Genomic DNA, 230,686 nt, shown 5'->3' on the forward strand with positions numbered 1-230,686 from the left:
ACTGAAAATACCTGTGCTGGAAATAAACGGGGATTTTCCGTTGGCAGAAAGACTGCAGCGGGTACAGGAAAAAATCGCCGCCATTAAGTACCAGCCTGCCGCCCGACAGTAGGCCACTCCCCCTTTTTTCGGTAAAAGGTAAACCCATGAAACAAAGTGCGGGCATTCTGCTCTACAGAAAAAACAAAAAGATAACGGAGTACTTCCTGGTACACCCCGGCGGTCCTTTTTTCCGGACAAAAGACGCCGGCTGGTGGACCATCCCCAAAGGAGAAATAGCCCCCGGCGAAGCGCCACTGCAGGCGGCCATCCGGGAGTTTGAAGAAGAAACCGGCTACCGCCCGGAAGGGAAGTTCATGCCCCTGCAGCCTATCCTGCAGAAAAGCGGCAAACAGGTGCTCTGTTGGGCCACCGAAGGCAACCTGGACCCCGAAAAAATTGTCAGCAACGTTTTTGAAATAGAATGGCCGCCCCGTTCCGGCAAAAAGAAACAGTTCCCGGAGGTAGACAGGGCCGCATGGTTCGATGCGGATACCGCTAAAAAAATGATCTATCCGCAACAGGCGGCATTCATCGATGAATTATTGAAAGCCCGGGGCTGATGTGGAGCGCTTCCTAAAAGTGGCTGTCTTTTAGGAAGCACTCCAATGCCCCGAGCTGCATTGGGTTATAAGCATGCGGACTGTTGTCCCAAAGCAAGGGTTACCGTTGTTCGAAAGCGGAGATTATAAATGCAAATCACGCGCTCCTCTCACTTCGGTGGAGATCTCTCCCAACATAGCGCCGGCATTGCAGTTCTGACCGGTATACACCTTTACAAAATCAATGGCGTTCAGCGTCACCGCCTGACCACCGGCATTCACGGCGTTGGCAATATCCACCGTGTTGTACCCCAGCGTGGCATATTCGCTGGAATAGCTATCGCTATACCCCCAGGCGAAGGCCAGGTTGGTAAGGATACCACCGGACGTCAGCGTATTCACCAGCCTGGTGCCGGTAAAAGTCACTGAGTCCTGGTTGGGCGCCATCGCCGGGTAGTAGTTGTTGGCCGTATGCCAGGCGTTGGCCTGCACAATGCCGCTGTTGCCCTGGTTGTCCCTCCAGTTAACATTGGTGCCTGCGGCATACGGATTATAGTACGTAACCTGGTAATTTTTAATGGTGCCGGAGGCGCTGTATTCGCTGCCCGCCAGCTCATACCACGGATCATCAGGGATACCGTTGGCGTTGAGGTCCTGGCTTACCATCACGATGCCCGGCTCCGACCATTGGTAGGTGGGGCCTGACGGATTGCCATAGATGCCGATGTCTGCCCCGGTGCCATTCACCACGGAGTGGTCAAAACCGAAAACGATGTAACCGCCGTAGTTGCCCAGCGACACCATGTTGGTGGTGCTGCCCACCAGCGCCTGCGCGGCAGTAACAGAGCCCAGGCCGGATTCGTTGATAAACTGCCCCGGTGCCGGCATGTACGTGTATACGGTACTGATCAGCGGACTGCTGGTCAGCGTGGCCGGCCTGACCGTCACATTGCTGACAAGGGCGGTACGGGAGACGTCGGAGATTTTCAGCTCGTCGGTCAAAGCCTCTTTACGGCAGGATGCCGAGAGTAACAGGGTGGTCAGGGCTAACGCTGACCAATAGGAATTTTTCATATGATTCAAAGTTTGAGGGAGAAGAAAAAGCAGATCAATAAAATACCGGTAATGCCGGGAAATAGTATCCGGAATATCTCACCGTTTCTTTCAGTGCAGCAGTGCCGGGGTCATACATCTGCCAGCGGTTGTCGTTGCTGGCGCCGAACTCGTCGGTGAGGGTGATCACCAGCAGTTCGTTCCGTGCCGCGTTATACCGTACAGCAGAACCGTAAAAATGCTGACCGGAAGGTACTGTCAGGAAGGGCGCCGACAGTGACGCAGCGTTGCCGGGTACATAACGGTACAGTTTTGTGCCGCCATATTCGATGTTACCACCAATGCCGGCGGTTGACTTACGCTCTGCGATAAACACTGCGGTACCGTTGGAGGTCAGTGAGCCGGAGCGCCATGACAGGTAAGCCCAGGGGTTGGTAGTAGCGAAAGGCAGCTTCACGCGGGACACCGCCAGCGAAGTAGGATTGATACCTACCAGTGAATCTTTGCCGGCCACCCATACAGTGCCATCGTTGGTGCGGGCGAAACCGGCATCGCCGATGCCGAATTTTTTTGCGATGCTGTAGTCAGCAGCGTTCAGCGCCACTACCCCATCGTCTTTGGTCATCACAAATACGTAGTTGCCCGCCAGCAGCATATCACCCGCAGGACCATTGATACCAGCCACTTTGGTACCCAGTGTGGGGCCGGAGAGACTGATGCGGTATACACCATCTACAGCACTCAGCAGGCCTCTGGACGCGTCCACGCCGACAAAGGCGTAGCCCTCACTCTGCGGCAGATTGGCAATCCTGCCGGTTTCCACCAGTGTATGCGCATCCGTTGCCACCAGCGGACCGCCCACTTTCACCACCATATATACCTTGTTATTGAAGATAGTGGCAAACTGAAGTGTGGAGGTAGTCGGTCCCAGGTTCTTCGTGGGGTTTTCCTTTTTGTAGATGTCTTTTGCCACCTTGTTGCTGTCATAACTGTAGTACCAGAGGTCGCCGTTATTGACACCGTATTGCCCTTCATGTACCATGAGGAAACCGTTTTCATATTTCCCGAATACGTTTATGCCTGCCTGCGCAGCAACAGCGTTTTCTTTGGGGTGCAATCCTAATCCGGAATCTGCATTTTCTTTTTTACAGGCGGCAAACAGGGTTAGCAGCGAGGCCGCCAGGGCCAAACACTTGATTGATTTCATAGTTTAAAAATTGTGTGGTTATTTTTAATAAAAAAACACATCATAGGGCATCCGGACTTTCAAACATGGCAAGGGTTTTCCATTTTGTTTTTAACTAAAAACAATTTGCTACAATTGCTGCTCTTGTGACAGCCTAAGAAACAGTACAGGTTCCTTTCCGTACCCGCACGCAGGTGAAACAAAAAAACAAATACGTGAATATAAAGCCGGCAGGGCCTACATTCTTGAGCCTTTCACCCGAAAGCGACGAATGGTGATTACAGCTGGCAGGTCTTCTGGCTCTCCTGCTTTTCCGGAAACCTTCCCATCCGCAACAGCAGACAGTGGTATGGAGCACACTCCGGAAAAACATTGCCGGTATTAGCCGGCGGCAGGATTACAGCTACGGGGATAGCTCCGGTCTTACACCGGATTCCCTTTTAATGTTCTGCATGAACAGAACAACCAATTGTGGTTACAAACGTACGTTAAGTTCCCCGTATATCCAATAAAAAATCCCGGAGAAATGTCTCCGGGATTAAAATATTTTTCTGAAATAATATCGCTTACAAGTTGAGGTCTTTTACACCGGAAACTTCTGTGGAGATCTCGCCCAGCCAGCCACCTTCTGCGCGCATACCAGTGTGTACGCGGATAAAATCCACGCCCGGCAAACGTACGGGATTGCCTTTTTTATCCACCGCCCAGCTGATTTTAATACGGGCTTTTTCATCGGCGTTACCCCAGTTGTCAGCATACCCAAAAGGAAATGCAGGGCTTACATAGTAAGTACCGGAACCTGATTTGTCGATGAAATTCTCGTCGGTCAGCCGTGTGCCTGTAAAGCTGATGCTGTCTCCTTTCCACTGCGGGTAATAAGGCTGATTGTGGAAAGAATTGCGGGAGAGATAGCCGGACTTGCCCTGGTTGTCTTTCCAGCGGATATAAGTGGTATCAGTCAGGTATTGATAATTATTGTTCGGTGTCCTTACTTTATTTTCATCCGGCTTATAATAAGTGATCTTATAGTCACGGATAGTTTTAGGGCTGTTGTATTCAGAACCGGCAATTTCAAACCATTCATCATCCGGCTGCCCGTTGCCGTTAGCATCGTACGCTACCTGGATAATGCCCGGTTCTGCCCAGTTGGCGAAAGCATTGCCCAATACGGTAAAGCTGAAAGAATCCGGTACGTTTACGATGGTATGGTCAAAGCCCATCACCACATAGCCGCCGAATCCGCCGAGGTGTATCATGGTGCCGCTTTTCAGCGACTCTTCTGCCTTGGCGGTTATTTTTGCCTGGTCGTCGCCTGCCTCCCATTTGGGCAGCTCGTGCACGAACTGGCCGGGAGCCGGCAGATAATCAAACACGCGGGCAACGCCATTGGTATAGGTACCTGCAGTTACTTTAACAGGAACGTCTATACGCTTTTCTCCTGCGGAATTTTTTGCGATGAAAGTGAGGGTATACTCGCCCGCTTTCGTAAAGGCATGCACCAGCTCTTTGGTAGTGGCGATGGTATCGTTACCGGCTTTCCAGAGAAAGGCGGTACCGGCGCTTTCGTTTTTCACGGTAGCGGTGAGGCGTACAATTTTCATGTTAGCCGTAGACACGCCACCCTGTGGTGTGTTGACAGTTACATCCGGCACAGTGACCGGTGTGTCTTCAGATTTGGAACAGCTGCCGGCCAGAAGGACTGCCAGCAAGGAAATTGGTAAAAGTGTATATTTCATAATGGTTGCGTTTTACTTTTTAACAGGCACGAAGGCAAAATGTGCAGGAATATCGCCAGTCACCACCGACCATTTCTTTTTACCACTTTTATCAAAACAGTACAGGATACCGGGAGATACATAATCACGGGCATCCGTAACGTAAATGTCTTTGGTCTCGGGGTCCACCATAATACCGTACGGCATTTTGATGTTCTTCTCTGTGCCGTCGGTGATAAAACCACCTGGCAGGGCTGTCTCCGTTTTCACGTTGATCATTCCGTAGTTGATTTTCCAGGTACCGCTGATATAGCTGTATTCAGAGCCGTACAGGTAACAGGTATCGCCGGAAATACAGATATTGCTGGCTGCAACAGGAAAACGTTTTTTCACCGCATCTGTTTTGGTGTCTACTACATACAGGGCGGAAGGGCGGCTGTAGTAGTCTCCCCTGCTGGTCACATACAGGTCACCGTCACCATCAGCTTTCAGCCGGTGCAGGTTAATATCCACGTGGATTTTTTTCGTCTCTTTAAACGTGGCCAGATCAATAACAGACACGGTACTATCATAGGTAGGTGGCAGGTAACCACCGGAATTAGCAACATACAGCTTGTTGCCGACCACGGCCATTTCTTCAGGCTGATAGCCCACTTCCACCTTACGCGTGATTTGCATGGTGGCCGTATCCACTTCTGCCACGATACCTACCGGAGCACGGGGATCAATAATTACCGGGCCTGCATAGGAGCTGATATAGGCTTTCCCGTTAGCAAAAGTGATATAACGGCAATTGGTTAATTCAATCTGTTTGATGCGTTTGGTGGTGGTGGCATCCATTACTTCCACCTTGTTGGACACGTTGATCACAGCGTATAACTTGTTGCCATATACCTGAACATCGTTGCCTACGTCGCCCAGCTCTTTCACAACGTTGGGGTTGGCTTCGGCATAGATATTTTTGCGGTATACGCCAGCCGCGAAATCAAAAAAATCGAGCGTTGCTTTGTTGCTGCCCATGTTCCCTTCGTTCAACAGGTAGAACCCCTTGTAGCTACGGTGGTCTACGGGCGTATCTACCGGTGTTACTACCGGCTGTACGATGTCATTACCTGTGCGGCAGCCCGTTACAGCTATCGTGATCAACATGGCAGCTGCTCCTGCAAAACGCAATTGTTTTATCATCTTCATTAAATATTTACAGACACAATGAATTTATAATTCCTTCCAGGCATCGGGTAACTGAGCACCACGTCGTAGTACTGGTTGAACACATTATTGACCTGTGCGGTGAGTCTCCACTTCGCCTGCCTTATTTTACGGGAATACGTGAGCGTGATATCGCTGGTATACCATGGCTGCATGTAATTGGCCGGCTCGTTTTTTTTACCGTTGTAACGCTCTCCGGTGTATATAAAGCTGTAGTTGAGGTTCCACGACCTGTAGTCCCCACCCAGTATCATGGAGCCGCTGTGCCGTGGGATGTACGGTATCTGGTCTCCATAAAACAGTTCTGACTTGTCTGTGAAGTCGCGCGCCTCCTGGAAGGTGTAGGTGGCCCGTGTACTCAGGAGAAGTTCGTCCAGTATTTTCCAGGCGGCTTTGGCTTTCACATCCACGCCTTTGATCTTCACGAAGCCGAGGTTCATCATGGTCCACCGGAACTGGCTGGCTGCGGGTACCGCCACAATTTTATCAGTCACCTCGATGTAATAGGCATCGGTTTCCAGGCTTAGTTCCTGCAGGGGTTGTCCCTGGAAAGTCCGGTTAGCGGTGAAACCGGTATTGTATTGCGAGGTGTACTCCGGTTTCAGGTTGGAGTTACCCAGATCGGTATAATAGAGATCGTTGAAGGTAGGCATCCGGAAGATGCGTTTGTAGAAAGACCGCCAGGTGATCGGCACGCCTTCGAAGGGTTGCCAGGACACAAAAACGGCGGGGGTCAGCTCCTGTTTAAAAGGTGCAGCGGCATTCTTTTTCGTTTCTTCGTTCATGATCGTGTTGAGCAGGCTGGCCTGGGCACTGAAACGTTTGAAATTGAACGAAGAGGCAAGCGCCACCAGCGTGGTAAAACGTTGCGGGTAGGAAAAATTGGTCATGTCCGCCGTCATCTTGTTCCACTGAAAATCGCCGGAAAGGCTGATATTCCACCAGTTGGTCACGGCAAACTGGTTGGCTGCGGAAAAATAGGCTTCCTGCTGATGGTAGTGGTTATCTACCGGCCGCACGGTATCCGGCGCCACATAGCGCGTATAGTCGTAAGCGTATTTTCCGTTCAGCAGCAGTGTGTAGCGGGGCGAGAGATCTTTTCGCCAGGAGGACTGCACAAAGAAGTTACGGTCCCATTGCCGGTCTATATGCCCGAAGACGTTATTGACTACAAAACCGGGCAGGCCGCGTTCTGAGTCGTAGTAGTACACTTTGCCGGTCCATTCGCCGCCGTTGGTCACCCCATGCAGGGTTCCTTCGAGGCGGACGGCGTTAATATCGCCATTTTTGCGGATAGCGGTGGTATCGTACCCTTTTTCTTTCTCATAACGGAATTTGTATTGTCCGTTAGCGTTGATCCATTCTGCATTGAAGGAAGCGCCGATATGTTTGCCGACTTTTTCCTGCCACAGGACGGAGGGGTTGAAAAGCCCGAAGGAGCCGGTTTTGAAGGTACCTTTTACATGACGCTGTTCGCCATCCGCGAAGCGGGGCTTGAGCGAGGTGAGATAAATAGAAGCCGCGGAAGAGAAATCTTTCGCTGGTTGGAGGATACTGCTTTTCTGTCCGTTATACAGGGCGATTTCCTCCATATTATCGAGGGAAAATTTGCCCAGGTCGATAATGCCATTTTGTGCATTACCCAGCTGGATACCATCGTAGAACACGCCGGTATGGTTGGTGCCCATGCTGCGGACGTCCACGGTTTTCAGTCCGCCGATACCGCCATAGTCTTTTATCTGGAGGCCGGAGAAATAGCGCAGCGCATCGGCTACGGACTGGGAGTTCAGCCGTTGCAGTTCCGCGCCTTTCAGCTGCTGGCCGGGGGAAACTTCCCGGTTGCTGCGCGGGGCGGTAACAGATACCTCCCGCAGGTCTTTGGTCCGGCTGCTGTCCGGCTGCTGTTGCGCCTTCAGGGACATAACAGGACATCCTGCGAGCACCAGGTACAGGGTACTCCTCAGTAATGGGATACGCATGTTAATACACCGTTTTGATGGTTCATCCAACGGCCTTCGTAACAGGAAATCAAATCAAGGTAAATAACGGCAGGTATCAGTGCTGCCACATGATTCACTTCCAAGCCTCATTCCACGAAGGCTTAAAAAACAAATGCATGGCAGGTATTCTGACTTATCTCTGCTCAGGGCGGCCTTCCCATTGAATGTTCAACAGTGGCCGGACAAATGCCCTGGCGTTTTATGGAGAATTACAGCAGCGGGACTGTCCGGGATTTACACCCGTGTTCCCTTTTAATTACCCCCGCACCGCAACGGAGGGGGTAAACCATTGCGGTGCGAAGGTAGTGCTTTAATTTATTTCTTCAAAAAGTTGTCAGCAGCTTATGATCGATGGCGCATTTGATGAGCATGGCGGTGTTGCGGGCTTTGAGTTTGCCCAGCAGGTTGCGCCGATGGCTGTCAACCGTATCGCTGCTGATAAACAGCTTCTCGGCTATCTCGTGGTTCGTATGGCCGTTGGCGATGAGCCATAGCACTTCTTTTTCTCTTTTGGTGATATGCAGCTCCCGCGTGCGGGCTGCGCCGGCAGCTGTTTGCAGCTCGGCGGCCAGTTCTGCGGAGAGGTAAGTGTGACCGCTATAGACATCGTGAATGGCTTTGAGCAGCTCCTCTTTATCAGCGTTTTTCATCAGGCAGCCGCTGGCGCCACTGTCCATCATATCCTGTATCTCCCGGCCGTCTTTATGGTAACTGAGTCCCAGCACCATGGTGTCGGGATGATTTTTTTTGATGAGATGGCACAGCTCCGCCCCTGCAATATCGGGGAGCATGGTGTCCAGCAGCACAACATCTGCCTGGTGATGCAGCAGGAAATTCAGGCACGACTCCCCTGTCCTTGTTTCCCCTGTCAGTTCTATATCTTTTTCATAGCTGAGTAATGCGCGCAGTCCTTCTAGTATCAATGGATGATCATCCACAAAGTATAATCTGATCATGGTTTTTCATATTTGCTGTAACGTCGGCATGCATCGGCATGGTATCTCCGGATAAACCGGCCGTTTAGATTTCATTTACTACCCGTAATATATAAAAAAAAGGAAGATGAAGCATATCATGAAAAGTTCACGATATCAGCAGGCTGTTATTCCACCCGGGCTTTATTTCCGGTTGCAGGAAGCCCAGCAGTGACAGGCCGATGCCGGCGATGCCTTCGAGTACGTTGTGACTGTTGTGATAATCGGGATGATGATAAAATTTATAACCGGCAGGCCCATCCTTCCAGGTATTCATACGAAGCGTTGTTTGCAGCCACGCTCCGGCTGCTTTATTGAGAGCGGGGTCTCCGGTGGCCATGGCCGCCTGTTGCAGCATATGAGCAATGCCCGCGCTGCCGTGGCAGATGCAGGCGTCGTGCACAGCGCCGTTTTTCGTATTACGATGCCGCGCAATGTCTTGCAGGATACTGTGCGCAGCCTCGCTGTAATCTGCCCGCCGCAGGCGTTTTCCGGCCCCCAATAGCATGGTCGCTATGCCCAGATCGCCATAACACCAGCCCAGCCGGCTGTGGGTATCTCCCACACTGACGCCTGTTGTATCGACCATCACGGGGAATAAGGATTCTCCCCCGCCACCCTGCGGCTTTTTATGGGACAAGACCCAGCTGATGCTGCCGTCCATGAGGCGGAGCACGGTATCGCGGGCGATGCCTTTTTCGTATATCCGTCCCAACAGCGCAATGATAGCAGGCACGCCATGTGCCAGGCCCAGGTTGTACAGATCGCGCCCCTGGTATCGTTCGCTCGCGGAGGAAAACATGTCTTTCCAGGTGATGCCGGAAGGCAAATGGTGCGCTGATTGGTCGAGACCGGCGACAAGCCTTTCCAGCACCGGTTTTCCCACTGGCAGGGGCCGTTCCAGGAAATACAGCGCTGTTCCCAGCCCCTCGTGCAGAAAGTCATTTTTACCGGCCAACAGGGATTCTTCCATAAAAGCGGCCACCATCTGGTCTATCTCCCCGAAAGCGTCTTCCACCTCGTCTTCCTCTATGAATCCCATCTGCGTAAGATGCTGCACGCACCAGGCCACACCCGAAACGCCGCCACAAAAGGAACCGTTCAGCGGTTGCTCGGACAAAGCCTGCAGGCTTTTTTCCATAATGGATAAAACCTTGTCTACATGTTCTTCGCGGGAAGTATGCTGGTAATAATAGGCATAAAATAAAGCACAGCCGGTAAATCCTCCCAAAAGCCCGGCATTGTTATCGTTGGCAATAAAGTGGTCTAGTTCCCGGCTGATATTTTCCAGCGCGGCAGTAATGTCGTCTTTGTAATCCATCGTTCCTGAAATATAATGATCCCGGGGCTAATCCGGGCTGCAAATGTGATGAACAGCAATGTTGTTATGCATACCCTAAAATATAATAGCCCCGGGCTTTCACCCGGGGCAGCTGTAATCCGTAAAATCTGTTTAATACAAGCAGGAGTCTACACTACAGATGGGAGCTCCTGTGCTTATGCATTTCATGGAACCCGCACGGTTATCTGCACCGGCAGTCTGCGTGTTTTTGCTCAGGTCTGATACTTTGATCTTACCCAGGCTGAGTTTTTTTTCGGTTTGCTTTTTCATCAGCTAACGTTTTAGGTGACAAGTATGATGGATACCGGAATACCTTAACCCGGAGGAAACTGTAATCCGTACATTTCTCCGTTTAATAACGGCAGGAGTCAATGCTGCAGATAGGCGCGCCCTGGCTCAGACAGGACAGCGGGTGAGAATTACAGGCTGCAGAACGGTTATCGGCATCGGCAGTCGGCATATTCTTGCTCAGGTCAGACACTTTGATCTTACCTAAGGTGAGTTTTTTTTCAGCTTGTTTTTTCATCATCTATCGTTTTTAGATTAACAACCTTTAGTGGAAGGAGGAGTACATTTGGCCATCAGGCTGCATCCTGTGTAAGTAGGCGCTTTCACGTCGATATTACCCGGTTGGGAAGCATTCAGTTTAGCTACTTTAATCTTGTTGAGCACCAGCTTTTTTTCAAATGTTTTTCTCATAAAACAAATTTTATAGGTTTAAATAAAAAATAAAAGAAGATTGATAAACAGATAAATGGATTTTGGACAGACATTCTACTTTGAGGGTGATTAAATCAGGTTTTCTACGGATTACAGGATAGTGATAAATGTAAGCAGAAACCATGAAACCACAGCTCACGGAAAAACGTGATTTTTAAAAATTTATTTGTTTAAACATGAAATTTACCGGTTTTACGGGATAGCCTTTCGTACCCGTTTCCGCTATCTTCAATAGTTTAAGTGTACACCGAAAACCATGATCAAGGCTGAAAATTTCTACGTAGTCAGAACACCGCTTTTGCCCGTAAACACCACCGGCAGCCTGGCCCATCCCCATCTTGTCGAACATATCCGACAAATATTACAAACACCTTTCCTGCGCGAAGCTATCTATATCGCCTCCCCGGAGCTGTTCGGAGAACTGGAAAAATGGGAACAGGGCAGCCAGGATGACAAACTGGTGTATTCCCTTTACCGCTATCTGCTGCGCATGAGCAGCCGCTGCACGCCCTACGGCCTGTTTGCCGGCTGCGCTACCGGCGCAGTGAGCGAACAATCCGGTATCCGGTTACACCACTACGCACAGCATGTGAAACAGAGCCGTCTCGATATGAACTACGTAGCGGAGCTGGTCACCGCCTTCACTGCCATCCCCGCCGTAAGGGAACAGCTCCGCTTCTACCCCAATAGCTCCCTGTACCAATCAGGCAGCCGTTACCGCTACGCCGCCTATCAGCTGTCCAATAAGTTCCGCCATTATTTCCTCACCGCTGTCAACACCAGCGACTACCTCGACGCCGTACTGGCCATGGCCGCTCATGGAACTACGCTGAAGGATATACGCAACTGCCTTGTCGATGAAGCCAACGGTATCACGGCAGCGGATGCCGACGATTTTACGGAAGAACTGCTGCAAAGCCAGCTGCTGGTCAGTGAACTGGAGCCGACCGTCACAGGAGAACAGTTTTTTCAGCGCTTCGTTGAACGGGCGGCAGCCCTGCAACAGGACGGCGAGTGGCTGCCGGTACTCCGCCGCATACAATCACTGCTGCAGGACCAGCAAAGCAGCATCCCCGAATACCGGCAGGTCCATACCCTTGTGAAATCGCTTATGCCTGACACCAGCGAGAAAGACCTCATCCAGACAGACCTCTTTATGGCAACGGTGCAAAACACCCTGAGCCACACCCTCCTGGAGGATATTACTACACAAGTAAACCAGCTGCGGAAACTGATGCGCCACCGGCCGCATACCGACCTGGAGAATTTCTGCCAGGCTTTCAGCAAACGATATGAAGAGCAGGAGATACCGCTCAGCCTCGCCCTCGATCCCGAGGCAGGTATCGGCTACGGCTACCATCTCGGCCGCCATACCGATCATACCCCGCTGGCCGACGATATCGTGGTAGCGGGCGCAGAAACACCCGCCCCGCGGCCTGCCGGCAAACTGCAGCTGTTTCAGCAACAGCAGCTGTACCGCTGCCTCCGGGAGAACAGCACCGAAATACTGCTGACCGACGCCGACCTCGACGCACTACAGGAAAAAGATACCGCCACTTTACCATACAGTATGTACCTCATGGGCAGCATACTAGGCGCCAGCGCCGCAGCCGTGGATGCCGGCCACTACCTCTTCGAACTGAATGGCTGCGCCGGCCCCTCTGCCGCCAACCTGCTGGGACGGTTCTGTCACGGCGATGAACAACTGGCGGCACAATTAAAAGCCTGCCTCGACCGCGAAGCTGCACAAGAGCCGGATAAAATTTTCGCGGAAGTAGTGCACCTGCCGGAAGCCCGGACAGGTAACGTTCTCCTGCGCCCGCAACTGCGCGACCATGAGATCGTATACCTCGCCAACTCGACCGCGCCGGCAGATCAACAGCTCCCGCTGTCCGACCTGATGATCAGCGTGCAACAGGGCCGCATCGTACTGCGGTCCCGCAAACTCAACAAAATCATCGTTCCCCGGATGAGCACCGCACACAACTACCGCAACGGCCTTCCGGTCTATAAATTTCTCTGTGAACTGCAACACCAGGACTATCCCGGCAACCTGGGCTGGGCCTGGCAACTACCAGGCGGCGAAACATTCCTTCCCCGGGTACGCTATCGTAATATCATCCTCAGCAAATGCTCATGGACGCTGGATAAAAAAGACTTCCCCGATCTCGACAGCGGCAAATCCTGTCTCGCTATTTTTCAGCCCTTCAAAACCAAATGGCAACTTCCCTCCCATGTGGTGATCGTGGAAGGCGATAACGAACTGCTGATCGACACCACACAGGAAGCCTCGCTACACCTGCTCTTCCGGCAGCTGCGCAAAAGTGGCACGCTCACCGTCCAGGAGTTTCTCAGCACCGCCGAAAACTGCTGGATAGAAGGCCCTGACGGCAGGCATACCAATCAGTTTATCATCCCCGTGCATGACACCGGACCGGTGCAAAAGCCTGCAACAACCACCGCAACAAACCCGGCCACCGCCACGCTCCCCCGGCAGTTTATGCCCGGCAGTGAATGGCTATACGTAAAAGTGTATTGCGGCACCCGCACAGCGGAAGACCTGCTGAAAGAAACATTGCAGCCGCTGGCCCTGCAACTCACAGAAGCAGCACTCATCGACAAATGGTTCTTTATCCGTTATACCGATCCCGACCACCATCTGCGCATCCGGTTTCACCACAGCTCCCGGCCCGACTTCTGGAAGACAGTACTGGAGCGGTTTTACGCCGCCCTGCAGGAATTCTCCGGAAAGGAGCTCGTATATCGTATCCAGACGGACACGTATGAACGGGAAACCGAACGTTATGGCGACGCCACCATGGAGTTCAGCGAAAGCCTTTTCTGGTGCGACAGCGAGGCGGTGGTACAAACCGTAGCGCTGCTGGACGAAGAACAGGGGGAAGACTATCGCTGGCAACTGGCGCTCCGCGGCACAGACATGCTGATACAGGACTTCGGTTACACACCGGAAGAGAAACCCGCTTTCATGGAAAAACTACAACAGGGATTTTTCCGGGAACACGGCGGCGAGAAAGCCCTGCTGCTGCAGCTCAACGACAAATACCGCAAGGAGATGCGAAAAGTACAAAGCATACTGAACCCACATGACGACGAGCACAATGGCATTGGAGAAGCAGTCGCTTTCTTCCGGCAACGTTCAGAAAAAATACGCTGCCTCCTACAACAATACGGACCGTTACCCGACAAGGCTGCGCTGCTGCCCAGCTATATCCACATGTTCCTCAACCGCCTCTTCCTCGCCAACCAACGCAAACAGGAACTGGTACTCTATCACTTCCTGAGCAAATACTACGCTTCACAAGCCGCCATCCGGAAACAACAAACTCCCTCAGGCGCTATTCAACACAAAAAAACAATACAGTATGAAAAAGAAAAATGACGGAAACCACCCCGGAAAATTTCGTCATCAGCCTCTTTGTTTAATAGGTTATGGGTTACCTTTGAGACAGACCATAAAACCACTTCATGATGAAAACAAAAAAGATCTGGGCCAATTTCAGCGTACAGAATTTAGAACGGACCACTGCCTTTTATCAGCGCCTCGGTTTTAAACACAACGGAGCGTCCAACCAGCTGACCAGTTTTTTCTTTGGCGATGATAATTTTATCATCCATTTTTTCCTGAAGGACGTCCTTGAACCTGCTATGATGGGCCCCATCATTGATACACAGGCAGGGAATGAAATCATATTTACCCTTTCTGCCGACACCAGAGAAGAGGTCAACAATTGGGAAAAAGAAATAAGGGAAGCCGGTGGCACCATCGTTTCACAGCCGGCAGCATTTGGAGAGGGGTACTATGGTTTCGTATTTGCCGATCCTGACGGTCATAGGTTCAATGTATTCCACATGTAGCCGTGTGTTTTAAAACACCGTCCCCATTCTGTTTCAGAAACGTATTTCTTCAATACTCACAGTTGCCGGTGATGATTCTGTCGCCAGGTGGCCTGCATAGGTGTCCAGCAGTGCTACAGGCGTCAGCGTCCAGGTGAAGCCCTGCAATGCTACCGCAGTATCAGAAAGAATATGCACTGCCGGCAGCTCCACAATGCCTATGCCATTGGCTTTGGCCGTCGCTTCCTTCATGGTCCAGTACTGGTAAAACTGCCATACCGGGTCCGAGGCACCCATTACCTGCTGCCACTCGGCCGGGGTAAACTGTTCGCGGAAATCCGCGATCTCGATACCGCCGTTTTGTTCTATATCGATGCCTACCCTGCCGCTGGTGTCCACAGCGCATACCACCATATTGCCGGAATGGGAGATATTAAAATCCGGTCCGCCCGGCCAATACGGACGACCGGAAGGTGTGTACAAAATTGTTTCCAGGTCTGCAGACAGGCCCAGCTGCGCAAAGGCATGCAGCAACAAATGTTTTCCCAGCAGCGAGGCATGCGCATCCTGCCAGCGGTGGAAGCGCAATACCTTTCTGCGCGCCTGTTCGGGCAGTACGGCCAGCAACCGCTCAAACCGGTCCTCCGGCAGCGGTGTATCAAAAACGGAATAATAAATCGAGACAGCCATAAACGGAAGATATATTTTTTCCGGGAACAAAACAATCGCTGCTACAGACGACGCCAGGAAGGTTCTTTGCCACGTCATCCCCCTCCAAACAGCGTTATTCATACCACATCAGGGCGGAAAAATAGTAGGACGAGGCATTCCGTGGTATCTCACCTGACGCAACCCATCTTGTTATTTTTTGGGTTTCTTTTTTTAGAATTTTATTTTTACCTTGGAAGAACAGTAATTGTCAACGCCAAAAAAGTTAATCCATTTTTCGAAAAACAAAATAACCGAAAACATAATTTTCGTATTCGCCTTAGCCTGTTAGGGTAATCAACATATAACCGTCCACAATAGTGAACAGCGAACATTTTCCTGTGATCAGCAAACGCCTGATAAGCTAAGTCGTTTTACATAAAACAGCAGAAAAATATCCCGTAAACCTTCCTGGCAAATGTCAGGTACTAACTTTTCATTCCATGTTGTATCTCCTGCGAAAACTCTCGCTGTCTAAAAACAATAGTGCCAACGCAGCTTTCATGCTGGCAAAGCTCCTACAGGTGAGGATTTCCCGATCTACACTCCAGCAAGACGTCTCGGAGCATCCCGACTACCCCAGCTTACTCAGCATCAGCGATTGCCTGAAACAATATGGTATTGACAATCTTACCGGCAAGTTTGCACGGGACAAATACAGTGACCTTCCAACGCCTTTTATTGCACAGCTGAAAGGAACACAGAAAGCCCGGCATCAGTTTGTGGTGGTAAAGGAGATCAATCAGCATCAGGTCCGGTACTATAATGCGGAGCAACAGGTATGGGAAACCTGCAGCTGCACGCAGTTTCTGGATAAAAGCACTGGCATCGCCCTACTGGCTGAAGCGGCTGCCGACGCCGGCGAAGCGCAATACACGCAAAAAATTAAACAGGAAAAAAGGACCTTAAGCGGAAGGGTCTTCCTGGGACTGTTATTGCCTATATTACTCGTTGCCGCATTTGTTCCGCTGCTACAGCAGTCCGGCGCAGGCGCGCTTCCTTACATGGCATTTTCCCTGTTAACACTCACGGGAACGGCTATCTGTTCCCTGCTGATCTGGTATGACATCGACCAACACAATCCATTGATACTGCGCGTCTGCTCGGCGTTCAAAAAAACCAACTGCAGCGCCGTATTACATTCAAAAGGATCCGGTATTTTCGGCGTGAGCTGGAGTGCCATTGGATTCACCTATTTCTCCGGCAGCCTGTTGTACCTGCTGTCTGCCGGCGTCAATAACCCGGCAGCGTTGTTCGTACTTTCGTGGTGCAGCATCCTCGCCGCGCCTTATATCCTCTACTCGTTGTACTACCAGGGCATCGTCGTAAAACAATGGTGCACGCTGTGCCTGAGCGTACAGGTGGTGATCGCTTTACAATGTTTGCTGGTCCTCCTTCAGGGATGGCACCACTTTACGGCCGCACCTGTTACGCTGCTGACGCTGGCGACTGGACTGGGCGCTTCTTTTTTCGCGCCTTTCATCGTGCATCAACTAACGGCACCGGCTATACTAAAATCCAGAGAGGCGGCGCTAAATAAAAGAGAATTCCGCCGCCTCAAATACAACCGGCAGATATTTGAAGCACTGCTGCACCGGCAGCGGCCCATCCGTACCAGCACCGACGGCCTCGGCATCCTGCTGGGCAACCGGCAGGCCGCCCAAAAAATAGTGAAGGTATGCAGTCCCTTTTGTGACCCCTGCGCCGCCGCATTTGGTCCTATCAAAGAACTGATCGCCGCCAATCCGGATGTACAATTGCAGATCATATTCGCTGTCACCGACCAGCAGACAGACGCCAGGGCCAGGCCTGTCAGCCATTTTCTTGCGGTCGACGAAGAAAAAGATCCGCAGCGCACCAGCGACGTACTGGCAGACTGGTACCTGTCGCCCCGTAAGGACTATGACGCCTTCGCCGCCCGGCATCCTGTTACCGGTCCCCTGCAGGCGCAACATCCGAAAATAGCCGCTATGCATGAGTGGTGCCGCAACAATGGCGTACAGGTCACTCCCACCATTTTCATCAACGGTTTTGAACTGCCGGAGAACTATCAGATCAACGATCTCAGACTGTTGCTGTCCCTGTCATAACGCTTTTAACAACCTGGGTATATGGAAGCGCGCACCATCAGCCACGGTTGTCAAAAACCCGCTCCGGGCTTAACGGAGTACTATTCGTTTACCATTTAAAATTCCAGAAAATGAAAAAACTCAAATTAAAAGCGCTGGATCTCGGCGCCAATGAAATCCTGACAAGATCTCAACTGAAAAATGTATATGGTGGTGGCGAAGAGCCAGCCGTAGACTCTTTCGGCGGCAGATACAAATGCTGCTGGAACGATTACCCGGACACCTGTAGCTCCTGCGTTGATACGGAGCCGAACTACACCTGCGCTTCCGGCTCTTCAGCCGTTGCTTGCTAACGGTTATGCCCAACAGGAAAGCAGCAGCTTTCCTGTTGGTTTTATATCACTCTCCAATTTCACGGCCATGATCTTTTTATCTGCACAACCGGACGAGTTCTATTTCTCCTGGCAACTGGAACTTCAGCTGTTCAACTTCAGCCGGCTAGGCATTCAAAAGGAAAACATCCATGTACTGATCGGGTATCAACCGGTCACGGGCCTGTCTGCCACCTTTCAGGCGCTTATCCGCGCACAGGACCAAAGGGCCTGCTTCTTCTGTTATCCGGACAACCGGACGGATGCCGCTTACCCCTCTTCCATCAGGCCGCATATCATCCGGCAGCACCTGGAAACCCTTCCGCAGCTGCAACAGGAAGCCATCTTCTACCACGATGCTGATATCATCTTCCGCGAACAGCCCGACTGGGAACAGCTCCTGCCCGGCGATACCTGGTACGTGGCAGACACACGGTATTACACCAGTACACAGTTTATCCGCGACCGCGCGGGCCAGGCTATCTTCAGCGGAATGTGCCGCCTGGCAGGTATCGGAGAACAACAAGCAATGGCGGGCGATGACCATTGCGGTGGCGCCCAATACCTGTTAAAAAATACCACCCCGCTTTTCTGGGAAAAAGTAGAAGCACACAGTGCCGCCATCTACGGCTATCTTCGGGAAGAAAATGACCGGCAAGCTGAACAACTGTTGTCAAAAGGAGAAAAGAAAAGCACCTGGAAAGGTTTCGATCCATGGTTTGCTGACATGTGGGCCCTCTACTGGAACGCACTGACAGACAACAGGACGGTGAGGATCAGCGACGAACTGGATTTCTGCTGGGCCACCAGCCCTATCGGCGACTGGGAAACGAAAAAGATATTGCATTATACAGGCCGCGTGGCCCCCGGCGACAGGCGGTATTTCCGAAAGGTTAACTTCTATCGTTTCCCACCGTGGTTCGACAAGGGCATCCGGAAAATAACTCCTGACAACTGCTCCTATCCCCTGCTTCAACTGATAGCAGCTTACATTACCCAAAAGGAGCGTATATCCCTGAGCGATACACTGCTGCTCGTTCCTGTCACCGATCACGGACCGGATTCCTTTGCCAACCTGCTAACATTCTTACATTATATCGACTACTATCTGGATACCACCATCATCGTAGCCGAAGTAGGTGACACCGCCGCTATAGATATTTCCCTGTTGCCTTCCTCGTGCAAACATGTGTTACTCAACAACAACACGGTCGCCCCGCAGCACGCCGCTATTGCCAATCATCTCCTCCGCCAATATCACACACCGGTAATGGCCTTGTGTGATCCAAATGTCATCCCTGATATTGCATCCATGGCCGACGCCTGTCACCAGGTGGCCTCAGGAGCCGCTGACGTGGCCTTTCCTCACAATGGTCATCTTTTACAGGCTGACAGTGTTTTCAGTTACCTTTTTGACCACTTTTCCGATCCACAGCTGCTGTTAACGCACCAGGGGAAATTTATTTCCACCACGCAACGGTATGCGGGAGGCTGTCTTTTTTTAAACCGGGACAAATGGCTGGCGGCTGGCGGCGAAAATGAATACATCTCACACGCGAGGCTGGCAGCACAGGAGCGCCTAAAACGCTTTGGTTTGCTGGAATACCGTATCAGCCACTCCGATACACCCTGTTTCCATTTAGCCCCGGGCGCCACAATAGAAAACAAAACACGCGTTGCTGACCTGGAATTGTGTTTGTACACAAGCAATCTTCGCCGACCGGTATTAGAACAATATATTCAATCCTGGCCCTGGTATTATTTCTCTCAACAAACACCCGCATATGATTTCAACCACTGATATTTTTCCGCCGTCCCCGCACGAGGAACAGCCACCCCTGCGCTCTGCGCCGGGACTGCTGCAGGGACATACCGGTATGGCCATCGTTCATTATCTCATCGGCAGACATATAGACAATCATCGTTTCAGCGAAAGCGGACTTGCCCTGCTGAATGAGGTCTCTGATGTTATCAGCTCCGTAGAAGATCTCTCTTACGCGCACGGACTTGCCGGCATCGGCTGGGGCATTGAATGGCTGGTGCAGCAGGGACTGCTGGCAGATACCGACACCGATGAAGTGTTGTCTGACGTAGATGACCTGCTTTACAAATCCACCCTCTTCGGCAAACGGTCCTCCATCTCCCTGCATCATGGCACCACCGGGCTGCTGGCGTATTTTCATAAAAGATATACCAGCCGCAACCCCGGCAGCAGCCACATTAAAAACCTGTATCATCATGAGTGTATTTCGTTGCTGATAGATGATATCGCCACTCAGCAAACCGGACAAAGGTATCCGTTCAGCGAGGGATTGTTCCTTGCAGAACTGGGAGGTATGATGGCCCACCTCTCAGCCGTCAGCAAAATCAATATCGTCACCACAGAAAATATTCTTTACGACGCTGTTGCCGCTACTGACCACTTTCTACAGCAATTATGCGATGCCCGGGAGCTTCCGGCTGTACCCGGGGATGGCGACTACTATCTGCGGGCGCTTTTCCTTGCGGCCTGTTATGAGATCGCCGGCCGTAATACAGGTCATGCCACCTGGCAGCTACATGCATCCGTTTATATGGAAACGTTGCTGCAACGCCTGGAAACACAACCGGCGATGCATAGCTCCACCGATCCCTTCCGTCAGCTGGCCGTATATTCTCTGGTGTCACTGGTCCTTCCCTCCTGTGCCAATCTGGCCGTACGGCAGCAGGACATTTGCCTGCAAACACAACCACCGCATTGCCTGGCAGGAGGCAGCGGACTGATAGCCATTAGCCGCCTCGCCGCTGCTGCGCCGGAGCTGACGGGCAACTGGGCTGATATCTTTATAGCGTGTGTTTAAATTTGATTATCTTATATCAATAAAAATTTCCGCTATGCGCACGTATGTTTTCTTCTGGTTTTTACTGTCGGGCCTCTTATCCTGCCGTCCTGCCACTCCGGCCAAGGAACCGGTTGTACCGGCAGACGAGGCGCTGAAAGACCTGATGGCATTTTTGTATTATCAGCGGGACCACCTCCGGTTTTATGGAAAATTCACCGCCTTCGACTCCAGCTTTGTACCGGTAGACAGAGCGTCATTTTTTAAGGCAGTCCGGTCGGGTGCTTATCTTCCCCTCCGGCTAAAAACGCGGGATGCAGGCATCAGCTACCAGCTTTATCCCGTTCCTGCATCCGCCGATGCTTCCGCTAAACGGGCGCTGCTTCAGGCAGGGGAACAGTTGTATGACTACTACACACGCGAAGGGAAAAAGTTTCCTATGACGGATTTTACCGATCTTAACGGGAAACATTATGACAGTCTTACGCTCGCCGGTAAAACCGTGGTACTGAAATGCTGGTTTATTCACTGCGTGGCCTGCGTAAAAGAAATGCCCGCGCTCAACCGGCTGGTAGCTGCCAGCGAAAGCAGGAAAGATATGCTCTTCCTCAGCCTTGCGTTTGATACGCCACAGCAGCTGTCTGCTTTTCTGCAAAAACACCCCTTCGATTATGCCGTTATCCCGGTATCAGAGAAATACCTCAGCGACACGCTGCACATAACCTCCTATCCCACGCACATGATCATCCGGGATGGCGTTATCCAAAAAGCGACCGGAAATATAGAAGACCTGAAGGATGCGCTGCATGAAACGGCGCCGCCACCACATCCCTAAAATTATTCCACATGAAAACAACCCCGTTTTTCTCTGTTATCATCCCTTACTATCAACAAAAAGACACGATCGCTGCAACGCTCCAATCTGTAAAACAGCAAACCTGTCAGGACTGGGAATGCCTGCTGGTCAACGATGGCTCCAACGACGGTATGGAAGCCGTTTTCCCCTCGCTCACCGGCGGCGACGCCCGGTTCCGCTGGCTGAACAATACCCGGAACAAAGGCGCCAACGGCTGCAGGAACACCGGTATGGCTGTCAGCAACGGTCAATACCTCATTTTCCTGGATGCTGACGATATGTTGATGGACCACTGCCTACACTCCCGGAAAATGCATATAACAGGCCGGGAAGGCACCGCGCTGCTGATATCAGGCACGACTGCCTTTGAGCAGGACCCGCAGACATACAAAGGGACGTTCCTGTGTACACCGGACAGTTATGAACGGCTGATATGCGCTTTCATCCGGCATAAAATTTTGTGGACCACCACCGGCGCCACATGGGAAAAGTGTTTTTTATCCGGCATAGGCGGCTGGAATGAAGCATATCCCCGGCTGCAGGATGTTGAGCTGAACATCAGGGCATTATTGCAACGGCCAGCCATGCAGTATACAGGAGAAGCCGATTCTTTTTACCGGATGGGCACTTTCACTGCCGCCAAACAACAGGTGGCGCTCATCGGCTTCAATAAACTGCTGAGGGATTTTTACCCTCCGCTGATCACCGGTACCGCCGATACTGCCATCTCAGAAATGTACCAGGACGCATTCCAGGACCTTATTACACGCCTGCTCCGTTTGCATCAGCAAGCTGCCGTCAGGGAAATGCAGGCATGGAAGGACTATTTTATGGAGACCCTGAAGCTGATCAACACCGATGACGAAGACCTGGCAAAAGTCGCCGGTTACCTCTACGATACCGCGTCGTAATGTCCCCTACATTTGTCGCAACGCCCCCCGGCACAGTCTTTCCACATACCTTAGTTTTGCTGAAAACCATTTGTATGTCACAGATCAACGTATACCTCAATTTTGACGGTAAATGTGCCGAAGCCATGAAGTTTTACCAATCCTGCCTCGGCGGCGACCTGTCTTTGCAAACTGTGAAAGATTCTCCTATGGCCGGTGACTGGCCCGCCCATAAACAAGACCATGTGCTGCACAGCAGCCTTACCAAAGGCCCGCTGCTGTTACTGGGCTCCGACATGGGTGAAAACCCTGCCGGCAACAATATCAGTATCAGCCTCACCTGCGATACAGCGGAAGAACTGATCGATACCTTCGAAAAGCTGTCCGCCGGCGGAAAACAAACCCGGCCCGTACATGATTTTTTTGCCGGCAAAATAGGCGCGCTGAAAGACAAATACGGGTTCGACTGGATGCTCTATTCCCATAACGGTCAGCAGTAAAGTTGACAGTAGTCCTGACCATTCTGTCAGCAAGGGCAGCCAGGTTTTGTCAAAAAGGCGGAAATTTATTCTGGATACATATTTGAGCGCCTATTCCCACTATGGAAAATGCACTCACCTTCTTAGCACATCATCCGGTAAACGACGCCGGTTTACTGGATGCATATTCTCAAACGGTCACCGGTGTGGTAGGCACGGTCGCCGAATCCGTTGTACACATAGAAGTACAACGCCCTGTCAACGACAGACGTAATCCCGAAAGAAAAACGCAGAACGGCGCCGGATCGGGCTTCATCATTTCTTCTGACGGCTTTATCATCACCAATAATCACGTGATAGAAAAGGCGGAAAGCATCCGCGTTTCTTTTGTTGACGGCAGGAAAGTCAACGCAGAAATCAAAGGCGCCGACCCCTCTACGGATATTGCGGTACTCAAGATCGATGAAACCGGGCTGAAAGCGATGTCTTTCGCGGATTCATCTGCCTTACAGGTAGGACAGATCGCTATCGCCATCGGGAACCCCATGGGCCTGCAATATACCGTTACTGCCGGCGTGGTCAGTGCGTTGGGCCGCACGCTCCGCGCCAGTAACGGCAGGCTGATAGACAACGTCATCCAAACCGACGCAGCCCTCAATCCCGGCAATAGCGGCGGACCATTGGTCAACTCCCTCGGCCAGATCATCGGCGTAAACACCGCCATGATCCCGGCCGCACAGGGGCTGTGCTTCGCCATCTCCTCCAACCTCGCCGCACAGATAGCCGGCCAGCTCATCCTCCAGGGGAAAGTCAGACGCGCCCAGCTCGGCATTGCTGCCCAACCGGTAAAACTTACCGCCCGCATGATAGCCGCCAATAAACTCATCACCCAAAGCGGCGTATATGTGGTAGAGACCATCCCGGACGGCAACTATGACAACAGCCATTTACATACCGGCGATATCATCGTCGCGTTCGACAATGTGCCCGTAGCCTCCGTGGATGATATGCATCAGCAGCTCACCGAAAAACAAATTGGCCGTAAAGTACCGGTGGATGTACTCCGCGGCGGACACAAGATGACCGTTACCGTTATCCCCGGACCCGCAGGCATTTAGGAATTTTTTGATTTACGGATTTTTTGATTTTTATCACTTCAAAAAATCCAAATCCCAAAATCAAAAAATCCGTAAATCAAAAAATCTCTAAATGATTATGTTTTCGCTTTCTCGACATTCCCTTTGTCTTTATTCTCCCCTTTCTCTGTCTTTAATAAGATGACCACCGGGGATGCTGTTTGTCTGTTCTGCAGATGAATAAAGTATTCGTTGCGGCCAACCCATTCCGGCGTAAGGGCGGTGTTGCCTTGCAGCATTGTTACGCCCGTCAGCGCTGTACGCGCCGGCAGTTTCACCCTTAAGCTACCGGATACGGGTATATTAAATACCACCATATACACGCTGTCAGTGCCGGCTTTACGGATGTAATATCCCCAGTCCTGTTTTTCGAAACCGGCATAGGCACCGTCGTATACCGCCACACCGTTGACTTTCATCCACTCCCCGATACCTGCGGCCAGCTGCTGTTCTTCTGTACGGTACGTTCCATCTGCTTTCGGCCCGAAATTGAGAACGAAGTTGCCATTGAGCGATACGCTTTTCACCAGCATTTCCAGTATCTCGTTCACGGTCTTCACATGGCCCATCCATTTGGCGTGATAGCCCCACTGGTTCTCCGGCACGGTCATCACGGCCTCCCAGTCGTTGCCATGCACATCTGCGATGGTGGCAGGAAGCTTTCTCTCCCAGCCCTGCTCATAATCACCCATCAAACGGCCGTTGGAATCGAAGTGACGTGCGCCTTTTTCATCGGCACGCAGGCGGCTGCCCATCACCAGCCCCGGATGCAGCGATTGCAGGTATTGCTCCAGCTCATCGCTGAAGGCGCCATCGTTTTTCCAGGAATCGTCCCAGGTACCATCAAACCAGAAACCTTTAACGGTGGGATAACGCTGCAACAGCTCCGCCAGCTGATTTTTGACGAACACCTGGAAACGTTTACCCGCTGCGGAATCCGCGGCATTCTTTAACGAAGCGCGGTAATCGGGATGGTTCCAGTCAATAATAGAAAAATACAGGTGCACATCGATCCCTGCTTTATTATACGCATCGATCATCGGCCCCAGTAAATCTTTCTTCCACGGGGAAGCAGCGATCGTATATTTTGAATACTTGCTGGGCCAGAGACAAAAACCATCGTGGTGTTTGGTGGTAATGATCATATACTTCGCACCCATTGCTTTTGCCTGTGCGGCCCACTGCTGCGGGTTAAAATTCACCGGGTTGAACTGCTTGTACAGCTGATCATAAGCTTCATGCGGCATCTCTTTCCACGAGCGTATCCATTCGGCGGCGCCGTTGTAGGTCTTGCCGTTCCATTCCCCGGCAGGGATAGCATACAGTCCCCAGTGAATGAACTGTCCGAAGCGGAGGGAGCGCCAGCGGGCCATGTCGGCATCGGTGCGGTTGCCGATACGATGCGCGCCGTGTTTTAATGCAATGGTGTCCTGCCTTGGCTGCTGGTCCTGCGCCGTGGCCTGTAACATCAATGTGCAACAGGCAGCGGCCAACAGACCGGTAATCATTTTATTCCTCATGATGCTATGATTTTTATTCCGATACCTGTAACTGCCAGGTGATCGTGTCTGTCAATATCTTTCCGTGCTGTACGCCGGTGGCGGTGATGGTATTCTCACCTGGTTGCAGCGTAATGTTCTGAAAAAGAATATCTCTCTTATTAGCGCCCTGCTTGCCGGTCAACGGTTTTCCATTGTTGACGGAAAGCGTTACTTTCTCCATATTGCTGAATACTTCCACCTGCGCTTTTGCCTGCTTACGCATGTTGTTACGGCGTTCTGCGATATAGACCATGGGCTCAGGGTTCCAGTTGGCTTTGTACCAGAAAAACGCGTCTTTCTTCTGCTGACGGTCGTAGGTGATCAGCCCTTTCAGGTTGCGGGCGTTCACCCCGCCCCTGTTCCACATGGGTACGGCAAATTCAAACGTGTTCCACAGATAGGAAGCGGCAATATAAGGATGCTGTTCTATTACGGCCCATTGTTTTACATGGGTGGCCGTCTGGTAAGTCTCGGGAAAAAACTGGCCGCTGACCGGGTCAAAATCAGTGGACAACGTATCGGTATGCTGGTTGATATTCCCGTCTGCACCATATTCTGTCAGCATGAGTTTATAATCCGGGTACTTTTGTTCCAGTGCTTTCACCCACCCTTCAATGTCGGCGATCTTTCCTTCATACCAGCCGTAGTAGCGGTTCATGCCCTGGATATCGGCTGCCAGGTTAGCCGGCCGGTCCATCTCCCCGTAACCGCTGACAGCGGTGGTATAACGATCGGGATCTTCTGTTTTGGCCAGATCGTTCAACTGACGGGTCAGTACGGCCACATGCTCATCGGGTGTTTTGGCGTACACCTCGTTATGCATTCCCCAGACGTAAATAGCCGGGTGGTTAAAATTCTGCCGGATCAGTTCTGTCAGTTGTTGTTTGGCGTTGTCGCCTTCTTTTCCGGAAGCTTTATTGACGAAAGGTATTTCGGCCCATATCACGAAACCCATGCTGTCGCACCGGGAATAGAGATATTCCGCCTGCTGGTAGTGCGCGAAGCGGATGGTGGTGGCGCCTATCTCTTTGATCAGGTCCAGGTCTGCCTTATGCTGCGCGTTGGTAAGGGCATTGCCACAGTCCTGCCATTCCTGGTGACGGGTAACACCGTGCATCGCATACGGTTGGCCATTCAGGAAAAACCCTTTGCCCGGCACTACCTCAAAGCGGCGGATGCCCAGTGGCTGCGTCACGGCGTCCAGCGTTTTTCCATCAGCCATGACCGTAGTCGTCAGCGCGTACAGGTACGGATCTTTCCGGCCGTTCCATAAATGCGGCCGCATCACCTGCAGGTCCTGCCGGATGATATTAACGCCTTGCGGGCTCACTTTCACGTTCCTGCGCTGGATGGCCACCTGCTTGCCCTGATGGTCTTTAATCACCGTTTGCACCACGATGTCTTTGTGATGCAGTTGTTTGTTTTCAATCTTGGCGGTGACGCTGATGGCCGCCTTTTGGGCGCTCACATCACTTTGACGGATATAAATCCCGGGCGAAGCATAATCGGTAGTGGTGATATTGATGTCATTGGTAACGATCAGGCTGACCGGCCGGTAGATACCACCGAAGATGCCAAACAGGAAATGATTGATGGGCAGCACATCTTCGCGGGCGCTGTTATTGGCCTTTACCACAAAAGTGTTTTCCTCTCCATATTTCACGGAATGGGTGATCTCATAGCAGAAAGCGGAATAAGAGCCTTTGTGCTCTCCTATTAACCGGTTGTTGACATACAGCCCTGCAACGGACCCTACTCCTTCAAAACGCAGGAAAAGGCGTTTGCCTTTCCACTGCGGATCTACGGTAAATACTTTGCGGTAACAGGCTTCCCCGGCGTAAAAATCTTTGCCTTCCTGCATGTCTTTGTTGTTCCAGGTATGCGGCACCGTTATATTCGCCCAGCCGGTGTCCGGCTGATTTTTGTCAGTGGTCAGCGCGCCTTTGCGGAAAGACCAGCCATCGTTGAAAGACAGTACGTTGCGGCCTTCCTGCGCGTATCCCCGCAGCAACAGGGATACGCACAGCATGCTGGCCAGTGAAAATTTCTTCATAAAAATTATTTCTGGTAACCATCGTTCTGTGTCAGCACAGCGTCTTTATTCACATCGATTTCTGACTGCGGGATGGGCAGGTGTATGTTAAAATCGCTGATGGTAGGCGCTACTTTCGGATTGTATTTACGTACTCTTTCCACCAGTTTTTTAGTGCGTATCAGTGTCAGTCTTCTCAGTTCTTCCGCTGTCAGTTCGCGGGCGCGTTCGTCCAGCAGGTAGTCCATGGTCACTTCGGCGGGTTGCACCGGCGTGGCATGGGCACGGCCGCGGACCACGTTGATGCTCGCTGCTGCGTCGGCATTACGGCCCTGCAGGAGCTGTGCTTCCGCCAGCAGCAGGTAAGTCTCGCCGAGGCGCATCTGGATACGGTCTTTGTAAGACTGTGCGCCCTGGATGTCCTGTGGCTGGAACTCATACCATTTTGTCGTGTGTGCGTACATGTTCTGGATGGTATCAAAGCCGGTAGGCATTACCTGCTGGCCGAATTTGGGAGAAGCAGGATCGTTATAGTAGTAAGTACGGCGGATGTTGTAGGGAGAATTACGCATGTCCGTTTTCTCGAACAGCTCGTACGTCCACCAGTTGGTAGGCCTGATCCTGCCGATACCGCGGCCGCCAAGGCTATCGGCCACTTTCATGCCCTGTACGTTTACATAGAATGGTCCCCATTCGCGGCGACGCTGGTCAAAATCCGAGCCGCCGCCGGGAATGTTATATTGCTGTTCAATCACCCAGATCGCTTCGGTGTTGCCCTGGCTACGGCGCATGTTACCATAGGTGAACATATCCGCGAAAGGATCACCTGGCTGCGACGCCTTGGTACCATAACGGGCGGTGATCAGCGAAAAGAACTTACTATCGATCACCCGTTTAGCGGCAGCTTCCGCTTCTGCGGGCTTATTGGCGCGCAGCAGCGCCTGGGCCAGCAATTGGCTGGCGGCGAACTTATTGATACGGCCCTGTTTTTTTACGTTGGCCGGGTCAGGCAGATTCGCTTCTGCAAAAGTGAGATCACTGATCACAAACTCTATCACGTCTGCTTCCGATGCGCGGGCATAATCCGTACGTGGCACGGTCACAGGTTCTTTGATGATAGGTACGCCGCCGAACAGGATAGACAACTGATTGTAGGCATATGCTCTGAAGAAGCCGGCCTCCGCTTTATAGAAAGCGCGCTGTTGCGGCGTAAGGGTTGCCTTCTGGTTGTCAGCATTGACGATGATGTTATTGGCAGCGTTGATTACGCGGTAGTTCCAGTTCCAGATGGAAGAGAGGGAACCGGTTTGCGGGTTAAGATTACGGTAGTCTTCGTAGGGCGCCTGTACTGCGTTGGGCTGGCCGGTAATGGCCAGGTCCGTACCTACATAAAAGGTAGCCAGCAGGCCCTGCGTATTGCCGTAGTCATTACGTACGATACTTTGTAATCCTGTACTGGCAGCTTCGAAGCCTAGTTCATCCACCAGTGTATTGTCCGGTGCATATTTGGATTTAAGCTCTTCATCGAGGAAATGTTTGCTGCAGGAGGTACTACCGGTGATCACCAGCCCTGCGAGCAAAATGCTGTGTATATAAGATGATTTCTTCATGACCTTACATTTTTAAAATTACAGACTGATGTTAACGCCAAACACGATAGTGGCGGTCAACGGATAAAAATCGGAGCTCTGCGAGCCTCCACCCTGACCGTTGTTTAAACGGGTAGCGGTAGAAGTGGAAGAGGTAGGTGCTGTTTCCGGGTCCCATCCGGTCCATTTGGTGAAAGTCCCAAGGTTACGGCCGCTGAGGTACATCATCAGGTGACCGATCTTGTAGCGCTCCAGCATTTTCTTATCGAAGGTGTAACTGAGCGTGACATCTTTAATGCGCACAAAGGAAGCATCCTGTGCATATTTGTACCCTTTGGGGTTGTTATAGATGAGAGACGGATTGGTGTTGATTTTATTCTCTGAAGTCCAGTAAGGTATTTCGGCCGGTAAATTCACGGTACCGCCCTGATCGCGGTTATCCAGGATATAATTAGGGCGAAGCTGACCATGTACGCTCTGGACAAAGATATTCAGGGAGACATTTTTATAGGTGAAGGTGTTGGTAAGACCGGCGATGTATTTAGGCAGTTGCGACCCCAGGTAAGAACGGTCTGCCGCATCAATTTTACCACTGCCGTCGCGGTCCTGGAACCTGATGTAGCCGGGTTTGGCGCCCGGGTCTATTTTCATATCTTCTCCTTCCTGCCAGATACCGGTCATGGTATAATCGTATATGCCTAACAGTGGTTTACCGATGAACAGGTTATTGCCGATATCATCTTTATTGTCTCCATACAGCGATACCACTTTGTTCTTGTTGAAGGAGATATTAAAAGATGTTTGCCAGGTGAAGTTGTCCGATTCGATATTACGGCTGTTGAGCAGTACTTCAATGCCTTTATTGGCTGTTTTGCCGATGTTGTCAAACACGGAGGTGTAACCGCTGACGGCGGGGATTTTCCGGCTGAGCAGCAGATCGAAGGTATTGGTGTTGTAGGCCTCGATGGTACCGCTTAAACGGTTGTTCCACAGCCCGAAGTCGACACCTACGTTAAGGCCTTTGGTGGTTTCCCATTTCAGGTTGGCGTTGCCAAGTACATCCGGTATTACGCCGATGGTAGTAACGCCGTCATAGATATATTGCGCGGTGTTCATTCTTGTCAGCGTCTGATAGGCGCCGATGGCCTGGTTGCCGGATTTTCCGTAGGAGGCGCGCAGTTTCAGCTGGGAGATCACTGGTGCGGCGGCGGCCATAAATTTTTCGTTGTGTACATTCCAGCCTACTGCCACGGAAGGGAATACGCCGTATTTATTGTTTTTACCGAAGCCGGAGAAGCCGTCACGGCGGACGGTAGCGGTAACGAGGTAACGGCTGTCGTAGGTGTAGTTGGCGCGGAACATCTGCGACAGCAGGCTGCTGCTGGTGTAGTTGGATTCTGTTTTCTGTACCTGCCCGGCAGTGAGGTTATTGAAGTCGAGGTTATCGTTGATGAAAGAATTAGCTTTAAGTTTTGTGGAGAACAGTTCATCGCGCTGTGCGCTGTACAAGGCGGTGAAGTCCAGTCCATGTTTGTTGAAATTGGTAGCGTAGGTCAACAGGTTCTCCACGATCCACTGTTTGGTTTCTTCATTGTACACTTCAGCAGAACCTAGCTGGTCGCCGGCTTTGCGACTGGTGTAGTTGGCCGTGCGCACGGGTCTGTAGCTATAGGAGCCGTTGACGCGGTACTTTAACCCTTTGATAAAACCGGGTGACACTTCCGCGTAGCCGCTGGCCGACATGTTTTTAGTACGGTTCAGACCAGGGTCGTACAGGTTCACGAGCGGGCTTTGGTACAGCGTCTGCGGCGCGATGGGATATATTTCATAATCACCTTTGGCGTTGTAGAGCGTACCATAAGGACTCAGGGAGTTCGCATCAAACAGGGTGGCTTTACCGCCGTCGTTGTTATTGTTCACCAGGAACATGTTCAATCCTGTTTTCAGCCACGAGGTAACGTTCGCGTCTATATTAGCGCGGATGCTGCTGCGGTTGAACTGGTACCCTTTAATAGTGCCTTCCTGTTTGAGGTAGGTACCCGACACATAGTATTTAACGTTGTCGGTACCGCCGGAAATGCTCAGCTCATGGCTTTGGATATATCCCTGCTGACCGATTTCTTTTTGCCAGTTCACTTCAGGAACACCGTTGGCGAAGTTGTTTTGTTCGGAGAGATAAGGCAGGTCGGGCGCGGTGGGACGGCCAGCCTGGATGTTGTACCAGTGGTTCTTGGTACGGTATTGTTCCCCGTTCATGTTCTTCATTACATTCGATTGAAATTCCGGACCACCATAGCCATTATAGGAGATAACCGGTTTGCCGGACTTCCCTCTTTTGGTAGTGATCATAATCACGCCATTGGCGCCGCGGGCGCCATAGATGGCGGTAGCGGAAACGTCTTTAAGCACATCGATGGAAGCGATATCATTCGGGTTGATATCGTTGTAGGTACCGCCGAAAGGCACGCCGTCCAGCACGATCAGCGGTGCGTTGCTGGCAGTAATGGATTTCATGCCACGGAGATAAAATGCGGGAGAGCTGCCCGGTTTGCTGGTGTTGCTCACGATATTGATACCGGCGGCGGAACCCTGTACTGCCTGCAGCACGTTGGTTACCGGCAGGTTTTTAAGACGTTCGGTAGGTACGGAAGAAATAGAACCGGTGACATCACTTCTCTTTTTAGTGCCATAGCCCACTACTACCACTTCATTCTGCTGTTCCACGGCCATTTTCATGGTGATATTGAGCGTAGTGCTGACAGTCACTGTCACCTCCTGCGGCACCATGCCGAGGTAGGTGAACTGCAACACTACCGGGCCATCGCCGGGCACGCGCAAGGCGAAGCCGCCGTCGGCGCCGGTAGAGATGCCCTGAGCTGTTCCTTTCACCCTGACAGACACGCCGGGCAGGGGGTTACCGCTATCGTCGGTAACCTTGCCTTTAATGTCCAGCGGCGCTGCAGCCTCCGTGTTGACGGTTGGAGCAGCAAGGTTGGTTGTTTTAGGAGAAATAAAGATGGATTTGTTTTCGATCACATACTTCAGCGGCTGGTTTTTCAGTACCAGGTCGAGGAAGTCCGTCACCGGCATGTTCTCGGCCGAAACGGTCACCGGGCGCGCCTTCTGGAGCACGTCCCTGCTGGCGACGATCGTATAACCGGATTGTTGCCGGATGATGCCAAAGATCTTTTCTACCGGCACATTTCTGCCGGACCAGGTGATCAGCTGGGCATATCCGGTAGCACTGGCTTGCAACATCACAACGGTAAGGAAGAAAAAAGTCAGCTTCATGACTAACAACATTTTGGTTGGCAACCATTGGCGGACACGGCTCCCTGTTGACACAGGGGCATAGCACGCCCGGTTGCAAAGAGCAGTTTTTTGCATAACTTTGCAGTGGTTTGGCTTGTAAAAAATGGTGTTCTGGAACACTCAACATTTTTGCATGACTGTAACCATTCAGCCGGAAGTGGGTCGAAGCACTTTCGGTTTTCTATTACAGGCAGGCACGAGGTTGATATTTGAAATTGTTGTTCACTGTTTTTTCCATAACGACCCGCTCCGGGGACGATTACTGGTTGATTTGTTCACGACTTTACGATTACGATTGTTTACTGTTTTATACGGACGACTTTTCGGATTGTTTACTGCTTCCCGATGATCAATGTTCTGTTCTCCAGCCTGAATGCTACTCCGGACTCCTTTAAAAAATTCAATACGCTTGAAAGATTGACGTCACTGCCTATTTCCCCTACGAAGGTGATATCAGGCGGCGTGCCGGCATAGGCGACTTCTATATCGTACCAGCGTGCGATCATGGCGATGACGGTCGTTAATTTTTTATCCTGGAAATTCAGGACGCCGTTTTTCCAGGCCATAACGGCGGCGGTATCCACCTGCTTGTTTAACGCCACGGTGCCGGCTCCTTTATTGAACAGCAGCTGCTGGCCGGGCTGTAGCACACTGGGATGCTCCGGTACGTTCACCCGCACGGCCCCTTCCAATAATGTGGTGCTGATACCCGGTTCGTCGGCATAGGAGCTGATATTAAAATGTGTTCCCAGTACCGTTACGGAAGTCTGATTGCTTAGGGCCACCACAAAAGGCGTTTTACCTTTCGCCACTTCAAAATACGCTTCCCCGGTCAGTTCCACTTTCCTCTCCGAGCCGTTGAAGGCAGTGGGGAAAGTGAGGGCGCTGGCGGCATTAAGCCATACGAGCGTACCGTCGGGCAATTGCATTCTGAACTTACGTCCTCTGGGCGTATGTAGGGTGTTGCTGACGGCTTCCCCGGTGCCGGAAGGCTGGTATTCCACCTGCCCGTTCTTTAATACTACCTGAGTACCCTGTGCGCTGGAGATGAGCCCATCCTCCCGGTTGTCGAGCACCACCTGCTGGCCGTTGGCCAGGGTGAGCACAGCGCCGTTTTTACCGGGCTGCACGTCTGCCGCTACCACGACCGTTCCTGTGGGTGTTGTATTACGCATACGCAGGAGCCAGTAACCACCGGCAGTCACCAATACGGCAGCAGCTGCAGCGGCCGCCCAGCGGCGCATGCGGCGAAACGGACGGACACGGGCGGTATGCTCCTGCTGCAAAATACGCTGCAGCACCGGCTCATATTCCGCCGGATTGTATTGCGGGTCTGCCGGAGTATGTGCATACAGCTCACTGAGCATCGCCACCCATTCGTCTTCATCGGCCTGTTTCCCCAGTTCGGCAAACAGCTCCTCCTCTTCTGCCGGTGTGGCAATACCAGCGTAATAACGCTGCAACAAAAACCTGTAATACTCTTTTGCTTCCACTGTAGGTCCCCGCTTTTACTTATCAGACGCTGAAAAAATAAAGGTGTACTATGCCGCCTGAAAAAAAATTAAAAAATTCTTAACAACACTCCTATCAGGAAGACAGGTAGGTAATCGCCGGTGTGTTGTTCCAGGTATTCCCGGATAAATTTCCGGGCGGTGACAAGCTGATTTTTTACGGTATGTTCCGAAATATCCAGCGCTGCCGCTATTTCCTTGCGGGACTTTCCCTCCTGCGTGTTCAGGATGAACACCTCACGGCGGGAGGCCGGCAGCTGGTCGATGGCATTCCTGATGTGAAGCTGTAATTCCTTGACGCGGAAAGCCGCGGTCATATCCTCATTATCTTCTATATCATCGTGCGTGATGGCTTCTACCCGGATCTTTTCACGGGCGATTTTTCTGAGGGCGGAAAGCGAATAATTGGAGGCAATGGTGTACATCCAGCCGGCCGGATTGTCGATACCATCCAGCGTATGCCTTAGCTGCCATACTTTCAGGAACACCTCCTGTAACACTTCGGCGGCAGCTTCCTCTGAACGGAGCATCTTGCGTACAGAAACGGACAGCACTGCATTGTAACGATGATACAGTATACGAAACGCTGCTTCATCCCCATCTGCAATCCGCGAAAAAAGTAACCTGTCCTCGTGTATTTTCACAGTGCACAAGATAAAACAATTTAGAGATTTTGGGATTTACGGATTTTGGAATTTGGTTTAGGAAAATAAAAGCCATTTAAAAAGCAAAGCTGCCTCCTAACACCAGGAGGCAGCTTTGGACACGAAAGGTCAAATCAAAAAATCCTAAATCAAAAAATCCCTAAATGTCACGGCCAGGACGTCTCTACGCCGCACGCACGGATATAATCCTGGAACTCCTTCAGCAGCGGGGCCTGTTCCCTTACCGCACGGGGCGTCACGTTTTTACTGCGGGCAAAAGCCACAAGGTTGCCCACCGCTTCACCAATACCCCATTCGGTGGGATGAAGCCGGTAGCAGCCATTCGTAATATGGGTAGTCCCGATGTTTTTATTGGCAGGCAGCAGATTCTCCATCCTTTGCGGCAACAGGGCGCCCAGTGGGATCTGGTAAGGCAAAGACCCAAAGTCAACATAATTGACACCTGCACAACTGGGATGAAGATCGATGTGATAATAACCTACGCCTACGCTGTCGTAAAACGCGGCCGCTTTTTTCTCCGTCTGGCCGGTTTTCTGTGCACGCTGTTCTGCGCCCACGTGTTCTTCCAGCACCGTAAACACTGCTTTGATACGCCGTGATTCCCGGATATAAGGGTATTTGGCCATGCCGTCGGCTGTACCCATCATGTCTTTCCGCAGGCGGATACCAGGCCATCCTTTGCCGCCATCGGGACGGGGGGCCTCGGTCTGCAGCCAATAGATAAGCGACAGGTTGAGCTGTTTGGCCCGCTCCACATGATGATGGAACTTTTCCGGGCTGGCGCCGATCACATTGCCCAGCATATAATCATTCTGCGGCCAGTTGACGATGGTCACATCACCTTTATAGGCGCCTTCGGTAAAATTGCTTTTGTTGATAATACGCCGGTAGTTCCACAGGTTAAGCACGTCGCCGGTAGCGATGCCTTCGGGGTGGAAACCGAGCAACTTAGGTTTCAGCGTGCGCGGATCGGAATAATGAAGGTCCAGCTGCCTGCCCGACCAGGCGGGCGTGAGCGCGGGCACATGGTTGCGCCAGAACTCGTACTCAGCAGGCTTTTCGATAACAAAGTTGCCACCGGGCACATAGTCCAACGCAAAACAAACAGTGAAAGCCTGGTTATTTTCCGGGTTGCCCTTTTCAGGCGCATGCAGCTCGCCGGTTTGTTGCTTCGATTCGGTGCCGGTCACAAACTCGGTGCCGGTCAAAGGCAACAGGTCGCCCATTTCGGTAGCGTCTGCAAAGTAGCTCCCCTTCAAAATTAGTTCCCTGTTGTTACGTTCATCCCGCGCGGTGAGCGACAGCACCTTGTTACCGGTTACGTTGGCGCGCACCACTTTGGTATCGGTCAGCAGCACCAGTTGACCTGTGCTGATAAAAGGAGCCAGCATATCCAGCATCACGGCCAATGCCACTCTGGGCTCGTGACAGAGCCGGGACACGGAGCCGTCGCCTGGATTCAGATGCGTCCGTTGGCGGGCATCGGCAGTGAGCGGATAGTGGCGTGTATAGTATTCACGGATACGGTTTCTCAGTTCGCGATAGCGCGCGGGCGCGCCATGTGTTTCAATCCACGGATGTTCATCCGGCGGCACGCCCTGCTGTGTGAGCTGGCCGCCAATCCAGTCTGTTTCTTCTGTCAGCACCACCGTTTGCTGGCTGTGCAGCGCCGCCAGCGCTGCCGCCACGCCTCCCAGTCCGCCACCGGCAATGATCAGGTCGGCAGTCAGCGTCTCCGGTTTTGCCTTCCGCTTTCCGCTGGCACTCCCCTGCTGTTGTTTACCCGGCGCCATTCCCAACGCAGGCTGCGCAATAACAGCGCCGCTGCTCAACGCAAGCATCTCTAAAAAATTCCTCCGTTTCATTATTTCAATATTTTAATATTTCGATATTTAGTGGAACAGTCTCGCCTGATCATCTCCCTGAAATCCACTGTAGTGCAATATCAACAAAACACTATCCAACAAACCCTCATCTCCGCTCATCAGCGTAATCAGTAGTCATCATGGGCATCACCGTTACCAGCCTTCGTTCTGCGTCAATCCCGGGTTGATATCCCTTTCTGCCTGCGGTACCGGCATCAGCATCAGTTTCGGCGTCCAGAAGCGGGTTTCGCGGGTATAGCGCAGGTCCAGCTGGCTGGTATAGTCCGGAATACTATTCAGGTCATGTGCAGCTGTCTTTTTGAAATTGGGCACCGGCGGCATGGCAGCAGCACTCCTGGCGATGCCCACCACTTTGCCCGGCATCACCAGGTCGGCGATCCCCCAGCGACGGATATCGAACCAGCGGAAACCTTCGACAGCCAATTCCACGGTGCGTTCACGGCGGACCAGCTTCCGCAGTTCGTACTGGTCTGTTTCAGCAGCGGCGGGCACTACAGGCTGACCGGCACGTTGCCTTACCTTGTTGATGGCGGCTGTCACGGTAGCATCCATCTGGCCCAGTTCTATTTTAGCTTCGGCGTAGGTGAGCAGTATTTCTGCATACCGCATCAGGATGAAACTCACTTTGGAGAGGAACACGTTTTCATCTGTCATGGTATATTTGGTCCACAGATAACCAACACCGCTTTTAGCCGGGCCGAAGGCATTGTCATAGTCTGCATTTCCTTTTACAGACCAGCTGCCGTCGGCATTTCTGAAGGAGGTGGATGACTTGTAAATGTCATATACAAAAGTGGTATTGTTCATCGTCACCGTGTCGCCCGGCAACGCTACTGTATATTTCAGGCGCAGGTCCCGGTTTTTGGACGGATGTTCCGGATCATAGCCGGACGATTCATCAATCCTTTTCCCGTCGGTACATTCGAACTGGTCTACCAGGCGCTGGTTCGGGAAACGGCCCGACTGGCCGCCGGCGGCGCGGGAGCAGTTGCCCAGCGGCAGGTAAGTGATAGATCCCGCAAGGGCATCGGTATACAATACTTCCAGCATGATTTCATTACCGGCGTTCGGTTTCTGTCCACTACGGGTGAACAGGTCCTGGAAACGCGGATTCAGCGACAGTCCTGCTTTATCGATCACCTGTTTAGCGGCATCAGCGGCAACAGCGTAATCCTTGTTATACAGAGCTGTGCGGGCTTTCAGGCCAAGGGCCACTGATTTGCTGACCCGTCCTCTTACACCGGGCAACCAGTCGAGGGACCTGGCTGCTTCGTCCAGTTCGGCATAGATGAACTTTATCACGTCCTGTTTGGGCGTGCGTTTCTGATTATAGAATTCATTCGGCTGCAATGGCCGGGTGATCAGTGGCGCATCGCCAAACATAGCGGAAAGATAAAAATAGGCCCATGCACGCAGCACTCGGGCTTCCGCTTCCATGCGATTGTAGTTGGCCGGCGCTACGTTCGGCTTCGCGTTGACCATGCCGTTCAGCATGGTATTGGCACGTTGAATGGTCTTGTAGGCAAATGACCAGATGGCCGCCGGATGTGCGTTGTACGTGTCAAACGTACCTTCTCCAAGCTCGTTGGCGCGAAGGATGGCGATGTCTGTCCACCCGTCGGAGCCCGACTGGTAAGGCACCAGTCCGAATTCCCATTTGATGGAGCCATACACTGCTGTCAGGGACACATTGATCTCGTTCTCATTGTTCAGGAAGGTGCCGGTGGCCGGCGCGCTGAGCGGCGCCCTGTCCAGGAATTTATTACACCCTGACATGCCTGTCAGGAAAAAAGTGCAACCGATGATGCTATAAAAAAGTTTTCTCATGGCTTAGAAGTTTGCGTTAAGACCGATGGTGAAGGTTCTCATGATCGGGTAAAATTCCCCGGCAGTATTTGTCTGTTCCACGTCGAACCCGGGGAAGAACTTATCGAAAGTGAGCAGGTTCTGGCCACTGGCGTAAATTCTTACGGAGCGCAGTTTGGCGTTGCTGGTCACTGTTTTGGGCAACGTATAACCGAGCACCACGTTCTTCAGGCGCAGATAGGCGCCGGAGCGCATCCAGAAAGAAGAAGTCACGTAGTTGTTGGCGATACTGTTGGGCGTCAGCCTTGGATAAGCGGCATCGGTATTATCCGGAGACCATGCATCTTTCTGATGTTCGAAGATGGTGCCCTGGAAGTTGGCGGAATAGAAAGGCTGCGCGCCGGTGCCGGACATATAGTTGTTCCGCTTACCTACGCCCTGGAAAAAGATATTCAGGTCAAATCCTTTGTACTGGCCGTTAAGGGACAGGCTGTATTCATAACGCGGGAAGGAGTTGCCCAGCACTACACGGTCGTACGCATTGATTTTACCATCGGGTTTTCCGTCGGCACCGCTCACGTCGGCATAACGGATATCTCCCGGTTTGGTATTGGCGAAATGGAAAGGCGCGTTGTCGATTTCCTCCTGTGACTGGAAGAAGCCCTGCGCCTGGTAGCCGTAGTAGGAATTCAGCGGATGGCCTTCACGCATAATGAGGGCGCCGTTGATATATTCTTTACCACCGAGGCTTACCACTTCATTTTTGACATCGGAGAGATTAGCCTGTACGGAATAGGTGAACTCACCGGCGCGGTCTTTCCAGCCGATGCCCAGTTCCCATCCGGTGTTACGCATGGAACCGATGTTCACGAACGGAGCGCCCAGTCCCACGTAGGTAGGTACGCCATCCAGCTGCAGCATGTCGGTGATGTTACGGCTGAAATAATCGGCGGTCACCGTCAGGTGATCGTTGAGAGCGGTGAAGTCGATACCGGCGTCCAGTATTTTGGAAGTCTCCCAGCGGATGAAGGGATTGGCAGCGGTAGTGAGTGCATAACCCGCATTCACCACATTGTTGAAGTAGTAATCAAAAGAGCCGCCCGTGCTGTACATCGCGTAGGTAGGATAATAGTTGGCCACGCCGTTCACTACCAGGTCCTGGTTGCCGAGAGAGCCGTAGGACCCTCTGATTTTGGCGCTGTTGATCACGTGACTGATGGATTTCCAGAAATTCTCTTCCGAGATGCGCCAGCCGGCGGACACGGAGGGGAACAGTTTCCACCAGTTTTCTTTGCGGAAACGGGAGGAAGCGTCGAAGCGACCGTTAATTTCCAGCAGGTATTTCTCTTTGTAGTTGTAGTTGATCCTGGAATAGGCAGATGCCATCGCATATTCGCTTTGTGCACCTGACATGGTTTGTCCCAGCGGATCTGCCGCATCCAGGTATGGCAGTGAAGGAGAGATCAGGTTCTGACGTTGCGTGTTAACGTAGCTGGTTTTAAAGAGTTCGGTGGTGAAGCCGCCCAGTACGGTGAAGGCGTGCTGCCCCATATTCCAGTTGTAGCTGGCCTGTGAGCGGAACACATTACGGGTGGTTTGCGCGCTGTTATCGATCAGTGAATTGTTCGCCGGCCATTTGCGTGCAAAGAGCAGTTGGTTGTTGGCCACGTCGGGCGTATAGATCTTGTATTGATCGGTAAATACGCGGGCGTGTCCGTTGGCAGTATTGGAGCTGTAGCTGGCCAGCAGCTCCATACCTTTGATGGGTTTATAGGTAAGCGTACCGGTGAGGATACGGGAATCGGTGACACGTTTGTCCCAGCCGCCGTCTTTTGCCTGTGCCGCAGGGTTCATATTGGACCAGCCTTCACCCCATTCGCCGGTATTGAACTGACCGGGTGCGATGGCCGGCAGGCCGATCATGGCGCGGATAATGCCTTGCGGCGATGATTGCCCGGGCCAGTTGCGTTCTGTTCTGTTCACCACGATATCTGCGGCGGCAGACAGTTTGCTGGTGATGGCGATGTCGGTATTAAAGCGAAGGTCGAGGCGTTTGAAATTAGTGTTGGCGGTAAGGCCGTTCTGGTCCAGGTAACCGCCGGAGCCGAACACTTTGATTTTCTCACTGCCGGCAGACAGGCTCAGGTTGTGGTTATGCATGATGCCGTTGTTCACCAGGATAAGGTCTTTCCAGTCGGTATTGAAGCGATTGAAATTATCCGGGCCCATTCTTTCATAGTCGGCGATCTGCTGTGTGAAAGCGGGCGGCAGTCCTGCGTTCACCTGAGCAATGTCCCACAGTTTCATGTGGTCCAGTCCATCCACTTTTTTAGGTAGATTGGTCGGTGATTGTTTGGCAACGTAGCCGTTATAGCTGACGCTGACGCCGCTGATGCCGCGTTTGGTGGTGATGAGGATCACGCCGTTGGCCGCGCGGGAGCCGTAGATGGCTGCCGCCGCCGCGTCTTTAAGTACGGAGATGCTGGCGATGTTGTTGGGATCGATGGCGTCGAGGCTCATTTCGACGTTGTCGATGAGCACCAGCGGGTTCTGGCCCGCATTGATAGAACCGATGCCACGGATGCGGATGGTGCCGGCGTCGCCACCGGGTACGCCGGACTGCTGGGTCACCGTAACACCGGGAGCGGCGCCCTGTAAAGCCAGGGAGGCGGACGCCACCGAGCGGGTCGTCATGGTTTTACCTTCAATGACGGAGACAGCACCGGTAAGATTGACTTTTTTCTGGGTGCCGTAGCCTACCACCACGACTTCCCCGATTTGTTTGTTGGATGGTTCCAGGTAGATGTTGACCACCTGCTGGCTGGTGACTGCCAGTTCCTGTGTTTTATACCCGACGAAAGAAAAAACGAGTGTAGCCGTTTCCGTGGTACCGGCAAACTGGAAGTCACCGTTCGCATTGGTAGTGCCACCTTTGGTGGTGCCTTTCATCACTACGTTGACGCCGATCAGTGGCGTACCGTCTTTGTCTTTCACGCTGCCCTTGAACAGGTAGTTCTTTTGCCCGAAGGCGTATGGCTGTTGCAGGATGACGAGGAGCAGGAGCAGAAAGCCGCCCAGTCGCCAGTGACGGGTAAATTTTCCCATACAAAACAAATTTTGATTGATAATAACTTGAAACAATAAATAGTGGTCGGCATAGCCGGCCTGTTTGGCCGGTGATGGCAGTTACAGCTGTTACATGTTGGTTTATGGTTCGGACATATAGTTGTTGACTGGTGCTACAGGTGACCGGTTAACGGACTGCCTGGCAAGGTCAGGACCCTCGTTTTGTCTCCTTTCTTTATGGCCGCTGAAATGCTGCAGTGGCCTGACCTGCTTTTTGTGCATGGGATACAGCTGATGGCTGCCTGCCCCGAAACAGATTTCCGTGTGACTGTGACCTGCATAGGCGATAAGGCATAGCAACAGCCAGCAGCTGGTGACTAGTAGCTTTAGTTTCATCAGAACGTATGTAGAATTTGTAGTTGTATTTATAAAATATATGGCTATAAAAAGCCTACTTTATAACATATATACCTCGGCTTGGGCTAAAATAGTAATTCTTTTAAATAATATCCCTATAATTAATTAATTTTTTTAAAAACAATATTAAAACGCTGGCAGGAAGGTGGAGATTAGGTGCCCGAAAATAGTGAACGGCTGATGGCTGATGGCTGAAGGCCCAGGACTGAAGATTTAAGATTTAAGATTTAAGATTGAAGATTGAAGATTTAAGATTTAAGATTTAAGACTGAAGGTTTGGACCAAGGTTCAAGGTGGAAGGCGGAGGGCTGGTATAAACAGACAAACTCCCTTTGATCTCCCCTAGTGATTTAACAATCGCTTTAACGCCGCGGGATAAGTATCGCCGGTATCTGTACCTGCACCATCCATAAAAGCGCCATAGGTAATACTGTCGCCAAAGCAGAGTATACGATGATGCCGGCGTAACAGGTGATGCTTTTTGAGGTAAGCATACAATTGCGCGGCCATCAACCGGTAACCGGCGGCGGTGGGATGAATACCATCTTCCCGGCCCGTATTGGCAGCATTGATGATCAGGGAAGCGGCCGCCCGGTCGGGCTCCCCGTGGCGGACAAACACCTCATGCAGATCGAAGCAGTACACCTGCTCCGAAACGGCGATTTCCCGTACAATGGCACAGGCACTGTCTATCTTACGGTTAGGATCTGTATCATATAACCCGCGCTGATGGCGCTGAAAGAGGTAACCTGTATCTACCGGCAAAGAAGTCATCAGCACCACCCTGGCGCCCGCCTGCCGGATACGCCGCACCAGCTGCCGGTACTGCGCCGCATATTGCCCATACGGCACCAGCTTGTGGGAATTAACCATATCATTCGTTCCGGCCATCAATACCACCAGGTCCGGTTGCAGGGCCACCACATCCTTCTCCACCCTCGCCAGCAGATCGGCAGTACTGTTACCTGCCACCCCTTTGTTGATCACGGTGTACGTACGGGAAGCGCAGGCCATACAGGCCATCAGACAGCATAAGAGCAGATAACGATGATTCATGACAGCCAATATACTGAAAACAAAACCGAATTACCAATATCCCGTTACGAGACTACGATTAGTAATTCGTCATTGTTTTCAGTATTTTTATGGTTCAATTATTTCAGCGGCAACAGGGATGAGTGATCAGCACAACAAGTACACAGAAGATGCATTTATACAGCAACTGGCGGCAGGGGACCAACAGGTATTCCGACAGCTGTTTGACTGGCATTATAAAGCCCTGTGTTATTTTGCCGGCTCCATCGTCTCCCATACCCATGCGGCAGAAGACCTTGTACAGGAGGCTTTTTCCAAACTGTGGGACAAACGCGGCGATTTTCAAAGCACCACCAGTATCAAAGCTTTCCTGTTCATTTCCACCCGCAACGCCTGCCTGAATTATCTGAAACAACAAAACAGGTTGACCGAAAGGGAACAGGAATTCCTGTATCACCAGGAAGGGCAGACAGCGCCCGCTCCGGCCGGCTTCGATCCGCTGTTGGCAGAAACCGAACTGCTGCAGCACCTCTACGCCGCCATTGAACAACTACCTGCCCAATGCAAACGGGTATTTAAGATGGGATACCTGGAAGGCCGGAAAAATGAAGAGATCGCCACCGCGCTCAACATCTCCTACAACACCGTTCGTACCCAGAAACTACGCGCCATCAAACTGTTACGCAGCAGCGTGCTGAAAAAACAGGTGCTTCCGCTCCTGCCGCTTTATCTCACCCTGCTGCGATACTATGACTATAAAGGATAAAACCCATGTTCCAAAACGTTAATCCCACTACAACGCTCACGCTGGAAGAAGCCATCGAACAAGGGCTGACAGCCCACCTCTCCTACGATTTTGAATTCCTGGCAGAAGATGTGCCCGGGCAGAAAGTGCTGATCTTCGAGGAAGATGTACACACCGACCAATTCCTGGACCTGCATGATGTCTATGTAGAACAGGATATCGCAGGGATGATCTTCCGGGGCAACCTGCAGGTAGATAATTCCATCATCGACTATGAACCGGACACTTACGCCTGCTTCCTGTCGGTAGAAGGCAACCTCACCTGCCGCAACCTTGTCGCCGGCTGCGTTCCCATACACGTAAAAGGCAATGTATATGTGCAGCAAACCTTTATCGGCTACTACAACCACGGCGAAGTAACCATCGACGGCGACCTGCACGCCCGCCTATGGATCGAAGACGACCACCAGACAACGGTAAAAGGTAAAGTACATGCGGTGACCTTCGCTCCGAAAGACTGGACCGCCATGGCAGACTATACCGACTGGCACGATGTGCTGCTGCCGGAAGTAGCCGCACAGCTGCTGGAAGAGGACTACCTTTTCGCCGGTAACGTGGGCCTCATCCGCCTGATCGAAGACGGTCAACTCGTTTTTAAGCAGGACCTCGTCCGCACCGGCATCTCTTCCGATGAATTCCAACAGCTGTTACACAATGAATTATTTGCCCCCGGGCTGGACAGTCTGCTGGTGGCACAAAAACCATGGGAACTGCGGCTCACACAGCATAGCGATCAGCCAGGCGGTTGGGAATACGATACCGTATATATCCTGAACACCGAAGAAGGACGTTCCTGCGTGATGGCTACCGCTCCCGGTATGCCGCTGTCTTTCCGGCATGAAGTTGCTGACAACCGGTTTGAAGAAGTCACCGACTTTACATCAGCGCCGGGACAACTGTTGCTCCGCTATTTCACCAGGGCGCGTGCGCTCGTCAACGCCAAAGTCAACTGGAACCGGTATTACCGGAAAACCGTCGATAAAGAGCAGCTGTGGCAGCTGATCTGGTTATTCAATCCCGGCGACAACACCGATTTTTTCCTTCCGATTGCCACAGAGCTCTTCCACCGCGTGATGCTGGCCGCAGATTATCCTTATACGTATATCCATAGCCGTTATCCGGAAGACAGCCTGCGCCGGGGGCTGGACGAAGTACCCGGCGCCACAGTGCCCATCGCCCTGCTGGACGGCCTGCTGGACCGGGGGTTGATCGCGGAGCTTTCCCACAATAAACCGCTTTCCGGGGAAGTGGGTAAACTGAACGAGATAACGACACTTTACTGGAACACGATATTAAAAACGCCGCCGCCCTATGGCGAAAACCCTGTCAGCGAGGAGTATATGCACTTTGTGAATACAGAGATGCAACCGCAGGGCGCCATGCTTGTACGCCTCAACGCCGGAATGGACAACTACCTGCTGGCTTGCATACAGGTGGCCGCCATCCCACAACTGAAGCAACTGGCAGATACTGTGGATGTCACCGTGGAGGATTAGTAATTAATAATCAAACAGTTACCCATTTATCTAAAAAAAATTTAAAAAATCCTGCTTTTTCTTTTCATCGAACTCGACAAGTTGTTGTTTCTATAGAAAACAGCAACCTTGGGAGTTCCTGACAGCCAACAACCAGATACATTTTTACAAAGGGTCGCCTGTCTTATCGCACGGCACCAGCAGGACCAGCTCACCGCCGGTGAAGCCGAAGAACTGCGTGCCTGGCTGGATGCCGCGCCGGAAAACCGCCGCTTCCTGGAACAGTGGAACGACACCCGTCTGCTGGCAGACAAACTGCAGCGGTTTACCCAACCCGATGTAAATACCGCCTGGGAGGCCTTTCAGGCCAAACACCTGACCAATGCCAATACCACGGGGGGGCCCCGTAAAACATTCCGGCTGTCCCGGTGGCACTGGAGTGCAGCAGCAGTAATATTACTAGCTGGCGCCGCCTGGTACATCCAGCGCTCCCGCCCGGTAACACCACCGCTCGCCCGGCAACAGGTACAGGCGCCTGTATTGCCCGGTACCAGCAAGGCGGTGCTCACACTGGCCGACGGCTCCACCATACAGCTGGACAGCGCCGGCCACCAGGTGATTGCACAGGGCGCCGCCAACATCCTGCAACAACAGGGACAGCTCCGCTATGATCTGCAAAACCCGGACGCAGCGCCGGCACTGAATACACTAACTACTCCCCGTGGCGGCCAGTTCCGGGTGATACTCCCGGACGGCACCGCCGTATGGCTCAACGCCGCTTCTTCCATCACCTACCCCACCGCCTTCCGCGAGGGCGCCAGACAGGTAAACATCACCGGTGAAGCTTACCTGGAAGTAACATCAAAAGCCAACCATCCTTTCCGCGTCACCATCAATGACCAGACAACCATAGACGTACTGGGCACCAGCTTCTGCATCAGCGCCTATGCCAACGAAAATACCATCAACGCCACACTCGTCAGTGGTGCAGTGAAAGTCAACACCGGCAGCACCTCCCGCGTACTGGCCCCTGGCCAGCAGGCACAGATCAGCAACGGCAGCATACAAGTCAGCCAGACAGACACCGCTGCGGCCATCGCCTGGAAAAACGGGGAGTTCTATTTTAACAACGCTGATATTCCCGCCATCATGCGGCAGCTGGAAAGATGGTACGACGTACACGCGGTATACGAGGGGAATATCCCCGTCCGTACCTTCCAGGGCGAGATACAACGCAACCTGCCGCTGGAAGACGTACTGGAAGGCCTGCAATCGACAGGCATCCGTTTTCATATGAAAGGAAGAAACATTATTGTACAACCATAAATTGCCATGATTCACAACGAGCGAAACCAGCCATCTATCGCCTATATGCACAACTAAACACAACGGCTGTCCGCCCATAAAAAAACCGGAGGTGATTGGACCCACCCCCGGCGAATGTCAGGACGAAGACAGCCATTAAGCTTTGACGCACTTAAATACTGATTATTTACATCCAAACAATGCAAATCTATGCAATTGAATCTTTATGCAAAGACTCTTTCTATACCAGGGTCTTTACCAACCAAAATTGCGTTAACAATGAGATTAACAGTGATGTTACTGATTGCGGCCACACTAAAGGTTTCTGCCGGCGCTTCTGCGCAGACAGTGTCGCTTTCTGCGCGCAACATCTCCATGGAAAATGTGTTTACGGCTGTTAAAAAACAGACCGGCTACCTGTTCTTTTATGACCGGGCACTCCTGCGCAGCACACGGCCCGTCAGCGTACAGGCGCAACAGCAGCCGCTGCAGGATTTCCTGGCCGACGTGTTTAAAGACCAGCCACTGGACTACACCATCAAAGACAAAACCGTTTTCATCAAACGGCGCGACCTTCCTCTCGCAGCACCTGTACAGCAACCGGTGACCGGCACCGTAAAAGATGCCGCCGGCGTGCCGCTGCCAGGGGTAACGGTAAAGGTGAAAGGCACCAGTACCGGCACCATCACCGATCCGGAAGGTAAATTCAGTATTAAAGCCGGTTCCGGCGATGTGCTGGTGATCACCTACGTGGGCTTTGAACCCAAAGAAATCACTGTAGGCAATGATACCAATGTGCCCGTCGTGTTACAGGCTGCCGTAAGTGCGCTCAATGAAACAGTGGTCATCGCCTACGGCACCACCAGCAAAAGATTCAATACGGGCTCCGTCAGCAGCGTAAAGACCAGCGATATCGCTTCCAATCCTGTGATGGACCCATTGTCTGCCCTGCAGGCAAACGTGCCCGGCCTGCTGGTCACCTCCAGCAACGGTCTCCCCGGCTCCGCTTTCAATGTGAGCATCAGGGGCCAGAACTCCGTATTAAAAGCCAACCAGCCACTCTACATCGTCGATGGCGTGCCTTTCATCTCAGACCCCCTCAATGCTTTCACCTCCGCCAATGGCAACCAAAGCCCGCTGGCATCCATCAACCCGGCCGATATAGAACGGATCGACGTACTGAAAGATGCAGACGCCACCTCCATCTACGGGTCCAGAGGCGCTAACGGCGTAGTGCTCATTAGCACCAAACGCGGAAAAGCCGGTAAAACCCAGACAACATTCAATGTGTATTCCGGCGGCAGCAAAGTAGTGAACATGGTAGACATGCTCTCTACCCCGCAGTTCATCCAGATGCGCAAAGAAGCCTTCCGGAATGATAACCAAACGTATACCGATGAAACCGCCCCTGACCTGACCATCTGGGACCAGCAGAAAACCACCGACTGGCAAAAGCTGATGATTGGCAATACCGGTCATGTCACAGAAGCACAGGGTAGCGTATCCGGTGGTAATGCCCAGACACAATTCAGACTAAGTGGCACTTTCCGTAAGGAAACTACCGTAATGCCCAACAATCTCGGCTTCACCAAAGGCGCGGGCAGCCTCAGCATAGACCACAGTAATAAAGATGGTCGTTTTCATATAGGCGCTGTCGTTAACTATTCTTCGTTGCGCGATAACTCCATCGCCGCCAGCCTCGCCGGTTTTACCGACATGGCTCCCAACTACCCGATTTATGATTCCACCGGCAGCTACTACTGGCGCCCCACGGGCATGAATCCCATGGCCTTTCTGCTCCGTAGCTCCGATGCCCGTACCAACAACCTGGTGGCACAAACAGACATCCGTTACACCCTGCTGCCGGGTCTTAACCTGAAAGCCAATGTGGGTTATACCCGCAGCGATATGCAACAGACACAACTGGTACCGCTGAAAAGTAACAACCCCAATACCACTGCTACCAGTACCGCCAATTACGGCAATACACAAGCCAATACCTACATCATAGAACCGCAGATCGATTATACCACCACTATCGCCAAAGGTACCTTGCAGGTGCTGGTGGGCGGCAGCTGGCAGGAAGCCCTCCGCAAAGGCAGCTGGGTGATCGGGGAAGGCTATTCCAGCGACGCCATGCTGGAAAACATGAACGCCGCCGCCAAACTCACCGCGAAAACTACGACGTATGCGCTCTACCGTTATAATGCGGTATTCGGTAAAGTGAACTATAACTGGGAGGAAAAATACCTGCTCAACGCCACCTTCCGCCGCGATGGCTCCACCCGCTTCGGACCGGGCAACCGCTTCGGCAACTTCGGTGCGGTAGGCGCAGCATGGATCTTCACCAAAGAATCCTTCATCCCGGAAGGGTCCGTACTCAGCTATGGTAAACTGCGTGCCAGCATCGGCACCTCCGGTAACGACAATATCGGTGATTACGCCTACCTCGACGCATGGCAGTCTACCTCCTTCCCGTATGACGGTATCACCGGCCTTACCCCTGCGCGGCTGGCCAACCTCAATTACCACTGGGAAGTGAGCCGCAAAAAAGAGGTAGCCCTCGAACTGGGCTTCTTCAAAGATCGTCTGCTCCTCACCACCAGCTATTATCATAACATTTCAGATAACCAGCTGCTGGATTATAAATTATCCCCGCAGACAGGGTTCCCTTCCGTGACGCGTAACTTCCCGGCCAAAGTGCTCAACAGCGGATGGGAATTTGAAATCAACTCCACCAACATACAGCGGAAAGACTTCACCTGGCGTACCTCCTTCAATATGTCCATCAATAAAAATGAACTGAAGGAGTTCCCCAACATCGAAGCTTCCTCCTATAAAAATCTAATGGTGATAGGTAAACCGATCACCATTCAGAAAGGGTTCCGGTTTGCCGGTATTGATCCGCAAACCGGCCTTGCGCTTTTCCAGAGCGCCAAAGGCGGTACCACTACCACGCCTTCCGATCCGGACGATTTTGTCATCCTCGGCAATCATATGCCGGAGTTCTATGGCGGTCTGCAAAACAGTTTCTCCTATAAAGGTATCAGTCTTGAGTTCCTGTTCCAGTTCGTAAAACAGGAAGGCACCTCCTTTAACTACGGCTACGGTATACCTTATCTTGGATCCAGCTCCAACCAGAGCCTGTATGCACTCGACCGCTGGACCGCTCCCGGTGATATCGCCGGTGCTCCTAAAGCCACCGCAGGTTCCGGTGCCGCCAACTTCCGCAGCTTTGCCATCTCCAGCGCGCAGTGGGGTGATGCTTCCTTTATCCGGTTAAAAAATCTCTCGCTGCGCTATGATCTTTCCAAGTATGTACAGAAATGGAAACTGGCCGGCGCCAGCGTGTACGGCCTCGCACAGAACCTGTTTACCATCACCGGATATGAAGGATATGACCCCGAAACACAGGGCAGGATGATGCCTCCGGTAAAAACATATACCATAGGATTACAATTGTCACTCTGATAAAAAACACGGACATGAAACGCATTTATATATACTTCACATTACTGGCTGTTTCCGCTACGGTGGCTTGTAACAAATATGTAGACACCCCGCTCCCTAAAAACGAGCTGGTGTCTGAGCTGGTGTTCACAGACGATAAAACCGCTACTGCCGCAGTAACAGGCCTGTACACCAGCATGAACGCCTATAACTACCAGTTTGCCAATGTACTGGCCAGCTTTCTGTCGTCGATGCAGGCCGATGAAATGTACTATTTCTCCCCGTTCGAGAACTACGACGTATTCCGGCAAAACAGGCTTGTGCCCAGCAGCCAGTATGTAACGAGCATGTTTGCCGACCAGTATGCCTTTATTTATCATACCAACGCCTGCCTGGAAGGGTTAAAGAAAACCACGAGCCTTTCTCCCAATGTGAAAAAACAACTATTGGGTGAATCCTATTTCATGCGCTCTTTCTTCAATTTCTACCTGGTGAATATGTATGGCGATGTGCCGTTGATCACTTCTACCAACTACGAAGAGAATGGCCTCAAACCACGTGCAGCCAGGTCTGTTGTATACGACACGATCATCAAAGACCTGAACGAAGCCGTATCACTGATGAATGACGACTATCCCACCGGTACACGCGTACGCCCTAACCGGGCGGCCGCCAACGCGCTACTGGCAAGGGTTTATCTTTATAATCAACAATGGGCGCTGGCAGAAGCCACCGCCGGCAAGGTGATCGCCGACAGCAAATACAGTCTGCTGCAAGACCTGAATAAAGTATTTTTGGCCAATAGTGGTGAAGCCATTTTTCAACTGCAACCCGTGAACGTGGCCAGCGGCCGCAATACCTGGGAAGGCTTTACCGCCACTCCTGCCACCCCTACGGCCACTGCGGTATTCCGCCTGGACACCCTGCATTTTATCTCCCGCTTTGAGGCGAATGACTTGCGGCTGGCCAACTGGACCGGCTTCCGTAAGACTTCTACAGGCGCGACTTATTATTTCCCGTATAAATACAAAATCAGGTTAGGTACGCTTGGCGTGGTGAACGAATACTCCATGGTGCTCCGCCTCGCGGAACAATACCTTATCCGCGCCGAAGCCCGCCTGCAACAAGGCAAACCGGACGACGGCCGCGCCGACATTGATGCCATCCGCGTTCGCGCCGGCCTTCCGAAATTGTCCGCATCTCTCAGCAAAGACGACCTGCTGAAAGCTGTGGCCAAAGAAAGACACCTGGAGCTGTTCACCGAATGGGGCCACCGTTGGTTTGACCTGAAACGGACCAAACAGTCCTCCGCCGTACTGAAACCCATCAAAGGCGTCAACTGGCAGGATACAGACACCCTGTACCCCATCCCGGTAGACGCTACCAGCACAAATCCCAACCTCACCCAAAACCCGGGATACTAATGACGTACCGTTTTTCATTTGCCATATTGTTACTGTTGTTGCTGACCGGCGTTGCTATCAACGCCCGGTCACAGCAACGGATAACCATCACGCCGCAATATCCGCAGCGCGGTGATCTTGTTACGGTGACCTACGATCCACAGTCACCGGGAGCTGTAATCCCTGACAGCGTATCCGGTATCACACTGGTATTCTCCTACTCCAATTTTTATGATGTAGCGACCAGAATGCCCTTGCACCGGCAGGGAACAAAGTGGACGACCTCCTTCCGCCTGGCAGGTTTTGCCACCTATGCTACCTTTTACCTGGAAAGCGGTGAGCTCACCGACAAGCCTGCAGCAGACAGCCACTACGCAGTCCCCGTATACACCGGCCGACAGCCGGTAGAAAACGGCCTGTTGTACAAGGCTTACAGTCTGTCTGCACAAAGAGGCAAGTCGCCCGGGCTCGCCGCGGAACAGGCCTCCCTGTACCAACAGGAGCTGGACCACTATCCCGGTAACTACGAGGCCAAAGTACGGCTGCTGCAATACAAGATGCAACACGCTCCTGACGCCAAAGGCCGGGAAACCGCGCATCAGCAGGCCTTACAGGTAATCGCGCAGAAATTCAACAGCGCCCCCGCCGTTGCCGGCAACCTGAATAAAGTCACCATGGGCTACCTGATCATCGGTGAAAAGAGCCGGGTAGACTCTATCCGCCAGGTAGTGATGAAACGTTTTCCCGACAGCGGACCCGGCATAGAACAACTGTCGTCCAACATCCGTAAAGAAAAAGATACCGCTACGCGGATCAGGTTACTCGAACAGGCCCTGCAAAAGGAGACAGCTAAAAACGCCGACGACTACACGGGCATGCATGATCAGCTGTTTGCCCTATATGCCGCACAGCATAATACTGAAAAAACGTTGTACCATGCCCGTAAGGTAGCCAGCCAACGCCGTAACCCATGGACCGCGGAAACATTCAAAGACCTGGCCGCTACCCTGCAGGCCAACCAGCTGGCGCCGGACACCGCCCGCTACTATGCACAACTGGCGCTGGCACAGGCCAACAGCTTCCCCGCCGGCGTTATCCGGCACTTCCCGGAAACAGGCTACATCTACCCCTTTGTAGATGACAGCACCCGCAAGGCTGTAACCCGCAAGGCACAGGCAAACCTGCATTCGCTGCTGGGGTTAATAGACCTCCAACAGGCACGCCTGCACGAAGGCGCACAACAAATGGACAGCGCGCTTGTCATCTCGCAGGACCACGAAACGCTCAACAACGCCACCACCTTTTATACCCGTACCCATAACACCGAAAAATTGAAAAGTGTGCAACAGCTGCGGGAAAAAATACTGCTGGACAAGGTACGTCGCCAGCTCATCAGCCGGCCGGCCCCTTCGCTGCAGTCTTTTGTAGACATGAAAGGACAGCCGGTATCGCCCGACGCGCTGAAAGGTAAAATTATACTGATTGATTTCTGGGCCACCTGGTGCGTTCCCTGCATGCAGGAAATGCCGTACCTGCAACAGTTGTACGAAACCTATAAAGACAATCCCAAAGTGGTGTTTATGGTGGTCAACAGCGGCGCCCGTAACACGCTTGCCGATGCGCAGGGCTGGTTCGGCCACAAGAAATACACGTTCCCGGTGTACTACAATACCGATCCTGATGTGGGAGAGAAATTCCGTTTTAATATTATTCCGGCTACTTACATCATCGATCCCAGGGGCAATATCCGTTTTGCCAACATCGGGTTCGAAGGCGCCGAGGTCGCTGCCAAACTGAAACTGCAGCTGCAGCTGGTGGAATCAGCTTCCTTCTGATGCCAGTATACCGGCAATCGCTTTGATCAGTCCTTTGTCTGTTACCCCATTCATTTTCCAACCGCTCTTCATTTTCCGGATGATGCCCTTGCTTTCATCATTCAGGTAGATGTCCCACTCCACACAATCCCCTTCCTCGCAGGTCTCCATCACAGGAATGGCCTCTCCCTTATAAGCGGTGTCCTTGTAAGAAAATTCCAATGGCACGGAAGTGCTTTTCAGCTGGGTGATCATGTCCTGCAGGAAACTGATCATACGTTTCCGCTGATTGTTAAGGGAAGCGCTCCATTTGTTTTTGGAGGCGCGTTTGTGTGCAAGCTTAAATTTAAAGCCGGACATTTTCGTCGTGTAGTCGTCAGCGTTAATTTTGTCTACCTGCTGATTGGCGAGGATATACCAGTGATAGCCGGTGCCTACAGGTACGCCGGAACCTTCCGGGGCGTGGCCGGCGCGACGTTTGACCACCTCATAGGAGATCTCCCACAGGTCGGGCGTGATCTTGGTTTCGCGCCACACGCCGGCATCATAGTTCCATTTATGGCTCCGGCCGATTTTCATGCCGGTATATTGTTTCCCTTCAAACTGTTTCCATGCGTTGTAACCACCGGCAACAGGCACTTTTTTCTTTGCCGCTGCTTTTTTCTTTGGCGCCGCAGGTTTGACGGCCTTTTTACGGGAAGGCGCGGTAACCGCTCTGGTTGCTGCCATCGTACCGGGTTTAGCAAGATGGCAACAATAATCAGACCTGAATCAATTACGAATGGCGGGCTTCCTTACAGAACGGTTATTAATAGCCGTTTTCCCAAAAACATCTCCTGATTTGTAATTACAAGAGCACAAGTTGCTCGTACAGACGTTGCAGCGTAGCGGCCGCATCTGTACATAGTCCGCCGTGTGTTCTGGAAGTTTGTACGATGGTGCTCCGTGTGGCGGTAAGCCAGCGGAAACGGGAGGCGAGGTCCAGCATGCCAATAGGTCCGCCCTGCCGGCCGCCGTTACAGATTTTTTCGATGGCGCAGAAGTAAGCGGCCAGCTCTGAAATATCGATGACAGGGCAGAGCGCGCGCAAGCGGGTTTCATCCAGCGTATATCGCATCTGGAGGAATTTCTGTTTTTTACAGTAGAGCATAACACCTGCATTGAGAAACTCTTCCCGCTCTACCCGTGGCACTACGCGTATAACGGCGTACTCATATAAGTGTTGATCTTGCATATACTGCTTCTTTTACAAAAATTTCTGAAGAGGCTACCCGCCTGATTAAAAACTGTGCGTATACTTCGCGTCTTTCTGCAGGGGAAATGTCTTCATGGCCGGTCAGCCATTCTTCCGGCACGAGATCTACGATGGCGCGGATGCGCTCCGGTGTAAGTATAGCGCGGAAAGCGCTGTCCACTGCAGCTATCTGCGTAGCCTGCGGCAGCAATACATGGTCTTTTATTTTGGCGAAAGGCCGCGTGGCCTGTTCCTCCCAGTTGTCCCACGAATGATGGAAGTACAGTGATGCGCCGTGGTCTATCAGCCACAGTTCCTGATGCCACATCAGCATATTGGTGTTCCGTACGGTACGGTCCACATTGGTGAGCAGACAGTCAAGCCAAACGATCTTCGAGGCTAGGTTTTCATCGATGGTAGTCACTACCGGATCATAGGTAATGGCGCCGGAGAGGTAGTGCAGTGCAAGGTTCAGGCCTACGCTCGATTTGAGCAGGTCCTGTATTTCCTCGTCGCCTTCATTGCGGCCATAGTCCTGGTCCAGCGTGGCGAACACGATTTCCGGCACTTTAAGGCCCAGCGCCCGGGCTGTTTCTCCGCCGATCAATTCTGCGATCAGGGCTTTCACGCCCTGGCCGGCGCCTCTGAACTTGAGCACATACAGGAAACCGTCGTCGGCTTCTGTCAGCGCAGGCAGCGAACCGCCCTCCCGCAACGGGGTGACGTAGCGGGTTACCTGCACGGTCCTGAGTGGATATGGATGATTATTGATACCTGACATAATTGTTGTTATCCTGCTGTAAGGACGGCCCAAATTAGGTTATTTTTTCCAGAATCAGGTTCAGCGCGGCTTTTCAGGGCATCATCAAGGACCGGCCATGGTAAAGACGGCGGCCTGCCGCCCGGGAGGAAGTCGTCTGGTCCAAGGTCATGTCTCCCCCGAAGCGCCGATTCCGATTTGTTTCCTATATTTAGGCGGAAGAAAATCAGGTACATATTGTCAAGGTCATCTATCCCGGATGAAAGAGAGCAACTACTAGCGATAGCAGCAGGTAACGAGACCGCCTACACGCGCATGTTTAACACCTACAGCCAACAGGTGTTCAACGCTGCTATGCTGTATCTGAAAGACCCTGCAGCAGCCAGGGAAGTGGTACAGGAAATTTTTATGCGGGTATGGTTAAAGCGCGAAGCCCTGGACGCCATCGATGACTTCTCCGACTATCTCTTTATCCTGACCCGTAACCACATATATGACAGCTTCCGCAAGCAGCAGGTAAAACAAAAAGCCATGGCCTACCTCGGTATGCAGGAGCCTGGTTATGCCAACGACACAGACCATGTGGTACAGGACCACCAATACCAGCAGATATTGCATGACGCCATTGACTCTTTGCCGCCGGCGCGCAAAAAAATTTACCTCGCCCGCAAACAGGGACTGAGCAATGAAGAAATTTCCCATCAGCTGAATATCTCCGTTCACACCGTTAAAAAACAATTACAGCTGGCCCTCCGCTCTTTACGGTCAATTATCAAACAACAATTGCACAACTTCTGGTTTTTTTAAGTTAAAACAGATTGATTTTTAATAAGTTAACCCCACTCTATCTCCCGGACAAAAAAAATTTAAAAATTTTTTAACAGCGAATACTCCTTTTCTTTCCATCGTTCGTCTTTATAGCTGTCACCATTCTAAAGTCGCTATAATGACCGTCGCTGAAATCAGGCAACTACTGGATAAATATAAATCTCAGCCGCTGAGTCCGGATGAGCTGGCGCAATTGCAGGAAGCAGTTGCCAGCGGAGCATTTGAAGAGGAGATCAAGGCAGATATCCTGCATACACTGTATACCGGGTCAGCCCCCGAAGCCGAATGGCCGGCGGGGGAGAAAGAGGCGGTGTTACAACAGGTGTTGCAGGCAACACCGCTACAGCCAGTGCGCAATGCCATCCGCAAGCGCTGGATGTATGCCGCAGCGGCAGTACTGGCGGCGGGTATCATTACCAGTGGCGTATTCCTGATGCGCCGGCCGGCCACTCCTGCACCGGTGGCCGCCACCGTCAAACCCAATCCGTTGGCGCCCGGCGGCAACAAAGCGATGCTCATCCTGGCGGACAACAGTACCATTACGCTGGACAGCAGCAGCAACGGCGCACTGGCCGTACAGGGCAATACGCAGATCAGCAATACCAACGGGGCGCTGACCTACAAAGGCAACGGCAACAACAAACAACCACTTTATAATACGGTGGCTACGCCCAGGGGCGGTCAATACCAGCTTACCCTGGCCGATGGCAGTAAGATATGGCTCAATGCGGCCAGCAGCATCCGTTTCCCGGCAGCTTTCACCGGAAAAGAGCGGCTGGTGGAAGTGACAGGGGAAGTATATTTTGAAGTAAGTCAGAATGCCCATATGCCTTTCCACGTGAAAGTCAACACCCCGGGCATGGAAGAGATGACCGTTACCGTGCTGGGCACCAGCTTCAACGTGATGGCCTACGCCGATGAACAGGCCATCCGCACCACGCTGGTAGACGGCGCCGTACAGGTGGCCCGCGGCAACCAGCAAAGCCTGCTCCAACCGGGCTACCAGGCCGCCATCTCATCGAACGGCGGCACTTTTGAAACCAGCATGGCCGACGTGGAACAAGCCCTCGCCTGGAAAGAAGGCAAGTTCCGCTTCCGCAACACCAATATCCGCACCATCATGCGGCAGCTGGCCCGCTGGTACGACATAGAAGTGGCTTACGACGGGAACGTGTCCGACATCGACCTTACAGGGGTGATCTCCCGCCGGGAAGATGCTGGCGCCCTGCTCAAAGCCCTGGAAACGACCCAACGCGTCAAATTCACAGTGGAAGGGCATACCATCACCGCAAGACCGGTGACGCCCCACTAACACTTATACCTGTAGTAAAAATTATGTAACGTTTAAAAGATTTCATGGTATGAACACGTAATGAACAACATCAACCACCATTAGGGGTAGAAAAACCGGACTCCGATTGCAGTCAGAGCCCGGCAAAAAATGGCTACCCAATTTCACCTTGAGGATTAGAAACTGAATTTTTAAAAGCCACGAACACAAAAGTATGCAACAACTTACTACTGGCAAAGCCTGCCGGCCAGAACGGCCTTTGCTCCGAAAATTTCTGTTGGTTATGAAATTAACTGCCACCCTGCTATTGGCTGTCACCCTGCACCTGAGTGCTAAATCGTTTTCCCAAACGGTCACCCTTAAAGGGAAACGGTTAGCCTTGTACGACGTGTTCAATAACATCAGCAAACAAACCGGCTACGAGTTTGTGTATGATGAAAAGTTATTGCAAGGCTCCGGCCCTGTGAATATGAATGTCAACAACGCCCCGCTGACGGACGTGCTGGACAAATGCCTGAAAGGCAAACCCCTGGAATACTCGATCGTCAACAAGATCATCGTGATCAGCCCTAAACCGGTGCCTGAAAGCGTACTCCAGGCAGCGCCCATCAAAGGCACCGTTACCGGCGCCGATGGTAAACCGCTGTTCAACGTCAGCGTACAGGTAAAAGGCACCACCCGCGGCGCCATCACCAACGAACAAGGCGGCTTCTCCATCCAGGCCGACGCCAAAGAAATACTGGTGTTCAGCTCCATCGGCTATGAAACGAAAGAAATCACTGTAGGCAGCAATACCACGCTGGCGGTCGTGCTCAATATGTCCAACACCCAGCTGACCGGCGTTTTGGTGACTGCCCTCGGTATCAAACGCTCCGAGAAAGCCATCACCTATGCTATGCAGCAGGTGAGCGGCGGCGAGCTGACCAAAGCCAAAGACCCGAACCTGATCAATACCCTCAACGGTAAAGTAGCCGGCCTCTCTATCTCTCCCAGCGCCTCCGGCGTGGGCGGCTCGGCCAAAGTAGTATTGCGCGGTAACAAGTCCGGCATCGGTAACAACCAGGCACTGTACGTGATTGACGGGGTACCCATGAACAACGCCCTCACCAACCAGCCTACCAGCGCCTATGGCGGCAGCAACGCCTATGACGGCGGCGACCCTATCTCCAATATGAACCCGGAGGACATCGAAAGCATCTCCGTGCTGAAAGGCGCTTCCGCAGCGGCCCTCTACGGCAGCCAGGGCGCCAACGGCGTGATCCTCATCACTACCAAAAGCGGCAAAACCGGTAAAGCACAAATCAATTTCTCCTCCGGCGTAAACCTGGCACAGGCAGCCTACAAACCGGAATTCCAGAATAATTACGGCCAGGCCAATCCTACCTCCCCGCAAAGCTGGGGCCCCAAACTCAGCAGCCCGGCAGCCAACAATATGTCTTCTTTCTTCCAGACAGGTCAGACCTATACCAACGCCATCAGCCTGTCTGCCGGCACGGAACAACTGCAGACTTATTTCTCTTACGCCAATACCGCCGCTACCGGCATAGAGCCCGGCAACAAACTGGGCCGTCACAATATCAACTTCAAGGAAACAGGTCACTTCCTGAACAATAAACTCACTGCGGAAGCCGACGTGAATTACATGACCCAGAAGATCGACAATACGCCGCTCTCCGGGCTGTACTTAAATCCGCTCACCGGCTTATATCTCTTCCCCCGCGGTCAGGACATCCGGCCTTTCAAAGACCAGTTTGCCATACCCGACCCGTCCCGCAACTTCCTCCCTGTTCAGAACTGGGCCTACCTGGAAGACATCCAGCAGAACCCCTGGTGGATCACCAAACGCAATCCCAACACACTGAACAGAAACCGCCTGCTGCTCAACGCCAGCCTGAAATATGAAATCAATTCCTGGCTGAATGTACAGGCCCGCGGTAGTATTGACCGTATCAACGATGTATATGAGCAGAAAATGTATGCCGGCACCTATAAAGTACTGGCCCCTGCCAATGGCGTTTACAACTATAACAATGCCACTACTACCCAGCAGTACGGCGACCTGTTGCTGAATTATAACATACCTGTCGGCAAAGACTTCCGTCTTACCGGCGTATTAGGCGGAAGTCTCCGTGATGTGAAAACTACCGGTGTGAAATTCAATTCAGGCCAGGATGGCCTGAAAATCGCCAACGTGTTCAACATCCAGAACTTCAACACCATGAACGCGCTCAACTCCGGCACACTGCCGGAAAACCACGGCCAGTTCCAGTCCGCCTTCGGTAGCGCCAGCCTCTCCTTTAAAGAAATGGCTTACCTGGACGTGACTGCGCGTAACGACTGGTCTTCCAACCTCGCGTTTACACCGAACGGCTCCTACTTCTATCCTTCTGTAGGCCTCAACCTGATCCTGAGCCAGATGATGCAGCTGCCACAAGCTATCACCTTCCTCAAAGTAAGAGGCTCTTATGCAGAAGTAGGTAACTCCCCCGATCCTTACAAAAGCCACGTTGCAGACAACACTTTTGGCGTAGGTAGCGCCATCAGTAATGTACAGGCGCCTTTCACCGATCTGAAACCGGAGAAAACCAAATCACTGGAATTCGGTATGGAATGGCGTTTCTTCGATAACAGGCTGACGGCAGACGTTACCTATTATAAAACCAATACCCACAACCAGACGCTCAGTATCCAGTCACCACAGGCATCTTTCTATGATTTGTTCTACTTCAATGCGGGTAACATCCAGAACAAAGGTATCGAAGCCGTGTTCCGCTATGACGTGTTCCGCGGCGGTAAGTTCCAGTGGAATACCGGTATTAACTACTCTGTGAATGATAACCGTATCGTAGAACTGGCGGAAACCAATCCTGAGTTTGTACTAAGCGGTGCTTCCGGTGCTAACTTTGTGTCCAAATTCAAAGTAGGCGGTTCTTTCGGCGATATCTACGGTACCGTGCTGCAACGGGATGAACAGGGCCGTATTAAAATTGACGACAAAGGCAACCCTATCAAACAGGGCGGTGACTTTGTATACCTCGGCAACGCCAATCCAAAATGGCAACTGGGCTGGAACAACAATCTTTCTTATGGCGACTTCACCCTGTCTTTCCTGATCGATGGTAAATTCGGCGGCCAGGTAATGTCCGTGACCCAGTCCGTGATGGACCAGTACGGTGTGTCCAAAGCGACCGGCGATGCCCGCGACGCCGGCGGCGTTGTTGTCAATGCTGTTGGTCCCGACCAGAAAGCTGTTACCAGCGTAGACCCGCAGAAATGGTACGGTACCATCGGCGGCCGCGAAGCGGTATCCGGCGAATACATGTACAGCGCTACCGTGGTAAGGCTGCGCGAACTGTCACTCGGCTACACCGTTCCAGTGAAAAACAGCTGGATGAAAGCGCTGCGTTTCTCCCTCACCGGCCGCAACCTTATCTACTTCCATAAAAAAGCGCCATACGATCCGGAAATGACTATGTCTACCGCTAACGGCCTGTCCGGTGTAGACATCTTCATGCCGCCCGCTACCCGCAACTACGGCCTGACGCTGAACGCCACTTTCTAATCTATGCTTGTCCACCGTAAAACTGAAAACATGAAACGTATCAATATATTTTCCGGTAAACATCGCCTTCCGGCCATCGCAGCAGGACTGTTGCTGGCCATGAGCGCCTGCACCAAAAATTTTGAGCTGTACAATACCGATAACACCGGTATCCCCAACGGGATGCTGGAAGCGGACTTCAATAACCTCAGTTATCTGAAGACTGCCACCATGGCTATTTACAATTTCTCCGGCGGCGGCGATCCCAACTCTTTCCAGTTACAACAAAATCTCAATGCCGATTGCTTCTCCGGCTACATGGCCTCAGCCACCCCTTTCAACGGCGGCAGGAACAACCTGAGCTATTTCATGATGACCGGCTGGAATGGAGAAACCTTCAAGGCCGGTTACCTGAGCGTGATGGGACAACTGGCCAAGCTGCGGCAGTCCAACATCCCGAAGGATTTCCCGGCTGTGTGGGCCGTGGCCCAGATCGTACAGGTAACCGCAATGAGCCGCGTTACCGACGTATACGGCCCTATACCTTACAGCAAGGCCGGTACCAGCAAAACCAGCATCGATTATGACAGCCAGCAGGAAGTATATGCCCGCTTCTTCAAAGAGCTGGATACCGCTAATACTACGCTGCGCGATTTCATCGCCAGCGGCAAAACGCTGCCTTTCAAATTCGGCGACTTTGACCTGGTTTATAATTCCGATTTCACCAAATGGCTGCAGTTCAGCAACTCCCTGCGTTTACGTTTAGCCATGCACGTGATAAAGGCAGATCCCACGCTCGCCAAAACGGAAGCCGAAAAAGCCCTGGACCCTGCTAAAGGCGGTGTGATCACCAGCAACGACGGCAACATGACCGTAAGGATTCCCGGCGCCGGCTATACGAACCCGCTGGTGTTCATTGCGCAGAACTGGAACGATATCCAGATCAACGCTTCGCTGCAGTGCTACCTCACCGGCTATAAAGATCCGCGCCTGGGAAAATACATGTCTAAAGCAACAGATCCCGCCGTTGCCGGAAAATACGTAGGCATCCGCCTGGGCAGCATCACCAGCTCCAATTCCAAAAGCGATTATGTGGAGTATTCCGGTATCAACTACAAAGACAATGTTTTCACCCTCAATACACCGGTACAGCTGATGACCGCCGCGGAAGTATACTTTCTGCGTGCAGAAGCGGCGCTGAACAATTTCGCCAATGCCGGTGGTACCGTACAGTCGCTGTATGAGCAGGGTATCAACACTTCCCTTGAACAGTGGCATGTGGCAGACGCCAACTATGTGAACAACAGCGTGAACACACCGGATAAATATGTGGACCCGAAAAATGCGCAGAACAACATCGACACGCCTACCCATATCACCGTGAAGTGGGTGGAAAGTGCCACCCCCGCCCAGAAACAGGAACGTATCAGCACCCAGAAATGGCTGGCCATGTTCCCCGAAGGACAGGAAGCATGGACCGAGTTCCGCCGCACCGGTTACCCTAAACTGTTCCCGGTAGTGAACAATAACAGCGGTAATACCATCAACTCCGCCCTGCAGGTAAGAAGACTGCCCTTCCCGCAGAATGAATACAATACCAACAACGCGGCGGTCACCAAAGCCATCGGTTTGCTCAGCAAGCCGGAGGACAACGGCGGCACCCCGCTCTGGTGGGACAAACGCTGACGTGACAAGTGACGTGGTAATGATATAGCAGGATAACAGTGTAGTTTGGTCATGATATAATCATCATCGTACAATCTAAAAATTTGATGCTCCTGATGAGCAAAGCGCATTCATACAAAAAAGCATTTTCTGCTTAGCGCCGGACCTGTTCCGCGCCCGCCCCTTTTATGATCCGCGCAGCTCACTGCTCATCAGGAGCATCAGTTATCATCATATCAATCACCGTTAAAATTTACGTATGAAAAAACAATTCCGCGTATGGTCATCCATCCTGGTGCTGACCTCCTGTTCAACCCTTCTGTTTATGGCTTCCTGCAAAAAAGACGGAGCCTCGCCCGACAACCCGCAAACCAAATCTGAACCCAAGGTGGAAACCGTTACCAAAGCAGGTGGTAAATCTGTTTGTTATGTTGAAGTCAACAGCAACAGCCTCCTGAATACCGGCAAGTACACCCTGACCACCGGCGGTCAACAACTATTTGACATCGCCATCATTTTCGCAGCGAACATCAATTACAACACCACCACCGGTAAAGCCGTATTGTACAACAATCCGAACGTGACCAATGTGCTGGTGAACAAAAACACGCAGATTGTGCCGCTGCAAAACAAAGGCATGAAAGTTTTATTATCTATCCTTGGAAACCATCAGGGCGCCGGCTTCTGTAACTTCACCAGCCGTGCCGCTGCCAAAGCCTTCGCCCAGCAGCTGGCTGATACCGCCAACTACTACGGGCTGGATGGTATTGATTTCGACGATGAATATGCCGACTATGGTAACAATGGCCTGCCACAACCCAATGACAGCTCTTTTGTCATGCTCCTCGATGAGCTGCGAAAGCTCATGCCCACCAAAATAATATCGTTCTATTATTATGGACCGGCAGCTTCCCGTTTGTCCTGGGGTGGCAAAAAAGCAGGCGACTTTGTTAACTACAGCTGGAATGCCATCTACGGCTCTTATGCTGTGCCTAATGTGGCCGGCCTGCCCAAGTCCAACCTCGGACCGGCAGCCGTTAATATTCAAAGTACCAGCCAAAGCACTGCCAACTCACTGGCCACCCAAACGAAAAACAACGGTTATGGTATTTACCTGTGGTATAACCTTACCAGCACCGACAAACATGTGTATTTCTCCGGTGTGTCCAACATCCTTTATGGCAGCAGCGTAACGTATACGCCCTGATGCACCCGGGCTAAAGCCCCGGGCTCCTGTTTACAATCTGTCTTGAGAGAACGGGTTGACCAATATTGGTCAGCCCCTTTTCTTTCCGCCATCTTTTTCAGAGGCCGTTCACACCTAAAATATTTTTCCGCATAACCAGGTCATTATCAGCCCCATCCAACTGAAAGCCGCATTATTTCTATCTTTCACTTAACAAATTCAAAAAAAATCACTTATTTTCGAAGTAGAGTGCAAACGATTGCATTCAAACAGGAAGCCAGCGAAAGGAAATAACCATACGGAACGATCGCACCAACGCAGCCACTGTAAGCAGAGAGCAGCAAACCCAACGAAGACCTATTGCAGCGGAGCGAACAACGAGCCTGAAACGGAGCCGACGCGGCGCCTGAAAAACAAACGAAGACCTACTGTACCGAAACGGAGACGATGACTGTTAAAACCCGGGAATACCTGTAGCAAACGGAGACCACGTGCCCGGACACTTAGACAAACGGAAACAAAACCTACATCTTTAATAATTCACCCCTAAAACAAACCCTTATGATTAAACATTTATTGTTTTTGTTGGCCGGTTTGCTGAACATAGCCGGTTTTTGCGTGCAGGCGCAGAACAAGCCTTTCCCGCAAGCCATCAGCTATCCCAACTGTATCAAGCCCAACAACGTTACCCAGGCTGCCATGAACGCCAGCGTGGCCAGCTATTACGATTACTGGAAAGGCGCCTATCTGAAGAACAACCTGACTTCACTACCGGGCGGCTACTATGTAAAAGGCGAAATTACCGGTAACCCCGACGGTTACAAAGCACTCGGTTCTTCCGAAGGACAAGGGTACGGAATGGTGATCGTGGCCCTGATGGCCGGCCATGACCCCAACGCCCAAACGATTTTTAACGGCTTGTTCAAAACTGCCCGGGCTTTTCACAGCGCTGAAAATCCCAAGCTGATGGGCTGGGTGGTAGCCGATGCCGCCAGCGCGCAGGGACATTTTGGCTCCGCCACCGACGGCGATATGGACATCGCCTACGCACTGATCCTCGCCCACTACCAGTGGGGCTCCAACGGCGCTATCAACTATCTCGCCGAAGCCAAAGACATGATCAACAACGGCCTGAAAGTGAGCTACGTGACCAACAGCAAACGGCTCAGTCTCAGTGACTCCGACTCCAAATCCACGCTCGATACCCGTCCGTCTGACTGGATGATGGACCACATGCGGGCCTTCTACCAGGAAACCGGCGACGCCACCTGGAACACCGTGATCAACACACTTTACGGTGTATATTCCCAGTTCTCCGCCACTTACACGCCCACCACCGGCCTTATCTCCGACTTTGTGGTGAAGAACCCGCCGGAGCCCTGTCCTCCCGGCTTCCTCGACGAATATGACGAAACCAACGAATACAACTACAACGCCTGCCGCGTACCGCTCCGCATGGTAATGGACTACGCCATGCACGGCAGCAGCAACGCCCTGACCATCACCAACAAAATGGTGAACTGGGTGAAAACCAAAACCAACAACAACCCTACTGCTATCGTGGATGGCTATAAACTGAACGGCAGTAACCGCGGCTCCAATCAGGAAGCTGTATTCATCGGACCTTTCGTGGCCGCCTCCGTTGTCAGCAGCAATAACCAGGCTTTCCTCAATGCTGGCTGGAACTGGTTAAAGTCCGCCAAAAGCGGCTACTACAGCGACTCCTATGGCCTGCTTTGCCAGCTCTTTATCTCCGGCAACTGGTGGATACCCGGCAATTCCGGCCCGGTGAACCAACCTCCTACCGTGAGCATCACTGCACCGGCTAACAATACCGGCTATACGGCGCCTGCCAGTGTAACCATCAACGTTACTGCCGCCGACAGCGACGGCACCGTGAAAAAAGTGGAATTCTTCAACGGCAGCACCAAACTCGGAGAAGACACCACCAGCCCCTATTCCTATACCTGGAGCAACGTGGCTGCCGGCAACTACAGCCTCACCGCCAAAGCCACCGACAACGGCAACAGCAGCACTACCTCTTCCGCTGTTAATATCACCGTAGCCGCCACTCCTGGTTGCAACCCGGTAGAAGCCAGCGGCGATGACGGCAACGTGCCCGCCAACGTACTGGACAACGATTTCAATACCCGCTGGTCTGCCAGCGGTGAACAATATATCCAGTTCTGCCTCGGCACTGCCCAAACCGTCACCGGCGTAGACATCGCCTTCTTTAAAGGCGATGCCCGCAGAGCAAAATTCGATATCCTCGTCAGCAACAACGGTACCAGCTGGACAACCGTAGCCGCCAATAAACTGAGCAGCGGTACTTCCACCGCCTTCGAAGCATTTAACTTCACGGCAGTAACGGCCAAGTATGTACGAATTGCGGGACATGGCAACGATGTCAATGCATGGAACAGCTACACCGAAGTGAAGATCAAAACACAAACAGCGTTGGCCCGCGCAGCTTCCGCCACTTTCAACCCGGTAAACGATGCGCCGTCCAAAGCCGGTAAACTCAATGTAGACGCCTATCCTATCCCCTTCCGGGAAGACCTGCGCGTAACTTACACCCTTGAAAAAGCCGGCGTCGCCAGCCTCATTGTGTATAACCTTGCCGGTCAACCGGTAGCGGTGCTGGTCAACGGCCAGCAGGCCGCCGGTACCCACCAGGCTACCTTCCACGGCGGTAAACACGCTGCCGGCGTCTATATCATCAAACTGGTCCAGGAAGGCAGTGCAACGGTTAAAAGAGTGGTGAAAGAACAATAATCATTTAGGGATTTTTTGATTTACGAATTTTTTGATTTTGTTTTTTGATAAAAGAGAAGGTCGAAGCGAGCAATAAAAGATTCGTTTGGGTCTTCTTTTTATCCCCAAAATCAAAAAATTCGTAAATCAAAAAATCCCTAAATTTTTCACCGGTCACGGTGTACCCGCCAGATCACATTATTGACATCATCGGTGATCAGCAGATCTCCGTTGGCCAGTTCAGCAATCCCTACCGGGCGGCCATAGACCTCACTTTGCGTCTGATCCGCCACAAAACCGGTCAGGAAATCTTCCGGTGGACCGGCAGGACTGCCGTTACGGAAGGGTATAAAGATGACCTTGTAACCGGAAATAACAGAGCGGTTCCACGAGCCATGCTGTGTGATAAACGCTCCCTGGCGATACCTGGGAGGAAATGTCCGGCCCCGGTAGAATAGCAGCCCCAGCGAGGCCGTATGGTTACCCAGCGGCACATCCGGCGTAATTACCTGCTGCTTTGGCGCCAGCGCCATCTCTTTTTCCATGCGCGGGTCCGGATGCGCGCCGTAATAATAAAAAGGCCAGCCATAGAAACCACCTTCTTTCACGGCCGTCAGATAATCCGGCACCAGCTCGTCTCCCAGCCCGTCACGCTCGTTGACCGCCACCCACAGCTGCTGCAAGCCCGGCGCCCAGTCCATCCCCACAGGATTTCGCAGCCCCGAGGCATAGACGCGTTCTCCACTCCCATCCATATTCACTTCGAGGATATTGGCCCTGCGGACTTCATTGCCGAATCCCTTTTCCGCCACATTACTGCCCGATCCTACGCCGATGTACAGCTTCTTTCCTGAAGGGTCCGGCAGCAAGGTGCGGGTCCAGTGCTGGTTATGCTCTCCCGCAGGCAGCCGCAGCAGCTGCATACCACTGCCATGGATAGCCGTGTCGCCGGCGCGATAGGGAAAACGCATTAAACCATCGGTATTGCCTACATAAAAATGATTTCCGGATATGAGCATCCCGAAGGGCTGGTTGAGGTCTTTCCTGAACACGTAATGCCGTTCAGCATAACCGTCTTTATTCCCGTCCCGCAGGAGGGTGATGCGGTTAGCGCTTTCACCGTAATGTTGTGTTTTTATCTTGCGGGAAATTTTAGCCCCGACTTTTTTGACGCCTTTCAGCAGCGTATTGGATTCCGCAACAAACACATCCCCGTTATCGCCGACATACAGCCAGCGGGGGTGGTCCAGCCCGTCGGCGAATTTCGTGACGGTAAAACCGGCCGGTGCTACCGGTGTGCGGCCATTGGGCCATCCGACCACCCTGCTGTAGTTGGTGACGGAAGGGGTAGCGTAAGGGGCCGCCAAAGAATCGGCCTGATAACCTTTGGTGGTCGCAGAGCCACCGTAAGAGGCCGGGGTTATTTTTGCTGCGTGACAGGCTGTTAACAGCATCAGCAGGCCATAAAAGATCTTCATAAGACATGATTTACAGGATTCCTGATTATCCCTGCAAATACAACTCCAACCGGCTTTAGCCGTCACAAGAATATATTAATTATATTATTATTTGATTTTATCTTTTTAATGACCGATATTTATAAATCTATGAAAACATCAAATTGAGAAATTTAGCTTGGAATTTTTCATTTGTAAACCTGATTTAACCATATTATATGAAGCCACACACCGTCCTGGTCATCGATGACGACGCTGATGACAGGATTTTCTTTAGTGAAGCCATAAAAAAAGTCTCACCCGATGTGGAGACCCACTACTGCGAAAGTGGTATCCAGGCTATCGATTTGCTTTTCACCAAAAAACTTGTTGATCCGGATTATATTTTTCTGGACATGAACATGCCCATGATGAATGGCAAGGAATGTTTGCTCGAGTTGGGGAAACTCATTCACAGAAGCATCACCAAAGTAGTGGTCCTCAGTACTTCCGACATGGTGGAAGATGTACAGGAATCCATGGCGCTGGGCGCCCGCCTCTTCCTCACCAAACCGGATTCCTTTGATGCCCTTTGCCGTATTTTGAAAGATGTGCTGGAAGAAAAATGGCAGAAATGCTTCAGATAATCTTCTTCAGCAAAAAACTGATCCTTCCGTTGGTCTCCATATAAGCCTTCTCTATCTTTTCCAGTGAATCCTGTTTTGTTTCTAACCGGAGACTTTCCATCAGATCTGATTTACTTAAAGAAGCCACCTTCATATTGTCCCAGTGAATCTGTCCGTTTTCGCAGAGTAGTAAATGTTTTCCTTTTATGACGTCATTGACGGTGTCATTGGCGGCGCATAACCATGCCACCAGCCGGTTTACCAGCACCATGGTAGCCGATGCCGCTACGGTGGACCAGAAGGGAGATGCACCAATCACCCCTCTTGCCAGGATAGCGCCCAGCATAATAATGATGATCGTATCGAAGGCTGAACGTTTGCCAAAAATACGCATGCCGCCCAGCCGTATCAGGACCAGGGCGATGAAAAACATGGAAAGGGCGCGTACAGACATCTGCAGAAGGTCCAGTTGCTCTCCGTCACCCCAAAAGACAGCAGCAATATCCATATCAAACGAATTTTATCTGCTCGTAGGCAGGGGCGGCATCCAGGTAACCGACGGGCTTAAACGACCTTCCCTCCAGTCCGTGGTAAGCCATAAAGAAACCCTCCAATTCCCGCACCAGTTTATCCGGCACCACATCCAGCTCCTTATACACGCGTGACAGGAAGGGCACCGCAATGTACCTGTCCCAGCGAACCTGTACGCCGTCAGGTTCATGAACAATCGCTTTAATAGCACCGATTAACCGGCATTTAATCATACAGCCGGTAAATGTTTTAAATTCAGACAGCACCATGACATCGAACGGGTTTCCATCTTCCGCCCTAGTTCCCGGAATAAAGCCCATATCAAACGGAAACATCATGCCCGCAGGCAATGACTGGCTCATTACAAAGAAGCGCGACACGGGGTCGAAATCATATTTTTCACTGCTCCCTTTGGGTGTTTCAATCACCACATGCAGCTCTTTTATAATCATGAATACGCAATTAACCTGGTCAACGATAAAAGAGATAAATAGGCGGACAGCTGCATCGATCAAAAAAAATACCAATCGAAGGAGTCTGGGTTAATTATTTACATGGCAGGTAGAACAACGTTAAAGACGGCGCCTTCACCTAAAACGCCCTGCGCACGGATACATCCCTTGTGGTTAAGGGCGATCTTGCTGCACAGCGCCAGTCCTATGCCGGTGCCTTCATAAGCTGTACGGTTATTGAGCCGCTGAAAGATCTGGAAAATCTTGTTTTCATATACCTGGTTAAAACCGATACCATTATCTTTTACAGAGATTTCATAATAACTGCGGTTGACATCTAGTTCAGGATAGGTCTCAAAATCTTCCGGTGTGAGCAGCCGCGCGCTGACGCTTATTTCCGGCTCACGGTCTTCAGCCGTGAACTTCAGCGCATTACCCAGCAGGTTGTACAGCAGCTGGTTCATCTGCAAAGGCACCGCCGGTATGGTTGGCAACGGATCAACGGTCACCATCGCTTTTTTCTGTCCTACCGTTACTTCGAAATCGTTCAGCACATGCGTCATCACCTCGTTGAGGTCAGTAGGCACAAACGGATCGTCTGTGCGATTGAGCCGGGAGAAGTTGAGCAGATCATGGATCAGCTGCGACATCCGCCTGGCGCTGATCATCATCTTTTCGATGTATACCTTGCCGGTATCGCTGAGCATATCCTGCTTTGAATCGCAAAGCAGGCCGGCGAAGGTATGTATTTTACGCAGCGGCTCCTGCAGGTCATGGCTGGTCACAAAGGCGAACTGTTCGAGTTCCTTGTTAGACTTTTCCAGGTAGTAATTGGCTTCTGTCAACTCAAGTGTGCGTTGTGCCACTATTTCCTCCATTTCCTGCGCCACCTGCATGTACCGGGCTTCGCTTTCCCGGAGGGCGGAGAACAGTTTTTTCTGTTCAGTGATATCGCGTGCAATTTTAGAAGCACCTACAATACGGCCCCTGGCATCTCTCAGCGGAGATACGGTCAGGGAAATATCCAGCAGCCGGCCATCTTTGGTTCTCCGTTTGGTTTCAAAGTGATCGACCACGATGCCTCTTCTTAAACGGTCGATAATTTCCGCTTCTTCTGATGCGCGGTCTTCTGGTATCAGTATCATGATTGGCTGTCCGATCGCCTCCGCACTGGTGTAACCGAAAAGTTTTTCCGCGCCGGGGTTCCAGCTGGTAATCGTACCATCGAGCGTTTTACTGACGATGGCATCATCCGAGCCTTCCACAATAGCCGCCAGCCGGGCCATATGTATCTGGGCGGCCCTTAATTCGGTAATATCGATCAGCATGTTAACGGCGCCGGTTACACGCCCCTGTTCATCGAAGATAGGGTCGGGATAAGGCTGCACATGCCGACGCGTCCCGTCCGGTCTTTCCACCACGATCTCCTTGTCCCGGACCGCTTCTCCCGTCAGCAGCGCCTGCGCCATGGGGCAGGTTTCCAGCGGAACAGGTGTTTTGCCATCCACTTCAAATATCTTCCAGGAACCGCACCAGAGATCTTTTCCGGCAACGGGCGTGCGGCCCCACAAAGCCACAGCGGCCTCATTATACCAGAGGATACGACCTTCGGCATCGCAGGTATAGATAGCAGCCGGCAACCCCTGTAAAAGATGACGGTAGTATTTTTCGCTGTTTTCCACCCGTCGCAATGCGTTGACGGTGTCTGTCACATCCACCGCTACCATCATGATACCTGTAATGCCTCCATTGTAACTACGAACGGGATGCAGCACATAATTAAAATATTGTTTGACGGAACTACGCTGACGGATAAACGTTAATTCCTGCGCATGTGCTTCGTAAGGCTCACCGGTTTGCAATACGGTGTCCAGCAGTTCCCGGTACCCGTTGGTATGCAGTACCGGCGCAATGTCCAGCAGTGACTTACCCATAAGTTCCTGCTCCTCCATGCCTACCGTCTCCAGGTAGCGGCTGTTGGCCAGTTCCACAACATGGTCGGGACCATGCAACAGCAGGATGGCCACCGGCGCCTGACGGAACAGGTCACGCAGTTGGCTGGCCGCATGATTACGGGCCCTGGCGGTATTGATATTGGCATCTACCCTGGACATCAGCTCACGGGACGAGAACGGTTTGGCCAGGTAATCGTCTGCGCCGGCAGCCAGCCCTTCTACCGTAGCTTCTTCGCCGGCACGGGCAGACAGCAGCAGCACGGGCAGGTGCATGGTGACCGGGTTCTGTTTCAATAGCTTCACCAAAGCAAAACCGTCCACCAGCGGCATCATCACATCGCTGATCACAAGGTCCGGCGGGCGGCGGGCAATAGCCTCCAGTGCGGCAGCGCCATCTCTGACGGTCATCACTTCAAAATGCTCGCCCAGCAGTTTCCGGATATATTCCCGCATGTCTGCATTATCATCTGCCAACAGCACGTATGGCCGGCTCTCTTCAGACGCGGTTGTTTTAGCATGGACCGGATCGTCCCAGCGGGAAGCCTCTTCCACAAAGGCGTAACGGCTTTCCGTAGCAGCCTGGCTGTTGGTGTGTACTACTTTATCGGCAGGCAGATGAGCATAGCCCAGCGGCAGGCTGACCGTAAATACCGTCCCCTCGCCTTCCCGGCTGTTGACCTGTATCGTGCCGCCGTGGAGCTTTACCAGCTCGTTGATCAGCGACAGCCCTATGCCGGTGCCTTCCTGGCTACGGCCGTTTTTATTGTGTACCCGGTGAAAACGCTGGAACATGTGCGGCAGTTCCTGCGCAGGAATACCCACACCGGTATCTTCTACAGCCAGCTCCACCCGGTCTGCATACTCGCGCAGGCTGATGGTGATCCGTCCTTCCAGGGTATATTTAAAAGCATTGGAGACGAGGTTCAGCACTATTTTCTCCCACATGTCCCTGTCCACATATACAGGTTGGGAAAGATGTTCATAATCTGTCACCAACGTTATCCCTCCTTTTTTGATGGCAGGCTCGAAGTTGCTCACCAGGTCGCGGGTGAGGGCCACCATATCCACGGGGCCGTAACTGGCCTGCATCCTGCCGGCTTCGATACTGGAGAAATCCAGCAGGGAATTGACAAGTTTCAGCAGCCGCCGCGTATTGCGTTGTGCCAGCTGCAGCTCTTCCTTCATACCTTCCGGCAACTCGCCTGCACGGACCAACATATCTTCCAGAGGTCCCAGCATAAGCGATAGCGGCGTCCGGAATTCATGGCTGATGTTACTGAAGAAAATGGTTTTGGCCCGGTCTATCTCCATCAGCGAATTCACGCGCTGCTGTTCTTCCTCATACGCTTTGGTACTGGCAATGGTCCCACCGATATGATCGGCCACCAGCTGAAAGAAGGCGAGATATTTTTCATCGGGTTCCCGGTGCGGGTTCAGACCGATGATCAGCACGCCGTAGGGCGCGCCGGAGTTGTTGTGCTGCACAGGCAGCACCAACGCCCTGCCCGGGGACAGCTTCCAGACACCTGACGGCAACGGACCGGCCTTCCGCTCCAGCTGTTCTATCAACAGCGGGCTGTTGCGCCGGAGTACATCGGCCAGCGGCCAAACCAGCGTATTATCGTCCGTGTTGACCTCCCGGGGGAATATATTCTCCGGCAAATCATGGACCGTATATCCCTTCAGATGAGGAAGGTCATGATCGATGGCGTAGAAAAAGGCGAAAGGGAAATCGTATTCGTTCTCCTGCAAGGCAAGCAGGCTGTTGATATACACGTCCTGTACCCGTTTGCTGTTGAGGTTATACCGCGCCAGATCTTTGAGTGTGCGCATCTGCCGGGCAGATACAATACGGTCGGTATCGTCGGTATTGGCACAGAGAATCCCCTGCGGCACGCCGTTGTCGTCGGGAATGGGGCTGTACGAAAACGTGTAGTAGGTTTCTTCCGGGTAACCGTTGCGTTCCATGATCAGCAACATGGCTTCGTCGTAGGTGCCTTCATTATTGTGCAGGCATTGCTCCACGCGCGGTGCAATGTGGTCCCATATCTCGGTCCATACCGTATGGGCCGGTTGTCCCAGGGAGGCCGGATGTTTGCCGCCAACGATGGCGCGGTAAGCGTCGTTGTAAAAATTGAGCAGCTCAGGTCCCCACCATACGAACATGGGCTGACTGGAAGTGAGGATGATCCTCAAACAGGTTTTCAAGCTCTGTGGCCACCCATCTACCGGACCTATCGATGTCGTTTCCCAGGGATAGTTCCGGATCAGCGCACCCATTTCTCCGCCACCGGCAAGAAAAGGATACCTGTCCGCATTAACTGTATCAACAATGGCCATCAGCGATATTTCATTTAAATCCGCTATAAATATAAGGATTTAAATGGTCCTGCTCACACGAAATGGTTATGGATCAAGCTGCCACGGCCTTTTTCAGGGAAAGGCGCCACAGCCCCACCGCGCAGATGATACAAACGACCACCAATATAGACCACAGCATGCCAAAACCCCAACGCTCCGCCACCAGGGCGCCGCCGCCAGGGCCTACCACCTGCGCTACCGACCAGGTCAGCGCATAGGCTGCCGCATAACGGCCCCTGTTCGTATCGTTGGAGCGTCCCATGATCACCGCGTTGATAAAGGGAAACGCCATCATCTCCCCCACGGTGAAAAATACCACTCCCATGAAAGCCAGTACAATCGGCACTACCGGGGGAACAATGAAAAAAAGATAACCGGCGGCCGTTACCACCACGCCGCCAATAATATAGTACATGGATGATTTACGGCTCTCCCAGCGTCTTACCAGCACCATTTCAAACAACGCGATAATGACGCCGTTTACGCCCAGCAGCAGCCCGATCACCGATTCATTGATATGCCAGTCGTCTTTCCAGTAAATAGGTACCAGCCGGAAAATGAGCCCGAAAGAAGCGGTATACACCGTTACCCAGATGAGGAACCGGAACAGGAAAGGATCTTTCCAGATAGGCAGATCGCGGGCGATACCGCTGACAGCGGATTTACGCGGTGCACCTTTATAGGTGGGCAACAAAAAGAAGATTAACAGGCCAACGGTGATGTATACACCACCTTCCACCCAAAACAGCAGGTGATAGTTGATCGCCGCCAGGATGCCGCCGAGGGAACTGCCCAACGCCCAGCCCAGGTTCATGGCAAAACGGTTGAGCGAATAGGAACGGGTCAGGTTCTCCGGCTTGGAATAAGCAGCGATAGCCGCCCCGTTGGCCGGCCGGAAGGCTTCCGCCACAAAGCTCAGGATGACTGTCATCACACACAGCGCGGGGAAATAGGTGATATAACCGAAGGCGATGAACAGCCCACCGCCGGCGATAGAAGTAAAAATCTGAACGGCCCGGAAGCCCAGTTTATCAATAAAATAACCACTGGCCAGTGATCCCAGTACAGCGCCTACACCAAATAATGTGATGATGAGGCCGGCGTCGGCAATGTCCCGGTGCAGGTTTTTCGTGAGGTAGATGCTCAGAAACGGCGCCACCATGGTGCCCGTACGGTTAATCAATATCACCAGGCTCAGCAACCATGTTTCCCTGCTCAGGCCACTGAAGGAAGACCGGTAGGTCTGCGTAATCTTCGCTATCATTCTCCTTTCGTTGTTTCTTTAAAGTTATTCGTCGGACCTTTTAAAAATATGGTACGCTTTTTAGTATGTAAATTTCATATTATGCGACTATTTTTAATTAGTCCAGTTTGGAAATTTCAGATAGACCAGTTCTAATCCTGCTATTTTTTTAGCTTTGCTATATGCCATCATCTATGAGAATTGACTTTACCAAGCAGCTACAAGCGAAACTCCTGTACCTTGTGGGCCCCCCGGACCAAGTAACCCTGGAAAATCGCATTTTCAATTCAATGTGCCTGCTGGCAATGGTGGTAAGCGTTGTACAGATACCGTTCAACTATTTCACCGGCCTCCGGATGACGGGGTTCATCTTCGCCATCCTGCTGCTGGCATTGGCGGGCCTGTATTATCTCTCCCGTTTCAAAAACCGGTCAGCACTCAGTATAGCCATCTCCGTAGTGCTGGTCAACCTGCTGTTTGCCTGGATCTATTTTGTGAGTTCCGGCATTTCCGGCGCCAGCCTGATGACCTTTACCCTTACCTTTTTTCTGGTAATGATCGTGGCTCCCCGCGGGCAATACGTGATATGGCTGGTATTTAACCTGTTGCTGGTGGCGGCCATCATTCTTATCGAGTACTATCATCCTGAACTGGTACCAAATATGTATGCCGACCGTGCATCAAAGATCGTGGACCTCTCGGCCACCTATCTGACCAGCGTGCTGGTGATCTTCTTTGGTACCATCTACCTGAAAAATGCCTATAACCGCGAGAAGCAGCAAAGGGAAGAAAAGACGCGGGTACTGGAAGTGCTGAACACAGAAAAGAACAAACTGTTTTCCATTATCTCCCATGACCTGCGCAGCCCGATGGCTTCTATACAATCTTATCTTGAGCTGATGAAAGACATACAGCTACCGCCGGAGCAAAAGCTGCAACTGGAAGCGGAACTGCTGGCCATGGTCAATAATACGCAGGACATGCTGTACAATATGCTGCTGTGGTCTAAAAGCCAGCTGCAGGGCCTTACCGTACACCTGGCACCTGTCAACGTGTTTAAGGCCGTGATGACCGTACTCGACATTCATACCACCTTTATCACCAACAAACGATTACACCTGACTACGGATATTGATAAAAACCTCACTGCCATGGCAGACCTCAACATGCTGCAGCTCATTATCCGCAACCTGGTCGGCAACGCCATTAAGTTCACCGCCCCGGGCGGACAGATCTCCCTGGAAGCCCGCCAGGAAAATCAGCAATGCGTGATCACCATCCGCGACAGCGGCACCGGCATAGACCCCAAACGGGTACCGGAGATCTTTTCGCTGAAAGCCCGCTCTACTTTTGGTACCGGCAACGAAAAAGGCATCGGGCTGGGCCTTTACCTGTGCGGAGAATACACCACAGCACAGCATGGCCGTATATGGTTCCAGAACAATCCTGACAAGGGCTGCTCCTTTTTTCTGTCATTTCCTTTGGCCTGATCGGGAAAAATTGTACCTTTGCCCCATCATGTGAGAATTACCCACACATATATAACCTTTTGTTCCGCTCCGGAACCCTGGCCATCAGGTCATTTTTTCATTTAGTCATTTTTCCATTTAGTTTATTTACTCATTTTAATAAATCGCACGGCATGTCCGGTGATTATTTTCTTATCTAAAATTTACACCCATGAAACAAGTAGCACTCAACGCCGCCCGGAACCTCATTGTTTACACGACAAACGACACGCATGCTACTGACCGCACAACACATCCACTTTCAACTGCCGCCCAACAGGGTATTATTTGACGACCTGCATTTTACGCTGGACAAGAACGAACATGCCGCCATCACCGGCGACAACGGCGCCGGCAAGTCAACCCTTCTGAAAATACTGGCCGGGCAACTGGCGCCGCAAAGCGGATCGATTGTGCGGAGCGCACCGTTGTATTACGTACCGCAGCATTTCGGACAGTTCAACGACCGCACCGTGGCGCAGGTACTGGGCATCGACGCCAAGATACACGCGCTGCAGGCCATCCTCTCCGGCGACACCCAGGAAGCCCATTTCGACGCCCTTGGTGACGACTGGGATATTATGGAGCGTTGCGAACAGCTGTTCGCCCGGTGGAACATTGCCCACATCCCGCTTACGGTGAACTTTTCACAGCTTAGCGGCGGTGAAAAAACACGGGCGTTCCTCGCAGGCAGCGACCTTACCGCACCGGCAGCCATCCTGCTGGACGAGCCCACCAACCACCTCGACAAGACCGCACGGGCACAGCTATACGACTGGGTGACCCGCAACAGCAAATCACTGCTGATCGTGAGCCACGACCGGCAGCTGCTGGAGCTGTGCAGTCCTATCTGGGAGCTGAACAACGCACGGCTGCAGGTGTATGGGGGCAACTATGCCTTCTACGAAAAGAAAAAAGCCGAAGAGACCGCAGCGTTGCAACAGCAGATCGCCCATGCCGAGAAATCGCTGAAAGAGGCGCGGGCAGCACAGCAGCAGGCCTTTGAAAGGCAACAGCGTGAGAACGCCCGCGGACACAAAAGCCGCAGCGAAGGGAACATACCCAAGATACTGATGAACGGCCGCAGAGACCAGGCCGCCAAAACCACCGCCCGCACCCAGGAGGTACATGCGGAAAAAGTAGCCGGCCTGCAAGCCACACTGGACGCCGCTTCTGCCAGCGACCAGGTGGCGCGTATCATGAAAGGACACTTTGCTACGCCGCCAGGCCATAAAGGTAAAATACTGGTACAGGCAGAACAACTGAACTATGCCTATGCCGATGGGGATACGTTGTGGCCGCAACCGCTGGATTTTATTATCAAAAGCGGCGACCGGCTGGCGATTGCCGGTAACAACGGCAGTGGCAAGTCCACACTCATCAAACTCATTACCGGCCAACTGCCCTCCCAACAGGGACGCCTGTACGTAGCACCGTTCAGCAGCCTGGTGCTGGACCAGGACTACAGCAGCATAGACCGCAGCAAAACCGTGCGGCAACAGGCCGCGGCCAGCAACGATATCAAAGCAGAGGAAGGAAAACTGAACACCATGCTGGTGCGGTTCCTCTTTGGCCCGGACGACTGGGACAAGCCCTGCAGCGCGCTCAGCGGCGGAGAAACACTCCGGCTGGCCCTGTGCTGCATGACGCTCCGCAGCCAGTCGCCCGACATGATCATCCTCGACGAACCGACCAACAACCTGGACCTGACCAACATCCAGATGCTGACACAGATATTTGCCGCATACCAGGGTACGCTGGTCGTGGTATCGCACGACGCCCGCTTCCTGGAAGAAACGGGCGTCACAGAAACATTGCAGTTATAATTTTTTAATTGCCCAGTGTTTTCAGGGCGAGGTAAGCCATCAGGCCCGCGCCTGTTTCCAGGGCATGCTCATCGGCGTCGAAAGTAGCGGTGTGCAGGCCGGAGACAATGCCGCGGGCCTCGTTGCGCACACCCAGGCGGTAAAAGCAGGCGTCTGCCTGCTGGGAGTAGTAAGCGAAATCTTCCGCCGCCATCCATATATCCAGGTCCACCACATTATCCGTACCCAGGAATTCTTCCGCATGGGTGCGGGTAATGCTGGTCAGTTTTTCGTTGTTGATCAACACCGGGTACCCTTGATGTATTTCGATATCGCAGGTGGCTTCCATGCCTTCGGCGATGGAGACGGCCATCTTTTTGATTTTGGCGTGCGCTTCGCGCCGCCATTTTTCATCGAGGGAGCGGAAAGTGCCTTCCAGCCGCACCTCGTCGGGGATCACGTTGGTAGCGCCATTCGCCAGCATTTTGCCGAAAGAAAGCACAGACGGCAGCAGCGGGTTCACGCGGCGGCTCACGATCTGTTGCAGCGCGATCACGATATGGCAGGCCACCACCACGGGGTCTATACCCAGATGCGGCATGGCGCCATGGCCTCCTTTGCCTTTCACCGTCATAAAGATTTCGTCGTTGCTCGCCATATAACGGCCGCCTCTGAAGCCTACCTTGCCGGCCGGCAGCTCAGGCATAGTATGCTGCCCCAGCACATGATGCGGACGCGGATTTTCCAGTACGCCTTCTTTGATCATCATACTGGCGCCCCCGGGAATCAGTTCTTCCGCCGGCTGAAAGATAAATTTCACGGTGCCCGCAAAATCGTCCTTCATCCTGCTGAGGATGGTAGCCGTGCCGAGTAACGAAGACGTATGTACGTCGTGGCCACAGGCATGCATGACCCCATCGTGCTGTGATTTGTACGGCACTTCGTTGAGCTCCCGGATGGGCAGGGCGTCAATATCCGCCCGTAACGCCACCACCTGGCCACCTCCCTGCTTGCCGCCCTGCAAAAGGGCCACCAGCCCGGTATTGGCCATGGGTTCAAAAGGAATGCCGAGGTCCTTCAGTTTACCGGCAATAAAAGCAGCCGTATTCACTTCCTTGTAGGAAAGCTCCGGATGTGCATGAAGATAACGCCTGTTGGCGATCGTTTCTTCCTGGATACTGCCGGCCAGCTGCCGGATTTTTTCTTTAAGCATGGACGATATTTTTTTCCTTTTCCAGGAAAGCTTTGACGAAACCGTCGTCTGTCAGCTGCGGATAAGCGGCTGCCACACGGTCAATTTCTTCCAGCTGCCCGGGGGATAAAGTTTCAGATTCATCCAGGCACCAGATGCCTTCCAGGAGTCCCTGCCGCCGCAACACCTCGTGGATACCGGCGATAGAGCCGTGGAAAGCGTTGGATGGATCGAACAGCGCCGCATTCATATCAGTGACCGCTATTCCTTCCGTCAACAGTTTACCTGCGCCCGAATAATCCTCAAGTATACACTTTTTTACGCGATCGAAGAGCGGCACCACCTTACTGGTCCAAACCGACCAGTGGCCGAGCAGTCCGCCGGCAAAACCTTTTACCACCTCGCGGCCGTTGACAGTAAAGCGGTACGTCGTCAGCAGGTCCGCCACGATATTATCGTCGTTGCCGGTATACAGCGCAATATCCTCACAGCGGGAAGAGTGACAGACCGCCCTTACCACATCAAGGGTCTGGTAGCGGTTGAACGGCGCGGTTTTGATCGCCTTCACGCCGGGAATTTCCACCAGCTGTTCCCAGAAGTGATAACTCAGGATACGGCCACCTACAGAGGGCTGCAGGTAGAAACCAAAGATGGGGATGACTTCCGATACCGTCCGCACATGAGCTATCAGTTCGCCTTCCGACAAATGGTTTAAGCCGCCCAAACTTAATAAACCCAGGTGGTAACCGTATTTCAGTGCCACCCGCGCTTCGTCGGCCGCCTGTGCGGTAGGGCCGCAGAGGCCGGCCACTTTAATAAAAGGGCGTGTCAGCTGCGCGGCATCTATTTCTTCCGATGCCAGGCGGAGCACGGTTTCATATAATCCCACCCTGGGATCGCGGATCGCAAACTGGGTGGTATGTACGCCCACGGCCACGCCGCCTGCGCCGCTGGCGATGTAGTAACGGGTAAGCCGCCGCTGGCGGTATTCATCGAGCTGACGGTTAGCGTCCAGCGCCAGCGGGTGCGCCGGGATAACGGTACCGCTGTATAATAAATCCGGTATCATAATTCGGTGGATATGATAGATGATAAGAGAAAATTAAAACTGGCCTTCCCTTTCCTGGAAATGGGTAGCCTTGGTGATGGTGCGGCCGCCCTGTTCCAGCCAGGTGGCCGTGAGCCCTATCATTTGTTTCAGGGACACTTTCGGATAGCCGAACAGCCGGAAGCTTTCCGCCGCATTGCTCAGTAAGGCCGTGGGTTGTTCTTCGTTCACAAAAACGGGTTCTTTCCCGAAATGCAGGCCGAATTCTTTTGCGATCCAGCGTACAGGAGCAGTTTCAGGACCGGTTATATTGAGCAGTTTTGCCGGTGCGGCACAATGTGCGAAGGCGCGCAGCGCCATTTCGTTGGCATCGCCCTGCCATATCACGTTCACATGGCCCATGCGCAGGTCGATCGGCTTGCCGTCGCGTACCGACTTCGCTATTTCCAGCAGCACACCGTACTGCAGATCGTTGGCGTAGTTCAACCGGTATACCAGCACCGGCGTACCGTATTGATTGGAGAAATGCTGGAACACCCGTTCCCTGCCGAGGCATGACTGGCCGTACTCCCCTACCGGGGCGGGCGCCATGGATTCATCTGCGCCACCCTGAAATACCGGAGTAAGCGGGTATACGTTACCGGTAGAATATACCACGATGCGGGAGTTGCGGTATTTCTCCGCCACCCGGCCGGGCAGATAGGCGTTCATAGCCCAGGTAAAGGCTTCTTTGCCGGTGGTGCCGAATTTGGTGCCGGCAAGGTACAATACGTTTTTTACGTCCGGCAGTGCGGCGAGATCGTCTTCATTCAACAGGTCGGCGGCAATCGTTTCAATGCCGTCCCGTTCCAGTTGTTCTTTCAGTCCCGGTTCTGTCAACCGGGATACGCCGATCACCCTGCGGGACACGCCGGACTGATCGACGGCCTGTTTGGCCAGCTTCGCCAGGCTGGGACCAATTTTCCCGCCTACGCCGAGCAGAAGGATATCACCTTCCAGCGCCGCCATCGCCGCCACCAGTTCGTGTGATGGTTGGAGCAGCGATGCTACCGTTGCCTGTATATTACCTGTCATATAATGGATGGATTTATGTTGAAAGATGATAAGTGTCTAAAAAAACGTATAGCCTTAAAAGTTAGCACTCACCTCCAATGAAGACTGTGCTTACCCTGATTTGTTCATCAAATAAAATGATGTCTGCCGCCTTGCCTTCTACCAGTGCTCCTGTACGGCCGGCGATGCCGGCAATAGCCGCGGGTGTAGCGGTAGCCATGCGCACCGCTTCTGTTAACGGCACATCCGCAAGGTTGACCATCGTACGCACCAGCTGGTCTGCCGTCGCTACGCTGCCTGCAAAAGAGCTGCGGTCCGGTAGTTTGGCTACGCCATCTTCCACTATCACGGGGATGCCGTTGTCTAACCCGCCAAGAATGCTTTCTCCTGGTCCCATGCCGGCGGCGCGCATCGCATCGGTGATAAGGGCCGTTTTTCCCGGCCCTTTTATTTTGTACACCAGTTTCAGTAAAGGCGCCGGCAGATGTACGCCGTCGGCAATAACCTCCACCGTCATCCCGTCGATCAGGTAGGCCGCTTCGATAACGCCGGCATACCGGAAGGCATTACGCCGCGTTACTCCTGACATAGCGGAGTACATATGGGTAATATGCGTATAGCCGTTCTCGTAGGCTTCCAGCATTTCCTCATAGATAGCGTCGGTATGGGCCGCAGCAGGGAGAATACCCCTGGACCGCAGGTACCGGCCGAAAGGCAGGGCCCCCGGCAGTTCCGGCGCAGCGCTCCAGCGTGTTACCACTTTGGAGGCCGCCAGCACTTCCATGTATTCGTCCGCATCCGGGTGACGGATGTATTTCGGGTCCTGCGCGCCTCGCTGGTTCATCGCCACATAGGGACCTTCCAGGTGTAACCCGGCAAACCGCGCACCGGCAGTATTGTGTACCGCTGCCGCTTCATAGATTTCTATGGCTTTCAGCAGACTGGCTTTATCACTGCTCAGCGTCGTCGGTACAATGGAAGTAGTGCCAAACTCCCGGTGCTTTTCAGCTACCGCCAGAAACGCTTCTACCGTGCCATCCATAAAATCATGCCCGCCACCGCCATGCACATGCAGGTCAATGAAACCAGGGGATACATACTGCCCTTTCGCGTCAACGACAACAGCATCGGGCATTTCCACATCCCGGTCGCTGACGGCGAGGATGCGCTCTCCTTCCGTGATCAGCGTGCCGTTACGGATAATCCGGTAAGGGGTGATGATATGCCCGTTGACAATCTTATACTTTCTCTGTTCCATGTAATTCTTTTTCAGGGTGAACTTTCAACGAACGCGCCACGGGCGTCCAGTGCCTGATCTTATGCCCGTAAAAAGCGTAAAATATCAGGTACAGGTAGCAGGGAAACAATACCCAGTAGGCATGACGTACGTCATAATGGTCTGCAAAATAACCGTACAGCGGCGGCAACATCGCATTACCACTTAATCCCATGATCATGAGCGAACCACCCAGCTTCGTAAAGCGGCCCAGTCCATCCAGTGCCAGCGGCCAGATACCTGCCCATACCAGTGAATTGGCAAAGCCCAGCAGCACGACGAACCAGATGGATATATCCGCCGTATGCCCCAGCAGCCGAACTTCTCCCCGCATATAAATAATACCGATGGTGAACAGTGCGCCCAGTAAAGTACAGATACGCAGCGCATTCACCTGGCTGAGGAATTTCGGAATAGTGACAATCCCCAGCAGATACCCACAGATCGTTACAAACAAAGTGTAGGAAGGGAAAGTCTTGGCTTCCATCAGCGGGATATGCATAGACGTAGCATAACCGATAATAGTATCGATGGCCACCACCTGCGTGCCTACGTGGAGGAAAATAGCGACGGCGCCAAGTATCAGGTGCGGAAAACCGAAGATGTTCTTTTTGCCGGCATTGGCAGCAGCCACTGCTCCCTCTTCTTTTTCGGTATCTATATCCGGCAAGGGAGAATAACGGACCAGCAGTCCTAACAAAAACAATACAATAGCCACAATGCTGTAAGGCGTGATCACCCGGCGGATCAGTTCATCCAGCGTCGCTTCTTTTGCGTCGCCGGCCATATGCTGTAGTTGCGCAAACAGTGTGCTGTCTGTCGGCTTCAGGATGACGGCGGCAAAAATCAGTGGCGCGATAATACCAGCGCCCTTGTTACAGATGCCCATAATACTGATACGCTGCGCTGCGCTTTCCTTCGGCCCAAGGATAGTGATATAAGGATTAGCGGCTGTTTGCAGCACGGCCAGTCCCAGTCCGATGGTAAACAGTCCCAGCAGAAATATTTCATACGTACGGGTGAGGGCCGCCGGGACAAAGATAGCGGCGCCCAATGCCATGGTCCAGAACCCCAGCATGATCCCCTTCTTGAAGCCCACCGCTTTCAGCAGGTAAGAAGAAGGCACCGACATGATAAAATACGAAATATAAAAAGCGAAGGCCACGAGATAAGACTGAAAATTCGTCAGCTCGCAGGCGATCTTGAAGTACGGTATCAGAATAGCGTTGACCCAGGTAACGAAGCCGAAGATAAAAAACAGCATCCCGATGATGAGGATGGAGATGACAGTATCTCTGCGGCTCAGCTGTCCCGGATCTACCCGGTGAGTATTTTGCATAAATGTCTGTTTATAAAGTAGGCTCCCATCCTTGTTCGTACGTGCGTGTCCAATACTGCTGAGCAACGGTATCGTTCAGGATGTGGCCATTGCTGGTATCGATATGCAGGGCGTTGCCGGAGCGGAGGGAAATATTACCCAGCTGACAGAGCAATGTGCTCTGGTAACCGCTGAGGATGTCAGCGTTTAATTTTGCCCCTTTGCGGATGCCTTCAACGAAATTCTGGATATGCAGTGCATCGAGGCTTTCCGCGGGATTCATCAGGTTGCGCGGATCGATGATGGCCTGGTTCTTCACTTCCTTCACCACTTTATTGTCCAGGTCAAAAATCGTATAGGCGTTACCGTCAATCACCAGCGAACCTTTTTCACCGTAGAAGATAACGCCTACGGAATTGCCTTCCACGGTGCGACCATTGCAGCTGCGGCCTTCCCAGGTCATGCTGGTATTGTTGGGAAATTCCAGCGTGATGACTTGTGTGTCAGGTGTTTCCCAGTCGTCCGAAAAACGGTAACGGCCCCCCGCGGAGACAACGCGGCTGGGATAATCCACGCCAAGTCCCCAACGCATCAGGTCTATCATATGGGTGCCGTTGTTCAGCGCCTCTCCGGTGCCCCAGTTCCAGAACCAGTGCCAGTTATAATGTATCAGGTTATCTTTCAGCGCGCGGCGCGGAGCAGGGCCCTGCCACAGGTCGTAGTTAAGCCATTCGGGCACCGCTATTTCCTTACCCTGACCAATAGATTTGCGGTTATTGGTATACCATCCTTTGGCGAAATAGGCGCGGCCGATAGCGCCTTCGTGCACCTCACGGATAGCTGCTTCCACATTAGGCCAGGAGCGGCGCTGGTTACCCATCTGGATAACACTTTTGTATTTATCCGCTACCTTTACCAGCAGTTCTCCTTCGTGCGGATTATGGCTGCAGGGTTTTTCGAGGTATACATGTTTGCCGGCTTTTGCCGCCAGGATAGCCGCCGGCGCATGCCAGTGGTCCGGCGCCGCCACGATGAGGGCGTCCATGTTTTTATTCTCGAGGGCTTTCCGGAAGTCCGGAACATCTTTGGGTTTCTTCCCGGCGATCTTAAACACACTTTCTACGCACTTTGCCGCCGCGCGGCTATCCACGTCGGACACTGATACCACTTCACAGTTCTGCTGACGGGCGTAGTTGTTGGCCAGCGCCAGCCCGCGGGAGTTCACGCCCATCATGCCGACTCTCAGCCGTTCGTTGGCCCCCATAATGCGGGCGTAGCTCGCTGCGCTGATACCAGGTAACATGCTGCCCAGCATAATGGCCGCCGTGCCTTTCGTTGTTTTCTTCAGGAAGTCTCTACGGGACGCCTTCATAAGCTATCAGATTTTTGGTATTGGAATTACAGGTTTATATATTATTGATATTCGCCAGCGTCACCGGTTTTCCGCCTTTACGTTTGCTCTCCTGTGCTGCCTCCATGAAGGCCAATATCTCCAGTGTTTCTTCCGGCTTTACCGGCGCCACGCCAGTGCGGAAAAAGGTGGCTATCTCCTGGAGCAACGCTTCATAACCCTTAAAAGGACCAAGTAACAGGTTACCCTTCTCTCCGAAAACGCGGCCGCCAAAATCACTCGGGCTGTTACGCGTACCTCTGAAGGTGCCGATGCGGTCATCCGCCCATTGTCCTACCACCACGTCGTTGCCGGGGGTACTGAAGCGGGTCACGGTGGTACAACCGCTGCCCATCACCGCAAAGAGTGTTTCTATGCCGTGGATGCCGTACCAGAAAAGGTCGGGGTGCGTTTTTTCCAGGGCAGCCGGACTGTACGTGTCCGCGCCGGTCACTTTACCGACAACGCCCTGTTGCACCTGTTTCACGCTATCCATGAAGCGCAGCGCAGAAGAAGAGAAAACGGGCGCCTTGTATTTTTTTGCCGCTTTGGCGATGGCGATGCCATCTGCCAGCGAAGCGGCCAACGGCTTATCGATAAACACTTTTTTTCCCGCTTTGATGGCCGGCATAGCCTGCGCGAGGTGCGGTCGGCCGTCATTCGACTCGACGAGTATTACATCTGACTTATCGAGCAACGCCTGCATGGTGTCTACGATCTCCACCCCCATCGCTTTTACCTGTTCCGTATATTCCGGCAACCTCTTTTTATTCAACTCGATGTCCGGGCTTGTTTGCGGCAAAGCAGCTACCACGCGCATACCTTCCAGTCCGGGAACCGTTGCCGGACTGTTGAACCCTTTCGTAAAGGCGATGGCGTGAGAAGTATCCAGTCCGATGATACCAATGCGTATCCCGTTGGTTTGTTGTACCAGGCCCCTGCCATACAATGGCCGGAGTCCTCCCATTAGTCCTGTTCCTATGCCTGCCAATGCGGTATTGCGGATAAAATTGCGGCGACTGCTTTTCATGTTGGAATTTTTACGGTTGCTTAATTTATCAGGACGAGCTGATGAATGTCCCTTTATATAGTATTAACAGATGATCTGTAATCGAAAATTTCAGTTGATCGCTGCGCCGCCGGAAGCATTCGTTTTTCAATTTCCGGGTACGTACCCGAAAAATAGCTATTTTTTTGAGAACACACAATGTTTTTTTTGGGGAGGGTGATTTAGGGGATGTTTTTGAAACCTATCCTCGCAAAGGACAGCATTGATACTTACTGAACATAATTATCAAAATATGTATTGCCAAAAAACGAATCGTTCGCTTTTTCCGCCTCTATAAAATCCCTGTAGGAGAAGTTTTTACCCTGATGTTCAGGTTGCTTTTTTGCCTTCAGGTAATCGCCATAATAGGAGAAGCCACCGCCGGAGCTATGCCATTCCAGGAAGACGGGGCTTTTTTCACTGATAACGGTGAGATCGCCGGTGGTGGTTTTCTCGCCCATATTGACGATGGTATTGTTAGTATTAAAGAAATAATACAGGCCGTCTTTATACCACACCTGATTGGTAAATTCCTTACTACGGTAGTGGTAGTCTGTCTTACCCAGTTTTTCGTTCATCAGTTTGACCAATGCTGCTGTCTTGTCTTTGGTTTCCGTATGAAGACCGTAAGCGCCTACCTTGTTGTTTTCGGGCGTCAGAAAAAAGATAGCGTAATTGGAGAATCCATTGCCTTCGTCGTTTCCGGACAGCATACTACCGGAAAAAGACTGGCCATACAACCGCAGCAGTTCCGGCTGTTTGGAGGCATATCCGATACACTCGTTTAACTCCAGTTCCTTTTTTAAATGATATTTACTGACCATGCTGGTATCAGCGGGCAGGGAGAGGGTCGACAAATCAAAATTATTCTGTTGACAAGATAACATCATCACACACAACAAAAGGTACAGTACATTTTTTTTCATTTTCTATAAATTGATCAGCGGGCTATTGGTATTAGTCGCGCCCTTACTGAAGGGTTAAGATTTAAAAGTATCACTTTTCCCTCTTTTTTTGACGGCCGCATGAAAAAATTCTTTTCTTTCCCAAAGAATGTACCTATCTTTCGGTAACGTACCCGGAAAAACGCCGGCCTTCATCCAAAGTCAATACTACAGGGGCTTCCAAACCTCTTTCAGCCAATATCAGCAACACATCCGAAAAAAGTAAAAAATCAATCTGATGTCATCAACCGGATCAACAATGGAACAAGCGCCTGTTACCGCTAAGGGCAGCGCGAAAAAAGGCAGTCAATACAAGGCATGGCTACAGTCCCTCGGGCCGGGGTTGATCACGGCCGCGCTGGTATTTGGTCCCAGCAAGGTCACCATCGCCTCCATCATGGGCGCCAGCTATGGTTTTTCCCTGTTATGGATCGTCGTGGTAGCCATCTTCTTCATGATCATCTTTACCATGATGGCGGCGCGGGTAGGCATTGCTACCAACGAATCGTTACTGAGCACTATCAGCCGTAAGTGGGGCCGGCCGGCGCGTATCGCTATCGGCGTAGGCGTTTTCCTGGTCACCGCCTCTTTCCAGGCGGGCAACTCCATCGGTTCAGGCATCACACTGGCGGAAGCCACCCATACCAATAAAACTGTCTGGATCATCACCTGCAACCTGGCCGGCATCAGTATCCTGTTTTTCCGTACTTTCTACAAGATGCTGGAGAAGATCATGATAGCGCTCATCATCATGATGTTGTTTGCCTTCATTGTAACCATGGTCCTCTCCCATCCGCCAGTGGCGGGCATCGCATCAGGTTTCGTTCCTACGATGCCTGACGGTTCACAGCAACTGATCATCGCTTTTATGGCGTCGTGCTTTTCGATTGTAGGCGCCATCTACCAGTCCTACCTGGTACAGGAGCGTAAACGTATCCGTCCGGATGTGACACAGACCGGCAGAGAAACGCTGCCCGGCATGCTGATACTCGGTTTCATGAGCGCAACCTTGATGATCTGCGCAGCCACCGTGTTACATCCGGCCGGCACCAGGATTACCACCGCCACCGATATGGCCATTGCGCTGGAGCCGGTGTTCGGCAACGCTGCCTCCGCCCTTTTCCTCCTCGGCCTTTTCGGCGCCTCGTTTTCTTCCCTCCTGGGCAATGCAGCGCTGGGTGGCACCCTGCTGGGCGACGCATTGGGGTATGGCGGTCAGCTCAGCTCCGGCATGGTACGTACCTTCATCGCCGTTATTATGCTGATCGGCGCCGGCGTGGCCATTACCTTCGGCAAGCTGCCGCTGGAACTCATTGTGCTGGCGCAGGCGGTGACCATTTTCATCGTCCCGTTCATTGGCATCGCATTGTACCTCGTGGCCAACGATGCTGCTATTATGGGCAAAATGAAAAACAACACGTTTACCAATATTGCAGGCGCTGCAGGACTGATTATCATGCTGCTGCTGGCCGTGAGCAATGCCGTTACCCTCTTCTTTTCTTAAACCAAGCACCTGTTATCACATATGAAACGTACCGGCATTCTTTTTTTGATAGTCATAATAGCGGCCGCCGGCGCTTACTGGCTGCTACGGCCCGAACAACCGGCTGACTTTACGCAGCCTGTTGAAGCCACGCTGCAACTCAATAAAACCACGCTGGGCATCAGCACCATCGCCTCCGATCTCAACGTGCCATGGGAGATCGTCTGGGGCCCTGACAACCAGCTCTGGTTCACCGAACAAAGCGGCACCATCAGTAAAGTAGATCCCCATACCGGCATCAAAAAATTGTTGCTGACCATCCCGGAAGTATACCGTCAACGTACGCTGGGGCTACTGGGCATGGCCATTCATCCCGACAAGGACAAACCGTATGTGTTTGTAGACTATACGCACCGGAACAAAGACGCTACCATCGTGTCGCGGCTGGTACGGTATACCTATACGGCCGATACACTGAAAGATCCGCTGCTATTGCTCGAACTACCCGGTAGCACCGGTCATAACGGCTCCCGGGTAGCCATCTCCCCTGATGGCAAAGTACTGCTCTCTACCGGCGATGCCGCCCGCGACCAGAATGCCCCTGACACCGCGTCGCGCAACGGCAAAGTGTTACGCCTCAATATAGACGGCACCGTGCCCTCCGACAACCCTTATCCCGGTAATTACATGTGGTCCCGGGGCCATCGCAACATCCAGGGATTGGTATTCACAGACAAAGGCCATCTCTTTGCCTCTGAACATGGCGACGCTACCGACGATGAACTGAACCGGATCGGGAAAGGCGGCTACTATGGCTGGGCACGGATTGAAGGATACGCAGACCGTCCGGATGAAAAAGCTCATGCAGACTCCTTCCCCTTCATGGCGCCGCTCAAAGCCTGGACGCCGACCATCGCGCCTGCCGGCATCGACTATTACGCTTCCGGTAAAATCCCGGAATGGAAAAACAGCCTGTTGCTGGGAACACTCAAAGCGGCCAGTCTCCACATCCTACACCTGAACGACACGCAGGACGCCGTCACCGCAGAAGAGGTGCTGCTTGCCGGCAAATACGGACGGCTGCGTGACCTCTGTGTTTCTCCCGAAGGCGACGTATACATCGCCACCAGTAACCGCGACTGGAATCCCGGCAAAGGTTTTCCGTTACCCCACGACGACCGTATCCTGCGTATCGCAGCACTGAAGCCGGGGCAAACGGTACCAGCCACGGCTACACGGGAAAATGCACAACCGGTTACTGACCCCGCTGCTGCTACCAGCGGCGCCACGCTCTACAAAAACTATTGTGAAGCCTGCCACAAGACCGACGGTAAAGGAGTACCCGCTTCTTTCCCTCCGCTCGCCGGCAACCCGCTCGTTACCGGCAAAGCCACACCACTGGTACAAACCATTCTGCATGGCCGCACCGGCGACGCCAAAAGCAAAAACAGCAGCTATGGCGAACAGATGCCTGCTTTCAACTTCCTGAAAGATGAAGAGATCGCCGCCATTACAACGTATATCCGTAACAGCTGGGGCAACCATGCCGACAGTATCCGCGCCGCCGCCATCACCAAAGAAAGACAACCCTGACACCATGAAGCAAAATATTATCTTTGCCGGCATGACGGCAGCCCTGCTATCATGCAGCACTACTCAAAAAAAACAATCTTCCATGCAACTGATCGCATTAGATCCCGGGCACTTCCATGCTTCACTGGTACAACAACAAATGTACCCCGGCATAGATTCCACTATCCATGTGTTTGCACCCGAAGGTCCGGAAGTAAAACAATACCTCGCCAGCATCGGGCAGTTCAATCAGCAAACAGACCCGCCGGTACACTGGGCGACTGACGTATATACCGGACCGGACTACCTGGAGAAAATGCTGCGGCAGCCCACGGGTAATATTGTGGTGATTGCGGGCAACAACCGGCTCAAGGCCACCTATATCCGCCGGTCCGTTAATGCCGGCCAACATGTGCTGGCAGACAAACCCATGGCCATCGATGCAGCAGGCTTCGACTCCCTGCAGGCCGCCTTCCGCGAAGCAGCGGAAAAAAAAGTACAACTCTACGATATCATGACCGAACGGTATGAGATCAGAAATACCCTGCAACGCGAACTCTCTCAACTACAGGACGTTTTCGGAACGCTCGAAGCCGGAACTCCCGGCAACCCTGCCGTGGTCAAAAACAGCGTCCATCATTTCAAAAAGCTGGTCGCCGGCAAAACGATGGTACGCCCCGCCTGGTATATGGATGAAACCCAGCAGGGAGAAGGCATCGTGGACGTTACCACCCACCTGGTGGACCTGGTGCAATGGACCTGCTTTCCGGGGCAGATCATCGACTTTCATCATGACATACAGATAGATAGCGCCCACCGCTGGGCCACCACCATGAGTTTGCAACAATATGCAGACATCACCGGGCAGACCGCCTTCCCATCCTACCTGACAAAAAATGTGGGTAAAGACAACCTTTTACAGGTATATGCCAATGGCTCCTTTGACTATACGATCAAAGGCATACATGCCAATATATCCGTTACCTGGAACTACCAGGCGCCGGAAGGCACCGGCGATACGCACTATTCACTGCTGCGGGGCACGAAAGCCTCCCTGATCATCCGCCAGGGAGCGGAACAACTGTACAAACCTGTACTATACATCGAGTCAGCGCATCATCACGATAGCGCTTATGCGAAAACCGTTGCAACACATATCGCCGTACTGGCCCAACAATATCCGGGACTATCGCTGAAAGAAAATGACAAAGGCTGGGAAGTAGTCATCCCGGAAGCACTGGCCAAAAAACACGAAGCCCTCTTCGGCAAGGTCATGCAGCAATTCCTCGAATACGTGCGGAATAACAACATGCCCGCCTGGGAAGTACCCAATATGCTGGCCAAATACTACACCACCACACAGGCGCTCGCGCTGGCGAAAAAACAGTAAGCCGCATTGTAGTATATTTGGAAAAAATTATCAACCGATATGAAGAAAAAAACGGCCGAACAGCCCCTCGGGGTGAAAGAGATCGCCCGAAGGGCCAATGTGGCCATCGCCACGGTGGACCGGGTTATCCATAACAGGCCCGGCGTCTCCCCCAAAACAAAAAGTAAAATAGAAGCCATCATACAGGAGCTGAACTATCAGCCCAATATACTGGCCAGACGGCTGGCATCGCGCAACGTTCTCCGGCTGGCTACTGTACTGCCGAAAGTATCTTCCCAGGAGACCGACTTCTGGACCCTGCCGGTAGCTGGTATCCAGAAAGCGGAAGAAGAAATCAAACAGTTCGGTGTAAAAGTGGAACCTTATTACTTCGACCTTAACGACCGGAAGTCTTTTGTAAAAATTGCCAAACAGGTACTTAAAAACCCGGTGGATGGAATCCTGCTGGCACCCTCCTTTATTGAAGAATCTGTTTCGTTTATCCGTTCCTGTGAAGAACACAACATCCCCTACGTTTTTATCAATTCTGATATCCCCCAGGAGGAAAGCCTCTGTTACATCGGCCCCGACCTGTTCCGCAGCGGCTATCAGGCGGGACAACTGATCCATTACTGCACTCCCAACAATGCGCGTGTACTGGTACTCAACATCTCCCATGAGATAGAAGACCATCACCACCTGCTCCGCAAAGAAGAAGGACTACGCGCCTACTTTAAAGACACCAAACGGCCTATCATCAAAAAAGACGTCCGTCAAACCGATCAGGCCTCCATCGAAAAAGAACTCTCAAAAACTTTTCAGCAGCATCCTGATGTACGCGCAGTGTTTGTGACCAATTCCAGGGTAGCCGCCGTTTCCCGCTACCTCGAGAAAAAAGGTCTCCGTAAAGGTATCCTGCTCATTGGCTATGACTTCACCAAAGAAAACGTTGCTCACCTCGATCAGGGACATATTGATTTTCTGATCTGCCAACAACCACAGGAACAGGGCTATCGCGGTATCATGACGCTCTACCAGCACCTCGTGATGAAAGTGCCGGTAGAAAAAACGCATTTTATGCCGATTGATATTATCACGAAAGAGAATCATGCTTTTTATATTCAGCCGTAACGATTACGGTTACGCATATACGATATAAAAATACAATACCACTGCTGTAATCAATGCCCACCATAAGGTTGGATTACGCAATCCCCGCGACTGCTGTAGCAGGTCTGCCGGCAGTTTCAGGCTTTCCCGGTTCCAGATCAATCCTTTCAGTTCCGCTTCCGGCACCGGTTTGGTCAGCAGACTCACGACAATACACAGCAGCATACAACTCCAGAAAACGATACCTGTCCGATTGAAGAAGGGCATGGCCGGGAAAATGATTTCCATGGCCACCGACATCGGAATAGTGAGCATCCCAGCTGCCAGCGCACCTGCGTGCGTAGTGCGTTTCCACAGGATTCCCAGCAGAAACATCGTTGCAATGCCAGGTGTAAACAGCCCGTAAGCGTTCATCAGGTACAGGAAGATCGGTTTTTTGGAGTGGGTCAGGAACAATCCTGTACACAGAATACCAATGACGATGATCACTGCTCCCGCTATACGGCCAAAACGCACCGCCTCTGCTTCTGTCGCTTTTTTACGGAAATACGGCAGGTAGATGTCTACCGTGAGGATGGTGGTGCAGGAATTGATAGCGCCGGACAAATGTGACATCACCGCAGCAATAAGGCCCGCCATGACCAGCCCCACCAGCCCTGTAGGCAGCAACTTCTCCACCAGCGTAGGAAACAACAGATCCGGCTTTTCCAGGTTGGGAAAAAGTTTAGGCGCCACCAATGCCGGCACGGTGATGATTACCGGCACCAGGAACTTCAGATAGTCACCAAAGACCACTCCCATGCGGGCATGCCATTCATTTTTAGCTGCCAGCACCCGCTGTACGATGAACTGGTTGGTAGCGCAGTAAAAAACACTGATACAAAGCACCCCGCCAAGGTACATCGTCCATGGGAAGTCGGCATCATCCGCCGGCAGGATCAGGTCCCAGTCCTTTACGGTATCAGTAATGGCACTCACGCCTCCGGCGGCGTTCACGGTTGCAATGGTGAGCGCAATACCACCCATCACGAGTACAATCAGCTGCAGCATTTCCGTATAGATCACGGCGCGCAATCCCCCGGCGATCGTATATATGCCGGTGACAGCAGCCAGTATCACGACGCTGGTCATCACAGAGATGCCCAGCAGCGAATGTAGTGACAACGCGCCCAGGTACAATACGGCGCTGATTTCCACGAGCACGTAAGTGAGCAGGATAAGGCCGGCGTAGGTTGTACGGGCGGCGGTACCAAAACGTTTTTCCAGGAATTCGGGTACTGTGTAGAAACCATTGCGGATATAAAAAGGCAGGAATATCCACAAAAGGGCATTAAAACCCATCAGGATGGCGCCCCACTCCATAGCGATAGCTACAAAGCCACGGCTGTAAGCTACGCCCATCGCGCCCACCAGGTGATGGCTGCTGATATTGGCAGCGATGATGCTGCCACCGATCATCCACCAGGGCAGTTTATCGCCCGCCAGAAAATAATCGCGTTTGGTCTGCTGTGCCTTACGGGATGCATAAATACCCAGGCCGATAACGCCCAGGATATACGCACCGAATATAATGGCGTCCAGCAAAGTAAGGTTCAGGTTCATGCGGTTTGGATCATTCGTTGTGAAATAGAGGTGGCGGAGCGTATCAGCCGCTCCAGGGAGCCTTTCTCAAAAGGCGTTTGCCATACCGCATAACTTTGATGGTTAAACGATTCTTCCGGCGGCAGGTAACCGGCATAACCATTGACGATATTCATCACGGCAACCGCCGCCGGGGCCAGTTCCTGCCGCAGTGTCGTCTGAAAACCGGAATAGGCTTCATTCGGCTGACCGGCCAGTATGGAATTGCCCAATCGCCATATCCACAGCGGCATCTTCGTGACGGTCCCTTCTCCGACTGTTTTACGGATACCCCGTTGCCGCCATAACCGTTCTTTGATGACATGGTCCTCACAGGCAGCCCAGGCAGCCTCAATATCTGTCAGCGATGGCATTGGTTTCAGCACCATATCTACATCCGCCATTTCTGCTATCAGCGTAGTCGCTGGCGGTGCGGGTGTTTTTTTCCAGATCGCCAGGGAAGCGCCGGACTCCACCACACCGGTATAGGTTAGTGCTGTATCGGCGGGCAGCATCCCTTCCAGTGCAGACAGTATCGCAAAACCCAGTTGCCGCCCGTAGCTGTCAGCCAGCGAAGTATCGCCGCTGTATTGCTCCGCCGGCGAGAGTTCGCCGGAGGCGCCCTGCAAAAACAAACAGAACGCGCCGGTAGCCGGTTCCACCACGCTGCGCATACCGCCGATGTAATCGGGCGACAGCAACTGATTGTCCCATGCCAGCGTAGTAGGGTGACATGCGTAATTAACGATGGTACCGATGACAAGGCCGGCTGCGTTCGTGATACGGCCTGTCAGCAGCGTATCATCAGCAGCGGCGCCGGGATTATAACCCACCACCAGCCGGTCGCCGCCCGGTTCGGGAAAGTCGCGGTTGACCGCCAGCCCGCAATGTCCGTACCGCCACGTAAGCGTGGCCGGCTGCGCGGAGGCCATGGCCTCGCGGGCAGCATCAACCGCCACCTGCTGCACCTGCTGCAGGTACGGAATAATGAACTGCCCACCGGGCTTGCCTGCATCTTCACTGAAGGTGCTGGGGCCCGCGTGGGTATGCGTCAAACAGAACATCAATCGCTCTTCCGGCAGTGACAACGCAGCCAGGATGCCATGCCGTAAATTTCTTTCATCTGCAGCGCTCTTCCACCATCCCAGATCGGCGGAAATGAGTACCAGCGGCGCCGTAGCTGCCGCTGTCTGAAAAGTAATACAGGTGAGGGTCAGCGGCATATGCACCCCGGCCGCCACATCGTGTGTAGCAGCGCCCCAGTTACGGGCGAAGATGCCCACCGGCGGCGTAATATCTTTCCTGGCAATGCCTATGATTCCGTGGTAGTTCATCATGTCGTTCGTTTGTTACAAGAGAGACAGGCCACCATCCATCAGCAGCACGCTGCCGGTGATATGCCTGTTTTCCGGGTCACAGAGGCGCACCACCTCGCGGGCCACCTGCTGCGGTGTGATCAGCTGCCGCACGGGCGTTTTCAGGCGCGCATGCTCTTTCTGTTCCGGCGCCTGTTGCCATACCACGCGGCTAAGGCCAGCGTCTACATAACCCGGGGCGATCTCGTTAACCATAATGCCATGCGGCGCCAGTTCCAGCGCCATACATTTGGATAACATACGCAGACCGGCTTTGGACACCGAGTACGCAGGGATATGGCTGTGCGCCACTTCCGCCGCCCAGCTGCCCACGAAGACAACGCTGCCGGTTACACGCTGTTCCAGCATACGGGCCGTGACCGCACGCGCCACATGAAAAGCACCGTCGAGGTTCACCCGCAGCTCTTGGCTCCACTGCTCCGCCGTGACCTGATACAGACCGGCGATGGTGACGGTAGCTGCATTGGCGACTACCATGCTCACCAGGCCCAATGCTGCTTCCGCGGCCTGCAGCCAGTGGTTTACCGCCGCCGCGTCGGATACGTCTACCTGTGCATAGTGACAGGGCGCCCCGATCGACTTCAGCTCCTCCAGCAATGGCCGGGCTTCCGCTTCGGGTTGTATGTCTCCCAGCGCCACTCCGGCGCCCTGCGCTGCAAACGCAAGCGCTGCCGCCCTGCCGATGTCGCCAAGGGCGCCACTGATCAGGACTGTTTTCTTTTCGAATAGTTTCTCCATAACCGCTGTTTTACCAGTCACCGACGCTGCCATCTTTATAGAACGTCCGCTGTAACACCTCCTGTTGGAAAGGATGTTTTTTCACGGCCGCTTCGTTGATCTCTATGCCCAACCCCGGGCGGTGATTGGGTTTTACGATCCTCCCTTTTTTCTCTACTGTAAATCCTTCGCTCACTACTTCCTCCCGCCACGGTACATCGTTGTGCACACTCTCACAAATCGCATAGGAAGGCGTGGCAAAGCCTAACTCAATCGATGCCGCAGTACTTACCGGTCCCTGCGGATTGTGCGGTGCTACCGCCACGCGATAAGCTTCCGCCAGCGCGGCAATCCGTCTTACTTCACTCAGTCCGCCACAGTGGGTGATATCCGGCTGGATCACGCTGACGGCGCGTTTCTCCAGCATGTCCCTGAAAGCATGCACGCCCACCAGCCTTTCTCCGCTGGCAATCGGTGTTTTCACCGCCTGCTGTATCCGGGCGATGTCTTCCATTGTTTCGGGCCAGCAGGGCTCTTCAAAGAAATAGAGGCCGTACGGTTCCAGCGCCTTCGCAAACTGAAGCCCCATCAACGGGCTGGGACGGGCGTGACAGTCCACCATGATATCGATGTCCTCTCCCACTGCTTCCCGCATAGCACGCACACAGGCTTCTGCATAACGGACAGGCTTCAGTCCTTCCAGCGGCATGGTTTCCGGTACCGCCATGGACTTAAACGCCGTAAAACCGTCTTCCACGGCACGTGCCGCCAGTTCGCCGAAACGGCCGGCATCATCCGGGCGTGTTTCATAGAAGTCCTCCATTTTGCCGCCGCCCAGATGGCAATACAAGCGGATATAATCTCTTACGCGCCCGCCCCATAACTCATGACAGGGTACGCCGTGGATCTTCCCCAGGATATCCCATAGGGCGATATCGATACCGCTGATGGCCGTGCCGCGAACGATACCGTTGCCATGCCAGAAATGCTGGCGGTACATCATCTGCCACAGATATTCGATGCGGCGCGGATCTTCGCCGATCAGCAGCTGGCTGATATCTTCCACAGCGCCTACCACCGCCCGTGTGTGCCACTCCAGCGTTGCTTCTCCCCAGCCCCACAGCCCGGGCTGGTCCGTGATGATTTTGATAAAGATCCAGTTACGCATCCGCGCGTGACAAACCTGTGTTTCTATCGCCGTTATCTTCATAGCGCTGCTAATATTGATTGGGTTTTGTCTAATGTTTCTTCGATGTCTTTGGTGGTATGCGCATAGGAGATACTACCCTGTTTGATCGGTAAAGGAAAGTTAAAGATTCCCTTTTCAATCAGCTTCAAACGGTATGTTTTATCAAACGTAAAATCATGGTGTTTCAATATATCATGATAATCCACCGGGTTGTGGTCCATAAAATACACACAAAAAGCGGAACCCTGGCGGGCAATATGGAAAGGCCTGCCGGAAGTACTGAAGATATCATTTAAACCATCTTCCAGCATTTGCCCCAGCGCGTTCACATGATCATACACCTTAAACTCCGCAGATGCCAGCTTCCGCACGGTGGCAATGGCCGCCGCCGTGGTCAGCGGGTGTGCATTAAAAGTACCGGCGATCAGTACTCTTTTGCTTTTATCGGGATGGATAAAGTAATCCATATATTTTTTCTTCCCGGCGATCACGCCCACCGGGTAACCGTTGGCCACCGCCTTACCAAAAGTACTCAGGTCAGGGGTAACGCCACACAGCTGCTGATAGCCGCCTAACGCATGACGGAAGCCTGTCTTCACTTCATCAAAGATCAATAGAAAACCTTGCTCGTCGGCCAGCCGGCGCAGCGCTTCGAGGTAACCCGCCTGTGGTTTCACCACGCCGATGTTCTGTAAGATGGGTTCCAGCAGGATACCCGCTACCGGGTAACGTTGCAGGATATACTCCACAGAAGCGATGTCGTTGTAGTTGATCACATGCACCAGCGACGAATGACCTTCCGGGATACCGGCGGAAAGAGCATCAAACGGATACTCTCCCGGGCTGACACGCTCTCCCACATCTGCGAGGCTGCTGATCACATTACAGGCAACGTCATTATGCCAACCGTTGTAACCGCCCTGCATAACTATGATATGGTTTTTGCCGGTAACGGCGCGGGCTATACGTATTGCGTGATAAGTCGCTTCAGACCCTGTCGTGGTAATTTCGATGCTCTCCGCAGAAGGTACGCTGCCGCAGAAAAGCTGCGCAAATTCCCCTTCGAGGTTGGTGGGGCCGGCGCCCATCAGAAGTGTTGCATTATCCAGTGCAGCGCGTACCGCGTTATTCACGTCCGGGTCGTTGTGTCCCAGGAAAGAGGCTGCGAAACCCGCCTGGTAGTCGATGTATTCGTTTCCTTCCAGGTCTTTCACCCGGCTCCCCTGTCCGCTGACAAAACAAATATTGGGATCTGACTTACGGTTCAGGGATACCACGCCACCGGGTATCCATTGTTCATTGCTCTTTAAAAGCGAGGATGATTTGGGCCATGCGTTCATAATAGCGATGCTGTTAAAATTTATGTAAAATCTCACTTATTTCATGTTCCTGACAGACACCCCGCTGATACGGCAGTTTTTAATGACTGCACCGGCGGCCTGCCACAGCAGGTCGCCCTGTATTTGCTGATGCCGGATGTCTACCTGATCGATATGAAGAGAATCGATGATTGTATGTTTATCGAACGAAAACTGCGGATTGGCGTAACGCCGTTCCTCCCGGCTCACGCGGCTGATATCCAGCCGGTCTATCACCGATTGTCTGACGCAGATAACGCCATATTCTGTGGGATACCACGCCTGCGTGGAACGGCCATATACATTGGCGCCCGACACCTCCCTGATGGTTACATTTGAGAAGTAGCCGGTCTTGTCGAAAAGGCTGTAAAACAGGACAGAAGCCATCGCAGTATTGCCATGTACATTTTCTATGGTGATATCACTCACCTTCCTGTTTTCAAACGTATAAAAAGCAACTGCCTTGAGCGTGGGGATGGAATCGTATATATTTTCAGGGGTAATATTGCGTACGGTGATGTCCCGGTAGTCCACAGCAGGGAAAGGCGCCATTTTCCCCTGGAAACAGGCGCCTCCCGCTGCAAATGCCACCAGGTCGTCGTTGGTAAACCCGGAAATATTTTCGATGCGGACATGGTTGCCCCCACCGGTCACACCATCGCCGTTTTGCCCGAGCGCACTGGTATGTCGGGCATCTTTGAAAGGGTTCTGCTGAAAATGGACATCGTGTATGTGTACGGTGTCACATTCCATGTAGGCGATGCCCCAGCTCCGGGTACTGTCAATCTGCAGGTTACTTACCTCCAGCTGCCGCACCTTATAGAAGAACATACCGAAACAAAATTCGGAGCTGTCTACCGTGCTGCGGATAGTCCGTGTCTGCGTCCATCCGTTACCGTTCCATTTGCCACCTGTCACCTTAATATGCGCGTTCCCGTTGACCTGATCTTCATTCTGCAACAGGTACTGGTTACTGGAGGGTTTCAGCTCGATATAGGCATCCGGACTGGCTTCCAGCGTAAAATAAGAAGGTAGCCTGATGGGCTGCGCGATCAGGTAGTGCCCTTTCGGAACAAATATTTTGCGTGTCCCGTTCTTTTGTGCCTTGACAATAGCCCGTTGAAAGGCTTTACTATCGTCCGTATTACCGTCCGCCAGGGCACCATGAGCGCGCACGTTGGTCACCTGCTGTGCATAGGATATTATACCACCCAGCATCACCAGGCTGACAAGTATGATCCTTTTAACAATTTCCTTCTGGTACAACATCCCGTGCAATTAAAGCGTATGATTGGTTTCTGATGATTTAGTATCCTTCGTTCTGCTTCAGCACACCTGGGGTATACTGATCGATCTGGCGCTGCGGCACCGGGAAAACTGCCATCGTAGCCAGGGGCGACAGCGTCACCCTGGTGGCCGTACTCGTCGCCGGGTTGTAGTCCCGCTCTTCCTCCTTCATTACCGTCAAGAAACGGCCGGTACGCACCAGGTCGGCCCACCTTTCGTTTTCGTAGGCCAGTTCCAGTTGCCTTTCCAGCAGCAGCTTGTCGAGAAAGTTGTCGGCGCCGGCGATATCTGCAGCGGTATAGTTGTGGGCCGCATCCCCGAAAGCTCTCTCCCTGACCATATTCAGCTGTATCAGCGCATTGGCTTTATCGCCGCTGTTGTACAATGTTTCGGCATAGAGCAGTACTACATCGGCGAGGCGCAATACAGGCAGGTCCTGGCCGGAAGTAGCGCCGGTGAATTTGGTCGCGTACTTTTTCACATACGGGCCCCATGCCGGCGGATCATTGGGAGAAGTAGCCTTTACCACGTAGTCGGAGATAGTGGATGCTTTGCGGCTGTCGCCGTTGATATACTTTTTGTTCAGGCTCCAGGAGGGAAAGGCATACTGGTTGCCCGAGCCTACAATACCGGCAAGGCCGCCGATCGGTGCGTAATCGATCCCCAACGAATGCCCATTGGCCCCGTCGGTGTATTTGATCGCAAGGATAATTTCTTTGTTGTCTTCCGAGGCAAGGCTCCACAAAGTGGCAAAGCTGGGCTCCAGTTGGTAGCCAAAATCCCGGATGGTTTTTTCCAGGTAAGTTTTGGCGTTGGCCCAGTCTTTCCGGTATACGTACACCTTTCCCAGCAGCCCGGTGGCAGCGCCTTTACTGGCGCGGCCTTTAACCGCTGCAGCCGGAGCCGGCAGCAGATCAATCGCCGCTTTTAAATCGGCGATGATCAGCTCATAGATTTTATCGGCTGATTCCCTCGACATATTTTTCGCTTCGCTGATGGAAGGCGTTTTAGTCACCATCGGTACGCCACCAAACAGTTTCACCAGGTCGAAATAAAAGAGGGCGCGCATGAATTTCGCTTCACCGGTGAACTGCTCCTTTTTGCCGGGAGCGTAGTCAGCGGGGCGGTCAATATTTTCCAGTACGGCGTTAGCACGACCGATGCCGTAAAAACATTTCTCCCAGAAATCGGCTACAGCAGTATTTTCCGCGTTGACGGTGAGATAATCGAGATCGTTCACACCGGGCATGGCGGTACCCATGTAAAGATTATCGCCGGGCATTTCCATCAGCAGGTAGTCTTTCGGTTTGCGGTCCTGCATGCTGCTATAGATCCCGATGACTGCCTGGTCCATATCGTTGGACGTTTTATAGAAGTTATTGGTCGTCAGGGAGGAATCCGGCGTCATGTTCAGCAGGCTGTTAGTACAGCTGCTACCGGCGAGTGCCAGGAGAAACACCGGTATATATAGTTTGTTCTTTTTCATGGAATACGCTTTTGCTGATTAGAAGTTAAAATTGAATCCCAGCGCATAGATGCGGCTGATGGGTTCTGCTCCGTAGTTGGCGCCCGGCATGCTGGCAACACCGTTCACCTCCCCTTTCGTATAACCTTCCGGGTTATATCCATGGAATTCTTTTTTGGTGAAGATGAACAGGTTGCTGGCAGAGAGGTACATCCTGAAGTTGGTCACCCGCAGTTTGCGGACCAGTGTTTCCGGCAGGGTATACCCAAGGTTTACGTTACGAATGGCAAGGAAGGAGGCGTCTTCTATATAAGCGTCAGACATCGTCTGGAATCCCAATGTGTTGAGGGCGCTGGCCGGCACTTTCCCGTTGCCCGGATCTGATGGCGACCACCACTGGTTTTCCACCAGCGAGCGGCGCATCGCGCCCAGCAGCGCTCCCTGGTAAAACTGATTTTCGTAGTTGTACATTTTGGCGCCGAGGGATGCCTGCATAGCGATGCTCAGGTCAAAATTGTTGTAAGAGAAATTGTTCACCATGCCAAGGATGGCTTTGGGCTGGAAGTTGCCCAGCAGTTGTTTGTCGTTGGCATCGATTTTTTTATTGCCATCGGTATCCTCAAATTTCGGGTTACCCGGCCGGGAACCGGCAATGCCAGGATTGGCCGCCACGTCGGCGGCATCTTTATAGACACCGTTGATCTTATAACCATAGTAGGAGAACATGGGCTCCCCTACGCGCAATATCCAGTTCATATTGGAAGAAGGGTCCGCGATGATCACGTTGTTGACGCCCCCGAGGTCTTCTACCGTATTACGGTTACGGGAATAGTTGAACGAAGTTTGCCAGTTGAATTTACCGACGATATTCCGGGTATTCACCTCAAACTCGATCCCACGGTTGCGGATCTCCCCGATGTTGGTCATGGTGGTACCAAAACCGGTGGTGGCCGGAACCGGCATGCTGTACAGCAGGTCGGTGGTGCGTTTGTCGTAGTAATCGAATACGATGCTGATACGGTTGTCCAGTACGGAGAGTTCACCGCCGATGTCGATGCCTTTGGTCTTTTCCCAGCCGAGCTGGCTGTTGCCGTAGCTGATGGCGGCCTGCCCTTTGGACACCACGTTACCGGGGGAATAGAAGGTGTTGCCCATCAGTCCGAGATACTGGAAGTCGCCGATATTGAAATTGCCTGTCACGCCCCAGCTGGCTCTCAGTTTCAGGTCACTGATCGGCTGAAAATCTTTCAGGAAGCTTTCCTGTTTTACGCGCCAGGCGGCGGACACAGAGGGGAAGTAACCCCAGCGGTTGTCCGGACCGAAGCGGGAGCTGGCATCTGTGCGGATGGAGGCAGACAGCAGGTATTTATCTTTATAGCCATAGTTCACGCGGGTGAAGTAGGAAATAAGTCCCCATTTGCTTTTCACGGTATTGCTGTTGGGCGCCAGGGTGGCGTTGCCCATTGTGTGTACAATATCGTTGTTGTAACTGCCGGCAACGGCGTAGAGGTTGACCGCTTTGCTGTCGTTACGCTGATAGGAAGCGCCTGCGATGGCTGACAGATCGTGACCACCTTTGAAGGTGGTGTTATAGCTCAACACGTTTTCGTTGAGGATATTAATATTATTGGTGGTGATGTCGGTACCTGAGTTTTTGGCGGCGCTGGTAGCCCAGGAAGCCTGGAACTCATCGCGGTTGCTGAAGTCCATGGTAGTACCTACGGAAGAGCGGAAGCTCAGGCCTTTGGCCAGGTTCAGTTTCAGGTAGGCTTCACCGATGTTACTGAAGCTGCTGCCATAATATTCAGATCCTTCCAGTGTAGCCATCGGGTTTACCTGCCCGGTGACGACAGCGCCCCAGTATTCACGGGCTTTGGGATAGGTACCGTTAGGACGCTGCACGTCTACAAAAGAAGGGTATTTGGAATAGTTAGGAATTTCGGAAGGGTTGTAGCGGCGTTTGGAATAGGTAGGGTTCAGCATGAAACCTACGCTCACCACTTTGCTGGCCTGCACGTCTACATTGGCTCTGAGGCCATAGGTTTTAAACCATGTGTTGACCATGGAACCTTGTTCATCTTTATAAGTGGCCGCTACGTAGTAGGTAGCCTTGTCGGTGCCACCGCTGGCGGAAATGTTATAACTCTGTATGGGCGCAGTGCGCATGACAGCGTCCTGCCATACTACATGCCCGGTTTTCAGCACGTCGCTTACCTGGTAGGCGGCGGGCCTTCTGGCATCGCCCCATACAGGGAGACTAACGTCGCCGCCTACCCAGCCGTATTCTCGGTTTTGGTATTTAACGGCATAATTATAGTATTCATCGCCGGTGATCCAGTCGTTGTGTACGATGGCTTTGCCCAGGCCTGCATAGCCGTTGAAGTTAAATTTCGGTTTGCCCGCCACGCCTTTTTTCATGGTGACGAGGATAACGCCACCGGCTGCACGCGAGCCATAGATGGCAGCGGAAGAGGCGTCTTTCAGCACTTCTACGGATTGCACATCGTTCATATTGATCATGCCGAGGTTACCGCCGGGGATGCCGTCGATAACGATCAGCGGATCGTTGCCTGCGCTGATGGAGCCGATGCCGCGGATACGGATGGTAGGGGCTGAACCGGCCTGGCCGCGTGACTGTGAGATATTCACGCCTGCCATGCGGCCCACCAGTGCTGCTTCCGGGCGGCCGGCAGGCACCTGGTCGAGTATTTTATTTTCCACTTTGGCCACAGAGGCGGTCACCGAACTTTTCTTTACCGCGCCATAGCCAATGACCACTGTTTCGTTTAATGTTGTTTTGCTCTGAGGCAGGGAGATAAAAATGGTATGGCGGTTGCCGACAGCCGTTTCTTTCTTATCATAACCGATGTAGGTGAAGGAGAGCACATCACTGCTGGCAGCACGGATGGTAAAGCGGCCTTCCGCATTGGTAGATGCGCCGGTTTGGGTGCCTTTGATAAATACCGTGACACCCGGAAGCGCAGCCTGGGTAGCACTGTCGAGCACTGTACCCTTGATTTCCCTGACCTCCTGTGCCATCAGCTTTTGTGGCTTGCAAAGACCTGCCACGAGCGATAGCAGGGTTGCAAATAGGTAAAGGTGTGTTCCTTTCATAATGATGGTTAGATAAAAATGGTTAGATAATCCCGTGCGCATGATCAGTCATGCGCCGGTGCTGTTGACATGTTCACCCGCCGGATACAGATTTCAGAGGAGGATGATTTTTTCGCGATTTACTTTATAGACCGTTCATTGTTCTGTCAGATTGGTAAGAACATATGTCGGCATTACAGGTTGATAATACGGGCGCGGCTACACGATGCGTCGTCACTGCCCGCAAGTTTCACATAACGTTGGCTTTGGTACCGGCCGGGAACGGACAGTTGTTCGCCACTCTGTTTACAAATATATTCAAATTTTGTAAACAAAAAAATATTTGCAAAAAAATCCGGAGAGAGGAAATTCCGGGGGAAAAGGAGAAATACAGGAGGGGTTATTCTACTTCCAGGGTGGTAACTTCTCCACGCAGCAAATGCTTTACCAGCGCTTCTTCCGCTTTCTTTACGTCTTTATTCTTCAGGGCCTGCAGGATGGCGCGATGCTCTTCGTCCGTCTGTTCATAGTCGTCCATCTGCACCAGCATCTTACCCAGCTTCATATGAAACAGGGGGATATTGCTGGACTGGTATATCTCCATCAGTTTGGTATTGCCGGAAAGCGCGATCAGGGTTTCGTGGAATTTCATGTCTGCCTCGCAGGCGCCGCTCATGTAGCCGCTTTTCACCATGTTGGTAAAGTCATCGCAGATTTTTTCCAGCGTGGTAATATCTGCTTTGGCAAGCTTCGGGATAGCCATCCGGATGGCGCCCAGCTCCAGCAGTTCGCGCAATTCGCGGATCTGGCGGATATCTTCGGCTGTCATGGACTTCACGAAGTAACCGCCCTTCTCTCCGAACACCACCAGGTTCTCACCCAACAGCCTGGTCAGGGCCTCCCGCACCGCCATACGGCTTACTTCTGCCTTCCTGGCCCACACGTCCTCTTTCAGGCGCATGCCCGGCACCAGTTGATTGGACAGTATCTTGCGGCGCAGCTCTACATATACTTTATTAGCTAATGAATCTGTTTTCATAGTAAATAATGTAAACGAAATATTTCTTCAAAAGTAAACAATTTTAAGATAGCTATAAGACTTCAGCGGTCACCACCGGCAAAATTTACAAAACCTAGGGTTTTTCAGCCAGCAACTGCTGAATATATTGATCCAGCAGGCGACTGCCGTAATCTGCCGCCCCGGTTTCCCGGAACACGATCCTGCCCGCCTTATCGATGATCAGCGTGGTGGGCAGCGTACCGTCGTATACATTTTGAGGTACATTTCCTGTCAGCAAAGTAACGGGCAACACGTAGCCGTTGTCCCGCATAAACGCGGCGGCCTTTTCCGGCTGACCATCGGCATCCACGATCAGGAACACCATACCGGGATTATCCTTCCACTGCCGGTACAACCGGTCCACAGAAGGCATCTCCGCCCGGCAGGGCGGGCACCAGGTAGCCCAGAAATTGATAAATACTACCTTACCTTTCAGGGCAGACAACGCCACCGGCGCGCCTGTGGCGGCATCGCGGAAAAGCATTTCCGGCGCCGGCAAGGCGTCTTCCGCCGTCTTCGGCACTGCCGGCTGAAATAGTCCCACTTTCATCAACTGTTGCAGAAACCATACTTTCCCTCCGGGAATGAATAAAATAGCCAGCAACCCACCTAACAACAAGGTGTAAATAATATTGGATGCAGAAAAAGAAGATCGGCGCATAAAGGGCAAGATAATAAAAATCCCAGGGCCATGGAGCGCCCCGGGATACGATATACATGATGTTAATGGTCGCCTTGCACGGTCTCCCGGACCTCATCCTCTTCCACCAGTCCGTCCATCTCCCCATCATCGCGGGAACCAGCCTTAAAAGGTGTAAAGAGCCATGAACGGAAGAAATCCTGCCCGTAACCCTGACTTCCGCCCTAGCACCGGGTTTCACTCTCAGGCGCCGGCACAAACTCCGGATCGAGGTACTTCGGCAGCGCATTGTTGATGAAGTAATTCCAGCCGCCGGTGAAACTTTCTCTCGTAAAGGATTTCAGATGCTGCGGGAATGTCTCCAGTCCTTCGTGCGTCAGTATCAACCGTGTTTTATCTCCTTCCGGCTGCAATTCAAACGTCAGCAGGGATTCACCTTCATAATTTTCATACTTCCAGGTATAGGACAGTTTTCTGGCGGGCACTACGGCCGTCACTACACAATGATGGATGTACTCAACATCCTGGTCTGCGCCTATAAAACTGAACGCAAACCCTACTTCCGGTTTAAAATCAGATACCTCAAAGTACCATACTTTCATTTTTTCTTTTACTGTCAATGCCTCCCATACTTTGTTGACAGGTGCATTCAGTAACCGTTCAACGACCAGCGGTTGATGTTTCATAAAGCGTGATTTAAAGCGTGAATATTTACTTCTTCCTTTTTTTCTTTTTACTATCCTCGTCCAGGAAAGCTTCCAGGGCATCCAGTTTTTTATTCCAGAACCGGCGGTAGTTCTCCACCCATTCCGATACTTCCTTCAGCTGATGCAGGTCAGCCCTGCAATGACGCTCCCTGCCCTGTTGCTGAATAACAATAAGCCCACATTCCGTCAATATCTTCACGTGTTTGGAAATTGCGGGGCGACTGATATCAAAATGGTCGGCCACCATGTTCAGGCTCAATGACCTGTCGGCCAACAGATGAATAATTTCCCTTCTGGTAGGGTCTGCTATCGCCTGAAAAACATCTCTGCGCATAAAATTTAATTTGTAACCGTTCAGTTACAAATATAGGTAACCGATTGGTTACAAAAAAATAAAAGTTTTTTGACCTGGAAAACAGGGATTCGTTTAACACGGGATGACCCATAAAAAACAGCCCCCACAGGCATACGCCTATGGGGGCCGCATTCATCATCAGTCACCATCAATTGTCACTCAGGATCTCATAGTCCCCCGACGGAATTTCATACACTGCATATCCATCTTCCATCCTGAGAAATTTCACATCCTTATTATCTGCCAGCGGCTTTCCGCCTTCTTTTATATTTTTTGCATCTTTTGCCGGCACATACACCGTCGCATGTGTATTAACAGGTACGCTTATACGCCATTTAAAAGACTTGTCTGTTTTTTCCCAGTTACTGCGGATCATACCGTAACCGGAGTGATACGAAGCGTCCACTTTTTTCAGGTCTCCTACCACCAGCGGTTTCATGATGATCTTTTTGAATCCGGGCGCAGCGGGGTCAGGCTGAATAGCGCCAAGGTCCTGGTAATACCATACTACCAGGTCGCCCAATAACATCACGTGGTTACCTGAGTTCATCGCCGGATCGGCGGTATTGCCGTTCCACAGCTCCCAGATAGTAGTAGCACCTTCCTTGGCCATATACCCCCAACTGGGGTAACTAGTGTTGGTGGCCAGCTGATAAGCGATATCCCCGCGGCCATTGTTGGTCAACGTGCGCATCAGCCACTCCGCTCCTACCAGACCGGTACTGATATGACCTTTATAGTCTTTGAGCGTTTTGTCGGCGATATGCCGGAACACCTGCTTTTGTTTGTCTACCGGCGCCAGCTGGTAAGCCAGCGAGAAGATATTGGCAGTAGGCGTATTGTTCGCATAATACCCTTCTTCCTGGTTCAGGAATTTTTTATTGAAGGCCGTTTTTACTTCTTCCCCCAGCGCTTTGAAAGACGCTACATCTGCAGGATTGCCGGTAATGGTCGCAAAACGTTCCATCAGCGTCAGCAGATGATAATAAAAAGCAGTACCCAGGAAATCGCCGGCGGTCTTGCGGGCCGGGTCCTTGGAATGTATCAGCTCCGGTGATTCCGGCGGCATACACCAGTCACCGTAAGTGTCTTTGGTGAGAATATGCTCTTTCATGTATTTGTCTTTCATATAGGCCATCCACTTTTTCATGGAGGCATAATGCTTACGAATGGGCTGGTCGTCGCCGTATTGTTCATACAGCAGGTTGGCGATGATCAGGTAAGCGGCAGGCCAGGTCATGTTATCGGAATACATCCGCCAGTAGGATGGCGCTACGTCAGGCACACTACCTTCAGCTGTTTGTGCATCCTCTATATCCTGGAGCCATTTGGCATACAGCAGATGGTTATCGAAAATAAAACTTTCTCCCCTGGCTCCCACGGCGCGGTCTCCCAGCCATCCCATGCGCTCGTCGCGTTGCGGGCAATCGGTAGGCATCCCACGGTAATTGCCACGGATGCCCCAGTAAGCATTCTTATAAACCTGGTTGATCACCTCGTTGGAGGTTTCAAAGTGACCGGTGGTCGCCATCTCATCATACACCACCCTGCCTTCGATAGCCGACAGGTCCGGCTTTCCTGGATAACCCGTCACTTCCACATAACGGAAACCATGATAGGTAAAACGCGGCTCCCATTCTTCTGTACTCTTTCCGTTCAGTGTATACTTGTCCGTTACCTTTGCGGAACGCAGGTTAGCCATGTACAGCGATCCGTCATCGTTCAGTCTTTCTGCAAACCGCAGCGCCACCTGTGTTCCGCCGGGACCTTTCACTTTCAGCCGTACCCAGCCCACGAAGTTCTGTCCCATATCATAGATAAACACACCGGGCTTTATCTCTTTTACCTGCAGCGCTTTAACGGTATCCATTACACGAATATTATTGTTCATCTGCGCGACCAGCAGATCTCCAGGTTTAGACACCAGCTGTACCGGCAACCAGGAAGCAGCGTTAAAGCCAGGCTTGCTCCATCCGGGCATTTCTTTGGTGGCGTCATATTCCTCCCCGTCATACTCATTATTGGCACCTACAGGGCCGCTGGCTGTTACCTTCCAGCTGTTATCGGTAACGATCCTGTCTGCCGACCCGTCTTCATACTGTACATCCAACTGGCAGATCATTTTCGGATAACCGAAATTGGTAATCGGCGGCAGGCCGGAACCATTGCCCCTCATGGAAAAATAACGGCCGTTACCAAGGATAGCGCCAATGGTATTGTCTCCCTGCTGTAGCTGCGATGTAACATTATACGTATTGTAGAACGTCCTTTTGTTATACTCCGTAGGACCAGGGGCCAGTACGTCTTTGCCGGTTTTGTTACCATTGATATACAATTCATACAGCCCCACCCCGCTGATATAAGCGGTCGCTTTTTTTACTTTTTTAGGGAGACGGAAATCTTTTCTCAGGTACCTGGCCGCTAAACGGGTAAAGGTATCTGTGGGCCGGTCGGTGGCGAAGGCGCTGTCCAGGCCGATCCACACCGCCTGCCAGTCGGACGGCTGCAGCAGCCCCATCGTCCACGACGCAGGCTCGCTCCACGCAGATTCTTTCCCGTCGCTGGTCCACACTTTTACTTTCCAGAAACAGGCATCGCCGGTGCCCAGCGGCTTGCCGGCATAGGCTACGCCGAGCGACTGGTCGGAACTGATTTTGCCGGAGTTCCACAGGTCCGCTTTATCCGCCTCCAGGTCCGCCAGTGAAGAGGCAACCATAATCTGGTAAGCCTGTTGCATCACATTCCGTTCATTACTGGTGATCTCCCAGCTGAGGCGGGGCGTGGCAGCATCTATGCCCAGCGGATTTTCACGGTATTCACAACGCAGGCGCGTCAACGCCGTATGACCTGTTTGTGCTGTACAGGCTACCGCGATAAACAAAAACAAAAGAACAATCTGTCTGATCATGATAAAAAATTTTGAATACTATTGCGGGTTTTGAGTCAGGTTATCCAGGTTAATATCTGTTTGCGGAATGGGCAACAGCAGCCGGTTCGTGGTCACCTGGTAAGCGTTGCCGGGTATATAATTTTTCTGTTGTTTCTCACGGAGACCATGTGCATTCATTATTTCCACGGCCTTACCGGTGCGCACCAGGTCGTACCAGCGATGGTTTTCAAAGGCCAACTCCACCTGTCGTTCGTGGTAGACGGCTTTTCTGAAATCTTCCTGGCTGGTGACGTTCAGCGCAGGGTCGGGATTGCCGGCGGTTTTCTTCGGCAGGCCCGCCCGGAGGCGCACCTGGTTCAGCAGATCAAAAGCTTCTCCGTTAGCTACAAAAGCCTGTTCATTCAGACACTCCGCGATCATCAGGAGCACGTCAGCGTAACGAAGCACCGGGAAGTTATCATTCGTGCGGCCCACCTCCGTATAGCCGTGGTTGTATTTCTTCACATAGGGTATCGCCACAAAACTACCGTTGGTTGCTTTATAGCCTTCGGCCAGCGAGACGTCTTTTCGCTTATCATTTGGCTCGTAGGCGCTGATCATGTCCGCCGTGGGAATATTCCATCCGGAGCCGCTGCCGTTGATGCTCGTCTTGCTGTCGCCCGTCACTGCGCTACCGGAAGTATACGGTGCAAAGATGTACATGAACGTACTGAACAGGCCTGTCTGTGCGCCCAGGTATTGTATTTCAAAAATAGATTCTGGTCCGTTCTTCTTTCCGGGTTCAAAGTTGTCCGCATAATCGGGCAGCAGGCTATAGCCTGAAGTCGTTGCCTTTTTGAGCGCTGTCAGCGCCTCGCTGTATTGGCGGCGGGTCAGATACACTTTACCCAGCAAAGTATAGGCGGCACCGGAAGTAGCCCTGCCTACGGAAGCGCCGGTATACGATGCCGGCAGCTTAGCCGCCGCGTCGGTCAGGTCTGCAATGATACGTGCATATACTTCCTCTGCGGTAGCCCGTCCTTTCGACAGCGCCCCGCCCGGCGCCACCACGGAATGGTCCCGCAGCGGCACGCCGCCGAACTGGCGCACCAGGTTAAAATAGTGAAAAGCACGGAGAAATTCAGCCTCGCCGGTATATTGGTCCTGCTTTCCCGCAGAGAATCCGGATTTTACATTCGGAATGTTATCCAGTACGTCATTGGCTCTTGAAATACCAACATAACTGTTCTTCCAGAAATTGGCAATACATTCCGCCGTAGCGCCGGCCAGGAACTCATCCACAAACTCCCATTGCTCATGGCCCCTGTCGGCCGTATTGTACTGGAAAGCGGTGTTATCGGAGCGCATCTCCCCGAAAATCCAGTAACTCTCTGTACCCAACGGTTGCAGGATATTATAGGCGCCGTTGACCGCCTGTTCTATCTCTCCTTCCGTTTTATAGAAAGCAGCGCCGTTGATGGAGGTTTCCGGATTCAGGTCGAGGAAACTTTTGCCGCAGCTGCATAAATAAATACTGATACCTAAAAAATAACAAACCCTTTTCATAAGACACATTTTTTCCTTTTAAAAAGACAGGTTGATACCCAGTGTGTAAGTCCTTGCCAGCGGATAATTGGTAAAATCTTCGCCCGGCGTCAACGCCGTACTGGTAGCGTTACCGGACACCGTTTTACGGCTCACTTCCGGATTGGCGCCGGAATAGCGGGTGAAGGTGTGCAGGTTCTGCACACTGGCGTATATACGTGCCCGTGAAATGAAACGGGTCCGTTGCAACCAATCCTTATTCAGGTTATAGCCTAAGGTCATGTTCTGAATACGCATAAAGGAGCCATTTTCGATCCACGACGAGTTTACGTCGCGGTAAATTACCCGTGCGCCGTTGGTAGTCGGTGTTTTGCCATCTCCCGGGTTTTGGGGAGAGCGCCAGCGGTCCAGCACACTCCTGTCTGTATTGAAGATACCATCGATGTTTTGCAGGTACTGGTTGGCTGTTTTCATCACCTGTCCGCCCTGTGCGCCTGTCAGCACAATACCCAGGTCGATGCCTTTAAAGGAGAAATTGTTGGTCAGCCCCCATACAAACTTCGGATTAGGGTCCCCGATGATGGCAAAATCGTTGACAGGTTCTATCACACCGTTACCGTCCACGTCTTTGTATTTGATGGAGCCTACCACCGAGGTGACATGCTTCGGCGACTTGTCCAGGTCTGCCTGGTCTTTATAAATGCCTTCCACCACGTAGCCATAAAAAAGCCCCACCGGTTTACCGACTTCGGTAATATGGGTAAAAGAGCCTTCCCCGCTCCTGCCGCTGTAGATGGGATCGTTGCGATCGTTGAGCGCCAGGACCTTGTTCCGGTTAAACGCTATATTGGCGTTAGTGGTCCAGGTGAAAGCGCCGCTGATATTCTCGCTGCTCACGCCCACTTCGAGGCCGTGGTTCTCTACTTTACCTGCATTGATGATCACGTTGGTATAACCGGAAGAGAGCGGGATTTCCGAATTGTACAACATCCCTTTGGTGAGCCGTTTGTAGTAGTCTACGGTTACGGTAATACGATTACGGAAGAGCCCTACGTCCACGCCGGCATCCAGCTGTGAAGACTCTTCCCAGGTAAGGTCAGGGTTACTGAGCGACGACGTAGTACGGCCGCTGGCGATCTGGTTGCCCAGCACATAATTGTTGGTAATTACGTTGGACATGTATGTATAGTTACCGATGTTATAGTTACCGGAGAGGCCGTAGCTCACTCTCGCTTTCAGGTCGCTCAGCCAGGAGACCTGTTTCAGGAAAGGTTCTTCCGAAGCTCTCCAGGCGATGGCGGCGGAAGGAAAGGTGCCGTAGCGGGTATTATAACCAAAACGGGAGGAGCCATCGGAACGGACCGTTGCGGTGAACAGGTATTTATCTTTAAATGCATAGTTGATCCTGCCGAGATAGGAGAGGATGGCCCATTCCTGCACGTCCTGTGTATAGGAAGGAATGGTGGCCGCAGCGCCGATGGGCTTAATGAGATCATCGGGATAGTTGCCGGCGTTGATCACCAGCACATCTTCGCGTGATTTCTGGGCGGTATAGCCCAATACCACGTTGAGGGAATGGTCTTTATGAAAGGTCCGGTCGTAGGTCAGCAGCATCTCCCCCAGCCAGTTGAGCCCATTGGCCTTTGACTGCGAGGAATTGGGGATGCTGGGCGGCGGGTTGTTGACGCCTCCCAGGAAAGATGGATTAAAGACAAACGTAGAGCCGTTGCCGTAACTGACATTAAAACTGCCTTTGGCTTTCAGTCCGGGGATAATTTCATATTCCGCGTAAGTAGTAGCCAGTCCTGTGAGCGATTTGATTTTAGTGGCGCCATACTCGAGGGAGTTTAGCGGGTTAGCGGCGCTGAACATGCCCGGGGAGCTGATATAAGGAGTACGGCCACCGTTTTTGTCCGTCACGGGGACCAGGGGACTTAACCACAGGCTGCGGGTAAGCACATCTGTAAAACCGTTCTCAAAATCATTGACCGCCTGCGTGTGGTACGTTGGTGCAAGGTTCAGTCCTATTTTGATTTTGCGGCCGATATTGCTTTCTATATTAGCCCTGACCGTATAACGATCGTAGCCGGTGTAGCGCAGTACGCCGTCCTGTTTGAAATAGCCAAAAGAGAAATAGTAGCGGGTGTTTTCGGAACCGCCACTAACGCTAACGGTTGTATTGTGCTGGGGCGCTTTGCGCAACACGGTATTGTACCAGTTGGTACCTTCGCCATACTGTTCCGGACGCCGGTATTCTTCGGGGATATCCGCATCGGTGGCTGTCTGGCCACGGGAGGCAAAATCATCCACGATGATATCTTTTCTGAACTGTGCAAACTCGCGGGCGTTCAGCATCCGGGGACGTCCTTTTTGCGGCACTTCCTGCATACCATAGTAGCTGTTGACCTGCACCAGCGGTACGCCTTTCTTCCCTCTTTTGGTGGTCACGATGGCTACCCCGTTGGAGCCGCGGCTGCCGTAGATGGCAGTAGAAGAGGCATCTTTCAGGATGGTGATGTTCTCTATATCGTCGGGATTGATGAAGCCCAGGGGGCTTGCCTGCTGACCGAAGCTGGCGGCAATGGGGAAGCCGTCTATCACAAAAAGGGGGTCGCTGCTGGCGCCGAAAGAGCCGGAGCCCCTGATTTTAATGGCAGCGCCACCGCCGGGTGTCCCCGACACTGCGCTCACCTGTACGCCGGGTATCTGTCCGGTCAGTTTCTGGTCTACCCCTGCTACCGGCAAGTCCTGCATTTGTTTGCTGCTGAGCGTTGCTACTGCGCCGGTAAGGTCTTTTTTCTGGCGGGCGCCGTAACCGATAACAACCACTTCACTCAAACCGGCGGTGTTAGGCTTCAGCAATACGTTGATGACAGCCTGTGTGCCTACGACTACCCTTTTTTCTTCATAACCGATAAAGCGGAAAGACAGCGTTTCTCCTGGCGCCGCTGCGATGTGATAGACCCCTTTGGCGTCCGTCTGCGTACCGATGGTTTTACCTGCTACCTGCACCGTGACGCCGGTCAGTGCACCGGAGGTGGAATCTGAAACGATGCCGGTAATTTGTTTTTGTTGCGCCAGCAGGAGCTGGCTACATAGTAAAGGTAACAACCCACATAGCCAGGCATGGCGGTGCCATAGCCACAAACGTGCATAACGTTTAGACATAACGTGAAATCTTTTGTTGAACAATAAATGTTGACTATTGGAAAATTTCAGGCACAACTGTCCCGGCACGGGTCATAGTCCCGTGTAACAACAACGGTTATACGACATACTATTATTTCTGGAATCAGGCTGTCACAGCCCGCTGGTTGATACGCTCAATGGCATTTCGGCATAACGTGGAATTTTATCATGCAGTAATACGAAAGGTAAATTAGGACAAAAATACCGGGCAACTATCCTGTCCCATGCTGAGGCGGTTAAAAAAAGAATTGCAGGGGCATAATTGTTGAAGCGTTTCCGGTGTACCAATTTGTGGAATTATGGATTCGTCATTGACAGCAAGCGGGCTCATTCCCGCGCAACAAAAGGGCGGACAGTCCAATACCAGCTACTGCCGGCGTGCGGAAGATCCGGAGGCGGCGGTCGTGCTGTACGAAGTGGCCCGGCGCAGGCTGCTCGATGTAAATCAGTGGCAGTTACTGAGTGGTCCGCTCAGCGCCCGTTTCCAGCTGGTAAACCCGCAAGGCGAACCGATGTACCGTTCCGTCCGGGAAGGAGATTATATCCGTATCAATCTTCCCGGGCCCGGCCCCCATGCCGGCAGGGGGTTCGACTGGGTACAGGTAGAGCAGGTAAGCAGCCGGGAACAGGCGTATACGGGCATGCGCGTACGACCGTTACCATTGCCCCAATCGGCAGACAGGGAGACGGCGCATTTCTTTAAACATCACGCCACCAGTTCCTTTATTGTAGAGAAAAATGGTCTGGAGGTGAAAGCCAGTGTTTATGGCAGGAATGAGATCCCCAATACCGGTGTGCGGGCATTCCTGGACAAAGTCAGGAATTTATTCACCGCCATTGGCGCTATACTGGGGATGTCCAAGGCACAATGGGGCAACCTGGTGAAAGGGATTGTTGATGGTTGACAACTATTTATACAGCTGCTGGTCCTGGATATAATCGATACCTTGCTGCTTCAGATACCGGACGCCCCAGCTGCTCACAAATTCGTATAGCGGTGCCAGTGACTTCCCTTCTGCCGACAGTGAATAGCTGACCCGGTAGGGTTTCCGGGACAGCATAGTCTTAGTGATCAATAAGTCGCGCTCCAGCTCCTTCAGCTGCTGGCTGAGCATTTTCTCAGATACGCCCGGCAGGTTCTCTTTCAATTTTGCATAACTGCTTTGCTCCTGCCAGTGCAGATGCGACAGTATCAGCAATTTCCATTTGCCGCCAATGAACCCGAGGGTCACGTCCACCGGACAGGTATATGTCTTATCGTTTAATGTGATCATGGTCCCTACTTTTTGGTAAGTTCTTGCTCCCGCGATACATCTTGTATACATTTGAAAGCAATTTTCACTAAATTAACAAGATGACAACCGATAAAAAAATCCCAACTTTATACGAATGGGCCGGTGGTATGCCGGTATTCGAAAAGCTGACAGATACTTTTTATAAAAAAGTGCTGAAAGACCCTTTGCTGGAACCAATTTTTAAGCACATGAGTCCGGAACACCAGCAACATGTGGCGCACTTTATCGCAGAAGTATTCGGCGGACCCAAAACTTACAGCGAGGGTGAAGGATCTCATTACCAGATGGTACAAAAACATCTTGGCAAACATCTCACCGAACAACACCGTCAAAGGTGGGTAGCGCTGCTGCTCGAAACAGCAGATGAGCTGGGATTACCGGCAGATCCCGAGTTCAGGTCGGCCGTTGTAGGATACCTCGAATGGGGTACGCGCATTGCCGTCATCAATTCCCGGGAGGAACAGCTGGAGATGGACAAAGAACAACCTATGCCCAGATGGGGATGGGGAGAAACCGGCGGGCCATATGTACCGTGATTTGTCATACGATTCTACAACCCAATTCCGATAAATACCAATCTAAATATTTGGGGTCTGCAGTTCTCGCGGGATAAGGCAATGAAGTCGGATAGTTCCTTTTTTAAAAATACATCCTAATCAGACAAATATTCCGGGAATCCGGTAGCATAATCCCATTCCGGTGTAGTATGTTATCCGTTACAAAACCCTCAAAATATTCTTTCACCTTATTAATCAGACAGGGCCTGAGTTCCTCAGGCCCTGTCTGATTAATACTAAAGATTCCCATTTATATTCATTTTTTCGTTTTACATCTCACATCTCACATCCATATTCCATGTACCAACAAAACCAACACCGTTAATATATACAACCAGAAACAACAAACCGCTGCTACGTATAGCCGTTTCGTTATCCTCAGATAACGCATGTCTTCCTGCGTACGCGCAAACTGTTCACTCTCCCTGAACACCCGCAGGGAAATTCTCTTGTGTGTTCTGATCACCCACCGGTTACGCAGCTTCTCCCCGCGCAATACGCAGTAAATACCTAATATTCCATAGATACAGCTTGTTGCTATGATAATTACCCCCTCCATCCATCCTAAAATATCGAATTTTTATAATATTACCTAGCAGTTTAAATAATAGATATCTTTATCCACCACCGTTCCTTTATAACCAGTTTATAACCAGAACAGATATGAAAACAATGAAACGCCTTTCCTGGCTGTTACTGGCCTTCATCAGCCAGACAGGTTTCAGCCAGCAGAAACAACCGAACATTATCTTTATCTTCTCAGATGACCATGCCTACCAGACGATCAGCGCCTATGGCAGTAAACTAACCCAGACACCCAATATAGACCGGATCGCCCGTCAGGGAGCACTGTTCCGGAATGCACTGGTAACCAACTCCATCTGCGGCCCCAGCCGCGCGACGCTGCTGACCGGCAAGTACAGTCACATCAATGGCTATACGCTGAATGAAAAGAAATTTAATGTCGGCCAGCAACTGTTTCCCAAACTGCTGCAACAGCACGGATACCAGACCGCATGGATCGGCAAATGGCATCTGGGCAACCTGCCAGAAGGATTCGACTTCTGGCGCATCCTCAACAACCAGGGACAATATTACAACCCTGACTTCATCGGTCCCCGCGATACCACCCGCGTAGAAGGTTACGTGACCAACCTGATCACGCAATTCTCGGTGGACTGGCTCAATCGCCGCGACACCTCCAAACCTTTCTTCCTCGTCGTGGGAGAAAAAGCGACCCACCGCGAATGGCTGCCCGACATCCAGGACCTCGGCGCCTACGACGATAAAACCTTCCCCCTGCCGGCCACGTTCCGCGACAGCTACAAGAACCGCATCGCCGCCCAGCACCAGGACATGACGATTGACAAAACCATGCGCCTGAAAGAAGACCTGAAAGTACACGCCAACTACGAAAAAGGCATCTACGGCCGGTTTACGCCCGAACAGAAAGCCGCGTTCAAAGCATATTATGAAGGAAAAGTCAGCAAAGAATTCGATGAGAAAAACCTGACCGGCGACGCGCTCGTGGAATGGAAATACCAACGTTACCTGAAAGACTACCTCTCTACCGCCCGCTCCCTCGACCGCAACATCGGCGAACTGCTCGATTACCTCGATAAAAACGGACTGGCAGAAAATACCGTCGTTATCTACGCCTCGGACCAGGGCTTCTACATGGGCGAACACGGCTGGTTCGATAAACGTTTTATGTACGAAGAGTCGCTCCGTACACCCTTTGTCATCAAATATCCCGGCGTAACCCAACCCGGTACCACCGTTAATCAGCTGATGCTTAACATCGACTGGGCACCTACTATCCTGCAGATGGCCGGCGTACCGGTGCCATCTGACATACAAGGCGCTTCGTTCCTGCCGCTGCTGCAAGCCAACAGCGACAAATCGAATTGGAGAAAAGCGGCTTACTACCACTATTACGAGTTCCCCGAACCACACCATGTATATCCTCATTTCGGCGTACGCACAGAACAGTATACGCTGGTACGCTTCTACGGCGCGGGCGACAGCTGGGAACTGTATGACCTGAAAAAAGATCCGCAACAGGTCAATAACATCTACGGTGGTAAAGGCACAGAAAAAATCACCGCAGCACTGAAATCCACCCTAAAAAAACTGATCCTTCAGTATAACGACCAGGAAGCCCTGAAAATACTGGAATCCCGCTAATACTTAGCCGGTCACGTAATGTAACGACATTGCGTGACTGGTTCCCTTCCCCGAAAACCCTATCTTCGGGTAATGAAGAATCCTCAGACCTGGCAGTTTAACATATTAGACTATAAACGAAGCTTATGGGGTGTGGCAGCCTGTGTGACCGGCTTTCTCGGTTCCTGCATACCTGCTTTATTACTGGAGTTGAGCATTGGGATAGTCATTGGCGTAGTGCTGGTGGTCATGTGTACCCTTTTCTTTTTTATGATGAAGTGGACATGGAGAAATGAAACCCTCACCCTTTATCATGATCGCATTGAGTCTGCCCTCTATGGTACCATCTACTTCACCGACATCCGGAAAATATCCCGCCCATGGGGCACTGACGCGCCGGGCGTCAAACTCCGGCTGCGAAAAAAGCGCGTTTCCTGGTATATGACCCGCAGCAGCCGCGCAGTGATACAGAATACACCCGAAGAAGTAGCCCTCTTCAAAGACTTCCTCCGTCACCTGGAAGCTGCCATGAACAAGCAGGAAGAAAAACAGTTTAAAACCAGTGTCGTCAAAACCGAAGAAGTCAGCCCATCTCCGGCCGAACAACTGAGCCAGATCAATAACCATCCGAATGATAACACCAGTCTCATTGTCGGCGGTACTTTTATCCTGCTGATCATGATGGTCGTGGCCATGTGCGCCACGCGCGGACGGAAGCCCGATTTCGCCCGTATGAAAGCCGCTTCACAGGAACGTTTCTACAGTAACAAACAAAAGCTGGACGAGCTGGTGGCGCAAAGAATGGAAAAAGAAGGCGGCGCTTTCCTTTATACTAACGATCACGCAGCTACGATAAAACTGCTACCCGATATAAATACCGGCAACCCGCTGAACATAGACCTGTTTCAATACACAGAAGCCAATAGGGATATGGAGGCTATTTTCGCCAATCCGGATTCCGCGCAGCTGTATATTTACGTTATCACCGGAGATTCCGCTGTCCGCAGGATGAGGTCTGACACCTCCTCCCGGCAGTTTTTCTTCCGCGCATACGATCCGCAACAACGTATCCGGCCGTTGGGAAAACCCTGGGGCGATACCACCGGGCAATACAACGATCCCGTATTGGATGTGAGCTGGAATGTACCGCTGACGGACACTTCCCACCTGCTGTATGCCATGGACAGGAGTATTCCCGGCATAAATATTATGCTCAGTCAGATCAGGCTACGCCCTACTTTTCGTTTCTATATGACCGGTAAAGTAAAACAAGGCATGAATGAACCGGCTTTCAGGGAAGCCGTGATCACGCTCAACAAACTGCTGCACCGTAACAAGGTAGACACGACCACTTTCAGGATCACGCGGCTTTAAAGGTCCCGCGACTGTAAAAAAGCCCGGAGCCGCTCCAGCTCCATCTGCACCGGTTGCATCGACAGCCCTACCCCTGTGCTGATCTCCCGGAACAGCTGCTGTATGGTGTCCGGGCTACCGGCCATACTACAGGATTCCAACCGCTCAGAAGCTGACTGGATCCGTGTGAGGCCTACAATAGCTGTAAATGCCCTCAGTTGATGCGCGTAGTATTTGACCTGCTCCCGGTTATTCTCCGCAATGGCATTGCCCAGTTGAGCTATCCGGGCGCCAATCTCCCGGAGAAACCCGTCGAACATATCAAAAGCATACGAAGGCTCATGCTGGTAAAGTCTTTGCAGATAGGCGACATCCAGCGCCTGGTGACGGAATTCGAAGGAAGTGGAAGATGCTTTTTCCATATGGGGTATTTTGGGGGAAGATGACTACTATAAAGATACCGATTTGGCCTTAATTTCTTTGACAATTCCGGGCAAAAGACTTAATTTTGCCCGCTGTGAGAGAAGCCGCATCAGCTTTGCTTTGATGCGGCTTTTTTATAGATAGTTATTATACAGTGATATGAAGACATACTTCCGACTTTTAGCTTTCGCCAAACCGATTAACAAGTTTGCTATTCCCTATATCCTCTGCACGTTGTTGTCTATTATTTTCAGCACACTGAACCTGGCGTTGCTGGCTCCCCTGCTGGCCACCATCTTCAGTAATGTAAAAGATATACCACCGAAACCCGAGAACTGGATAGACATCTTCGCCGTGTTCAACTATTACACCGCACTCATTTTTAACAAATATGGCGCCGTACAAACACTTCGCTTTGTCTGCGGCTGTATCGTGGCATCGGTGTTGCTCGGCAACCTGTTCCGCTACTTTGCTGAAAAAACCATGGAAAGCCTCCGTATCCATACCCTCCTGAATCTCAGAAGAGCTGTTTTCAATAATGTGATGGACCTCCACCTCGGTTACTTCAGCAACGAACGCAAAGGCGATATCATCTCCAAAATTGCGAGCGACGTTCAAACCGTACAATATTCCGTGACCGGCACCCTGCAGGTGATCTTCAAAGAACCGGTTACCCTCCTGTTTTACCTGGTGATGCTGTTCATCATCTCCTATAAACTGACGCTGGCCTCTATGCTGGTAATACCTGTTGCTGGTTTTATCATCTCCAAAATTGTTAAAAAGCTGAAAGAACATGCTGTGGAAGCCCATCGCACCTACGGCCTGATGATCAGTTACCTGGACGAGGCGCTGCACGGTATCCGTATCATCAAGGCTTTTAACGCGGTGAAGTTTACCACCGACCGCTTCAATAATGAAAATCTTCGCTACTCCAAAATCGGTCGCGCTATGGCCAGAAGGCAACAGCTGGCTTCACCGGTGTCTGAAACACTGGGCGTGATCATGGTGGCCGGTATCGTATTGTATGGCGGTACATTGGTACTGTCCAACCAGGGCGACCTCAGCGCTGCGGCTTTCATCGCCTATATCGCCCTGTTCTCCCAGGTAATGCGGCCCGCCAAAGCGATCTCCGCCTCTTTCAGCAGTATCCACTCCGGCGTGGCCGCCGGCGAACGCGTACTGGAACTGATCGATGAAAGACCCGCTATCGTGGATGCTCCCGACGCGGTGACCATCAACGGGTTCGAAAAAGAAATTGAATTCAGGAACGTGTCTTTTGCCTACGGCGAAAAAGCCATCCTCCGCAATATCAACCTGACGATTCCAAAAGGTAAAACAGTGGCGCTGGTAGGTCCTTCCGGCGGTGGTAAATCCACCATGATGGACCTCATCCCCCGCTTTATCCAGCCGCAGTCCGGCGAAATCCTCATCGATGGCCGCAATCTGCAACAGGTAACCATGGAGTCACTCCGTTCCCAGATCGGTATGGTGAACCAGGAATCTATCCTTTTCAACGACAGCATCTACAATAACATCGCTTTCGGTAAGCCCGACGCCTCCCCTGAAGCAGTGGAAGCTGCTGCCCGTATCGCCAACGCCCACGAATTCATCATGGGCACCGCAGAAGGTTATCAGACCAATATCGGTGACAAAGGCTCCCGGCTCTCCGGCGGACAAAGACAACGGCTCTGCATCGCCCGCGCCGTGCTCAATAATCCGCCCCTGATGCTGCTGGACGAAGCTACCTCCGCACTGGATACCGAATCCGAAAAAATGGTGCAGGATGCGCTCAATAACCTGATGAAGCACCGTACTTCCCTGGTTATCGCACACCGCCTCAGTACCATCCAGAATGCCGACCTCATCATCGTACTGGAAAACGGACAAATCGTGGAACAAGGCTCTCACCTCGAACTACTGGCTAATAACGGCCTCTACAAAAAACTCATCGACATGCAGACCTTCGCTTCCAATAAGGAAGAATCGGTAACAGAATAGATAGATTAGAAAGAATCTATATATCAATATAACTGTATGTATATTTACGGCCATGATTAAACCCGATGCGATCGATATTGTGGTGCCTTCGTTCCGCCTGACGGAAGCGCTGCTGCTGAATATTATCCGGTTGGAAAAACCCGCCGGCTTTGAGGTAAACACCTATATCGTGGCAGACAATCCCACTGCTGTCATTCCGGAAAAACTAAAGGAATTGCACCTGGCCGGCGAAATACACCTGCTGGTCAATGAAGTAAACCTGGGCTTCTCCGGCACACGCAATAAAGGCATACGGGCAGGACAAGCGAAATGGGTCCTCCTGCTGGATGACGATATCGTTCCGCAACCCGACCTCCTGAAAGCATACGCTGCAGCGATTGCCCAAAACGATCACGCACTGGGCTTTGCCGGGGTCACCTACTTCCCGGAAGCCATCAACGCCGCTACCCGCGCACTGGAGATAAACGGCTCCGTACATCATTTTAAACTGGCGCTGTATTATCCGGAGATCACCTGGGCGCCCACTACGAACATGATGATTAACCGGGAGAAGCTAAACCCGGCGCTGTTTGATACCAACCTGAAAGCAGGAGGGGAAGACGTAGACTTTTTTGTGCGCCACTGGCTGCAATTCAATGAAAAATACCAGTCTGTGCCCGGTGCCGCGGTGACACACCCCTGGCATGATAACGGCGCCATGCAGACCCGGCGGATGTTCCGCTACGGCATTGCTGCTAATCAACTGGCCCATAAGGAACCGGAAAAAAGATATACTTACCGCGATTTTACCAATACGCTGGAAACCCTGCTGCTGCTGCTGTTCCTCTTTCCGGCTGCCCTGTTCACAGGCACCCTCAATATATGGTTATGCCTGGTAGTAGCTGTTCCGCTGGCCGAATACCTGACCAACTGGTTCAAAGCGATCAGCATAGGCAAAACAGGTTCGCCGGCCGTAGCCTTTCAACTGATGTGGGTGAAAAATTGCTGGGAAGCGGGCTATCTGTACGATGCCATCATAGGCGGCCGCCCGGGCGGGTTCGCGAAAAGGATCGATATGGGCTTCGTCAAAGAAAATCCCGGCTCCTTCCGCACTAACCGGTGGAAGATCGTAAAAACCCTGTTGCTGGTGATATTAGTGGTGGTAGCCGTTTGTACAGTAGGTAATGCCTCTTTTTAACGTATCCAGGTAAACCCGGTAGTTGACATTCTCATGCACCCGGTCATTGAAGGGATGGTGCAGGTGATAACAAACAGCCTTCATCTTTACCTTTTTCTGGCTAAGGCCGGAGTTAATAAAACGGGCAGCCAGTTCAATATCTTCATGGCCCCACCCTTTCAATTCATTATTGTATCCGTTCACACGCAGGAAATCCTTTTTCCAAAACGCGCAGTTAGCACCTATAAGATTACGGGAACGCTTGCTTTTTTTGATCAGTAACGGCGCCAGAAACGGAATACGCAACGCATTAAACCTGTTTTTCACACCGCGGTCAAATGCTGTGACATTTTCAAATTCGCCGGAACGCAGAAAATAACGGGTTTTGTCTTCCGGCAACAACACACGGCTGCCACGGATATAATACCCTTCCTCCGCTTCACTGATGTGGTCTTTGATGAAGTTCTCGTGCAGCACGATATCACCGTCTATCTGAATAATATAATCAGACTCTGTTCCGGTAATAGCCTGGTTGATGATGATGGTCTTCCTGAAACCTTCATCCGGATGCCAGAAATGTTTTACCGGAATAGTAGTACTCCGCTTGAACGCATCAATAATATATCTGGTAGTGTCGCCTGACCCATCATCCGCGATAATCACCTCGTTCGGCAAAACAGTTTGCCGCAGCACACTCTCCAGAACAAGTTTTAACGCTTCTGGCCAATTGTAGGTAGTTACTAATAAGGCCACGGACATGCTATCACCCATATAATCTGAATCTTATATTATTTTTTAATTTTTTTTACCGCGCGACTGATACTTGTCTGGTATAACGCCTGCCATCTGCTGTTTATTACGGCTGCATTCCGCTTACCCGGCGGTTTTGGGCGCATGGATGCTGCTATCAGCGAAAATTGTAGGTCTTATGTCAGTCTCACATTCCGCTCGTCTCATTACAATACCAGTCATTCTCTATTGTAAGCTAACGAATTAAGGTCTTCATATGTTACACATACATTAATACAAAAGGTTAAATTCTTCAATAAAGCAAAAATAACTAATATGGATTGTATGACAATTAGCGTATTTTTTACATTTATTCTTCTACCACGAAAAAACTTTACGCTATTAAAAATATGTCAATTTTATGCAATTTATAATTAATTATTACAATGACATAATAATTTTTTGCCCTGTAAAGCCTACCACTTTCCCGCTACAAGAAAAGTTGTCTAAGCAACTTTCATGCTAACCTTGTCAGTCGCCGGTATCAATCTTCTTCACCAGCTCCTCCCTCACCGCAGCGGGCACATTGGACAACAGCTTATATCCCGTAGCTTTTTCTATCTCTTCGATAGAAGTAAGATAGGCTGACCATTTCGTGTTCACGTCATTGTTGTTGGGCGTATTCACGGCGATCACCCGCGTTTGCCGGGAAACCCGCTTTAAATCATTATTCCCCTCCGGCAACACCACAATCACCTTCCAGATCCTCGCCGGCACATTTACCCGGTTATTGCCAATCTTTTTAGACATGCCCTTGCTACCCTTTCCGCCACTGCCGTAACTACCCATGATCACATACACTTCATTACCACCTCTCACCAGCGAACGGGTATAGTTCTCCAGGTTGGACCATAAATGCTGGTTGTGATTAGGCGCCTGCGGAATCATATTGGTCATCAGAAAAGTGGCCTCATTGGCATCCCGCGTAGCGGTACGGTCACCTGATGGACAGTTATGTCCCCGGTCAAACCCGCTACCGTTATAGCTGAACCGGGAGACCTGGAACCAGCCTTCCGGCACATCAGCATCCGGCCGGAAGTCATTCCCCCTCGCCATACGCCCCAGGTCACCGGAAGCAATATGCCAGCTTACCCAGTTCGGTGTTCCGTTATCCCGGTTGTAAGACAAAGTATAATATCCCTTATCCATCAGATAGTTGTTGGCCATCACCACCGCAGCCGCTGCATTGCTGGGATTACCCAGCAACAGGTTGTCATCATCGCCCCGCACGGCTTCCGCTCCTTTCTCCGGCTTCACCGCAGGCATCTCCTTTCCACCTGCACTCACCCTGATCGCATCAAAATTGAGACGGCTTCCGTGCTTGTCCGTCTTCCGTATCCGGAACCGGACCGTGGCAGCAGTAGTGACCGTAAAAGTGGATGTCTGTAAACTGTTGGATGTTACCGCTACCGTATTGCCTACCCTGATAAAGCGCTGGCCACGGTTCACCGACGCCCATAACTCCCACGCACCAGCCTCATCTTTTCCATAAAGCGCATATTTCAGTGTAACCGTCACCGTGCCCTTCACCGCGATATCAAAATCCATGGTGGCCATCCCGTTATCACGAATACGCAATGCCTGCGCACCCGCTTTATGATCATCCTCCAGCCGGCCGGTCACAGCATCTTTAAACTCCCAGCTGCCGCTGGACAAATGCACACTTTCTGAATTGTAATTGGTCTTACTGCCTTTTTCAAAATCTTCCTGCAAGAGATACTTAGCAGTCTTCTTTTTGGAGTGCGATTTGGCAGCAGTCTTTGGCGGGGGCTCCTTTTCCTTTCTGCCGGCTATTTTCCTGGAGCAGGTAGTCACAGCAAACGTGACAAGTATCAGTATAACGGCTACGACTAAACTATTATTCGATTGCTTCTTCGTCTTCTTCTGAGTCTTCTTCTTTGGCTTTGGCATAGGGTCGCGAAGATAATAAAGAAGATGTTTTCACGCAAAGATATCCACGCAAAGGCGTCACGCAAAGACGTCACGCAAAGGCGTCACGCAAAGGCGCAAAGCAGCAAAGCGCGCAAAGAAAGAAAAGAGAGTAAAGAAGTAAAGAGAGTAAAGAAGTAAAGAGAGTAAAGAAGTAAAGAGAGTAAAGATGTAAATAAACACACGAAAGAACGTACAAATATGATCTACGCTCCTTTGCTCTCTTATTTATCTTGTAAAAAATCTTTGCGTGCTTTGCTGCTTTGCGCCTTTGCGTGACGCCTTTGCGTGACGCCTTTGCGTGACTAGTAGAACAACTGCGACAACACATTAGCGGCATCATTGGTCTTAGGCTTCAGTCCCAGGAATTTGGTGTACTGCGCAGCCGTCAACAACAGCTTGAGCCTGGAGAAAAGTCCTCCCTGAAGGCCGCTGAATTTGGAGGCGTAAGCGGCAGGGTTACGCTGTTGCAATGGCATAATACCTGCTTTCTGTTTCAGGAAACCAGTCACCAGATCAGTCACCTTTGGTTGCTGTGCTGCCGTAAGCCCCAGGGCCGGCGTCAGCTTCGACAGGATGCTGCTGGCCACTCCACCGTAATTGGCCAAAGGATTCTGCACAGTACCGGCCGTCTTTTTTGGCTGGTCCAGTATACTCTGCGCATGCACGGACGCAGCACTAAAAAAGCACACGCATAACATGGGGAGAAACACTTTTTTCATGTTGCAGGATGATTTAAATGATGGAATTGAAAGTGACAGCCTCTATACTATAAATATAACGATAAAAGCTGCGCTCCGGATTGGCCGGAACGAATAAAAATTTGTCCCGGATACACTAACCGGCCACCGGAAACCGTCCTAATATTGTATCCGCAAATCACAAGCAACATTTGCCTTTGCCACATACCTGCACCATGTACGAAGAACGTATCAAGAGAAGAGATTTACGACAGAAGATCACCAGCGCCGAACAAGCCGCTACCTTGTTTAAAGACCGGATGGTCGTAGCCTCCAGCGGTTTTACCAAGGCGGGCGACAGCAAAGCAGTATTAAAAGCACTGGCATCAACAACTCCTGCTACCCCGCTCAGCATAACGCTGCTCACAGGCGCCTCACTGGGACACGACACAGACGGGGCCCTGGCTGAAGCAGGTATTTTATACAAACGCATGCCGTTCCAGGTAGATCCTGCGTTACGCAAAAAAATCAACAGCGGCGAAGTACTCTTTACAGACCAGCACCTCGGTGAAAGCGCCACCCTCGTGGAAGAAAAAATCATCCCCCGACTGGACATCGCCGTGATTGAAGCCCTGCTGATTGAAGAAGACGGCAGCATCGTGCCCACCACTTCAGTGGGCAATTCTGCCACTTTTGCCGCCGCTGCCGACAGGATCATCGTGGAGATCAATCTCTCTGTGCCCCTTTCGCTATACGGCGTACACGATATTTTCTCCGCCGGTATATGGCCGGAAAAACAAATCATCCCTATCACAACAACAGGCGCACGCGTGGGACGGCCGTCTATCCCGGCAGACCCGGAAAAGATTGTGGCGGTGGTACTCACCACCACGACCGACAGCCCGGCCTCCATCAATGAAAGAGACGAAAAAACCACGGCCATCGCCGCCCATCTGCTGGATTTCTTTTCCCATGAAATCAGTAAAGGCCGTCTGCCGCAATCGCTCCGGCCACTACAATCCGGTATCGGCAAAGTAGCCAACGCTGTCATGGAAGGTTTTATGGACGGCGACTTCCATCACCTCACCATGTACTCGGAAGTAATACAGGACAGCGCTTTCAACCTGATCGACGCAGGGAAACTGGAAATGGCCTCCGCCTCTTCCATTACCGTTTCCCAGGCCTGCTACAACAGAGTATTCAGCAACTTTGAAAAATACAAACCTCATATCGTCCTTCGGCCGCAGGATATCAGCAACGCTGCGGAAGTCATACGCCGCCTCGGTGTCATCAGCATCAATACGGCCATCGAATGCGATATCTACGGCAACGTCAATTCCACTCACATCGGTGGCACTGCCATGATGAACGGTATCGGCGGCTCTAACGATTTTGCCCGCAACGCGTACCTGAGCATATTCGTAACACAGTCATCTTCCAAAGCCGGCGGTATTTCGCACATTGTTCCAATGGCTTCCCATATAGACAATACTGAACATGATGTCGACATTATAGTAACGGAGAACGGTCTGGCCGATTTACGGGGACTCGCGCCCCGGGAACGGGCAAGACTGATCATATCCAAATGCGCGCATGCCAGCTACAAAGACGAACTGAACAACTATTTTACCAACGCCTGCAGCCGCGGAGGCCATACGCCCCACCTGCTGCAGGAGGCCCTTAGCTGGCATAGCCGCTTTATCGAAAACGGGACCATGCTTAAAACTGTTCATGTATAGTGTGTGTGAAAGGATGAAAAAAAAGAAACCGGCTCTTCACTGGGAGCCGGTTTTCCTTTTTATAGCAAGACCTTCATTTACCGTATAAGCGTCACCGCGCCTTTAATCAGTTTCACCGTACCATCTATATATTCCACCGTGGCAAAATAAACATACGTGCCCATATCCGCCTTCTGCCCTTTTACCATCCCATCCCAACCATAGGCGCGGTCGTTGGCCGGCGTGTTCACCGCCTCGAACACCTTGTTGCCGGAACGGTTAAACACCGACAAATTCCTTACCTGCCGGATATCCCAGCTGCCAATCACATAGAAGAAATCATTCTGCCCGTCGCCATTGGGCGAAAAAGCATTCGGCATACTGATACCTGCATTGACAAACGTCTGTATTTGCACACTCGCGGTATCCGTGCACCAGTAATCATTCCGGGCCGTCACGATATAACGCATGGACGAGGTGGCGGCAGCCACCGGATACGGACAGGTCACACAGGAAAGGCCCGACTGCGGCGCCCAGGTATAGGCGGCGGCAGGTCCGCCGGTAACCGCAGTGCGCAACGGCACACTGGCCGGCCTCGGCAGCGATATCAGTACCGGCGTGGCTCGAATGGCAAACGGTTCATAACCTAACACACTCCGGTTATTGGTATAATCTGTTTCCTTCCACACAAAGCCGCTTTTGTCATTCACCATCGCCACCACTTCGGCCGTACCGGGCGCGCTGACCACATGAGAGAACTCCCGGCAGTCGCCCTCCTGTGCCACAGGCGTATAAAATAACGGCTCCAGTATTTTCGTACGTTCGTTACCGGGATCGCCATTATAAAAAGAGACCGGTATCTTCCGGAAGATACTGTCGTAGCCATTTGCCACACATACTTTAAACTTCAAGAGGATATGCTCGTTATCATAACAATGCGCTGATAACAAACTGACGGTCAGGTCCGGCGGCACAAGGTGTACATACTCCTCTCCTTTAAGCACACACCCGTAGCGGTTTGTCAGCGTTATCCCTATCCGGCTGCTGTCCAGCATCCGAACGGAAGGCGCGGGACAGTTGCTGCAATCCATCGTATAGGCGTCGCTGTTGTCCCAGCGGATAACAGCCGGATCAAAACCGGCCACTTCGTAATAAAAATGAAAAGGCGCCTTGCGGAATACCGTTGTGTCCCGGGGAAAAACCGTCAGTACCGGCGGCACATACCCCAGTGTATGCGTATTGTTGTTATAATCGGCTTCATTCAAACCCGTGGCGGGCGGGAAGGGCCGGTGGTCTTTGTTCACCACCGCCACCACCTGTCCGGTGGCCGTTTTCCGGAGATACTGCCCATAGCTGCTACAGGCTCCTGCAGAACCCATCGGTGTCAGGAAGGTGTTGCCCAGCTTTACGGCGGCGGGATCTCCCGGCGCACGGTCGTAAAAGTCAACCTGCAGGGTAGCGGGGATATTACCCGGAACATACGCGTTACACAGGGAAAAATCCACATGCAGACTATCACCACGGGAACAGGTTACTTTGTCCAGTTTTACTGTATAGTCATCTACCGGGGGAATATGCAGGGTAGCCATGGTATCGGCGTAACAGGCGTATTGCGTATAGCTGCGCACCTTCACGGTAGTCACGGTGTCTTTGCGATAGGGTGCGGTAAAAGTAGCGTTGATACAGGTGCTGCAATCCAGGTAGGGAGATGTTTCCCATACCGCGCTGACGATAGTCCCTCCCCTGGAAGAGGGTTTCAGCACCAGTTGCTGCTGTGGCGTGAGCGTATAGTCGCCCGGCGCAAGGGAGACATGAAAGCGGAAGCCTTTCTTAAAACTGAAGTTATTGCCGTAATTACTTTCTTCCACACCGGTATTGGGCAGGACTACAGGAAAAACAGTGCCGTTATCGTTCATCACTGTCACCAGCGTATCGATGCCTTCACGGCCGGCATCCACGATAGTGGTATATAGTACGGACACGCATTTACCGGGCAGGTCTGCGGGCAGCAGGAAAGGGGTGCCTAACCGTTTGCCTTTGCCCAGCCGCGGATCATCGTCATAAAAAGAGACGGGGGTATTTTTAGGGATGGTCTGGTATCCTTTGTTTTCGAAATAAAGTTTCACCCGCAGCTTGTTCTGCTGATAACATTCTACGCCCGACACGTACACCACGCCGTCGGCTGTGGGATCATCCACTACGATGGTCACCGGGTTCGTATAGTCTTCGCAGTGCCCGTCGGTAGCGTATAGGCGTACCTTATAGTTGCCGGGCGTATTAAATACATAGTCCAGCTGTTCATCCGTGCTCACCATTGTTTCGGCCATGCCTTTGTCGTTGCTGATCAGCCATTTCCAGGCGGTTGCGTTACGGGAACGGTTGGTAAACACCACATGATCAGTCTGAATGCCCAGTTTGGAAGCGATCTTGCGTTTATCGGGATAGAAGCGGGCCACTACGCCGCAGCTCACCGGCATGGCGTCCGTCGTGGAAGCCTGGCAGCCGGTCGCGTTATCGGTTACACGCAACGCCAGCTGGTAGGTTTTCTGTGTGGTGACCGGCAGCGCCAGGGTAACGCCCGTTCCCGCAGGTGCGCCGTCTACCAACCATTGTACAGACTGTCCCGCGGCTACAGTGGCGGTGAAGGTCACAACTTCCCCTACCACGGGATAGGCGATGTCGCGGGTGAAGGCGGCGGTCACCGTCCCGGCGCAGGGATCGTTGCAGACAGTGCTGGTCTGCATCAGCGGTAGCGCCGCGGCAATGAAGTTACGCATGCGCTCCGTTTGCCCCGGCGTGAAACCCAGGATACAGCCGGTGCCCTGGCCATAGTCCATGAAGTTGTCCGGCAGATCGGGCACGTCGACAGTGAAACCGGACAAGGTATCCGAGCTGCAGGAGTTCTGCGGGGCGTTGCAGGCGTAACCGCCGGTGATGGTTTTTTCAGGCGGAGTGTCACAGACCATGTCGCCATCGGTGAGACAATCGTTGTTTTTACAGTCACGTGCCGCGAAGGTATGCAGCAGGCTGAGATAGTGCCCCATCTCGTGGGCCAGTACGCCCACGCCCAGGCCGGCAACGACGATGTCACCACCGGCGCTGGCATAACCACCCATGGTCAGACGGCTCCATTTGCCGCAGCTGAAGTCCTGCATGTAGTCCGAGCGGATAGAGGATACTACCCAGATGTTAATATAACGGCTACGGTCCCACGCTCCCATGTCAGTCACTTCTCCCCCTTCCATGTCTACGTCAAAATCGTTCAGATAGGAGTGGCTGCGCAGGATACCGCTGGTACGCCCACCGTCCGGGGCGGTCCTGGCGAGGCAGAAACGGATTTTGGTATCGGTACGGCCGCCGGTAAACGCCCCGGTGGCGCTGTAAGCGTCATTCAGTTGCTGAAGGGCGTTGGCCACGTCCAGGTCCGTATAGGCGTTGGGGTCTTCGTTCAGGATATGCACCACTACCGGCAGGGTGATGATGGCAGGATCTGCCGACGGAGCACCCGGTACTGTTATGTAATGACGTTGCAACAAGGCGTGGTTGATGGCCTGTTCCCGTGCCAGAAAAGACGGGTCCTGCCGCCATTGCTGAAGTAGGAGGTCAGTGCCGCAGGGACGTACCGTTGCCGGCATTCCTTCCTGGGCATAGGCCAGGCAGGGCGCCAGCGCCAGCAACAAAGCAGCGGCCAGGCTTTTCCATATGAAAGTGCTCATCTCGACAATTATAAGACGCGCAAATATATATAAATTAATTATAATTAATTTATAACCGGTAGATATCATTTTCGTCTATGTCGTTATCAATATTATCATTCTACGAAGGGGATGCAGGTGTAAAATGGTTGTTCTACTTTTGCAGTTTGATACTAAACCGACAGATTGTGACACAAGAACATACCCGATCCGGCTATTTTTTCCTGATATTAATCCTGGGCGCATTGACGGCGTTAGCGCCTTTTTCCATAGACATGTACCTGCCGAGTTTCCCGGCGATCGCCAAAGATTTTGGCGTAGAGCAGGCCCGGGTAGGACTGTCCCTCTCCAGTTTCTTCATTGGTATTTCTGCCGGACAGCTGCTCTACGGGCCGCTGCTGGACCGTTTTGGCCGTAAAACGCCGCTGATACTGGGTCTGCTGGTATACATCGTGGCTTCCCTGGGCTGCGTATATGCGGGCACGTTGAACAGCCTCGTGATACTTCGTTTTATACAGGCGTTGGGCAGTTGTGCCGCCACGGTGGCTTCTGTGGCGATGGTGCGGGACCTGTTTCCCGTAAAGGAAAATGCGCGGGTGTTTGCCTTGCTGATGCTGGTAGTAGGCGCCTCTCCTATGCTGGCCCCTACCATTGGCGGTTATGCGGCGGCCGCATTCCACTGGCACGCGGTGTTTATCGTACTGGGCGCTATTGGTCTGCTGCTCCTGCTGGCTACTATCCTGTGGCTGCCGGAAAGTTACAAACCGGACACAACCCTGTCGCTCAAACCGGGCCCCATCATTCAGAGCTTCTGGACAGTGGCAACCACGCCGCAGTTCTATACATATGCTTTCACCGGCGCCATCGCTTTCTCCGGGCTGTTTGCCTACGTGTCCGGCTCACCGCAGGTGTTTATGGATGTGTATCACCTCGATGGCAAAACCTATGGCTGGATCTTCGCCGGTCTGTCCATCGGCTTCATCGGCTGCAGCCAGGTCAACAGCATCCTGCTCAAACGGTATGAAAGCAAACAGATCGTACCGGTAGCGCTCTCCCTGCAAGGCCTGATAGCTGTTGTGATGGCAGTCGGCGCATGGAACAACTGGCTCGGTCTCACCAGCCTGCTGGTGCTGCTGTTTTTCTTCCTTTGTTGCATGGGCTTCATCAATCCCAACACCGCCGCCTTGTGCCTCGCCCCATTTACCAAAAACGCGGGTACCGCTTCCGCGCTGATGGGCGCGCTGCAGATGGGGATCGGCGCACTTGCCGCAACCGTAGTCAGCCTTTACGATACACATAACGCCGTTCCGCTCGCCTTTACCATGTGTGGCTCCTCGCTGTTAGCGATAGCCGCCCTCTTCAGTGGCCGCCGGCAGATCAAAACGACCGTCGCCGCCGACAAGGGCAGCGCCGTATTGTCCCACTAGAAAAAATTATGCATCTCCTTGTATGCAGGGAGATGCATATACATCGTTTTCCCCGATCTTTGCACCAGGTAGAACAACTGTAGCCGTCAACCCAATCTCCGCCGGAAAAAAATTTCTCCGGATGAAAGAAAGATATTAATTTATCAATATATCTAAAGACTGGATAAATAGTCTTCTATTTTGTTTGAAAAAAACCCAATTTTGACATAGTACTTTTCTGCGTGATACACTGTTTTAAATAATGACAAAAGCAATATATCACTGGCACAAATAACCATTGACTTTTTAACTGACCTATTCCTGTCAATAAGGATTATGTATCGATCGATTTAGTTTAATCGCATTTATTCATTTAATTTATGGATGATCAAAATACTATCAAACCCATTCCGGAACGCAAAATACTCCTGATAGAACGAGATGACCAGTATTTTACCCCTTTGGAACTGATCCCTGACGATTTCAACGATACGGTAATACCCTTTGCCCGTCAGTACTTCAAACAGGACAACGATTGCGACATGTTCTGCCAGAACATTAAAGTGAGAGATTTTTCTATCTGGCATCATGAGGTGCTGGCGAAAAAGAATATCCTGCTCACACCTTATTCACCCCGCCACATCCTGGCGCTACATTTTAACCAGGCTGACGCCGTGGTGGCGAATATCCACGGGAGAGGCGACTTCAACATGGTAGGCCGGCAGATCTGCCTGTTCAACCTCCCGGAACAAATGCACACTGTTCCCGTGATTCCCGGTATACAGATCAGCAGTTTCCATATCAACATCATCCCCGGTTGTATGGGCGCCCTGGTACGGGAATTCCCCGAACTCAAAGGCCTGCTGTCGAAAAAAATTACAGACCAGAGCGAACCGCTCAACCAGCGCGACTGCACCACCAACATCGCCATCCAGCTGCTGCTGGATGTGATCAAGGAATGCCGGCTGATTGAAGATCAGGCCGAATGTATCCTGCGCCGCTGCTGTGTAGCGATCTTTAGCAACTACCTCTGCCAGGACGCCACTCCCGACGGTATCCAGCGCCCGGTAGACGACGACACGCTGATCAAGGTTTTTGGTTACCTGAAAGACAACGTACATCTGGAATCTCCCCTGATGCATACGGCCTTTCTCTTTAACCTGCCCAGCGTTGTGCTGGCAGGCGCCTTCGAAAATATGTTCTACATTCCGCTGGAAGACTTCGCATTTCAGCAGAAAATGCTGAAAGCCTATGAACGGCTGGTATATGAAAATATTTCTCTCTCCGACATCGCCCACAGCATCGGTCTGCCGGATGAAAACGTATTCACCATCGCATTTATCAACTATTTCCATTGCGATCCCGTATACATACGGAACGCCCAATGACCATGTCCTATTCATTTGTCCGCTGCTGCCTGAAAAAATACTTCAGGCGGCAGGCGGAATATCTCCTTTTTTCATGTGTTCCTTACCACTGTCTGAAGATTAACCTACCTTTAAGGACCAGACTAAAACCTTCCCCATATGGCTTTTGATGAAAAAATGGCGGACCGCGTAAGAGAACTGATAGCACCAGTTACCCACAGCGTGGAAGAAAAAAAGATGTTCGGTGGCCTCTGTTTTATGGTCGATGATAAAATGTGCGTTGGCGTAAAAGCAGACCAAATCATGCTGCGCATCGATCCTGAGCTCACCGACGGCGCATTGGAGGAAGAAGGTTGCACCCCTATGGTCCACGGCGGCAAAATAATGCCCGGATTTATTTTTGTAGACAACGCCGCACTACACACCCAAAAACAGCTGGCACACTGGGTGAACAGGGCCCTGGCATATAATAAGTTCGCAGCCCCATCTAAAAAGAAAAAGACCGCCGCTAAAAGAAAGTAGCTGTTCCGGGCCGCCAGTAGGGCGATTTACAAATGTTTTTCTATCTTTAGCGCCCCCCTATAGTGATAGCATTATCATTTTTAACACCATCCTCTTTGTAATGATCGGCCTGCAGATCGTGCTCATGCCATTCCTAAAAAACTACTGGCTCACCGGCCTCTTCGCCGTGGCTTTCGTTTTGGTGGCCAGGGCCATGAGCATCTACCTCCCTTCATCACTGCTGAAAAAATCATTGAAAACAACCTACAAAGGCATTACTATATTGGTATGGGCCGGACTTAGTGGGGGCAACAGGATGGCCGTATAAACGGTTGTAAAAAAGAAGATGGCATTTCAGCCCAGTTTGAAACGCCGTCTTCTTTTTGCATATAGGCACGATCACTTGTTCTACCTGCCTGCTTTCCAGCCTGCCTCTGAAATGGAATGAATTTTTTCCGTTCTTTTCCCTATTTTCCCTCCCATGGAGACAATTATTTTCTGCGGGATACAGGCTACAGGGAAATCAACATTTTATCAGCAACATTTTTTCCATTCCCATCTGCGTATCTCGCTTGACCTTCTTAAATCAAGATACCGGGAAGACCTCTTCCTCAAAGCGTGTTATAAAAGCCAACTGCCGTTCGTAGTAGATAACACCAATCCTGGGAAAGTGGACCGTCTGAAATATATACAACTGGCGAAACAACATAAATTCAGGTCCATCGGCTATTATTTCCAATCACACATAGAAGATGCATTGCAAAGAAACAGCCGGCGCAGTGGAAAAACCTGTATCCCTGAAATTGGCATCAGAGGTACTTTCAAGCGCCTGGAGCCCCCTTCTCCTGATGAAGGTTTCGATGAGCTGTATTATGTAACAATTAACGACAACAGTTTTGTGATAAAACCTTGGGGTTATGAAATTTGAGGAACTCGACAAAAAGATACGGATCTATGAATCGGCCAACGACATGGTCGTTTTACCGGGAATGTATATAGTAGCCCGTGTGGACGGCCGTGGTTTTACCCGGCTGACAAAAGAAATACATCCTTTTGAAGCCCCCTTTGATGAACGGTTCCGGGACTATATGACAGAAACCGTAAAGCACCTGATGAACACAGGGTTTAATATCGTCTACGGGTATACACAAAGTGATGAAATTTCCCTTCTGTTTCATCCAGATGAAACAGCCTTTTCCCGCAAACATCGAAAATACATCTCTATCCTCGCCGGAGAGGCTAGCGCCAGGTTCTCCATGTTACTGGGTAGTGTGGCCACTTTTGATTGCCGTTTGTCTGAGTTACCCAACAAGCAACTGGTGAGCGATTACTTCCGCTGGCGCCATGAAGATGCACACCGGAATTCCCTCAGCGCTCACTGTTACTGGCGCCTGAGAAAAGAAGGGCTTTCCGTCAAAGCGGCCACTGAAAAGATTGAACGACTAAGCAATGCTGATAAGAATGAGCTGCTGTTCCGTTACAATATTAACTTCAACGACCTGCCTTCCTGGCAGAAAAGAGGTATCGGTGTGTATTGGCGCGAAGTGGAAAAAAAGGGCTTAAATCCTGTACAGGAGCGCGTTGTTACCACAAAACGAAGAATCCTGCATACTGAATATGAGCTGCCCATGAAAGATGAGTACAACGATTTTGTCCTGCAACGGATTCCTTAGTAACGCCTGTTAGTACAGAAGTTCAACAGCGCGTGCCTCTCAGCTTTACAACCCAGGGAACACGCGCTGTCTTTTATTTTATAACAACGTTGCGCGTCAGCTTAAACTCGGTGGACGATGATCCGATATGTACACCGTAAGTTCCTTTATATAACTTCCAGCGCTGCTGCTGCAGGTCCCACTTCTGCAATTCAGTCATGGGTATCTCCAGCGTTACAGCTTCCGTTCCGCCTTGTTTTACATGCACCCGCTTAAATGCTTTCAGCTCTTTCAGCGGCATCCGCTCCTGGTTGGGATAAGTGATATACGCCTGCAGCACCTCATCACCATCCATACTGCCGGTATTACGTACGTGGACGGTCATACGAATAGTGTCATTCGCTTTATAACCCGCTGCCGGCGGTTGTTGCCAGTCATAAGCAAAGGTGGTATAGCTCAGGCCAAAACCGAAAGGATAAGCCACCTTACCGGCAAAATAACGGTAAGTGCGGTTTTTCATGCTGTAGTCCTTGTAATCCGGCAGGTCTTTAAGCGACCTGTAAAAGGTGACCGGGAGGCGCCCTGCGGGCGAATACTTTCCGAAGATGATATCCGCGAGTGCATTCCCCCCTTGTTCTCCAGGGTACCACGCGAAGATGATCGCGTCGGCATATGGTTCAATGGCGGAAACATCTACTGCGCTGCCGGCCGTTACCACGGCAATGATCGGCTTTTTATGCGCCGCCCTTAGTTTCTGCATAAAAACCACTTGCGAACGGGGAAGGCTCAACGAATTTTTATCTCCTCCCGAGGCAGACAGGAAAGCATCTCCCTCTTCTCCTTCCAACAGCGGCGTCAGTCCTATTACGGCAACGGTCACATCGCAGTTCTGGGAAGCCCAGATACCACCGAAATGCAGCGTATCGGTAAAGTCACATCCCTGGTCGTATTGCAGTGCCATTCCCGGTCCGGCGGCTTTACCAAGGCCGGCGGTAAACGTCACCATATTGCCGGACACGCCGTGATAGTTGCCCATCAGCGCTTCCAGCGAAGCGGAGTTGGAACCGGTGACCAGCATGGAAGCGTACTTGTCGGCCCGCAGCGGCAATACGCCGTTGTTTTTCAGCAGCACCATGCTCTCCCTGGCGGCCTGCAATGCCAGTGCCGTATGCCAGGCGTTGTTAACACTGTCGGCCCCGTAACCGCTGTAACGGCTGGTCTCCGGCGCGTCGTACAGCCCAAGCTTCATTTGGGTACGCAAACTGGCGCTCAGCGCACTGTCCACCTCCGCTGGTTTCAGCCAGCCTTTATCGATCGCTTTTAAAACATCGTCCTGTAAGATATTGGCGCAATCCAGGTTAACACCGGCTTTGATAGCCGCGGCAGCCACCTCTTCGCGCGTAGGAATAGCCTTATGGCGCAACCAGATGTCATCCAACGCCCAGCAGTCGGTCACCACCTGTCCGCCAAATTTCCATTCCTTCCGCAGGATGTCCTGCAACAGCGTGTTACCGGTGCAGCATGGCTGACTGTTTACCCGGTTGTAGGCGCACATGATGGACTCCACATGACCGTCCACCATTTTCTTAAAAGCATACAGGTAAGTCTCCCGCAGGTCTTTTTCGTCCACGATAGCATTAAAGCTGTGACGGTCCGCTTCCGGTCCGCTATGCACCGCAAAATGTTTGGCACAGGCGGCCGTCTTCAGCGCTCCCTGCTCGTCGCCTTGTAAGCCCTGTACAAAGGCGCCGGCCATAACACCCGTCAGATAAGGGTCTTCCCCGTAAGTCTCCTGGCCCCGGCCCCAGCGGGGATCGCGGAAGATATTGATATTGGGCGTCCAGAAATTGAGGCCCATATATTGCACATGGCGTCCGGCAGCCACCGCCAGGTTGTACTTGGCGCGTGCTTCCGTGGAAATGGAGGCTGCCACCTCCTTTGCCAATGGCGCATTAAAAGAAGCCGACAGGCCCACCGCCTGCGGAAACACGGTAGCCTCACCGCCACGGGCGATACCGTGCAGCGCTTCATTCCACCAGTTATAGGCAGGGATGTGCAACCGTTCAATAGCGGGACTGTTATATCCCAGCAGTGAAATTTTTTCGGATAACGTCAACGTATGCAGCAGATCGTTCACACGCTGGTCCGTCGGCGCGCCTGCCTTCCGGAACAGTGGCTGTTCCTGTGCATACAAAGTTCCCACCGGTAGCAGCGCCATCGCATATGCCAGCAGTTTTCTTTTTTTCAACATGCTAAAAGCCTTAAATTGTATATGAAATTAATTCCCGTCGTACACCGCAAGTTATCGTGTTTATATTGTAAATAAAACGGGCACCGGCGGTTTGTTCAGTAAGAATCAGCAATTAATAAAATAGTATAGAAAGATGGAAGCCAGCAATCACAAATGGGAACAGATAAGAGCCGATTTCCCGGTGTTCAGTAAATATACCTACCTCTTCACCAATGGTGGCGGCCCGGTGAGCAAACCGCTGGTGACAAAAGCAACAAAGTTACTGACCGATCTGAGTGAGCAGGGCCGAGGGGTCATGTCTTCCTGGGACCCGGAAGTGCAACAAATCCGCGCGGCTTTAGCCGGTGTTGTGAATGCATCTCCTTCGGAGATGGCCTTCATCACCAATACCGCCCAGGCCATGGGACTGCTGACGGGCATGTTCCCTCAAACGTTTGAAATCCTCACCATGAAAGATGATTTCCCCACCAGCTTCGTACCATGGATACATCACGGGCATCCCGTACGCCTGGTGCAGCCGGAGGCTAACGGCGCCCTGCCCGTCAGCGCTATCGAACAACAAATCACTTCCAATACCCGCATACTGATCCTCAGTCACGTGATGTTCCGCTCAGGCTACCGCCACGATCTGGCAGCCATAGGCGCTTTATGCAAAAAACATGGATTGATACTGATCGTAGATGCCACCCAATCATTCGGCATCAATGAAATAGATGTAAAAGCCTGTAATATCGATATTCTTATTTTCCACACCTACAAATGGGCAGCAGCCGGTTACGGCGCCGGCGGCATGTACGTATCTCAGCAAATACTGGAAAAATATCCGCCTAAAACAATGGGCTGGTACAACGTGACCTATCCTAACCCGGACTTTGATATCACGCAGGACTATACGCAGTTTACACCGAAAAAGGACGCCACCGTATTTGAACAGGGCACACCGGCCTTCCTTAATATCCTGCTGCTGGGCGAAGCCCTGCGGTATCTCGAAACCATCGGCATTGCAGACATTAACCACTATATACAAACGCTGATCTCCTACCTGCATCAACAGGCAAGGGCGCACCAGGTCGAAGTGCTCTCTGATTTCGATCCACCGCATCTTTCATCGATACAACGGCTGAAGATATCACCGGAACAAAACCAGCGGCTGGTACAACACAACGTGATGGCCCGCTATAAGAACAATATGCTCACGGTGGCGCTCAACTTCTATAACAACAAAGCCGATATCGACGCCCTTTTTGCCGTGCTGCAATAACTATATTTTCAGGCCGCCGAACATACTGAAGAGAATAATGCCTAACACCACCAGCGTGATCACCACGTACATCCTGTCTTTCTCCACGGCGAAACCAATGAGGGAAAAGCAGATGCGGAGAATGGGCGTCGCCAGTAGTACCAGGGCACCGAACTGTATGATGGCAGAAGGTTTGAAGGTCGTCAGTCCGTGGAAGATGCCACTGAACGTCGTGTATTCTTTTCCTTCCCCGGTAAACGTACCATAATCGGGAATACTGTCCGCCCCGTGTTTGGCCAGGTAAAAGATACCGCCCACAAAAGCAATGGCGCTGGCCGTGATCACGCCGGTACGCAGCACCTGTCCAACCAGTAAAGCAATGTCTCTGTCGCCGGTGAGTGTTTTAATAAGTTTCATGGTCTGTGTTTAAAACTGGTGATGTAATCCGTTGTAGATCATTTCCAGCGCCACAAAAGAAATGGCCGCGCAAAAAATGTAACGCAACGTTTTGGGGTTCATCACAGTGAGCAATCGTGCACCGGTAAAAGCACCGCCCAGAACACCCAGCACCACCGGGAAAGCGATGCCCGGATCTATATAGCCGCGCTGCAGGTACACAACAGCACTGGCTGCCGCCGTAACGCCGATCATAAAATTGCTGGTCGTGGTGCTGACCTTAAACGGTATCTTCATCGCGCTATCCATAGCCAGCACTTTCAGCGCGCCGGAGCCAATGCCCAGCAATCCGGACAGGACGCCAGCCAGCAGCATGATGGAAAAACCACCACCAATATTTTGCAGCTTGTAGGATACCTCACCCTGCGGCGTAGGATAACTGCCGTTCAGTTTTAAAACGTAAGACAAGCGGCTGCCTTCCTGCAAAGCATGTTCATGTTTCTTGCGGACGGTCATCAGCGCAGAAAAAATCAGCACCACGCCAAAGAGGACCGCGATGGTGTTGGTCGGCGTAAAGACCGCTATCAGCGCCCCTCCTACCGCCCCTAATGTAGTAGCGATCTCCAGGAACATGCCCAGCCGCACGTTGGTGATGCCCTCTTTGATATAAGCCGATGCCGCGCCGGACGAATTGGCGATGGAAGCCAGCAGCGCCGCCCCGATAGCGTAACGGATATCTACATGAAATACCAGCGTCAGTAACGGGATAACGACCACCCCGCCGCCCAGCCCTGTCAGGGAGCCCAGAAGGCCCGCCACGTAAGCACCTGCCAGGAGTATCAGGCTGAAAATAAGTATGTTCATCTGTCAGAATTTTAGTAGTTGTTGTCCAGGATATCTTCCATGGCCTGCCGTGATAACTTCACGTTACCGCTTTTAACAGCTTCATACAGCTGTTCATGCAGATGATGGCTGATCGCAAAATGACTGATGCTTTCTGTGTCCCGCTTGGCAAAGAAGTCGCGGATCACAGCGGTGAAGCTGCGATAGAGGTCCGCCAGCACATGGTTACCGCTGGCTTTGGCGATAGCCGTATGAAACGCGATGTCCGCTTCCATACACTCCCGGTACTGCTGCTCCAGGATCGCCTTTTTACGCAGGTCGAGGTATTTTTTCATTTCTGTCAGCGACGCCCTGGTATGATGCTGCGCCGCCAGCTTCACGATTTCATAGTCCAGCATGCGCCGTACCTGGTTGATCTCTTCAAAATCCGCACGCCGCAACCGCTGGTCCAGCGACTCTGCCTGCACCGTCTCACTCACATACGTGCCCGATCCCTGCTGCACACGCAATACGCCCGACATGGCAAGTGTTTTTATCGCCTCCCGGATAGTGGAACGCCCCACGGCGTACTGCACCATCAGCTCAGGTTCTGTCGGTATCTTCTGCCCGGGTTTATAAATCCCCTGTGAGATGTCTTTCTGGATAGCGTTGATGACGCGGTTGGAAAGTTTCGATGTCTGGTCCATCAATTTCAAAATTTGAAAATTTGAAAATTTGAAAATTCAGAAATTTGAAAATTCAGAAATTTTAACAAAGGTATGATGTTTTAATAAACATCTGACGTTTCAAAAGAAAAAAAATAAAAAGCCGCCTCTGCTGTGAAGAGACGGCTGGATACAAGCATGATCCGTATGCTTACAATCGATAAAGATCTTAGAAATTAAAATTGTCCGGGTCTGGGCCCATTCTTTCGCCGCGGTCCAGCGCATCCATCGCCGCCACATCTTCCGGGGAGATCTCAAAACCAAAAATCTCCGCATTGGAGATGATACGTTGCTGTTGGACGCTTTTCGGGATCGTTACCACGCCTTTCTGTAAATCCCAGCGCAGCACCAGCTGCGCTACGGACACACCGTACTTTTCTGCCAGCTGCTGCAGCTCCGGCACTTTAAACGCCTTGCCCTGCATCAGCGGGCTCCAGGCCTGGTATTGTATATGGTGCTGACCGCAGAAGTCGAGCAGTGATTGTTGCACGAGATAAGGATGAAACTCCAGTTGGTCTACCATCGGCAATATATTAGCGCTCTGGAACAGATCTTCCAGGTGATGCTGCAGAAAATTGCTGACACCGATAGCTTTTACACGGCCATCTGCATATAGTTTTTCCATAGCCCGCCAGGTTTCTTTATACTTTCCCTTTACCGGCCAATGGATCAGGTAAAGGTCCAGGTAATCTGTCTTCAGTTTTTCCAGTGAAGCGTCAAATGCTCTCAGCGTACCATCATAACCCTGATCGGCATTCCATACTTTACTGGTGATAAAAATATCTTTTCTGTCTGCTTTATTATTGGCTACCGCTGTACCTACCCCTTCTTCATTTTCATAAATCGCTGCGGTATCAATGTGCCGGTAACCTGCATCCAGCGCATAAGTTACGGCATCTATCACTTCCTGTCCGTCATTGGTCTGCCACACGCCCAACCCGAAATAAGGCATCTTTACGCCGTTAGCCAGTTGCACAGTGCCTGTAAGATCTGTAATATTCATTCGTTTAAATTTTATCATAAAAGGATAATACAAAAGTACAGCCTGTCCGTCGAACGCTATCGGTACAATCCTGCGAATTTTCTGTACAAATAGAAGACAATCTGCACCGTATTTTGTTCACATCAGAAATATAGTTATCTTTGCATCGCAAAATTCACCTGCACCAAAAAGAGATGAAACAGACCTTAAAATATCAGGCAAACAGGAAAAACGATTCCGTTATCAGAGCGGTAATTGCAAGTACCCGTATTGTCTTTATTCAAGACGGGGAGGCAGATCCAACCCGGATATAAGAGGTATCATCAATGAAATAACTCCCATTATCATATTGGAGGCCTCTTCATCCGAAGAGGCCTTTTTATTTTGTCTCCCCTGCGCCATTGCGGCTCCGTTTTTACATACGGTAAAAGATCACTGCCTTCTAAAAGTATTGATCACAACCATCACTGTATACATCCGGCCACACCGGTAATGTCTGGCATGCTGTTGCCATAACGCAACACCCCTCATTACCGTATGAGAGGCCTTTCTATTAAAATTTTCAAAGAAGAGATTATATGAGACAATTGTCCCGATTCAGAAATATAGGTATCATGGCGCATATCGACGCCGGTAAAACAACACTTACGGAAAGAATGCTGTATTACACCGGTCTCACACATAAACTGGGTAATGTAGATGACGGTAACACCATGATGGACACAGATCCGCAGGAAGAAAAACGGGGCATCACCATCTCTTCCGCCGCGATCACCACGTACTGGAACTACGCGGACGACAAATACCAGATCAACATTATCGATACGCCCGGCCACGTGGATTTTACAGCCGAAGTAGAACGTTCCCTGCGCGTGCTCGACGGCGCTGTAGCGGTGTTCTGCGCCCGCTCCGGCGTACAGCCGCAATCCGAAACGGTATGGCGCCAGGCCAACCATTACAACGTGCCGCGTATTGTGATGATCAATAAAATGGACCGGCAGGGAGCCGACTTCCAGCGGGTAGTGGCCGAAATACGGGAACGCCTCAACGCCAACGTTATTCCGCTGCAACTGCCCATTGGGCAGGAAGACAGCTTCACAGGCGTGATAGACCTTGTCCGCATGAAAGCACTGCTCTGGCATGACGACGACGGTAAACTGTTTGAAGAAACAACCATCCCCGGCCATCTGCTGGAAGCCGCCATGCAGGCCCGCAGGAATATGCTGGAAGAACTGTCCCTGTTGTACGAACCATTGCTGGAACAATATACCGGCACACCAGACAACGTCAGCGAAGAAATGATCATAGCAGCAATGCGCTACGCTACGCTCAATATGCTGGCGGTACCGGCCCTGGCCGGCGCCGCATACAGGAACAAGGGCATACAGCCCCTGCTCGATGCCGTAGCGGCCTATCTGCCATCACCGGAAGATATCCCGGTGGTACATGCCGCCGATCCGGATTCAGGAGATGCCATTACCATACCGGCTACCCCGGAATCAACAGTAGCCGGACTGGCCTTCAAAATTATGGTCGATGACTACGTAGGCAGATTGACGTTAGTACGCGTATACGCAGGTGTTTTACGCACCGGCGACATGCTCTGGAACAGCCGGTCCGGCCGTACCGTCCGCATCAGCCGCCTGCTGCGTATCATGTCTGACAAGTTTGAACCGGTGAACGAAATAGGCGCCGGAGACATCGGCGCGGTGGTAGGACTGAAAGATGTTAAAACCGGAGATACACTGTCCCATCCGGACCATCCCGTGCTGCTGGAACGCATCAGCTTCCCCGAACCCATGATCGGCTACGCAGTGGAAGCCAAAGCGGCCAAAGATGCCGATAAGCTGGGCGAAGCGCTGGCAGCGCTGCTGGATGAAGATCCAACCCTGTCCGTAGAAGTAGACAAAACCTCCGGCCAAACCATCCTCAAAGGCATGGGCGAACTGCATCTTGAAGTGGTGCTGGAAAAACTGGCCACAGCATACCAGCTGCAGATCAACAAAGGGGCGCCGCAGATTGCGTACAAGGAAATACTCACGCAGGCGGTCACCCATCATGAGGTGTTAAAAAAACAAACCGGCGGCTCGGGCAACTTTGCAGACATCACGTTTGAAATGTCGCCCCGGGAAGACGGTCAACCGGGACTGGAATTTATTAACGACATCAAAGGCGGCGCCATTCCGAAGGAGTTCATCCCTTCCATCAGCAAAGGCTTTGAAGCCGCAATGAAAACCGGTCCGCTCAAAGGATACCCGCTTCATGCCATGCGCATCCGGTTACTCGATGGTAAAATACATACCAACGACTCCCACGCGCAGGACTTTGAACAGGTGGCCATGATCGCCTTCCGCAATATCGCGGGCCAGGCAGGCCCGCGTATGCTGGAGCCGGTCATGTCGGTGGAAGTCACCACGCCGGAAGAATACACCGGTGCGCTCACCGGCGATCTCAACAGACGCCGTGGCGTGATCCGGCACATGGAAATCAAAAACAATGTACAGGACATCACCGCCAGTGTGCCGCTGGCAGATCTCTTCGGATATGTGACCACCCTGCGTACGCTCTCCTCCGGAAGGGCCAACGCCGCTGTCACTTTCGAAACCTACCAGCCGGTCAGCCGCTGATGCCTGTTCTAACTAAAAGGGTGCCCCGATAGAGGGCACCCTTTCAATATCCTGGCGCCTTTTTCAACAGTATTGGCGGTCGACTGCTCCCCTGGGTCACTTCATACAAATTCCAGGTATCGGCCACTTTGCCGGGTTTCAGCTTCCAACTCCTCGCAAGATCTGCCAGCAACGTTTTTATCCAGCGCGGAAATGCATTGGCGGCACGCGCATCTTCCCAGGTACGGATCACTTTGAAAATAGCTTCTTTCTGCGGGCAACGCTCCACATCCTGCTGGTTCAGCTTCAGGCTGTAAGTGGTTCCCACGCCTACGGAAATAGCTTGTATGTGCTCATATTGCGCCGGCGTAGACGTTGCCGTAATGGGAAAGTTTCCTCCCATCCCTACCGGAAAAAAATTGGCATAAGTTACGTCACGAAGATCTTTTCCCTGGCTGGTAGTACTTCCCCATTCCCTCGTATCCACGTCATACAGGTTTTTTCCTCCGCCAACATTCCAGATACTCTGGTAGTGCCATGAACCTTCCGACAACGTAGCACCGGTAAAACGGATGTAGGGTACGCCCTGCGCCTTTGCATGTTCAAACATCTTCCGGAAAAAACGTTTCACTGAGTAATAACCATGACCGTTATTGAACAGGAACTCCTGTCCGTCAAAATCATAGTAAGCCAGACCATTGATCTTGCAGATATCCGCATAGTGTTTCGCTATTTCATCCTGCAACTGCATATTGGGGATCACGCCATCATAGCCATAATTGACCGTAACCTGCAGCTTGCAGATCGTATCGCCGGCTGCGTGGTCCGCCGGCGTTGTATTCCAGTAGCCGCGTTTTACCTGTAACAACCGGTATGGCGGAGCGTCCGATACTCCCAGGTAATGAATCAGCTCTTTACCGATCTTTATCATATTCAGGTTTTCGCAATGCCCTTCCCAGCTGGCTATTTCCCCCAGGTGCGCCGGGTCATTGACCGTAATGATGGTATCGGTCGGACCAATCTTTGCAGCAAGCAGTCGTTTTTGCTGGCAACAAAGACTGTCGCTCGGAACAGGACTGGCATCTTGGGTGCCGGGCGCCAGGGAATTGGTAATAGGCGTTCTTCCGGTCAGGATGCCCTCCCGGGCCGCCAGCAAAGCAAATTCCTTGTGTGACTTATTACCCGCAGTCATTTTTATCGGCTTATTTTCGAAATGTTTTCCGTCAATATATCCGCCGTTGCCACGATCGGGCCTGAGAAATCCCTGGTCGTATAAACTGATCGCCTTCAATCCCAGCCGCGAGGCATAGGATATGATACTATCGTATAAACCACCACCGGTTAAAGCATCCGGTACAAAAGCCGCCGGGTCTTTTACCCATCTGCCGTTGATGGTAGGATAAGGTAGTTTTTCTTTCACCACTATCTCCCGGAGCACATCCAGGAGCGCCGTACTGTCCGGGCTTCCCCACAGCGCCACGGAAGAACCGACATAACCGACGCCCGGCAAAGGCTGTACGTCAATATGGTTGGGCTTATTGGCGGGCATATGCGGGATCAGGGAAAATAAAACTTCCCGCCTGCCGGACCGGTCCCTCGAATGGTAGGAAACAGCAATACGCCCCATGGTGTCCACCTGGGCCGCATCACCATACATGATACGGTACCAGGGCTCTTTATGTGCATAGAACGCTACGTCGCTGATGCCATCACCACCCAGGCTGAAGACCTGGCCTTCGTGCAGACTGTCAGGCAGGGGAAAGCGCCGCGCGTCCGGCGTATGAATAATATATTGAAACGGTGCGGCATCCCCTACTGTCGCTGAAGTTCCGCCCAGCGTATTGTCATCCAGTGCCAGCATTCCTATCGCATAGTTGACAGCGGCGCTGGTATCCCTGGCAACGCCAATGATCTCTCCCAAAAGATTATTGATGTTCGTATGATATGCTCCCCATTGAATACCCTCTATGTTTGTGGCAGGCGTCAGGGACAACAGTGTCAGTTTCAGGTACTTTGGTTGCTGCGTAAGGCGTATCTTCGCCTCCGATCCGTTGGAATAAACCAGCGACAATACTTTTCCTGCTGGCTGCCAGGTAGCTTTCACCGGCTCATAATACACCTTCTTTTTCCCGTCATACAGTTGCATCAGTGGTGAAGGTTTATCCGCCGGGCTAAACTCCCTGGCTGCTTTCACCGTGATGTTCTTCATGCTGGTGATATAACCACGCTTGTCAATACGGACCTTAAAATAGTTTGTCTGGAAATCCCATTGGGCCATTAAACAACCGGCGTACAGGGCTGCCAGCAAAGTCAGAAAAATTCGTTTGTGCATCATAGTTGCTTTATCTGTCCCGCTTTGGACGGATATGGTAAAGATGACCAAATAGTGGTATTACAGCAACAATAAATTTGACAAAATCCAATGTTATTTTTACCGGAGGCCTGAAAACAAAGAAGCTGCCTCATTGACGAGACAGCTTCGCTATGCTGGTATTTTTTCTTAAGTCCCTTATAACGGGCAGTTCTGATGATAGTCGATCATCTCGATGGGTGCTTTTTCAATTTCGATTCCTTTATAATATGCTTCTATTTCATCGAGCACCGTTTCTACTTCTTCCACCGTTTTGAGCGTCACCAGCCGGCTGCGGAATTCTTTGATATTAGGCAGTCCTTTGAGGTAGTTGGCATAACACCCGCGCATTTCGTTGATGCCTACCACAGGGCCTTTCCATTCCACTGAGAGGCGCAGATGCTTCTTACTCACGGCAATACGTTCTTCCAGCGTAGGGCCGGCCAGCAACTCGCCGGTTTTCACGTAATGTTTGATTTCGCGGAACAGCCACGGGTAACCGATGACAGCTCTTCCGATCATGATACCGTCTACCCCGTAGCGGTTTTTGTATTCCACCGCTTTCTGGGGAGAATTGATATCGCCGTTGCCGAAAATGGGGATATGGATGCGGGGGTTGTTCTTCACTTTTCCAATCAGGGTCCAGTCAGCCTCCCCTTTGTACATCTGACAGCGGGTGCGGCCGTGAATGGCCAGTGCTTTAATACCGACATCCTGGAGCCTTTCTGCCACCTCTTCAATGTTTTTGGTATCATCATCCCACCCCAGGCGTGTTTTAACCGTTACGGGCAGCTTTGTGGCCTTTACCACGGCATCGGTGAGACGTACCATCAGGTCGAGGTCCTTCAGTACCCCTGCACCCGCGCCACGGCCCGCTACCTTCTTTACCGGGCAACCGAAATTGATGTCCAGTAAATCGGGATGGGTCACATCCACGATTTTAGCAGCTAAAGCCAGGCTATCTTCGTCTCCCCCGAATATCTGGATGCCCACCGGCCTTTCATACTCGAAAATATCCAGCTTGCGGCGGCACTTGATCGCATCCCGGATCAAACCTTCACTTGATATAAATTCAGTATACATCAGGTCCGCCCCGGCATCTTTACAGATGGCACGGAAAGGCGGGTCGCTTACATCCTCCATGGGAGCCAGCAACAAAGGAAAATCGGGCAATGTTATGTTGTCAATCTTAACCAAAATCTGTATTTTCAGGAGCGCAAAGATACAGCATTTACTCCGGGCACAGCGTACAATGGATTCAAATGTTTGTCAAAAACACGTCTTGCAATCTCATTTAGGAATGAATATTGATCCGCATTTTCCGTTCATATCCGTAAAAAACCATTATCCAATGAAAACAAATAAATCATACATATCACGTCTTCATTTTCAATAACCTGGAAGAACCCAGGGCAGCCCCGGGGCAGGGAATCAAACGAAGCGCAACGCGATCATAAAACCATGAAGCTCATGCAGAAGTTCGACGCAATTGTAATCGGGTCCGGACAGGGCGGCAATCCCCTGGCGAAGAAAATGGCGGAGAAAGGATGGAAAACAGCACTGATAGAACAGCGGCAGCTGGGGGGTACGTGTATCAACGACGGTTGCACGCCTACCAAAACGATGATCGCCAGCGCAAGGATAGCTCATCTGTTGTCCCGCAGTGAAACATGGGGCGTTCCCAATCAGGGCTATACCGTTGACCTCCCCGCTATTGTAGCGAGGAAAAACAATGTGGTAGAGCAGTTCAGGAACAGCACCGCCAAAAGCCTGGAAAAAGCAGGCGTCACCATCCTGTATGGCACGGCGAGCTTCACCGGTGTAAAAACACTCTCTGTAGCACTGAATGATGGCGGCACGCAGGAACTCGCCGCTGAACATATCTTCCTTAACACCGGCGCAGCCCCTTATATCCCGGAGATACCCGGCCTGCGGGACGTGCCGTACCTTACTTCCACCACCTTACAGGATGAAGTAGTAGTCCCCCCTGAACTAATTATCCTTGGCGGCAGTTACATCGCGCTGGAAATGGGCCAGTTGTACCGGCGTTTGGGCAGCACCGTGACCATTCTGGAGAAAAGCCCGCAGCTGATGTCCAAAGAAGATCCCGACGTGGCGGCCGTCATCAAAAAAATACTGGAAGCAGAAGATATACAGGTGCTTACTTCCGCTACCACTGAAAAAATAACCGGCGGCAAGGACAACATACAGGTACAGATACAGACAGGCGGCAAATCCGCTGCCATCACCGGCACGCACCTGCTGGTAGCCACCGGGCGCCTGCCGCAGACAGCGGCGCTGCGGCTGGGAAAAACCAACGTTACCCTCGATGAAAAAGGATATGTACAGGTAAACGAGCAGCTGGAAACCAGTTGTCCGGGCATCTACGCCATAGGCGACGTAAAACCCGGCCCCGCCTTCACCCATATCTCTTACAACGATCACCTCCTGTTGTATAAAAACCTGTTCGAAGAAGCAGCACTCAGCATCAACACACGGCAACTTCCCTATTGTATGTTCACCGATCCGCAACTCGGCCGCATCGGCCTTTCTGAAACACGCGCGCGCCAGGAAGGGTACCCGGTGAAGGTAGCGCACCTCAGCATGGACAAAGCTGCAAGGGCCATCGAAACCGGTGAGACAGCCGGCTTCATGAAAGCGATCGTTCACGAACATACCGGTCAACTGCTGGGCGCCGCCATCATTGGTACAGAAGGCGGGGAAATCATGACCGTACTGCAAATGGCCATGCTCGGAGGTATAACGGCAACGCAACTACGGGATATGATCTTCGCCCACCCCCTGTATGCGGAATCTATCAATAACCTGTTCATGACACTGGAAAAATAAAGGTCAAACTGAGTATTATTTTCCCCACCACCGTCTGTATTTTATGATCAAAGTATCCCACGTCTCAAAAAGTTTCAGCCACGGCAAAAATGCGGTGAATGATCTGTCCTTTGAAGTCCAGCCCGGAGAAACACTCGTGCTCCTGGGCACCAGCGGCTGCGGAAAAACCACAACCCTCCGCATGATCAACCGGCTACTGATTCCGGACACAGGTGACATCTTTATCGGCGACAAAAATATCAATACCGAAACACCGGAAACCCTCCGCCGCAGTATGGGCTATGTATTGCAGAACACCGGTCTTTTCCCCCATTATACTGTACTTGAAAATATCGCGGTGGTGCCGCAGCTGCTGGGGTGGGACAAGACCCGCATCCACTCCCGCGCACTGGCCATCCTGGAAAAACTACGGTTACCGCCTGCCACCTACGGCGACGTATATCCGCAACAACTCAGCGGCGGGCAACAGCAACGGGTAGGACTGGCGCGCGCCCTCGCCGCAGATCCACCTATCCTCCTGATGGACGAACCCTTTGGGGCACTGGACCCTCTCACCCGCATCAGCGTCCGGAAAGAGTTTAAACTGCTCGATGAACTGAACAGCAAGACCATCATTCTTGTTACGCATGATGTGGAAGAAGCGTTTGAACTGGGCAACCGTATCTGCATCATGAACGAAGGGCGTATTCAGCAACTGGGCTCCGCCACGGAACTGCTGTTTAACCCTGCCAATGATTTTGTGCGGCATTTCCTCGATAAACAACGGCTGGAGCTGGAACTGAAATCGCTCCGGCTCCGCGACATATGGCCCTACCTGGACAGTGCCGGCGGCAGCACAGGCACCGCCCTGCCACCCGATACCAGCTGCTGGGACACGCTCGAACATCTCACGGGAAATAAAGCCGGCAGCATTTTGGACGGGCAAAACAAACACCTTGATGGAAACATCCTGATAACCGCCATTAACGCTTATAAAAAAACTGTCAGCCAGTATGGACACGCCTGAAACATTTATTGATTTTGTCCGGCAGCAGTCCGGTAAACTGCTGGAACAAACACTCACCCATACCGGCCTTACGTTTATCTCTGTATTGATAGCCGTTTGCATTGGCGTGCCTGCCGGCATCCTCATATCCCGCCGCAAAAAACTGGCCGGCCCCGTGCTCGGCATCACCGGCGTCCTGCAGACCATTCCCAGCATCGCCCTGCTTGGGTTTATGATCCCACTGCTTGGCATCGGCCCCAAACCGGCTATTGTAGCGCTGTTTCTCTATGCACTGTTACCGGTGGTGCGCAACACCTACACCGGCATCCTGGGCGTAGACCCCAATATTACAGAAGCAGCCACGGGCATGGGCATGAACACCAGACAACTGCTGCTGAAAGTACAACTGCCGCTGGCGATGCCCGTCATACTCGCAGGTATCCGCACCGCCACCGTCATCAATGTGGGCGTAGCCACACTGGCAGCCTATATTGCCGCCGGCGGCCTGGGTGAATTTATCTTCGGCGGCATTGCGCTCAACAATACCAACATGATGCTGGCAGGCGCTATCCCTGCCGCCTTGCTCGCTATCCTGTTCGACTGGGCGCTGTCACGCCTCCAGCGCGTTAATATGCGCAAAGCGAGGAAAATTGCGCTGGTACTACCCGTCATCCTCGTGCTGCTGTCTTCTTTTTACCTGCTGCCGGAAACGTACAGCAGTCGCCTCAAAGCCGGCTTCACACCCGAATTCATGGGCCGCAAAGATGGCGCTGTCGGCCTGCGGAACGTATACGGCCTTCAGCTGCGTACCCTCGTCATCAGCGATATGATCATGTATAAAGCAGCCTATGAAAAAAAGCTGGACGTGATCAGCGGCAGCAGCACCGACGGCCGCGTGAAAGCATTTGACCTCATAGTGCTGAAAGATGACAAACACATCTTCCCCCCCTATTACGCCGCTCCCGTGGTACGGCAGGCCGTTCTGGACAAATACCCCGAGCTGGCGCCGGCGCTGGACCAACTCTCTGGTACAATTAATGATAGCATCATGACGGAACTCAACTACCGGGTGGATTACCTCCAACAAAATCCTCAACAGGTAGCCAGAGATTTCCTCGTGTCGGCCGGGTTATGGCAACCAGCACGGAACGGCAGCAAAGGCAACATCCGTATCGGCGCCAAAATTTTTGGCGATGGCTATATCCTGGCGAATATGTACAAAATGCTGATTGAAGGCCACACCGATCTGAGCGCTACCACCAAAACAGGACTCGGCGGCACAAAAATCGTCTTCGACGCACTGGTCAACGATCAGATAGACATGTACCCGGAATATACCGGCACCGGCCTGCTGGTCATCCTGCAGGCGCCGCAAACCACCGTCGACAGTATCATAGGGGACAACAGGAAAGTGTACGACTACGTAAAGAAAGGATTTGCAGAAAAATACCAGGTACAATGGCTGCAACCCATTGGCTTTAACAATACCTACGCGCTGATGATGCGGCGGGAACAGGCTACCCGGCTACACATCAGCAGTATATCCGATTTGGCAACATATGTGCATCATCACTAACCACCAGTAGTCATGCAGTTGAAAAAAGATTATCTCACAGTACGGAAAAGAACAGAAGACATCTGCGCACCACTTAAAACGGAAGACTATGTCGTACAACCCGTAGCAGATGTCAGTCCACCTAAATGGCACCTCGGACACACCACCTGGTTCTTTGAGACGTTTATCCTGATACCTAACGCTAAAGGATACACGGAATTTGACCCGCAATATAATTTTGTGTTCAACAGCTACTACGAATCCGTAGGCGCCCGCGTTATCCGCACGGACCGCGGCAACCTGAGCCGGCCCGCCGTGGAAGACATCATGCGCTACCGCCGTCATGTAGACGAAGCCATGGAAACATTCCTCGGCACGGAACATACACCCGGGCTGCAGGCGCTCATTACGCTCGGGCTCAATCATGAAGAGCAACACCAGGAATTGTTATACACCGACATCAAATACATACTGGGACATAACCCGCTTTTCCCGGCCTATGACCCTGGTAAAACATCACCGGACACAACAAAAGCTGCCGGTTCATGGTTAGAGATGCAGGCAGGTGTTTATGAGATCGGGTTTTCGGGAAACGGATTCAGCTTTGACAATGAACTGGGACGCCATAAAGTATACCTCGGTGACTACAGCATCAGCGAAGCACTGGTTTCCAACGCGGAATACCTCGATTTCATTCAGGCAGGCGGATACCGCGACTTCCGCTACTGGCACGCGGAAGGATGGGACTGGGTGAAGAAAAACAACGTGGAAATGCCGATGTACTGGTACAACCTCAACGGCCAGTGGATGCATTACAACTGGCAGGGATTACAACCCCTCCTCCCCGATGCACCGCTGTGCCACGTCAGTTACTACGAAGCCGCCGCCTTTGCAGCATGGAAGGGCATGCGCCTGCCGACAGAATTTGAATGGGAAGCCGCCGCACCCCGGCTATCGTGGGGAGAGCGCTGGGAATGGACAGAAAGCGCCTATCTCCCCTATCCCGGCTTCACCAAAGCGCCCGGCGCCATCGGCGAATACAATGGCAAATTCATGATCAATCAGATGGTACTCAGGGGCGGCTCAGAAGTTACGCCCCCTCATCATAGCCGCATTACTTACCGCAACTTTTTCCATCCTTCCCTGCGATGGCAATTTACCGGTATCAGGCTGGCAAAATAGGCTTTCATCTAAAAAGACTGCGTATGCAAACCACTGTAATTCCAGACAATACCGTCCTTTGTAAAAGGAAACCGGTAACCGGCACTTTTTATCAGGAAGTAATAAAGGGGCTCAGCGCACCGCAGAAATATCTGGACTCCAAGTATTTTTATGACGCGGAAGGCGACCGGCTGTTTCAACAAATTATGCAATGCCAGGAGTACTACCTCACCGGCTGCGAAATGAATATCCTCTCGGCCCGCTCGGCCGAAATAGCCGCCACCCTCGCCCTGCAGGCCTCCACCTTTGATGTGGTGGAACTCGGCGCCGGCGACGCGACCAAGTCCATCCACCTGCTGCGGCAGCTGCTGGCCAACGGAACAGATTTCACCTACTTCCCCATCGACATCTCCGCCAATGTGATCCGGCACCTCGAACAGCAACTGCCGGCCCAACTTCCGGACCTGCGGATGAAGGGGCTCAACGGTGAATACTTCGATATGCTGCAACAGGTCAATACCTACAGCCGCAAAAAGAAAGTAGTGCTGTTTATGGGCGGCAACATCGGCAATTTCAATCCCGCCGCTGCGCACAATTTCTGCCTTGAGCTCAGGAACTACCTGTCTCCCGGCGACCTGCTGCTGACCGGCTTCGACCTCAAAAAAAATCCACAGGTGATCCTCCGGGCTTATAATGACACCGCCGGTATCACCCGCGCCTTTAACTTCAACCTGCTCACACGCATCAACAAAGAGCTGGGCGCCGATTTCGACATCAACAGGTTTGAACACTATCCCACTTACGACCCGGGCACCGGCGCGTGCAAAAGTTATCTCATCAGCCTGGAAAAACAACAGGTAAAAATCGGCCAGGACGCGGTGATCAGCTTCGAAGCCTTCGAACCGCTGTACATGGAAATCTCACAGAAATATGCGCTGGAAGAAACAAACCAGCTGGCACTGGAAACAGGCTTCCAGCCCGTCGCCCGTTTCCTCGATGACAGGAAATGGTTTATGGATGCTCTCTGGAAAAGAATATAATTACTTCCAGGCGTTCAGCAACCGCCGGACAGCGATGATCTCACCGGTATGGTAACTGGTATGGTCCGCTATCAGCACCGCCTCCCGGAAAAGATGCTGCCCGTCGCCGTACGGAAAAGGCGTAAACAAATCCGCCTCCGGCGCTTCCAGCAACTCAATAAAAGCATGGGTGTCGGCCTTTATCTGCTCCAGGCTCTTCTGCCAGACATGATCATTGGCCGGCGCCGGTGATTTGGGCCAGTAGCCTTCCGGCCAGCGTGGCGACTTATAATCCGCGTCCCGGCTAAACTCCAGGATATCTGCCTGTGCGATCCGGATATGTTCCACCAGTTGCCAGATACTGTAAGGCAGCCTGTCCGGTACCACGCCCCGCAGTTCCGCCGGCAGGCCCTTCACCGCTTCAGCAAAACTTACGTGTGCGTGCGCTTTTAATAACAGGTCTTTCAGCGTTTTAACGATCTCCTTTTTGATGTCCATAAAAAACATAGTTTAAATGAGTTGACGGATCATTCCCGGAAATATAAACCCATGAAAGGGTAACATGCTATACCAATACAATTTTCCTGCTAAACCGGTAGCCCTGAAAGAGGCCGTTTGCACCAGGTACTCCCCCGCTATCCTAAACTCCAGCCAGGCTTCCCCCGGCAACTTCATCTCTGCCACCAGCAATAGCCTGCCGGCTTCCCGGTCCGCCACCTGCACCCGCCATACGTCCAGGTAATCTCCCTCCCGCAGATCTGACGGATGCCTGCGGCCCCTCCGGAGCCCCGGCCCTCCCGCCAGCTCGTCCATATAACCACGCATCCGCCACATCCAGTCTCCATAATACCAGCCGCGCTTCCCCCCGATGGCCCATATCCGCCGCAATGTCCGCTCCCTGTCTGCTATCTTCACCCTGCGTTGGTCTTCAAAATACTTTGTCATTCTTTAAATAATTTTATCACCTTTGCCCTCACCCTCACTGCCGTTACGCGAATTTAGATAAACAACCATTTGTAAATCCCAAAATTTCACTTTGTTAACCGACTGTCGATAACAATCGCTTAACAACTGTTTACGAAATTGAATTTCGCCAATCATCCGCACAAGTGCGAACTTAGACCCAATGCAAGCATCTCCGGCCGCCAACTTAGTGCGGTTGACACCAAAATCTTATAACCCACAATATATTCACTTCCACATGTACAGGAAAATCTAATGCAGGTCACTACAACCGGATCCAGCCAGATCAAGCGGTATCTGTTACTATTCTTTCTGGGATGTTGTGCCTGCTCAAAGCTCCACGCACAACATACTATCAAAGGAACTGTCTATCAGAAAGACACCAGGAAAACGCTAACCGGCGCCGCCGTATTGCTTTATGACGAGAAAGCCCGTATAAAAGCACAAACACAGTCAGATGAACACGGCAATTTCATCATTAACAATATACAGGTCGGATTCTACCGGCTGCTGGTCAGCTTTATGGGCAATCGCACAGAAATGATCCCCGTAGAAATCAACGGCAGGGTAAAAACCCTCACCTTCAGTTATATCCAGCTGTCCCCCAGCATCAGTCTCAGCAGGGTGGATGTAAAAGCAGACCGGCCGCTGATGTCTATCCGCAAGGATACTATCGAATTTAATGCCGGTGAACTGCCCTCCCTGCCCAATGCCAATATGCACGAACTCATCGAAAAAATTCCCGGGCTCACCATGGATGAAAACGGGAACCTCTTTTACCTGGGTGCGCCCATCAAAGAACTGTTCATCGACGGCCGTTCCCTGTTGCAGAACATGTCCAGTGCCAAAAGGGTCATGGAAATACTGAAAGCCGACCTGGCAGATAAAATCCAGATATCAGACAAAAAAAATGTCGCCGGGATCACCGAACCCGGCAAAAACGAGAAAGTACTCAACATTGTCGTGAAAGACGAAATGAAAAAAGGCGTCCGCGGCACCGTTACCGCCGGCTACGGCACACATGACCGCTACAATGCCGGCACCACTTTCAACCTCTTTCGCAAAAAAATCACCGTGCTCGGCGATGTTCTCGCCAACAACAACAATACCCAAAGCGACGCCGGGACCAACTATACCGTCAGTTTCAACGGCTTCAATCAACAGGGGACCAATAAAATATTTAACTTCAGCACCTACACCACCCTCGAGGTCAGTAAGAAAATAAAGCTGACGGTCAACCTGAGACACCAGGAGCAGGACATGACCAGCAATGACTTACAGGAACGGGAAAACATCCTTGCAGGCGGCAGCACGTTCTACCACAGCAATACGCAAAATCATCAGATCAACAAACTGAACGGCGGTATCATGTTTATGGAAATACAACCTGATATCAACAACAAAATTATTGTGGCGGCCAATGTGATCAGGGAGAGCAAAGAAGTATCTAAAAACCGGCTGTACAACACCACCGGCAGCCGCATGGACACGATCAACAGCGGCATACTCAACACCAATGACAGCGCCGTCAACAAAACACTGGATGGCAACATCAGCTACTCCCATAAATTCGGAAAAACAGGCAGAATACTGTCTTTGAATGCCGGCATGAAAAATGGCTGGCAGTATAGTTATCAGCTCAACTACAGCCAGAACAACGTCTTCCATCCGCTAACCAGCGCCGATACCATCGACCAGCGTGTTGATCCCAAAAACAAAGTCCGGAACATATTGCTAAGCGCCAGTTACAGCGAGCCGGTGGGAAAATACTGGGCATTGGCCATCAACTATGGCTACGAAAATCTCTTTACCCACAACCGGCAAAACACCTCCGATTTTAGTAGCTTCTCTCATAACTATGTCCCCAATGACTCGCTGACATATCGTTTCGACAGCAGGATTGTCAACCATACGGTAAAACCATCCCTCACCTACAACAAGGGAAAAGTGATGATTGTCGGCTCCGCCGGTCTGTCTCTCAACACCCTGACCAGCAACAACCACACATCAGGGGAAAAGTTCGTCAGACATACCACTTACCTGGACCGGGCGCTGAATGTGGCTATCAAGCTGGACCCGTATAAGACCATTATGATTAATGCAAACGGCATAACCATGCCACTGCCGGCACAGATGTTATGGCCGGTAAACAATAACAGTAACCCGCTGTATGTACAACTCGGTAATCCGGACCTGATCAATGCGTTTATCAATACCCTGTCCGTCTCATATTTCTCCAATAGTATTAAAGGCGTAGCATTTGCGCACAACCTTGAAGGACGGTACTTCCAGCATTCCTTCTCCAATGCTGTATTTACTGACTCCCTGGGCAGACAGGTAACCAAACCGATCAATGTCTCCGGCAACTGGGGCATTGTTGATAATAATATGCTGGGCTTCCGGTTCAAACATCCGGGCATCACTGTCAATTATAATGCTGCCTTTGACTACAACAGGGTACTTTCACAAATCAATGGCCGCGATAACATCAGTAAAAAAATCTCCATCCTGCAATACATTGCCACCTCCTATAACTGGAGAAAAACATTGGAGCTAACAGCCAAGCTGGGCCTTGATTACCAGGGAAATATGCTTTCCCTCCAAGGCGATTATTACACAGACTATATCCAGTACAGGCTTACCTTCAATGCAAATGCATGGCTGCCGCTGGATTTCAATATCGGCTCCAGCATTCAGTACACTAAAAATACAGATGCAGGCGCACAATTTACCTTGCTCAATGGATGGGTCGGGAAAAGTTTCCTGGCCAGCAAAGCGCTGACAGCGAAGTTTTATGCCTTTGACCTGCTAAGACAAAATAAAAGCGTGGTGGCTTTTTATGGCACTACCTATCGGGAAAGGCTGGAAACCACCAACCTCTCCCAATACTTTATGTTCAGCCTCACTTATTCCTATGGTCGCAAGGGCGGCAAACATCCGTTACCGCCGGCTCACTGACAACGCAGCCACAAAGCCCCGCCGCCGGCGAGGGTTACTTCCAGGCTTCCGTCCCGGCAGAATGCTTCCAGTTGTTCATAGGCTGCTTCCATACTCAGGTCATTCAGCACCGCATATTCTCTGGTCGTCAGCGTAGGGAAATAAGAGAAAGTGTCCAGCCCATGCAGATAGGCACGTGCCTGCGCTCCGGGGAAAAGTTTATGCAGGGTGGTGGTAAATACCGTATAGGGTTTGGCGCCATATACCAGTTCTTTATTGCCGGCGGCATTGATCATAAATACCGACGGAAAACCGCGTACGCCCATCTGTGCACGCAGCTGCAGGTCCTGCTCAAACAACGCCGGTGCGGTGCTTTCAAAGTCCTGCTGTAATCTGGCTGCATCCAGCTGTGCGTAAGCGGCAGCGGCCAGTACCGGTTCCGGGCGGCAAATATTTTTTTTCTGCAGGAATAACATTTCGCGCAGGCGGCGCAGGAAAATCACAGCCTTGTGTTCATCCTGCAGCTGTGCCGCCTTAAACCAGATAGAGGGCGGATAAGAGGACGGCAACGGGTCTTCCAGCCATACGCCGCCATCTATAGGCATCTGGTAATGCCCGCTCACTTCTTCCCAGTGATGGGCCACATCGGACGGACCGCTGATACCTCCGGAGTTATAGACTTCCCACGATGGCAGCAGCCCTCCCATATGATAACGGATATCCAGCAGATGGCCATACTCCAGTTTTAACCGGCGCCATTGTGGTTCAATACCCCAGCAGGTGGAGCAGATCGGGTCCGTAAAATAAATCAGCTGCAACGGCTTGTCAGTAGGCAAGGTGTCAGGTCTCCCGCCAGCGGCGGCACTGGTGGCGCCCGGAATCTCGCATACGCCGGTCTCCGGGTCACAGAATAAAGGTTCTCTCATACGATAAAAATATTTACGGATTTCGGGATTTACGGATTTTGAAATTTTTGGAATTTAAACAGGTAGATCATTTGACATAATCTTCGCTATACATACCAAAAATTTCAAAATCCGTAAATCCCAAAATCCGTAAATCCAATAATTAAATAACAAAATATCTAAATATCCAAATTAGTTACCCGCTGGTTTTTCCAGTAATTTGAAGAACTGGTCCAGCTGCGGCAGGATCACGATCCGTGTTCTGCGGTTGGCGCCACGTCCTTCCGGTGTATCGTTGGACGCTACCGGTTGGTATTCGCTGCGTCCGGCGGCGGTCATACGGGCAGCCGGTATCTGGTATTGGTTCTGCAGGATACGTACTACAGATGTCGCTCTCTTCACACTCAGGTCCCAGTTGTCGAGCAATACATTCGGACGGTAAGGCACATTGTCGGTATGGCCTTCCACCATAAACTCGATATCAGGCTGGGCGATGAGCACCTTGGCTACTTTACCCAGTACTTCTTTCGCACGTTCTGTTACGTCATAGCTACCACTCTTAAACAGCAGTTTATCGGAAATATCGATATATACCACCCCTTTTTCTACCTTGATGTTGATGTCCTTGTCATCCATGTTACCGATGGCGCCTTTGAGGTTCATCACCAGCTGCATGTTGAGGGAATCCTTACGGGCAATGGCAGACTGCAGGTCTTTGATATACGCGTCTTTCGCTCCGATGTTGTCGAGTGACTTCTTGATGCTCTCCGCCTGTGCATTGGATATTACGGACAACTCTTTCAGGTGGTCCAGCATCTGCGAGTTGTTGGTTTTCAACTGTGTCTGTTGTTCCTGCATGTTGTCCATCTTGTCTTTGTAGGCAGCTGCTGCCCTCGCGGCTTCTTCTTCACATTTTTTACGCTGGTTCTCTGTTGCCCTGTAGAGACTGTCCAGGCGGGCGTATCTTGCTTCAGATTCCCTCAGTTTTCTGGGTGCTGAGCAGGAAGCCATAATGGTAATCAGTGCCACAGGTAAGGCTAAGTATCCTATCCTCATAAAATAGATTTTAAATAAAACTAATCTAACAAATAAAATATATTAAAAATGGCAGAGGTACAATGGAGGATGCACGAAAGTAACAAATAACAAGCCGAAGAATACAAAGCGGAAAGAATTCGCATCCGATTGCATTAAACTACTTTTTCATATCTTCATTTAATCCGTGTAAATTCAATTCGTTAAACGAACCCATAAAAAAAAGTTAATATTATTCAATAACTAAGTAACTTGGCAACGAAGCGCATATTGCTGCATCTATTTTCCATTAATTGCTGTAAAATGTATGAGAAAGGTGGTTTCTTCGGGTCAACCAACAATAAAGGAAATTGCAAAAAGGCTGAATATCTCTGTATCTACTGTATCAAGGGCATTGCATGACCATCACAGTATAGGATTGAGGACCAAAGCCCGCGTGAAAGCGCTGGCGGCAGAACTGAATTATGAGCGTAACCAGACTGCGGTTTACTTTCAACAGGGTAAAACTTTTACTATCGGTATCCTGTTGCCCGAACTGTCTGAAGCCTTCTTCTCCAGCGCCATCAGCGGCATCGAAGACACCGCCTACAGCAATAACTACACGGTACTGCTGGGCCAGTCGCACGACGACGAAGCCCGGGAAAAGCAGATCATCCAGAGCATGAAACAACACCGGGTAGATGGTTGTATCGTGTCTATCGGAAAAAATACCCGCAACTACGATCATTTTGAAATGCTGCGCCAGGCACGCATTCCGGTAGTATTCTTTGACCGGGTGCCGGACCTGCATGACATCCATGCCGTTTCCTGTAACCTGGAATCCGGCACCATACAGGCAGTGGATTTTCTGCTGAAAAAAGGACACCGCGTTATCGGGATGATCAACGGCCCGGAGCAGCTCGTGGCCAGCAAAGAAAGGGCTACCGGCTATATCAAGGCACTACGCAAACACCGGCTTAAATACGACCCCGAACTGATCGTTAACGCTGATCTCACCGCTGCCGGCACCGACAGCGCCATGGAATACCTGTTATCGCTGAAAAGGAAAGTTACCGCTGTCGTTACGTTCAACGACTACGTGGCCATGGATGCGGTACAATATGCACTGAAAAGAAAACTGGAAATAAATAAAGACATTACTTTTGTATCTTACGCCAACACACCGGTCAGCGGGTATACAGCTTTCCCACCGGCAGCGTCCGTAGAACAGTTCCCCTATGAGCAGGGGCAGGCTGCTACCAATATGCTGCTGTCGCTGCTGAATGGAGAACATCCGCTCAACGACTATACCAATACCATTATGGAATCACGCCTGGTGATTCATGACCGGTAAAAACCAGTCCGCTTTGGCGATAACCCTGCCACAGTAGGATACCGTGGCACAGGCTTATCGACCTCATTGTTCGCTGTTCTGTTATTGCTGCTTGGAGCTAAATCTATTTTCTGTAATTGCACCACTATTTTAGAGAATTCTTTTCATATTCCGTGTACGCAAACGCTTGCGTTATCCGCGCAAGCGTTTGCGTAAAGGCGTTAAAACATGCATTTCTCTCTCTTTTCCTGTATCTTGTCCGGTGCTAATCAATCATCACGTATGAAGAACAAAACGATGCTATCCCTGATGGCACTGCTGATGTACTGCGGCAGCCTCTTTGCACAAACACCCGCTCTTGTTTACCACGATGCCATGACGTTCCCGGTGATCGGTAAATATCACACCGAACCCAACTACAACCGGCTGCCGGCTAAGTATGAAAAAACAGTCAGGCCCGCTGTATGGGCGCTAAGCCGCAATAGCGCCGGCGTCGCCATCCGGTTCCGTACCAACGCCACCACCATCGCCGCCCGCTGGAAAGTGCTCAACAACAACGCCATGAACCATATGACCGCCACCGGCATCAGAGGCCTCGACCTCTACGCGCTGGTCAATCAGCAATGGCAGTTCGTTAACAGCGCCATCCCCGGCAACGATGCCCGCTCCGAAAAAACGATCCTCAAAAAGGGCGACGGCGCCTGGCGGGAATATGTACTCTTCCTTCCACTGTATGACGGCGTGGATTCCCTCTCCATCGGCGTGAATACAGGCGCTGACATAACACCACCGCAGCAATCCCTGCTGATGGACAAAAAACCAATCGTCTACTATGGCAGCAGCATCGCCCAGGGCGGGTGCGCCTCCCGCCCCGGCATGGCCTACACCAACATCCTCGTCCGCCAGCTGCAACGCCCTATTATCAACCTCGGCTTCAGTGGCAACGGTATGTTTGAAACCGCTGTAGGCGAAGCCATCTGTGAAACAGACCCTTCACTCATTGTCATCGATTGTAATCCGAATACTTCACCGGAACTGATCCATGAACGCGCCGTGAAACTGGTAGAACAAATACGCGCCTGTAAACCGCAAACACCGGTGTTGCTGGTGGAGAACTACCTGTATGAACATGCTTACTTCGAAAAAGATATTCATGATATCGTCTTCCGCAAAAGAGCGGAACTGAAAAAAGCCTACAACGACCTGAAAAAGGCAGGTGTCAAAAATCTGCACTACATCAGCGGCGAAGGCTTTCTCGGCGCCGATCACGAAGGCACAGTGGACGGCGTACACCCCACCGATGTAGGCATGGAACGCTTCGCCGCCCATATCCTCCCTACCCTTCGTAAACTGACGAAAGGACTCTAAACACTGCAACCGCCTGACTATCACACACATCAATTTCCCGGGGTTACCACCCGGGGAAATTTATCGTTTCTTCATTTTTTAGTTTATATATTGGACGCCAGTATTTATTTAAAACCACGATAGTGAAAAAGAAACTCTTTGTGCTCGGTAGCCTGGTCCTGGCATTTTTCAGCGCTGTAGCCAACCCGGCAGACAGCGTCCGGATCAAAGGCATACCCTATCCCTGTAGCTGGATCAACACACCGAAAAATTTTAATGCGGCTGCAGACAGCCTCTCCATCACCGCCGGACAAGGCTCTGATTTCTACAACTACCCCGGCGGCAACTACAACATCGCCACCGCTCCCATCCTGGTGTTTAAGCCGGACGAGAACTTTGTGCTGACCGCTAAAATCAAGGTGGACTTCAAAAAAACATACGACGGCGGCGCCATCTATGTCATGGTGGACTCCACCCAGTACATCAAATTCCTCTTTGAAAACAGCCACTATGGCAAACTTGCAATCTGCTCCGGCGTCACCAACACGTATACGGACGACAGCAACAATGCCATCACCACTAAAAACGAAGTGTATTTCAGGCTGGCGAAATCAGGAAATATGTTCGGGCTTTTTTATTCGCTCGAAGGAAAAAACTGGGAAGCTGTGCGACTCGTCAACTTTGTGCCGAAAGCGCCTATCCGGGTAGGCTTCTCCTCCCAGTCCCCGCTGGGAGAAACCTGTACCAGCACTTTCTCGGAGATCGTATACACGCCGGGAGTGTTTAAAGATGCTAAAACAGGCGGTATGTAGTCTCGCAAAGAAGCAAAGCAGCAAAGCACGCAAAGATTTTTTAAGATTAAAATAAGAAAGCAAAGGGGCGGAGATCAAATTTGATCCCCACCCCTTTGCTTTTCTTTAGTCGCTCCTCTATAGTCTTTACTTTCTTTGTCTTCTTTGCTGTCTTTATTTTCTTAATTTTCTTATTTATCTCTTTGCGCGCTTTGCTGCGCTGCGTCTTTGCGTGCAAGATGCGCGTCAAAATAATCTGTGATCTTCTGCATCAGGTGTACCCTGTCTTTACCAAGCACATTGTGCAGGTGACCGGGATATACAAAGTAATCCACCTGAACACCGTTGTCCACACAGGCCCTGAGGAAGTTGATGGAATGTTGCCATACCACCACGTCATCGTTGGTACCGTGGATCAGCATCAGCTGCCCTTTCAGGTTTTTTGTTTGGGTGAGCAGGTTGGAATTGGCATACCCTTCCGGATTCTGCTGTGGCGTATCCATGTAACGTTCCGTGTACATCACTTCATACATGCTCCAATCAATCACCGGGCCGCCGGCCACGCCGGCCTGAAACACGCCCGGATGACGCAGCATCAGCGATGTGGTCATAAAACCGCCGAAGCTCCAGCCATGTACGCCCATCTTCTGTTGATTTACATAAGGCAGTGATTTCAGGTAAGCCACACCCTGCAACTGATCATTCATTTCCACGGTGCCCAGCCGGCGGAAAGTAGCCTGTTCAAAAGCCATGCCCCTGTTGGCGCTGCCGCGGCCGTCCATCGTGAACACCACGTACCCGCGCTGTGCCATATACTCATACCACAGGTTGCCGCTGTAAGGGAAAGTATTGCGGATCAGCTGCACATTAGGCCCGTTATACAGGTATACGATCACCGGGTACTGACGGGTGCTGTCGAAATCCACCGGCAATATCAGTTTACCATAAAGCGGCGTGCCATCGTCAGCTTTCAGTGTCACCTGCCTGATCTCCGGCCGTTTGAAATTTTTCAGCGGATCTGCCGCCTTCAGGATAGTCTCTGCATACCTGCCGTTCAACCCCGTGATAACGGCCATAGAAGGCACGTCTTTCGAAGTGTAGCTGTCCAGCACATAATCGCCGTTGCTGCTCACCTGTATATCGTGCCAGCCTGCTGCCTGGTCCAGGCGACGCAGCGCGCCGGTCTTCAGGTTTACAGCATAACCATGTTTTTCCATGGGGCTTTCTTTGGCGGCCGTAATGATCACTTCATTGGTGGCATTATGAAAACCCTGTAATTCATTAACTACCCAGTCGCCTTTTGTCAGTTGCTTTTGCAGTTGACCGGCGGTATTGTACAGATACAAGTGCGTATAGCCGTCACGGTCACTCCACCAGATAAACTGATCGGGTTTGCCCGGCACAAAAGTGAGCGGGTGTGACGGATGCACATATTTGGGATCTTTTTCTTCAAAAAGTGTTTTGATCAGTTCTCCTGTAGTGGCGCTGTACTGGTTGAGCGACAAGTGGTTCTGGTCCCTGTTGAGCAGCGCCACGTAAACGGACTGCTGGTCAGGCGCCCAGGTAACACAGGTCAGGTAGTGATCTGCTTCACCGGTTGTTTTCAGGAAGACGGTTTTGCGGGTAGATGGCTGATAGATGCCCAGGGTTACCTCGTGGGATTTACCACCGGCCATGGGATATTTGATGATATTGGCATGTGCGGGCACTACCGACCAGTCGATGACCGGATAATCGTTGACCATACGCTGGTCCATCCGGTAAAAGGCTACCAGGTCGCCCTGTGGGGAGAAAAAGATGCCTCTGTCGATGCCGAATTCCTCACGATGCACACTTTTACCGTTCACAATATTGATGTCTGCATCCTGTGTCACGGGGAGTTCCTGGCCATCGGCGGTACGCAGCAGGAGATTATTTTTTACCGTATAGGCAATGTAACGGCTTTGGGGGTTGACGGTTACGTTTTCAGCATCTTGCGGCAGCGCGCACCATTTGCTGAAAGTGATCGTTCTGTTTTCCACGGTGCCATTATACAGGTCGTTGCCCATGGCAAACCAGGCGTGTGTGTTGTCCAGCCAGTGCAGGGCGGGTAAGGCGCGTAAAGGCCGTTGGGAAAAAAGTTGCTGATTGAGGGTATTCAGTGCCAGCAGGGTATCTGTTTTGGGCAGCGCTCTTCCGCCCAATACGGTGTATTTCACCCATACCTGCTGATTGCCGGCTATCACCGCCCTGGTGTAGGCATTTTCGCCGGGTAACCACTCAAATTGTTTTAGTCTTTCAGGCGCCAGGTCCGCACGGAGCCCATTGGTAGCCTGTGTCATGGTGTACATTTGCTGCTGGGCGCGGGCATTTTGGATGCCGCCGGCCATGCAACCTGCCAAAAGCAGTATCAGTCCTCTTTTCATCCTTACATTTTAAGGTTCCAAATGTAAAGAATTACGAGGTATGCACCACCGTCAGGGAAGCTATGCGGACAAATATCAGGATAAAAGGAGGGGGAAGATGCGGGTTAAACGGGGGTATCAACCTTTATTCATGACGAGGTTGCGTTGTATCCATTCGCGTTCTTCTGGCAGCAGGTACGCTGCTCTTTTCTCGGTGATCCAGGAGAAAGTCTTTTTTACTTCGCTTTTAACAGTACGGAAGCGGAACAGGAACTCCATGCCCAGCATCAGGTCAGTAAAGCCGTTTTTAAATGTTTCCAGTGAAAGCCGGCCGCTGCTGCGTCTTTTAGAGAGCATTTCGGTAATGCGGGTGATGACCGCCTGTATGGCGCTTTCGTCTGCATATTTATAAATTGCCTCCATCGCTTCTGATTTCAGCTGGCCGCGGAGCAGGCAGCGGGCGTAAAACAGCGCTTCTTTCTCTTTTTCAATATCAGCAATGGTAGCAAATGCCAGCCCTTTTACATCCTGGCGCGGGTGTTCCAGCAGGCGTTTGAGCGCTGACAGGCTTTTTTTAGTGGCCACTTTGTGCAACAATAAGACTATATAATATATATCATATTCATTTACAGTCCGTTTTAACAAATTCAGCGCCCATTCTTCCACTTGTGGGTTATTAGTGCCGCGGAGGGCGAAAAGTGCGGAGCGGCGCACATTATTATTGAGCGACAGGGTATTGTTCAGCAGCGGGTCGAGGTTCATGTAACCGGGGATCTGAGGGCCGCGTTCCAGGTCCTGCTGGATAGCGGTGATCATATCCGGTTCCTGTTCCACCCGCAGGCGGTCCAGCATAAACCGGATCACTTCCGGGTCATTGGTGTTCCTGGAGAGCTGAATAATAATAAAGCCGGCGGCTCTTCGTTTTTCCTTATCAGGTTCTGTTGCGATATATTGGTACAGAATCGGCACATACGCGTGGTTGGCCAGCTGTTCGGCCTCGCGGAGCGCCTGCCAGCTGATGGTTTGGGAGTCATTCAACTGTTCCGAGCGGTCGCATATACGTGTGACAAGGTTAATGAGATAATCATTCATCCTGAGTTATTTTGATCTGCTACCCTCTGTTTTCAATTATCATACCAACCTGAACAAAAAGCGGGAAAAGGGCTACGGGAGGGCTTTATCAATTAACAGTTTTATGTTACATTTGCCCCTGTATTTTTGGACAGGTTTTGATACTGAATAGAACGAAAAGCATGCACATACTACTCAAAAACGTAAAGGTTATAGCGCCTTCCTCTCCCTTTCACGGGCAGCAAAAAGACATTTCCATACAGAACGGCATTATCCAACAGGTGGGCGACCACCTGGAAGATGCACGGGCAACGGTGATCTCCGGAGAGAACCTGCACGTGTCTGCAGGCTGGATGGACATTTTCGCCCACTTCTGCGACCCAGGGCTGGAGCACAAGGAAGACCTCTATACCGGCGTAAAAGCTGCGGCTACAGGCGGTTACACTACCGTAATGGTAGTGCCCAACACCCAACCGGCCCTGCACACCAAACCGCAGATCGAGTATGTACTCAGCAAAACCCGCCATGCCGCAGCCACCGTACTGCCTATCGGCGCGGTCACCAAAAACCTGGAAGGTACCGGCCTCGCTGAAATGTATGAAATGCAGCAAAACGGCGCAGTCGCTTTCTCCGACGGCCTCAAACCGTTACAGTCCCCCGGACTGATGCTCAAAGCCCTGCAATACATCAAAGCTTTTGACGGTACGCTGATCCAGCTGCCGGACGATCAGAGCATCTCCTCCCATGGCCTCATGCACGAAGGCATCTACTCCACCCAGCTGGGCATGCCCGGCAAACCGGCGCTGGCAGAAGAACTGATTATTCAGCGTGACCTGGAACTGGCTAAATACACAGACTCCCGCATTCATATCACGGGCGTTAGCACCCGCAAATCCATAGAACTGATCGCCGCCGCCAAAGCAGACGGCATCAAAGTGACCTGCTCTGTCACCCCCTACCACCTGTCGCTCACCGACGGGCAACTGATCAGCTACGATTCCAACCTGAAGGTAAATCCGCCGCTGCGCAGCGCAGATGACGTGAAAGCCATCCAGGATGCCATCGTACACGGCACGGTAGACTGCTTCGCCACCCACCACGTACCCCAGGAATGGGATGCCAAACAAGTAGAGTTCGAATATGCAAAAAACGGCATGATCGGCCTGGAAAGCAGCTTCGGCGTGATCCGCCACTACCTGCCGCAACTGCCGCTGGAGCAACATATCGCGATGCTGACAGAGAAACCGCGTGCCATCTTCAAACAGCCGCAGCCTGAGATCCGGGACGGCGCCGCCGCCAACCTCACCATCTTCGATCCGGCAGCAGCATGGGAATTCACGACAGCCCATATCGCCTCCAGATCAAAAAATTCGGCTTATATTGGCTCCTCACTGAAAGGCAAGGTTATTGCTACGGTGAATGGTCCTATTTTTCACATCAACAAATAAACCTATATGCTGCAATCTTCTAATCCCGGGGTGAAATGGGGTATCATCGCCGGCATTGTTCTTATTTTGTTGAATGTGGGATCATGGATGGCCGGCCATGAAGTATTGTTTTCCTTTCTGAACGGCATCGCCCAAATGATACTGCTGATCGTTTTCGCTATCCTGGCAGGAAAAGAACGAAAGAGACAGGTAGGCCCCTATGTCGGTTTTAAAACCATGATTAAACCGGTGTACACCACTTTTATTATCAGTACACTAATGATAACCGTCTATCAGTTTGTATTATATAAGTATATCGATCCGAATCTCTCCGAAGCATTCAAACAACACACGCTCGCCACAACGGAACGCGTGTTGCGGTCTTTCGGGGCGCCACAGGACCAGCTGGAAAGCCAACTGGACAGCATCAACAGCACTGACTTTTCAGTGAGCTTCTCCAAGTCTTTCCTCGATTACCTGAGAAACGTGATCTTTTATTTTGCCGTATCCGCTATCATTGCGCTGATCCTGCGTAAAAAAGCGCCGGAGCAAAAACATTCATAATACTATTCTATAAAAATGAACATATCCGTAATCGTTCCTTTAAAAAACGAAGAAGAATCACTTCCTGAACTGGCCGCCTGGATCGACCGGGTCATGCAGGAACATCGTTTCACCTACGAAGTGTGGATGGTGGACGATGGCAGCACCGATGGTTCCTGGGAAGTGATCCAGCAACTGGCTATGCAAAACCACTGTATCAAAGGCATCAAATTCCAGCGTAACTATGGTAAGTCCGCCGCCCTCAACGAAGGCTTCAATGCCGCCCAGGGCGATGTGGTGATCACCATGGATGCCGACCTGCAGGACAGCCCGGATGAAATACCGGAACTGTACCGCATGATCGTGGAAGATGGTTATGACCTGGTCAGCGGCTGGAAAAAGAAACGTTACGATAATGCTTTCACCAAAAACCTGCCGTCCAAACTGTACAACTACACCACCACCCGTATGAGTGGTGTGAAGCTGCACGACATGAACTGCGGCCTCAAGTCCTACCGCAGGAAAGTCATCAAGTCCATCGAAGTGTACGGCGAAATGCACCGCTATATCCCGGTGATCGCCAAATGGAACGGCTTCCGCAACATCGGCGAAAAAGTGGTGGAACACCGCGCCCGTAAATACGGCGTCAGCAAGTTCGGGCTGGAACGTTTTATCAACGGCTTCCTCGACCTGGCCTCCATCATGTTTATCGGCAAATTCGGCAAACGCCCCATGCACCTCTTCGGCGCATTAGGCACCCTGTTCTTTTTCTTCGGTTTTGTGATTGCCTTCTACCTCACCTTCGCTAAATTCTTTTACGATAAATATAACATGACGGACAGGCCGGTGTTCTACCTCGCCCTGCTCTTTATGATTATCGGTTCCCAGCTGTTCCTCACCGGATTTATCGGCGAACTGGTCACCCGTAATGCTCCCGAAAGAAACAGTTACCTCGTGGAGGCAAGAATGGACAAATCAATCAACTAATGGCGCAAACTAAAAAGAAAATACTCCTGCTCGGCACAGCCTATCCCTTCCGGGGTGGGCTGGCTGCTTATAATGAAAGACTGGCGGAAGAGCTGCAGCTGACAGACGACGTGGAAATATTCACTTTCACCGTGCAATATCCCGGCTTCCTGTTTCCCGGCAAAAGCCAGTATTCCACCGACCCGCCGCCGCAGCACCTGCGGATAAAACGGCTCATCAATTCCGTGAACCCCCTCAACTGGCTGATCGTTGGGCGCAAGATCCGGAAAATGAAACCCGATATTATCATCTCCAAATACTGGTTGCCCGTCATGGGACCCTCGCTCGGCACCCTGCTCCGGCTGGGCAAATGCCGCAATACCAAGGTGATTGCCGTACTGGACAACGTGGTGCCGCATGAAAAACGCCCCGGCGACGTGGCCTTTACCAAATATTTCCTGAAGCCGGTAGATGCTTTCATCGCCATGAGCCAGTCCGTACTCGATGACCTGCGTGTATTTGAGCCCACCAAAAAGGCTTCGCTCATCCCCCACCCGATCTACGACAACTACGGCACGCCCATCTCCAAAGCGGAAGCACGCCAACGGCTGCAGCTGCAGCCCGGCAAACGCTACATCCTTTTCTTCGGCTTTATCCGCCAGTATAAGGGCCTCGACCTGCTGCTGAAAGCGATGGCCGACGAACGCATGAAAAAGCTGGACGTCCACGCGATCGTGGCCGGCGAGTATTATGAAGACGCCGCTCCTTACCAGCAACTGCTGCAGGAGCTGCAACTGGGCGACCGCGTACTGATGCATACCGACTTTATCCCCACAGACGCCGTAAAAAATTATTTCTGTGCCGCCGATCTGGTGGTACAGCCCTATAAAAGCGCCACCCAGAGCGGCATCTCCCAGATCGCCTACCATTTCGAAAAACCGATGGTGGTGACCCGCGTAGGCGGCCTCGTGGAAATGGTGCCCGACGGCGTAGTAGGCTTCCAGTGCGATCCGGAACCTGCTTCCATCGCCGCCGCCATCGAAAAATATTTCACGGACAACCGCGAGGCAGACATGGTGGCGGCCCTGCAACAGGAAAAACTACAATATTCCTGGTCACGCCTCGCCCGGGAAATTCATACTTTAGCAGAAAGCTGATCATCCGCCTAAAAATTTAAACCATTGATCTACAGAAGTAAAGCACCATTACGTATAGGCCTGGCCGGTGGCGGCACCGATGTAAGCCCGTATTCCGACCTGTATGGCGGCGCCATTCTCAACGCCACCATCTCGTTGTATGCCCGCGCTTCCATAGAACCACTGTCCGACGGAAAAATTGTTTTTGAATCTGCCGACAGAAGAGAACAACTCAGCTATGACGCCGTATACCCGCTACCGTTAGATGGCAAACTGGATATCCTCAAAGGCGTTATCAACCGGATACATAAAGACTATGGCGGCCTGCCTTCCTGCGGCTTCCGCCTCACCACATACGTGGACGCGCCTCCGGGCTCCGGCCTCGGCACTTCCTCCACCCTCGTGGTAGCCGTACTCGGCGCCTTCGCCGAATGGCTCAAACTACCGCTGGGGGAATATGACATGGCACACCTCGCCTACTCTATCGAACGGGAAGACCTGCAACAGGCCGGCGGCAAACAGGACCAGTACGCAGCCACCTTCGGCGGCGTTAACTTCATGGAGTTCTACGGCGGCGATAAAGTCATCGTGAACCCACTGCGTATCAAGGAAGTACATCTGCATGAACTGGAAAACAACCTCGTGCTGTTTTACACCTCCACCAGCAGACTGTCTTCTACCATCATCTCCGAACAACAGAAAAATGTGACCGACAAAAAGGACGACTCCATCGCCGCCATGCACCACCTGAAGGAACAGGCCGTGATGATGAAAGAAGCCCTGCTGCGCGGTACCATCGATAAAATAGGGGACATCCTCGATTATGGTTTCGAGTACAAAAAACAGATGGCGAAAGGTATCACCAACCCACAGCTCGACGAGATTTACGAAGCGGCCCGCAAAGCAGGCGCCAGCGGCGGTAAAATCTCCGGCGCAGGCGGTGGCGGCTTCATGATCTTCTACTGCCCTAAAAACACCCGTTTTAAGGTAGTAGACGCACTCAGCAGCTTTGGCGGTGATGTTAAACGTTATACCTTCACCCATCATGGTATTCAAACCTGGAGTATCTGACCTTAAAACATTCCGATATGAAAACGAAAATCGCCCAGACCATCCGTGAAAGCATCGCTGTGAAAGAGGCTATCTGTCAGGATGAACGGCTGTTGCATACCATACAGCAAGTAGCGGAAACAATCGGCCTCAGCCTGAAGCAGGGCCATAAAATACTGTTCTGTGGCAACGGCGGCAGCGCAGCCGACGCGCAGCACCTCGCCGCAGAATTCTCCGGCCGCTTCTATAAAGACCGTGAACCACTCTATGCAGAAGCCCTGCACTGCAATACCTCCTACATGACCGCCGTAGGCAACGACTATGGCTACGAGCACGTATACGCCCGCATGTTGCGTGGCATGGGACAATCCGGTGATGTGCTGGTAGCCCTCTCCACCTCCGGCAACTCCGCCAATATCCTCGAAGCCATGAAAGTGGCCCGGGAAAAAGGTATGATCATCGTGGGACTGACAGGCGCCACCGGCGGCAAAATGAAAGATGCATGCGACTACCTGGTCAATATTCCTTCCACGGATACGCCCCGTATCCAGGAAGCCCATATCACGGTAGGACATATCATCTGCGAAATCGTGGAAAACAACCTCTTTGGCGAATGAGTATGGAATGTATCGTACTGGCCGGAGGCCTGGGCACACGCCTGCGCAGCGCTGTAGCAGACAAGCCCAAATGCATGGCGCCCATCGGCGACAAACCTTTTCTCTATTTCCTGTTGCAATACCTGCACCAGCAAGGCATCCGTCATGTGGTGCTGTCACTCGGCTACCTGTCTGAACAGGTGATCGCCTGGTGCCGGCAAACACCACTGCCGTTACGGGTGTCTTTCAGCGTGGAACAGGAACCCCTCGGCACCGGCGGCGGCATCCTGCACGCCCTCCCCCTGCTGGAAGGCGATCAGCTGTTCATCGTCAACGGCGACACTTTCTTCGACGTAGACCTGCTGCAGATGGTGCAGTTCAACCGCAACGCTCCCTGCCCCGTAACACTGGCGCTGAAACCCATGCTGCAATTCGACCGCTATGGCAGCATCGAACTGGGCACAGCCAATAAAATAACCGCTTTCCGGGAAAAACAATATTGCGACAACGGCCTGATCAACGGCGGCATCTACCTCACCAGCGCCACCTTCCTCCAAAGCCTGTCCCTCCCGGTGAAATTCTCTTTCGAACAATCCGTACTGGAACCACAGGCCGCACAGGGTAACCTCAACGGCTATATCAGCGATACCTATTTCATCGATATCGGTATCCCGGAAGACTATAACAAGGCCATCGCTCATTTTTCCAAAATATAAATATGTATCTCTTTCTTGACCGGGACGGTGTTATCAACGATGAAATTAAAGACGGGTATGTGCTCCACCCCGGTATGTTCCGCTTCAGCGAAGGAGTGCTCGAAGCCATGCCCCTGCTGGCACAGCGCTTCGAACGCATCTTTGTGGTGACCAACCAGCGCTGCATCGGACGCGGGCTCCTCACCGTGGAAGGCTTACAGGAAATTCACACGCAGATGCTGGATACGATCCAACAAGCCGGCGGCCGTATCGACAAAATCTATTTCTGCCCCGACGTGGAAAGCAACAGCCCATGCCGCAAACCCAACGCCGGTATGGCGCTCCGGGCAAAAAACGATTTTCCGGAAATTGATTTCAGTAAAGCCATCATGGCAGGTAATACGCTGAGCGATATGCAGTTTGGCCGTAATGCCGGAATGCAGACCGTATTCATCGCTACCACCCTGCCAGACACACCTTTCCCCCACCCGCTGATCGATAAAAAATATCCCGGACTACTTCGGTTTGCACAAGACGTACAATAATTTAAAGCCTGAACCGTATTATAGATATGATAAAAAAAATAATACTGTCACTGCTATTCCTCGTACCTGCCGCTGGCACATGGGCGCAAAAACCTGACGCCGCCGGCTACGCACGCCTGCGGAAAGATCAGGACACCCTGCAGCAGCTCAGCCGGGAAATCTTCGCCGGGAAAGGCGATGCCGGCAGGGAAGCCGCCACAGAACAGTTTATCCCCGCGCTGGTACGCGCCCTCAAAACGCCGTATTCTTTCCGGTTTCCGTTCGACTCCCTGCATACCGTTTCTATACAATACCCGCAAGACAGCAGCTTCCGTATCTTCAGCTGGGCGCTGGAAAGAGAAACCGGCTTTTACCGCCACTACGGCGCTATCCAGATGAATACACCGGACGGCCAACTGAAACTGTTCCCGCTGTTTGATGTATCCGACTACATCACCAACACCGATACCATCGCCGGTAATAAAGCCTGGTACGGCTGTTTGTATTACAACATCGTGCAACGCCATTACTTCAACCAGGAATACTATACCCTCTTCGGCTGGGATGCCAATAATCCCCGCAGCCAGAAGAAAATCGTGGATATGCTTACCTTTAAAAACGGTACCCCGGTTTTTGGCGGCGCTTTCTTCAGCTATGCAGAAGACTCCGTGCCCAAACCCACGCGAAACCGTTTTATCATGGAGTACAAAAAAGAAAGTACTGCTACGCTCAACTACAACAAGGAACTGGATATGATCGTGTTCGATCACCTGGTGTCCGAAACCAGCGAGCCGGCAAAAAAATATACCTATGTGTCCGACATGGACTATGAAGGGTTTAAATGGAAAGGCGGCAAATGGATGCACGTCAATAAAGTATTCCATGACGCTATTCCGCTGGGCAAAGGCGCTCCCGTACCACAGCCGCTGGACCAGAAAAAGAAAAGCATGACCAACCCGCGGTCGGTCGAGGATTTTGAAGCAGAAAGTACCAACAAACAAGGCAAAAAGAAACAATAAAAATGCAGGGATTTTTTGATTTACGATTTTTTAATTTCATAAGATGATAAAAGCGAAGACCAAAGCGAGTAAATTAAATCGCTTTGGTCTTCGCTCTTTTGTTCGTAAAATCAAAAAATCGTAACTCAAAAAATCTCAAAATCAGAACAGCTCTCCCTGGACCTGCGTATCGTCATTAGGGTCCGGATCTTCATCCTCAGACAATAACTCCGCACTGATCAGGTCATCTCCGGCAATACGTGTACCCACTGTTCTCCAGCCGGTTACTTCCACAAATTCGGAGAGGTCGATCTCTTCTTCTTCAGGGCTGCGTTTTTTACCTGTTTTCAGTAACACCACCGGTTGGGTATGGGTGGTCACCATTTCCAGATAGTTGCCGCTGCCTTCTTTGATGAAGAGGAACTTGTTGTTCAGCGTCTGTGTTTCGATACGGAAACGTTTTACGTTGAACTGTTTTTTATCTGCGTCGAAATAGATTGCCGTTACAATTTTTTCCGGGTTGAACTTCTCGATATAAACTACATCGTTGGATTCATAGCGGTTGGTCAGCTCGTAGTTGGTCAGCTCGTACGTACCGTTCTTGAACGCCACGAAGATCTTGTCTTCTCCTTCAAAGCTGCCGATGTACACACCTCTTTCTTCCGTGTTCAGGCGGCCTGTTTCGGAATCGTACCAGATTTTCTGGCCGGCGAGGGTGGATACGCCTTTTTCTTTGAATTTCACACCGCGGATCGGGTACTTCGTTACCTGGTTGCCCATGGAGATACGGCCTTTAATGGCGATGGTTTCAAAGAACAGGTCAAACTCCTTGTTACGTGCGGAGCAGTTGGGGCTCAGCTTGATGGTCACCACTTCCGCTTCTCCGTTGGGGTTGGCAGAGAAATAGTGCACTTTGGAGTTTTTCTCCCCTTTATGTGCCAGGTCATATTCCTTATCGCGGGTAACGCCGGTTACGTTGAAGCGTTTGGCGTAGCTTACGCCGGTTTTACCTTCCACATAGATCATGTTGTAGGTAGTACGCTCATCGTTTTTACGGAACACGTCCACATGGATAATGTCTTTGCCTACAAAGGTTTTATCGGCTACTTTGGTCACCAGCATCTTACCGTCCCGACGGAATACGATGATATTGTCGAGGTCGGAGCAGTCGGCCACAAACTCATCTTTCTTCAGAGAGGTGCCGATGAAGCCGTCTGCACGGTTTACATATATCTTGGTATTGGCGATAGCCACCTGTTGTACCTGGATGGTATCAAAGGTTTTGATTTCCGTTTTACGTTCACGGCCTTTACCGTATTTTTTCTGCAATCCTTCGTAGTACGCCACTGCGTAGTCTACCAGGTTTTGCAGGTCATTTTTCACCTGTTTAATATCGGCTTCCAGTCCCTTGATCTGTTCATTCAGCTCATTGATATCGAGGCGATAGATACGGCGTACAGGCTTCTCCGTGAGTTTCACAATATCCTCGCGGGTAATGTCGCGTTTCAGTTGTTTCTTGTACGGGGTAAAGCCTTTATCGATGGCCGCCAGCACTGTTTCCCAGTCTTTGTGCTTCTGTTCCAGTTCCTTGTAGATCCCTTTCTCGAAGAAGATTTTTTCAAGGGAGGTGTAGTGCCATTTGTCCTGTAATTCCGCCAGTTTGATTTCCAGTTCCTGTCTCAGCAGCTCCTTGGTAAAATCGGCGGATGCTCTCAGCAGCTCAGAGGCTGTCAGGAACTGTGGTTTATCATTCACGATCACGCAGGCGTTGGGCGAAATGGAAATTTCGCAGTCCGTGAACGCGTACAACGCGTCGATAGTGATGTCCGGAGAGATGCCGGGTGCCAGCTGCACTTCAATTTCCACTTCTGCAGCGGTATTGTCCACCACTTTACGGATCTTGATTTTACCGCTGTCATTTGCTTTTACGATAGACTCCATCACCTGGGTGGTGGTAACGCCATAAGGCACGTCTTTGATCAGCAGCGTCTTCTTGTCTTTTTCTTCGATATGGGCGCGCACTCTTACTTTGCCGCCGCGTTTACCGTCGTTGTAAGCGGCTACGTCCACCATACCGCCGGTAGCGAAATCCGGGAACAGCTCAAACTTTTTCCCTTTGAGATATTTGATGGAAGCGTCTATCAGCTCGTTGAAGTTGTGGGGTAATATTTTGGTAGACAATCCCACCGCAATACCTTCCGCTCCCTGTGCCAGCAGCAGCGGGAACTTCATGGGCAGCGACAGCGGTTCGTTTTTACGGCCATCGTAGCTCAACTGCCAGGTTGTGGTTTTGGGATTAAAGGCCACGTCCAGTGCAAATTTGGAGAGGCGGGCCTCGATGTACCTGGCGGCCGCCGCATCGTCGCCGGTGCGCACATCGCCCCAGTTACCCTGCGTTTCTATGAGGAGGTCCTTCTGGCCGAGGTTAACGATAGCGTCGCTGATGGAAGCATCGCCATGCGGATGGTACTGCATGGTTTGCCCGATCACATTGGCCACTTTGTTAAAACGGCCGTCATCCATTTCTTTCATGGCGTGGAGGATACGACGCTGAACGGGTTTCAGCCCGTCTTCCACGCTGGGTACGGCGCGCTCCAGGATTACATAGGATGCATAGTCCAGAAACCAGCTCTCATACATACCTCCCACGTGGGTGATATTATGCAGCGATTCGTCTGATGTTATATTTTCCATATCCATGTATAAATACTCTTACTGTTTTTCGATAATCATTTTTTCAAGGTCTGTTCTCCAGACACGTACGCTGTCTTTCTGCACATCGGCCATGGAGTTCAGTTCTATAAAGCAACAATCTGTTTCGGCGATCAGCTGGTGCCACAGGTTGATGGGCACTTCCACCCGCGCCGGCGCGGTTACTTCCGTAGTACAGATTTCATTACCTCCTACCGGACACCAGTGTATCAGCGCTTTACCGGTAAGCAGGAACATGATCTCCGGGTTTTTATTGTCGCTGATACCGGTATGGTAATGCTGACCGCTGCTGCTGCCGGCGTGCCGGTAGCACAGCATAAACTCCCCGGTCCGGGTACAGTCCCAGAGATAGTTGCTTCCCCGGTCGTCTTCTCCTGCCAGCGACAGGGTTGTTACTTTTATCATTCCGTTACAGGATTTTCGGTGTTCGTTTCTCCCGGCAGCTTCACTTCAAAGTCACGGATGGTTTTCAGATCGCCTTTGCTTTCCACTTTACCTTCTTTCACCAGTTCTTTCAGCCGCCATCCGAGAAACAGGTCCAGCACCGGGTATTTCAGCTTGCCGGTCACCTGTTGCACCACACGCCATGCCTTTACAAACTCCTTACCGGTTTGTGCCAGCAGTTCCTTGTCATAAAACAGGGTGGGCTCTCCTTTGATTTTTTTACCGCCTTCGAGCATCCGTATACCGGCGTTCTCGTTCATGAGGCGGTGCCATTCATCTCCGTCCAGTTCAAACTCCGCGAGGGAGATGGCCCTGGCCAGTTTCTTCGCCTTCAGGAATTCTTTGGGCAGTATCTGGTGCAGATGGGTAGGATAAAAAACAGCGCCTTTTTCATTCAGGAAAGGGAGGTTGTTCAGGTAGATGATATGAATGCGGCCTGCAAAATCATACAGCTGGCTTACCAGCCAATAGTAGCCGCATACGTCACGGGCGTTCTGACCGGCCCATATCCATACTTCCAGTTCCGGATCTTCTTTCAGACTTGTTTTCAGGGTTTTCAGCGTGTCCGCATCGCCCGACGCCTCTTCCACGGCCGGAGCGGTGGCGGTTTCGGTGGCGGGTGTTTCCGGCAGTAATTCCGGTTGCAGCTGCGGCTGCGATGAGGTGGCGCTGATCTGCTGCCACCACTGACGGCGGTTGGCCTGCCCTTCTTTGGTATCGAGGATAAACAACGGGCCAACAGACAGGTCGTCGTCGAAACAAAGCAGTTCGCCCTGCATTTTTTCGTCCATGCTGATGGCTTCGGTCATGACCGGTATTGCAGCCTCGCCAAACACGATGTGTAAAAGCCCCATCTTCGTTTATTTAAATTTCTTCTTCAATCAGGTCTTTTTCGTACCGCAGGTTGTTGATGATGAACTCCTGTCTGGTCTGGGTATTTTTACCCATATAATATTCCAGCAGTTTCTGGATATGAATGTCTTTAGACAGGATGATCGGCTCAATACGGATGTCATCACCAATAAAGCGGCCGAATTCTTCCGGGGAGATCTCACCCAATCCTTTAAAGCGGGTGATTTCCGGTTTGTTGCCCAGCTTCTTCACTGCTTTCTGTTTTTCTTCTTCCGTATAACAATAGATGGTCTGCTGTTTGTTACGTACGCGGAACAGCGGCGTTTCCAGGATATATACGTGCCCGTTTTTCACCAGGTCAGGGAAAAACTGCAGGAAGAAAGTCAGCAGCAGCAGGCGGATGTGCATACCGTCCACGTCGGCATCGGTGGCCACCACAATATTGTTGTAGCGCAACCCTTCCAGCCCTTCTTCGATATTGAGTGCATGCTGGAGGAGGTTAAATTCCTCGTTTTCATACACGATCTTTTTAGTGAGGCCGAAGCTGTTCAGTGGCTTACCACGCAGACTAAACACTGCTTGTGTTTCCACGTTGCGGGACTTGGTGATGGAGCCGCTGGCAGAATCACCTTCCGTGATGAAGATGGTTGTTTCCAGCCGTTTGGCTTCCAGTTCGGCTTTCTCTTTGCCGGTAAACTCTTCGTTGAGGTGAATGCGGCAGTCGCGCAGCTTGCGGTTATGCAGGTTGGCTTTTTTGGCCCTTTCGTTGGCCAGCTTTTTAATCCCCGCCAGCTCTTTTCTTTCGCGTTCGCTCTGTTCGATACGTTTCTTCATCGCATCGGCTATGGCCGGGTTACGGTGCAGGAAATCGTCGAGGTGTTTGGAGAGGAAGTCCAGCACGAATGCTTTTACTGAGGGGCCGCCTTCGAACACCACCTGGGACCCCAGTTTGGTTTTGGTCTGGGATTCGAACACCGGTTCCTGTACCCGCACGGAGATGGCCGCGCAGATAGAGGAGCGGATATCAGTAGCTTCGTAATCTTTTTTGTAGAAGTCACGGACTGTTTTCACGAAGGCCTCACGGAAAGCCGCCAGGTGTGTACCGCCCTGGGTGGTATGCTGACCGTTCACGAAAGAGTAGTATTCCTCACCGTATTGGTTTTCGTGGGTGATGGCCACTTCTATGTCCTCTCCTTTCAGGTGGATGATGGGATAGCGCAGGTCTTCCTCATTGGTTTTACGCTGCAGCAGGTCCAGCAGACCGTTCTTCGAGAGGTATTTTTTACCGTTGAAATTCACTGTCAGACCGGCATTCAGGAAGCAGTAGTTCCAGATCTGGTTTTCGAGGAATTCTGGGATGTAACGATAGTTTTTGAAGACGGTATCATCCGGTGTGAAGGTCACGAGGGTACCGTTCGGTTCGGAGGTAGCGGTTTCTTTGTGTTCTTTCACCAGTACGCCGCGTTCAAACTCTGCCACTTTCATGCGGCCATCACGCACTGACTGTACGCGGAAATAACTGGAAAGGGCGTTCACTGCTTTGGTACCCACCCCGTTGAGGCCGACTGATTTCTGGAAGGCCTTGCTGTCGTATTTGGCGCCGGTATTGATCTTGCTCACTACATCTACTACCTTGCCCAGTGGAATACCACGACCAAAGTCGCGCACCGTTACACTGTGCTCGGTTACTTTCAGGTCTACCTGCTTTCCAAATCCCATGGTATGTTCATCGATGCAGTTGTCGGCCACCTCCTTGAGCAGGATGTAGATACCGTCGTCCATGCTGGAACCGTCGCCCAGCTTACCAATGTACATACCGGGACGGAGGCGGATGTGCTCCCGCCAGTCCAGTGACCGTATGGAGTCTTCCGTATAGGAAGCAAATAGATCTTTGTTATCCGTCTTATCCGTGTTTGCCATATTATATTAAAGTTTCCTAAATATTTATTTTCTTAGGGTTTAAAATGCTGCTGCAAGGATACTAAATCTTTTAGCAAAATCCGATTGCTGGCAAAAATAAAGGATTCATTGAATCATCCCAAGTATTAGTTATACACTATGTATGGAGCATTAATCATCAATTAGTTATAAATGTATTGATCCTGTTAAAATTTTTAAAAGGGGATACTGGGGCGTCAACCTTTTTCTTTTTTTTCTGTGGAATTCCACAATTTCTATAAAAAATATTTTTTATAGAAATATTTCATTATATTTACGAAAGACACATTTATCGAAAAACATCCTAACCTATGTCCTTATGAAAACGCTTTTTATCATTCTCGTTTTAATGGCCCTGCTTGCCGCAGTAATTGCCACTTTTGTTATCCGTCGCGAACAGGAAAATAACATCGGTAATAAATTTCTCCGTCTCATCCGGAAATTTGATTCCTGGCAGATGATGCGGTAATCTTTCACACACAGCAAGGTCTTCTTACATTACTATCAGCAAAAGAGCAACCGTACGGCTATCGCCTTCAGAGGAGTGTCATGTATTTGTACACAGGGAAAAATTATTAACCATACAATCCCCGTCCTATGAAAACTGGTCTGTTATTCAAACTGGCATGCATGATCATTGCCACCTTGGTACTTTGTGCTCACTTGTTGCGTAAACACGCAACGAAGTAAAAGAACTATAAAAAAAGCAGAAGGAGTTGCAGATGATCTGCAACTCCTTCTGCTTTTAATGCGTTTAGCGGTTGTAGTATTTGTTTACCGCGTCCGTCCTGCTGCGGACGTGCAGTTTCTCATAAATATTATGAACGTGCCGTCTCACCGTTTCTATACTGATAAACAGGTTGCTGGCAATTTCTTTGTACAGGAATCCTTTCGACAACTGGTCCAGAATTTCTTTTTCCCTGGTGGTCAACGCTTCCAGCGCCGGGTTAGGTTTTGCCTGTTTCTGGAAAAAGGCGACCACCCTTCTGGCAATCTGTGAGCTCATCGGCGAACCGCCTTCATGCAGGTCCCTGATAGCTTCCAGCAACTCACCGGGAGAGGTTTTTTTGAGGATGTACCCACTGGCGCCGGCCTCCAGCGCCATGAAAATTTTGTCGTCATCTTCATATACAGTGAGCATCATAAACTGCATATCCTGGTACTCCGCTTTTAACCGGGCAATACATTCAATACCATTCATCCCACCGGGAAGATTAAAATCCATCAGGACTACATTGGGTAGCAGGTGAGGGATTTGCTCCAGTGCGGTTTCTGCATTATTGAAGGTGCCAACACAGGCATAACCGTCAGAACCATTAATCAGCAATTCCATAGCCGTGCGGATATCATGGTTATCTTCTACTATCGCAATAGAAATGATGTCCATGTTATCCTGGGCCTTCTTCTTTGAGTATACCGTCATGTTTATAGGAATTATAACACTTAAATGTTACTTAAAACAAATGTATGTTAATTTAGTGGGATATCGAGAAAAACTATTGTACCGTTATTGGAAGTGATGTCTGCATTGCCACCTACGGCCATCATCCGCTTCTGTATATTTTTCAAGCCATTGCCAAACAAACGCACCTTCTCCTGGTCAAATCCTCTTCCGTTGTCTTTGATCATGATCGTCATATTTTTATGCATTTTCACTTCAATGATTACCTCTGTTGCCTTCGCATGTTTCATCACATTATGCAACGATTCCTTCACCGCCAGGTAAATATTCCGACGGGTGCCGCCACTCAGTTTAATATCCGGAATAACTTCAGGGAAGAAAAACTGATGCGAGATGTGCGCATGCTCCAGGAAATCGGCAGCAAAACTGCGCATATACGCGATCAGATTGGCCAGGGAATCATTGGAGGAATTCATCGCCCAGATGATCTCACTCATCTTGTCGATCATCTCCCCGGCTGTTTCACTAATGCGCTCAATCTCTTTCGTTTGCGATGTGTCCGGTATCTTTCTTTTGGCTATTTCGCTCAGCAGTCTGATCGTGGACAAACCAGACCCCAAATCATCGTGCATATCACTGGAAATACGCGCCCGCTCCTGGTCTACCGCCTGCTCTTTTTCCAGTTTCAGTTTCTCATGCCTTATTTTATAATCAAGATACAACGTAGAGAAATAATATGCAATGCCTAACAACAACAACAATAATAAAAATCTAAACCACAACGATTGCCAGAACGGTATCCGGATCTGTATCTCCAGCATCGTAGGCGTTGTATTCCAGCTGTCATCATTATTGGAAGCCTTCACTTTAAATACATAACTGCCGGGATGTAAGTTGGTATAACGCGCCATCCGGAAAGCACCGGCCTCCACCCAATCTTCATCAGCCCCCTCCAGCTTATACTGTACCTTGTTTTTCAAAGGATTAGTATATTCCAGCGGCACAAACTCTATCGCGATCGTGTTCTGGTTGTACGGCAGCTCCACCCGCTTCAGCAAAGAGATCGCAGTGTCAGACTCATAAGGCTTGTCCAGCACTTCCATCCTCCGGATAATTACCTTGGAATTGAACGGGTTCTTCCGGAAATTCTTCGGATAGAAACCATTCACCCCGCGGGTACCGCCAAAAAACAGCTCTCCGTCGATGGATTTATAAAAGGCGCCTGTGTTAAATTCATTGGACTGCAGCCCGTCTTCATGATTAAACGTAGTGATCTCCCGGGTAACCGGATTGATCTGTGTAACCCCTTTGTTGTGGCTTACCCAGATACGGTCCTTGTCATCCAGCAACACGCCGTACATATAGTCGTTGATCAGTTTCGGATAGTCGTAGCTGTTATAATGCGTTTTCAACCGTCCGGAAGCGTCATATACGAACAGTCCTTTATTAGTGGCCACCAGCAATTCTTTGTGCGGCGTTTTGTTGATGCCTTTTACGGTAGTGCCCTCCGGCAACTTCACGTACCGCCAGTGAGAGTCGGCCAGTTGCTTGATATACAGGGCGGATTTGGTACCCACATACTGGTTGCCCATATGATCTTCGAAGTAAGTGGTGAGCAGTTCGTCCCGGAAATCATGCACTACAGACACCGTATAATCATAACCGCCCTGTTCATCAAAACGCAGCAGATAGCGGCCATAATTAAAATACAATTCTCCATTGGCCCGCTTAAAGAGGAAAGGGAACGGGTCTTTCTGCGGCGGCAGCTGCAGCGCATCCAACTTGGCCGTGAGGTCGCGGAAACCTTTCGTCTGCACATTGAACAAGCCGATATGCATACCGGCGAAATGCAGCCACAGGTGTTCAAAATTTTCCCGGCAGATAGCACCCAGATCGTTGCCGGGGAACTTATGCGGATACAGTTCGTTGCTGATACGTTCCAGGAATTTGCCGCCTTCGCCGTAGATGTTCAGTCCGTCGCGCATGAGGCCCACATACAGTTTGCCGTCATCATGCTTGTATACCGCCTGCACCATGTTGTGGGAGATATAAGGAGAACGGTAGAGGTTGAATACCTTTTTATGCGGGGAATATTTTTTCACACCGTCGCCATCAGTGCCCACCCACATATTATCGGAACCGTCGCGATAGAGGTGGCTGACGAGGTTATAGGAGCGGGTTTCAAACGTATTGAAGCTCACGATATGCCGGATAATTTCATTACGGGCGATACTGTAAATCAGTATGCCGTCTGTTCCGCCAATCCAGGCATTCCCCTCATGATCGATCTCCATCACATTGGGAGTGAAAGCATCTCCCCATTCGTTCCGGTAATCATAGCTAAGGTCGCTGAATTTGTTGCGGCGTTTGTTGAACACCACAATATGCCCTTCACTGACGATCAGGATAGAGTCTGCATTCAGGTTACGCATGACCGCGTTTCTGCCAACACCGGGCAGACAGTAGGTTTGCAGCCGCAGCGTCTGGATGTCGAGCGCCAGCAGCTCCCCTTCATCACCACTCATCCAGATGGTATTCCCATCTTTCAGCAAGGCGGAAGGAATGATACCCATCCGCTGAAACTGCGGCGGATACAGGATGATGCGGCGGGTAACATAAGAGCTGTCGTCCAGCACGTATAACCCTTTCATAGGACGCCATACCCACAGGCTCCGGGTGGCGACATCTTCTCCCAGTATGCGGAATTTCACATTGGCATCCCGTTCCTGTGCATTTACATTGGAAGTGTCTATCAGTACGTTACGGAAATTATTACGATACTTGTCGTATAAACTGATACCGTTATTATGAGCCAGCAGCAGCTGATGATGACGATCGTGATAGAAGGAGTATCCTTTGTAGCCTTTGAGGTCAAACCGGTTGATCACCGCCCGGTTGCCATTGCTGCCGCGGGGCACCAGTTCCCCTTTCCCTTCTCCTGCCCTCGCCTGAGAGCTGGGCTTGTAGCGGTATTCGTTGAAAGTATAACCGTCAAAACGGTTAATACCATCGCGGGTAGCGATCCAGAGAAAACCCTGATCGTCCTGGGTGATATCAAAGATGGTGCTTTGGGAAAGCCCGTCGTTTACACTGTAGCTGTCAAAAATATACGGCTTCTCCTGCGCATATAACATACCTGTACCCATCAGTAGGGCGCATAGGCTCAGGTAGAAAAGTCTTTTCAATTGGCGGGAATGAAGCACGCTGATTTAGTTATTGACAGTAAGCTGGTTTAGGCTGTTTTTGCAAATATATAATTCTGCGCCACACTTTAAAGCTATTTTGTAATTTTCTTGCGGTTTAACCGATTGGAAATAAATATTATAATTAATGTCCATACTTTCCCGTTACATTCAACATCCTGCTACCGGTGCTTTCCGGCAGATGATTTCCGCGAAGCGTTTGCTAACCTGCGGCCTGCTTTTACTGATGCTGACAACCGCTTATATTCAGGTGTCCGCACAAAATACTTATCAGCTTCTTACATTGGAGGCGCAGCCTCCCCTTAAAAGCATACGCGGCCTTAGCGCGGTGAGTGACGAGGTGGTATGGGCATCCGGTACCGGCGGCATGGTAGGCCGCAGCCTCAACGGCGGCGCTACCTGGGAATGGCATCAGGTAAAGGCATGCGACAGTTGCGACTGGCGCTCACTCTATGCGTTTAATGACCGGAAAGCGGTGGTGATCAATGCCGGCGAGCCGGCGCATGTGTTCCTGACGGAAGACGGCGGACAGTCCTGGCAACAGGTTTACTTCAACGCTACTGCCGGCATCTTCTTCGATGCTGTCACCTTTTATAATGAACAGGAGGGCATCGCTATCGGCGATCCGCTGCAACAACATTTTACCGTGCTCCGTACGCACGACGGCGGCCGCACCTGGCAAACGGATACGCCGGCACAGTCGCCCGAAGCGGCCACCGGCGAGTCTATCTTTGCTGCCAGCGGCACCAGCCTCATAGGCCGTAAAGGCCTCACTACCTTCGTCACCGGCGGTACGGTGTCCCGCATCCATACCCTGTCAGGCGGCCAATGGAGCAGCCAGCCGCTGCCCCTGTTGCAGGGACAACCCAGTATGGGCGCCTTCTCCGTGGCATTCCTGGACAACCGCAACGGCATCGTGGTAGGCGGCGATTACCGGAATGACACCCTTCGTCAACTAAACTGTCTGCTTACCGGCAACGGTGGCCGTACCTGGACCAGCCCCCGCACCCCCCCGGGCGGGTTCAAGTCCGCCGTCACCTGGCTCACCCCCAAAATACTGGTCGCTACCGGCACTTCCGGCACAGATATTTCCGTCAACGGTGGCAAGGACTGGCAGAAAATTGGCGCAGGATTTCACTGTGCTACGAAAGCAAGAAAGGGAAAACGCCTATTTTTGGCGGGTAAATCCATCGGATACTTAAAAATTTAGAAATTTGGGGATTTTCGAATCTTGAGGATGGGAGATTGGAGGATTTGAGGATTTGAGGATTTGAGGATTTGAGGATTTGAGGATTTGAGGATTTGAGGATTTGAGGGAAGCCAGGCATACTTTCCATCGAAAAATCGTAAATCAAAAAATCCCTCAATAAAAAAGGTGCTCCTGGAAAGGCGCACCGAAAAATAGGTTAAAGCAAAAAGTACATTTACAATATGAAGTTACTAACTAATCAAGTCAATTTTCACTCTTTTTTGTCAAAAGAGTGATTTAAATCGTAAACGCGGGAATATCCGCTTCTAACGCGATTGTCTGTACTACTCTGATTTTTTTATGTAATTTAAGACCATGCAACAGCCGGAGACTAACCCGGTAAAATACAAGCTGTTGTCCGTGATTCACAAAAAGAGATTATGCAAGTTGAAACCTCGTCCAGTAAATACGGTATTAAACATTATCCGGACGCTATCCGGGAATGGAAGAAAGAAGGAAACTATTTTTGTTTTTATACCACCGAAACCATTTTGGAAGTAAGGGTGATCGCAGACAAGATCATCCGTTTCCGCTACGCCGCCGACGGCACTTTCCAGCGTGATTTTTCCTACGCTACCAGCGACACCCTCGAGGAATCCCCTATTGTTTTTGGCATTAAAGAATGGGAGGAGACTTTTGAAATATATACCGACGCGCTTAAAGTATTCATCGCCAGAGACAACCTGCGTATCACCATCACCGATAAAGACGGGAAAGTGATCAACCAGGACGAAATGGGCTTCCACTGGCAGCACTACCTGCAAAAAGGCGGAAAAATCGTTTATTGCAGCAAGCTCGTTCAGGAAGAGGAATGTTTCTACGGTCTGGGCGACAAGCCCACGGACCTGAACCTCCGCGGCAAACGCCTGGAAAACTACGGTACCGATGCCTATGGCTACCAGAAGGATACCGATCCGCTGTATCGCAACATCCCCTTTTATTACGGACTGCACAACGGTATCGGCTACGGCATCTTCTTCGATAATACCTTCCGCACCATCTTCGATTTCGGCAAAGAAAGAGAAGATGCCTGCAGCTTCTGGGCCCGCGGCGGAGAAATGAACTACTACTTCATCTACGGTCCCGAACTGCTGGATGTGGCAGCCTCCTACACCCGCATCACAGGCACGCCGGAACTGCCCCCCCTGTGGACGCTCGGCTACCACCAGTGCCGCTGGAGCTACTATCCGGACAGCCGTGTCCGGGAAATAGCCGCCGAATTCAGAAAACGTCAGATACCCTGCGACGTCATTTATCTCGACATCGATTATATGGAAGGCTTCCGCTGTTTTACCTGGAGCAAGGAATACTTCCCCGACCCGGCAGGCCTTATCAGAGACCTCGCCGCCCAGGGTTTTAAAGTGGTGGTGATCATCGACCCGGGCATTAAAGTAGACCCGGAATACAGCATCTACCAGGAAGGCGTGAAAAACAACTACTTCTGCAAACGGGCGGACGGCGCACTGATGGAAGGCGACGTATGGCCGGGTAAATGCGTATTCCCCGATTTTACCAACCCCGAAGTAAGGGAATGGTGGAGCAGCCTTTTTAAAGGACTCGCTGAAACCGGTGTCCGCGGCGTATGGAACGATATGAACGAACCGGCTGTCTTTGAAATGGGCACTTTCCCGGAAGACGTGCGGCATGACTACGACGGCGAAGAAGTAAGTCACCGCAAAGCCCACAACGTGTACGGTCACCTGATGAGCAAGGCCACTGCCGCCGGTATGAAGAAATACCTGCTGCCCAACAGGCCTTTCCTCATCACACGCTCCTGCTATGCAGGGGCACAACGCTGGTCGTCCGTATGGACCGGCGACAATGTCTCCAGCTGGGAACACCTCTGGCTGGCCTCCATCCAGTGCCAGCGCCTCGCCGTGTCCGGCCTCTCCTTTGCCGGCAGCGATATCGGCGGCTTTATCGGAGAACCCGACGGTGAACTTTATACCCGCTGGATACAGCTGGGTGCCTTCCACCCGCTGATGCGTACCCACTCCGCCAGCAATGAAACCGGCTTCAACCAGGAACCGTGGAGTTTTGGGCCGGATTATGAAAAAATAGTCGCCAAGTTCATCTCCCTGCGGTACGAACTGCTGCCCTATCTGTACACCACCTTCTGGCAATATGCCACCCACGGCACGCCCATGTTGCGGCCCCTCGCCTTCGTGGCGCAACATGATCCGGCTACCCATAACTGCACCCATGAGTTCATGATGGGCGACGCCCTCCTGATCAGCCATGTCAGTGAAGAAGGCATGAAGGAGAAAGCCGTATATCTGCCACAGGGCCAATGGTACTATTTCTGGAATGATACGGTATACCATGGCGGTCAACAGGTGACCGTGGCCACACCGCTGGAAGAAATGCCGCTGTTTGTAAAAGCCGGCGCCGTAGTGCCCCGCTATCCCGTCATGCAGCATACCTATGAAACGCCCATCACGGAAATGCTGCTGCATGTTTACTACGGCGATACCATTACACAAAGCACGCTGTATGAAGATGCCGGTGACCATTACGGTTACAAGAACGGGCAGTACAATGTCATCAATTTCAAACAGGCCTCTTCCACAGAACAGTTTATGCTGAAGAAAAAATATTTCGTCAACTATGAAACAACGTATAGCCATCACCGTATTATACTGCATGGCCTGCCATTCAAAGCAGGCACGGTGCTGATAGATGGCGAGCCACTGACGCTCACCGCCGAACATCATTTACCGGACGGCACTATTTCGTTTATAGCTGACCGTGGGTTCGAAAATATTACGATCCACAAAGCGTAAGCTATTGGGTTATCAGACCGGTCATGTACCTCCCCCCGGGAAGTTCATGGCCGGTCTTTCTTTTTTCGGAAGACCAATAACTACCCGTATGAAAATTGCCATTATTGGAGATTACAATCCACAAGCAGCCACCCACACCGCTACCGGCGATGCTTTACAGCACGCTGCCCCTTTTTTGTGACCACGCTTTTTATGCCACAAACAAGTGCTGCTGCGGCACATCCGCATCCGCTCATCTGCGTTTTTTTGCAACAGGTAAAAGCATTCATTGAAAAGCCTTGATGCCGGTACGCCTGTAACCGGTTGTTAATGATACAACCCCATCAATAAAAAAGAAAAGCAAAAAGGGAAAGAGAAGGTTCAGAAGAAAAAAGGCTCTCAGATAGAGATCTGCCGCCGGGTTCCTAACCTATGCCAACTTTAGAGATCCTAAAAGTAATTGCTTAAATGCGATGCGCAAAATTCTGACAGCCACCAAAAGCACAATGAACAAAATGAACAGATTCGTTAACATTGAATTAGGAAATCGGTATAACACAACAGTCAGTCACCCGGTTATCAGAAAATAGCCAAACATATGCCCACCGGGATTTTCGTCGGGTGCAACAAAACAGCAGCGAATAAAGAAATCGAACCAAACGCTGTCCCGCAAAGCACTTCAGCAACAAAATCCATTTAGCAACAGCGGTAAAAAAAACCGGATATCCTGTTATACAAATATGCCAGCGGAATCGTAATGAAAGCCCTGATCATACCTGTATACTAAAATATCCGGGTATATACTGTTTAGTAAAAAATCGACAAAAAGAAAATAGAGATCAACGCGCAAAAAACCAACAATATAAAAATTGCGCGGAACAAAATCTCAGTTCTGTCAGGAGTGGATTCCAATCCATTTAATTCATGAGGTCCATCTCCGTGGTTGATTATAAGGTTTTTCATACAAACAAATTAAAGGATTCACAATAAAATAGCGTACACATTGCCATCAGAGCTTTGTTCCTCATGTACTTCTCTTATGAAAGTACAAAATAAAAAGCTAAAATGGACAACTTTTATCCTTCATTTTGGCATAAAAACCCGTTCATTTTGTTCAACCTTCTCAGTGCTGCTTTTTTCGCTTTCCGGCGTCCTGGTGGGGCAAAGTCGCAGGTGCAGGAGCGGTAGGGGGCGTTGCGACAGAAGTACTGTCTTCCCCCATATCTTCAGGCGTCACCAGCTCTCCCCTTTTGTAATATGCTTTCGCCATTTTACCGGTATCTTCATCATATAATTTCCATACACCATTGCGTACAGAATTGCCCTGCCGAACGATCACTACCGGCGTTTCCTGTTGTGTTACAGGATCTACCGCCATCACGGTATCCTTCTGCCCCTCTATTTCGGTCGCCAGGTAAGCGCCTTCCTCCGCACGTTTTCCATTCGGATAGAAGTATTTACAGTAGCCATCCAGCACATTGTTTTTATAGGTTTCTTCTGCGATAATATTGCCGCCGAGAGAAGTCTTCTTCCAGATCCCTTCCTTACGGCCGTTTTTATAAGCTCCTTCCCAGATATACCCAGGTTCGCCACGCAGCTCCTCTACCTGTTCTATCCAATAACCCTGTTTACGCTGCTGGGCGTCCTTCTGATTCCTGGGTTGTCCGGCCTGTCCCTGCACATGGCCGGCTGTTGCCAGCATCAACCCTATGATTGTCCCTGCTATTATTTTTCGCATACGCTGTGATTTTATCACAAGTTAAATAATTCCGACATGTATTTGCACCCGTAATAAAAAGCCGGTGTACAGAAAAGTACACCGGCCCGGTTTTTTTTAGCTGCGTTACTATTTATGCAGTTTAATATCTCCCAGCTTTGTATCCCTACCCCGTTCAACGGTCACATTGGCAATGGTAGTGTCTTTATACCCGTTGGACGTATTCACAAATACATTCCAGGTACCCGGTTTCAAACCGCGCACTTTAAACTCACCGCTTCTCCAGGGCAATGCATACAGTGTGTCTTTGTTGCTGTTGTAAACGGAGATCACAGGGTAGGCGTCCCAGGGCGTAACGCGGCCGGAGAGACTGCCCATTTTCAGGATAGTGAATACGTTGATGTACGGACGCAGGATAAACTTGCCGTTCCAGGTGCGGATAATAGAACGCTGTATATCGAAATCCAGCCACAGCTGCAGATTGTCGGTAGATACTTCGTCCCATTCGTTATGCCTGATCCTTACAATAATTTTTGACTGGCCGGCCACTGAGGTAACCGGATAAGTCACACTGTTTTTCACGAGGGAATTGTTATCACCAATGGTGATGCGGATCCGTTTCATCACGCCTTTTCTCACCAGGCCGCCGGCCAGCAAAGTATCGGCGCCGTTACGGAGTGTCAGCAGGTCGTACACACCGGGGCGGATGCTCAGTGAATCCCATACCTGACAGGAGTCACGGCCCTGACGGTCGTGGTCACGGTCCTCATCCCACCAGCAACGGTCACGGTCATTCCAGTTGTCGTCGTCTGCTTTCCCGCAGGTATCTATCAACACCTCTACCTTGCGGATGTCCAGCAATACCTTATCGAACAGGCCGGGGTCATCGGAAAGAAACAGGCTGACTTTCTGCTGATGCTGAGGAATCGGATCAGCGGATGATGATTGATCTTTTTTACAGGAGTACAACAGGATGGCGGCCAGTAAAGGAATCGACACGGCCAGCAAACCCCGCTTCAGGAGAGCACTTTTCATACTTGTAGGTTTTTTTATACAATAAAAAAATATGGCTGATGCAGATAGCACTTAGCAGATAAGGCCGGCTGTTGTTCCTGGCTGGATCGTTGGTTTTGTTGGCTTCGTCTGTACTCCGTTTACCAGGCACGCTGACTAATGACTATATGCTATAAAAAAACGTTTGTATCTCTCCTCTTATTGCAGTTGCTCAAACGTCCTGATAATAGATGGGCCAAAAAGAAAAAGGTTTAACGGCCACAAAGAAAAATCCGGTAACCGGGCAATGCCGGATACCGGATTCAAAGAACATGTATGTCAAACAATTATACAGTAACGGGTTTCAGTATGGTTACCCCCAGTGGCGGGATACGGAGCGACAGGGTGTATTCGCGGCCATTGTAAAATTGTTTCGCCGCCTGCAGCGGACCGGTATTTATCACCCCGCTTCCATAATACCGGGGATGATCGCTGTTTAACACCTCTTCCCATGTGCCTCCCAGTGGAACGCCCACCGGGTACTGCTCACGGGGCACCGGCGTCATATTCAGCACCACCAGCATCACATCGCCCGCCGCTTTGCCTTTTCGCATATAGGCCAGCACACAATTGTCATAATCGTTGACGATCATCCATTCAAACCCTTCCCCTTCAAACTGCTGCTCATACAATGCGGTAGACTCCCGGTACAACCGGTTGATATCTCTTACAAAATCCTGAATACCCTTATGGGTAGGATGTTTCAACAGGTGCCAGTCCAGCTCCCGTTTGTAATTCCATTCGGAAGTCTGGCCCAGTTCCCCACCCATGAACAACAACTTGGTGCCGGGATGGGTATACATATAACCATACAAGAGGCGCAGGTTGGCGCATTTCTGCCAGTCGTCGCCCGGCATTTTGTACAGCAAAGGCGATTTACCATGCACAACTTCGTCATGGCTCAGCGGCAGCATATAGTTCTCGCTGAAAGCATACACGAGGCTAAAAGTCAGATCGTTCTGGTACCATTTACGGTGGACCGGATCTTTTTTGAAATAATCCAGCGTATCGTTCATCCAGCCCATCATCCATTTCATGCCGAAACCCAGTCCTCCCACAAAGGTGGGCCGGGATACACCATAATGATTGGTGGAGTCTTCAGCAATGGTCTGCACGTCGGGGAACAGCGCATACACTGTTTCGTTCAGTTTTTTAAGGAAACTGATGGCTTCCAGGTTTTCATTCCCGCCCAGTTCGTTGGGTTCCCAGGCGCCACGCTGGCGGGAATAATCCAGGTGGATCATGGAGGCCACTGCATCTACCCGCAGGCCGTCGATATGAAATTTGTCCAGCCAGTAGATAGCGTTGCTGAGCAGAAACGACCGTACTTCATTGCGGGAATAATTAAAAATATAGCTGTTCCAGTCAGGATGATAGCCTTTGCGCATGTCGGCATATTCGTACACATGTGAACCGTCGAACCGGTACAGGCCATGGGCGTCATGCGGAAAATGGGAAGGCACCCAGTCCAGGATCACGCCGATACCGGCTGCGTGAAAGGCTTCTACCATGGCCATAAAATCCTGAGGTGTGCCGTAGCGGGAGGTGGCGGCATAGTAACCGGTCAGCTGATACCCCCAGGAGCCGTCAAACGGGTGTTCCATCACCGGCATCAGTTCCACATGGGTGAAGCCCATCTCTTTCACATAAGGCACCAGCATAGCGGCAATTTCCCCGTAGGAATATACGCTTTTCTCATCGTTGGGGTCTGGTCTGCGCCAGGAGCCCAGATGCACCTCATACACAGAGAAAGGGCTGTTCAGGCTGTTGTGCTTTTTTCTGTGCTGCATCCATTTTTTATCGTGCCAGGTGTGGTCCAGCGGATGCACTACGGAAGCTGTTTTGGGACGCACTTCCCACCGGGTGGCGAAAGGATCTCCTTTAAAAAGCTCTTCTCCGCTGTTGGAGCGGATAAAGTACTTGTACAGGCAGCCTGCTTCCACGCCCGGAATAAACCCTTCCCATATACCGGAGCTGTCCCAGCGGGGCAAAAGGGTATGACTGTAATGGTCCCATTCGTTAAAATCACCCATGACAGCTACAAAGGCGGCGTCCGGAGCCCATACGGCAAAATAGGTGCCCTGTACGCCCTCATATTCGAGCGTATGTGCACCAAATTTTTCGTATAGCCGGTAATGTGACCCTGCCTGGAACAGGGCAATATCTCCGGATGAAAAAAGGGAAAATGGTTCTACTGACTGCAAAGGGCGATTGATAACTCCGGTCATAGTAACGTGTGAATTGGGTGTCTGCATAAACAAGATAGTCTAAATTTGGCTATTTTGACATTTAGTCGTTTGGTTATTTGAGAATCAGGGAATCAGGGAATTTCGAAATTTGAAAATTTGAAAATTTTGAAATTTAGGGATTTTTGGGGAGAGGAAGTCACCGGGGGCGAAAAAAGGCGCCCCGGGAGGCAACAAAATATCAAAATATCAAAATCCCCAAATGAATTTGGGTATTTTAATATCCGGATGCACGGGCAGCCCTGATATCAAAATACCCAAATATTAAAAAGCTAAATCAGCTTAGTATTTACGTTTAAACGGAGGTTTACCGCCGCCGGAGTGTTCGCGTTTTTCGCCGGAACGGGAGCCGCCAGGCGTCCAGGTCCTTTTGCGCGGACCGCCTTCGCCGCGGTTGCCATTGAAGCGGCCACCGCCACCGCCGCCGCGTTTGTCGCCATCCTGGGACATTTCGATGCGTACAGCGCGACCGTTGTATTCCACTTTTTTGAAGCTCTGGGTCACTTTTTCCAGCTCGTCATTTTCCACTTCAAAGAAGGAGTAAACACCTTTCAGATCGATACGGCCGATTTTATTGCCACGTACGCCGGTGTTGTCACACAGGTAACGGAGCATGTCGCCGCGGTTGAAATCGTCCACAGAACCGAGGTTAATGAACAGGCGGGTGTATTTGCCACTGCCGCGGCTGCCACGGCTATCGTCACCGAAGCGTTTGTCATCTTTCGTGTTCAGGTCCGGAGCGTCCTGGTAGTATTCCAGGAACTGGTTGAACTCAAGGGACGCGAAACGTTTGATCAGCTCTTCCTTCGTCATGGAGGAGAACTCTTCGTATATACGTTCCAGGTATGGTTCGATCTGTTCTTCGTTGACAGTAACGTTGTGCACTTTATGCACGAGGCCGAACAGTTGTTTTTCGCAAACGGCGAAACCGTCGGGCACTTCTGCTTTCACGAATTTTTTACCGATCACTCTTTCGATCTGGCGGATTTTTCCGGTATCACGGCCGCTGATAACGGCAATGGATACACCGGACCTGCCGGCACGACCGGTACGGCCGCTACGGTGGGTGTAGTTTTCCACGTCATCCGGCAGGTCGTAGTTGATAACGTGGGTCACATTGTCCACGTCGATACCACGGGCGGCTACGTCGGTAGCTACCAGTACCTGCAGGGCTTTTTCACGGAAACGTTTCATCACCTTGTCGCGCTGCTGCTGGGTCAGATCACCGTGCAGGGCGTCAGCATTGTAACCGTCCTTGATCAGGGATTCAGCGATCTCCTGGGATTCAATTTTGGTACGGGTGAAGATGATGCCGAAGATATCGGGGTTATAGTCCACGATACGTTTCAGGGCAGCATATTTATCGCGTGGGCGCACCACATAATATTCGTGCTCGATGTTGGCGTTACCGCTGTTTTTAGTACCTACGGTCAGCTCAAACGGATCTTCCATGTATTTTTTCGCGATACGGCGCACTTCCTGTGGCATCGTAGCGGAAAACAGCCAGGTAGTTTTGGATTCCGGGGTGTTGGACAGGATGTTGTTGATGTCTTCCTGGAAACCCATGTTCAGCATTTCGTCAGCTTCATCCAGTACGGCATAGCGTACGTTGTCGAAGTTAACGGCGCCGCGTTCGATAATATCCAGCAGACGGCCGGGGGTGGCTACCACAATGTGTACGCCTCTCTTCAGCTCGCGCAGCTGCTGCACGATGCTGGAACCGCCATATACCGCTACAATGTTTACTTCGCCGAGGTATTTGCTGAAGTTTTTGAGGTCGTTGGTGATCTGCAGACACAGTTCACGCGTGGGGCAGAGGATCAGTCCTTGTGGTTTGTTGATTTTCAGGTCCAGTTGCTGCAGCAATGGTAAGCCAAAAGCAGCGGTTTTACCGGTGCCCGTCTGGGCCAGTCCCACAAAATCGCGGTCTCCACTTAAAAGAACGGGAATAGCCTGTTCCTGGATCGGTGTTGGGGAAACGAAACCCAGGTCCGTAATTCCCTTCAAAATAGGCTCTTGTAAGCCCAGTGATTCAAATGTAGTCATTGATTTGCATTAATCGGGCTCCGTCGGGAGCCATGTAAGGCCCTTCGCCTGCGGGCGGCGGGCTGTTGAAATATTTTCTATACCAGTTCACCTTCCAGGTCGTAATCAAACGCCTTGGTGATACGTACATTCACAAATTCGCCGGGTTTCAGGCGTTTGGTGGTATTGATGATCACCTCATTGTCCACTTCCACAGAGTCGAACTCTGTACGGGCCAGGTATCTGCCGGCCTCTTTTTTGTCAACGATGACTTTCAATACTTTTCCTACCCTTTCCTGGTTTTTCTCCAGGGAGATTTCCTGCTGTACTTCCATGATCTCCTGTGCTCTTCGTTCTTTCTCTTCAGCAGGGATGTTGTCTTCCAGCTCATAAGCGCTGGTACCTTCTTCATGACTGTAGGTAAATACGCCTACCCTGTCAAAACGCATTCTTTCGAGGAAACCTTTCAGTTCTTCCACGTCGTCTTCCGTTTCACCGGGGAAACCGGCGATCAGGGTGGTACGCAGGCAGATACCGGGTACCTTGGCGCGGATCTGGTGGACCAGTTCTTCGATTTCTTCCCGGGTGATCTGGCGTTTCATGGCTTTGAGCATAGCGTTGGAAGCATGCTGCAAAGGCATATCGAGATAGTTGCAGATGTTAGGGAACTCGTTCATGGCGTCGAGCACTTCCATCGGGAACTTGGTCGGATAAGCATAGTGAAGGCGTATCCATTCCAGGCCTTCCACAGCGGCCAGTGCGCGCATCAGGTCTGCCAGGCGGCGCTGTTTGTACAGGTCCAGGCCATAATAGGTCAGCTCCTGCGCAATCAGCATGATTTCCTTTACGCCGGAACGGACCAGCTTCTCCGCTTCTTTCACCAGTTCCTCTATCGGACGGGACACGTGACCACCGCGCATCAGCGGAATGGCACAGAAAGAGCAGGTACGGTTACAACCTTCTGCAATCTTCAGATAAGCATAGTGGGAAGGAGTGCTCAGCAGGCGCTCGCCGATCAGTTCTGATTTGTAATCCGCATCGAATTTCTTCAGCAGCAGCGGCAATTCCATGGTGCCGAACCAGGCGTCCACACCGCCGATCTCTGATTCCAGGTCGCCCCGGTAACGCTCACTCAGACAACCGGTCACATATACTTTGTCCAGCTTGCCGCGTTGCTTCAGTTCTACCTGTTCCAGGATGGTGTTGATGGATTCTTCTTTGGCTTTGTCGATAAATCCGCAGGTGTTCACGACCACGATATTATGATCGCGTTTGGCGCTTTCATGCACCACATCGATCTCATTGGCCAGCAGTTGCCCGCTCAGCACTTCTGAGTCAACCATGTTCTTCGAACAACCAAGCGTAATAATGTTAACCTTGTCTTTCTTTAAAGTTTTCGTCTTCAAGGGCGAATGTTTTAGAGCCTGCGGCCGCTTTTTACCGGCCAGCTACCGCCACGAAGACACACAGACACTAATTGTATATAACAGCAGACTTACTGTACGTGACTTTGAGCCTTAGTGGGGGTTGAGTAAGGAAGGTGCAAAGGTAGGGAAAATATTTGGTTATTTGGCTATTTGGGCATTGGAATATTGGATTTACGGATTTGGGATTTGGGAATTTGGGAATTTGGAATTTTTTGATTTTGAGATTTGGAGGGGTTGTTGATGTAGGTTGATTGTTAAAAATCTCCTATGCTAATGACAATCTCCGCGAAACCTCAAAATCAAAAAATTCCAACATCCGCAAATAAAAATCAACAAATACCAAAATATTTAAATTGCTAAATGTGAAAGGGTTCTATCAGCCCGCTGGTGAGCCAACTCCCGTTTCTTATGGTACCACCATTGTGGGGCCAGCTTGATCAGGAGGTTATTGATGCCCCGCAATCCTACGATATGGTACAGCCCGTTTAGCTTACCGGCCAGCGAAGCGTCCAGCGCCCGCAGGCTCATGGCGAAGCCGCCGTCCATATACTCCATATGATGCCAGTAGCCGCCAGGCATAAAGAGCGTATCTCCGTGGTTAAGAATGGCCGTCAGCCCCTTGGCATGGGCCAGGGCCGGGTAATGTTCTTCGTCCAGTTTTTCATGCCAGTTGACAAAAGAGGCGGCGCTCTCCACCGTAAACGGCATGCGGTAGATGTAGGGGGATTGTTTGTTCTCCAGCAGCAATACCCTTTTGCGGCCAATGAACTGAGTATGGAAGATGTGGGACATGTCGATGTCATAGTGCATATGCGCCACCGATCCGGCGCCGCCGACAAACAACATGGGGTATTTTTTTAGGAAACCTTTAGCGTACTGATCAGGCCAGACAACGTCCTGCACGAGTTGCGGAGCATGTTGAAAAATATTGAACAGGAATATGCGCAGTTGTACCGGGCCTTTTTTTACCATGTCAATATATTCTCCGAAAGTAATATAGTCGTCTGCCCCGTTCACCAGGGTATTGGCGCCGGCACGCTCATTATTGTAAACGCCCACCTGCTTGTCCCCGACGATACTTTTGAAGTAGTCCCAGGTCCATTTGCTGTAGGCGGGCGATTGTTTACTCAGCCCTGCTGCTGAGATCACTACGGGTTTACGGGGTAAGTAATAATTTTTGCGGAACTCCTCAGGTGTGATGTCGTCAACTCGGTCTATGTTGTTTATGATCATAACTACGAATTGTTAAGTAGGATTACAAAAAAATACTATAATTCAAATGTAACAAATGCAGATTTATAAACGGACAAATTGTAAAGAGCGAAAACGTGGCCAAAAAATAAATATCCGGGCTATACCTGTCAGCCCGGATATTCCATTTACCTAAAGTAAAATTCTAAGTGGGCTTGATTCTATTTTCAAAACAGCACACACAAAAATATTATAATCAGTCGTTTAGACTAAAGAGCGTTTCTACAAACGCTTCTTTATCAAAGACTTGCAGGTCTTCCATTTTTTCCCCGATACCGATGTATTTTACCGGGATTTTGAATTGATTGGCGATAGCCAGTACGACCCCGCCTTTAGCGGTACCGTCCAGTTTGGTGATGGCCAGTGCAGTTACTTCCGTGGCGGCGGTAAACTGGCGTGCCTGTTCCACGGCATTCTGTCCGGTTGAACCGTCAAGCACGAGCAGCACTTCATGGGGAGCGTCGGGGATCACTTTTTTCATCACACGTTTGATCTTTCCCAGTTCCTCCATCAGGTGGGCTTTGTTGTGTAAACGGCCGGCGGTGTCCACAATGATCACGTCCACATCACGGGCGGCGCCGCTTTGCACTGTGTCGAAAGCGACTGCCCCGGGATCAGAACCCATTTGTTGTTTCACAATAGGCACGTCCGCCCGTTCGCTCCAGATGGTCAACTGGTCCACCGCCGCAGCGCGGAAAGTGTCGGCAGCGCCCAGGAGCACGGATTTACCTGCTTTCTTAAAATTATAGGCCAGTTTACCAATGGTTGTCGTTTTTCCTACCCCGTTAACGCCTACTACCATGATCACATAAGGCTTTTTACCGGCGGGAACATCAAATTCGCGGAAACCGCTATCAGGCGCATCCACAAGAATGGCCGCAATTTCCTCCTTCAGTATTCTATTTAATTCACCAGTTCCCAGGTATTTATCTTTAGACACCCGCTGCTCGATCCTGTCAATGATTTTAACCGTTGTATCAACGCCCACATCGGCAGAAACCAGGGCTTCTTCCAGGTTGTCCAGTACTTCGGTGTCTACGGTCGACTTACCGGCGATGGCACGTCCTATCTTACTGAGAAAGCTTTCTTTGGTTTTCTGTAATCCCTGATCAAGGCTTTCCTTCTTCTCCCTGGAAAATAGTTTGTTGAAAAAGCTCATAGTTTAGTTTAATTGGGCTGGGACCTCGGGGGTCCCTTTATCTGCATTATCCGGGTGCTGGCAGGCAGCATTCGAACTGTTCCAAACAGGCTGCTAAAATACAGCTTTTGTGTTAACAATCGCACCCAGGGGGATAAAGAGACAATCTTATGGTAATAATGAGGGCTGGACTGGCTACAACACAAAAAGCTGTCCTTTAACGGGACAGCTTTCAGTATTATTAGTAAAGCCGAATTACTTTTGATTAATGTGCTCCTGAACTTTGTCCTTGTGCACAATTGCTTCTTTGAAAGTATATGCACCGGTTTTAGGAGAACGTACCGCTCTGATTACCTTAGTCCACACTTTAGATTCAGCTGCTGCCTTAGCATCTTTTACTTTCGAGTTCTTTGAAGCTGCTTTTGCCATTGTATTGATTGTTTTTATGGTCTAATGGCGCTATGGCTATCCAGAACAGCCATTCACCATTTAACAATTACTTATTTAATTTCTTTGTGTACAGTCACTTTCCTCAGAATAGGATTGTACTTTTTCAACTCCAGACGCTCAGGAGTATTCTTTTTGTTCTTGTTGGAGATATAACGGGAAGTTCCGGGTTGACCAGAGTTTTTATGCTCTGTGCATTCCAGAATTACCTGTACTCTGTTACCTTTTTTTGCCATTGTGTATACAAATTAAGTGAGTCCTTAGAATTAGATTTCCGTACCAGCTGCACGCAATTCTTTGACTACTGCATACAAACCTCTTTTGTTGATGGTTCTTAAACCGTCAGCAGACACCTTTAAAGATATCCATTTGTCTTCTTCCGCGAGGAAAAAGCGCTTTTTCTGCAGGTTAGGCAGAAACCTTCTCTTTGTCTTAATGTTGGAGAAGGAAACATGGTGACCTGTAATCGGCTTCTTTCCTGTCACCTGACATACTCTTGCCATGATTTAAAAAATTTAGGAATGCAAAAGTCAAACTTTTTTGTCGATTTTGCAAATATTATTAGATGAATTTATTCACAATCCGTCTAAATCCGTGTAATCCCAGGTGTCCACTTAAAAAATAAACACAACACAAACTATTGATAATCAATGGCTGCAGGACGAATTTACATCTGTCCGGACGAGGTCATTATTTTTTATATAAATTTTATAACAATACGACCAGGCTGCGCAATACCGCGCCAAGGCGAACGGCTTCCAGTACGCGGAGCTGTTCTGTACCCTGTTTCAGTACGGCTTCTTCATGCGAAGTTACGCACATTTCGCATCCGTTGAGCGCAGATACCACCAAACTCAACAGCTCAAAAAACTCTTTGCCGATCACCGGGTTGGCCATAATGCTCATCCGGATGCCCGCCGGCGTAGCTGTATAGAATTCCTTGTTCACAAAGTGGCGAAAACGGTAAAACACATTATTGGCGCTCATCAGGGAAGTGCAGCTGATCACCTCGGCGATTTCCTTTTCGGTAGCGCCTTCTGCGGTGGCCAGTTTTTCAAAGGAAGCCTGCAGCACCGGTTGTTTATCATTTACCGCCACTGCCACCCCGATCAGGTAAGCTTCTTTTTTGCTCAGTGTGCCCGCATTCAGAGCGTTGGTCACGTTTATCTTCAGGTCTTTCAGGTAACGCGCATCGGCATTCACCAGCGCCTGCAGGCTCGCGGACGGCGCAGTGCCTGCCAGTCCCACTGCTTCCAGCAGCTGTACGGCGGTATCCTGATTGGTAGTTGCAAACATAATATTCTCCTTCTATTTAAAACAAAGCAGCAAAGTTCTCTTTGCTGCTTTGCGGATCTTATAAAAATAAAATTAAGCGGTCAGCGTAGCTTCGCCTTTGGTCCAGTTGCAAGGGCACAGCTCATCTGTCTGCAATGCGTCCAGCACACGCAGTACTTCTTTCACGCTACGGCCTACAGACAGGTCGTACAGGGATACCCAGCGTACAATACCCTGAGGATCTACAATGTAAGTAGCACGGTAAGCCACTTTTTCGTTGGCTTCCAGGATACCCAGTTCATCAGCCAGGGATTTGGAAGTGTCAGCCAGCATCGGGAATTTCAGATCACGCAGATCTTCGTGGTCTCTTCTCCAGGCAGCGTGTACAAACTCGCTGTCGGTAGACGCACCGATCAGAATCGCGTCGCGGTCAACGAAATCCTGGGAGTGCTTGTTGAACTCGGCGATTTCAGTAGGACAAACAAACGTAAAGTCTTTAGGCCACCAAAACATCACCATCCATTTGCCTGAAGCTTTCAGTTCTTCGGAAGACAGTTCATAAAACTCTTTGCCTTTTTCGATGGAAACAACGGCCGTTTTTTTGAATTCGGGAAACTCAGACCCTACGGATAAGATAACATTTTTCATATTCTATATCGATTTTTGATTTACAAACAGGCATTCATTCAAATTACCGGCGCAAAGATCACTTTACATTCATTATTAGTCAAATAGATTTTTAAAATGTGACATTGAGTTTGTCTATATATGTCCCTTTTAGCGGCCTCTGGAAGGATCTCCGCAGTTATTTTCCGTATAACTAAAAAAAATTTCCGGGACTTAACATTTTAATGGTATTTCTGTAACTTTTTGGCACGTTATTTAGTTATATAAGCAGAGATTTTTTAATTAAACAACAGCATGGAAATGAAAAAAAAATACGTATTACTGGTGATTATAACGATTGGACTAGCTTTGATTCCGTTTATCAAAAACAGCATCATCAAACAGGATGAATTTGACGCTACCAAAGATCTGTTCATCTAGTGTTTAGCCGGTCCCATTGTGCCGATCAAAACTGCCCCAGGCCGGGGTCGGGCCTCCATTTGCTGTTTGGTTCGTAATGCTGCCATATTGCACTCCCCACTTTCCTTAACAGTTCCCAAGCCTCGTTATCCCGGTCCCAACGCATATCTGCGTTGTTTTTTGTTATGATGCAATACACATAGTCGCCGTGCGGCGCATTTACCAGCACTACCTCAGACCTGGACGCGTCCACCGCACCGTTTTTAGAGGCGGTACGCACATCCGGGGGCACCATCCGCAATCCTTCTGCATCCCAGAAATTACGGGTCAGGTTACGGTACATCCGTTCACTCGCCGCATGGCTGACAACTTCCCCTTTATAGATCTGCTCCATCAGCGTGCCCATCTCCCGCGGCGTCGTCTGCCCCCAGCCATATATTTTCCAGTCCCCCGCCCTGCCCGGCGTCCGGGAATTCACCCTTGTATGCACAAAACCATGGCCTTCCAGCCATGTATTGATCTGCGCCCCTCCCCCGGCCAGCGCCTGCAGCCACAGACTGGCGGTATTGTCGCTCATCGTCAGCATCAGCATCACCACCTTGTCCAGCGTGATCTGCTGACTATCGCGGAAAGCACCCAGGATGTCCTCCCCGGGATACAAAAGGGAATCGCGGTAGGTCAGCAGCTGCCGGTACTGCAACGTCCCCTCCTGCAGCTGATGAAAAACCCCCACCTGTATGGCCATCTTGATCATACTGGCCGTGGGAAACACCGTATCCGCATTAATAGCCACCGTCCTGCCGGTCTTCAGGTGGTGCACATATACGCCTGCCTGCCCGTGATGGGCCGCCAGCAAAGGCGCCAGCTTGTCATACAACTGCTTGTCTGTCCGTTGCGCAGTGGCAAATTGGCCTGTTGCCAGTAAGAGAAAAAAGAAGATATTTCGCATATGTTTGGTTGATGTGCCCCTCCGGGGGATGAACAATGAATGTCTACTGTTATCCAATATAATACAAAACCCCGGGTGCCGCAAAGGCCCCGGGGCAATATCTTTTCGGTCAGCGCCGGTGACAGTTACGTATTGGCGCAACCGTTATCAGGTCACTTCATTGATCAGGTCTGCGAAATTGCGGATGCCGATCATTTTGGCAGACGTATAGCCTTCGGCGTAGTCTACCCCCACCATTTTGCCCAGCATTTTGGCGCGGTAAACAACGCTTTCGAAGAAACCGGAGCCGGAAATATACGTCTGCGGCTCGTTGTCTTTCTGCGTAAGGAACTGGGAGCTGAAAGCCTTGATGGCATCCAGTTTTCGCTCCATCACCGGGGTAATGTCCACTACAAAATCAGGCTCATGATAACGGTCCTGCAGGAAATGAAACACCTGTTTGGGACGCCATGCCTGCTGTGCTACGCCATCCACGGCGGTTTCCACCTTCCGTAAGCCTGCCAGGAAACAACTGTCGGCAATCAGTTTGCCGGCACGGCCATGGTCCGGATGACGGTCATCCATAGCGTTGGCCAGCACAATATCCGGCTGGTATTTCCGGATGGCGGTGATGATCGCCATTTGCTCCATGGTATCATTCCGGAAGAAACCATCGGCCAGGCCAAGGTTTTCTCTTACTTCCAGGCCCATGACCTTAGCGGCGGCCTGCGCCTCCTGTTCACGCAACGCAGGCGTGCCACGGGTGCCCAGCTCTCCGCGGGTAAGGTCAACAACGCCTACCTTCATGCCCTGCTGCGCGTGTATCATTAATGTACCTGCACAACCCAGTTCCACGTCGTCCGGGTGCACAGCGATTGCGAGTATATCCAGTTTCATGCTGTAAATAAATTGAGGTGCAAAGATGGGAAATAATTGGTTACCACATCACTTTTCAGTGCTGACAATCAACACACCGGCCTGTCGGTTTTTGATATGGTACCGCTCTTCCAGCACCTTGGGAGAGACGATCTCCAGCGACACAAAAGTCTTTTTGTCCAGCGTCATCAGCCGGGTTTCATCGGTAGGAGTAACGGGCGTATCGTTGACGATGTACTGAAAACTGCTGTCACTGCCATGGCGGCGCAACAGGCTGTCGTATGCCGGCACCGCGGCACTGAGCAGGCGGCGTACCCTTTTGCGGGCAAAAGGCTTCGTTTCTACATATATCACACCGTTGGCAGCCTGGCTGCCGTATTTCAGAATAGCTTTTTGTCCGTGGGCAATGGTGATCAGACCGATCTGGTCAGGGGGAAGATTTTCCATTAAGGCGGGGGTGGCCAGTACGCTGTCTATCACATACACCGGCACGTCCTCTCCTTCGTTCTGGGCCAGCGCACCCAGCGTGGTCAACAACAGGCTGCATAACAATATCCGAGCTTTCTTCATACAGCTAAGATAGCCATATTAATTATAAGCACGGTACCGCTGGTACATTTCCAGCTCCTGCACAATAACCTCAATATCGCGGTCTTCCTGCTTGTCATAATCGCTTTTCAGGTTCCCGCCGAAAAAGAAAGCCACGGTTTGCCATACCCGGGCGTTAAAACCGCCTTTGAGCTCTTTGATGATCTCATAGCAGTTCTGGCCGGTTTCGCGGTCAATTAGTTTCATCAGGACTTTTCCCTGGTAAACGGAGAGGTTTTGCAGTTTGTCGCCGAATTGCTCCTTCATTTCCTTTTCCTTGGAAGCAAGAAAAGCCTTGCGCTCTTTTTTGGAAGACATCGCCGACAGGCGGCTGTTCACATCCTTCAGTAGTCTTGCGGCAGTGCGGGCGTAGGGATAGGTTACATATACCGCATTGCGTAAACGGTTGTACCGCTCCTTTTCTTTACGCAGCGCCCTGGGCATTTTATCCACCACATCAAAAATAGCCAGGGTGATCACCGGGATGGTATCGTTTCCTACCACGACTGCATGCAGCGCCACGGTATCTGCACCACGCGACGCCTGCGCCTGCGCGCTGACTTCCTGCCGGCCAAGGGAAATGCCCGTGATCAGGAAGGCGGATAAAAGGATTTTACGGTGGCAATGCATACAATTTTTAACGGTGCTGATGGATAAATGTTACCACAAGTTAAAAAAACATTTCAGATTAAATAACAACTAAAAAGGGCTTAAAAAACGGTCAGCGTACCGGCTTCATAGTCAGTACGGAATCGGCAAACTGGTTGATGGCACGGGCTACGGCGGGCAGATCGTGGCCGGTAAGCCTGCTGCCCATCACATGTGCGCCTGCACCTGGAATCGGCACTGCGGCCTTCTGACTACCGGGGGTGCCCAGCTCCTGCTCCATTTTCAGGATAGCGGATACACGCACCGTCGGGTCCTGGTGTAATTCATCTTTATAATAATACAGGTTCAGTACCGGCTGCTTTATTTTGCTGAAAGTGGCGGACGTCATAGACGTTTCCAGCAGGTTTTGCAGCTGCACCACCGCCTCCAGGCGATATTTGTTGTTCCAGTACTGTGCCCTCACTGCATTGGTGTCTGAAGATTCTTTGTATTTACCCCCTTTTACCAGGCGTGCCAGCTGCAGGCCCCACGGGTCGTTGGCCAGAAATGCCAGATTATCGTTGATGGCGATATTGGGCGACATATTAATAACGGCATACACATCTTCCGGATAGGTGGCGGCCAGCTTCAGCGCCAGCGTACCACCGGTAGAGGTGCCGATGAGGATCACTTTCCGTCCCAGCGCCTTGCCGATCTGCAGGGCTTCTTTGGCGTCCTCCCACAGCCCGTCGGCCGTCATGGTGAGCAACGGTTCCGTGGTATCGATGCCGTGGCCGTCCAGCCGGCTGAGGTAGAGGTTACAGCCGTAACGCCGGGCAAAATCATGGTGAATAGGGTCTCCTTCTTCCTGGCTGGCGGAAAAACCATGCAGGTATACCACCGCATAAGGCGTTGGCTGATCGAGGGAATCGGCCCATATAATACGGGCTTCGTTATCAGGCTTCAATTTATGACGGGCTTCCCTGTCACGAACATATTGTTCCAGCGCACGGCCATCGGAGGGCACCACCGGCAGCGTCGGGGAATACACCGGAGCGGCAGGATGCGGGCCGACAAGAAATACCACGGCCAGTATGGCAATGAGGACCAGGAATATGCGCAGCGATCGCTTCATAGCGGGACGGATTGATATAAAAAAGAAGGGGATCTGAATTACCTGAAAATCTACGTAAAATTTTCAAGCAATTCAGATCCGCTTTATTAATAAATCGAAAAAACCTTAAATATTTACCGGCGTCTTTTTGGTACCTGCTTTAGCGTTCTTATCTGTTTTCCTGGTACGCTGCACAATGCTCATGCCAGTACCCACGATGGTAATAATGACACCCAGCCACAGCACGTTGATATACGGGAATACCAGCGCTTTCATCACCACATAGTCACTGAAACCGGCGGCCTCTTTCACTTTCAGCTCGATTTTATTTTCTGCCGGCATGATCTTCGTAAAGCGTACGTTCAGGTTCAGCGGGGCCAGTGTGTCTTCCACGCTGTACTGATAGCTGCTGTCGCGGATGAAATAGATCGGCTGCAGCTTAAAATGATCGTCCGTCTGGGTATGTACCTCCAGTTTTGCGCCAACCGCCAGATCATTGGGTTCTGCGATATAGTTTTTGTTTTTAGGCGCCGGCTCCAATGCTTTCAGCACCATAAATCCTTTGGAAAAGAAGATGGAGTCGCCCACTTTCACTTCATGCGCCGTGTAAGCCGTAGTGTCGGCGGCAGCGGCTTCCGCCTTGTTGGGTGCGGCAGACACATAGGTGAAGATATCCCTGGTGAGGTAGTGTTTGGAGGCAGGGTTGGAAGAAAGCGCATTTTCCTTACGGTTCACAAACGCATCGGGATAAAGGGTAAATCGCTCCTTCACCTCCCCGGTGGTTTTGTCTTTACGCTCATAGTGCATCACATAGTAGGTTTTCGGATCTCCTTTTGCGGTGGAGTCGCCTACATAAGTCACATGATAGTCGCCCATCTGTATCTGCACATCTTTTGGCAGCATGATGTTTTCGCGCGGGTTCTGTTTACTTTCTTTGCGGAAGAAGCCGTCGTTGAGCATCTTCATCCGGTCAATGGAGATCACCTCCATTTTGGAAGAAGAGATCAGCGCGCCCAGCAACACCATGCCGAAGCCGATGTGGGCCACAGAGGCGCCGGCGTTTTTCAGTTTGCCTTTCAGGCCGCTGAAGATGTAAACAAAGTTCCCGGCAATCGCATAGATGCTGGCAAACAGCATGATATAAATGGCGGTGAGGAAGCCCGCACCATAGTTATCGTAAGTGATAGGGCCTTTCCAGGCGATCAGGGCAGTGAACAATACCGCCAGCGCTGTCGGCAGCCAGATTTTACGGGTAAAAAACCCTTTGGGGGTGTCCTTGTATTTCAGGAACTGCACCACGGCTGTCAGCATGCCCAGTACGATCGCGATCCAGATCTGGATCTTGTTGTAGTGGAACATCACGTCTGACGGCGGCGCGATGTCGTCCATTTTAAACAGGCCTTTCAGGCCGGTGAAAGCCAGCAGCTGGTTCCATACCGGGATGGAGGTAGTAAAAGTGATCTGGATGGCGGCGATCAGCAGTATCAGCGAGCCGACGAACAGCCAGAATTCACGGGAATAAGTGCTTTCTTCCTTATTGTTGCCCGGAATCTCTTTCCGGCGTGCGATCAGCAGGAAGATAGAAGGCACGGTGAACACGAATATGGTAAACAGCAGCTGGGCGGTCATACCCATATCGGTGAAGGAGTGCACGGAAGTGTCGCCCAGTACGCCGCTCTTCGTGAGGAAGGAGGAGTAGAGGATGAGTACGTAAGATATAAAGAAGAAAAATACCGTCGATTTGAGGGCGTGGCCGGTGTGTTTATAGGCCAGTAAAGTATGCAGTCCCGCTACCATGGTCAGCCAGGGCACAAGGGAAGCATTTTCCACGGGGTCCCAGCCCCAGTAACCACCGAAGTTGAGCGATTCATAAGCCCAGGCGGCGCCCATCATAATACCGGTGCCCAGCAGCGCTACCGCGAAGAGCGTCCAGGGCAGCACGGGTTTCACCCAGCCGGTGTAATCGCGGGTCCAGAGGCCGGCGAAGGCAAAAGCGAAGGGGATGATCATGGAAGCGAAGCCAAGGAACAGGATGGGCGGGTGGATCACCATCCAATAGTTCTGCAGGGTAACATTGAGCCCATTACCGTCATGAATATGCTGCATATAGTCCGCCTGCTGGAAGATAGGCGCGGCCTGGTTTTCAGGCGCCTCTCTCAGCAACATAAACGGATTGCTGCCCACTTTATAGCCCAGGATGAAGATACCGAGCAGCATGCTCGCAAAGATCACCTGTGCCAGGGAGAACACGGTCATCACCGGCGCTTCCAGGTTTTTGGAAGTACGGATCAGGATAATGCCAAGTACGCTGTTCCAGATGCTCCAGAGCAGAAAGCTTCCCTCCTGATCGGACCACAGGCTGGAAAACAGGTATTGGGTGGGCAGATCACGGGAAGTGTTACGCCAGGCGTATTTATATTCGAAATAGTGATTATTGAGAATAAAGAAAAGACAGCTGAATACGGCGATCACGGAGGCTGACTGGATCACAAAAGACCAGCGGGCCAGTTTTTTCCATGAATCGCGTACCAACGGCTCTTTGACTTTAACAGCGTTATAATAAGAGATCGTGGCTACCAATGATGCTACAAATGCCAGAATGGCGAAGAAATGGCCCAGTTGGCCCGGCAATAAGTGTTCCCCTTCAAATTTCATGAGAAATGGTATATAGATTGAAGAATTTAAATATTTTATTATATAGCTATTTCATTATTGAAAACCAATTAAATAGCTAAATGATAAAATATCTAAATCTGAAAATTTTTAAAGCTGTTTGTTGCTCACGACTACCTGATCGTCTTTATATTTAGACGGGCATTTCATGAGTATTTTGCTGCAGTGGAATTCATTACCCTGCATTTTTCCGGTGAGGACCACGGACTCCGCTTTTTCAAAATCTGTAGGTTTGGCGCCGTAGAAAACGACTTTGCGGGTTTCGCCTGATTTATCGTGTACGTAGAAGCTGAATAAGTTGGCATCCTTCAACGGATCGTATTGCATGGCCTGTAAGGTGTCCAGCTTGCCGATCACATGGAACTCCTTTCCCTCTTTCTCGCGTGCGGTGGCAAATGTTTCATAGGTACTGAAATCGCCTACCATGGTTACAATCACACCTATTGCAACCGCAATTACCACCAGCAGAATAATATTTGTTTTTTTCATATGAAAATTATCTTCCCTATTGTTGTGACACAGGCTGTAAAATCCGCTACCAGCAACGTTTCTCCATTTATCTTACCCTACCTGCATTTATCTCTTTCCAATTCACGGGGCAAAATTAACGCAAAATGACCGTCTTCCGACAAAATTTATATAAAAGGCAATTCTTTTTGTGGGAAGGGGGACTGTAAGTAAACATAATCCTATCTTTGCGCGGAATTTTGAAAAGTAAGATTATATCATGGCTGATTTATCTCAATTTGACCCTAACTCGGTAGGGTTGTTGTCCAACAACATTTTTGGTTTACCTTTTTCTGAAGAAGAGGCCCGACTGGTATTGCTGCCTGTGCCCTGGGAAGTGACTGTTTCCTACAGCAATGGTACTGCACGCGGACCGGAACATATTTTCCGGGCTTCCTTCCAGGTAGACCTTTATGATGCCGACGTAAAGGATGGCTGGAAACAGGGCTTTTTCATGCGTGAGCCGGACAAGCATCTGCTGCTGCGCAGCGACTACCTGCGCAAGGAAGCCGAGCTGTACCTGAAATTCCTTACCGAAGGTGGAGATATCTCTGAAAATGAATTTCTGAAGAAAACGCTGGTGGACGTGAACAACGGCACCCGCGCCATGAATGAATGGGTGTACACCCAGACCAAACAGCTGCTGGAAAAAGGTAAGCTGGTAGCGCTGATTGGCGGCGACCACAGCACCCCGCTGGGCTTCTTCAAAGCTATCGGCGAGCAAAAGGGCGACTTCGGCATCCTTCAGATAGACGCGCACTGTGACCTGCGTGATGCTTATGAGGGCTTCCATTACTCCCACGCCTCCATTATGTACAATGCGCTGGCAGAAGTGCCGCAACTGACCAAACTGGTACAGGTAGGCATCCGTGACTATTGCGAAGAAGAAGTGGACTATATCAACAACAGCAATGGCCGTGTGGTAACCTTTTTCGATAAAAACATCAAAGAACGCCAGTTTGAAGGCGAAACCTGGAAAGCTATCTGCGACAGCATTATAGAAACACTGCCGCAACAGGTATATATCAGCTTCGATATCGACGGGCTCGATCCGAAACTGTGCCCGCACACCGGCACCCCGGTAGCCGGCGGCTTCGAGGCAGAGCAGATCTATTATCTTTTCAAACGTTTAATCGCCAGCGGCCGTCAGCTGATTGGCTTCGACCTTAACGAAGTAAGCGCTTCCCACGACGACTGGGATGCCAACGTAGGGGCGCGCGTACTGTTCAAACTCTGTAACCTGTTGGTGAGCGCTAATTCATAAACCTATGTATAGTCTGCGTATCCTGCACCCGAATACAGCCAGCAGGCTGCGGCTCCTGCCCGTTATGCACGGACTGGTGGGCATCCTGTTCCTGTTTGATGCCATCGGCATTTATAAAGACCCGCAGCCCAATTGGCTGCTGGTGGGCTTTTTTATGGTCGTAGGCCTTGTTTCCCTGGCCTTCCCCTTTGTGGTGAAGCGTACACGGAAATTCAGCGAGATCAACAGTATTGCCCGGCTGATACAGGCTTTCATCTGTATCAGCGGCAGTTTATATTTTCTTGGACATCAGCAGCCTGTCACGGGCCTGCTGATGTTCGTGGTAGGCCTGGGCATGGCCTATATCGGCTGGATGGAGTACAAAATATTCCAGCCGGTATTCGTGAAAATGGACAATACCGGCATCGTACTGCCAACTACGTTCTCTGAGAGACGGATTGGCTGGAACGAGCTGAATAATGTAATTTTGCGCAATGACCTGTTCACCATGGATTTCAAATCCAATAAAATCATCCAGCTGGAAGTGCTGGACGAGCCCGGACAGGAACAACGTGAAAAAATGAACGGATTTTTCCGGGAAAGACTTGGATAGATTTTGTTATTTTTTTATTTAGGCATTTTGTTATTGTGACTGGTTAGCAATGGCTTACAGCAACAGGCGATAAAATATTTAAATAACGAAATAATAAAATGAATAAATAAACTTATGCTGAAACAAACACCTTACATATTATACTCCGACGGGAAAGGAAACATCTTTGAAGATACTTCCATGCACGTGGTAGGCCGTAGCGGCTGGGATGCCTTTCCAATTGATCCGGAAGAGTGGATCGAACTTCCTGAAGGCGGTAATCTGTATGAACTGCCCGGCCGTCGTGGTATCGGTATCGATGCCGCTTCCGGAGAAATGGGCCTGTGTGATAAAGGTTGGGCCGTAGCGGCATTCATTCCACCCGCTCATACCGGCTTTTACCTGGCAGCCTATGAAACCATGCCAGACGCCCCCACCCTGCCGCTGTTTTGTTATACGGCAGTAGGCTGGCTCGATGGCAAGTTCTATGTGCCCGCCACCCGCATTGAAGCCGATATCCGCCAGGAGTGCGCCGGCTTCGACGCCAAAAAAGTAAAACAAGGCGTTAAACAACTGATGGACGCTTACCCGCATAACAGGCTGGTAAAGCATCTTGCGGAAAACTGCGCCCTCACCTACGAATGTCCTGCCGCCCGTAATTATTTTATGGGTAGATGGGAATGCCCGATCCCTTCCTCTCCGGCCTGTAACGCCAACTGCGTGGGCTGCATCTCTTTTCAGCCGGAAGACGAAACCATCGTGTCCACCCAGGACCGTCTCCGTTTCAAACCTACGGCGGAAGAAATCGTGGAATATACCGTACCGCACCTGGAAACAGCCCCCTTCCCGATCGTAAGCTTCGGCCAGGGCTGTGAAGGTGAACCGCTGCTGATGTGGGAAACCATCCGCGAATCCATCCTCGAGATCCGTAAGCATACGCCTAAAGGCAGCATCAATATCAACACCAACGGCAGTAAGCCCGACGCTGTGCGCGCCCTCTGTGAAGCGGGCCTCAACAGTATCCGGGTGAGCCTCAATTCCGCCCAGGAAAAGTATTACACGCCGTATTACCGTCCCAATAACTACAAATTCGAAGACATCATCGAAAGCCTGAAAGTAGTACGGGAATTTAACGGATGGACTTCCATCAACTATTTTGTTTTTCCGGGGATGACCGATACCGAAGAGGAATATGAGGCACTGCGCACGCTGATCCGGGAAACCGGCCTGAACATGATCCAGTGGCGCAATTTCAATATTGATCCCGACTGGTACCTGGGCAAGCTGGGCATTACCGAGCCTGGCCCCTGCATGGGCATCAAACAGTTACAGGAAATGATCCATGAAGAATTTCCGGACGTGAAGTTTGGTTATTTCAATCCGCCGATAGAACGTATCAAAGGCGATTACATGGCCGATTTCGCTCACTAAAGCGCTACTTCCTCCCACTCACTGATAAAGCCGCTCCTCTGCGCGTTCTCTTGCCCGAAACGGTATTGACGCGCATAGGCAGACGGCGACATGCCCGTCACTTTCCGGAATACCCGGTTGAAGGTGATAGGATTATTATACCCCGTCGCATATGCCACAGAGGCGATACTTTCCGCATCGCCGTTGATGATTTTCTTACAGGCCGCGTTGATACGGATTTCGTTGAGGAATTCGAGATAGGTTTTGCGGGTGTGTTTCTTAAAGTATTTACAGAAAGCGTAGGTGGTCAGATGCGCCACAGAAGCGATCCTCGCCAGCGAGATATTTTCTGCATAATGTTCCAGCGTGTACTGGTAAATATCGTTCATCCGCAGCCCTTCCGATTCGCTGTAGGCGTGCCGCAGGAAGCCGGTAGACAGGGACTTCCAGTCTTTCACCTGCCGGGAAAAGTACGTCAGCAGCGACATGAAGGCGAATAACCGTTCCGCTCCGGTGAGTTTGCAGAGCCGCATGATTTCAGCGGCCGTTTTTTCCTCGCAGGCAGCCGGCAGTTGCAGGCTGGAGCGGGTCAGCAGCAGGAACTTGCGGACTGTTTCCAGCTCAGGCAGCGCCAGCATGCCTTTCAGCGCATTGTCATGGTCGAAGAAAATATGGATGGCGTGGATGTTCTTTTCTTTCAGGTTTTCAAAGTAACGGGCGTCGCCTTTGAACATGTGCGGCTGGTTGGCGCCGATCACGTAGATATCGCCGGCTTTGAACGGCTGGGTGTAACTACCCGCGATCAGCGTGCCCTCCCCTTTGATGATAAGGGTGAGCTGCGCCTCTTTATGACGGTGCAGGTAATTATAAAAATAAGGAAGTATGTCCTCCTGGATAACCACAGACCCTTCCTCTGCTACCGGAACAGTAAATTGAATTACTTTCATTTACCAATTTTACTCCTTTTTGGGCAAAATTAGTTATTCTCGGACAATATCCGTTAAGTGTTGAACAATTACGCTGCTATCATTTTCTCCGCCCGGGCCCGCTTCTGTTGCAGCCAGCGGAACCCCAACGCAGACAGCACACAGCCGCCGGCGGTAATGGCCCACCAGGAGGTAAACCCGAGATGCTGCACCACAAAAGCCCCGCTGGTAGGTGATACCACGGTGGCCAGCGAATAAGAGATAGTATACAACGCGGCATATTGTCCGCGGTTATGGTCCTGGCTGCGGCTGATCCAGAAACTGTTCATAAAGGGCAGGCAGAGCATTTCCCCGAAGGTGACCACGATCATAAACACCGCCGCAATACCCCATACCGGCGGCAGCACGCAGAGCAGCACATAGGCCAGGCACACCATCATGGCGCCCCTGGACACGTATACCAGGTTAGGCAGCTTACCATCCAGGTGATGGATCATCACCATTTCCACCATTACGATCAGCAGGCCGTTGAGCGACATATTCAACCCGATGGCCCATTCCTGCAGGTGCACCACCTCTTTGAAATACAGGGGCACCATGCTCGAAAACTGGAAGAGGCAGATCGCGTTGATCATACCAAACAGCAGGAACCAGCGGTACAGGCTGTCTTTCCATACAGTGTCCGTCTGCCCTGTGGCGACGGCTTTTTCCGGTTTAGCCGGCGCCGGCACCGGCGGAAGGAAAATCCGCATCAGCACCGCGGCTACGATACAGGTGCCGCCATCCACCCAGAACAACCACTGGTAACTGATGCTGGCCAGAAAGCCTCCCAGCGCCGGTCCCACCGACCAGCCGAGGTTGACCGCCAGCCTGTTGAGCGAATAAGAGCGGGTACGGTTCTGCGGCGCGCTGTAGGCCGCAATAGCAATACTGTTGGCCGGGCGGAAAGCATCTCCCACAGAGCTTAACACAAATACGCAGCTGCATATCTGGGGAAAGGTCCGCATCTGTCCCAATAAAATAAGCAATACGCCGTTAAAGAGGAGACTCCAGAACTGGACCTGGTAAAAACCGATACGGTCAGACAGCCAACCGCCCAGTAAAGCGCCTACGATAGCGCCGGTACCGAAGCAGGCCATCACCAGCCCGGCCTGTGCGATGGAAAAATGCAGGTGTGCCGTCAGATAAACTGTCAGGAAGGGAACCACCATGGCGCCGCTGCGGTTGATCAGCAGTACCAGCGACAACCACCAGGTAGCTGGCGAAAGTCCGGTGTAGGCGTTCTGGTAAAGACGGATAGTTTGTTTGAGCAAATTCATACAACAGCCGCAAAATAAAATGCCACAAATAGGATTAACAGCATAGTTTTTGCAAAGATGATAAATTCAGATCGCTGTATCTCTCTTTTTTTTCATTCAAAAGTTTAACTTTGACGCTTACTGGCGCTTAATCAGCTATCATGGAGGAAAACAACCGTAAAAAAAATATTCAGGCATTGGGAGTGACCATCGGCGTACATGCGCTGCTGTTAGTAGCACTGGTATTTGCCGGTTTCTCGGCGCCTCCGCCCCTGCCCGACCAGGACCTGGGGATGGAAGTGAACCTGGGCACCTCCGATGAAGGGATGGGCGATGAACAGCCGCTCAACCCGAACCCTCCCAGTGCAGCGGAATCCACGCCCGCCCCGGCGGAAAGTGAACCGGCTGCCACTGAAAAAGATAACAGCGCGCCACAGGAAGTAGCGACCCAGGATGATGAAGAAGCGCCGGAAATAAAAAAACCGGAGAAGCCGGTTGAAAAACCGAAAGAACTGCCTAAAAAGCTGGAGCCCAAGCCGGTCACCAAACCGGTAAAGAAACCGGCCGCAGCGCCCAAACCGACACCTCCTGCCCCCAAACCTCAGCCCAAAGCGGTTTATTCCGGCGGCAGCAGCACCAATGCCAACAGCGGCAACGGCGCACAAGGCTCCAATAATTCCACCGGCGAGGGTAATACCGGCAAACCCGGCGACAGAGGCCAGCTAAACGGCGACCCTAACGCCAAAGGCTATACGGGCGGTGGCCTCGGCGGCGGACGTTCCGACTTTCGCCTCAATGGACGTAATCTTATCAGCCGGCCGAACGTTACCTACGACGGCACCGAGTCCGGCTATATAGCCGTTAATATCAAAGTAGACCAGAAAGGGAATGTGATCGCCGCTACCTTCAGCATGAAAGGCTCCACCCTTAGCAACCCGCAGCTGATAGACATTGCGCGGAAAGCGGCACTCAACGGTCAATTAAAGTACAATGCGAATCCGGAAGCACCCGAAGTGCAGTTCGGTACCATCCGTTTTTATTTTAAAGCAGAATAACGACCATTTACAGATTTTCTGATTTGTGAATTTTTTGATTGGAACGGTGAGAAGATCAAAAAAGGACTTTCCATGTAGTTAAAATCAGAAAATACAGAAATCCGTAAATCCATAAATCCATAAATCTTTTTGAGAAACCTGTCTTTTTTTATTAGCCAACGATGAGAATGCACCGAATACTGTTCAGCACTATTTTGTTTTTATGGCCGGCATACGCCGCCGTGGCCCAGACATTTCCCGGCTACAATACCAGCAATTATGCCGGTATCCACGGGGTACTCTCCAATCCTGCCAGTGCGGCAGGCTATCGTTATAAATGGGACGTGAACATTATCGGCGCTGATGTAAAAGGGGGCAACACCTATATGAAAGTGCCCAAGTCCATCCTGTTTAATCCTCCTCCCCGCAAGCAATGGGAGCGCAACCAGGACTATTTTCTGGATACCACCGCTAACCGACGCCAGAACGGATGGGGCATGGCTGAAATAGTGATGCCTTCTGTATTATACGCCATCGATGAAAAACAATCCGTTTCCTTTGTATGGCGTGTGCGTGCCAGCGCCAGCGGCGGCAATCTGCCCACCCCGCTGGCCAACTTTTTCGGCAACGACTATCCCAACCTTCAATATCGCGGTAAAAACCTGAACATAGAAAAGGCAGGCGTAGGTGCGCATATCTGGAATGAACTGGGCTTCAGTTACGCCCGCACTATCCGGGAAGGTTATACCAGCCGCTGGAAGGCCGGCGTAACCGTAAAACTGCTGAGCGGTATCGCCGCCGGTTACGCACAGGTGGCCAACGCCAGTTTCGTGCTCAACGACCGGCGCAATGCAGACATCACCAGCGGCACCCTGCGGTATGCCTACAGTGAAGAACTGGACCACTGGCAGAAACCGTACACCCGCAATCTCCAGCTCTTTCATAACAACGGAGTAGGCTTCGATCTCGGCGTTATCTATGAGTACCGCCCCGACAACGGTGGCTTCGGTAAATTCGAAGGTACCGACGCCGATGAATATAAATTCCGTCTCGGCTTATCACTCAATGACATCGGCCGGATCAAATACCAGAAAGGCGCCAATAACACCGATCTCGATCTCCGTAAACAGAATATCAACCCGAATGCCATCACCTACAAGGACAACGAGAGCCTTAAACAATACTCCACGCGGCTGAACCGCTATTTTACGCCTATCCCCAGCGATGACAGCAGCTTTGTAATGGCCTTACCCGCCTCCCTTCAACTGATGGGCGATTATAACATCGACGGCCGCTTCTTTGTAAGCGCTAACGCCATCATTGCACTGAACGCAGGAAAAAACGGGATGGCCAGAACATATGCCATGACCCAGGTGTTAATTACACCACGGTACGAAACCGAACTGTTTGGCGCCTATATGCCGTTTGTAGTGAACCACAACGGACAGGCAGATGTGGGGGCAGGCTTCCGTATCGGTCCGCTGGTACTGGGATCTTACAGCCTTTTTACTACGCTTTTCCAACATCGCATCAACCATACAGATGCTTTCGTAGCTTTGCGGATCAATCCGGGCATGTTGGGTAAAGGCAATAAAAACAAAGGCCAGCTGGGATGCCCGGTAAATTATTAATTTACCTTTATGAACGCATATCAGGAAGCACTGGACTATCTCTACGGGCAACTGCCCATGTTCACCAAAGTAGGGGCCAGCGCTTATAAAACAGACCTGCATAACACGGTCGCTTTATTACAACAGCTCAACAATCCGCAGCATACCTTTAAAACCATACACGTTGCCGGGACTAACGGTAAAGGCTCTACCAGCCATATGCTGGCAGCCATCCTGCAGCAGGCAGGTTATAAGACCGGCCTGTACACTTCCCCGCACCTGCTGGACTTCCGGGAGCGTATCCGTATCAACGGGCAGGTGGCGCCGGAGGACTTTGTGGTGAACTTCACTAACAATATGCGGCCGTTCATTGAAAGCATTGCGCCTTCTTTTTTCGAGCTGACCGTAGCCATGGCCTTCCAGTATTTTTCACAGGAGAACGTGGACATCGCGATTATAGAAGTAGGGCTGGGCGGCCGGCTGGACAGCACCAACGTGATTACGCCGGAACTGTCTGTCATCACCAATATCAGCTTTGACCATAAAAATATCCTGGGGGATACGCTTCCCCGGATCGCTTCCGAAAAAGCCGGCATTATCAAAGCCGGTGTGCCGGTAATAGTCAGTGAAACCCAATCTGAAATACAGTGGGTCTTCCGTGACAAAGCAGCCGAAACCGGCTCACCTATCCACTTTGCAGACCAGGAATGGATGGTGGACGGGAGTCTTATTAAAGACAACTATCTTGAGCTAACGTTACTGGATACACGAAAAGGAGTAATGCATCATTTCCGGCTGGACCTCAGCGGGCAGTACCAGGAAAAAAATGTGATGGGCGTGTTGTCGGCCGTCAGGCTGTTGCAGCAACAGGGCTGGCATATTACGTGGGACCATGTACAGGCAGCGTTGTCACATGTACGTAAGCTCACCGGGCTGCGGGGACGCTGGGAAGTAGTCAGCGAGCATCCCCTTACGGTCATGGACGTAGGGCATAATGAAGCCGGCATCCGGGAGGTGGTACAGCAGCTGGAGCATGTCAACTACCAGCAGCTGCATATTGTCACCGGTTTTGTAAAAGATAAAGAGGTAGATAATGTGTTACCGTTGTTCCCGACCACGGCGACTTATTACTTCTGCCGGGCCCAGATACCGCGGGCGCTGGACGAAGTAGCGCTGGCGGAGATGGCGGCGCGGCACGGACTGCAGGGCCGGCCCTACGAGTCCGTACAGGCGGCGTTGCAGGCCGCGCGGCAACATGCCAAAGCGGAGGATATGATCCTGGTATGCGGCAGTTTCTTTATTGTGGCAGAAGCGATGTAATCATTTCATTTCCATACGTCCCATGTGCATCAGCGCGTAACAGAGGCCGGTCACATGCAGGCTGTGGACAATTTTATTGTCCAGTATCAGTTGTTGCACTTCGGGAACAGACATCAGCACCACTTCAATTTCTTCGTTGTGGTCCAGTTGTTGCGCTTTCACTTTACGGCCGCCGGTAGCGAGGAACATATGTGTGTAATTGTTACTGGAGGCCGTATTGGCAGCCACCTTTCCCAGTGATATCAATTCTTTGAATTCATAACCGGTTTCCTCCAGCAGTTCACGTTCCATGGCAAATTCGGGAGAGGGGTCCGTGGCGTCCATGGTGCCACCAGGAATTTCCAGCAGCGTCTGACCGATCCCCTGCCGGTATTGGCGGATCATGATCACCTGACCGTCTTCCGTGAGGGCCACGGCATTTACCCAATCGTTGTATTCCAGTACGTAGTAAGGTTCTACAATGGTCCCCTGCGGGGTGATACATTTGTCTTTACGCGCGGTTAACCAATCGTCTTTGAAAAGATATTCAGACGACAGCAGTTTCCAATCCATATTCATAATAATACTTTACCAGTTCATGCGTTCCTTCAGTCCCTGTATATGGCCCAGGTGATGCTTTCCGTGCCATGCATAGTTGGCGGCAACGGTTTTCATATTAAAGCGCCGGCCATGTTCCGGGTGAATGAAAGAACGCTCCCATTGTTCGGGTGTCAGGCGTTCCATCAGGTTGGCCCAACGGGTGTGCAGAGCGTGCAGCAGCGTGATGGACACATTGATGGGTGTGTTTTTCACGTCTTCCAGTTCAGCCCATGCCGCTTCATCGTATGGTTTAATAATAGGTTTCTCTTCTGTCAGCGCCATTTTCATGCGGGCAATAGCGTTGATATGGCTGTCTGCCAGATGATGTACCACCTGTGAGATATTCCAGCCACCGGGCCTGTAGGGCTTCTGCAGCTGGAAAGCGTCCAGGTTTTGCACGGCCATTTCCACGAGGGTGGGCAGGTCGCGGATATCGTTGATATATTCCCGCAGCATGGCGGGACTATAATCCGGCAGTGGTTCAAAACGACCAATAGGATATTGTAATGCTTCCATAAGCGGGTTTATTAAGACTCGCGAAGATCTTTCCCGGTGAGATGGATAAATACATCTTCCAGGTTGGCTTTCTTCACTTCTTTACTGCGCTCGAACCCTTTGGACACGAGGTTATCGATGAGGGCGTCGGGCGAGTCAATAGCGATCACCTGTCCGCTGTCCACGATGGCGCAGCGGTCGCACAGGAATTCAGCTTCATCCATATAGTGGGTGGTGATCACTACGGTGGTGCCCTGTGCCCTTACCTGCAGGATCAGGTCCCACAGATTGCGTCTTGCCTGCGGATCGAGGCCGGTAGTGGGCTCGTCGAGGAAGATAATGCGGGGCTTGTTGATCAGGGTGGTAGCGATAGAGAAACGTTGTTTCTGGCCACCGGAGAGTTCTTTGTACTTAGCTTTTGCCTTGTCTTCCAGGTTGAAGAGGCGCAGCAGCTCTATAGGCTGCACCGGCTGGTTGTACAGCCCGCCAAACATCTCGATGAGTTCCACGAGGTTCAGCCCGGGGTAATAACCGGAGCTTTGCAGCTGTACGCCGATGATTTTTTTAATATCGTTGGGAGCCGTGTCCAGGTCGAATCCGCCGACGGTCACCTGCCCTTCCGTTTTTTCGCGTAATGTTTCAATGATCTCAAGGGTGGTGGACTTGCCGGCGCCGTTAGGGCCCAACAGGCCGAATATCTCATGTTCGTACACGTCAAAGCTGATACCCTTTACTGCGGCGAATTCCCCGTATTTTTTCACCAGGTTCCTCACCTCAATGATCTTGTTCTTTTCCATGCCACCAAATTATAAAAGATTTACGGATTTTGGGATTTACGGATTTTCGAATTTTGGGGACCCGGAATTTCAACAAGGCAGATAGCAATTTTATTAAAATATTTAAATATTTGATTATTAAAATAAAAATTGGCTTCTGCGCTTCAAATCCCGAAATAAAAAAATTCTAAAATCCGTACATCCCAATATCCGGTAATTCGGCTAGTGTTTAATAAACACCTGCGTAAAGAAGGTAATTCTTCCTTTACCGGCAGTGCCTATGCCGATCATGTTATAGTCACCCAGCATATTACGCCGGTGGCCGGGACTTTTGATCCAGCCATCCACAACCGCCTGGGCGTCGAGGGTGCCATAAGCCACGTTTTCTGCTGCGGCGCCTACCCTGCCTATCTTTTTGGTGATGTAGGCCACGCGGTCCTCGAAACCTTCGTGCCCGAAGCCGGTGCTGCCGTTAGCCATATCGCGGCTATGGCGGCGTGCCTGCTGGCTGATGGTTTCATCCAGCTGCAACGGCTTCAGTCCTTTGGACTGCCGGAATTTGTTGGTGTAATAGAGGATTTGTTCATCGAGGCTTCCTCTTGTTGCGGTGCTGTCTGCACGGCTGGTGGCACGTGAACACGCGCTTACCTGGAATGCGGCAAACATGGCGAGCAGTAATACAAGGACACTGCGGCTTTTCAAAATGGACATAAAAATTGATGGTTAATAATGATAACTAACAGCGTGTAAGCAAGCGCTGTACCAAATTATCCAGCGTGGATAAATTGTTGGGAGCGCTTTCAAAAAACGAAGGCCCGGACGTTGCTATTGTACGCCCAGGCCTTTTTTGATATGCAATTAACAAAGCGTGTTTCCGCTATTTGTTCATGATGTCTTTCCAGGTCTCCATCATGTTTTTGGAACCGATAAAAATAGGCACCCGCTGGTGCAGCTGTACCGGTTTCAGTTCCAGCAGGCGCTGACGGCTGTTGGCCATAGACATTCCGCCGGCCTTTTCCATGAGGAAAGACATGGGGTTACACTCGTAGCAGAGCCGCAGACGGCCCGATTTATACTTGCCGAAGGCGGGGTACATGAAAATCCCTCCCTGTATGAGCGTACGGTGTATTTCCGCTACCATGCAGCCTACAAAGCGATGCCGGTAAATACGGTCGTTTTCATCCCTTGCCATAAAATGATCGATGGAATGGCGCACTTTCTCTTCATACAGGTGATAGTAACCTACGTTGACGGAGAAGATATCGCTTTCCGGCGGGCATTTCAGGTTCGGGTGCGACAGGCAGAACTCTCCGATGGAAGGGTCGAGGGTAAAGCCCTGCACGCTGCGGCGGGTGGCATATACCATCATGGTGGAAGACCCGTAGATGATATATCCGGCCGCAATCTGCTGGGTGCCCGGCTGCAGGAAGTCCTCCAGGTTACACTCTTCCCCTTCCGCCGACAGGCGGCGGTATACGGAGAAGATGGTGCCGATGGACACATTTACGTCAATATTGCTGGAGCCGTCCAGGGGATCGAGCAATACCACATATTTGGATTTTTTAGAGTGTTCGTCGTTGAAGGCGATAAAGTGTTCTTCTTCTTCAGAAGCCACTCCACAGCAGTAGATGCTGGTACGCAGTGAATTGATAAACTGTTCGTTGGCAAATTCGTCGAGTTTCTTTACGGATTCCCCCTGAACATTGGTTTTCCCGGCTTCGCCCAGGATATCGGCGATACCGGCCTTGTTTACCTCCACGTTTACCCTTTTGGCGGCCAGACCAATATCACGCAGTAAACCTGACAGCTGGCCGGTGGCGCCAGGATAGTTACGTAACTCCTGGATGGTAAATTCATCCAGTGTCATTACTTTTTGCTTGTGATTCATAACGTTGTTTCAGTTTTCCGGGACGAAATTAACGGAATAAGCGCTTATTTTAAGGGAAATGTCATTTATCTGTAAACAGATTTTAAAACAATTCTAAACTTGCCTTACTTTGCCAAATAATTTTTCAAAAGGACAAACTATCATATGAAGGTTTTCAAGTTTGGCGGCGCAAGTTTAGAAAGTGTTGAACGCATTAAGCAAGTAGCACAGATCGTCCAGTCATTTCCGGACGACAAACTCCTGATCGTTATCTCGGCCATGGGGAAAACGACCAATGAACTGGAAAAGGTGGCGCAGAACTTTTACATGCGTAAAAGGGAAATAGCCGCCCAACTGTTGTACAATGTAGAACAACAGCATATCCAGGTGGCCGAGTCCCTGCTGGGCAACCGCGAGCATCCGCTCTTCGCGCAGCTGCAGCAGTTCTTTACCGAAGCAGAATGGACGCTGGGAGAAAAACCCCTGCGGGCATATGACTACTACTACGATCAACTGGTCGGCATGGGAGAGCTCCTCAGCACCGCCATCGTCAGCGCCTTCTTTAACACCATCGGCTTATCCAATACCTGGGTGGATGTACGGGACGTGTTCCGTACAGACGACAACTTCCGGGATGCCAATATCGACTGGGCCTTTACCCAGAAGCAGGTCACCGAAAAGGTAGTGCCGCTTTTCAACCAGACCAATATCGTTATCGCACAGGGATTCATCGGCAGCACCGACCAGAATGAAAGTGTAACGCTGGGCCGGGAAGGCTCAGATTATTCCGCCGCCGTATTTGCCAATATGCTCGACGCTGAAAGCCAGACCATCTGGAAAGACGTGGAAGGCCTCAAAAACGCCGACCCGAAACTGTTCCCCAATACGGTCAACATTCCCGAGATCAGCTACGGAGAGGTGATTGAAATGGCCTACTACGGTGCGCAGGTGATCCACCCGAAAACCATCAAACCCCTGCAGAACAAACAGATCCCGCTGCTGGTAAAATGTTTCCTGGACAAGAACCTGCCAGGCACCATCATCAAGGAACAGGCAGACACCCGCCAGCTGCCACCTATCATCGTACTGAAAAGAAACCAGGTGTTGCTGACGCTGACATCCAAAGACTATGCATTTATCACAGAAGATAAAATCAGCGACATCTACGAAACTTTCCACCGCCTGAAAGTGAAGATCAACCTGATGCAGAACGGAGCCATCACCTTCTCCTGCTGCATTGACCACAACCCGGAAAAGATCGAACTGCTGATCAAGGCGCTGCATAACGACTTTAAAATTTCCTATAACGAAGCGCTGGAGCTGCTGACCGTACGTTACTACCAGGACGGCCTCCTCGAAGATCTCAGCAACCACCACACCGTACTGCTGGAACAACGTTCCAAAGTAACCGTGCAAAGGCTGCTGAAGAAATAGCTTCTCGTCTCGCAAAGCTCGCTAAGTTTTTTGCCTGTGTTTTGAGGTAATTAAGAACGCAAAGACTTGAAGATCAGGTTTTGCTGATTATTCTATATAATATACTGTTAGTTAATTATCTAGTAGATTGGCTCTATAGTTTTATTTTATAGTCGGTGTCGGTGGTCAATCGCTCCTTTGCGTTCTTAATTACCTCAAAACACAGGCAAAAAACTTAGCGTGCTTTGCGAGAAAAAACCGCTTATCCCCGGATTTTAACAACCATACCATTCCCCGTTTCTGAATCAATTCCCTGCTTAAATTTACATTGGTTTCCACTGCTTTGAGATCGGAACAGGTGCCCTCCTGCCCCAATTATAATTTTTTTTTGACCGGAGGTGCAACCTTTTTTCAGAAGGGTCGTCTTTAAGATGTAAAAAGTGCTATAAGATGAAAAAAGCCGCCCTGTTACTGATAGTTACCAGCTGTATCGCGTTAGTGCTTGCCTGCAAGGACCTGCTGAAAGATATGGCGCCGATGCAGAGCAGTTCTCCGGATATTCTGCCTTTATTCGTGATAACAGATGCCAATTGGCCCGGTGCGTTGCCCGCCCGCCAGGCTGATGCCGATGTTGCCCCGGAAAACGCGCTGCTGCGGCCGAAACCTATTCAGGATGCTGTAAAAACTATTTTCAATATATACCATTCACAAAACCAGATCCGGCAGTAATCAACTAACTGTCTCCTAATCAACTTATTGGAATCGCTTCTGAGAAAATCTAAACGGTCGTATGAAAAAATTCATCATCGTGCTGGGGATACTTATGTCCGCTGTCATGTACGCTTTTGCACAAAAAAACCCTACCGGCACCATTTCCTTTAAAATAACAGACGCTACCGGCAAGCCGCTTCCTTTTGCCAGCGTGTTGCTGCGCAAAACGCTGGACTCTGCACAGGTAAAAGGCCAGATGTCTTCCGAATCCGGCGAAGGCCGTTTCGAAAAAATAGCTTTCGGCCAATACTTCCTGCAGGTATCCCAGATGGGCTTTAGCACCCAATATGCCGCCAATTTTACCATAGACGCCTCTCATACGACCTTGGCCATACCCTCCATCGCCCTGCAGCCGCTGTCTAAAAGCCTGCAAACGGTGAATGTGACCGCCACGCGGCCCTTTATTGAGAAAGGTGCCGGTAAAACGGTGCTCAACGTGGAAAGCAGCGTAACCGCCGTCGGCAACAGCGCGCTGGACATTCTGAAAAGAGCCCCCGGCGTACAGATAGATAACAATGAAAACGTGAAAATGAAAGGTCAGACCGTCACCGTGATGATCGACGGAAAGCTCACCTACCTCAGCGGGGAAGACCTGACCAACCTCCTGAAAAACACCCCTGGCGAATCCATCTCCCAGATAGAAATTCTCACCAGCCCCTCCGCGAAGTACGACGCCTCCGGCAATGGCGGTATCATCAACATAAAAACAAAAAAAGGCAAACTCACCGGTATCAACGGCACCGTGAACGCCACCCTGTCCCAGTCCCGCTACGGTACCTACAGCGCCAACGGCACGTTCAACTGGCGCACCACCAAATTTAACCTGTTCGGCGATCTGGGCAGGACCGACCGCCCCTTCCAGATCACCCGTAAATACAGCAGAGCCTTCAACGATAAAGGCGTGGTGACCGAACAAACACAGGATATCTTTCAACGCAACCGCTTTCAGCGCAACGCTGCCAAAATCGGCTTCGATTATTTCCTCAACGACAAACATACATTGGGCTTCATTGTGAACGGATTTAAAAACCGCTTCAGTAACCAGATATACAGCAACACCTACTTCATGAACAAGCCGGGCGCTCCCGCCGACTCCCTGGTAAACTCCTACACGACCAACAACAACCGTTTCAATAACATCGCCATTAACCTGAACTACAAAGCCGTATTGGATACTGCCGGCCGGGAATACAGCGTAGACGCCGACTTTGCCCGTTTCAACTCCGACAGGGCACTGGTGCTGAATGACAGTATGCTGGATGTAAAAAGTCAGCGGGTACGCAATCCAAACGGTATTCGCAACCAGGGCGGTACACAGATCACCATCAAAAGCCTGAAAGGAGACTTCGCCTGGCCGCTGGGTAAAAACGGAAAAGTGGAAGCCGGCGTAAAAGCCAGCCTCGTGACCACTACCAACCGACTGGCCTATGATTCCCTCAAAAACGGCGAATATATTTTCGCCCCCAGCCAGAGCAATGAATTTAAATACCAGGAAGATGTGTACGCCGCCTATGCCAGCTATAAAAAACAACTGACACCGAAAACCGGCATCCAGGCGGGTCTGAGAGTGGAAAACACCCAGTCGGACGGTTACTCCGTTACCCTGAAAAGCCAGGTAAAGCGTCACTACACTGACTTCTTCCCCAACCTCACCATCGATCAGAAACTGAATGACAACAACAAAATCAGCCTCGCCTACTCCCGTCGTATCGAACGCCCGGAATACGGCCAGCTGAACCCGTTCATGTTCTATCTCGACCGGTACACCTTCTTCAGAGGCAACCCTTATCTGCAGCCGCAGTACACCAACAACGTGGAACTGGCGTATACCTTCAAAGACAAGTACATCGCCACGCTGGGATACAACCGCACGACTGATGTCATTAATGAATTCCTGTACCAGGACGACAGCGCCAAAACATCTACCAGCACGCTGATGAACTACCAGAAAAGCCATGTGTACAGTCTTGCCGTCACATTGCCTTTCCAGGTCACCAGGTGGTGGATGAGCGATAACAACCTGAACGCCGCCTATAACGACTACTACTTTACCAATAACAAGAACCAGCCGGAGATGACC

At 51.4% G+C, this 230,686-nt stretch carries 181 protein-coding genes and 2 riboswitches (2 of these 183 only partly in view); of the genes, 77 read left to right on the forward strand and 104 right to left on the reverse strand.

Features of this window, described 5'->3' with window-relative positions; translation table 11 throughout:
• Both B5D63_RS20665 and B5D63_RS20670 read left to right on the forward strand, forming a co-directional pair.
• On the forward strand, positions 1 to 112 hold the final stretch of the coding sequence (locus B5D63_RS20665) for a P-loop NTPase family protein (protein ID WP_143313012.1). It extends 452 nt beyond the left edge of the window; only the last 112 of its 564 coding nucleotides appear in the window; its start codon lies beyond the left edge, outside the window; it ends in the stop codon at positions 110 to 112.
• A gap of 34 nt (positions 113 to 146) precedes the next feature.
• Complete coding sequence (locus B5D63_RS20670) at positions 147 to 602, forward strand: NUDIX hydrolase (protein WP_078670745.1); 456 nt, start codon at positions 147 to 149, stop codon at positions 600 to 602.
• A gap of 123 nt (positions 603 to 725) precedes the next feature.
• Here the strand turns inward: B5D63_RS20670 and B5D63_RS20675 are convergent, their stop codons facing one another.
• The 10 genes from B5D63_RS20675 to B5D63_RS35095 all read right to left on the reverse strand — a co-directional run bounded on the left by B5D63_RS20675 (position 726) and on the right by B5D63_RS35095 (position 10,759).
• Positions 726 to 1,655 carry a hypothetical protein gene (locus B5D63_RS20675; RefSeq protein ID WP_078670746.1) on the reverse strand — a complete coding sequence of 310 codons (930 nt, stop codon included), beginning with the start codon at positions 1,653 to 1,655 and terminating at the stop codon, positions 726 to 728.
• 34 nt (positions 1,656 to 1,689) lie between these two features.
• A complete protein-coding gene (locus tag B5D63_RS20680) occupies positions 1,690 to 2,841 on the reverse strand; it encodes a DUF5074 domain-containing protein (RefSeq protein ID WP_078670747.1) in 1,152 nt (383 codons plus the stop codon).
• Between the two features lie 248 nt (positions 2,842 to 3,089).
• Positions 3,090 to 3,305: riboswitch (cobalamin riboswitch) on the reverse strand.
• 81 nt (positions 3,306 to 3,386) lie between these two features.
• Complete coding sequence (locus tag B5D63_RS20685; protein WP_078670748.1) at positions 3,387 to 4,556, reverse strand: PKD domain-containing protein; 1,170 nt, start codon at positions 4,554 to 4,556, stop codon at positions 3,387 to 3,389.
• Positions 4,557 to 4,568: 12 nt separating this feature from the next.
• Positions 4,569 to 5,720 (reverse strand): YncE family protein, encoded by a 1,152-nt coding sequence (locus tag B5D63_RS20690; protein WP_235021599.1) that lies wholly within the window; start codon positions 5,718 to 5,720, stop codon positions 4,569 to 4,571.
• Positions 5,721 to 5,725: 5 nt separating this feature from the next.
• Positions 5,726 to 7,723: a TonB-dependent receptor gene (locus B5D63_RS20695; protein WP_235021600.1), complete on the reverse strand. Its 1,998-nt coding sequence runs from the start codon at positions 7,721 to 7,723 to the stop codon at positions 5,726 to 5,728.
• Positions 7,724 to 7,845: 122 nt separating this feature from the next.
• Positions 7,846 to 8,050, reverse strand: a riboswitch (cobalamin riboswitch).
• A 17-nt stretch (positions 8,051 to 8,067) separates the two neighbouring features.
• The gene (locus tag B5D63_RS20700; RefSeq protein WP_078670749.1) at positions 8,068 to 8,700 is read right to left on the reverse strand and encodes a response regulator; all 633 of its coding nucleotides are present in this window, start codon (positions 8,698 to 8,700) and stop codon (positions 8,068 to 8,070) included.
• Between the two features lie 127 nt (positions 8,701 to 8,827).
• Positions 8,828 to 10,039, reverse strand: coding sequence for a lanthionine synthetase C family protein (locus tag B5D63_RS20705; protein WP_078670750.1), 1,212 nt, complete (start codon positions 10,037 to 10,039; stop codon positions 8,828 to 8,830).
• Positions 10,040 to 10,171: 132 nt separating this feature from the next.
• Positions 10,172 to 10,330 (reverse strand): hypothetical protein, encoded by a 159-nt coding sequence (locus B5D63_RS35085; RefSeq protein WP_159456097.1) that lies wholly within the window; start codon positions 10,328 to 10,330, stop codon positions 10,172 to 10,174.
• Between the two features lie 82 nt (positions 10,331 to 10,412).
• Positions 10,413 to 10,586, reverse strand: coding sequence for a hypothetical protein (locus tag B5D63_RS35090; protein WP_159456098.1), 174 nt, complete (start codon positions 10,584 to 10,586; stop codon positions 10,413 to 10,415).
• Positions 10,587 to 10,603: 17 nt separating this feature from the next.
• Entirely contained in the window at positions 10,604 to 10,759 is a 156-nt protein-coding gene (locus B5D63_RS35095) for a class I lanthipeptide (protein ID WP_159456099.1), read from the reverse strand.
• Between the two features lie 277 nt (positions 10,760 to 11,036).
• Between B5D63_RS35095 and B5D63_RS20710 the strand changes: the two genes are divergently transcribed.
• Both B5D63_RS20710 and B5D63_RS20715 read left to right on the forward strand, forming a co-directional pair.
• The gene (locus tag B5D63_RS20710; RefSeq protein WP_078670751.1) at positions 11,037 to 14,180 is read left to right on the forward strand and encodes a lantibiotic dehydratase; all 3,144 of its coding nucleotides are present in this window, start codon (positions 11,037 to 11,039) and stop codon (positions 14,178 to 14,180) included.
• A gap of 86 nt (positions 14,181 to 14,266) precedes the next feature.
• Positions 14,267 to 14,656: a VOC family protein gene (locus B5D63_RS20715; RefSeq protein WP_235021601.1), complete on the forward strand. Its 390-nt coding sequence runs from the start codon at positions 14,267 to 14,269 to the stop codon at positions 14,654 to 14,656.
• Between the two features lie 33 nt (positions 14,657 to 14,689).
• Here B5D63_RS20715 and B5D63_RS20720 read toward each other — a convergent pair whose 3' ends face one another.
• Positions 14,690 to 15,403, reverse strand: coding sequence for a 4'-phosphopantetheinyl transferase family protein (locus B5D63_RS20720; RefSeq protein ID WP_159456100.1), 714 nt, complete (start codon positions 15,401 to 15,403; stop codon positions 14,690 to 14,692).
• Positions 15,404 to 15,786: 383 nt separating this feature from the next.
• Here B5D63_RS20720 and B5D63_RS20725 point away from each other — a divergent pair, with 383 nt between their 5' ends.
• The 8 genes from B5D63_RS20725 to B5D63_RS20760 all read left to right on the forward strand — a co-directional run bounded on the left by B5D63_RS20725 (position 15,787) and on the right by B5D63_RS20760 (position 23,945).
• Positions 15,787 to 17,433: a vitamin K epoxide reductase family protein gene (locus B5D63_RS20725; protein WP_078670754.1), complete on the forward strand. Its 1,647-nt coding sequence runs from the start codon at positions 15,787 to 15,789 to the stop codon at positions 17,431 to 17,433.
• Positions 17,434 to 17,543: 110 nt separating this feature from the next.
• The gene (locus B5D63_RS20730; RefSeq protein WP_078670755.1) at positions 17,544 to 17,765 is read left to right on the forward strand and encodes a hypothetical protein; all 222 of its coding nucleotides are present in this window, start codon (positions 17,544 to 17,546) and stop codon (positions 17,763 to 17,765) included.
• Between the two features lie 67 nt (positions 17,766 to 17,832).
• Positions 17,833 to 19,584, forward strand: coding sequence for a hypothetical protein (locus tag B5D63_RS20735; RefSeq protein ID WP_143313013.1), 1,752 nt, complete (start codon positions 17,833 to 17,835; stop codon positions 19,582 to 19,584).
• Positions 19,568 to 20,623 (forward strand): glycoside hydrolase family protein, encoded by a 1,056-nt coding sequence (locus B5D63_RS20740; protein ID WP_078670757.1) that lies wholly within the window; start codon positions 19,568 to 19,570, stop codon positions 20,621 to 20,623. Before B5D63_RS20735 ends, B5D63_RS20740 begins: the two co-directional genes overlap by 17 nt.
• A gap of 34 nt (positions 20,624 to 20,657) precedes the next feature.
• The gene (locus B5D63_RS20745) at positions 20,658 to 21,437 is read left to right on the forward strand and encodes a TlpA family protein disulfide reductase (RefSeq protein ID WP_078670758.1); all 780 of its coding nucleotides are present in this window, start codon (positions 20,658 to 20,660) and stop codon (positions 21,435 to 21,437) included.
• Between the two features lie 11 nt (positions 21,438 to 21,448).
• Complete coding sequence (locus B5D63_RS20750) at positions 21,449 to 22,369, forward strand: glycosyltransferase family 2 protein (RefSeq protein ID WP_078670759.1); 921 nt, start codon at positions 21,449 to 21,451, stop codon at positions 22,367 to 22,369.
• 74 nt (positions 22,370 to 22,443) lie between these two features.
• On the forward strand, positions 22,444 to 22,848 hold the full coding sequence (locus tag B5D63_RS20755; RefSeq protein WP_159456101.1) for a VOC family protein: 405 nt from the start codon (positions 22,444 to 22,446) through the stop codon (positions 22,846 to 22,848).
• A gap of 101 nt (positions 22,849 to 22,949) precedes the next feature.
• On the forward strand, positions 22,950 to 23,945 hold the full coding sequence (locus tag B5D63_RS20760) for a S1C family serine protease (RefSeq protein WP_078670761.1): 996 nt from the start codon (positions 22,950 to 22,952) through the stop codon (positions 23,943 to 23,945).
• 95 nt (positions 23,946 to 24,040) lie between these two features.
• Here the strand turns inward: B5D63_RS20760 and B5D63_RS20765 are convergent, their stop codons facing one another.
• From B5D63_RS20765 to B5D63_RS20810, 11 genes are all read right to left on the reverse strand, one after another.
• Positions 24,041 to 25,483 (reverse strand): alpha-L-fucosidase, encoded by a 1,443-nt coding sequence (locus B5D63_RS20765; RefSeq protein ID WP_078670762.1) that lies wholly within the window; start codon positions 25,481 to 25,483, stop codon positions 24,041 to 24,043.
• 13 nt (positions 25,484 to 25,496) lie between these two features.
• A complete protein-coding gene (locus tag B5D63_RS20770) occupies positions 25,497 to 27,557 on the reverse strand; it encodes a glycoside hydrolase family 2 protein (protein WP_143313014.1) in 2,061 nt (686 codons plus the stop codon).
• Positions 27,558 to 27,562: 5 nt separating this feature from the next.
• Entirely contained in the window at positions 27,563 to 29,146 is a 1,584-nt protein-coding gene (locus tag B5D63_RS20775) for a RagB/SusD family nutrient uptake outer membrane protein (RefSeq protein ID WP_078670763.1), read from the reverse strand.
• Between the two features lie 18 nt (positions 29,147 to 29,164).
• Positions 29,165 to 32,416: a TonB-dependent receptor gene (locus B5D63_RS20780; RefSeq protein WP_159456102.1), complete on the reverse strand. Its 3,252-nt coding sequence runs from the start codon at positions 32,414 to 32,416 to the stop codon at positions 29,165 to 29,167.
• 353 nt (positions 32,417 to 32,769) lie between these two features.
• Positions 32,770 to 33,930 carry a FecR family protein gene (locus tag B5D63_RS20785; RefSeq protein WP_078670765.1) on the reverse strand — a complete coding sequence of 387 codons (1,161 nt, stop codon included), beginning with the start codon at positions 33,928 to 33,930 and terminating at the stop codon, positions 32,770 to 32,772.
• A 68-nt stretch (positions 33,931 to 33,998) separates the two neighbouring features.
• Positions 33,999 to 34,592 carry an RNA polymerase sigma factor gene (locus B5D63_RS20790; protein WP_159456103.1) on the reverse strand — a complete coding sequence of 198 codons (594 nt, stop codon included), beginning with the start codon at positions 34,590 to 34,592 and terminating at the stop codon, positions 33,999 to 34,001.
• Between the two features lie 167 nt (positions 34,593 to 34,759).
• Positions 34,760 to 36,478, reverse strand: a complete 1,719-nt coding sequence (locus tag B5D63_RS20795) for an FAD-dependent oxidoreductase (protein WP_078670767.1) — start codon at positions 36,476 to 36,478, stop codon at positions 34,760 to 34,762.
• 153 nt (positions 36,479 to 36,631) lie between these two features.
• On the reverse strand, positions 36,632 to 38,326 hold the full coding sequence (locus B5D63_RS20800; protein ID WP_078670768.1) for a RagB/SusD family nutrient uptake outer membrane protein: 1,695 nt from the start codon (positions 38,324 to 38,326) through the stop codon (positions 36,632 to 36,634).
• A gap of 3 nt (positions 38,327 to 38,329) precedes the next feature.
• Positions 38,330 to 41,410 (reverse strand): SusC/RagA family TonB-linked outer membrane protein, encoded by a 3,081-nt coding sequence (locus tag B5D63_RS20805; protein WP_078670769.1) that lies wholly within the window; start codon positions 41,408 to 41,410, stop codon positions 38,330 to 38,332.
• A 102-nt stretch (positions 41,411 to 41,512) separates the two neighbouring features.
• Entirely contained in the window at positions 41,513 to 41,767 is a 255-nt protein-coding gene (locus B5D63_RS34710) for a hypothetical protein (protein WP_143313016.1), read from the reverse strand.
• A 363-nt stretch (positions 41,768 to 42,130) separates the two neighbouring features.
• Positions 42,131 to 42,844: an SGNH/GDSL hydrolase family protein gene (locus B5D63_RS20810; protein ID WP_078670770.1), complete on the reverse strand. Its 714-nt coding sequence runs from the start codon at positions 42,842 to 42,844 to the stop codon at positions 42,131 to 42,133.
• Positions 42,845 to 42,962: 118 nt separating this feature from the next.
• On the opposite strand from B5D63_RS20810, the gene B5D63_RS20815 reads away from it, so the two are divergent.
• The 6 genes from B5D63_RS20815 to B5D63_RS35330 all read left to right on the forward strand — a co-directional run bounded on the left by B5D63_RS20815 (position 42,963) and on the right by B5D63_RS35330 (position 53,096).
• Positions 42,963 to 43,589 carry an RNA polymerase sigma factor gene (locus tag B5D63_RS20815; RefSeq protein WP_159456104.1) on the forward strand — a complete coding sequence of 209 codons (627 nt, stop codon included), beginning with the start codon at positions 42,963 to 42,965 and terminating at the stop codon, positions 43,587 to 43,589.
• A 5-nt stretch (positions 43,590 to 43,594) separates the two neighbouring features.
• Positions 43,595 to 45,124 carry a DUF6630 family protein gene (locus tag B5D63_RS20820; RefSeq protein ID WP_078670772.1) on the forward strand — a complete coding sequence of 510 codons (1,530 nt, stop codon included), beginning with the start codon at positions 43,595 to 43,597 and terminating at the stop codon, positions 45,122 to 45,124.
• A gap of 108 nt (positions 45,125 to 45,232) precedes the next feature.
• The gene (locus tag B5D63_RS20825) at positions 45,233 to 46,429 is read left to right on the forward strand and encodes a FecR family protein (protein ID WP_078670773.1); all 1,197 of its coding nucleotides are present in this window, start codon (positions 45,233 to 45,235) and stop codon (positions 46,427 to 46,429) included.
• A 258-nt stretch (positions 46,430 to 46,687) separates the two neighbouring features.
• The gene (locus tag B5D63_RS20830; protein ID WP_159456105.1) at positions 46,688 to 49,879 is read left to right on the forward strand and encodes a TonB-dependent receptor; all 3,192 of its coding nucleotides are present in this window, start codon (positions 46,688 to 46,690) and stop codon (positions 49,877 to 49,879) included.
• 14 nt (positions 49,880 to 49,893) lie between these two features.
• On the forward strand, positions 49,894 to 51,282 hold the full coding sequence (locus B5D63_RS20835) for a RagB/SusD family nutrient uptake outer membrane protein (RefSeq protein WP_078670775.1): 1,389 nt from the start codon (positions 49,894 to 49,896) through the stop codon (positions 51,280 to 51,282).
• On the forward strand, positions 51,282 to 53,096 hold the full coding sequence (locus tag B5D63_RS35330) for a TlpA family protein disulfide reductase (protein ID WP_078670776.1): 1,815 nt from the start codon (positions 51,282 to 51,284) through the stop codon (positions 53,094 to 53,096). Before B5D63_RS20835 ends, B5D63_RS35330 begins: the two co-directional genes overlap by 1 nt.
• Here B5D63_RS35330 and B5D63_RS20845 read toward each other — a convergent pair.
• From B5D63_RS20845 to B5D63_RS20855, 3 genes are all read right to left on the reverse strand, one after another.
• On the reverse strand, positions 53,082 to 53,804 hold the full coding sequence (locus tag B5D63_RS20845; protein ID WP_200817058.1) for a hypothetical protein: 723 nt from the start codon (positions 53,802 to 53,804) through the stop codon (positions 53,082 to 53,084). The genes B5D63_RS35330 and B5D63_RS20845 overlap by 15 nt on opposite strands.
• A gap of 118 nt (positions 53,805 to 53,922) precedes the next feature.
• Entirely contained in the window at positions 53,923 to 54,309 is a 387-nt protein-coding gene (locus B5D63_RS20850) for a DUF3037 domain-containing protein (protein WP_078670777.1), read from the reverse strand.
• Entirely contained in the window at positions 54,287 to 55,090 is an 804-nt protein-coding gene (locus B5D63_RS20855; RefSeq protein WP_078670778.1) for a HipA family kinase, read from the reverse strand. The genes B5D63_RS20850 and B5D63_RS20855 overlap by 23 nt, the downstream gene beginning before the upstream one ends.
• 216 nt (positions 55,091 to 55,306) lie before the next feature.
• Here B5D63_RS20855 and B5D63_RS20860 point away from each other — a divergent pair, with 216 nt between their 5' ends.
• The 6 genes from B5D63_RS20860 to B5D63_RS20885 all read left to right on the forward strand — a co-directional run bounded on the left by B5D63_RS20860 (position 55,307) and on the right by B5D63_RS20885 (position 66,355).
• A complete protein-coding gene (locus B5D63_RS20860; protein ID WP_143313017.1) occupies positions 55,307 to 55,876 on the forward strand; it encodes an RNA polymerase sigma factor in 570 nt (189 codons plus the stop codon).
• A gap of 139 nt (positions 55,877 to 56,015) precedes the next feature.
• Positions 56,016 to 57,209, forward strand: coding sequence for a FecR family protein (locus B5D63_RS20865; RefSeq protein ID WP_078670780.1), 1,194 nt, complete (start codon positions 56,016 to 56,018; stop codon positions 57,207 to 57,209).
• Positions 57,210 to 57,471: 262 nt separating this feature from the next.
• Complete coding sequence (locus tag B5D63_RS20870) at positions 57,472 to 60,750, forward strand: SusC/RagA family TonB-linked outer membrane protein (protein ID WP_078670781.1); 3,279 nt, start codon at positions 57,472 to 57,474, stop codon at positions 60,748 to 60,750.
• 30 nt (positions 60,751 to 60,780) lie between these two features.
• On the forward strand, positions 60,781 to 62,415 hold the full coding sequence (locus tag B5D63_RS20875) for a SusD/RagB family nutrient-binding outer membrane lipoprotein (RefSeq protein WP_078670782.1): 1,635 nt from the start codon (positions 60,781 to 60,783) through the stop codon (positions 62,413 to 62,415).
• 238 nt (positions 62,416 to 62,653) lie between these two features.
• Entirely contained in the window at positions 62,654 to 63,601 is a 948-nt protein-coding gene (locus B5D63_RS20880) for an endo-beta-N-acetylglucosaminidase H (RefSeq protein WP_200817059.1), read from the forward strand.
• 540 nt (positions 63,602 to 64,141) lie between these two features.
• Entirely contained in the window at positions 64,142 to 66,355 is a 2,214-nt protein-coding gene (locus B5D63_RS20885; protein ID WP_078670783.1) for a glycosyl hydrolase family 8, read from the forward strand.
• Between the two features lie 146 nt (positions 66,356 to 66,501).
• Here B5D63_RS20885 and B5D63_RS20890 read toward each other — a convergent pair whose 3' ends face one another.
• Positions 66,502 to 67,812: a PQQ-dependent sugar dehydrogenase gene (locus B5D63_RS20890; RefSeq protein WP_078670784.1), complete on the reverse strand. Its 1,311-nt coding sequence runs from the start codon at positions 67,810 to 67,812 to the stop codon at positions 66,502 to 66,504.
• Positions 67,813 to 68,009: 197 nt separating this feature from the next.
• On the opposite strand from B5D63_RS20890, the gene B5D63_RS20895 reads away from it, so the two are divergent.
• The gene (locus B5D63_RS20895) at positions 68,010 to 68,417 is read left to right on the forward strand and encodes a response regulator (protein WP_078670785.1); all 408 of its coding nucleotides are present in this window, start codon (positions 68,010 to 68,012) and stop codon (positions 68,415 to 68,417) included.
• On the opposite strand, the gene B5D63_RS20900 is transcribed toward B5D63_RS20895, so the two are convergent.
• The 4 genes from B5D63_RS20900 to B5D63_RS20915 all read right to left on the reverse strand — a co-directional run bounded on the left by B5D63_RS20900 (position 68,410) and on the right by B5D63_RS20915 (position 74,959).
• Entirely contained in the window at positions 68,410 to 68,904 is a 495-nt protein-coding gene (locus B5D63_RS20900) for a DUF421 domain-containing protein (protein WP_078670786.1), read from the reverse strand. The two genes, B5D63_RS20895 and B5D63_RS20900, sit on opposite strands and share 8 nt — an antisense overlap.
• Position 68,905: 1 nt before the next feature.
• Complete coding sequence (locus B5D63_RS20905) at positions 68,906 to 69,379, reverse strand: inorganic diphosphatase (protein ID WP_143313018.1); 474 nt, start codon at positions 69,377 to 69,379, stop codon at positions 68,906 to 68,908.
• 98 nt (positions 69,380 to 69,477) lie between these two features.
• Positions 69,478 to 73,674: a PAS domain S-box protein gene (locus B5D63_RS20910; RefSeq protein WP_078670788.1), complete on the reverse strand. Its 4,197-nt coding sequence runs from the start codon at positions 73,672 to 73,674 to the stop codon at positions 69,478 to 69,480.
• Between the two features lie 73 nt (positions 73,675 to 73,747).
• Positions 73,748 to 74,959, reverse strand: a complete 1,212-nt coding sequence (locus B5D63_RS20915) for an MDR family MFS transporter (protein ID WP_078670789.1) — start codon at positions 74,957 to 74,959, stop codon at positions 73,748 to 73,750.
• A gap of 269 nt (positions 74,960 to 75,228) precedes the next feature.
• On the opposite strand from B5D63_RS20915, the gene B5D63_RS20920 reads away from it, so the two are divergent.
• A complete protein-coding gene (locus tag B5D63_RS20920) occupies positions 75,229 to 76,428 on the forward strand; it encodes a sensor histidine kinase (RefSeq protein ID WP_159456106.1) in 1,200 nt (399 codons plus the stop codon).
• 251 nt (positions 76,429 to 76,679) lie between these two features.
• Entirely contained in the window at positions 76,680 to 78,272 is a 1,593-nt protein-coding gene (locus B5D63_RS20925) for an ABC-F family ATP-binding cassette domain-containing protein (protein WP_078670791.1), read from the forward strand.
• Positions 78,273 to 78,276: 4 nt separating this feature from the next.
• Here the strand turns inward: B5D63_RS20925 and B5D63_RS20930 are convergent, their stop codons facing one another.
• The 8 genes from B5D63_RS20930 to B5D63_RS20965 all read right to left on the reverse strand — a co-directional run bounded on the left by B5D63_RS20930 (position 78,277) and on the right by B5D63_RS20965 (position 87,502).
• A complete protein-coding gene (locus B5D63_RS20930) occupies positions 78,277 to 79,464 on the reverse strand; it encodes a M20 metallopeptidase family protein (RefSeq protein ID WP_078670792.1) in 1,188 nt (395 codons plus the stop codon).
• Positions 79,457 to 80,512 (reverse strand): dihydrodipicolinate synthase family protein, encoded by a 1,056-nt coding sequence (locus B5D63_RS20935; RefSeq protein ID WP_078670793.1) that lies wholly within the window; start codon positions 80,510 to 80,512, stop codon positions 79,457 to 79,459. The genes B5D63_RS20930 and B5D63_RS20935 overlap by 8 nt, the downstream gene beginning before the upstream one ends.
• A gap of 33 nt (positions 80,513 to 80,545) precedes the next feature.
• Positions 80,546 to 81,565 (reverse strand): NAD-dependent epimerase/dehydratase family protein, encoded by a 1,020-nt coding sequence (locus B5D63_RS20940; protein ID WP_078670794.1) that lies wholly within the window; start codon positions 81,563 to 81,565, stop codon positions 80,546 to 80,548.
• A 61-nt stretch (positions 81,566 to 81,626) separates the two neighbouring features.
• On the reverse strand, positions 81,627 to 82,802 hold the full coding sequence (gene nagA / locus B5D63_RS20945; RefSeq protein ID WP_078670795.1) for an N-acetylglucosamine-6-phosphate deacetylase: 1,176 nt from the start codon (positions 82,800 to 82,802) through the stop codon (positions 81,627 to 81,629).
• On the reverse strand, positions 82,783 to 84,159 hold the full coding sequence (locus B5D63_RS20950) for a sugar MFS transporter (RefSeq protein ID WP_078670796.1): 1,377 nt from the start codon (positions 84,157 to 84,159) through the stop codon (positions 82,783 to 82,785). The genes nagA and B5D63_RS20950 overlap by 20 nt, the downstream gene beginning before the upstream one ends.
• Positions 84,160 to 84,169: 10 nt before the next feature.
• A complete protein-coding gene (locus B5D63_RS20955; protein ID WP_078670797.1) occupies positions 84,170 to 85,510 on the reverse strand; it encodes a Gfo/Idh/MocA family oxidoreductase in 1,341 nt (446 codons plus the stop codon).
• A gap of 34 nt (positions 85,511 to 85,544) precedes the next feature.
• Positions 85,545 to 86,558 (reverse strand): Gfo/Idh/MocA family protein, encoded by a 1,014-nt coding sequence (locus tag B5D63_RS20960; RefSeq protein ID WP_078670798.1) that lies wholly within the window; start codon positions 86,556 to 86,558, stop codon positions 85,545 to 85,547.
• A gap of 248 nt (positions 86,559 to 86,806) precedes the next feature.
• Positions 86,807 to 87,502, reverse strand: a complete 696-nt coding sequence (locus B5D63_RS20965; RefSeq protein WP_078670799.1) for a hypothetical protein — start codon at positions 87,500 to 87,502, stop codon at positions 86,807 to 86,809.
• A 277-nt stretch (positions 87,503 to 87,779) separates the two neighbouring features.
• Between B5D63_RS20965 and B5D63_RS20970 the strand changes: the two genes are divergently transcribed.
• Genes B5D63_RS20970 through B5D63_RS20985 form a run of 4 tightly spaced genes read left to right on the forward strand, consistent with a single transcriptional unit; the run spans position 87,780 to position 93,075 of the window.
• Positions 87,780 to 89,024 carry an Nramp family divalent metal transporter gene (locus B5D63_RS20970; RefSeq protein WP_078670800.1) on the forward strand — a complete coding sequence of 415 codons (1,245 nt, stop codon included), beginning with the start codon at positions 87,780 to 87,782 and terminating at the stop codon, positions 89,022 to 89,024.
• Positions 89,025 to 89,045: 21 nt separating this feature from the next.
• Positions 89,046 to 90,596 (forward strand): PQQ-dependent sugar dehydrogenase, encoded by a 1,551-nt coding sequence (locus tag B5D63_RS20975; RefSeq protein ID WP_078670801.1) that lies wholly within the window; start codon positions 89,046 to 89,048, stop codon positions 90,594 to 90,596.
• Positions 90,597 to 90,600: 4 nt separating this feature from the next.
• The gene (locus tag B5D63_RS20980; protein ID WP_078670802.1) at positions 90,601 to 91,965 is read left to right on the forward strand and encodes a putative oxidoreductase C-terminal domain-containing protein; all 1,365 of its coding nucleotides are present in this window, start codon (positions 90,601 to 90,603) and stop codon (positions 91,963 to 91,965) included.
• A gap of 39 nt (positions 91,966 to 92,004) precedes the next feature.
• Entirely contained in the window at positions 92,005 to 93,075 is a 1,071-nt protein-coding gene (locus tag B5D63_RS20985) for a LacI family DNA-binding transcriptional regulator (protein WP_078670803.1), read from the forward strand.
• 9 nt (positions 93,076 to 93,084) lie between these two features.
• On the opposite strand, the gene B5D63_RS20990 is transcribed toward B5D63_RS20985, so the two are convergent.
• From B5D63_RS20990 to B5D63_RS21060, 15 genes are all read right to left on the reverse strand, one after another.
• A complete protein-coding gene (locus B5D63_RS20990) occupies positions 93,085 to 94,656 on the reverse strand; it encodes an SLC5 family protein (RefSeq protein ID WP_235021602.1) in 1,572 nt (523 codons plus the stop codon).
• Complete coding sequence (locus B5D63_RS20995) at positions 94,653 to 96,011, reverse strand: hypothetical protein (RefSeq protein WP_078670804.1); 1,359 nt, start codon at positions 96,009 to 96,011, stop codon at positions 94,653 to 94,655. Before B5D63_RS20995 ends, B5D63_RS20990 begins: the two co-directional genes overlap by 4 nt.
• Positions 96,012 to 96,023: 12 nt before the next feature.
• Positions 96,024 to 96,788 (reverse strand): SDR family NAD(P)-dependent oxidoreductase, encoded by a 765-nt coding sequence (locus tag B5D63_RS21000; RefSeq protein WP_078670805.1) that lies wholly within the window; start codon positions 96,786 to 96,788, stop codon positions 96,024 to 96,026.
• A gap of 10 nt (positions 96,789 to 96,798) precedes the next feature.
• Positions 96,799 to 97,977, reverse strand: coding sequence for a galactonate dehydratase (gene dgoD / locus B5D63_RS21005; RefSeq protein ID WP_078670806.1), 1,179 nt, complete (start codon positions 97,975 to 97,977; stop codon positions 96,799 to 96,801).
• Complete coding sequence (locus B5D63_RS21010) at positions 97,974 to 99,296, reverse strand: aspartate aminotransferase family protein (RefSeq protein WP_078670807.1); 1,323 nt, start codon at positions 99,294 to 99,296, stop codon at positions 97,974 to 97,976. Before B5D63_RS21010 ends, dgoD begins: the two co-directional genes overlap by 4 nt.
• 36 nt (positions 99,297 to 99,332) lie before the next feature.
• Entirely contained in the window at positions 99,333 to 100,583 is a 1,251-nt protein-coding gene (locus tag B5D63_RS21015; protein ID WP_078670808.1) for a glycosyl hydrolase family 28-related protein, read from the reverse strand.
• 37 nt (positions 100,584 to 100,620) lie between these two features.
• Entirely contained in the window at positions 100,621 to 102,087 is a 1,467-nt protein-coding gene (locus B5D63_RS21020; RefSeq protein ID WP_078670809.1) for a RagB/SusD family nutrient uptake outer membrane protein, read from the reverse strand.
• Between the two features lie 18 nt (positions 102,088 to 102,105).
• Positions 102,106 to 105,180 carry a SusC/RagA family TonB-linked outer membrane protein gene (locus B5D63_RS21025; protein WP_078671342.1) on the reverse strand — a complete coding sequence of 1,025 codons (3,075 nt, stop codon included), beginning with the start codon at positions 105,178 to 105,180 and terminating at the stop codon, positions 102,106 to 102,108.
• A gap of 379 nt (positions 105,181 to 105,559) precedes the next feature.
• Complete coding sequence (locus tag B5D63_RS21030) at positions 105,560 to 106,198, reverse strand: GntR family transcriptional regulator (protein WP_078670810.1); 639 nt, start codon at positions 106,196 to 106,198, stop codon at positions 105,560 to 105,562.
• 94 nt (positions 106,199 to 106,292) lie between these two features.
• On the reverse strand, positions 106,293 to 106,880 hold the full coding sequence (locus B5D63_RS21035) for a TlpA family protein disulfide reductase (RefSeq protein ID WP_078670811.1): 588 nt from the start codon (positions 106,878 to 106,880) through the stop codon (positions 106,293 to 106,295).
• 203 nt (positions 106,881 to 107,083) lie between these two features.
• Positions 107,084 to 107,545 carry an SRPBCC family protein gene (locus B5D63_RS21040; protein WP_078670812.1) on the reverse strand — a complete coding sequence of 154 codons (462 nt, stop codon included), beginning with the start codon at positions 107,543 to 107,545 and terminating at the stop codon, positions 107,084 to 107,086.
• 25 nt (positions 107,546 to 107,570) lie between these two features.
• The gene (locus B5D63_RS21045) at positions 107,571 to 107,900 is read right to left on the reverse strand and encodes an ArsR/SmtB family transcription factor (RefSeq protein ID WP_078670813.1); all 330 of its coding nucleotides are present in this window, start codon (positions 107,898 to 107,900) and stop codon (positions 107,571 to 107,573) included.
• A 169-nt stretch (positions 107,901 to 108,069) separates the two neighbouring features.
• Positions 108,070 to 110,829 (reverse strand): glycoside hydrolase family 78 protein, encoded by a 2,760-nt coding sequence (locus tag B5D63_RS21050; RefSeq protein ID WP_200817060.1) that lies wholly within the window; start codon positions 110,827 to 110,829, stop codon positions 108,070 to 108,072.
• Positions 110,830 to 110,847: 18 nt separating this feature from the next.
• Positions 110,848 to 112,356, reverse strand: a complete 1,509-nt coding sequence (locus B5D63_RS21055) for a RagB/SusD family nutrient uptake outer membrane protein (protein ID WP_159456107.1) — start codon at positions 112,354 to 112,356, stop codon at positions 110,848 to 110,850.
• An 18-nt stretch (positions 112,357 to 112,374) separates the two neighbouring features.
• Entirely contained in the window at positions 112,375 to 115,503 is a 3,129-nt protein-coding gene (locus tag B5D63_RS21060) for a SusC/RagA family TonB-linked outer membrane protein (RefSeq protein ID WP_078670815.1), read from the reverse strand.
• Positions 115,504 to 115,823: 320 nt separating this feature from the next.
• Here B5D63_RS21060 and B5D63_RS21065 point away from each other — a divergent pair, with 320 nt between their 5' ends.
• Positions 115,824 to 116,429: a hypothetical protein gene (locus tag B5D63_RS21065; RefSeq protein WP_143313019.1), complete on the forward strand. Its 606-nt coding sequence runs from the start codon at positions 115,824 to 115,826 to the stop codon at positions 116,427 to 116,429.
• Positions 116,430 to 116,432: 3 nt separating this feature from the next.
• On the opposite strand, the gene B5D63_RS21070 is transcribed toward B5D63_RS21065, so the two are convergent.
• The gene (locus B5D63_RS21070; protein ID WP_078670817.1) at positions 116,433 to 116,798 is read right to left on the reverse strand and encodes a winged helix-turn-helix transcriptional regulator; all 366 of its coding nucleotides are present in this window, start codon (positions 116,796 to 116,798) and stop codon (positions 116,433 to 116,435) included.
• An 80-nt stretch (positions 116,799 to 116,878) separates the two neighbouring features.
• Here B5D63_RS21070 and B5D63_RS21075 point away from each other — a divergent pair, with 80 nt between their 5' ends.
• From B5D63_RS21075 to B5D63_RS21090, 3 genes are all read left to right on the forward strand, one after another.
• On the forward strand, positions 116,879 to 117,355 hold the full coding sequence (locus tag B5D63_RS21075) for a group II truncated hemoglobin (RefSeq protein WP_078670818.1): 477 nt from the start codon (positions 116,879 to 116,881) through the stop codon (positions 117,353 to 117,355).
• A 684-nt stretch (positions 117,356 to 118,039) separates the two neighbouring features.
• Entirely contained in the window at positions 118,040 to 119,563 is a 1,524-nt protein-coding gene (locus B5D63_RS21085) for a sulfatase family protein (RefSeq protein WP_078670820.1), read from the forward strand.
• Positions 119,564 to 119,635: 72 nt separating this feature from the next.
• Positions 119,636 to 120,916, forward strand: a complete 1,281-nt coding sequence (locus B5D63_RS21090) for a hypothetical protein (protein ID WP_078670821.1) — start codon at positions 119,636 to 119,638, stop codon at positions 120,914 to 120,916.
• Here B5D63_RS21090 and B5D63_RS21095 read toward each other — a convergent pair.
• On the reverse strand, positions 120,913 to 121,317 hold the full coding sequence (locus B5D63_RS21095; protein WP_078670822.1) for an Hpt domain-containing protein: 405 nt from the start codon (positions 121,315 to 121,317) through the stop codon (positions 120,913 to 120,915). The two genes, B5D63_RS21090 and B5D63_RS21095, sit on opposite strands and share 4 nt — an antisense overlap.
• A gap of 160 nt (positions 121,318 to 121,477) precedes the next feature.
• Between B5D63_RS21095 and B5D63_RS21100 the strand changes: the two genes are divergently transcribed.
• Positions 121,478 to 123,316, forward strand: coding sequence for an ABC transporter ATP-binding protein (locus B5D63_RS21100; protein ID WP_078670823.1), 1,839 nt, complete (start codon positions 121,478 to 121,480; stop codon positions 123,314 to 123,316).
• Between the two features lie 52 nt (positions 123,317 to 123,368).
• The gene (locus tag B5D63_RS21105; RefSeq protein ID WP_078670824.1) at positions 123,369 to 124,493 is read left to right on the forward strand and encodes a glycosyltransferase family 2 protein; all 1,125 of its coding nucleotides are present in this window, start codon (positions 123,369 to 123,371) and stop codon (positions 124,491 to 124,493) included.
• Here B5D63_RS21105 and B5D63_RS21110 read toward each other — a convergent pair.
• From B5D63_RS21110 to B5D63_RS21120, 3 genes are all read right to left on the reverse strand, one after another.
• Positions 124,449 to 125,243 carry a glycosyltransferase family 2 protein gene (locus B5D63_RS21110; protein ID WP_200817061.1) on the reverse strand — a complete coding sequence of 265 codons (795 nt, stop codon included), beginning with the start codon at positions 125,241 to 125,243 and terminating at the stop codon, positions 124,449 to 124,451. The two genes, B5D63_RS21105 and B5D63_RS21110, sit on opposite strands and share 45 nt — an antisense overlap.
• 489 nt (positions 125,244 to 125,732) lie before the next feature.
• Positions 125,733 to 127,172 carry a DNA/RNA non-specific endonuclease gene (locus B5D63_RS21115; RefSeq protein WP_078670826.1) on the reverse strand — a complete coding sequence of 480 codons (1,440 nt, stop codon included), beginning with the start codon at positions 127,170 to 127,172 and terminating at the stop codon, positions 125,733 to 125,735.
• A gap of 323 nt (positions 127,173 to 127,495) precedes the next feature.
• Positions 127,496 to 127,912, reverse strand: coding sequence for a hypothetical protein (locus B5D63_RS21120; RefSeq protein WP_143313020.1), 417 nt, complete (start codon positions 127,910 to 127,912; stop codon positions 127,496 to 127,498).
• 194 nt (positions 127,913 to 128,106) lie between these two features.
• Between B5D63_RS21120 and B5D63_RS21125 the strand changes: the two genes are divergently transcribed.
• Complete coding sequence (locus B5D63_RS21125; protein ID WP_078670828.1) at positions 128,107 to 129,609, forward strand: succinate CoA transferase; 1,503 nt, start codon at positions 128,107 to 128,109, stop codon at positions 129,607 to 129,609.
• A gap of 77 nt (positions 129,610 to 129,686) precedes the next feature.
• Here the strand turns inward: B5D63_RS21125 and B5D63_RS21130 are convergent, their stop codons facing one another.
• Complete coding sequence (locus tag B5D63_RS21130) at positions 129,687 to 133,304, reverse strand: T9SS type B sorting domain-containing protein (protein WP_159456108.1); 3,618 nt, start codon at positions 133,302 to 133,304, stop codon at positions 129,687 to 129,689.
• 167 nt (positions 133,305 to 133,471) lie between these two features.
• Between B5D63_RS21130 and B5D63_RS21135 the strand changes: the two genes are divergently transcribed.
• The 6 genes from B5D63_RS21135 (at position 133,472) to B5D63_RS21160 (ending at position 138,230) form a co-directional block, all read left to right on the forward strand.
• Positions 133,472 to 134,710 carry a multidrug effflux MFS transporter gene (locus B5D63_RS21135; protein ID WP_235021604.1) on the forward strand — a complete coding sequence of 413 codons (1,239 nt, stop codon included), beginning with the start codon at positions 133,472 to 133,474 and terminating at the stop codon, positions 134,708 to 134,710.
• A gap of 359 nt (positions 134,711 to 135,069) precedes the next feature.
• Positions 135,070 to 136,077 carry a helix-turn-helix transcriptional regulator gene (locus B5D63_RS21140; RefSeq protein WP_078670831.1) on the forward strand — a complete coding sequence of 336 codons (1,008 nt, stop codon included), beginning with the start codon at positions 135,070 to 135,072 and terminating at the stop codon, positions 136,075 to 136,077.
• A gap of 138 nt (positions 136,078 to 136,215) precedes the next feature.
• Positions 136,216 to 136,578 carry a TfoX/Sxy family protein gene (locus tag B5D63_RS21145; RefSeq protein WP_078670832.1) on the forward strand — a complete coding sequence of 121 codons (363 nt, stop codon included), beginning with the start codon at positions 136,216 to 136,218 and terminating at the stop codon, positions 136,576 to 136,578.
• Positions 136,579 to 136,654: 76 nt separating this feature from the next.
• On the forward strand, positions 136,655 to 136,885 hold the full coding sequence (locus B5D63_RS21150; RefSeq protein ID WP_262488167.1) for a cation:proton antiporter domain-containing protein: 231 nt from the start codon (positions 136,655 to 136,657) through the stop codon (positions 136,883 to 136,885).
• A 153-nt stretch (positions 136,886 to 137,038) separates the two neighbouring features.
• Positions 137,039 to 137,485 (forward strand): AAA family ATPase, encoded by a 447-nt coding sequence (locus tag B5D63_RS21155; RefSeq protein ID WP_078670834.1) that lies wholly within the window; start codon positions 137,039 to 137,041, stop codon positions 137,483 to 137,485.
• Positions 137,475 to 138,230 (forward strand): tRNA(His) guanylyltransferase Thg1 family protein, encoded by a 756-nt coding sequence (locus B5D63_RS21160; RefSeq protein ID WP_078670835.1) that lies wholly within the window; start codon positions 137,475 to 137,477, stop codon positions 138,228 to 138,230. Before B5D63_RS21155 ends, B5D63_RS21160 begins: the two co-directional genes overlap by 11 nt.
• Before the next feature lie 73 nt (positions 138,231 to 138,303).
• Here the strand turns inward: B5D63_RS21160 and B5D63_RS21165 are convergent, their stop codons facing one another.
• Positions 138,304 to 140,460: a glycoside hydrolase family 3 N-terminal domain-containing protein gene (locus tag B5D63_RS21165; RefSeq protein WP_235021606.1), complete on the reverse strand. Its 2,157-nt coding sequence runs from the start codon at positions 140,458 to 140,460 to the stop codon at positions 138,304 to 138,306.
• Positions 140,461 to 140,593: 133 nt separating this feature from the next.
• On the opposite strand from B5D63_RS21165, the gene B5D63_RS21170 reads away from it, so the two are divergent.
• Complete coding sequence (locus tag B5D63_RS21170; protein ID WP_078670836.1) at positions 140,594 to 141,721, forward strand: aminotransferase class V-fold PLP-dependent enzyme; 1,128 nt, start codon at positions 140,594 to 140,596, stop codon at positions 141,719 to 141,721.
• Here the strand turns inward: B5D63_RS21170 and B5D63_RS21175 are convergent, their stop codons facing one another.
• From B5D63_RS21175 to B5D63_RS21190, 4 genes are all read right to left on the reverse strand, one after another.
• Positions 141,722 to 142,117: a DUF1634 domain-containing protein gene (locus tag B5D63_RS21175; RefSeq protein ID WP_078670837.1), complete on the reverse strand. Its 396-nt coding sequence runs from the start codon at positions 142,115 to 142,117 to the stop codon at positions 141,722 to 141,724.
• A 9-nt stretch (positions 142,118 to 142,126) separates the two neighbouring features.
• Entirely contained in the window at positions 142,127 to 142,960 is an 834-nt protein-coding gene (locus B5D63_RS21180) for a sulfite exporter TauE/SafE family protein (RefSeq protein ID WP_078670838.1), read from the reverse strand.
• 11 nt (positions 142,961 to 142,971) lie between these two features.
• Entirely contained in the window at positions 142,972 to 143,625 is a 654-nt protein-coding gene (locus B5D63_RS21185; protein WP_078670839.1) for a FadR/GntR family transcriptional regulator, read from the reverse strand.
• 187 nt (positions 143,626 to 143,812) lie between these two features.
• On the reverse strand, positions 143,813 to 144,646 hold the full coding sequence (locus B5D63_RS21190) for an aldo/keto reductase (RefSeq protein WP_078670840.1): 834 nt from the start codon (positions 144,644 to 144,646) through the stop codon (positions 143,813 to 143,815).
• Positions 144,647 to 145,203: 557 nt separating this feature from the next.
• On the opposite strand from B5D63_RS21190, the gene fusA reads away from it, so the two are divergent.
• A complete protein-coding gene (fusA, locus tag B5D63_RS21195; protein ID WP_078670841.1) occupies positions 145,204 to 147,252 on the forward strand; it encodes an elongation factor G in 2,049 nt (682 codons plus the stop codon).
• Positions 147,253 to 147,295: 43 nt separating this feature from the next.
• On the opposite strand, the gene B5D63_RS21200 is transcribed toward fusA, so the two are convergent.
• Entirely contained in the window at positions 147,296 to 149,563 is a 2,268-nt protein-coding gene (locus B5D63_RS21200) for a hypothetical protein (RefSeq protein WP_078671345.1), read from the reverse strand.
• A gap of 177 nt (positions 149,564 to 149,740) precedes the next feature.
• Positions 149,741 to 150,778, reverse strand: coding sequence for a tRNA dihydrouridine synthase DusB (gene dusB, locus B5D63_RS21205; RefSeq protein ID WP_078670842.1), 1,038 nt, complete (start codon positions 150,776 to 150,778; stop codon positions 149,741 to 149,743).
• A 273-nt stretch (positions 150,779 to 151,051) separates the two neighbouring features.
• Between dusB and B5D63_RS21210 the strand changes: the two genes are divergently transcribed.
• Genes B5D63_RS21210 through B5D63_RS21230 form a run of 5 tightly spaced genes read left to right on the forward strand, consistent with a single transcriptional unit; the run spans position 151,052 to position 157,172 of the window.
• Positions 151,052 to 152,431: a mercuric reductase gene (locus B5D63_RS21210; RefSeq protein ID WP_078671346.1), complete on the forward strand. Its 1,380-nt coding sequence runs from the start codon at positions 151,052 to 151,054 to the stop codon at positions 152,429 to 152,431.
• A gap of 43 nt (positions 152,432 to 152,474) precedes the next feature.
• The gene (locus tag B5D63_RS21215) at positions 152,475 to 153,437 is read left to right on the forward strand and encodes an ABC transporter ATP-binding protein (protein ID WP_078670843.1); all 963 of its coding nucleotides are present in this window, start codon (positions 152,475 to 152,477) and stop codon (positions 153,435 to 153,437) included.
• Positions 153,424 to 154,992 carry an ABC transporter permease/substrate-binding protein gene (locus tag B5D63_RS21220; protein WP_078670844.1) on the forward strand — a complete coding sequence of 523 codons (1,569 nt, stop codon included), beginning with the start codon at positions 153,424 to 153,426 and terminating at the stop codon, positions 154,990 to 154,992. The genes B5D63_RS21215 and B5D63_RS21220 overlap by 14 nt, the downstream gene beginning before the upstream one ends.
• Positions 154,993 to 155,004: 12 nt before the next feature.
• Positions 155,005 to 156,153, forward strand: a complete 1,149-nt coding sequence (gene egtB, locus B5D63_RS21225) for an ergothioneine biosynthesis protein EgtB (RefSeq protein WP_078670845.1) — start codon at positions 155,005 to 155,007, stop codon at positions 156,151 to 156,153.
• Positions 156,154 to 156,176: 23 nt separating this feature from the next.
• Positions 156,177 to 157,172 (forward strand): L-histidine N(alpha)-methyltransferase, encoded by a 996-nt coding sequence (locus tag B5D63_RS21230; RefSeq protein ID WP_078670846.1) that lies wholly within the window; start codon positions 156,177 to 156,179, stop codon positions 157,170 to 157,172.
• Here the strand turns inward: B5D63_RS21230 and B5D63_RS21235 are convergent, their stop codons facing one another.
• Both B5D63_RS21235 and B5D63_RS21240 read right to left on the reverse strand, forming a co-directional pair.
• On the reverse strand, positions 157,173 to 157,649 hold the full coding sequence (locus B5D63_RS21235; protein WP_078671347.1) for a DinB family protein: 477 nt from the start codon (positions 157,647 to 157,649) through the stop codon (positions 157,173 to 157,175).
• A gap of 12 nt (positions 157,650 to 157,661) precedes the next feature.
• On the reverse strand, positions 157,662 to 158,096 hold the full coding sequence (locus B5D63_RS21240) for a DUF2867 domain-containing protein (protein ID WP_078670847.1): 435 nt from the start codon (positions 158,094 to 158,096) through the stop codon (positions 157,662 to 157,664).
• 273 nt (positions 158,097 to 158,369) lie between these two features.
• On the opposite strand from B5D63_RS21240, the gene B5D63_RS21250 reads away from it, so the two are divergent.
• A complete protein-coding gene (locus B5D63_RS21250; protein ID WP_078670849.1) occupies positions 158,370 to 161,072 on the forward strand; it encodes a carboxypeptidase-like regulatory domain-containing protein in 2,703 nt (900 codons plus the stop codon).
• On the opposite strand, the gene B5D63_RS21255 is transcribed toward B5D63_RS21250, so the two are convergent.
• Together B5D63_RS21255 and B5D63_RS21260 are read right to left on the reverse strand one after the other, a co-directional pair.
• Positions 161,066 to 161,977 carry a DsbA family protein gene (locus B5D63_RS21255; protein WP_078670850.1) on the reverse strand — a complete coding sequence of 304 codons (912 nt, stop codon included), beginning with the start codon at positions 161,975 to 161,977 and terminating at the stop codon, positions 161,066 to 161,068. The two genes, B5D63_RS21250 and B5D63_RS21255, sit on opposite strands and share 7 nt — an antisense overlap.
• 171 nt (positions 161,978 to 162,148) lie before the next feature.
• On the reverse strand, positions 162,149 to 163,012 hold the full coding sequence (locus B5D63_RS21260) for an OmpA/MotB family protein (RefSeq protein WP_078670851.1): 864 nt from the start codon (positions 163,010 to 163,012) through the stop codon (positions 162,149 to 162,151).
• A gap of 286 nt (positions 163,013 to 163,298) precedes the next feature.
• On the opposite strand from B5D63_RS21260, the gene B5D63_RS21265 reads away from it, so the two are divergent.
• From B5D63_RS21265 to B5D63_RS21275, 3 genes are all read left to right on the forward strand, one after another.
• A complete protein-coding gene (locus B5D63_RS21265; RefSeq protein WP_078670852.1) occupies positions 163,299 to 164,324 on the forward strand; it encodes a LacI family DNA-binding transcriptional regulator in 1,026 nt (341 codons plus the stop codon).
• Between the two features lie 261 nt (positions 164,325 to 164,585).
• The gene (locus tag B5D63_RS21270; protein ID WP_159456109.1) at positions 164,586 to 165,671 is read left to right on the forward strand and encodes an SGNH/GDSL hydrolase family protein; all 1,086 of its coding nucleotides are present in this window, start codon (positions 164,586 to 164,588) and stop codon (positions 165,669 to 165,671) included.
• Between the two features lie 122 nt (positions 165,672 to 165,793).
• Positions 165,794 to 166,462 (forward strand): DUF1349 domain-containing protein, encoded by a 669-nt coding sequence (locus B5D63_RS21275; protein ID WP_159456110.1) that lies wholly within the window; start codon positions 165,794 to 165,796, stop codon positions 166,460 to 166,462.
• 170 nt (positions 166,463 to 166,632) lie between these two features.
• Here B5D63_RS21275 and B5D63_RS21280 read toward each other — a convergent pair whose 3' ends face one another.
• Together B5D63_RS21280 and B5D63_RS21285 are read right to left on the reverse strand one after the other, a co-directional pair.
• On the reverse strand, positions 166,633 to 168,846 hold the full coding sequence (locus B5D63_RS21280) for a S9 family peptidase (protein ID WP_078670855.1): 2,214 nt from the start codon (positions 168,844 to 168,846) through the stop codon (positions 166,633 to 166,635).
• A gap of 117 nt (positions 168,847 to 168,963) precedes the next feature.
• Positions 168,964 to 169,917, reverse strand: coding sequence for a HEAT repeat domain-containing protein (locus B5D63_RS21285; RefSeq protein WP_078670856.1), 954 nt, complete (start codon positions 169,915 to 169,917; stop codon positions 168,964 to 168,966).
• A 161-nt stretch (positions 169,918 to 170,078) separates the two neighbouring features.
• Here B5D63_RS21285 and B5D63_RS21290 point away from each other — a divergent pair, with 161 nt between their 5' ends.
• Genes B5D63_RS21290 through B5D63_RS21330 form a run of 9 tightly spaced genes read left to right on the forward strand, consistent with a single transcriptional unit; the run spans position 170,079 to position 177,852 of the window.
• A complete protein-coding gene (locus tag B5D63_RS21290; protein ID WP_078670857.1) occupies positions 170,079 to 171,344 on the forward strand; it encodes a dihydroorotase in 1,266 nt (421 codons plus the stop codon).
• A 6-nt stretch (positions 171,345 to 171,350) separates the two neighbouring features.
• Positions 171,351 to 171,887 (forward strand): DUF4199 domain-containing protein, encoded by a 537-nt coding sequence (locus B5D63_RS21295; RefSeq protein ID WP_078670858.1) that lies wholly within the window; start codon positions 171,351 to 171,353, stop codon positions 171,885 to 171,887.
• A gap of 15 nt (positions 171,888 to 171,902) precedes the next feature.
• On the forward strand, positions 171,903 to 172,853 hold the full coding sequence (locus B5D63_RS21300) for a glycosyltransferase family 2 protein (RefSeq protein WP_078670859.1): 951 nt from the start codon (positions 171,903 to 171,905) through the stop codon (positions 172,851 to 172,853).
• Positions 172,853 to 173,989 carry a glycosyltransferase gene (locus tag B5D63_RS21305; protein ID WP_078670860.1) on the forward strand — a complete coding sequence of 379 codons (1,137 nt, stop codon included), beginning with the start codon at positions 172,853 to 172,855 and terminating at the stop codon, positions 173,987 to 173,989. Before B5D63_RS21300 ends, B5D63_RS21305 begins: the two co-directional genes overlap by 1 nt.
• A 24-nt stretch (positions 173,990 to 174,013) precedes the next feature.
• A complete protein-coding gene (locus B5D63_RS21310) occupies positions 174,014 to 175,039 on the forward strand; it encodes a GHMP family kinase ATP-binding protein (protein ID WP_078670861.1) in 1,026 nt (341 codons plus the stop codon).
• Between the two features lie 17 nt (positions 175,040 to 175,056).
• Positions 175,057 to 175,635, forward strand: coding sequence for a D-sedoheptulose-7-phosphate isomerase (locus B5D63_RS21315; RefSeq protein ID WP_078670862.1), 579 nt, complete (start codon positions 175,057 to 175,059; stop codon positions 175,633 to 175,635).
• Positions 175,632 to 176,330 carry a nucleotidyltransferase family protein gene (locus B5D63_RS21320; protein ID WP_143313021.1) on the forward strand — a complete coding sequence of 233 codons (699 nt, stop codon included), beginning with the start codon at positions 175,632 to 175,634 and terminating at the stop codon, positions 176,328 to 176,330. The genes B5D63_RS21315 and B5D63_RS21320 overlap by 4 nt, the downstream gene beginning before the upstream one ends.
• A gap of 2 nt (positions 176,331 to 176,332) precedes the next feature.
• Positions 176,333 to 176,854 carry a D-glycero-alpha-D-manno-heptose-1,7-bisphosphate 7-phosphatase gene (locus tag B5D63_RS21325; protein WP_078670863.1) on the forward strand — a complete coding sequence of 174 codons (522 nt, stop codon included), beginning with the start codon at positions 176,333 to 176,335 and terminating at the stop codon, positions 176,852 to 176,854.
• Positions 176,855 to 176,880: 26 nt separating this feature from the next.
• The gene (locus B5D63_RS21330; protein WP_078670864.1) at positions 176,881 to 177,852 is read left to right on the forward strand and encodes a hypothetical protein; all 972 of its coding nucleotides are present in this window, start codon (positions 176,881 to 176,883) and stop codon (positions 177,850 to 177,852) included.
• 141 nt (positions 177,853 to 177,993) lie between these two features.
• On the opposite strand, the gene B5D63_RS21335 is transcribed toward B5D63_RS21330, so the two are convergent.
• The 4 genes from B5D63_RS21335 to B5D63_RS21350 are packed head-to-tail and all read right to left on the reverse strand — an operon-like array spanning position 177,994 to position 183,759.
• Positions 177,994 to 180,525, reverse strand: coding sequence for a DNA gyrase/topoisomerase IV subunit A (locus B5D63_RS21335; RefSeq protein ID WP_235021607.1), 2,532 nt, complete (start codon positions 180,523 to 180,525; stop codon positions 177,994 to 177,996).
• Positions 180,526 to 180,543: 18 nt separating this feature from the next.
• Positions 180,544 to 180,948 (reverse strand): hypothetical protein, encoded by a 405-nt coding sequence (locus tag B5D63_RS21340; RefSeq protein ID WP_078670866.1) that lies wholly within the window; start codon positions 180,946 to 180,948, stop codon positions 180,544 to 180,546.
• Entirely contained in the window at positions 180,945 to 181,841 is an 897-nt protein-coding gene (locus B5D63_RS21345; RefSeq protein WP_078670867.1) for a DUF1835 domain-containing protein, read from the reverse strand. Before B5D63_RS21345 ends, B5D63_RS21340 begins: the two co-directional genes overlap by 4 nt.
• 10 nt (positions 181,842 to 181,851) lie before the next feature.
• Positions 181,852 to 183,759: a DNA topoisomerase IV subunit B gene (locus B5D63_RS21350; protein ID WP_078670868.1), complete on the reverse strand. Its 1,908-nt coding sequence runs from the start codon at positions 183,757 to 183,759 to the stop codon at positions 181,852 to 181,854.
• Between the two features lie 337 nt (positions 183,760 to 184,096).
• On the opposite strand from B5D63_RS21350, the gene B5D63_RS35100 reads away from it, so the two are divergent.
• On the forward strand, positions 184,097 to 184,246 hold the full coding sequence (locus B5D63_RS35100; RefSeq protein ID WP_159456111.1) for a hypothetical protein: 150 nt from the start codon (positions 184,097 to 184,099) through the stop codon (positions 184,244 to 184,246).
• 285 nt (positions 184,247 to 184,531) lie between these two features.
• Here the strand turns inward: B5D63_RS35100 and B5D63_RS21355 are convergent, their stop codons facing one another.
• Together B5D63_RS21355 and B5D63_RS21360 are read right to left on the reverse strand one after the other, a co-directional pair.
• Entirely contained in the window at positions 184,532 to 185,200 is a 669-nt protein-coding gene (locus B5D63_RS21355; RefSeq protein WP_078670869.1) for a response regulator transcription factor, read from the reverse strand.
• Between the two features lie 47 nt (positions 185,201 to 185,247).
• The gene (locus B5D63_RS21360) at positions 185,248 to 188,364 is read right to left on the reverse strand and encodes a ligand-binding sensor domain-containing protein (protein ID WP_143313022.1); all 3,117 of its coding nucleotides are present in this window, start codon (positions 188,362 to 188,364) and stop codon (positions 185,248 to 185,250) included.
• A 145-nt stretch (positions 188,365 to 188,509) separates the two neighbouring features.
• On the opposite strand from B5D63_RS21360, the gene B5D63_RS21365 reads away from it, so the two are divergent.
• Positions 188,510 to 189,592: a beta propeller repeat protein gene (locus B5D63_RS21365; protein ID WP_078670871.1), complete on the forward strand. Its 1,083-nt coding sequence runs from the start codon at positions 188,510 to 188,512 to the stop codon at positions 189,590 to 189,592.
• Between the two features lie 419 nt (positions 189,593 to 190,011).
• On the forward strand, positions 190,012 to 192,414 hold the full coding sequence (locus tag B5D63_RS21370) for a glycoside hydrolase family 31 protein (protein WP_078670872.1): 2,403 nt from the start codon (positions 190,012 to 190,014) through the stop codon (positions 192,412 to 192,414).
• A 1,102-nt stretch (positions 192,415 to 193,516) separates the two neighbouring features.
• Here the strand turns inward: B5D63_RS21370 and B5D63_RS21375 are convergent.
• The 12 genes from B5D63_RS21375 to B5D63_RS21430 form a co-directional block, all read right to left on the reverse strand.
• Positions 193,517 to 194,131 carry a toxin-antitoxin system YwqK family antitoxin gene (locus tag B5D63_RS21375; protein ID WP_143313023.1) on the reverse strand — a complete coding sequence of 205 codons (615 nt, stop codon included), beginning with the start codon at positions 194,129 to 194,131 and terminating at the stop codon, positions 193,517 to 193,519.
• 108 nt (positions 194,132 to 194,239) lie between these two features.
• Positions 194,240 to 195,145 (reverse strand): DUF4382 domain-containing protein, encoded by a 906-nt coding sequence (locus B5D63_RS21380; RefSeq protein ID WP_078670874.1) that lies wholly within the window; start codon positions 195,143 to 195,145, stop codon positions 194,240 to 194,242.
• A 305-nt stretch (positions 195,146 to 195,450) separates the two neighbouring features.
• Positions 195,451 to 197,391, reverse strand: a complete 1,941-nt coding sequence (glgB, locus tag B5D63_RS21385) for a 1,4-alpha-glucan branching protein GlgB (protein ID WP_078671349.1) — start codon at positions 197,389 to 197,391, stop codon at positions 195,451 to 195,453.
• A gap of 300 nt (positions 197,392 to 197,691) precedes the next feature.
• Positions 197,692 to 199,455 (reverse strand): DEAD/DEAH box helicase, encoded by a 1,764-nt coding sequence (locus B5D63_RS21390; RefSeq protein WP_078670875.1) that lies wholly within the window; start codon positions 199,453 to 199,455, stop codon positions 197,692 to 197,694.
• Positions 199,456 to 199,532: 77 nt separating this feature from the next.
• Entirely contained in the window at positions 199,533 to 200,840 is a 1,308-nt protein-coding gene (gene rimO, locus B5D63_RS21395; protein WP_078670876.1) for a 30S ribosomal protein S12 methylthiotransferase RimO, read from the reverse strand.
• A gap of 369 nt (positions 200,841 to 201,209) precedes the next feature.
• Complete coding sequence (locus B5D63_RS21400) at positions 201,210 to 202,094, reverse strand: cupin-like domain-containing protein (protein WP_078670877.1); 885 nt, start codon at positions 202,092 to 202,094, stop codon at positions 201,210 to 201,212.
• A 214-nt stretch (positions 202,095 to 202,308) separates the two neighbouring features.
• A complete protein-coding gene (ftsY, locus tag B5D63_RS21405; RefSeq protein WP_078670878.1) occupies positions 202,309 to 203,271 on the reverse strand; it encodes a signal recognition particle-docking protein FtsY in 963 nt (320 codons plus the stop codon).
• A 234-nt stretch (positions 203,272 to 203,505) separates the two neighbouring features.
• Positions 203,506 to 203,679, reverse strand: coding sequence for a DUF4295 family protein (locus B5D63_RS21410; protein ID WP_078670879.1), 174 nt, complete (start codon positions 203,677 to 203,679; stop codon positions 203,506 to 203,508).
• A gap of 71 nt (positions 203,680 to 203,750) precedes the next feature.
• Positions 203,751 to 203,933 carry a 50S ribosomal protein L33 gene (gene rpmG, locus B5D63_RS21415; protein WP_074238941.1) on the reverse strand — a complete coding sequence of 61 codons (183 nt, stop codon included), beginning with the start codon at positions 203,931 to 203,933 and terminating at the stop codon, positions 203,751 to 203,753.
• A 30-nt stretch (positions 203,934 to 203,963) separates the two neighbouring features.
• The gene (gene rpmB / locus B5D63_RS21420; RefSeq protein ID WP_078670880.1) at positions 203,964 to 204,200 is read right to left on the reverse strand and encodes a 50S ribosomal protein L28; all 237 of its coding nucleotides are present in this window, start codon (positions 204,198 to 204,200) and stop codon (positions 203,964 to 203,966) included.
• Positions 204,201 to 204,405: 205 nt separating this feature from the next.
• Complete coding sequence (locus B5D63_RS21425; RefSeq protein ID WP_078670881.1) at positions 204,406 to 204,993, reverse strand: carboxymuconolactone decarboxylase family protein; 588 nt, start codon at positions 204,991 to 204,993, stop codon at positions 204,406 to 204,408.
• 72 nt (positions 204,994 to 205,065) lie between these two features.
• Positions 205,066 to 205,620, reverse strand: coding sequence for a peroxiredoxin (locus B5D63_RS21430; RefSeq protein WP_078670882.1), 555 nt, complete (start codon positions 205,618 to 205,620; stop codon positions 205,066 to 205,068).
• A 273-nt stretch (positions 205,621 to 205,893) separates the two neighbouring features.
• Here B5D63_RS21430 and B5D63_RS35600 point away from each other — a divergent pair, with 273 nt between their 5' ends.
• Entirely contained in the window at positions 205,894 to 206,019 is a 126-nt protein-coding gene (locus tag B5D63_RS35600) for a hypothetical protein (protein WP_262488163.1), read from the forward strand.
• Between the two features lie 25 nt (positions 206,020 to 206,044).
• Here B5D63_RS35600 and B5D63_RS21435 read toward each other — a convergent pair whose 3' ends face one another.
• The 7 genes from B5D63_RS21435 to B5D63_RS21465 form a co-directional block, all read right to left on the reverse strand.
• Complete coding sequence (locus B5D63_RS21435; RefSeq protein WP_078670883.1) at positions 206,045 to 206,947, reverse strand: serine hydrolase; 903 nt, start codon at positions 206,945 to 206,947, stop codon at positions 206,045 to 206,047.
• Positions 206,948 to 207,094: 147 nt separating this feature from the next.
• Entirely contained in the window at positions 207,095 to 207,823 is a 729-nt protein-coding gene (gene bshB1 / locus B5D63_RS21440; protein ID WP_078670884.1) for a bacillithiol biosynthesis deacetylase BshB1, read from the reverse strand.
• Positions 207,824 to 207,871: 48 nt separating this feature from the next.
• The gene (locus B5D63_RS21445) at positions 207,872 to 208,372 is read right to left on the reverse strand and encodes a hypothetical protein (protein WP_143313024.1); all 501 of its coding nucleotides are present in this window, start codon (positions 208,370 to 208,372) and stop codon (positions 207,872 to 207,874) included.
• An 18-nt stretch (positions 208,373 to 208,390) separates the two neighbouring features.
• Positions 208,391 to 209,020 (reverse strand): DUF4294 domain-containing protein, encoded by a 630-nt coding sequence (locus B5D63_RS21450; protein WP_078670886.1) that lies wholly within the window; start codon positions 209,018 to 209,020, stop codon positions 208,391 to 208,393.
• Positions 209,021 to 209,111: 91 nt separating this feature from the next.
• Positions 209,112 to 210,113, reverse strand: coding sequence for an alpha/beta hydrolase (locus tag B5D63_RS21455; protein ID WP_078670887.1), 1,002 nt, complete (start codon positions 210,111 to 210,113; stop codon positions 209,112 to 209,114).
• A gap of 105 nt (positions 210,114 to 210,218) precedes the next feature.
• A complete protein-coding gene (gene ccsA / locus B5D63_RS21460) occupies positions 210,219 to 212,747 on the reverse strand; it encodes a cytochrome c biogenesis protein CcsA (protein ID WP_078670888.1) in 2,529 nt (842 codons plus the stop codon).
• Positions 212,748 to 212,855: 108 nt separating this feature from the next.
• Positions 212,856 to 213,254 carry a cytochrome c maturation protein CcmE domain-containing protein gene (locus B5D63_RS21465; protein ID WP_078670889.1) on the reverse strand — a complete coding sequence of 133 codons (399 nt, stop codon included), beginning with the start codon at positions 213,252 to 213,254 and terminating at the stop codon, positions 212,856 to 212,858.
• Positions 213,255 to 213,492: 238 nt separating this feature from the next.
• On the opposite strand from B5D63_RS21465, the gene B5D63_RS21470 reads away from it, so the two are divergent.
• From B5D63_RS21470 to B5D63_RS21480, 3 genes are all read left to right on the forward strand, one after another.
• Complete coding sequence (locus tag B5D63_RS21470; protein WP_078670890.1) at positions 213,493 to 214,536, forward strand: agmatinase family protein; 1,044 nt, start codon at positions 213,493 to 213,495, stop codon at positions 214,534 to 214,536.
• Positions 214,537 to 214,540: 4 nt separating this feature from the next.
• On the forward strand, positions 214,541 to 215,128 hold the full coding sequence (locus B5D63_RS21475; RefSeq protein WP_078670891.1) for a hypothetical protein: 588 nt from the start codon (positions 214,541 to 214,543) through the stop codon (positions 215,126 to 215,128).
• A gap of 114 nt (positions 215,129 to 215,242) precedes the next feature.
• On the forward strand, positions 215,243 to 216,538 hold the full coding sequence (locus B5D63_RS21480; protein WP_078670892.1) for a radical SAM family protein: 1,296 nt from the start codon (positions 215,243 to 215,245) through the stop codon (positions 216,536 to 216,538).
• Here the strand turns inward: B5D63_RS21480 and B5D63_RS21485 are convergent.
• Both B5D63_RS21485 and B5D63_RS21490 read right to left on the reverse strand, forming a co-directional pair.
• Positions 216,535 to 217,464, reverse strand: coding sequence for an AraC family transcriptional regulator (locus B5D63_RS21485; RefSeq protein WP_078670893.1), 930 nt, complete (start codon positions 217,462 to 217,464; stop codon positions 216,535 to 216,537). The two genes, B5D63_RS21480 and B5D63_RS21485, sit on opposite strands and share 4 nt — an antisense overlap.
• A 68-nt stretch (positions 217,465 to 217,532) precedes the next feature.
• A complete protein-coding gene (locus B5D63_RS21490; protein ID WP_078670894.1) occupies positions 217,533 to 218,762 on the reverse strand; it encodes an MFS transporter in 1,230 nt (409 codons plus the stop codon).
• Between the two features lie 140 nt (positions 218,763 to 218,902).
• Between B5D63_RS21490 and B5D63_RS21495 the strand changes: the two genes are divergently transcribed.
• The 3 genes from B5D63_RS21495 to B5D63_RS21505 all read left to right on the forward strand — a co-directional run bounded on the left by B5D63_RS21495 (position 218,903) and on the right by B5D63_RS21505 (position 222,705).
• A complete protein-coding gene (locus B5D63_RS21495) occupies positions 218,903 to 219,796 on the forward strand; it encodes a hypothetical protein (RefSeq protein ID WP_078670895.1) in 894 nt (297 codons plus the stop codon).
• A gap of 161 nt (positions 219,797 to 219,957) precedes the next feature.
• The gene (locus tag B5D63_RS21500; RefSeq protein ID WP_143313025.1) at positions 219,958 to 221,406 is read left to right on the forward strand and encodes a DUF5723 family protein; all 1,449 of its coding nucleotides are present in this window, start codon (positions 219,958 to 219,960) and stop codon (positions 221,404 to 221,406) included.
• A 9-nt stretch (positions 221,407 to 221,415) separates the two neighbouring features.
• Complete coding sequence (locus B5D63_RS21505; RefSeq protein ID WP_078670897.1) at positions 221,416 to 222,705, forward strand: bifunctional folylpolyglutamate synthase/dihydrofolate synthase; 1,290 nt, start codon at positions 221,416 to 221,418, stop codon at positions 222,703 to 222,705.
• Here the strand turns inward: B5D63_RS21505 and B5D63_RS21510 are convergent, their stop codons facing one another.
• The 5 genes from B5D63_RS21510 to fbp all read right to left on the reverse strand — a co-directional run bounded on the left by B5D63_RS21510 (position 222,706) and on the right by fbp (position 226,443).
• Complete coding sequence (locus B5D63_RS21510) at positions 222,706 to 223,263, reverse strand: NUDIX hydrolase (RefSeq protein ID WP_235021608.1); 558 nt, start codon at positions 223,261 to 223,263, stop codon at positions 222,706 to 222,708. It abuts the gene before it with no gap.
• A 9-nt stretch (positions 223,264 to 223,272) separates the two neighbouring features.
• On the reverse strand, positions 223,273 to 223,800 hold the full coding sequence (locus tag B5D63_RS21515; protein ID WP_078670899.1) for a YfiT family bacillithiol transferase: 528 nt from the start codon (positions 223,798 to 223,800) through the stop codon (positions 223,273 to 223,275).
• A gap of 11 nt (positions 223,801 to 223,811) precedes the next feature.
• Positions 223,812 to 224,576 carry an ABC transporter ATP-binding protein gene (locus B5D63_RS21520; RefSeq protein ID WP_078670900.1) on the reverse strand — a complete coding sequence of 255 codons (765 nt, stop codon included), beginning with the start codon at positions 224,574 to 224,576 and terminating at the stop codon, positions 223,812 to 223,814.
• Between the two features lie 201 nt (positions 224,577 to 224,777).
• Entirely contained in the window at positions 224,778 to 225,266 is a 489-nt protein-coding gene (locus B5D63_RS21525; RefSeq protein ID WP_200817064.1) for a CAP domain-containing protein, read from the reverse strand.
• Positions 225,267 to 225,432: 166 nt separating this feature from the next.
• Positions 225,433 to 226,443, reverse strand: a complete 1,011-nt coding sequence (fbp, locus tag B5D63_RS21530) for a class 1 fructose-bisphosphatase (protein ID WP_078670901.1) — start codon at positions 226,441 to 226,443, stop codon at positions 225,433 to 225,435.
• A 144-nt stretch (positions 226,444 to 226,587) separates the two neighbouring features.
• Here fbp and B5D63_RS21535 point away from each other — a divergent pair, with 144 nt between their 5' ends.
• The 3 genes from B5D63_RS21535 to B5D63_RS21545 form a co-directional block, all read left to right on the forward strand.
• Entirely contained in the window at positions 226,588 to 227,856 is a 1,269-nt protein-coding gene (locus B5D63_RS21535; RefSeq protein ID WP_078670902.1) for an aspartate kinase, read from the forward strand.
• 429 nt (positions 227,857 to 228,285) lie between these two features.
• Positions 228,286 to 228,564: a hypothetical protein gene (locus tag B5D63_RS21540; protein ID WP_078670903.1), complete on the forward strand. Its 279-nt coding sequence runs from the start codon at positions 228,286 to 228,288 to the stop codon at positions 228,562 to 228,564.
• A 61-nt stretch (positions 228,565 to 228,625) separates the two neighbouring features.
• A protein-coding gene (locus B5D63_RS21545; protein WP_078670904.1) for a TonB-dependent receptor domain-containing protein crosses the window boundary here: on the forward strand, positions 228,626 to 230,686 show its 5' portion. Its footprint extends 378 nt past the window's final position; the window shows 2,061 of its 2,439 coding nt (coding positions 1-2,061); it begins with the start codon at positions 228,626 to 228,628; its stop codon lies off the right edge, out of view.

This window comes from Chitinophaga eiseniae, assembly GCF_900167135.1.
Classification (GTDB): domain Bacteria; phylum Bacteroidota; class Bacteroidia; order Chitinophagales; family Chitinophagaceae; genus Chitinophaga; species Chitinophaga eiseniae.

Excerpts from the sequence above, each read along its gene's own strand:
- B5D63_RS20670 (WP_078670745.1), top strand. The coding sequence starts at position 147 with ATGAAACAAAGTGCGGGCATTCTGCTCTACAGAAAAAACAAAAAGATA.
- B5D63_RS20675 (WP_078670746.1), bottom strand. The coding sequence starts at position 1,655 with ATGAAAAATTCCTATTGGTCAGCGTTAGCCCTGACCACCCTGTTACTC.
- B5D63_RS20680 (WP_078670747.1), bottom strand. The coding sequence starts at position 2,841 with ATGAAATCAATCAAGTGTTTGGCCCTGGCGGCCTCGCTGCTAACCCTG.
- B5D63_RS20685 (WP_078670748.1), bottom strand. The coding sequence starts at position 4,556 with ATGAAATATACACTTTTACCAATTTCCTTGCTGGCAGTCCTTCTGGCC.
- B5D63_RS20690 (WP_235021599.1), bottom strand. The coding sequence starts at position 5,720 with ATGATAAAACAATTGCGTTTTGCAGGAGCAGCTGCCATGTTGATCACG.
- B5D63_RS20695 (WP_235021600.1), bottom strand. The coding sequence starts at position 7,723 with ATGCGTATCCCATTACTGAGGAGTACCCTGTACCTGGTGCTCGCAGGA.
- B5D63_RS20700 (WP_078670749.1), bottom strand. The coding sequence starts at position 8,700 with ATGATCAGATTATACTTTGTGGATGATCATCCATTGATACTAGAAGGA.
- B5D63_RS20705 (WP_078670750.1), bottom strand. The coding sequence starts at position 10,039 with ATGGATTACAAAGACGACATTACTGCCGCGCTGGAAAATATCAGCCGG.
- B5D63_RS35085 (WP_159456097.1), bottom strand. The coding sequence starts at position 10,330 with ATGAAAAAGCAAACCGAAAAAAAACTCAGCCTGGGTAAGATCAAAGTA.
- B5D63_RS35090 (WP_159456098.1), bottom strand. The coding sequence starts at position 10,586 with ATGAAAAAACAAGCTGAAAAAAAACTCACCTTAGGTAAGATCAAAGTG.
- B5D63_RS35095 (WP_159456099.1), bottom strand. The coding sequence starts at position 10,759 with ATGAGAAAAACATTTGAAAAAAAGCTGGTGCTCAACAAGATTAAAGTA.
- B5D63_RS20710 (WP_078670751.1), top strand. The coding sequence starts at position 11,037 with ATGATCAAGGCTGAAAATTTCTACGTAGTCAGAACACCGCTTTTGCCC.
- B5D63_RS20715 (WP_235021601.1), top strand. The coding sequence starts at position 14,267 with ATGATGAAAACAAAAAAGATCTGGGCCAATTTCAGCGTACAGAATTTA.
- B5D63_RS20720 (WP_159456100.1), bottom strand. The coding sequence starts at position 15,403 with ATGACGTGGCAAAGAACCTTCCTGGCGTCGTCTGTAGCAGCGATTGTT.
- B5D63_RS20725 (WP_078670754.1), top strand. The coding sequence starts at position 15,787 with ATGTTGTATCTCCTGCGAAAACTCTCGCTGTCTAAAAACAATAGTGCC.
- B5D63_RS20730 (WP_078670755.1), top strand. The coding sequence starts at position 17,544 with ATGAAAAAACTCAAATTAAAAGCGCTGGATCTCGGCGCCAATGAAATC.
- B5D63_RS20735 (WP_143313013.1), top strand. The coding sequence starts at position 17,833 with ATGATCTTTTTATCTGCACAACCGGACGAGTTCTATTTCTCCTGGCAA.
- B5D63_RS20740 (WP_078670757.1), top strand. The coding sequence starts at position 19,568 with ATGATTTCAACCACTGATATTTTTCCGCCGTCCCCGCACGAGGAACAG.
- B5D63_RS20745 (WP_078670758.1), top strand. The coding sequence starts at position 20,658 with ATGCGCACGTATGTTTTCTTCTGGTTTTTACTGTCGGGCCTCTTATCC.
- B5D63_RS20750 (WP_078670759.1), top strand. The coding sequence starts at position 21,449 with ATGAAAACAACCCCGTTTTTCTCTGTTATCATCCCTTACTATCAACAA.
- B5D63_RS20755 (WP_159456101.1), top strand. The coding sequence starts at position 22,444 with ATGTCACAGATCAACGTATACCTCAATTTTGACGGTAAATGTGCCGAA.
- B5D63_RS20760 (WP_078670761.1), top strand. The coding sequence starts at position 22,950 with ATGGAAAATGCACTCACCTTCTTAGCACATCATCCGGTAAACGACGCC.
- B5D63_RS20765 (WP_078670762.1), bottom strand. The coding sequence starts at position 25,483 with ATGAGGAATAAAATGATTACCGGTCTGTTGGCCGCTGCCTGTTGCACA.
- B5D63_RS20770 (WP_143313014.1), bottom strand. The coding sequence starts at position 27,557 with ATGAAGAAATTTTCACTGGCCAGCATGCTGTGCGTATCCCTGTTGCTG.
- B5D63_RS20775 (WP_078670763.1), bottom strand. The coding sequence starts at position 29,146 with ATGAAGAAATCATCTTATATACACAGCATTTTGCTCGCAGGGCTGGTG.
- B5D63_RS20780 (WP_159456102.1), bottom strand. The coding sequence starts at position 32,416 with ATGAAGCTGACTTTTTTCTTCCTTACCGTTGTGATGTTGCAAGCCAGT.
- B5D63_RS20795 (WP_078670767.1), bottom strand. The coding sequence starts at position 36,478 with ATGAAACGGAGGAATTTTTTAGAGATGCTTGCGTTGAGCAGCGGCGCT.
- B5D63_RS20800 (WP_078670768.1), bottom strand. The coding sequence starts at position 38,326 with ATGAGAAAACTTTTTTATAGCATCATCGGTTGCACTTTTTTCCTGACA.
- B5D63_RS20805 (WP_078670769.1), bottom strand. The coding sequence starts at position 41,410 with ATGGGAAAATTTACCCGTCACTGGCGACTGGGCGGCTTTCTGCTCCTG.
- B5D63_RS34710 (WP_143313016.1), bottom strand. The coding sequence starts at position 41,767 with ATGAAACTAAAGCTACTAGTCACCAGCTGCTGGCTGTTGCTATGCCTT.
- B5D63_RS20810 (WP_078670770.1), bottom strand. The coding sequence starts at position 42,844 with ATGAATCATCGTTATCTGCTCTTATGCTGTCTGATGGCCTGTATGGCC.
- B5D63_RS20815 (WP_159456104.1), top strand. The coding sequence starts at position 42,963 with ATGAGTGATCAGCACAACAAGTACACAGAAGATGCATTTATACAGCAA.
- B5D63_RS20820 (WP_078670772.1), top strand. The coding sequence starts at position 43,595 with ATGTTCCAAAACGTTAATCCCACTACAACGCTCACGCTGGAAGAAGCC.
- B5D63_RS20830 (WP_159456105.1), top strand. The coding sequence starts at position 46,688 with ATGAGATTAACAGTGATGTTACTGATTGCGGCCACACTAAAGGTTTCT.
- B5D63_RS20835 (WP_078670775.1), top strand. The coding sequence starts at position 49,894 with ATGAAACGCATTTATATATACTTCACATTACTGGCTGTTTCCGCTACG.
- B5D63_RS35330 (WP_078670776.1), top strand. The coding sequence starts at position 51,282 with ATGACGTACCGTTTTTCATTTGCCATATTGTTACTGTTGTTGCTGACC.
- B5D63_RS20845 (WP_200817058.1), bottom strand. The coding sequence starts at position 53,804 with ATGGCAGCAACCAGAGCGGTTACCGCGCCTTCCCGTAAAAAGGCCGTC.
- B5D63_RS20850 (WP_078670777.1), bottom strand. The coding sequence starts at position 54,309 with ATGCAAGATCAACACTTATATGAGTACGCCGTTATACGCGTAGTGCCA.
- B5D63_RS20855 (WP_078670778.1), bottom strand. The coding sequence starts at position 55,090 with ATGTCAGGTATCAATAATCATCCATATCCACTCAGGACCGTGCAGGTA.
- B5D63_RS20865 (WP_078670780.1), top strand. The coding sequence starts at position 56,016 with ATGACCGTCGCTGAAATCAGGCAACTACTGGATAAATATAAATCTCAG.
- B5D63_RS20870 (WP_078670781.1), top strand. The coding sequence starts at position 57,472 with ATGAAATTAACTGCCACCCTGCTATTGGCTGTCACCCTGCACCTGAGT.
- B5D63_RS20875 (WP_078670782.1), top strand. The coding sequence starts at position 60,781 with ATGAAACGTATCAATATATTTTCCGGTAAACATCGCCTTCCGGCCATC.
- B5D63_RS20880 (WP_200817059.1), top strand. The coding sequence starts at position 62,654 with ATGAAAAAACAATTCCGCGTATGGTCATCCATCCTGGTGCTGACCTCC.
- B5D63_RS20885 (WP_078670783.1), top strand. The coding sequence starts at position 64,142 with ATGATTAAACATTTATTGTTTTTGTTGGCCGGTTTGCTGAACATAGCC.
- B5D63_RS20890 (WP_078670784.1), bottom strand. The coding sequence starts at position 67,812 with ATGAAGATCTTTTATGGCCTGCTGATGCTGTTAACAGCCTGTCACGCA.
- B5D63_RS20895 (WP_078670785.1), top strand. The coding sequence starts at position 68,010 with ATGAAGCCACACACCGTCCTGGTCATCGATGACGACGCTGATGACAGG.
- B5D63_RS20900 (WP_078670786.1), bottom strand. The coding sequence starts at position 68,904 with ATGGATATTGCTGCTGTCTTTTGGGGTGACGGAGAGCAACTGGACCTT.
- B5D63_RS20905 (WP_143313018.1), bottom strand. The coding sequence starts at position 69,379 with ATGATTATAAAAGAGCTGCATGTGGTGATTGAAACACCCAAAGGGAGC.
- B5D63_RS20910 (WP_078670788.1), bottom strand. The coding sequence starts at position 73,674 with ATGGCCATTGTTGATACAGTTAATGCGGACAGGTATCCTTTTCTTGCC.
- B5D63_RS20915 (WP_078670789.1), bottom strand. The coding sequence starts at position 74,959 with ATGATAGCGAAGATTACGCAGACCTACCGGTCTTCCTTCAGTGGCCTG.
- B5D63_RS20920 (WP_159456106.1), top strand. The coding sequence starts at position 75,229 with ATGTGCCTGCTGGCAATGGTGGTAAGCGTTGTACAGATACCGTTCAAC.
- B5D63_RS20925 (WP_078670791.1), top strand. The coding sequence starts at position 76,680 with ATGCTACTGACCGCACAACACATCCACTTTCAACTGCCGCCCAACAGG.
- B5D63_RS20930 (WP_078670792.1), bottom strand. The coding sequence starts at position 79,464 with ATGCTTAAAGAAAAAATCCGGCAGCTGGCCGGCAGTATCCAGGAAGAA.
- B5D63_RS20935 (WP_078670793.1), bottom strand. The coding sequence starts at position 80,512 with ATGATACCGGATTTATTATACAGCGGTACCGTTATCCCGGCGCACCCG.
- B5D63_RS20940 (WP_078670794.1), bottom strand. The coding sequence starts at position 81,565 with ATGACAGGTAATATACAGGCAACGGTAGCATCGCTGCTCCAACCATCA.
- nagA (WP_078670795.1), bottom strand. The coding sequence starts at position 82,802 with ATGGAACAGAGAAAGTATAAGATTGTCAACGGGCATATCATCACCCCT.
- B5D63_RS20950 (WP_078670796.1), bottom strand. The coding sequence starts at position 84,159 with ATGCAAAATACTCACCGGGTAGATCCGGGACAGCTGAGCCGCAGAGAT.
- B5D63_RS20955 (WP_078670797.1), bottom strand. The coding sequence starts at position 85,510 with ATGAAGGCGTCCCGTAGAGACTTCCTGAAGAAAACAACGAAAGGCACG.
- B5D63_RS20960 (WP_078670798.1), bottom strand. The coding sequence starts at position 86,558 with ATGAAAAGCAGTCGCCGCAATTTTATCCGCAATACCGCATTGGCAGGC.
- B5D63_RS20965 (WP_078670799.1), bottom strand. The coding sequence starts at position 87,502 with ATGAAAAAAAATGTACTGTACCTTTTGTTGTGTGTGATGATGTTATCT.
- B5D63_RS20970 (WP_078670800.1), top strand. The coding sequence starts at position 87,780 with ATGGAACAAGCGCCTGTTACCGCTAAGGGCAGCGCGAAAAAAGGCAGT.
- B5D63_RS20975 (WP_078670801.1), top strand. The coding sequence starts at position 89,046 with ATGAAACGTACCGGCATTCTTTTTTTGATAGTCATAATAGCGGCCGCC.
- B5D63_RS20980 (WP_078670802.1), top strand. The coding sequence starts at position 90,601 with ATGAAGCAAAATATTATCTTTGCCGGCATGACGGCAGCCCTGCTATCA.
- B5D63_RS20985 (WP_078670803.1), top strand. The coding sequence starts at position 92,005 with ATGAAGAAAAAAACGGCCGAACAGCCCCTCGGGGTGAAAGAGATCGCC.
- B5D63_RS20990 (WP_235021602.1), bottom strand. The coding sequence starts at position 94,656 with ATGAACCTGAACCTTACTTTGCTGGACGCCATTATATTCGGTGCGTAT.
- B5D63_RS20995 (WP_078670804.1), bottom strand. The coding sequence starts at position 96,011 with ATGATGAACTACCACGGAATCATAGGCATTGCCAGGAAAGATATTACG.
- B5D63_RS21000 (WP_078670805.1), bottom strand. The coding sequence starts at position 96,788 with ATGGAGAAACTATTCGAAAAGAAAACAGTCCTGATCAGTGGCGCCCTT.
- dgoD (WP_078670806.1), bottom strand. The coding sequence starts at position 97,977 with ATGAAGATAACGGCGATAGAAACACAGGTTTGTCACGCGCGGATGCGT.
- B5D63_RS21010 (WP_078670807.1), bottom strand. The coding sequence starts at position 99,296 with ATGAACGCATGGCCCAAATCATCCTCGCTTTTAAAGAGCAATGAACAA.
- B5D63_RS21015 (WP_078670808.1), bottom strand. The coding sequence starts at position 100,583 with ATGTTGTACCAGAAGGAAATTGTTAAAAGGATCATACTTGTCAGCCTG.
- B5D63_RS21020 (WP_078670809.1), bottom strand. The coding sequence starts at position 102,087 with ATGAAAAAGAACAAACTATATATACCGGTGTTTCTCCTGGCACTCGCC.
- B5D63_RS21025 (WP_078671342.1), bottom strand. The coding sequence starts at position 105,180 with ATGAAAGGAACACACCTTTACCTATTTGCAACCCTGCTATCGCTCGTG.
- B5D63_RS21030 (WP_078670810.1), bottom strand. The coding sequence starts at position 106,198 with ATGAAAACAGATTCATTAGCTAATAAAGTATATGTAGAGCTGCGCCGC.
- B5D63_RS21035 (WP_078670811.1), bottom strand. The coding sequence starts at position 106,880 with ATGCGCCGATCTTCTTTTTCTGCATCCAATATTATTTACACCTTGTTG.
- B5D63_RS21040 (WP_078670812.1), bottom strand. The coding sequence starts at position 107,545 with ATGAAACATCAACCGCTGGTCGTTGAACGGTTACTGAATGCACCTGTC.
- B5D63_RS21045 (WP_078670813.1), bottom strand. The coding sequence starts at position 107,900 with ATGCGCAGAGATGTTTTTCAGGCGATAGCAGACCCTACCAGAAGGGAA.
- B5D63_RS21050 (WP_200817060.1), bottom strand. The coding sequence starts at position 110,829 with ATGATCAGACAGATTGTTCTTTTGTTTTTGTTTATCGCGGTAGCCTGT.
- B5D63_RS21055 (WP_159456107.1), bottom strand. The coding sequence starts at position 112,356 with ATGAAAAGGGTTTGTTATTTTTTAGGTATCAGTATTTATTTATGCAGC.
- B5D63_RS21060 (WP_078670815.1), bottom strand. The coding sequence starts at position 115,503 with ATGTCTAAACGTTATGCACGTTTGTGGCTATGGCACCGCCATGCCTGG.
- B5D63_RS21065 (WP_143313019.1), top strand. The coding sequence starts at position 115,824 with ATGGATTCGTCATTGACAGCAAGCGGGCTCATTCCCGCGCAACAAAAG.
- B5D63_RS21070 (WP_078670817.1), bottom strand. The coding sequence starts at position 116,798 with ATGATCACATTAAACGATAAGACATATACCTGTCCGGTGGACGTGACC.
- B5D63_RS21075 (WP_078670818.1), top strand. The coding sequence starts at position 116,879 with ATGACAACCGATAAAAAAATCCCAACTTTATACGAATGGGCCGGTGGT.
- B5D63_RS21085 (WP_078670820.1), top strand. The coding sequence starts at position 118,040 with ATGAAAACAATGAAACGCCTTTCCTGGCTGTTACTGGCCTTCATCAGC.
- B5D63_RS21090 (WP_078670821.1), top strand. The coding sequence starts at position 119,636 with ATGAAGAATCCTCAGACCTGGCAGTTTAACATATTAGACTATAAACGA.
- B5D63_RS21095 (WP_078670822.1), bottom strand. The coding sequence starts at position 121,317 with ATGGAAAAAGCATCTTCCACTTCCTTCGAATTCCGTCACCAGGCGCTG.
- B5D63_RS21100 (WP_078670823.1), top strand. The coding sequence starts at position 121,478 with ATGAAGACATACTTCCGACTTTTAGCTTTCGCCAAACCGATTAACAAG.
- B5D63_RS21105 (WP_078670824.1), top strand. The coding sequence starts at position 123,369 with ATGATTAAACCCGATGCGATCGATATTGTGGTGCCTTCGTTCCGCCTG.
- B5D63_RS21110 (WP_200817061.1), bottom strand. The coding sequence starts at position 125,243 with ATGGGTGATAGCATGTCCGTGGCCTTATTAGTAACTACCTACAATTGG.
- B5D63_RS21115 (WP_078670826.1), bottom strand. The coding sequence starts at position 127,172 with ATGCCAAAGCCAAAGAAGAAGACTCAGAAGAAGACGAAGAAGCAATCG.
- B5D63_RS21120 (WP_143313020.1), bottom strand. The coding sequence starts at position 127,912 with ATGAAAAAAGTGTTTCTCCCCATGTTATGCGTGTGCTTTTTTAGTGCT.
- B5D63_RS21125 (WP_078670828.1), top strand. The coding sequence starts at position 128,107 with ATGTACGAAGAACGTATCAAGAGAAGAGATTTACGACAGAAGATCACC.
- B5D63_RS21130 (WP_159456108.1), bottom strand. The coding sequence starts at position 133,304 with ATGAGCACTTTCATATGGAAAAGCCTGGCCGCTGCTTTGTTGCTGGCG.
- B5D63_RS21140 (WP_078670831.1), top strand. The coding sequence starts at position 135,070 with ATGGATGATCAAAATACTATCAAACCCATTCCGGAACGCAAAATACTC.
- B5D63_RS21145 (WP_078670832.1), top strand. The coding sequence starts at position 136,216 with ATGGCTTTTGATGAAAAAATGGCGGACCGCGTAAGAGAACTGATAGCA.
- B5D63_RS21155 (WP_078670834.1), top strand. The coding sequence starts at position 137,039 with ATGGAGACAATTATTTTCTGCGGGATACAGGCTACAGGGAAATCAACA.
- B5D63_RS21160 (WP_078670835.1), top strand. The coding sequence starts at position 137,475 with ATGAAATTTGAGGAACTCGACAAAAAGATACGGATCTATGAATCGGCC.
- B5D63_RS21165 (WP_235021606.1), bottom strand. The coding sequence starts at position 140,460 with ATGTTGAAAAAAAGAAAACTGCTGGCATATGCGATGGCGCTGCTACCG.
- B5D63_RS21170 (WP_078670836.1), top strand. The coding sequence starts at position 140,594 with ATGGAAGCCAGCAATCACAAATGGGAACAGATAAGAGCCGATTTCCCG.
- B5D63_RS21175 (WP_078670837.1), bottom strand. The coding sequence starts at position 142,117 with ATGAAACTTATTAAAACACTCACCGGCGACAGAGACATTGCTTTACTG.
- B5D63_RS21180 (WP_078670838.1), bottom strand. The coding sequence starts at position 142,960 with ATGAACATACTTATTTTCAGCCTGATACTCCTGGCAGGTGCTTACGTG.
- B5D63_RS21185 (WP_078670839.1), bottom strand. The coding sequence starts at position 143,625 with ATGGACCAGACATCGAAACTTTCCAACCGCGTCATCAACGCTATCCAG.
- B5D63_RS21190 (WP_078670840.1), bottom strand. The coding sequence starts at position 144,646 with ATGAATATTACAGATCTTACAGGCACTGTGCAACTGGCTAACGGCGTA.
- fusA (WP_078670841.1), top strand. The coding sequence starts at position 145,204 with ATGAGACAATTGTCCCGATTCAGAAATATAGGTATCATGGCGCATATC.
- B5D63_RS21200 (WP_078671345.1), bottom strand. The coding sequence starts at position 149,563 with ATGCACAAACGAATTTTTCTGACTTTGCTGGCAGCCCTGTACGCCGGT.
- B5D63_RS21210 (WP_078671346.1), top strand. The coding sequence starts at position 151,052 with ATGCAGAAGTTCGACGCAATTGTAATCGGGTCCGGACAGGGCGGCAAT.
- B5D63_RS21215 (WP_078670843.1), top strand. The coding sequence starts at position 152,475 with ATGATCAAAGTATCCCACGTCTCAAAAAGTTTCAGCCACGGCAAAAAT.
- B5D63_RS21220 (WP_078670844.1), top strand. The coding sequence starts at position 153,424 with ATGGACACGCCTGAAACATTTATTGATTTTGTCCGGCAGCAGTCCGGT.
- egtB (WP_078670845.1), top strand. The coding sequence starts at position 155,005 with ATGCAGTTGAAAAAAGATTATCTCACAGTACGGAAAAGAACAGAAGAC.
- B5D63_RS21230 (WP_078670846.1), top strand. The coding sequence starts at position 156,177 with ATGCAAACCACTGTAATTCCAGACAATACCGTCCTTTGTAAAAGGAAA.
- B5D63_RS21235 (WP_078671347.1), bottom strand. The coding sequence starts at position 157,649 with ATGGACATCAAAAAGGAGATCGTTAAAACGCTGAAAGACCTGTTATTA.
- B5D63_RS21240 (WP_078670847.1), bottom strand. The coding sequence starts at position 158,096 with ATGACAAAGTATTTTGAAGACCAACGCAGGGTGAAGATAGCAGACAGG.
- B5D63_RS21250 (WP_078670849.1), top strand. The coding sequence starts at position 158,370 with ATGCAGGTCACTACAACCGGATCCAGCCAGATCAAGCGGTATCTGTTA.
- B5D63_RS21255 (WP_078670850.1), bottom strand. The coding sequence starts at position 161,977 with ATGAGAGAACCTTTATTCTGTGACCCGGAGACCGGCGTATGCGAGATT.
- B5D63_RS21260 (WP_078670851.1), bottom strand. The coding sequence starts at position 163,012 with ATGAGGATAGGATACTTAGCCTTACCTGTGGCACTGATTACCATTATG.
- B5D63_RS21265 (WP_078670852.1), top strand. The coding sequence starts at position 163,299 with ATGAGAAAGGTGGTTTCTTCGGGTCAACCAACAATAAAGGAAATTGCA.
- B5D63_RS21270 (WP_159456109.1), top strand. The coding sequence starts at position 164,586 with ATGAAGAACAAAACGATGCTATCCCTGATGGCACTGCTGATGTACTGC.
- B5D63_RS21280 (WP_078670855.1), bottom strand. The coding sequence starts at position 168,846 with ATGAAAAGAGGACTGATACTGCTTTTGGCAGGTTGCATGGCCGGCGGC.
- B5D63_RS21285 (WP_078670856.1), bottom strand. The coding sequence starts at position 169,917 with ATGAATGATTATCTCATTAACCTTGTCACACGTATATGCGACCGCTCG.
- B5D63_RS21290 (WP_078670857.1), top strand. The coding sequence starts at position 170,079 with ATGCACATACTACTCAAAAACGTAAAGGTTATAGCGCCTTCCTCTCCC.
- B5D63_RS21295 (WP_078670858.1), top strand. The coding sequence starts at position 171,351 with ATGCTGCAATCTTCTAATCCCGGGGTGAAATGGGGTATCATCGCCGGC.
- B5D63_RS21300 (WP_078670859.1), top strand. The coding sequence starts at position 171,903 with ATGAACATATCCGTAATCGTTCCTTTAAAAAACGAAGAAGAATCACTT.
- B5D63_RS21305 (WP_078670860.1), top strand. The coding sequence starts at position 172,853 with ATGGCGCAAACTAAAAAGAAAATACTCCTGCTCGGCACAGCCTATCCC.
- B5D63_RS21315 (WP_078670862.1), top strand. The coding sequence starts at position 175,057 with ATGAAAACGAAAATCGCCCAGACCATCCGTGAAAGCATCGCTGTGAAA.
- B5D63_RS21320 (WP_143313021.1), top strand. The coding sequence starts at position 175,632 with ATGAGTATGGAATGTATCGTACTGGCCGGAGGCCTGGGCACACGCCTG.
- B5D63_RS21325 (WP_078670863.1), top strand. The coding sequence starts at position 176,333 with ATGTATCTCTTTCTTGACCGGGACGGTGTTATCAACGATGAAATTAAA.
- B5D63_RS21330 (WP_078670864.1), top strand. The coding sequence starts at position 176,881 with ATGATAAAAAAAATAATACTGTCACTGCTATTCCTCGTACCTGCCGCT.
- B5D63_RS21335 (WP_235021607.1), bottom strand. The coding sequence starts at position 180,525 with ATGGAAAATATAACATCAGACGAATCGCTGCATAATATCACCCACGTG.
- B5D63_RS21340 (WP_078670866.1), bottom strand. The coding sequence starts at position 180,948 with ATGATAAAAGTAACAACCCTGTCGCTGGCAGGAGAAGACGACCGGGGA.
- B5D63_RS21345 (WP_078670867.1), bottom strand. The coding sequence starts at position 181,841 with ATGGGGCTTTTACACATCGTGTTTGGCGAGGCTGCAATACCGGTCATG.
- B5D63_RS21350 (WP_078670868.1), bottom strand. The coding sequence starts at position 183,759 with ATGGCAAACACGGATAAGACGGATAACAAAGATCTATTTGCTTCCTAT.
- B5D63_RS35100 (WP_159456111.1), top strand. The coding sequence starts at position 184,097 with ATGAAAACGCTTTTTATCATTCTCGTTTTAATGGCCCTGCTTGCCGCA.
- B5D63_RS21355 (WP_078670869.1), bottom strand. The coding sequence starts at position 185,200 with ATGACGGTATACTCAAAGAAGAAGGCCCAGGATAACATGGACATCATT.
- B5D63_RS21365 (WP_078670871.1), top strand. The coding sequence starts at position 188,510 with ATGTCCATACTTTCCCGTTACATTCAACATCCTGCTACCGGTGCTTTC.
- B5D63_RS21370 (WP_078670872.1), top strand. The coding sequence starts at position 190,012 with ATGCAAGTTGAAACCTCGTCCAGTAAATACGGTATTAAACATTATCCG.
- B5D63_RS21375 (WP_143313023.1), bottom strand. The coding sequence starts at position 194,131 with ATGCGAAAAATAATAGCAGGGACAATCATAGGGTTGATGCTGGCAACA.
- B5D63_RS21380 (WP_078670874.1), bottom strand. The coding sequence starts at position 195,145 with ATGAAAAGTGCTCTCCTGAAGCGGGGTTTGCTGGCCGTGTCGATTCCT.
- glgB (WP_078671349.1), bottom strand. The coding sequence starts at position 197,391 with ATGACCGGAGTTATCAATCGCCCTTTGCAGTCAGTAGAACCATTTTCC.
- B5D63_RS21390 (WP_078670875.1), bottom strand. The coding sequence starts at position 199,455 with ATGACTACATTTGAATCACTGGGCTTACAAGAGCCTATTTTGAAGGGA.
- B5D63_RS21400 (WP_078670877.1), bottom strand. The coding sequence starts at position 202,094 with ATGATCATAAACAACATAGACCGAGTTGACGACATCACACCTGAGGAG.
- ftsY (WP_078670878.1), bottom strand. The coding sequence starts at position 203,271 with ATGAGCTTTTTCAACAAACTATTTTCCAGGGAGAAGAAGGAAAGCCTT.
- B5D63_RS21410 (WP_078670879.1), bottom strand. The coding sequence starts at position 203,679 with ATGGCAAAAGCAGCTTCAAAGAACTCGAAAGTAAAAGATGCTAAGGCA.
- rpmG (WP_074238941.1), bottom strand. The coding sequence starts at position 203,933 with ATGGCAAAAAAAGGTAACAGAGTACAGGTAATTCTGGAATGCACAGAG.
- rpmB (WP_078670880.1), bottom strand. The coding sequence starts at position 204,200 with ATGGCAAGAGTATGTCAGGTGACAGGAAAGAAGCCGATTACAGGTCAC.
- B5D63_RS21425 (WP_078670881.1), bottom strand. The coding sequence starts at position 204,993 with ATGTTTGCAACTACCAATCAGGATACCGCCGTACAGCTGCTGGAAGCA.
- B5D63_RS21430 (WP_078670882.1), bottom strand. The coding sequence starts at position 205,620 with ATGAAAAATGTTATCTTATCCGTAGGGTCTGAGTTTCCCGAATTCAAA.
- B5D63_RS35600 (WP_262488163.1), top strand. The coding sequence starts at position 205,894 with ATGGAAATGAAAAAAAAATACGTATTACTGGTGATTATAACGATTGGA.
- B5D63_RS21435 (WP_078670883.1), bottom strand. The coding sequence starts at position 206,947 with ATGCGAAATATCTTCTTTTTTCTCTTACTGGCAACAGGCCAATTTGCC.
- bshB1 (WP_078670884.1), bottom strand. The coding sequence starts at position 207,823 with ATGAAACTGGATATACTCGCAATCGCTGTGCACCCGGACGACGTGGAA.
- B5D63_RS21445 (WP_143313024.1), bottom strand. The coding sequence starts at position 208,372 with ATGAAGAAAGCTCGGATATTGTTATGCAGCCTGTTGTTGACCACGCTG.
- B5D63_RS21450 (WP_078670886.1), bottom strand. The coding sequence starts at position 209,020 with ATGCATTGCCACCGTAAAATCCTTTTATCCGCCTTCCTGATCACGGGC.
- B5D63_RS21455 (WP_078670887.1), bottom strand. The coding sequence starts at position 210,113 with ATGAAGCGATCGCTGCGCATATTCCTGGTCCTCATTGCCATACTGGCC.
- ccsA (WP_078670888.1), bottom strand. The coding sequence starts at position 212,747 with ATGAAATTTGAAGGGGAACACTTATTGCCGGGCCAACTGGGCCATTTC.
- B5D63_RS21465 (WP_078670889.1), bottom strand. The coding sequence starts at position 213,254 with ATGAAAAAAACAAATATTATTCTGCTGGTGGTAATTGCGGTTGCAATA.
- B5D63_RS21470 (WP_078670890.1), top strand. The coding sequence starts at position 213,493 with ATGGCTGATTTATCTCAATTTGACCCTAACTCGGTAGGGTTGTTGTCC.
- B5D63_RS21475 (WP_078670891.1), top strand. The coding sequence starts at position 214,541 with ATGTATAGTCTGCGTATCCTGCACCCGAATACAGCCAGCAGGCTGCGG.
- B5D63_RS21480 (WP_078670892.1), top strand. The coding sequence starts at position 215,243 with ATGCTGAAACAAACACCTTACATATTATACTCCGACGGGAAAGGAAAC.
- B5D63_RS21485 (WP_078670893.1), bottom strand. The coding sequence starts at position 217,464 with ATGAAAGTAATTCAATTTACTGTTCCGGTAGCAGAGGAAGGGTCTGTG.
- B5D63_RS21490 (WP_078670894.1), bottom strand. The coding sequence starts at position 218,762 with ATGAATTTGCTCAAACAAACTATCCGTCTTTACCAGAACGCCTACACC.
- B5D63_RS21495 (WP_078670895.1), top strand. The coding sequence starts at position 218,903 with ATGGAGGAAAACAACCGTAAAAAAAATATTCAGGCATTGGGAGTGACC.
- B5D63_RS21500 (WP_143313025.1), top strand. The coding sequence starts at position 219,958 with ATGAGAATGCACCGAATACTGTTCAGCACTATTTTGTTTTTATGGCCG.
- B5D63_RS21505 (WP_078670897.1), top strand. The coding sequence starts at position 221,416 with ATGAACGCATATCAGGAAGCACTGGACTATCTCTACGGGCAACTGCCC.
- B5D63_RS21510 (WP_235021608.1), bottom strand. The coding sequence starts at position 223,263 with ATGAATATGGATTGGAAACTGCTGTCGTCTGAATATCTTTTCAAAGAC.
- B5D63_RS21515 (WP_078670899.1), bottom strand. The coding sequence starts at position 223,800 with ATGGAAGCATTACAATATCCTATTGGTCGTTTTGAACCACTGCCGGAT.
- B5D63_RS21520 (WP_078670900.1), bottom strand. The coding sequence starts at position 224,576 with ATGGAAAAGAACAAGATCATTGAGGTGAGGAACCTGGTGAAAAAATAC.
- B5D63_RS21525 (WP_200817064.1), bottom strand. The coding sequence starts at position 225,266 with ATGTCCATTTTGAAAAGCCGCAGTGTCCTTGTATTACTGCTCGCCATG.
- fbp (WP_078670901.1), bottom strand. The coding sequence starts at position 226,443 with ATGAATCACAAGCAAAAAGTAATGACACTGGATGAATTTACCATCCAG.
- B5D63_RS21535 (WP_078670902.1), top strand. The coding sequence starts at position 226,588 with ATGAAGGTTTTCAAGTTTGGCGGCGCAAGTTTAGAAAGTGTTGAACGC.
- B5D63_RS21540 (WP_078670903.1), top strand. The coding sequence starts at position 228,286 with ATGAAAAAAGCCGCCCTGTTACTGATAGTTACCAGCTGTATCGCGTTA.